Raw genomic sequence first — 225,466 nt, forward strand, 5'->3', positions numbered from 1 at the left:
TCGACCCGACCGCCTTCGTCGCCCCCACCGCGACCCTGATCGGCGATGTGACGGTCGAGGCGGGCGCGTCGGTGTGGTTCAACACCGTGCTGCGCGCCGACTACGGGCCGGTGATCGTGCGTGAAGGCGCTAACGTGCAGGACGGATCGGTGCTGCATTCCCCGCCCGGCATCCCGGTCGACATCGGTCCCGGAGCGACCGTAGCGCACATGTGCATCATCCATGGCGCCCACATCGGGGCCGAGGCATTGATCGCCAACCACGCCACCGTGCTCGACGGTGCGGCGATCGGCGCGCGCAGCCTGGTCGCGGCGGGCGCGCTGGTGACCGGAGGAACCAAGATCCCGGCCGAGGTGCTGGTGGTCGGGGCGCCGGCCACCATCAAGGGGCCGATCGCGGGTACCGGTGCCGAGATGTGGGTGAAGGTGAACCCGAAGGCTTACCAGGAACTCGCTCAGCGTTATCTGACCGGGCTGCAACCGATTTAGAGCCTGCGCGCGCTCGCAGTGGCCTGGTCGACTTCCCAGTAGGCGCGCAACGCCAGCAGCTTGCCGTCGTTGTCGGCCTTGTAGGTGAACACCCCTTCGGCGGTGACCTGGTGTCCTGCCGCGGTGATCAGGATATGGCCGACGTTGGCTTCTTCGTTGCCGCACTGATAGGTGTCACGGAAGACGAACTCGATCTTGTCGGTCGGTGCGATCGCCTTGTCCCAGAACGCCGAGATGGCGTCACTGCCCCGATGGCCTTTGCCCTCGGGGTCGAAGTGCGAAGGGCCGATTGGGTCTTCGACGATGGCGTCATCGGCGAACACCGCCAGCCAAGCGTCTTTGTCTCGGGCGCCCACCGCGTCGCGGGATCGCTTGCCGGCCAGGTGCGCCGGTGTTTCAGTAGCCATCAGTCCTGCCATCCCGAATGAATGTAGTTGTCGGCGAAGCGCTTCAGCGAGTCCTTCTTCTTGTCGATCGGCGCGTCGGTCCCGAGGCCGTCCAGAATCCACGGGATGGTGATGTAGTCGGTGACCCCTACCTCGGCGAGCTCTCGATGGCCATCCACGCCGAACTTGTCGATGCACACCGCTTGGATCTCGAAAGGAAGTTCCGCGCGGCCGTTTTCGGCGCGCAGCGCGTCGAGCTTGCCAATGGTTTCCGCGAGCTCCGCGTGCGTCATCATCGCACTGGTCCAACCGTCACCGACCCGAGCAGCTCGGCGCAGCGCGACATCGGTGTGGCCGCCCACGTAGAACGGCACCGGTTCAGTGGGCGCCGGGCTCATCTGCAGGCGGTCGAAATCATAGAAGTCGCCGTGGAATTCGACCATCCCGCCGTTGAGCACGAGCTTGATGATCTCGATCATCTCGTCGACCCGCTTGCCGCGTTTGGCGTAGGGCACCCCACACCATTCGAACTCTTCTGGAGCCCAACCGATCCCGACGCCGAATCCGAAGCGGTTGTTGGTCAGGTTAGCCACCGAGCCCACCTGGCGGGCCAATAGCAGCGGGTTGCGCGAACCCAGCTTCATCACGTTCGTGTAGAACCGCAGCTTGGACGTAACAGCGCCCATCGCACCCGCCAGGATCAGCGGGTCGACCCAGGGCGACTCCTCGTCGAACATCCGCTTACCATCGGCGGTGTAGGGGTAGTCGACGGACTGCTTCTCGAAATAGAAGATCGAGTCCGGCAGCGCGATCGAGTCGAACCCAACGTCCTCTGCGGTCTTGGCCAGTTCGGTCAGCTGGTCGATCTGGCCGAACGCGATGCTGCAGGTGTATTTCACGGTTTGTCAGCTCCTACGACCCACATCGAGTAGTACTGCGAGCCACCGCCGTAGGCGTGTCCAAGTGCTTTGCGCGCGTTGGCAACCTGGTGATCGCCCGCCTTGCCCATCACCTGAATCGCCGCTTCGGCGAACCGGATCAGGCCCGACGCACCGATCGGGTTCGACGACAGCACCCCGCCGGACATGTTGAGCGGGATGCGGCCGCCGATCTTGGTTTCGCCCGCTTCGGTGAGCTTCCAGCCCTCGCCCTCGGCCGCGAACCCGAGGTTCTCCAACCACATCGGTTCGAACCACGAGAACGGCACATACACCTCGGCGCAGTCGATCTCGTCGATCGGGCTGGTGATGCCCGCGGCTTTCCACAGTGCCTTCGCGGCGTCGCGGCCGGCCTGCGGGTTGACCTGGTCGCGACCGGAGTAGGCCAGCGGTTCGGTGCGCAACGCGGTGGCGTGGATCCATGCCACCGGATGACCGTCGACGACCCGCTGATCGGCGACGGCCTCGCTACCGATCACCACCGCGCACGCGCCGTCGGACGACGGGCAGGTCTCGTCGAAACGGATGGGGTCCCAGAGCATCTGCGAGGCCATCACCTTGTCCAGCGTGATGTCGGGCTGGTGCAGATGCGCCAACGGGTTCTTTGCGCCGTTCAGCCGGTCCTTGACCGCGACCATGGCGCCGATGTGCGTTGGGGCGCCCGAACGACGGATGTACGCGCGTACGTGCGGCGCGAAATAGCCACCCGCGCCGGCACCCACCGGCTTGGTGAACGGCACCGGAATGCTCAACGCCCACATAGCATTCGACTCGGACTGCTTCTCCCACGCCATCGCCAGAACGCGCTGGTATTTACCAGACTTCACCAGGCTGGCCGCCACCACACCGGTGGAGCCACCCACCGAGCCCGCGGTGTGCACCCGGATCAGCGGTTTGTTGGTCGCGCCCACGGCGTCAGCCATGAACAGTTCGGGCATCATCACGCCCTCGAAAAAGTCCGGCGCTTTGCCGACGACAACCGCGTCGATATCGGTCATCGTCAACCCGGAGTCGGCCAACGCCTTATCGATCGCTTCCCGAACCAGACCGTTCATCGAAACGTCCTGGCGCTTGGCGACATATTTCGTCTGGCCGGTGCCGAGCACCGCGGCAAGCTGCTCACTCATTGGTGCCACTTCTCCTGCCTCTTTCTGATCGCACTGCTCTGTTTGTCGTCGGCGCGGCCATTGTTATTTCCCTTCCAGCACGGCGACGAGATTCTGCTGCAACACCGGACCGCCGGTCGCGTGTGCGAGCACCCGGCCTGCCGAACCGTCGAAAATGTGTTGTGCCGCAAAGCCGATGCGCTCCAACCCTGCGGAGAACATCGGGTTGGCGGCCAGTGCGCCGCCCGACGGGTTGATCTTCGTCGACGACGGCAGGCCGATGGCCTCGGTCAAGATCAGCTGCTGATGGGTGAACGGTGCGTAGAGCTCGGCGATTTCGATGGAGCCGGCGTCTCCGCCCGTCGCGGCCTTGGCCGATGCCTCCGTCGACGGTGACGTGGTCAAGTCGCGGGCGCCGAGGATCGGGGTCTCGATCCGATGCTCGATGCCGGTGATCCACGCGGGATTCGGGCGCAGCTCGCGAGCCTTGTCGCCGGCGGCCAGCACGATCGCGGCGGCGCCGTCGGTGATCGGCGCAATGTCATGGCGCCGAAGCGGATCCGCGAAGAACGGCCGATCCAACAACTCGTCGATGCTGTTGGCCGGCTTCTCCAAGTCGGTGCGCCCGGCAGCCGCGAACGAGTCCAGCGCCACCTGCGCCATCTGCCCGGCCGTCCACTTGCCGGCGTCCAAGCCGAAGCGGGCCTGCAGCCCGGCCATCGACACCGCGTCCGGCCACAGCGGCGCGACGGTGTACGGGTCGGTCTGCAGTGCGAGCACCCGGCGCAGCGTGCCCGCCGAAGACTTGCCGAAGCCGTAGACCAGCGCGGTGTCGACCTCACCGGTCAGCAGCTTGATGTATGCCTCGTACAGCGCCCACGCCGCGTCCATCTCGACGTGCGACTCGTTGATCGGTGGTACCGCCCCGATCGAGTCGATCGCCGAGATGAACGAGAATGCGCGTCCGGCAAGGTAATCCGACGAGCCGGAGCACCAGAAGCCGATGTCGGTCTGCTTGAGGCCGAGGTCTTGGTACAGGGACTGAAAACACGGCATCAGCATTTCGACGCCGTTGGTGGTGCCGTCGGTACGACGCACATGCGGCGCATGGGCGAATCCGACGACAGCTACATCGCGAAAAGTCACGGCTATCCCTTTACAGGTGGTGTTTGTAGGTGTCGTAGTCGGCGTCGGGTTCGCTGGTCGGCTTGAAGTACTCGATGTTGTCGATGCCCAGGCCCCATTCCTCGCGAGGCTTCCACACCGCCTCCACCCGCATGCCCATCCGCGCCTCGGTCGCGTCGATCTCCTGAATCAGGTGCAGGAACGCGATATCCGCGCCGTCGAGCAGCACGTAGGCCGCGACGTAAGGCGGCTTGATGCGTTGGCCGGCGAACGGGATGTTGATGATCGCGAACGTCGTCACGGTGCCCTTGTCCGGCAATTCGATGAAGCTGTCGAGTTCCAGGCCGGTCGCCGGGTCGGCTTCCTTCGGCGGGAAGTACACCTTTCCGCTGTCCCCGGTGCGGGCACCGAGCAGCTTGCCCTCTTCCAGGCCACGCAGGAACGCTGTCTCGGGAAGTGAAGCGGTGTGCTGGATTTCGATCATGCTGGGTGTCACCTGGACCGTCACCGGCTCGCGGTCGTCGGTCGTGTCGGACACCGGCTCGGCCTGGTCACCCAGCGCGAAGTAAGCGATGTCGGTGATCGCACCGGCCGGCTCGTCGACCCAGTGCACGTGCACCCGCGTACCGCTGCTGATCGCATCGGCGGATCCAGCGTCCACTGCATGCAGTAGCGGGACGTCTGCGCCGTCGAGTTTGATCAGCGCCCAAGCGAACGGGCGGTCCAAAGGTTGTCCCTCGAGCGGTTCGGGCTGCAAGGTCCAGGACAGCACGGTCCCGACGCTCTCGACCGGCACGATCTCGGTAAGACGTTCGTAGGTCACCGGGTCGAATTCGGCGGGCGGCACGTAGACCCGGCCATCCGAGCCTCGGGCGCCGACGATCCGTCGTTCGCGCAGGGCGGTGAAGAACTGACTGAGGGTGGGGCCGACTGAACGGGTGTAGTCGAAGGACAGCTTCAGAGGCGCCGAGAGCGGCTTCTGATGGGGATCGATCTGCACCGGGCTGCTTTGGCTGGTGGTCACAGTGTCGAGTAGAACAGGTTCTAAGAATGGATTCAAGATAGGGTCGAGACCTGCAGGGAAGGTAGCGCGCATGAAGCTCGGACTCCAGCTGGGATATTGGGGCGCTCAGCCGCCCGACAACCACGCCGAACTCGTGGCGGCGGCCGAGGACGCGGGCTTCGACGCGGTGTTCACCGCCGAAGCGTGGGGGTCGGACGCCTACACACCGCTGGCCTGGTGGGGCTCGTCGACGCACCGGCTGCGGCTGGGTACGTCCGTCGTGCAGCTGTCCGCGCGCACGCCGACCGCCTGCGCGATGGCGGCGCTGACCCTCGATCACCTCAGCGGTGGCCGGCACATTCTCGGGCTCGGCGTGTCGGGTCCGCAGGTGGTGGAGGGCTGGTACGGCCAGGCGTTTCCCAAGCCGCTGGCACGGACCCGCGAATACGTCGACATCATCCGGCAAGTGTGGGCCCGCGACAAGCCGGTGACGAGCGACGGCCCGCACTATCCGTTGCCGTTGAAGAGTGACCGCGCAACCGGTCTGGGCAAACCGCTCAAGCCGATCACCCATCCGCTGCGCTCCGACATCCCGATCATGCTGGGCGCCGAGGGGCCGAAGAACGTGGCGTTGGCCGCCGAGATCTGCGACGGCTGGCTGCCGATTTTCTACACGCCCCGGATGGCCGACACGTACAACGACTGGCTGGACGAGGGGTTCGCCCGCCCGGGTGCGCGCCGCAGCCGCGAGGACTTCGAGATCTGCGCGACGGCCAACATCGTCATCACCGAGGACCGCTCCGCCGCGTTCGCCGCGATGAAGCCCTACATTGCGCTGTACATGGGCGGTATGGGCGCCGAGGACACCAATTTCCACGCCGACGTGTACCGCCGGATGGGCTACGCCGAGGTGGTCGACGAGGTCACCGCGCTGTTCCGCAGTAACCAGAAGGATAAGGCCGCCGAGATCATCCCCGATGAGGTCATCGACGACGCGGCGATCGTCGGCGACATCGACTACGTGCGTAAGCAGATCAAGGCCTGGGAGGCTTCCGGCGTCACCATGATGGTGGTGTCCGGCCGCAGTACAGAGCAGGTCCAGGAGTTGGCCAGCCTAGTCTGACCCGGTTGTTGCGGTCGGTTAGAACACGTTCTAGCGTGGCGATCGCAAGCTCGGCGACGCCGGGCGAAGCGGGTCGCCACGAGATAGGAGCCCGGATGACGGTATGCGGCCGGTCAGCTGATGGCGTGTGCGTCGCCGAACGTCATCTCGACGTGGCCGACCGCTCCGGACACCATCGCGCGTCTCGGCAGGCCGAGCGACGCCAGCTCCTTTGCGTAAGGGTGATCGCCGAGGCGCAGCGTCGCTCCGCCGGGCCGCCCGCGTACCCCGCGGATACGCATCTCCCACGGAACCTCGCGCGTGGTGCCGTCGGCGTAGGTGTAGGTCTTGAGCACCTGCGGTCGCGATGTGAACAGCGAGGGCACCGGCAGTCCACGGCCGAAGTCGATGCCGGCGATGTGCTGTCCGCCGGCGCTCACGTCAAATCCGAATCCGTTGCTTTCGCGAACAGTGAAGTCCGCCATGATCTTTGGGAAACCCCAAATCGCGCGGCCGGCCTCCAGCGTGAAGGCTTGATCCACCGGCAGATGGTGGATGAACGCCGCGGCGTCGCCGAGCGCCTTGAGGCCCTTGGCATCCGAACCGGGCGGGTTGACCATCACCGCGGTACCGAATTCGTGGTACTGCCCCAGATCCCCGTCGACGTAGCGGACCAGCATCAGGTTCACCACCGCGCGTCCGGGGCGGTGCTGGCAGACCTGCAGACCGCTGTAGTCGACAAGCCGCTGCGCCGCGGCGGCATCAACCGAGAACATCGCGGTGTGAACATTCGCCTCGCGAATCCGCACTGGCATGGTGAGCACGGTTCCGGCAATGGTGTGCTGAGAATCAGGCATGCCGGTCACTGTAATCCGCTAAAAATTGGGCCGAGTACATAACTGGAGGCTAGGTACATGACCGCAACGATTCCGGACACGATTCTGGACATCGACCTGACGGACGGCAACTTCTATGCCGACCGGCAGACATCACGCGAGGCCTATCGCTGGATGCGCGCCAACCAACCGGTGTTCCGCGACCGCAACGGGCTGGCAGCCGCCACCACCTACCAGGCGATCATCGATGCCGAGCGCAATCCTGAGTTGTTTTCCAACACCGGCGGCATCCGGCCTGAGCAGCCCGGTATGCCGTACATGATCGACATGGACGACCCGTCACATCTGCTGCGCCGCAAGCTGGTCAACGCCGGCTTCACCCGTAAGCGGGTGACGGAGAAGGAGCCGTCGATCGGCCGGCTGTGCGACGCGCTGATCGACGCGGTCTGCGAGCGAGGTGAGTGCGACTTCGTCCGCGACATCGCCGCCCCGTTGCCGATGGCGGTGATCGGCGACATGCTCGGCGTGCTGCCCGAGGAGCGCGGCATGCTGCTGAAGTGGTCCGACGATCTGGTCACCGGGCTGAGCTCGCATATCGACCCGACGGGCCCGGAGGCTCTGGCGGTGATGAATGCCTTTGCGACGTATACCGAATTCACTTTTGCCATCATCGCGAAGCGTCGCGCCGAGCCCACCGACGACCTGTTCTCCATCCTGGTCAACTCCGAAGTCGAGGGACAGCGGATGTCCGACGACGAGATCGTGATGGAGACCCTGCTGATCCTCATCGGCGGCGACGAGACCACCCGGCACACGTTGTCCGGCGGCACCGAGCAGTTGGTGCGTCACCGCGACCAGTGGGACGCGCTGGTGTCCGACCGGACGCTTTTGCCCGGGGCGATCGAGGAGATGCTGCGCTGGACGTCGCCGGTGAAGAACATGTGCCGAACGTTGACCGTCGACAACGATTTTCACGGAACCGAGCTGCGCGAGGGCGAGAAGATCATGCTGCTGTTCGAGTCGGCGAACTTCGACGAGAAGCAGTTCGAGACTCCCGAGCAATTCGACATCCGGCGAGACCCTAACGGCCACGTCGCCTTTGGCTTCGGCACCCATTTTTGTCTGGGAAACCAGTTGGCTCGCATGGAATTGCGGCTGATGACCGATCGGGTTCTCGAACGGTTGCCCGATCTGAGGCTGGCCGACGGTGGCGACGTATTGCCTTTGCGCCCAGCCAACTTCGTCAGCGGCCTGGAGTCGATGCCGATGGTGTTCACCCCGACCGTGCCGGTCGCGAGCTAAGCCTGGGCGCCGAACGTGCACTCATGGTGAGGAATTGGATAAAAATCCGCCCTCTGCGCACGCTCGACGATCCCATGCGGTTCGGACTCGCGCGTTGACGCCGCCCTCTGTGTCTTCGGCGGTAACGCGGACGATGACCCAGCCGAGATCGGTCAACGTCTCCAGTCGCGTGATGTCTTTGTTGAATTGTCGTCGATTGGTGCGGTGGTGGTCCCCTTCGTACTCGACCGCGAGTTTCATTTCCTCCCAGCCCATGTCGAGAACCGCGACCAGTTGGCCGTATTCGTCGCGGACCGGGATCTGGGTCTGTGGAGCGGGGAAGCCTGCACGGATGAGCAGTAGTCGCAACCAGGTTTCGCGGGGCGACTCGGCCCCGGCGTCAACGAGGCTAAGTGCCCGGCGTGCCCGTCGGATCCCGCGGCGACCTCGGTAGCGCTCGGCGAGCAACTCGATGTCGGCCATCTTCAAATGTGTTGCACGAGACAGTGCGTCAAGAGCGGCAATCGCAGATCCGATGGGATAGCGACAGGCGATATCGAGTGCGGTTCGGGCCGGAGTTGTAAGCCGCATCTCGCCGAGTATTTGAATCTCATCTTCGTCTAGGCGATCAGACCAGGTTCGGATGTCTTTCGGCGGGCGCCGGTAGTCGTAGAGCAAGTCGGCCGGTGCCCGACCGTCGACCCACCTGGAGCCGTGCAGCGCCGAGGCCGAGCGTCCGGCGATGACTCCGCGTCGCTTTGACCATAGCCAGGCGGCGCGGGCACGCGTTTGGGCGGAGAGTTCGGTGGCGCGCGATATGTATACGTCGGGATGAAGGGCGGCGAAGTTGGCTCGCAATTTATGGCGCGTGAGTCGACCGGACGCCAGCGCTTCACTGCCCAGGAACGGATCCAGCATGATGGCAGTTTGCCGCCAGGCTCCGACATATCGCTCATCGTGTACAGAGGGCGGAAAAATCCGTGAAATACCGCCCCTGAATGCACGCTCGGCGCGAAACAAAAGGCTAGCGGTTTTTGAACTGCGGGGCGCGCTTCTCCTTGAAGGCCAATGGACCTTCCTTGGCGTCCTCGGACAAGAAGACACCGATGCCGAGCTTGGTGTCGATCTTGAACGCGTCGTTCTCGTGCAAGCCCTCGGTCTCGCGGATGGAGCGCAGGATCGCCTGCACGGCAAGCGGTCCGTTGTTGACGATCACGTCGGCGACCTCGAGCGCCTTTTCCAGCGCGGTCCCATCGGGCACGACGTAGCCGATGAGCCCGTACGACAGCGCCTCGGCGGCGGTGATGTGCCGTCCGGTCAGCAGCAGATCGGCGGCGATCGTGTACGGGATCTGGCGCACGAGTCGCACCGCCGAGCCGCCCATCGGATACAGGCTCCACTTGGCTTCGGAGATGCCGAACTTGGCACTTTCGCCGGCGATGCGGATGTCGGTGCCCTGCAGGATCTCGGTGCCGCCCGCGATGGCCGGCCCTTCGACCGCCGCGATCAGCGGCTTGGTCAGCCGCCGCCCCTTGAGTAGCGCGTCGATGCGCGACGGGTCGTAGCTGCCGTCGGAGAACGAGTCGCCCGGCGGTTTCGCGGTCGCGGCCTTGAGGTCCATGCCCGCGCAGAAGTAGCCCCCGGCACCGGTCAGGATGCAGCAGCGGATGTCGGGATCGGTGTCGACGCGGTCCCAGGCCTCGACCATGATCGAGAGCATCTCGGTGGAAAGTGCATTACGGGCTTCAGGTCGGTTCAGCGTCAAGATCAAAGTGTGTCCGCGCTGCTCAATGAGGGCATCGGGCTTGTTTTCGGAGTCGCTCACCAGTGATCGCCTTCCTGCGCGCCGGCCTGAAACTTGTCAGGAAATGTAACACGTTCTAATTTAGGTCCGTGGCCCTGAATATTGCCGATCTGGCGGAGCACGCCATCGATGCTGTCCCTGACCGGGTAGCCCTGATCTGCGGTGGGGAGCAACTGACCTACGCCCAGCTCGAAGGGAAGGCCAACCGCCTCGCGCACTACCTGCAGGAGCAGGGGGTACGCAAGGACGACAAGGTCGGCCTCTACTGCCGCAACCGCATCGAGATCGTCATCGCGATGGTGGGCATCGTCAAGGCGGGCGCGATCCTGGTCAACATCAACTACCGCTACGTCGAGGGCGAACTGCGCTACCTGTTCGAGAACTCCGACATGGTCGCGCTGGTGCACGAGCGGCAGTACTCCGAGCGCGTCGCCAACGTGCTCCCTGACACCCCCAACGTGAAGACCATCCTGGTGATCGACGACGGCTCCGACGTCCCCGACTCTGCCTACCAGAGCTACGGCGGCGTCGAGTTCTACGCCGCGGCCGCTGACAGCTCACCCGAGCGAGACTTCGGTCCCCGCAGCGCCGACGACATCTACCTGCTGTACACCGGCGGCACCACCGGATTCCCCAAGGGCGTGATGTGGCGCCACGAGGACATCTACCGGGTGCTGTTCGGTGGAACCGACTTCGCCACAGGCGAATTCATCAAAGACGAGTACGACCTGGCCAAGGGCGCCGCGGCCAACCCGCCGATGGTCCGCCACCCGATTCCGCCGATGATCCACGGCGCCACCCAGTCGGCCACCTGGATGTCCCTCTTCTCGGGCCAAACCACCGTTCTCGCACCGGAATTCAACGCCGACGAGGTCTGGCGCACGATCCACGACCACAAGGTGAACCTGCTGTTCTTCACCGGCGATGCGATGGCCCGGCCGCTGCTGGATGCGCTGCTGGCACACCAGGACAAGGGGAACGAGTACGACCTGTCGTCGCTGTTCCTGCTCGCCTCCACCGCGGCGCTGTTCTCGCCGAGCATAAAGGAGAAGTTCCTCGAGTTGCTGCCCAACCGGGTCATCACCGACTCGATCGGCTCCTCGGAGACCGGCTTCGGCGGCACCAGCATCGTCGCCAAGGACGCGCCGCACGCCGGCGGCCCGCGGGTGACGATCGACCACCGGACCGTCGTGCTCGACGACGACGGCAACGAGGTCAAGCCGGGCTCCGGAGTCCGCGGCTTCATCGCCAAGAAGGGCAACATTCCCGTCGGCTACTACAAGGACGACGAAAAAACCCGGCAGACCTTCCGAGTTTTCAACGGCGTCCGGTATGCCATCCCCGGCGACTGGGCAACGGTCGAGGAGGACGGCAGCGTGACGATGCTGGGTCGTGGCTCGGTGTCGATCAACAGCGGCGGCGAGAAGATCTACCCCGAGGAAGTCGAGGCCGCTCTGAAGGGCCATCCCGACGTCTTCGACGCCCTGGTCGTCGGCGTGCCCGATCCCCGCTACGGCCAGCATGTGGCCGCCGTCGTGCAGGCCCGGCCCGGAGCGCGGCCGTCGCTGTCCGATCTGGACAGCTTCGTGCGTGCCGAGATCGCGGGATACAAAGTGCCGCGCAGCCTTTGGCTGGTCGACGAGGTGAAGCGCTCGCCGGCCGGCAAACCCGACTACCGGTGGGCCAAGGAGCAGACGGAGGCCCGACCGGCCGACGACGTCCACGCCGCCCACGCCACCGCTTGACCGACTTCGTCAAGCGCAGCGCCGGAGCACCGGCAGGTTTCTTCGAGTGCGAAGCCGCTGGACTGCAATGGCTTTCGGCCGCAGAAGGCGGCGTACCCTGCGTGCCGGTCGTGTCGGTGGATGCGACTAGCCTGACGCTGCACCGGCTCGAGTCGGTGGCTCCGGGCCAGGACGCTGCCCGACAGTTCGGCGGGCGGCTGGCCGTCACGCACGACACCGGGGCTAAAGGCTTCGGGGCCGGCCCCGACGGATGGGACGGACCGGGATTCTTCGGCCCGCTGACCGACCCCCTGCCGATGTCGCTGGAGCCGCAACGACTTTGGGGTACGTTCTACGCTGATCAGCGGCTGGCGCCGATGGCAGAGAGGGCGGCGCCGCGTCTGAGCGCGTCCACACGAGACGCCGTCGATGCGGTCGCGCAGCGATGCCGGGCGGGCGACTACGACGACGATGATGCGCCGGCCCGGCTGCACGGCGATTTGTGGGGCGGCAACGTGATGTGGACCCCCGACGGCGTGGTGCTCATCGACCCGGCCGCCCACGGTGGTCACCGCGAGAACGACCTGGCCATGCTCGCGTTGTTCGGCTGCCCGCACTACGACGACATCATTGCCGGCTACCAGGGCGTACACCCGCTGCGGCCGGGCTGGCGCGCACGCATCGGGTTGCACCAGCTTTTCGCCTTGCTCGCGCACGTGGTGCTGTTCGGCGGCGGTCACGCGCAGCGGACGCAGATCTGCGCCCAGGCCGCGCTGTCAATCTGACCGGCTCTACAGTCGAAGCGTGAACGGTGCACAGGCTCTGATCAATACGCTGGTCGACTCCGGGGTGGACGTGTGCTTCGCCAACCCCGGCACGTCGGAGATGCACTTCGTCGCGGCGCTGGACGCGGTTCCGCAAATGCGCGGCGTGCTGGGTCTTTTCGAAGGTGTTGCCACCGGAGCCGCCGACGGGTACGCCCGTATCGCCGACCGCCCGGCCGCGGTACTGCTGCACCTGGGTCCCGGGCTCGGCAATGGTCTGGCCAATCTGCACAACGCCCGTCGCGCGCGGGTGCCGATGGTGGTCGTCGTCGGAGACCACGCCACCTATCACAAGAAGTACGACGCGCCCTTGGAATCCGACATCGACGCGCTGGCCGGCAGCGTCTCGGGCTGGGTGCACCGCTCGAGCAGCACCGCCGACGTGGCCACCGACGCGGCGCAGGCGGTTGCGGTCAGCCGGGCGGGAGCGCAGATCGCGACGCTGATCTTGCCCGCCGACGTGTCCTGGTCCGACGGAGCGCAGGCCGCGGCCGAGTTACCGGCACAAACCTCGAGCGCCAACCCGATGCTGGCACCCGAGGTCGCGGAGGTGCTGCGCTCGGGCGAGCCAACCGTAATCATGGTCGGCGGTGACGCGACCCGGCGTCCGGGCCTTGCCGCGGCGTCGCGGATTGCGCAAGCCACCGGTGCACGTCTGCTGTGCGAGACGTTCCCGACGCGTCTGGAGCGCGGTGCCGGTGTCCCCGCCATCGACCGGCTCGCGTACTTCGGTGAGGCCGCGCTGGCTCAGCTCGACGGGGCCAAGCATCTGGTGCTGGCCGGGGCCAAGTCGCCGGTGTCGTTCTTCGGCTATCCCGACAAGCCCAGCGACCTGGTGCCCGCCGGCTGCGAGGTACATGTGCTCGCCGAATACACTGGTGCGGCAGACGCATTGACCGCGTTGGCCGACGAAATGGCGCCGGGAAGCACGGCGCCGGTCGCAGAGTTGTCGCGCCCGCAGCTGCCGACCGGCGTGCTGACGGCTGTGTCGGTGGCCGAGGCGGTCGGTGCGCTGATGCCGGAGAACGTGATCGTCGTCGACGAATCCAACACGTCCAGCATTCCGCTGACCGCGGCGACCGCGGGTGCGCCCGCGCACGACTGGCTGACCCTGACCGGCGGTGCGATCGGCTACGGAATCCCGGCGGCAGTAGGAGCCGCGGTCGCCGCGCCCGAGCGGCCGGTGCTGAACCTGGAATCCGATGGCTCGGCAATGTATACGATTTCGGGACTGTGGACGCAGGCCCGGGAGAACCTCGACGTCACCACCGTCATCTACAACAACGGTGCCTACGACATTCTGCGACTGGAGCTGCAGCGGGTGGGAGTCGGATCGGCACCCGGCCCGAAAGCGCTCGACCTCCTCGACTTGTCCCGCCCGACAATGGATTTCGTCAAGATAGCTGAAGGCATGGGAGTCCCGGCGCGCCGGGCGACCACCGTCGAGGAATTCACCGATGCGCTACGCGCGGCGTTCGCCGAGTCCGGCCCGCATCTGATCGATGCCGTCGTGCCGTCAATACTCGGTTAATGCCTCGTCGACGACCCAATCGGCCAGCGAGTTCATCGCCTCAACGCCGGCCTGGTATCCGCCGTCACGGACTTCGGCCGCCAGAGCTACACCGACCGTGCCGGATACGATCGCGAACTGCCGGACCAGATACTCATCTGAGAGGCCCGGCCCCCAACCGCCTTTTGCGGCAAGACCTTTCGCCGCCAACCCCCACTGATGGTCGACAGTCAGCGCCCCCATCAGATCGATGACGGGTGATGACCCAGGAACGAGCGACAGTCCGGCGGCGAACCTGGCCTGGTCGGCGAGCGACCAGCGCGTCTGACCGAACGGCGTGTATTCGGAACGCAGGCGCCCTGATTCGACGACGCTGACCGGATCGCCGGCTTCGCGCAGCACGGATTGCACGAGCGCCGCCGCGGGATCGCCGAGGTGTGACCAGAGGTCCTCGGCGGCGGCATTGTCCGAGCGGGTGATCGCCGCGATCAGTTGATCCGAACGGGCGACACCGGCCCGCAAGGCGGCAACGGCCAGCGGCACCTTGATCGTGGACCAGGCCACGCCGACGGACCACTCGCCCAACGAGACCGGCTCGGCACCGGCGGAAGCGATTGCGACGCCGACCTTCCCGGGCAGCATCTGCGATAGTTCGTCGAAGCTTTTCTTCACGATGATCAGCGCGGGATGGACAGCACTGGATCGTCGCAGTCCAGGCCCTCGGCCGAGAGCTGCCTCTTGAGGACCTTGAACGTTGCCGTTCGCGGCAGGCTCGAGCTGACTCGGACGTACGACGGCCACTGCTTCGGGCCGAGGTCGGGCTGTTCGGCGAGGAACGCGCGGAACGTGTCCGGGTCGAACTCGGCGTCGGAGCCGAGCACCACTGCAGCCATCACCTGGTCGCCGACCGCCGGATCGGGCACCGCGTACACAGCCACCTCGGTGACGTCGGGATGACGGGCCAGCACCCGCTCGATCGGCGCGGTTCCCAGGTTTTCACCGTCGACCCGTAGCCAGTCCCCGAGCCGACCGGAGAAGTAGGCGTAGCCGGCCCCATCGCGGTAAGCGAGATCGCCGCTGTGATACATGCCGCCCGCCATCCGCTGCGCGTTGGACTCGGGATCGTTGTAGTAACCCTCGAAACGTCCTGCGCCGGTGACATTTACCAGCTCGCCGACGACGCCGACCGGGCACTGCTGCCCGGTGTCGACGTCGATGATCTGGACCTCGTCGGGCAGCGGGCCCAATGCTCCCGACGGCGTGTCCGGCGTGCGTCCGATGGCGATCCCGCCTTCGGTCGAGCCGAAGCCGTCAATGACCCGGCAGCCGAATCTGGCGGCGAAACGATCGATGTCAGCGGGTGCGCCTTCGTTGCCGTACACCGCCCGCAACGGATTGTCGGCGTCGTCCGCACGCTCGGGTGTGGCGAGGACGTAGGACAGCGGCTTGCCCACGTAGTTGGCATAGGTGGCGCCGTAACGGCGGATGTCCGGTAGAAATCCAGATGCGGAGAACTTACGGCGCAACACCAGTGAGCCACGGCAGGCCAGCGAAACTGCCCAGCCGACCAGAACCGCGTTGGAGTGGAACAGCGGCATCGAGGCGTAACAGACGTCGGCCGGGCCGAGGCTGAACCGGTCGGACATCGTCACCCCGGCGACCGCCACCTTCCCGTGGCTGCACATCACCGCCTTGGGGTTACCGCTGGTGCCCGAGGTGAAGATCAGCATGAACAGGTCGTCGGGCGACGCCGACCGGAAAAGGATGTCGGCGTCACGATGTCCGGCGACCTCGGCAGCCCACTTGGGGGAGTCCACGTTGATGTGTTTGACATCGCCCAGTGTGTCTGCGGACTTCGAATCGGCCAGCACCAGTTGGCAATCCGAGTGCTCGATGTCGCGGCTCAGCGCGTCGCCCCGGCGAACCGGGTTGAGCCCTACCGGGATGATCCCCGTCATCCCCGCGGCGACCAATACCGAGGAGAAGAACGGTGTGTTCTCCAGCAGCACCCCGACGTGCGGTGGCCGAGCCGGGTCCAGGTGCGCCCGTAGCGTCGCGGCCACTGCCGCGCCGTGCCGGAGATGGTCGCGCCAGCTGACGTACGAGTCCTCGAAGTAAACGCCCCGGTCGTCGATATCGACCAGCGGAGCAAGCAGATCGGCGACTGTGGGAAGAGGGGCCACAGCTAGGCGGGGGTGTCCGCCAGTTCGCGGCCGATCTTCAACAGCTGGCTGGTGGCGCCGCCCAGCGCGAACTCGGTTTGCTTGGCCGCCAGGAAGTACCGGTGCACCGGGTGATCGGTGTCGATACCGACGCCGCCGTGGATGTGAACGATGGTGTGCGCCACACGGTGTCCGGCGTCGGCCGCCCAGAACGCGGCGGTGGCCACTTCGGTGTCGGCGGGAAGGTCCTCGCCGAGCCGCCACGCCGCCTGGGTCAGGGTCAGGCGCAGGCCTTTGACGTCGATGTAAGCGTCGGCCAGCCGTTGCCCGACCGCCTGGAAACTGCCGATCGGCCGGTCGAACTGCTCACGCTCCCGGGCGTATTCGGCCGTCAACTGCAGGCCGCGCTCGAGGACGCCGAGTTGGAATGCGCTGTGGCTCAGCACACCCAGGGTCTTGATCCAGCTGACGACATCGGCGCCACCGACGACACGTCCGCTGTCCACTTCGACACCGTCCAGCCGGAGGTGCCCGACGCTACCCAAGCCGGTGGTGTCCAGCGCGGTGACCGTCACTCCCGGGTCGCTGCTTGCGACCAGGAAAACCGAAGTGCCGGAATCGGTTTCGGCCGGAACAAGGAAGCCGTCGGCGACCGGCCCGTACGCGATCTGGGTGCGTGTTCCGGTCAGCTTGTAGCCGTCGCCGGCCGACGTAGCCTGAACCGGCCCGTCGCCCATTTCACCGTCCAGTGCAACGGCGAGGATCTTGGCGCCGGTCACCGCGGGGACGCCCCACTCCTGCTGCAGTTCGGCCGGGCCGAATCGGGCCAGCGCGCCGGCAGCCAGCACCACCGAGTCCAGATACGGGACGGCCGCCAGCTGGCGGCCGAGGCCCACCAGCACGGCGACTTCTTCGAGTAGGCCGAATCCGCCTCCGCCCAACGACTCCGGAGCGGCGGTGGACAGGATGTCAGCATCGCCGAGCTTGCTCCACAGCTCGCGGTCGAACCGCTGATCGAGCCCGTCGAGCGTGCGTTGATGCTCGGGGGTGCACACCGCGTCGACAATCGTGGTGACCAGTCCGCCCAGATCCTGTGCGGCTTCGGTTGTCGAGAAGTCCATGGGTTCTCCTCCAATTCGTTAGCGGTTGGCTCGGGGCAGGCCGAGCGCCACCATGCCGATGATGTCGCGTTGCACCTCGTTCGTGCCGCCGCCGAAGGTCAGGATCAGGCACGCCCGGTGCATCCGCTCGACCCGTCCGCGCAGCAGCGCACCGGGCGAATCCTGGCGCACGGTCGCCGCGGTGCCCAGCACCTCCATCAGCAGCCGGTAGGCCTCGGTGGCCAACTCGGTGCCGAACACCTTGGCCGCCGACGCGTCCGCGGGTGACGGTGCTGATTCCACCGAGGCCAACTCCCAGTTGATCAGCTTGAGGACTTCGACCTTCGCGTGCACGCGGGCCAGGTTGAGCTGGACCCATTCCGAGTCGATCAGCCGGGCGCCGCCAGCGTCCTTGGTGTTCTGTGCCCAGTCACGAACCTGGTTGAGCGCCATGACGATCGGCATCGGCGACACCAGCGCGACCCGCTCGTGGTTGAGCTGGTTGGTGACCAGCTTCCAGCCGGCATTCTCTTCGCCGACCCGGTTCGCGACCGGGACACGGACGTCCTGGTAGTAGGTGGCGCTGGTGTCCACACCCGACATCGTGTGTACCGGCGTCCACGAGAATCCTTCGGCACTCGTCGGCATGATCAGCATCGAGATACCGCGGTGCTTCTTGGCTTCGGGGTTGGTGCGGACCGCCAGCCAGACGTAGTCGGCGTAGGCGATCAGGCTGGTCCACATCTTCTGGCCGTTGACCACGTAGTCGTCGCCGTCGCGCACCGCGCTGGTCCGCAGGTTGGCCAGGTCGGTGCCGGCGCCGGGCTCGGAGTAGCCGATCGAGAAGTGTAATTCCCCCGCAGCAATGCGCGGCAGGAACAACTTCTTCTGCTCTTCGGTGCCGAAGGACATGATGGTCGGCGCGACGCTGTTGATCGTCAGGAACGGCACCGGCGCGCCGGCGATCGCGGCCTCGTCGGTGAAGATCAGCGAGTCCATCGGGGAGCGATCCTGGCCGCCATACTCCTTGGGCCAGTTCAGGGTCAGCCACCCGTCCTTGCCCATCTGGGCGACGGTCTCGCGGTAGACATTGCCTTCGCCGACCTCACCTGACGTCGAGCTCAGCGCCTCGCGACGCTCCGGGGTAATGAGCTTGGTGAAGTACGACCGCAGCTCGCGACGCAGTTCTTCCTGCTCCGGGGTGTAACTGATGCGCATTCCGGCTGCCCTCCAATAGTCAGTGAGTTCTCCGGCAGCCTGCATCAACGGCTACCCTTTCGCTTCCCTGGTTGTAACACGTTCTAGTCTGAGGGTCCAGCGACCGTTCCCCTGGACGCGACCGGGACTGGTCGTAAGGTGGGCATACCGTTGGAAAGCCATAGTCCAGGCTTGCGTCAAAGGAGGAAAGTCGTGCGGGTGAAAGTCGACCACGACCGGTGTGAGGGCAACGCGGTGTGCTTGGGAATCGCGCCGGATATCTTCGACCTCGACGACGAGGATTACGCAGTTGTGAAGGCCGACCCAGTGCCCGCCGATCAGGAGGCATTGACGGAGCAGGCGATCGCGGAATGCCCGCGAGCAGCGCTACTGCGCAGCGAATAACACCGACTAGAGGTATTCATAAATTGACGGGGTCTAATGGGCCGGCTTCTCCTCAGACCGCTGCGCGGTCTGCGTCGTCGCCAGCCAGCAGCATGAACGCGACCGATCTATCCGGGAAGGTCGCGGTGGTCACCGGCGCTGCCGCGGGACTGGGCCGCGCCGAGGCGATCGGCTTGGCCCGCGCAGGCGCGACCGTCGTCGTCAACGACATCGCCGCCGCGCTGGACGTCTCTGACGTGATCGACGAGATCACCACGGCCGGCTCCAAAGCCGCGGCGGTCGCGGGCGACATCAGTCAGCGCGAGACAGCCGACGAACTGGTCAGCACCGCCGACGGATTGGGCGGACTGGGCATCGTGGTCAACAACGCCGGGATCACCCGCGACCGGATGCTGTTCAACATGTCCGACGAGGAGTGGGACGCGGTGATCGCCGTGCACCTGCGCGGCCACTTCTTGTTGACCCGCAATGCCGCGACGTACTGGCGGTCCAAGGCCAAAGATTCCGGCGGCTCGATCTACGGACGTATCATCAACACCTCGTCGGAAGCGGGATTGACCGGTCCCATCGGGCAGGCCAACTACGGTGCGGCCAAAGCCGGAATCATCTCGCTGACCCTGACGGCCGCCCGAGGCCTCGGGCGGTATGGAGTGTGCGCCAACGCAATCGCCCCCCGGGCCCGGACCGCAATGACCGCTGAGGTTTTCGGCGAAGCGCCGCCTGGCGGCGAGATCGACCCGCTCTCACCCGACCATGTCGTAACCCTGGTGAACTTTTTGGCGTCGCCGGCGGCCAAGGACGTCAACGGCCAAGTGTTCGTCGTGTACGGCCCGCAGGTGACGCTGATGGCGGCGCCCACGATCGAGCGTCAGTTCGACGCCGGTGCGCAGGCATGGGATCCCAGCAACCTCAGCGACGAACTCAGCGAATATTTTGCCGGCCGTGATCCGAAACGCACCTTTTCGGCGGTCGGATTGGTGGACTGATCGACCGGGCCGCAAGCTGGCGCAAGACCCTCGGAAGCGGGTTCAAAGCCGACTAGAACACGTTTCAGATCAATTCAGCTGTTTGACGGATGTCCTACCGACAGCGCATCGAGGAATGACTTGGCCCACCGGTCGACATCATGGACCAAAACCTGACGCCGCAGGGCCCGCATACGGCGCCGCCCCTCAGCTTCAGGCTGGTTGAGCGCTGCCTCGATCGCGTCTTTGACACCTTCGAGGTCGTGCGGGTTGACCAGGTAGGCCTGCATGAGTTCGGCTGCGGCACCGGTGAATTCGCTGAGCACCAACGCACCGCCGAGATCGCTGCGGCACGCGACGTATTCCTTGGCCACCAGATTCATTCCGTCCCGCAGCGGGGTCACCAGCATCACGTCGCTGGCCACATAGAACGAGATCAGCTCGTCGCGAGGTACCGGGCGGTGCAGGTAGTGCACCACCGGGCGGCCGACCTCGCCGTATTCACCATTGATGTGGCCGACCTGGCGCTCGATCTCTTCGCGCAGCTTTTGGTAACTCTCGACCCGTTCGCGGCTCGGGGTGGCTAGCTGGACCAGCACGGTGTCTTCGGCCTTGACGCGGCCTTCGGCGAGCAGTTCGGCGAGCGCGTTGAGCCGCACGTCGATGCCTTTGGTGTAGTCCAGCCGGTCGACGCCGAGCAGGACCTTGCGCGGATTGCCGATCTCGGCGCGGATTTCCTTCGCCCGCCCGCGGATGCTGCGGCCGCGCGCCTTCTGGTCGAGCTCGGTCGAGTCGATGGAGATCGGGAACGCACCCACCCGCACCGTGCGATCGTCGAGCTGCACCTCACCCAACCGCGACCGCACCCCGACCGAACCCCGCGAGGTGCTCGCGCCGATCAAACGGCGGGCCAGGATAAGGAAGTTCTGCGCGCCGCCGGCCAGGTGGAAGCCGACCAAGTCCGCGCCCAACAGGCCCTTGACGATCTCGCTGCGCCACGGCATCTGCATGAACAGCTCGACGGGCGGAAACGGGATATGCAGGAAAAATCCGATCGTCAGATCGGGCCGAAGTTCGCGCAGCATCGCGGGTACCAGTTGCAGCTGATAATCCTGCACCCAGACGATCGCGCCCTTGGCCGCAGCGCGTGCCGCCGCTTCGGCGAACCTGCGGTTGACGTCGACGTACCGGTCCCACCACTCCCGGTGGTAGATCGGCTTGACGATGACGTCGTGGTAAAGCGGCCACAGCGCGGCGTTGGAGAAGCCTTCGTAATACTCTTCGACGTCGTCGGCCGACAGCCGCACGGGGTGTAGCCGGAGGTCCTGGTCATCAATGGGCTCGTCGGCCACATCGACGTCGTCTTCGACGACCCCGGGCCACCCGATCCAGGCGCCGCGACGCCGGCGCAGTAGCGGCTCCAGTGCCGTGACCAGACCGCCCGGGCTGCGTTTCCAGTTCGTGGCGCCGTCGGGTAATCGCTCCATGTCGATCGGCAGCCGATTGGCGACGACGACGAAGTCGGACACCCCGGAGGGAGGGCTCTTTGAACTCTTGCCTCCCGCGCGGGGCATTTACACCTCGATCTTCGCAGGTCCGATACCAAGCATCGACAGGAACACGCGACACTCGTCGGCGTCTTCGGCATAGGCCGCTACGACACGCCGAGCCTGGCTGGCGGTGTCGTCGGCCAACGGCTCAACGTCATCGATTTCATGGGTGTCAGATTTGGCGGGCATGAGATAACTGTAGGCGAAGTGCGTAAACAGTCGTATGGGGTGCCGCAACCCCGCGGCATATGCGTTACGGCCTAATCGTAAAGTGTAACTTCCCTAGGTGATCAGGCACAGCACGATCAGGCACAGCAGCATCAGGCACAGCCAAGGCGAATGAGGTGGCCAATGTCAGTCCCCGACGAGTTGGTGGCTTACGAAACGCTCGACGAGGGCCGGATCGCCCGGATCTGGCTGAACCGCCCCGAGGCGCACAACGCCCAGAGTCGCGGTTTGCTGGTGCAACTCGATGAAGCGTTCCTGCGCGCCGAGGCCGACGACGCCGTCCGGGTGGTGATCCTGGGGGCCCGCGGTAAGAACTTCTCCGCCGGCCACGACCTCGGCTCGGAGCTGGCGCTGGCGGAGCGGGCTCCGGGCGACAAGCAGCTGCCGAGCTTTCGGACCAATGGCGGCACGCGCGAAGCCGTGATGGAGAAGGTCTATCTCCAGGAGTGGCACTACTTCTTCCAGAACACCTGCCGCTGGCGTGATCTGCGCAAGATCACCATCGCCCAGGTGCAGGGCAACGCCATCTCCGCGGCTCTGATGCTGATCTGGGCGTGCGATTTGATCGTCGCCGCCGACAACGCGAAGTTCAGCGACGTGGTCGGTGTGCGGATGGGCATGCCGGGCGTCGAATACTACGCGCACCCTTGGGAATTCGGCCCACGCAAAGCCAAAGAGTTGCTGCTGACCGGTGACTCCCTGGACGCCGACGAGGCCTACCGGCTCGGCATGGTGACGAAGGTGTTCCCGGCCGACGACTTGGCGGACAAGACGCTGGAATTCGCCCGCCGGATCGCCGAGCGACCGACCATGGCGGCGCTGTTGATCAAGGATTCGGTGAATGCTGCCACGGAGGCGATGGGCTTCACCGAAGCGTTGCGGCACGCCTTCCACATCCATGAGTTGGGCCACGCGCACTGGGCCGCGCACAACGAGAACCGGTACCCGGTCGGGCTGCCGCCGGACGTCGAGGATTGGCGCAACCCGACGCCGACGAAGGTCGCCCGCAAGGACACTCCCTAGTCGCCGTAGTTAGGCTGACCAGCGCATGGTTCGATAGCTAGAACCTGTTTCAGTTTCGGTACTTGAACTACCAAGGGATCGGCATGCAGCTTTCGTTCGAAGACCGGACATACCTGGTTACCGGTGGTGGCAGCGGCATCGGAAAGGGGGTTGCCGCCGGCCTGGTCGCTTCGGGTGCCTCGGTCATGATCGTCGGCCGCAATGCCGACCGGCTCGCGGCGGCTGTCGAGGAAATCGACGCGGTCAAGGCGGGCGGCGGCGCAATTCGCTACGAGCCCGCCGACGTCACCAACGAAGACGAGGTCACCCGCGCAGTCGAGGCCGCGACGGCGTGGCACGGTCGGCTGCACGGCGTAGTGCACTGCGCCGGCGGATCTGAGACCATCGGGCCGATCACTCAGATCGACTCGCAGCTGTGGCGTCGTGCCGTCGACCTCAACGTCAACGGCAGCATGTACGTGCTTAAGCACTCCGCCCGCGAGATGGTGCGCGGTGGAGGCGGGTCGTTCGTCGGCATCTCCTCGATCGCGGCCAGCAATACCCATCGCTGGTTTGGCGCTTATGGCGTGAGCAAGTCGGCGCTCGACCACCTGATGCAGTTGGCTGCCGACGAACTCGGAGCGTCGTGGGTCCGGGTCAACAGTGTCCGCCCGGGCCTGATCCGCACGGAACTGGTCGCGCCGGTACTGGAATCGCCGGAATTGAGCGAGGATTACCGGCTCTGCACCCCACTGCCGCGGCCCGGCGAGGTCGACGATGTCGCCAAACTCGCGATGTTCCTGCTCAGCGATGCCGCCAGTTACGTTACCGGTCAGGTCATCAACGTCGACGGTGGTCTCATGCTGCGCCGCGGCCCGGACTTCAGCGCGATGCTCGAACCGGCGTTCGGCGCCGACGGCCTGCGCGGAGTCGTCTGACCTCAGATCTCTCAAACCTGTCCACTGACCGGGACGGCGTCGCTTCGTCGGGCCGAGGCCGGTTCACCATGGGAGTCGCAGCCTAGGACAGGAAGACATCATGGCCCGACGGGTAATCGACAACATCGGCGAGATCGCCGAGCAGCTCCGGGACCAGGGCGCCGAGGCCGAACGCCTCGGCCAGATGCCCGACGACACCGCGAAGTTACTCAAGGCGGCCGGCCCGATCAAACTGCTGCAACCCAAGCAGTACGGCGGATTCGAAGCTCACCCACGGGAATTCGCGGAAACCGTGATGGCGGTGGCCGCCCTCGACGGCGCCGCGGGCTGGGTCTGCGGGGTGGTGGGCGTACACCCGTGGCAGCTGGCCTTCGCCGACCCGAAAGTCCGCGAAGAGGTATGGGGCGCCGACGACAACACCTGGATGGCTTCACCGTATGCACCCACCGGGCTTGCCGTCCCGATCGACGGCGGTTACGTCTTCAACGGCCGCTGGCAGTTCAGCTCAGGGACCGACCACTGCGACTGGATCTTCCTCGGCGCCCTGCTGGGCAACGCGGACGGCAGCATCGCTGATCCGCCGACCATGCTGCACATGATCCTGCCCCGCAGCGACTACCAGATTGTCGAGGACTCCTGGAATGTGGTGGGCCTGAAGGGGACTGGTTCCAAGGACATCATCGTCAAAGACGCCTTCGTGCCATCGTACCGGGTGATGAACGGCGACCAGGTGATCGACGGCACCGCGCAGAAGGAAGCCGGCGTCACCGAGTCGCTGTACAAGATGCCGTGGTCGAACATGTTCCCGCTCGGCATCAGTTCCGCGGTGATCGGCATCGCCGAAGGTGCGCTGGCGGCTCATCTCGACTACCAGCGCGGGCGGGTCGGCGCGCAGGGCACCGCGATCAAGGACGACCCGTACGTGTTGTTCGCGATCAGCGAGGCAGCCGCCGACATCAACGCCGCCCGCCAGGAAATTCTGGCCAACGTCGACAAGATATGGGACATCGTCGAGTCCGGTCGCGAGGTCTCCTTCGAGGAACGGGCCATCGGACGCCGCACCCAGATCCGGGCCGCGTGGCGGGCGGTGATGGCCGTCGACCAGATCTTCGCCCGCTCCGGTGGAAACGCCGCGCGGATGGACAAGCCGCTGCAACGTTTTTGGCGTGACGCCCACGTCGGACTCAACCACGCGATCCACGTGCCCAGCACCGTCTACCACGCCGCCGCGCTGAGTTCGATGGGCATCGAGCCGGCCGATCCGCTGCGGGCGATGATCTGATGGGCGACATCAAAAGCCTGGGCTACATCAAGATTCAGACCAGCGACATCGATCGCTGGCACAGCTTTGCGTTCGACACGCTCGGGTTCGCGCAGGGCGACGGGCCCGACCCGGCAGCGCTCTACCTGCGGATGGACGAACGCTTCGCGCGGATCATCGTCGTCCCCGGCGACAGCGACCAGGTGCAACACATCGGTTGGGAGGTGCGCGACGGCCTTGCGCTGCAACGGGTTCAGGACACCCTTGAGCGCGCCGGTGTCGCGGTCAAACCGCTGTCGGTCGAGGAAGCCGACGAACGCAGGGTCGAAGACGTCTTCGCGTTCACCGATCCGACCGGCACGACCACCGAGGTGTTCTTCGGTCCCGCGCTGGATCACAGTCCGGTGGTGACGCCCTTCGGCGCCACCTTCGTCACCGGCACCCAGGGTCTGGGCCATGTGGTGTTGCCGACGATGGACCCCGCCGGGGCATTCGCGTTCTACAGCGAGACGCTGGGCTTTCTGCCGCGCGGCGCGATGCGGCTGCCCGCACCGCCGGAGTTCGGCCCGCTGCGGATCCGGTTCTTCGGCGTCAACGACCGCCACCACAGCATGGCGCTGTGTCCTGCACCGCACGGCGGGGCACCGGGCCTGGTGCACATCATGGTCGAGGTCGACTCGCTGGACGCGGTCGGCCGGGCCCTTGATCGGGTTGTCAAACAGGGCTTTTCGCTCTCGTCGACGCTGGGCCGGCACACCAACGACAAGATGGTCTCCTTCTACGTCCGGGCGCCCGGCGGGTGGGACATCGAATTCGGCACCGACGGAATGAAAGTCGACGAGACGTACTACACCTCCGAAGAGATCACCGCCGACAGCTATTGGGGTCACGACTGGTCCGGGGCGCAGCCGCTGGCGGCAATGTGACCGTCGCACCCGTCGACGCACGCGATATCAACTCTTGGGATGTCGAAGCCGACGTGGTGATCGCCGGGTACGGCATTGCCGGTGTCTCGGCAGCGATCGAGGCCGCGCGGGCCGGGGCCGAGGTGGTGGTGTTGGAGCGCACCGGCGGCTGGGGCGGGGCCGCGTCGCTGGCCGGCGGATTCGTCTACCTCGGCGGTGGCACGCCGATCCAAAAAGCTTGCGGCTTCGACGATTCCGTCGACAACATGCGTACTTTCCTGTGCGCGGCGATGGGGCCGGGCGCCGATGTCGACCGGATCGCCGACTACTGCGCCGGCAGCCTCGAGCATTTCGACTGGCTAGTGGATTGCGGCGTGCCGTTCAAGCCCAGCTTCTGGGGCGAACCGGGTTGGGAGCCGCCCGACGACGACGGGCTGATGTACACCGGCGGCGAGAACGCGTTCCCCTACAACACGATTGCGGTACCCGCGCCGCGCGGCCACGTGCCGCAGATGCAGGACAAGCGGACCGGTGAAAAAGGCGGCGGCTACATGCTGATGAAGCCGCTGGTCGACACCGCCACCGCGCTGGGCGTGCGCAGCATTGTCGATACCCGGGTGCGGCGGCTCGTCGTCGAAAGCGACGGACGGGTGGTCGGGCTCATCGCCCGCCAGTACGGCACCGAGATGGCGGTGCGGGCCCGACGCGGAATCGTCTTGGCCACCGGCAGTTTCGCCTACAACGAGTCGATGGTCGCCCGCTACGCGCCGCGGATCGCCGGTCGCCCGGCCGCCTCGGTCGAAGAACACGACGGCGTGGCAATCCAGATGGCGCAGGCGCTGGGCGCCGACCTGGCCCACATGGACGCCACCGAGGTCGCGTTTCTGGTCGACCCGCAGCTGATAGCCCGCGGCATCCTGGTCAACGGCCGCGGGCAGCGCTACGTGGCCGAGGACACCTACCCCGGGCGGATCGGCCAATTGACCCTCTATCACCAAGACGACACCGCTTTTCTGGTGCTCGACGCTGACGCGCACGAGCAGGCCATGGCCACCCGGTCGGCAACGCCGTTCCTGCTGAGGCCGCCGACCTGGGTCTGCGAGAGCGTGGCCGACCTGGAAGCCGAAATCGGTTTGCCTGCAGGCTCACTGCAGAACACGGTTTCGGCCTACAACGACGGCGCCGCGAGGGCCGAGGATCCGGTGCTGCACAAGAAGCTGGAGTGGCTGCGCCCGATCGGCACACCGGTCGGCGCCATCGACCTGCGCGGCAACACCGGTGGCTTCACCTTGGGCGGGCTGCACACCTCGCTGTCCGCCGAGGTGTTGCACGTCAGCGGCTCACCGATCCCGGGGCTGTTCGCGGCCGGGCGGGCCACCGCGGGGCTTGCCGCCTGGGGCTATGCCAGCGGCATTTCACTGGGTGACGGCAGCTTCTACGGCCGCCGGGCCGGGCGGGCCGCCGCCGCAGCCTGACCCGACATCGGCGCGCTACTCGCGTGAATCGGTTGCCCTCTCGCGCCGTCACGCCCTTGTTTCGCTGCCCCACGTCTTGCATGCTTGTGACCGGCGACACACTATGCTATCAATAGGTATATGCCTATTAGTCATATCAGTTTGCCGGGAGGAACGATGACACGCGAGGGCGATGCCTGTACTCCGAGCGCCGTGATCGACCGCATATCGCTGGTCCTGGACTCTTTCGACGGGCCCGGCCGGCTCTCGCTGGCCCAGGTCGTGCGACGCACCGGCCTACCGCGGTCGTCTGCGCACCGGATGCTGGAACGGCTGGTGCAGCTGCGGTGGCTGCGTCGCCACGGCCGTGACTACGAGCTGGGCATGAAGCTGGTCGAACTGGGATCGCTTGCGGTGCATCAGGACCGGCTGCACAGCGCCGCTCAACCATTCCTGCACGAGCTGCACCGGGCCACCGGTCTGGTCGTACACCTGGCCGTCCTCGACGGCTCCGACGTGGTGTACCTCGAGAAGATCGCCGGAGCGCTCGGCGCGGCGGTTCCCACCCGCGTCGGTGGTCGCCAGGCCGCGCACTGCACTGCGGTCGGCAAGGCCCTGCTGGCGTTCTCGGATCCGACCGCGCTCGACGACTTCGGAGTCGACCTGTTGGCCCGCAAGACCCGGTACTCGATTTCAACGCGTCGCCAGCTGGCCGATGAGTTGGCAGCGATACGCGCCCGCGGTTTCGCCTACGAACGTGCGGAGTCGGTCGACGGATTCGGTTGTGTCGCAGCGCCGATCGGCGACATCGATGCGCCGATCGCCGCCGTCTCGGTCTGCGGCCCGTTGGACCTGATGACCTTCGACCACCGGATGGCCGGGCCGGTGCGGGCGACTGCGCTGGGTATCTGGCGTAACTACGACGACGGCGGCGCGATCCGCGTGCGTCCGATCCTGCAACAGCCTCGTCTGCTGCATGGCCGCCGGCCGGTCGCCGCGACTCCGGTGCACACGCGTGAGCGTTCGAATGGTCTGCGTGCGCCGGTCGCGGTCTGACACGGGGGCAGCTCAAAAAGCTAGCGGCACAACGGCCGATGCCCGCACTATGGGATATGGGCGAGCAGCTCGGTGACCGACCATTGGTCGTAAGCATGTTTACCGAGCTTGGCTGCGATGACGCGGCCGTCGGGTCCGATCAGGAAGTCGCCCGGCAACCCCAAACGGCCGCCGTGCACCCGGCCGGGAGGCGGCGCTGTCTTCTTGCGCACGAGTGCAGGCACGGAGCGGATCGTCGGTCCGATGACCGGCGCCATGGCGCGCGGGTCGAGAACCGATCGCGCAGAGGATTCCACGCCGAATTCGGCATAGAGCACCTTGCCGGGGTCTCCGACAACCGCGAACGGCAAATCCGACTCGTAACGAGCCAGTTCCTCCGGGGTGGAATGGAAAACGACGACTTCGCGGATCCCCGCGGCGCGGATGTCGTCGTGTCGCGCCACTATGGACTGCAGGTGCGTGTTGCAGATCGGGCAGCCCGCAAATCGCCGGAACTGCAGATGGGTGAGCCATTGCGGATCGGGGATCTGCAATGTGTCGCCGGAGATGGTCGTCAGTTCCCTTGTCTGGATGACCGTTCCGGGCCTTACCGTGCTGTGCATACCGACTCCATGCTGACGGACCCCGCAGTCCACTATGCTCGGCGGGAACTCGATGTCAAGCGGGCTCGAAGTAGAAGAAGGATGAAGGCGCATGACGGCGTTTGACGGGGCCGACCTCAATGTCTACTTCGACCCGGTCTGCCCCTTCGCCTGGATGACCAGCAAATGGGTGCGGATGGTCCCACTTTGGGATCACGTCCTGGGGCCGGCCGGTTTCGGCGTCGATGTTGACTCCGGCGGCGTCCAAGAGGACTGGCCTGGCGGCAGCCGCCGTACCAAAGACCAGCGAGGACACGCATCAGTGTGAACCCGACATCGGTCGAGGTGGCCGGACTGTTAGACAGGTATCGAGCGTCCGGCCGGACGTTCACCGCCGCGGGTATCTCCTCGTTTGCGCTGGATGAAGGCGCTCGCGACGCGGAGCCCGTGGTGTGCGTGCATGGTGTTCCGGCGTCGGCTTATTTGTATCGAAAGGTCGTCCCCGCTTTGGCCGACAGGGGCCTTCGCGGTATCGCGGTCGACTTGCCCGGGCTGGGCCTGGCCGAGCGTCCCGACGACGCCGACTACACCTGGAGCGGTCTGGGGCGATGGCAGCTGGCCGCGATCGACGCCTTGGAGCTGGACCGGTTCCATCTCGTGGTGCACGACATCGGTGGGCCCATCGGGTTCGAGGTGGCCGCCGCGCAGCCGGATAGAATCCTGTCGCTGACACTGCTGAATACCATCGTCGCGGTTGAGACGTTTCGACGGCCGTGGCCGATGGAACCGTTCGCCCACCGAGGCCTCGGCGAGATGTGGCTGCAGTCCATGCGGATCCCCGGCGTTTTCGTCGCGTTGATGCGATACCTGGGTGTGAGTCGACATGTCCCGGCGGCCGAGATCGCCTGTTACATACCGCTGTTACTCGGCGGTGACGGCGGCAGGGCCTTTCTCAAGATCATGCGGGGCTTCGAGCTGACCACACAGAACCAGCAGCGCTACCTGGCTGCGGTGCGCAACCCCGGCTACCCCGTGCAGATCGTGTGGGGCGCGCGGGACAAAGCACTGAGCTGGCGCCGCGAAGGAGTGCAAGCCCAACTGGCCGCGGGACTGGATGACGCACTGTTGTTGCCCGGCAAGCACTTCCTGCAAGAAGATTGTGCCGATGAGATCGCTGAAGCAGTCCACCGGCTGACCCAACGTTAGCCGACGGCCCGTCGCTGGTCGCGGGTCTACGCTGCGCTGGTTCGGGCCGGTAGGCCTTGCAGCACGTTGCGGCCGAGTACCGCTGAGGCGGCGGTGGCGCCGCCGATCATGGCGCCGCTGACCCCGGCGGCGACTACGTCCTGGCCGCTGAAGTAGAGCCCGGGCACCGGTGAATGCGCATTGATCCAACGCTGGCGAAACCGGTCCGGGGTGTGGGCGAACGACATGAAGTCACCGGTGCCCTTGCCCAGAAAGTGGTTGAAGCTCAAGGGTGTAGCCAGTTCCGCGTGGTCGATTTTGCCGTCGAGTTGCGGGCAGAATCGCAGCACCTCACCGAGCAACTCCTCGGTGAGGTGTTTCTTGAGCTGCTCATAGTCTTCGCCGCGGCGCATCCAGCGGCTGCCGGCGAACGGCTCGAACAACGACCACGACGTCAACCCGCACATGTCGATAGTGCTGCGCCCCGGATAGCGCCGCTCCCACGACGGGTCCTTGGCTGACGGGAACGACAGAAAGTAGACCGGCATCGGCTCGTTGTGCGGATCCGCCTGGTATGCCGTCATTCGCGCCCGCATGTCGGCACCGGCGTGCGCCCAGATGTTCGCCGCGCCCAGGCCGAGCGTTTCGGAGGATTCCTTGACGCCGATGTTGAGCATCACCCAGCTCAGCGACGGTTCCATGTCAGCACAGCGCTGGCCCAGACCTGTCGCCGCACTGGTCGCAGAAGGCAGGAGCGCGGCGGTGGCAGCGATCCCAGCGTCACTGATCACCACTGGCGCGCGAAAGGTTCGGCCATCCGCCATGCTCACGCCGTAGGCTGCGCCGTCGACGCCGACGAGAATGGACGTCACCTCCGCGCCGATGAGCACGGCCCCGCCGGCGGCGCGCACGACATCGGCTACGGTTTCGGCGATCCGGCCCGAACCGCCGACGGGAAAGCTCGCGCCGTCGATGTAGTGCCGAACGAGCATGGCGTGCATACCGAATGACGCCCGCCACGGCTCCAGCGAGTAGTCACCGAAGTGCCCGCACAACACCGCCTCGAGATCTCGGTCGCGAGTCAGCTCACCCAGGACTTCGGTCACCGTTCGGTCCGCGTGCGCCAAGAACGGCTCACACAGGGGCTCGAAGGTGTCCTCAGCCCCCGAAGGTGACAGCGCACGATGGGCGAAGAACGTCTTGGCAGCCCGTGAGGTCTCGAAGACGAGGTCCAGATAGGCGTCAATGGCAGTCGCCTCACCCGGAAAGTACGCCTTGAGGCGCTCGGTGAAATGCACTCGACCAGAGGGAATCTCGTACTCACGATCGCCGATGAAGATGCGGTTATACACATCGGGCATCGGCGCCCAGTCCAGCGCCCCGCCGGTGATGTAGTCGAACAGGCGACGCAACGCGCTGGTTGGTCGATGCACCTCGCCCATGTAGTGCAGGCCGGCATCCCATTCGTAGCCGGCGCGGCGAAACACCTGAGTGCAGCCTCCCGCGGTGGTGTGCCGTTCCAAAACGAGAACGCGCATGCCCTCGCGGGCAAGCACGCCCGCAGGGGTCAGACCGCCGATCCCCGAACCGATCACGATGGCGTCCCAGTTGCCGCCAGCACGACTTCGCACATAGCTGTCACCAGCGGACACCGTTACCTCCAGACGATCTGACTTCGATTAGTCGAACTCAGGTTAGAATGATCGCATGGGAAACGCAAGTCAGCGGAGAAGTCGGACGGACGGCGGGTCCGATGCACCTTGGGACCGTGACAAGTGGGATCTGGAACCAGACTCGGTCGCCCTGGCGCTCGGCGTCCTGGCGCCGCCCACAATGGGCAAGGTCATGCGCGAAGCGTTTTACGGTGCGCGACGCTTCGAGGACTTTCATCGTCGCACCGGAATAAGCCTCGGTGTGCTGTCGGCGCGACTACGCGAGTTGATCTCCCAAGGACTGCTCGTCAAGGTGCCGTATCAGGAGCCCAACAGTCGGGTTCGCGAGGAGTACCGGCTCACCGACAAGGGGCGCGATCTCATACCGACGATGGTCGCCATGATCGATTGGGCGGATCGCTGGCTGACGAGTGAGAAACAACCCACGGTGACGTTACGGCACCGTGGTTGCGGTGCGCCTGTCAAAGCGGTCCTCACGTGCTCGCTGAACCACGAGATCGATGCCGGCCATGACATCATCGCATCCCCGGGGCCCGGTGCACTGCCGTGTACGGGACTCCCCAGGTCATGAGTGCGGTGCGCGGGTCGTTACGTGACGTCGGAAATCGCTAGGTAGTGACCTAGCAAGCCAGCCGTGGAGCTCGTCGAGCTGGATTGCGCGTGTGCGAGTACCGTGCCCTCCCTGGGCTCTTCAAACACGTGAACGCTCACCTTCCGCACCGACAGTCCAGGGCGCCAATAACCGCCCCGAAACAAATACCGATCGTCAAAGCAAGGACCGATGTCGCCAATTGGAAGCCTCGACCCGGAGATCGCCGCGCTGCTGCCGGCGCTCAACCGCGGGTTTCCGCGCGTCGAGACCATGACAGCTCCGCAGTTACGTGCGGTGATCGCCGAGCGAGCAGTACTCCTGCAGAATCCGGAGCCGGTAGCCCGGGTGACCGACCGGACCGTGCCAGGCCCGGGCGGCAACATCAAGATCCGAATCTATTGGCCCAGTGCTCCTGCCGGTTCGTTGCCGATCGTCGTGTTCGCCCATGGCGGCGGCTTCGTGTTCTGCGGCCTCGACTCCCACGACGACCTGTGTCGTGCGATGACCAACGGCGTGGGCGCGATCGTGGTGTCGGTCGACTACCGGTTGGCGCCGGAATCGCGCTGGCCGGCGGCGGTCGACGATGTCTACGCCGTCGCGGCCTGGGCGGCCGAACAGGCCGACGGACTCGGCGCCGGCCCAGCCCGCATGGTCCTCGCCGGCGACAGCGCGGGCGGCAACCTGGCCACCGTGACCGCGCTGCTGGCCCGCGACCGCGGACGCCCCGAGATCGCTGGGCAGCTCCTGTGTATCCGGCGATCGCGGCCGACTTCGGCACCGAGTCCTATCGACGATTTGGCGACGGCTACTACAACACCGCTACGGCAATGGCCTGGTACTGGGACCAGTACGTTCCCGACCCTGCCGATCGCGGGCATCCCACCGCATCCCCGCTGCGCGCGCAGTTGGGCGGCCTCCCGCCCGCGGTGGTGATCACCGCCGGTTTCGATCCGCTGCGCTCCGAGGGCGAAGCGTACGCGAAAGCCCTTGCCGAAGCGTCAGTTACGACAATCCACCGCAGCTACCCCGGCGCGATCCACGGTTTCATGACCATGCCCAGCCTCAACATCTGCCGCCTAGCCCGCGAGCAGGCGTGGGCGGACGTATCGACTCTGCTGTCCCGCTCATTGGAATGAGGCCTTGCCGCCACCCGAGTCCGGCGGAAAGCTGGCTTCTGCAACCCAACAACGTCGGAGGACACGATGGCCACCTGGGACTCGATCGATCGATACGTCGTCATCTCGACCGACACCCACGCCGGTGCCGACATCGGTGACTACAAGCCATATCTGCCCAAAGGTCTGCACGACGACTTCGACGCGTGGGCCAGCACCTACATCAGCCCGTTCGACGACCTGATCATCGCAACCGCCAGCCGAAACTGGGACAGCGATCTGCGAATCGCCGACATGGATGCCGACGGGGTGGCCGCCGAGGTGTTGCTGCCCAACACCGTTCCGCCGTTCTTCCCGACCACACCCAACATCACCATCAGCCTGCCCCGTACCCGTGACGAGTTCGAGCAGCGTTGGGCGGGCGTGCAAGCGCACAATCGCTGGCAGATCGACTTCTGCTCGCTGGCCCCGGAACGCCGCCGCGGGCTGATCCAGATCTTCCCCAACGACATCGATCATGCGCTGGACGAAATCCGCTGGGGCGCCGAACACGGCTGCTTCGGTGGGGTGCTGGTCCCGCCTGTCTCGCCGGGCGACCCGAATGTCGCTCCGCTCTTTCACACCCGCTACGAACCGCTCTGGGCGCTCTGCGAGGAGTTGGATCTCACGGTGGTGCAGCACGCCGGCGCCGGCAGCCCGGAAATGCCGATGGACCAGCCGGCGTCGAACGCGGTGCTGGTCACCGAAATGGCGTTGTGGGCCAACCGAACCCTCGGGCATCTGATTCTGGCGGGCGTGTTCGAGCGGCACCCGTCGCTGCGGTTCGTGCCGACCGAGCAGGGCACCCTGTGGGTGCCCGGCCAACTCGGCATCCTGGACGCCATGGTGCCCACGATGAAGTCCGAGGCCGGCAACCGCACCTACGGGATGTTCGGCGGGTCGTCGGTCGACGAGCTGACCCTGACGCCGAGCCAATATGCGCAGCGGAACTGTTACCTGGCAAGCGAATTGGCGCCGTTTGATTCGGGCATGATCGATTTCATGGGCCCGGAGCACATCATGTGGGGCAGCGACTACCCGCACGAGGAAGGCTTTACGCCGCATTCAAAGCTCGCCATCCGCTGGGCGCTCCACGACCAGTCCGAGGACGCGTGTCGAAAGATCTTGGGCGGCAACGCGGGTCGTCTCTACCGATTCGACCTGGACGCGCTTGCACCGGTCGCCGCCAAGATCGGCCCCACCGTCATCGAGGTGCACACCCCACTCGGGGACACCGGCTACTGCGCGCCGGCGGCGTTCGGCTACCGCCCGTTCGAGGGCGGGCTGGCGCTCAAGCGGTTGGCCCCGGCTCGTAGCTAGGGCCGGTCGGGATCGGTTTCCTGGATCCGCTGTTCGACTTCCCGCCAATGGCCCGGCCGCGGGGTGGGGAAGGCGCCCTGTGAACTGCGCTGCCCCTTCTTGAATGCCGCGTCAGCCTCGTCGATGTCCTTGATCAGCTGCAGTGCGAGTTCCCGCTCGGCGGCGAAGTAGCGCTCCGACCACTGCATGGCAATCCGGGGGTAAGCCCACGCCGGCTCTTCGGCCGCGGCCTGGGCGTCGATCGCCACCCGTTGCCGCATCGTGTCGACGCGGGCGATGTGTTCCTGCAGGATCTCTTTGAGCCGGTCCGGTTCATTCAGATGGCCGAGCCAAACCCGCAACAGAACACCATGTTTGAGCATCGGAGGATCGATGGGCGCTTCGACGGCCCAGGTGGTGACCGCCGCGCGTCCGGACTCGGTGATCTTGTAGGTTCGCCTGCCCCGTGGGCCGCCCTCATGCTGGACCCGCGATGTCGCGTAACCGTGTGACTCGAGTCGCTTGAGTTCTGAATAGATCTGGCTGAACGATGGGCTCCAGTAGAAGTAGCCGACGCTCCAGTCCGCCCACTTCTTGATGTCGTAGCCCGAAACCTCTTCGCCGAACGCGAGCATGCCCAGCACGGCCCAACTCGTCGGCGGAAGATTCGGTAGTTCGCTGGACCCCACTTTCAGAGCGTAGCAATGATCGTGGGGTGAAATCGGTTGCTGACCACTCAGCGGGACGCGACGAGATCGAAGCCTTTGTAGCCTGCCGCCGCGACATCCGCGATGATCTGACCGTAGGCGCCGAACCCGCCGACGAAGGGCATGAAGACCCGTGGCTTACCGGCGACGTTGGCGCCCAGATACCACGAATTCGCCCGTAGCATAAGGCCGTCGGCGGCGCGGCGGGTACAGTCGTCGGTCCACTGGGCCGCCGCGGATCGGGTGGCTTCGAGGGCGGCAGCTCCGTGTGCCGCGAGGTAGCCGATCGCGTCGGAGATCCAGTCGACGTGCAGTTCGGAGTGCAGCGCCATGTTGGCCAGTACCGACGGGCTGCCCGGGCCGCTGATGTTGAACAGATTCGGAAAGCCGGGAACGCCGAGCCCGAGGTAGGTGACTGGTCCGGCGGCCCACGCGGTGTTGAGTGTTTCGCCATCGCGACCCACCACGTTCAGCTTGCTCACCGACCCGGTCATCGCGTCGAAACCGGTTGCCAGCACCAGTGCGTCCAGGTCGTAACGGGTGGTCGACGTTCTCACCCCGGCAGAATCCATGCCGGTGATCGGCGTCTCGCGCAGATTCACCAGCGTGACGTTGTTGCGGTTGAAGGTTTGAAAGTAGTTGTCGTCGGTGCAGATCCGCTTGGTGCCGATCGGGTGATCAGTGGGGATCAGCCAGTCGGCGATCTGCGGATCGTCGACGACGGCGCGGATCTTCTGCTCCCAGAAGGCGCGGGCGGTGTCGTTGGCGCTCACGTCGAGCAGCTGGTCGGGGAAGGTCTTGCTGAACAGCACACCGCCCAGCTGCCAGCGCTTTTCGTAGGCTTCTTGACGTTCGTGCTCGGACACCTCGAGGGCTGATTGCGGATGCGGTTGATGCGGTGAACCACCACCGCTGGCCCTCGACAGCCGGCGACGTTCCGGATAGCCGGCTTTCTGTGCGTGGCGGACGTCGTCGGTGAGCGGAGTGTTGCCCGCCGGGATGCTGTAATTGGGGCTACGCTGAAACACGTAGAGCTCGCGCGCCTGCTCGGCGATACGCGGAATCGCCTGAATCCCCGATGATCCGGTGCCGATCACACCGACCCGTTGACCACTGAAATCGACGCCGTCATGCGGCCAGTGCGCGGTGTGGTACAGCTGGCCACCGAAGGAATCCATCCCGTCGATCGACGGGATGTTCGCATTCGACAGCGGACCGACCGCGATCACGACGAATCGAGTGGAGACCACTTCGCCTGTGTCGGTGTGGATTTGCCAGCGCAGGGTGTCCTCGTCGAGGACCGCATCGGTGACGCGGGTACCGAAGGTGATGTCCGCCCGGAGGTTGTAGCGGTCGGCGACGTGATCGAGGTAGGACAGTATTTCCGGCTGGGTGGCGTACTTCTCGGTCCAGTCCCATTCCTGCTGGAGCCGGTCGTCGAACGAGTAGGAGTAGTCCACGCTCTCCACGTCACAACGCGCGCCGGGGTAGCGGTTCCAGTACCACACCCCGCCGACCCCGTCCGCGGCCTCGAACAGCCGCACGGTCAGGCCGTCACTGCGCAGCCGATGTAGCGCGTAGAGGCCGGCGAACCCCGCGCCCACCACCACCGCATCGACGTCGCCGGTCATGTCGCAGACGCTACTGGCCCGCACGGCGGCGTGGGTGCCGATCGTCCCGCTGTGCGGGAATTGCCGCTCCCCGGCGGCATCCGTTGTGGTTGCCTGAATCCATGCCGGCCGCGGACCAGGATGACGCCTGGAATCACCAGGTCGACTTTCTCGTCGTCGGTACCGGTTGCGGGGGGTTGACCGCGGCGCTGACCTCGGACGCCCACGGCCTGGACACCCTCGTCATCGAGAAGGCCGCCGTGTACGGCGGCAGCACCGCGCTCTCCGGTGGCAACATCTGGATTCCCAACAACCCGACGCTGTGCCGCGAAGGCCTGGCCGACTCCCGCGACGACGTGCGTCGCTACCTCGATGCTGTCGTCGGCGACCGGGTGCCGTCCGCCAATATGGACGCGTTCATCGACAACGGACCGCGGACGATGGAATTTCTCGAGGGCACCAGCCCGCATCTGCGATTCCAATGGTGCACCGGGTATTCCGACTACCACCCCGAGCAGCCAGGCGGACGGGCCCACGGCCGCACCATCGAACCACTGCCGTTCGATCTGAAGAAACTCGGCGACGACGAGCACCGCCTGCGGCCGGCGGCGCTGGCCACGCCCGGCGGCTTATTCGTCACCTCAAAGGAATTCGCCCGGTTGAACATGGTGATGCGGACGTGGTCGGGCCGCCGCGCCGCGATGCAGACGGTCGGGCGTGCCGTCAAGGGTCTGGTCCTACGACGGCACATGGACACCCTGGGCCGCGCCCTGATCGGCCGGCTGCGGCTCGCAGTCAAGGACGCCGGGATCCCGCTGTGGCTCAACACGCCGCTGCAGTCGTTGATCACCGACGAGTCCGGCGCCGTCGTCGGAGTACACGCTCTGCGCGACGGCGCGGTCATCCGCATTCGCGCCCGCAAGGGTGTGCTGTTGGCGTGCGGGGGTTTCGAGCACAACGGCGAGATGCGCAAGCGCTTCCTTCGTGACGGCGGCAAGGACAACTACAGCGCCGGTTCGCCAACCAACAACGGCGACGGGATCATCGCCGGCCAGGCCGCCGGTGCCGCAGTCGATCTGATGGACGATGCCTGGTGGATGCCCGCGTTCAAGCGGCCCGACGGCGTGATGAGCGTGCTGGTGTCGGAGCGCTCGATTCCCCGCTCGATCATCGTCGACCAGACCGGCCGACGTTTCGTCAACGAAGCGGCGCCGTACGTCACGTTCGTTCACCGGCAGCTCGCGGGAGGGCACGATCCAATCTGGTTCGTCTTCGACCGTACAGCCAAGAATCGCTACCAGTTCGGTGGCGTGATGCCCGGCCAGAAATTCCCCGGCGACTGGTTCACGTCGGGCTTGATGCACCGCGCCGACTCCGTCGAGGCGCTGGCATCGGCGATCGGGGTGCCACCGGCGTCGCTGCGCGAAACCCTGGACAGCTTCAACGGATTCGCGCGCGCCGGTCAGGACGCGGACTTCGGCCGGGGAAGCAGTGCCTACGACAACTACTACGGCGACCCGACGCTGCCGCAGCCGACGATGGATGTGATCGACAGCGCGCCCTTCTACGCGGCCCGCATTCAGGCCGGCGACCTGGGCACCAAGGGCGGTCTGGTCTACAACGCCCACGGCCAGGTGCTCAGCGCCGACGGCTCAGTAATCGCCGGCCTCTACGCCACCGGCAATACCTCAGCCGCGGTGATGGGTAACGACTACGCCGGTGCCGGGGCCACCATTGGACCCGCGATGGTATTCGGATTCGTCAGCGCACGACATGCAGCAGAAAGTGATTGCCATGCAGAGTAATTCAGGTCCACTCGCCGACAAGGTGGTACTGATAAGCGGTGGCGCCGGAGGGCTCGGCGCGGCGTTTGCGCGGACGGTGCTCAGCCGTGGCGGGAGCGTGGTGCTCGGTGACCTGCTCGACGACGAGGGCAAGACACTGGTGGGTGAGTTGGGCGCGCAGGCCCTGCTACACCCATCTCGACGTCACCGAACCGGAACAGTGGGCGAGTGCGGTGCAGTTCACCCTCGACGAGTTCGGCTCACCGACCGGGTTGGTCAACAATGCCGGCGTATCGACGGGGCAGTTGCTCGAACACGAACCGCTCGCGCACTTCCGCAAGGTGCTGGACATCAACCTGACCGGAGTGTTCAACGGTCTGCAGTCGGTGATCAAACCGATGCGGGAAGCGGGCGGTGGATCGGTCGTCAACATCTCCTCTGCGGCAGGCATGTTCGGCTTGGCGTTCACCGCGGGCTACGGCGCTTCGAAGTGGGGTGTGCGCGGACTGTCGAAGATCGCCGCCGTCGAGTTGGCGCCGGACCGAATTCGAGTCAACTCCGTGCACCCGGGCATGGTGTACACCCCGATGACCGTCGACATCGGCATCCAGCCGGGCGAGGGTAACTACCCCAACACCCCGATGGGACGCATCGCGGAGTCCGGGGACATCACCGGCGCCGTCGGCTTCCTTCTGGCGGACGACGCGGCGTACGTGACCGGCGCCGAGATCGCTGTCGACGGTGGATGGACCGCGGGTCCGACTATGAAATATGTTATGGGACAGTGATATTAGACAGGAGCGCAGATGAAACGACTAGCAGGTAGCCGGATTCTGGTGACCGGCGCGGCCTCGGGTATCGGGCAGGCAACCGCGCTACGCCTGCTGGACGAAGGTGCCACCGTCGTAGCCGCCGACGTCGCCGCCGACGGACTGGACAAGACCCGAGCCATGGCCGCAGAGGCCGGCGGCGGCGAGCGCCTGACCACGGTGGAGATGAACATCGCCGAAGAACGTTCGGTGGTCGACGGCGTGCACTCCGCGGCCGACACCCTGGGCGGTCTGGATTCGGTGGTGAACGCCGCAGGAATTCTGCGCGCCGTGCACACCGACCAGATGGGACTGGATCTGTGGAATCAGATCATCGGCGTGAATCTGACCGGGACTTTTCTGGTGGTCCGCGAGGCCCTGCCGAGCTTGTTGCAGAATCCGCGTAGCGCGATCGTCAACTTCAGCTCGACCTCCGCGTCGTTCGCGCACCCGTACATGGCGGCATATGCGGCGAGTAAAGGCGGCGTCCAGTCCTTCACCCATGCGCTGGCGCTGGAGTATGCGAGCAAAGGACTGCGGGCCGTCTGTGTGGCGCCGGGAAGCATCAAGTCCGGCATCACCGATGCCACTGGCGGATACATTCCGCCCGATGCGGATTGGAACCTGTTCACCAGGCTGATGCCGATCCTGCCGACCACCGAGCTGTCCAGCGGCACCGGAATGGCTGACCCGTCAGCGGTCGCCGGGGTGATCGCGATGCTGGTGTCCGATGACGGCGCGTTCATCACCGGTACGGAGATCCGCATCGACGGCGGAACGCACGCGTGACAACAGACTTCGCTTACGAGAGCACGCTTCGCGAAGTCACCACTGACGCAGGCGTTCTGCGCTACCACGAGGCCGGCCCGACCGACGGTCCACCGCTGTTGCTGCTGCACGGATCGGGTCCGGGTGTGACGGGCTGGCGGAATTTCCGCGGCGTGCTTCCCACGTTCGCCGAGTTCTTCCGCTGTCTGGTCCTGGAATTCCCCGGCTTCGGTGTCAGCGATGACTTCGGCGGCCATCCGATGATCACCGCGCTGGATGCCGTGGTGCGATTCGGCGACGCACTCGACTTGAAAACCGTTGACATCGTGGGTAATTCGATGGGCGGTGGCGTGGGGATCAACTATGCGATCGCTCACCCTCAGCGGGTCCGCCGGCTGGTGACCATCGGCGGTATCGGCCGCAATATCTTGACTCCCGGCCCCGCAGAAGGCATTCGCTTATTGCAGGAGTTCACCGATGACCCGACCCGCGCCGGGCTGGTTCGGTGGTTGCACTCGATGGTCTACGACCCGGCGATAGTGACCGACGAGCTCATCGAGGAGCGCTGGAGTCACGCCACCGATCCAGCGACGTTGGCCGGCGCGCGGCGGATGTACGGCAAGGAAGCGTTCACCCAGATGATGAAAGCCCTTGAGTCATCGAAGGGTCCGCAACCTTGGGCGGTGATGCACCGGGTTCAGGCGCCGACCTTGATCACCTGGGGCCGCGACGACCGGGTCAGTCCGCTGGACATGGCACTGCTCCCGATGCGGACCATCCCCAACGCCGAGTTGCATGTGTTCCCCAACTGCGGCCACTGGGCGATGATCGAGGCGAAAGAGGCTTTCGAAAGCGCGGTGCTGGCCTTCTTGCTGCGGAAACAACTCAGTTGACGCAGGGCACGCCGCCACCGCCGATAGGCACACCCTGATCGGGTGTCGGATCGGTGGTGTCGGTGGTCTTGCTCGACTGCCATCCATAGCTGCCGTAAGTCGTTGCCGGCGAAGTGGATTCAGTGCTCGACTCGTCCTGGCTGGGAGCCGAGAAGTTGTCGTCGATGACGACCTGAATATGCCCGAACTGCAATGAGCGGTTCGGCTTGTCGGGCGCATCGATGCCGAGCAGGCCCGCCACTTCGCGAGCGTCAGAGTCAGCGCCGGGCGCGTATTCGATTGTGGTCGTAGTAGGTTCACCGCGAACCCGGTCACGCACCGAGCCGGTGGTGTAGCCGTCGTGCTTGAGTGTGCGGGCCACCTTGCCGGCCAAGCCGCCGACGCTGCTGGCGTTCACGACGTCGACCACGGTCGAGGGGCTGGGTATCCCGAGGGTCGTCGTTGTCGTCGATGACGACGACGACGATCCGAATGCAGCCGCCACTTCGGCTTTGATCGCCGCGGGGTCGACGACGTTGACGTCTTGGCCATTGATGTTGTCGTAGCGCACCACGGGCAGGGTGCGGTATTCGATGGAGCCGCCGCCGAGCGCACCCATCTTGCGGAACATGTCCTCATCCCAGCCGGCCGACAGCACGACGTCTTTGCGCGCCACTGCCATCAGGCCCTTCAGCTTTCCGAGGTTGGTGAAGGTGCCGCTGTCCTGGAGTTGGTGCATGACCGACGAGAGGAAGGCCTGCTGGCGGTGCGTCCGGTCCAGGTCGCCGTTCTCCAGTCCGTGGCGCTGCCGGACGAACGCCAGCGCCTGCGCGGCATTTAGCGTCTGCGGGCCCGCCGGGAAGTCGGCGCCGGAGTATTCGTCGTACACGGCGTGCTTGAGGCAGACGTCCACACCGCCGAGGCTATTGGCGAGGTCGTAGAAACCGGCCAGATTGACCTCGGCGAAGTAGTCGATCGGCGCGCCGGTCAGCTGCCGCACCGCCTTCAAGGTTGCGGCCCGAGCGGCCTCCCGGCCTTTGGTCTCCAACTGCTTCTGGTCGCCGACACCCTTGTCGATCATCTTCTGCTCGACGTACTGCTTGGTGAGCCCGTAGGCCTCTTTGATTTTGATGTGGTTGTAACCGGGGACGCCGTTGAACGACACCCAGTCATCGCGGGGGATGGAGAACGCGGACACTTTGTCGTCGGCGCCGACGTGCGCCAGGATCAGCGTGTTGGTGTTGTAGCCGCCGTCATCGGAGTCGCCGGCGTGCAAATGCTTCAACACACTCCACGGCAGGTCGTCGCCGTTCTGGTCTTTGCGCGAGTCGAGACCGATCAGCAGGATGTTCATCCCGTCGCCGCTGGACTTCGGGTCCTCGGCGCCCAAGGCTTGCGAGACGGTGATTCCACTCAGCACACCGTGCGCCATCCAGTAGCCCGACCCGGTGGCCAGCAGAGTCGCTACCGCGACCATCGTCCCGGCGGCATGCACCAGTGTGCGGCGCCGTGACTTCGGCGGCGTCGCACGGTGGCGATGCTTAGGGTTGGATGAAAGCAGTTCTCCCACGACAATCTCGGCTGTTTGGGGCTGCGCCTGGCCCGGGATGGCATGTTGCGGCGCGGTTTGGTACTTGCCGTCTAGTATGCGGCAGCTTTCTGGGGACCGTTCTGTGAGCCAGCTAACCATTTGGACACGATTTGACCGTCAAAAAGAGCTCTAGCTGCGAAGATAGGGCGCCGAAGCATTTCTGTACCGTAGTACCGATTGTGGCCAAATCGTGCCGTCAAACATCGAGAATGACCCCGTCGGCGGCCGACAGCGCGGCATCGAAGTGGGCTTGGGCCGCTTCGGCGGTGCGTTCGGCGATCCCCGGAAGTGGATGGTTATGCGTGATGAGCAGGCGCGATACCTTCGCCTCGGCAGCGATGGTGCCGGCCTCGGCACCGGAGGTGTGGCCACGCTCCGCATCAGTGGGCTCCCACGCCTCATGCAGCAATGTGGCCACACCGGCCACATGCCGGATGGTTTCCGGGTCGAACTCGGTGTCCGTGCAATAGGCAAAGCGGTCACCGACCCTGAGCCCCGCCGACGGCAAGGGGTGGCGGGTCTGCTCCCACGTCTGGATCTCACGGCCGGCGAAACCCAATGTGTCCCGACCCAGCTCTGCCCAGCGCGCCGACGCCAGGGGAGACGTCGTCTGAAACGGCGATGCCAGAAGTTGTTCCTCGACGATCGAGCGGGTGGGCCGGCCGTACGCCATCGAACCCGGGCCGGCGATGGTGAGTTCCCGACCGCCCAGTGCGCGTTCGCTGACGAATCCGAGGCCCGTCACGTGGTCGAGGTGAAAGTGGCTGAGCGCTACGGTCACGGTCTCGACGCCGTTCAGCAGTGCCGGGTTGATATGCAGGGCGCCGAAACCAGTTCCGGCATCGAGTATTAAAGCCTCGGTCCCAGAGGTGATCAGATAGCAGCTGGTCTGGCGGGAGCTGGTGGGAATCCAGCCACCGCTGCCGAGAACAGTCATCCGCATAGTGAGAAATCTACGACGCCAGCGATTGTCGCAGCGCGGCGACGGTCTCCAAGTCACCCGTCAATGCCAGCCGTGCTCGCGATGACGTTCCGGCGTCGCCGCCGATGAGGGTCACAGAGGTGACCCGGTGGCCTATGATCGTCGAGAGTGCTTGAGGGTCAAGGTCATTGATTGATCGAGGAAGTGCGCGCAGCCGCCCAAGCACCGAATCAGTGGCCACCCGCTGGATGCCGCGGGCCCACATGTGCCGCCATACCGAGGACCGATGCCGCGCTGCTCACTGGTGCATCGTTAAAAAACCGGTCTACCTGTAAAGCCTCGGTGGAGGTGCCGGTGAGGCCAATCGCAGCAGAGGTCAGAACCGTCGGCGCTACCATCGTGGCCGGCAACGATGCACAAGGGGGCGATCGTGATCCGATTCATCGTCGGAACCATCGCGAGTGGTTTGGCCGCGGGAGCGCTGATCGCCTCGGCAGCGCCGGCCAGCGCTGGTTGCCAATATGGGGGTGGGCTCGTCGAGAAGATGTGCGACGGGCCCGTCCAGGACGACGGCACCTGGCAGCGCTGCGTGACGCAGCACAGCCAGGACGTGATCGCCCGGACGACCTGCCAGATGATGGGCCCGGGCCAGAACCCGTTGGGGCTCGCCTACTACAACCCGCCGACGCACATCGCCGATTAGCCCGGGGGCGTTGGGCTCGTCGAGCTGGTCGGCGCCGGACTCGCGGGCTTCGATGGGCTGGTCAGGCTCGTTGGGCTGGTCGGACTTGTCGGGCTGGTCGGGCTCGCGGGGCTGGTCGGAGTCGGAGGCGGCTGAGGCGCAAGGCCCGGACCTTCGCCACACCAGTCGGCCACATCTTTCGGGTACTGCTCGAGCGGCGGGGGGCAGCGGTACCCCGGCGGGAAGTTGGCGCCGGCGTTGAGCAGATCGCAGGGAACCAAAACCTGCTTGCCCTTTTGGGTGTTGCTCACACATTTCACCGGTTGTCCCGGCGGCACCGATGGGTCGGCGTGGGCCGAGACGGGGACGAGGAGTGCCACCGTCACAGCACCGAGTACGCCGACGAGGCGGTAGATCATGAACACTCCTCATGAGTGGGACTGTGGTACGGCCAATCGTTGGCCTTTCTAAACGATAGAACGTACAGCTGCTCAGCTTCTGCGGCGAACGCGCTCCGTGTGCCATGGAGGCCGCCACCGGAGTGCGCCGTCAGCGTGGGCGTGTCTTTTCCTGGAGTTAGTGCCACACTCAGCCATGGCCGACGTCGCGATTCGCCCACTGTTGATCGCTGTCGCCGCATTGTTTCTATCCGCATCCGTCGCGCACGCCGACGGCCCGGACGAGCAGTTCCTCGGGTTAGTGGCGAACGACGGGGTGAATTTCGGCACCCCGGAACGCATGATCAGCCTGGCGCACGAACGCTGCAACGACAACCAACTCGGTCACGACCAAGGCGGCTTCAGTCTATGGGCTGGCCTCGTCCGAAGCCCGTACACCACCGCCATGTCGGCGCTCAGCGTCAAATTGGCAAGGGAAGGCTTGACGGCCGACCAAATGGACCACTTCCTGCGCGACGCGATCCGCGTGTACTGCCCGGTCGGATAGCTCACGCCGGGGTACAGCCTGGGCTGAAAAGCCTAACACCACAACTGATTTCGCCCAGCTGGCGACATTTGTCAGCGTGCGCGGCGTCCGCGAGCCGGCGCGTCACGCTCCCCGACGACATGGGCCGGCGCAGTACCGCTCACGTAGGTAAGCGCTCTGTCCGCGACCTGCACCCGACAGGACGGCACTGGCCCGGCTCGCTCCTGCTCTGTTTTGAGTCGGCGCGTGGCTCGGAGACGGCACCCCATCGTAGAATCTTCATGGCTCGTCGTGCGGGTCACGGCCGCGTTAGCTCAGTTGGTAGAGCATCGCTCTTGTAAAGCGAATGTCGAGAGTTCGATTCTCTCACGCGGCTCCATTCTTCTACCGCCGACAGAGGTATGCGCAGGGTCAGTCCTGTTGATAGCTGCGACCGCGAGTAGGACTAACGGCTCACTCGTCGTGGGTTGAGGTCTCGAGGTCGATGACCCTTTGCGAACGCACCGTACGTGACGTCCCCGGCCGCCGCGGTCGCCGGCCGGGCAGCGGAATGCGGTCGGCGATGTTGCTCAACGGGTTCACCACCATGGTCAGCCCCATCACGGCGTCCTGGAGCGTGGCGATAGCCGGCTCCAACGCTTCCATCCCGGGCGCCAGTCGGCTCAGAGTGTCGGCGACGGCGGCCAGTTGCTCGAGCGGCCCGTTACGGGCGGTCAGCTTGTCGACCAGGCCGCCCTCAGACAGCAGCCGATCGGCCAGCCCGTCCTCGGCGAGCAGTCGGTCGATCAGTCCGTCGTCGGCGACCAGTTGATCCGCCAGACCGCCCGGCTTGAGAGCGCGTTCCAGCCCACCGCCCTCAGCGGTGAGCCGGTCGAGAAGTCCGCCGTCCTGGGTGAGCATGTCGACCACCCCGCCGGGGCGCAGCAACCGGTCGATCGGCCCGTCGGCGGCGATGGCGCGTCCCAGCGGCGCATCGTCGTCGAGCAGCTTGGCCAGCCGGTTCGCCCGGCCGATCGCGTCGTCAATGCCCAGCATGTGCGCGACCGGATTGGAGCCGTTCGTCGCGCCTGCGTCGCCCAGGCTGCGATGGGCCATGCCGAGCGCGGATGTCGCAATGCCCACGCCCGCGTCGGCGGCTGCGAGTCCGACCCGAACGGGCGCGGTGGCGAGGCTCGCCAGACTCTTGCCGAGATTCATCCCCCGAGTGTATTCAGAGCACGCGAAATCCCGTGGCGGTTGGTCGTGATCGGTCTAACAACAAACTCTCAGCTCGGACACAGCCAGCATGCAGGCATTCCTCAGCTAGGTAGGAGGAAATTGACGTCATGTCAGCAGCTACGCCAGAAGCAGCACCCGAGGCACGCGTTCTCGTCGTCGATGACGAAGACAACATCGTCGAACTGCTGTCGGTCAGTCTCAAATTCCAGGGCTTCCAGGTGTACACCGCGACCAACGGAGCGACCGCGCTGGATCTGGCGCGCGACGTCAAACCGGACGCGGTGATCCTCGACGTCATGATGCCCGGCATGGACGGCTTCGGGGTGCTGCGCCGTCTGCGCGCCGACGGCATCGACGCGCCGGCGCTGTTCCTCACCGCCCGGGACTCGCTGCAAGACAAGATCGCCGGCCTCACCCTTGGCGGCGACGATTACGTCACCAAGCCGTTCAGCCTTGAAGAGGTCGTCGCGCGGTTACGAGTTATTTTGCGGCGCACCGGAAAAGGTGTCACCGAAAACCAAAGCACCCGCCTGACGTTCGCCGACATTCAGCTCGACGAGGAGACCCACGAGGTGTGGAAGGCCGGTGAGCCGGTGTCGTTGTCGCCGACGGAATTCACCCTGCTGCGCTACTTCGTCATCAATGCCGGCACCGTGTTGAGCAAACCGAAGATCCTGGACCACGTGTGGCGTTATGACTTCGGTGGCGACGTCAACGTCGTCGAGTCCTACGTGTCGTATCTGCGTCGCAAGATCGACACCGGGGAGAAACGACTGCTGCACACCCTTCGCGGAGTCGGTTACGTGCTGCGGGAGCCGCGGTAACCCGAGTTGTCCGCCCGACCGCGCCCGTCAGGCGAATAATGAGCCGATGCTGAAACGACTGCGGGCCGCTGTGCCGTTGCGGGTGAGCCTGGTCGCGGCCACCCTGCTGCTGGCAGCCTGCGGACTTGCGGTGTCAGGCGTCGCGGTCACGTCGATCCTGCGCAACAGCCAGTTCCACCGAGTCGATCGCAACCTGATCGATGCCACGCACGGCTGGGCTCTCGCGACCAGAACGACGTCTCCAGGGCTGCACCTCCCCACCGCCGATCGGCCACCATCGAACTACTACATCCGCAGCACGACCCCGGACGGGCGCACCTGGTCGGTGGCCAATGACACCAGGCCGGAACCCGCGATTCCCGCGAACAACGACGTCGGACCGGTGCCCGTCACCGTCGGTTCGGTGGATCACTCCGGCACCGAATGGCGTGCGGTGTCGGTGCTGAGCACGCACGGCCGGCTGATCACCGTCGCCTACGATCTCTCGGATTTCCTGCAGACCGACCGATCGTTGGGCTGGCTCCAGCTGGGCATTGGCGTGGCGGTGCTTCTCGTGTTGGGCTTGGCTATCCACGCGGCGGTGTCGCAGAGCCTGCAACCCTTGATGGAAGTCGAACAGACTGCCGCCGCGATCGCCTCGGGTCAGCTGGATCGCCGTGTGCCCGAACGTGATCCACGAACCGAGGTCGGCCAGTTGTCCTTGGCGCTGAACGGGATGCTGGCGCAGATCCAATCGGCGGTGGCGTCATCGGAGTCGTCGGCGGAGTTGGCGCGCAGTTCCGAGGAGCGGATGCGGAGGTTCATCACCGACGCCAGCCATGAGCTGCGCACCCCGTTGACCACCATTCAGGGCTTCGCCGAGTTGTATCGCCAAGGGGCAGTGAGCGATATCGAGCAAACCATGTCACGGATCGAGAGTGAATCACGCCGGATGGGCCTGCTGGTCGAAGATCTGCTGCTGTTGGCACGGCTAGACGCTCAGCGACCCCTGGAAAGCCAGCGGGTGGACCTGCTGGCGCTGGCGGCCGACGCGGTGCACGACACCCGCGCCATTGCGCCGCAGCGCAAGATCACCGTGGATGTGGTTGACGGGCCAGGGATTCCGCAAGTTCTCGGCGACGAGGCCCGGTTGCGTCAGGTGCTCAGCAACCTGATGGTCAACGCGGTCCAGCACACCCCGGACACCGCGGACATCGCGGTGCGGGTCGGCACGAAAGGCGGCGACGCGGTTCTCGAAGTCATCGACGACGGGCCCGGCATGGAGGAGCGGGACGCGCAGCGGGTCTTCGAGCGGTTCTATCGTGCCGACTCGTCGCGGGCGCGCAGCAGCGGCGGTTCGGGTCTGGGGCTGTCCATCGTCGACTCGTTGGTGCGCGCACACGGCGGCAGCGTGGCCGTGACGACGGCGCCCGGGAAGGGCTGCCGCTTCCACGTCAGCCTTCCGCGCCTTGCCGACGTGGCCGCCCACGCCGAGTCAGTCGGCTAACTCGGCAAGTGCCGCTTTGATTTTCGCCTGCGCCTCGTCCATGGATTCCGGCGACGGGTTGCGGTCGACATTGGCGAAGCCGAAATCGCTCAGGCTCTTCGCCGGGAAGACATGCACGTGAAGATGGGGAACCTCCAGGCCGGCGATAATCACCCCGGCGCGATCGGCGTCGAACGCCTTGGTGACGGCCTTGCCTATCAACTGGGCCACCGACATGACTTGCCCGAACGTCGCCGGGTCGAGGTTCTGCCACTGATCGATTTCTGCGCGTGGCACCACCAGCGTGTGCCCCTGCGTCATCGGCTCGATCGTCAGGAACGCGACGACCTCCTCGTCGGAGTACACGAACCGGCCCGGCAGTTCGCCGCTGATGATCCTGCTGAAGATGGTGGGCATCGCAACAGCATATGTCGTGCTGTGAACGCCTATGCAGCGCCGCCGTCGAGCAGAGCGGAAAGCTCGGCTACCGACCACGGCGGCGAGTCGTGGTGATCGCGATAACCGATCAAGGCTGGCGCGGCCTTCGGGAATCGGCCGATGAAACCGCCTGCCGCAGCGAAGATTTCACCGGTCCGATGCTCGGCGAGATGGCTGGCCAGGTAGACGTAGGTCGGCGCGGCATAGCCGGGTTCCGCCACATCCAGCGAGCCCTGCATCGAGACGTCGTCCAGCAGCCCGCGGCGATTCAGTTCGGTGATATGCGCGACGTAACCGGCCCCGGTGGACAGCCGCGTCCGGGCGCCGGGGCACACCACGTTGGCCCGCACCCGATGCTCCTTCAGTTCGGCGGCAATCGCCAATGTCAGGCTGGTGACCGCGCCCTTGCCGGCCGGATATCCCGTGCCGCCGTAGTCGCCGAGGAAAGCGAACGAACTGCTGTTGACGATGCTGCCGCCGCCCTGCGCGATCATCTTCGGTGCGGCGGCGCGGCAAGTCGCGAACACCGTGCCCAGATGGGCGTCCATCAGATCGGCGAACTGCTCCGCGCTGATGTCGAGAATCGATGAGCCCGCAGGCTCGGCGATGCCCGCGCAGTTGATCAGGATGTGAATGCCGCCGAACTCGTCAACGCAGTTGTCCACCAACGACTCTGCGATCCGCTGATCGGACGGCGAGCCCGGATGAGCGACCGCTTGACCACCTGCGGCAGTGATCGCCTGTGCTCCTGCGCGGGCAGCGTCGGCGTCTCGGCCGTTGACCACCACGCCGGCGCCGTGTTGGGCGAGCAACGCCGCGACCGCCGCGCCGATACCTCGTGACCCGCCGACCACGACCGCGCCGCGGCCGGCGAGCAGTGAGGTCACTCCTCGTTGCCGAAGGTCATCATGTCGAGGTTCCAGTAGCCGCGCATGTTCGCGATCAGGCCCGCGTCATTGACGCGGTAGGTGAACACGCCTCGCACGCTGCTGGTGATCCCGTTGTCAAACTTGCTGTCCAGCACCAGGATATGCGCAACCTCGTTCGGATCGCTGGACGGGAACGTCTCCTCGCAGGTGACCCGCAGATTGTTGGCGGCGATGTTGGTGTCGTAGAACTCCGCGACACCGTCCTTGCTCCGCACGCCGGTGCCGTCCGGGTTGGTCACCGACTTGCCGATCGGATCCTCGACCACGACGTCGTCGGCCATCAGGGCCAGCCAGCCCTCCCGGTCATGGGCCTGGACGCAGCGCCACGATGACTGGGAAGCGGCCAGTGCAGGGGACTTCTCGGCGGTTTCCTGCGACATGACGGTTAGCGGTCGGCGTCGGTATAGCGGATCACGCCGCGAATGTTCTTGCCGTCCAGCATGTCCTGGTAGCCGTCGTTGATCTGCTCCAGCTTGTACTGCCGGGTGATCATGTCATCGAGGTTGAGCTTGCCCGCTTTGTACATGCTCAACAGTTGCGGAATGTCGAACTGCGGGTTACCGCCGCCGAAAATGGTGCCCTTGATGGTCTTCTGCATCAGGGTCAGCATCGCCAGGTTCAAGGTGACGTTGGCGTCCAGCAAGCTGCCGATGGCGGTCAACACGCAAGTGCCGCCCTTGGCGGTCAAGATCATGTAATTCTCGACGTCGGCCCCGAGTAGCTCACCGACGGTGACCACGACCTTGTGGGCCATCAGACCGTGCGTCACTTCCTGGATGCCGCCCATCGCGGCGAAGATGTCCGGGTAGACGTGGGTGGCGCCGAACTTGAGGGCCTGGTCGCGCTTCCACTCGACCGGGTCGATCGCAAAGACGTTGCGGGCCCCCGCGGTGACGGCGCCCTGCAGCGCGGCCATGCCGACCCCGCCGATCCCGACGATCGCGACGTCCTCGCCGGGCCGGATGTCGGCGGTGCGAACCGAGGAGCCGTAGCCGGTGGTGACACCGCAGCCGACCAGCGCGGCCACCTCGAACGGCACCGACTCGTCGATCTTCACCACCGAGCTCCTGTGCACGACCATGTAGGGCGAGAACGTGCCCAGCAGTGTCATCGGGAACACGTTCTCGCCGCGGGCCTGGATGCGGAAGGTGCCGTCGGATACCGCGGCGCCGCCGAGCAAGCCGGCGCCGAGGTCGCACAGGTTGCGCATGCCGGCCTGACACGACGGGCAATGTCCACAGGACGGGATGAACGACAGCACCACGTGGTCGCCCGGGGCGAAGTCCTCGACGCCGGGCCCGACTTCGGTGACGATTCCGGCGCCCTCGTGGCCGCCGAGAACCGGGAAGCCGCCCATCGGGATGCCACCGGTGACCAGGTGATGGTCGGAGTGGCACATGCCCGCCGCTTCCATCTGGATCTTGACTTCATCCTTGCGGGGGTCGCCGATCTCGATCTCTTCGATCGACCACGGTTGGTTGAACTCCCAGATCAGCGCGCCTTTGGTCTTCACCGTGAACCTGCTTTCGTCATTGAACGTCGGTTGAGAACGGCCCGAGCTCCAGGCAAGCAACCGCTTGGTCAAGTGTAGGTCAGGAGGTGATCCTGGTCACCAGGGGAGTGCGGATGTGGCTCACCAGATCGGTACCGGCGCCTGACCCAGCGGGTAGTAACCAGGCAACTTCTCGCCGGCCACGCTGCGCTGGATGCGGTTCTGCATCCCGGTGCTCAGGTCGCCGGACTCGATCAGGTTCCCGAACATCTTTGCGACGTGTCCGAAGTCGAAGAAGTCGCGCTGCCATTCGATGAGTGCATCGTCATTGAGGCGGAACCAGCTGCCGCCGATGCCGTAGATCTCATCCTGGCTGCCGTCGGTCTTATTGACGATCTGCTTCCAGAAGCCGACGATCTCGCCCTGCTTCTCGTCAATGAGGACCTTCTGGTACTCATACACCCAGTTCTCCAGCCCCTCCATCTCCAAGCCGAGAGCGACGTCGCGGATCTCGTCGACTCCGACGCACATCACGTCTTCCTTCGGGCCGATGTTCCAGCCGTACGTGGCTTCGGGTGCGTAGAAGTCGCCCAGCGGCTTCCAGTCGCCGGCCTTTTCGCAGTCTTTATTGGCCTGCAGCCAACTGTCGACCCAGGCTTCGAGCTTTTCGCGTGAATGTGATGACGTCACTGTCAACCTCCCTGATCTTCTTTGATGAGTAGTGCTTGAGTAGGGCACATTTCGACTGCCCGTTCGACTTCGTCGCGGGCCTCAGCACCGGGTTCGGGATCGGAGATCTCGACTTTTCCGCGTTTGGGGACCCGGAAGTAGTCGGGTGCCTCCAGCTCGCACATCGCATGGCCTTGGCACAAGTCCAGGTCGACTTCGACGCGAAAACCCATCAGATTCCTTCGGCTTCGCGCTTGCGGTAACGGACCTTGGCCGGGCTCGCCAGCTGCACGACCATCTTGGAGTGGTCGTTGTGGTAGCTGTCGGCGGGCTGCGCCATCTCGAAATCGTATTCCCGCAACAGGACGGAGAAGATGGCTTTGATCTGCATCTGCGCGAAAGCCGCTCCCACGCAACGGTGTCGGCCGGCGCCGAACGGAATCCAGGTCCATCTATTGATGATGTCGGCCTGCTCGGGCTTGGTGTAACGGTCCGGCTTGAACGCGTCGGGATCCGGGAAGTCGTCGGGAATCCGGTTCGAGATCGCCGGGGATGCAGCCACGAAATCACCGTCATGGATCGGGAATCCAGCGACCTCGAATTCGCCCTTGGCGACCCGCATCAAAATGATCAGCGGCGGATGCAACCGCAGCGTTTCCTTGACCACGTTGTCCAGCTTGGGAATCGAGCGTAGCGCGTGGAAACTCACTTCCTGGCCGTCGGCGTACAAATCCTCGAGTTCGGCCAGCACCTCGGCGTAGACGTCAATGTGGCGGATCAATTCGATCAGCGTCCAGGCCGACGTGCCGGAACTGGTGTGATGCCCGGCGAACATCAGCGAGATGAACATTCCGGTGACCTCGTCGGCGGAGAAGCGCGGAGTGCCGTCCTCGTCCTTGATCGACACGAGCACGTCGAGCATGTCGCGGTCCGATTTGTCGGTGGGCGGGTCGGCGATCCGCTGGTTCATGATTTCCTGAACTACCGCAACCAGTTTCAACCGCGCCTCGTCCCGGCGCCTGAAGCTCTCGATGGGCAGATACGGGTCGACGTAGCAGAGCGGATCGGTGCCGCGCTCGAGTTCGTGGTAGTACTCGGCGAACCGGTGATCGAGTTGCTCACGGAATTTCACGCCGATCAGGCAGGCCGTCGACGTGTAGATGGTCAACTCGGAGAAGAAGTCGAGCAGCTCGATCTCGCCTTCCTCGCCCCAGTTGGCGATCATCTTCTCGACTTCGCCCTCGATCGTGGCGGCGTGCCCCTTCATCTGCTCGCCGCGTAGCGCCGAGTTGTGCAGCATCTCTTTGCGCCGCTCGGGGCTGGCGTCGAACACCACGCCCTCGCCGAAGATCGGTGTCATGAACGGATATGCCTCGGCCTGGTCGAGCTCTTCGTCGGCGGAACGAAAGAAGAACTCGTTGGCCTCGGCACCCGACACCAAGATGACGTGCTTGTCGACGAGTTGGAACCACCCGACGTCGCCGCATTCGTCGCGAATGCGCTGCATCAGACCGATGGGGTCGGTCCGGAATTCTTCGAGGTGGCCGTGTTCTTCCTCGCCACCGGAGACCCGGGGCACGGTTGCTGTCGATGTCATTGTGCTGGCATCCCTTCTTCGCCGAGTGCAAGCTTCTGGCGGTCCGTCTTGTCGGCCAACGGTGCTTCGGGCTGGAGTTCCATGTTCGCGATGAAGCCGCCGCGCGGTGTCTCAGCGACGAACGTGATGGCGCGCCCCAGGTCTGCCGCCCGCAGGAAGTAGTCGTGGCGGGCCTGGCCCCATTTGGCCCAATCGTTCAGTGCGGGGCCGATCTTCTCGGCGGGCAGGCTCCAGCCCATCGACGTCTTGGTCGGGCCGGGGTGGACGATCGAGGCACGCACACCGGTGCCTTCGAGTTCCATCTGTAGGTTGTTGACCATCGCCAGCAGCGCCGCCTTGGCCGCGCCGTAGGCGCCCATGTGCGGTCGCTGGCGCAGCGCCACGTCGGAGCCCACGAAGATCAGATCGCCGCGCTGACGTTCGATCATGTCCGGCAGAATCGCTGAGGCCATCCGGAAGGCGCCGATGAGATGGATCTGCAGCTGCGAGTCGAACTCGTCGCCAGCGATCTCGGCGAGCTTGCCGAAGTAGGTGTCGCCTGCACCGGCAACCAGCACCTCGATGTCACCGAGCGCATCGGTTGACTGTGCGACAAAGGATTTGACCGAGTTGGGATCGGTGACGTCGAGGTGGAAGCCGACCGCCTCGCCGCCGTCGGCGTTGATCTTGCCGACGATGTCCTCGAGCTTCTCGACCCGGCGGGCACCCAGGGCGACCGGGAAGCCGTGGGCCGCGAGTTCGATGGCGGTGGCTTCGCCGATGCCGGAGGAGGCGCCTGCCACTATCGCCGGCCGGCGTTCGGCCAGTGGTTCAAAGCGGGGCATTCAGCGAACCTCCAAAGTCATGGGTAAATGGGCGAATCCGCGGACGTTGCTGGAGTGGACGCGGACCGAGTTGGCCTCGTCGACCTCGAAAGCCTGGATCCGGGTGAACAACTCGGTGAGGGCGACCCGGGCTTCCATCCGGGCGAGATGCGCGCCCAGGCAGAAGTGGGCACCGCTACCGAAACTGAGGAGTTTGGAGCCGATGTCGCGTCCGATGACGAAGTCGTCGGCGTTCTCGAACGCACGCTCGTCGCGGTGCCCGGAGCCCGGCAGCAACAGCAGAACGTCGCCTTCGGGAATGGTGGTGTCGTAGAGGGTGAGCTCTCCAGAGACCGAGCGTGCCAGGATCTGGCTGGAGGTGTCATAGCGCAGGGTCTCTTCCACCCATAGCGGAACCCGGCTCAGATCGCCGTAGACCGACGTCAGCTGATCAGGATTCCGATGGCCCCAAAAAGCGGCGTTGGCAAGAAGTTTGGTGGTGGTCTCGTTTCCAGCGATCACCATCAAGAACATGAACCCGAGGACTTCTTCGTCGGTGAGCCGATCGCCGTCGATCTCGGCTTCCAGCAGCGCCGAGGTCAGATCGTCAGTCAGCTTCTTGCGGCGCTCGGCGACCATCTCCTGGTAGTAGACGATGAGGTTGAGCGAGGCCTCGATTGCCTCCGGCGGAACGTCGTTGACGCCTTCGTCGCGGTGCATCACGCCGTCGGCCCAGGCCCGCACCCGGCCGCGATCCGGCTCGGGGACGCCCATCAGCTCCGAGATCACGTCCATGGGCAACTTGCCGGCAAACTCGTCGACGTAGTCAACCGCGACGCCGGAACTCGCCTTCTCCACCATGATGTCGAGATGTTGGACGGCGATCTCGGTGACACGTGCCTCCAACTCGCGAATGCGCCTGGGCGTGAACCCTTTTGACACCAACGTCCGCAGCCGCAGGTGCGCCGGATCGTCCATGGCCAGAAACGACATGGTTTTGGCGGCGTGCGGTCCGCGCGACGCCGGGTCCAGCGAGACGCCGTACCGATTGGACAGCGTGGTGCTGTTGCGGAAGCCCTGGTGCACGTCGGCGTGTCGGGACAAGGCCCAGAAGCCGAGTTCTTCGTTGTGGTACAGCGGCGCCTCGTCTCGCAGCCGTTTGTAGTACGGATACGGATCCTCGTGGAAGTCGTAGGAATAGGGGTCCAAAAAAGGTACGGGCGGCTTGTCGATCTGAGCGGTCATCAGGCTTCTGTCTTGAGGAGGAGACCGACCGCGTAGGCGAGGTGGTCGGCGATCTGGCGGTAGGTGTAGGCGCCGCTGGCGGCATTGACGAGCGCGCCGAAGAACGTCATCTCGAGGACCGACACGATCCGGGATTCGGCTTCGGGCCCGATGGCTGATGTGATACGCCGGTGGATCTCGGCGCCGATCCTCATCCGCACGGACCGGACGGCCGGATCGCCGCCGCCGCCGAGCAACGCCGCGGTGCACGCGGCGGCGACCTCGGGTTCGTCGGCGACGACCAGCGCAAGATGGCGCAGGGCCTTATCGACCCGCGTCGGCATCGGCTCGTTCACATCGGTGAAGTACGGCACCTGACGCACGAGATCCAGGTAGACCTCGGCGATCAGATGGTTCTTCGAGGAGAAGTAGGTGTACGCCGTTGCCGGGGCGACTTTGGCCCGGGCCGCGACCGCCCGCACGGTCAGGTCGGCGTAGGACGTCTCGCGCAGGACGTCGACGCCCGCGGTCAAGACCTTGCGGAAGGTCTCTTCTTGTCGACGGTTGCGCGGCGCGTCACGAGCCGGATCCGTGGGATCAGGCGTGATCGTGGCCACTGGTTCGCTGGACACCTGTCCAAGGTATCCGACCGAGACGCATGCGGGCAAGCCCGTTCGGCGAAATACCAGTGAAACGCTATTAGATGCGCGGTCATCGAAGATCGCTCTCCGACCACCCTTGCCTTTCCGGCAGCGCTGAGACTATGTTCGACTGGGTTATTCCGGACATGTGTCCATTGACGATCAGCGGCGGAGGCGACGATGGCATTGCTGGCTGACCGGGTGAGCTCGCTGCTCATCGACGGCAAGCTCACGAGCGGCAACCAGGGCACTTTCGCCACGGTCAACCCGGCCACCGAAGAGGTGCTGGGTGCCGCGGCCGATGCCGACGGCGAGGACATGGGCCGGGCGATCGAGGCGGCGCGACGGGCCTTCGACGACACCGACTGGTGGCGTAACACCGAGCTTCGGGTGCGTTGCGTGCGCCAGTTGCAGGAAGCCATGAAGCAGCACCTCGAGGAGCTGCGCGACCTGACCATCGCCGAAGTCGGCGCACCGCGGATGCTCACCGGCATCGCGCAGCTCGAAGTTCCGGTGAATGATCTGTCGTTTGTGGCCGACACCGCCGAGTCATACCACTACACGCAGGATCTCGGCGAGGCGAAGCCGATGGGTGTCCCCACCCGTCGCACCATCGCCCGTGAGGCCGTCGGTGTCGTCGGCGCGATCACACCGTGGAACTTCCCCCACCAGATCAACCTCGCGAAAATCGGACCCGCGCTGGCGGCGGGCAACACTGTCATCCTGAAGCCTGCTCCTGATACGCCCTGGGCCGCTGCGGTTCTCGGCGAGCTCATCACCGAGCACACCGACTTCCCACCCGGAGTGGTCAACATCGTCACGTCGAGCGATCACGGTGTCGGCGCGTTGCTGGCCAAAGACCCTCGAGTGGACATGGTTTCGTTCACCGGGTCAACCGCGACGGGTCGCGCCGTGATGGCCGACGGCGCCGCGACCGTCAAGAGAGTCTTCCTCGAGCTCGGCGGCAAGTCCGCGTTCATCGTGCTCGACGACGCAGACCTGGGTGGTGCGGTGAGTATGGCCGGCTTCTCGGTATGCATGCACGCCGGGCAGGGCTGCGCCATCACAACCCGGCTGCTGGTGCCGCGGGCGAAATACGATGAGGCCGTCGCCTTCGCGGCCGCGACGGTGGGCGGCATCAAAGCCGGTGATCCCACCGATGCCGGAACCATTTGCGGCCCGGTGATTTCGGCACGCCAGCGCGATCGGATTCAGGGCTACCTCGACTCGGCGATCGCCGAGGGCGGGACCTTCGCCTGCGGCGGAGGCCGCCCGGCCGATCGCGACGTCGGGTTCTTCATCGAACCGACCGTGATCGCGGGGCTGGGCAACGACGCGCGCTGCGCACAAGAGGAGATCTTCGGTCCGGTCCTGACGGTGATCCCCTACGACGGTGACGACGATGCGGTGCGCATCGCGAACGATTCGCCATACGGCCTGTCCGGCACTGTGTTCGGTATCGACCCGGACCGGGCCGCCGGCGTCGCCTCGCGAATCCGGGCGGGCACGATCAATGTCAACGGCGGCGTCTGGTACTCCGCGGATCTGCCCTTCGGCGGTTACAAGCAGTCCGGCAACGGACGCGAGATGGGTCTTGCAGGTTTCGAGGAATACCTGGAGACCAAAACCATTGCGACAGCGGTTTAGTTCGCGAGCGGCCAGTTATGGCTCTGGAATTCGCATTTCGCGGGTAATAAGTGGCCACTCGGCCAGAGGGAGGAAGCACCGTGGGTCGGTTTGAGGACAAAGTCGCCATCGTGACCGGTTCGGGTGGCGGGATCGGCCAGGCGTATGTCGAAGCGTTGGCCCGAGAAGGGGCAGCAGTCGTCGTGGCCGACATCAACCTGCAGGGCGCCGAGAAGGTGGCCGACGGAATAAAGGGCGAGGGCGGCACGGCGTTGGCCATCCCGGTTGACGTGTCGGACCCGGTGTCGGCCAGAGAGATGGCCGACCGCACCCTGGCCGAGTTCGGCGGCATCGACTACCTGGTCAACAACGCCGCGATCTTCGGCGGCATGAAACTCGACTTCCTGCTCACCGTCGACCCCGAGTACTACAAGAAGTTCATGAGTGTCAACCTCGACGGCGCGCTGTGGTGCACCCGCGCGGTCTACAAGAAGATGGCCAAGCGTGGCGGTGGGGCGATTGTGAACCAATCATCCACTGCGGCATGGCTGTATTCGAACTTCTATGGCCTGGCCAAGGTCGGTGTAAACGGCCTCACCCAGCAGCTGGCCACTGAACTCGGCGGCCAGAACATCCGGATCAACGCGATCGCGCCCGGGCCGATCGACACCGAGGCCAACCGGACCACCACTCCGCAGGAGATCGTGCAGGACATCGTCAAAGGTCTGCCGCTGTCGCGGATGGGAACACCGGAGGACTTGGTCGGCATGTGCTTGTTCCTGTTGTCCGACGAAGCCTCCTGGATCACCGGGCAGATCTTCAATGTCGACGGCGGACAGATCTTCCGCTCATAGCCGCCGACGACGATAAACAGAGCAGTGTGATCTCAGGAATTTAGGAGGAGCGGCGCCATATGACAGATCAAATGAGGCTTGGCTACATCGGCTTGGGCAACATGGGCGCGCCGATGGCCACCAAGATGACCGAATGGTCAGGCGGCATAACGGTTTACGACATCAGGGCTGATGCGATGACACCGTTGGCCGAAAAGGGCGCGAAGCTGGCCGACAGTCTGGCCGATGTCGCGCACGCCGACATCATCCACATCACCGTGCTCGACGATGCGCAGGTGCGCGAGGTCGTCGGCGAGTTGGCCGCACACGCCAAGCCCGGAACGGTCATCGCGATCCACTCGACCATCAGCGACAGCACCGCCGCGGAATTGGCCGAAGAACTCAAGCCGCAGGGCATTCACATCGTCGACGCCCCGGTCAGCGGTGGCGCGGCGGCGGCGGCCGAGGGCGAGCTGGCCACCATGGTGGGCGCCGACCGCGAGGTCTACGAGCGGATCAAGCCGGCCTTCAAACACTGGGCAGCGCTGGTCATCCACGCCGGCGAGCCGGGCGCAGGTACCCGAATGAAGCTGGCCCGCAACATGTTGACGTTCACCTCGTATGTCGCGGCGTGCGAGGCGATGAAGCTCGCCGAGGCGGCCGGGCTTGACCTGCAGGCACTGGGCCGGGTGGTGCGGCACACCGACGCCCTCACCAGCGGGCCCGGGGCGATCATGGTGCGCGACAACATGAATGACCTCGAGCCGGACAACTTCCTGTATCAGTCCTTCGTGCACGCCCGCGGGCTGGGCGAGAAGGATCTGAGCCTGGCATTGGCGCTGGGTGAATCGGTCTCGGTCGACCTGCCGCTGGCGCAGTTAGCCTACCGCGGGCTGGCGGCGGGACTCGGCGTGCCGCACACAGAGAAAGAGGCGTGATGGACGAGCTACGCGGCAAGGGCCTCGCGAAAATGAACGAGGTCTACGGCTGGGAAATGCCCAACATCGAGGGCGACGCCTTCTTCGACTTGACCGTCGACCACCTGTTCGGCTCCATCTGGACACGGCCGGGATTGTCGATGCGCGACAAGCGCCTCATGACCCTGACCGCCGTGACCGCGATCGGCAACCGCGACCTGGCCGAGATTCAGATCAACGCGGCGCTGCTCAACGAGGAACTCAGCGAAACCGAACTCAAGGAGATGGCGGTTTTCCTGACTCACTACCTCGGCTTTCCGCTCGGCTCAGCGCTCAACGGCGCCGTCGACAGCGTCGTCGCGAAGCGGAGGAAAGCCGCGGCCAAGGGCGCCGGCGAGGACAAGAAGGCCAACGTCGAGGGTGCGCTGAAGATGCACTCGGGCGAATAGCCCGTCAATCTCAGTACGGCTGAACGCCTTCGGGCATCACGTACTCCGAAATCGGCCCTGCGGCACCGTTGACCGTCGTCCCACCATTGAGAATGCCCGGGGCCATGTCCAGCATGTTGTTCGGGAATCCGAACTTCGGCTTGGTGAGCTCGCCGAGGCGGGCGAGTTCGTCCGCGGTGAGATCCACGTCGACCGCCCGAACATTGTCCTCGAGCTGCGAAAGCCGACGGGCGCCGATGATGACGGATGAGACGCTGGCCTGCGCGTGCACCCAGGCCAGCGCCACGCTGGCGACATTGGTCCGATGCGCTTCGGCGATGACCTCCAATTCGTCGATCAACGCGAAGGTCTTCTCGTTGAGGAAGTAATCGACCATCGCTCCACGATCGGCCTTATGCTCGCCACTGTTGGCGCGGGTGTACTTGCCGCTGAGCACACCGCTTTTCAGCGGTGACCACGGCGTGACGCCGAGGCCGAATTCACCCGCCATCGGAACCAGCTCTTGTTCGATGGCCCGTTCGAGCAGCGAGTACTCGACCTGCAGGCCGATGAAACTGGACCAGCCGCGAAAGCGCGCAATCAAGTTGGCTTCCACGATCTTCCACGCCGGGGTGTCGGAAACACCGATGTAGCGCACCTTGCCGGCCGCGACGAGGTCATCGAGGGCGGCCATCGTCTCCTCGATCGGCGTGTTGGCATCCCAGACGTGCAGCCAGTACAGATCGATGTAGTCGGTCTGCAAGCGGCGCAGGGAGTTCTCGCAGGCGTTGATCATTGATTTGCGGCCCGAGCCGCCACCGTTGGGGTCACCCGGATACAGGTTGCCACTGAATTTCGTTGCGAGCACCAGTCGGTCGCGGCGAGCGGCGTGGCGACCGATGTGGTCTCCGAGGATCTTCTCGGAGTGGCTCCGAGTGTAGAAGTTGGCGGTGTCGATGAAGTTTCCGCCGAGTTCGATGTAGCGGTCGATGATCTGTTGCGACTCTTCGACACTGGTGCCCCAGCCGAGGTCTTCGCCGAAGGTCATCGCGCCGAGGCACAGCGGGCTGACCCGCAGGCCGGACCGGCCGAGTGTGGTGTATTGATCCAGAGGCATGGGGGCGGCTTTCTGGTAGGTTGTTCGATCATGCGGTTGTTCACACTCAAACTAGTTCACATCTGAACGATCTGGCAAGTCGATGTCTGATGCGGCCAAAATCTGGTCCTTGAACTATCGGGTGCTGTTGTCGGTCATCTCCTGCGCCGAGGACGAGATCTGCTCGTTGGGCCTGGAGTCGAAGGAACTGTTCCTGCTCGCCGAGATCGAGGAGCATCCCTATCCGGCCGAATTGGCAACGACATTGAACATGCCCAAGGCCACGGTCACCGCCTACCTCAAACGGCTGGAGGCGTCGGGCTTCGTGCGTCGCGAGATTGATCCCACCGATCTTCGGCGCCATCGCCTGCTGCTCACCGCGACCGGACGCAAAGCCGCGTCTGGCGGCATGTCGGCGCTGTCGGAGGAGTTCGACAAACGCCTCGAGCGACTCACCGCCGCGCAGCAAAAGGAACTGATGAAGCTGCTCGAAAAAATCATCTGACGGGCGTTTCACGGCGCGCATCGTCATCGCGTCACCCGATGTGTTTGACTCCTCCTGCGCCGTTTTACGGCGCGCATCGTCATCGCGTCACTCGATGTGTTTGACTCCTCCTCGCGCCGTTTTACGGCGCGCATCGTCATCGCGTCACTCGATGTGTCCGACTCCTCCTCGCGCCGTTTTACGGCGCGCATCGTCATCGGACTAAAGTGACTCTCCGTGCGCGTTCTGGTGATCGGCTCCGGTGCCCGCGAACATGCCTTGCTGCTGGCGCTGCGTGCCGACCCTCAGGTCGAGGCGCTGGCCATTGCACCCGGCAACGCCGGCACCGCGTCGATAGCTGACCAGCACGAGGTCGACGTGTCCTCCGCCGACGACGTCGTCGCGTTGGCCCGCAAGATTCACGCCGACCTGGTGGTGATCGGTCCCGAGGTGCCGCTAGTGCTCGGCGTGGCCGACGCGGTTCGAGCCGCCGGGATCGCCTGCTTCGGGCCCAGTGAGGACGCGTCCCAGATCGAGGGGTCCAAGGCCTTCGCCAAAGACGTGATGGCAGCCGCCGGCGTGCGCACAGCCTCCAGCGAGATCGTTGACAGCCCAGCGGGTTTGGATGCCGCACTGGACCGGTTCGGCCCGGGCGCCGGTGATCCTGCCTGGGTGGTGAAAGACGACCGGTTGGCGGCGGGCAAGGGTGTGGTGGTCACGCCGGACCGCGGCGTCGCGCGCGCTCACGCCGCAAGCCTGCTCGAATCCGGCCACCCCGTGCTGCTGGAATCCTTCCTCGACGGCCCCGAGGTGTCGCTGTTCTGCGTAGTCGACGGCGAGACCGTGGTGCCGCTGTTGGCGGCGCAGGACTACAAGCGCGTCGGCGACGGAGATGCCGGGCCCAACACCGGCGGCATGGGCGCGTATGCCCCGCTACCGTGGCTGCCGGCCGAGGTCTACCGCGACATCGTCAGCCACATCGTGGAACCGGTTGCCGTCGAGCTCGTTCGGCGCGGCAACGCTTTCTCCGGCCTGCTGTACGCCGGCTTGGCGATCACCCCGAAAGGGCCGGCGGTCATCGAATTCAACTGCCGCTTCGGTGATCCGGAGACGCAATCGGTGCTCGCGCTGCTCGAGTCGCCGCTCGGCCAGCTGCTCAACGCGGCGGCCACCGGCACCCTCGCCGACTTCGGTGAACTGCAGTGGCGCAATGGTGCGGCCGTGACGGTGGTGTTGGCCGCGGAGAACTACCCGGGCAAACCGCGGGTGGGCGATGCGATCGCCGGCTCTGAGGCCGGCGGCGTTCTGCATGCCGGAACGGTGCGCCGCGAGGACGGCGCGATCGTGTCGTCGGGTGGCCGGGTGCTCTCCGTGGTGGGCACCGGCTCCGATCTGGCTGCCGCGCGCACCGCGGCCTACGACCTCATCGGTTCAATTCGGTTGCCCGGAAGCCACTTTCGCACCGACATCGGACTGGCCGCGGCCGAAGGCAAGATCGAGGTCTAAAAACCGGCCGCCTGGCCGTCGCGGCGCGGGTCACTGACCGCGAGATAGCCGTCGTCGAGTCGCCAGATCGCCTGGCAACTGCCGAACTGGTTGTAGTCGTCAGTGGTGACGAGTTGATGGCCGCGCTGTTGCAGCCCGTCCAGTGTGGACGCCGGAAAGCCCGGCTCGCAGCACACCTGCAGCCCGTCGGCCCAGCGGAACCGCGGGCCGTCACATGCCGCTTGCGGGTTCTGACCGTGATCGACGACGCGCGCCACCACCTGCACGTGGCCCTGTGGCTGCATTGGGCCGCCCATCACCCCGAAACTCATGACCGCGGCGCCGTCCTTACTCAGAAATCCCGGGATGATGGTGTGATACGGCTTCTTGCTCGGCCCGACCTGGTTCGGGTGCCCTTGTGCGGCAGCGAAATCCGCGCCACGGTTTTGCAACGAAATTCCCGTACCGGGCACCACGACCCCGGAACCGAATCCCAGGTAGTTCGACTGGATCATCGACACCATCAGGCCCGAGGCGTCCGCCGCGGTGAGATACACCGTCCCCCCGCGTGGCGTTCCGGCTGACACCGGTTTGGCGCGGTCCCGATCGATCAGCGCGGCGCGCTCACCCAGGTAGCCGGCGTCGAGCAAGTCTGTCGGGCTCACCGCCATGTGATCGATGTCGGAGACATAAGCCTGTGCGTCGGCGAACGCGAGTTTCACCGCCTCGATTTGCAGATGCACACTGTCAGCGGAATCGACTGGCAGCGAACCCATGTCGAAGTGCTCCAGGATTCCGAGCGCGATCAACGCGACGATGCCTTGGCCGTTGGGCGGTATCTCGTGCACGGTGTATCCGCGATATCCACCCGAGATGGTGCCGACCCAGTCGGCGCGATGCGCGGCAAGGTCGCCGGTCCGCATGGCCCCGCCGTTGGCCGTCGAGTGGGCTTCGAGCTTGGCCGCCAGCTCGCCGCGGTAGAACGACTCGCCGTTGGTTGCGGCGATGGTCCCCAGTGTCGTGGCGTGGTCGGGCAATCTGACCAACTCACCTGGCCTCGGTGCACGCCCACCGGGCATGAAGGTCTCGGCGAATCCGGGCTGCGACTCGAACAGCGGCAGCTGGGCCGCCCACTGCTCCGCGATCGTCGGCGAGAGCAGAAAGCCGTTGCGGGCGTAGCCGATTGCCGGCTCGAAGAGCCGGTCGAACGGCAGCTTCCCGAACTTCGCGTGCAGCTCGACCCATGCCGACACCGCACCCGGGACCGTGACGGAGTTCCAGCCGGACGGGGGAACGCCCTTGCCGCCGAAATACTCCGGCGTCCACGCCGCAGGGGAGCGGCCCGACGCGTTCAGCCCGTGCAGTTGCCGTCCGTCCCACACGATGGCGAAAGCGTCCGAGCCGATGCCGTTGGACACCGGTTCCACCACCGTCAATGCGATCGCGGTGGCGACTGCCGCATCGATCGCGCTGCCGCCGTCGGCCAGCATCCGGAGGCCGGCCTGGGCGGCGAGGGGTTGCGAGGTGCACACCACGTTGGTCGCCAACACGGGCTTACGCGGCCAGCCGTACGGCAGTTCCCACCCGAACGGCTGCATCGGCACAGTCTCGCAGCGCGTCCTGACGTCGGCAAGCAACCCGATATCGTCGACGCAACGGTAACTGATACGCTTTACGCTTATAGGTCTATTTGTAACCCGCACGCAGATCAATCGAAGGTTGACCACATGTCCAAGCCCGTCATCGTCAGCGCAGTCCGAACCGCCATCGGGACGTCGTTCAAGGGCTCGCTGGTCAACACCACGCCCGAGTTTCTCGCGACCACCATCCTGCAGGAAGTGGTCCGGCGGTCCGGGGTCGAGGTCGCCGACATCGACGATGTGATCTTCGCCGAATCGCACTACGGCGGAGGCGATATGGCCCGCTACGCCGCGTCGGCCTCAGGCATGACGTCGGTTCCGGGACAGGCCGTCAACCGGCACTGCGCGGGCAGCCTCACCGCCGTCGCGAATGCGGCCGCCCACATCGGGTCGGGAGCCGAGAAGGTCGTGGTCGGCGGCGGCGTGCAGTCGCTGTCGATGACGCCGCTGATGAACTGGCGTATCCCGGGCCCGACGCTGGAATTCGAGGAGCGGTGGATTCCGCCGACCCACGTGGAGACGCCCGAATCGCCGGGCCGCGATATGTCGATCACCGTCGGGTGGAACACGGCGCAGTCGGCGGGGATCACTCGCGAGGAGATGGACGCCTGGGCGTTCCGCTCCCATCAGCGTGCAATCGGAGCGATCGACAGCGGCGCCTTCGTAGACGAGATCGTCCCGGTAAAGATCAAAGGCCTCGACGATGCGCTGATCGAATTCAGCGTCGACGAGCATCCGCGCCGTGGGACCAGCATGGAGAAACTCACGTCGCTGAAGGTGCTGCACCCTGAGATCGAGGGTTTCTCGATCACCGCGGGCAACAGCAGCGGGACCAACGACGCTGCTGCAGCGCTGACCCTGGCCGACGAAGACTTCGCCAAAGCCCACGGGCTGAAGGTGCTGGGCTCGGTCAAGACGTGGGCCTCGGCCGCAGTCGACCCGAGGGACACCGGCCTAGGCGCGGTGAAGGTGATCGGCAAGGTGCTGGAGCGGGCCGGTCTGGCGCCGGGCGACATCGCATTGTGGGAGATCAACGAGGCGTTCGCGTCGGTGCCGATCGCCGCGTGCCGCGAGTACGGCCTCGATGAGGACCTGGTCAACATCTACGGCAGCGGCTGCAGCCTGGGCCACCCCATCGCGGCCAGCGGCGCGCGGATGCTGACCACGCTGGTGTACGAATTGGGCCGTCGCGGTGGCGGTATCGGTGTGGCGGCGATGTGCGCAGGCGGCGGCCAGGGCGGCGCCGTCGTGATCGAGGTCTAGCGGGCGATCAGTTCGCGTCGATCAGCCGGCTGGCGTGATCGAGAATGCAGTTCAGGCCATACTCGAAGTTCAGGTCGTCGGCGACCCCGATGCGGTGGCCTTTTTCGGTCAATTGAGCGATCAACGGCATAGTGTCGGGGTCGATCACCGAACTCTCACTGCGACGGCGGGTTTCGGCTCTACCGGACTTGTCCCGTAGCCGTTCCAGCACCGCCGCACCCTGGGTGTGCACCGAGATGCTGGCGTAGGTGTCGAATGCGTCCTCCGGTGAAAGGCCGGCCTCCGCCAGAGCGGCGATCGCCTTCTCAAGTTTCTCGAAGGCCGCCAGCGTCGCCTCGCGCCCGAAGGTGCCACGGATCAAAATCAGGTCGCACAGAATCGGGTTGTCGCGGAACGTTTGACGCATCTTGCGGGCATGATCACGCAACGAATCCCGCCAGTCGCGGCCCTCGACGAACGGTGTCGCGAAATCGTACTGGCCCAGCGCGCGGTCGGTCATCGCGTTGAGCAGATCGTCCTTTTTGCGGAAGTACCAGTAGATGCTCGTCACGCCCACGTCGAGGTGCTTGGCCAGCAGCGGCATGCTCAAGCCGTCGACGGACACCTCGCCGGCGACCTCGAACGCACCGTTGATGATCTCGTCGACGCTGATGGATCCGCGTTCACGCCGTTGCCGCTTGTCCGCGACGGCCTGCTTCACCAATTCGGGATACCTCCGTGCGCTGTGGCCATGCGTTATGGCGCGCTATCGTAACAAATATCGTAAGGCTTCTGGTAGGGCCTGCAGTCGCGCACGACAGCGGTACTACGCAGTCAGCAGCGGTGCCATCCAGGTCAATTCGGCGGGCAACTGCGAACTCCAGAACGACCCGTCGTGGCCGCCCGGGGAGAAACCGCCCGCCGGCGGATGGGGTAATTGCGCGATGAACTGTTTGGTGGCGCCGTAGAACGGGTCGCTGTTGCCGCAGTCCACCCGGAGCGGGATGGATGCCAGGGCGGGCATCCCCAAGACCGAGTTCGCCGCAAAGTCGTCGGCGCCGTCGAAGGCGCCCGGGGCAGCGGCCCCCGACGACATCCACAGTGCCGGGCTCACCGCGCAGATCGCCGCGGTACGGCCCGGACCGAGTCGGCCGCCGAGTAGCAGGGCGCCGTAGCCCCCCATCGACCACCCTAGAAAACCAACCCGGGACGTATCCAGGCCCTGGCCGCCGAGCATCGGGATGAGTTCGTTCAGCACCATCGCGCCGCAGTCTTCGCCGGAAGCCTTTTTGTGCCAATAACTTCCGCCACCGTCGACGGCAACGACAGCGAACGGCGGCAGCCCGGCGGCGACCGCTTGGGCCAGCCCCTGCTCGACGCCGCCCTCCATCACGGTGGCGGCGCTGCTTCCCTTGCCATGCAGCGCGATGACCGGCCGCAGCGGTCTGCTCTGACCCGGCGGGCGGGCGATCGCCCAGTTGGTGGCGACACCGCCGCGCGCTGCCGAGACAAACGAACCGGTCACCATCGTCGGGGCCGGCGGCGGGTCTAGCGGCGGGGCCGGCGCCAACGGAAGGCCGGTGCCGGTCATCGCGACCGGAGGCGCCACCGGAGGCCGGCCGGGCAGCAAACGGTCCGCCGCGTAGACGCCGAGCGCCCCCGCCGCTGCGCCGGTGCCCAGGCGCAGCACAGCGCGACGACTCATCTCCGGCATGCGGGCCATCATAAAGCGCCGCCAGGGGTCAACGGCCCGCTGCGCGACTCTGAGTGGATTGGCCGAAAGCCCGATGCGGCACCTTTTCGGCTGGCACCATGTCCTAGGTGACAGCAGCAGTGGCTCCCGAGGGAGCCTTCGCTCCCGAGGTGACCGTCGCCGCGCCAGCCGTCGCCCCACCGGCGGCTGTTGTTGCTCCCAAGGCGGTTGTGGTGCCCAAGGGAGCCGTCACCCCGAAAGGCGAACGCCGGCGATATGCGCTGGTGAGCGCCGCAGCCGAATTGCTGCGCGAAGGCGGCTTCGAGGCCGTCCGGCACCGCGCCGTGGCGCGCCGCGCGGGTCTGCCGCTGGCCTCGACAACGTATTACTTCTCCAGCCTCGACGATCTGATCGCCAGCGCGGTGGCGCACATCGGGATGTTGGAGGTCGCCCAACTGCGGGCCCAGGTGGCCACGCTGTCCCGTCGACGCCGCAGCGCCGACAAGACGGCCGACCTGCTGGTGGAATTGCTCGTCGGCAGCGAATCCGAACCGCACCTGGCCGAGCAATTGATATCCCGCTACGAGCGGCACATCGCCTGCGCCAGGCTGCCCGGGCTGCGCGAGATTCAGCGCCGCACCATGCGTCAACGGGTCGACGCGGTCGCCGACGTCATCGAACGCTCGGGCCGATCGGTTCGCCCCGAACTGGTCTCCGCGCTGATCTGCACGATCGACGGCGCGGTGGTCTCGGCGTTGGTCGACGAGCTGCAGGACCCGTGCGCCGTGGCGCGTGCAACTGTGATTGATGTCATTGATGCGGTAGCGCCGTTCGACCGCCGGCCCGTGCACATCTGACCACGCTTCCGCTGAAATAGCTTGTCGCATCTTTCTTTAGCAGGACACATTTGCGGTCGGCGCAGTGTCGAGCTAACCCTCGAGCTGCTGGCGAATCGCGGTCAGCCCGCGCTGTGCCTCGTCGAGGAGGGCGGCGACCTGCGCGACGCGGACACGCAAGTCCTCGGTGTCGGTCTGCGGTGCCGACCGGCGGCGGCGGGCCGGCACGGCATCGGACGGCAGCGTCGGCGTGACGATGTAGCCTCCTCCGTAGTCGCCGTAGATGGTGACGTCTTCGGGCCGCTGGTACCAGAACAGCCCGACGTACGCGCACAGCACGGCGTCGACGGGATCCTCGTCGCGATCGAGTTGCACTGGCCGCGTGGCGGCTTCGACCCTCTTGCGCAATTCCACCCAGGACATGTTGTGGTTCACCCGCAGCCGCGGTGACGCATTGTCGAGCCCCTCGATCAGCGTCATCAACTGCAGCAGCTCGTGCTGACGCGATTCGAACGAACCCTTCTTGTATTTCAGGATTTTCTGCAGGCCGAACAACGCGATGGTCGCCGGGTGCGGGTACACCTCGATCGCGCGCCGCGGCGAACTCGACGCCGGATCCATGTCGAGCGTCAGCGCGGTCGCGATGCGGGCTGCGCGTGGGCGGGTGAGCGCGGAGTTGCCGGTGTTAGCCGGGTGGGCGCCGGCATCGAACCCGCGGAAGTCGCGGTTGAGCGCCGCCTCACACGGCCGGGACCCGGTCGGGTTGTTGACGACCAGCGGCGCATCGATGGCCACCAGGCAGTCGTTGCTGACATAGGGCTCGACCGCCGCTGCGATGCTCTCGTCATCGTGCGCGGCGCCGACGTGCAGCAACCGGCCATCGGCATCGACGACGGCGACACCGGTGTTGTTCTTCTCGCCCCAGGCGAGATCGAGCCCGACAAAGTGCATGGAGTCACTGTGCCTGATCCGCGTCCGGCGCGGCGCCGTTAAGCTTTGTGTTTGTGACAATCCCGAACGTGCTGGCCAACCGTTACGCCAGCGCCGAGATGGTGGCGATCTGGTCGCCGGAGGCCAAGATCGTCGCCGAGCGGCGGCTCTGGCTGGCGGTGTTGCGTGCGCAGACGGAATTGGGCGCGGGAGGCACTGCGGTTCCCGATGCGGCGATCGCCGACTACGAACGGGTGCTCGACGACGTCGACCTGGCCTCGATCGCCGCCCGCGAGCGGGTGACGCGCCACGACGTGAAGGCCCGCATCGAAGAGTTCAACGCGCTGGCCGGCCACGAACATGTGCACAAAGGCATGACCAGCCGCGACCTGACCGAGAACGTCGAGCAGCTACAGGTTCGCCGTTCGCTGGAATTGGTGTTTGCGCACGGGGTGGCCGTGGTCGCCCGGCTGGCCGAACGTGCGGCAACCTACCGCGACCTGGTGATGGCCGGACGCAGTCACAACGTCGCCGCGCAGGCCACCACGTTGGGCAAGCGGTTCGCCTCGGCCGCGCAGGAGACGTTGCTCGCGTTGACTCGACTGCGCGAGCTGATCGATCGCTATCCGCTGCGCGGAATCAAAGGCCCGATGGGCACCGCGCAGGACATGCTCGACCTGCTCGGCGGTGACGCGGCGAAGCTGGCCCAGTTGGAGGGCCGCATCGCCGAGTTCTTGGGATTTGCAACGGTTTTGACCAGCGTCGGACAGGTGTACCCGCGTTCACTCGACCACGATGTGGTGTCGGCCCTGGTCCAGCTCGGCGCTGGGCCGTCGTCGCTGGCACACACCATCCGGCTGATGGCCGGCCACGACCTCGTCACCGAAGGCTTCGCGCAAGGTCAGGTCGGCTCGTCGGCGATGCCGCACAAGATGAACACCCGCAGCTGCGAACGGGTCAACGGATTGCAAGTGATCCTGCGCGGGTACGGCTCGATGGCCGCCGAGCTCGCCGGGGCGCAGTGGAACGAAGGCGACGTCTTCTGCTCGGTGGTGCGTCGAGTTGCGTTGCCGGACAGCTTCTTCGCCGTCGACGGGCAGATCGAGACGATGCTGACCGTGCTCGACGAATTCGGCGCGTATCCCGCGGTGATCCAGCGCGAGCTAGATCGCTACCTGCCGTTCCTGGCCACCACCAAGGTGTTGATGGCCGCGGTGCGCGCCGGGGTGGGCCGGGAAACGGCGCACGAGGTGATCAAGGAGCACGCGGTCGCGGCGGCGCTGGCCATGCGCGAGCAGGGCGTTGAGCCGAATCTGCTGGACCGGTTGGCCGACGACTCGCGACTGCCGTTGGATCGCAACGCGATCGACGCCGCATTGGCCGACCGCAAGGCGTTCATCGGCGCCGCCGGTGATCAGGTCGATGCGGTCATCGCTGAGGTCGATGCACTGGTCGCCCGATATCCCGGCGCCGCGAAGTACGCGCCCGGCGCAATATTGTGACGCTCGCCGAGGTCGACTTCACCGATCTGGATAACTTCGACGGTGGCTTTCCGCACGACCTGTTCGCCGTCCATCGTCGCGACGCCCCGGTGTACTGGCACCATCCAACCGAGCACACCCCCGACGGCGAGGGCTTCTGGTCTGTAGCCTGCTACGCCGAAACCCTTGCGGTGCTGAAAGATCCGGTGGCCTTCTCGTCGGTGACCGGCGGCGACCGGCCTTTCGGCGGGACGCTGTTGCAGGATCTGTCAATCGCTGGTCAGGTGCTGAACATGACGGACAATCCACGGCATTCGCAGATCCGCCGGCTGGTCAGCTCGGGCCTGACGCCGCGGATGATCGGCCTGGTCGAAGACGACCTCCGGGCGCGGACCCGTCGGCTGCTGGACGCCGTGGTGCCGGGCGAGCCATTCGACTTCCTGGTCGACATCGCCGCCGAGCTGCCGATGCAGATGATCTGCATTCTGCTGGGAGTGCCCGAGTCCGAACGGCATTGGCTGTTCGAAGCCATCGAGCCGCAGTTCGACTTCGGTGGATCGCGCACCGCCGCCCTGTCGCAGTTGTCGGCCGAGGAGGCCGGCTCGCGGATGTACACCTACGGCCAGGAGTTGATCGCGTCGAAGCGTGCGCAGCCGACCGACGACATGTTGTCGGTCGTTGCCAACGCGGCTCTTGACGCCGCTGACGAGCCGGCGATGTCCGACCTCGAGCTGTATCTGTTCTTCAGCCTGCTGTTCAGTGCCGGCGCCGAGACGACCCGCAATGCGGTCGCCGGCGGACTGCTGGCGCTGGCCGAACATCCGAAGCAATTGCGCGTGCTGTGTGAGGATTTGGCGGGGCTGCCCACCGCGGTCGAGGAGATGGTCCGCTGGACCTCGCCGTCACCGTCCAAGCGGCGCACCGCCACGCGCGACGTAGTGCTCGGCGGCGCCTCGATCACGGCGGGGCAGAAGGTGCAGATCTGGGAGGGCTCGGCCAATCGCGATGCGCGGGTCTTCGACGCTGCCGACGAATTCGACATCACGCGAAAGCCCAACCCGCACCTGGGTTTCGGGCAGGGTGTGCATTACTGCCTGGGCGCCAACCTGGCCCGGCTGGAACTGCGGGTGCTCTTCGAAGAACTGCTGACCCGTTTCGAGTGCGTGCGGGTGGTGTGTGACGTCGAGTGGACCCGCAGCAACCGGCACACCGGGATCCGGCACCTCGTCGTCGACATGCGCTAGCGCGTCCTGACCGCCATTCCCGCGGACCGCAATTCGATGGCGGCCAGACCATGGATGGCGTGCGGGTCCCCGGCGCGCCACGCACCGACCGGGTCGGCAGTGACGGCGGTCAGCCGGCCGAGTGGCCGGTTGGCCAACGCGCGCAACGCCAGTAGCTGTGCACCGGCCGGAGTCGCGGCCAGCGCGCCGACGGTCAGCTTGCGCCGGACGAACCGGATCCGCAGCACCAGCCAGGGCACGACCACTCCAAGCGTCGGTGGCGCCGCAACGGCCAGCGCCAGCACGATGGCCAGCCAGCTCGCGGTGGTGTCCAGGCTATGGCCGGCGCCGGCGATCTCGAGCGCGGCCCTACTCGCCGCGGTGAGCGGCTCGCTGACGGCGCTGCCGACCAGCGGGATGTGGTCGGCGCTGTGGCCGGCCGACTTCAGGCTGTCGGCGACACCGTCCGCACCGCCCTGGACCTGACGACCCACCTCGGCGATCGTCGACACCGCGGTGTGAACAGCCAGGCCGATGAGCACCCACACGAAACTCCAGAGGACCACGACGGTGTCGATGAACAACTGAGTCATCAGTCGACCCGGGGTGTTGGCGTAGGGGATGAACCGCGATTTCATATCCCGATCGTGCCGCTTCTGGCCTTCCCGGTCGAGATCCACGCGACCATCTAGGTCTTGCGCACGGACGCGACCAACACTCCGAGAACGCCGATCACGGGGATGCTGACTTGCCAGACCGTCAGCACGAGGATCGGTCCCCAAAGCGTGAGGTCCAGAATGAACAGTCGTAAGTAGTCACCTGAAGGGGTGTGTCCAGTGTCGTTGTGGGTGGCGATGGCACCGATGTACAGGCCAAACCCCACTATCACTGACCCTGCCACTGCGACCGCGACGACGGACCATAAGACCCGCCAGATAGACGGCTTGGCGAAACAGAGACGATTCATCGTCCCGTTCCTACGGTTGGGATTCCGCCCTGGAAAGGGTTGATCAGTTGGGTTGTATGACTGACGAATGGATCATCGAAGAACGGCAAAGCGTTGTACGGCATGGCGTTTTCCAACTCCCATTTCCAGTCAGGCATATCAGGACGAACAGCTGGAATTGTGGCGTCGCCAACCCAATGGTGGCGCATCAGACTGGTCGCTGGACCCCACTCGCCGCCCGTACTCGCGGGGTTCCATTGCCGTTGTGCGGCGGGAAGTCCTTCGCGGTACTGATAGCTTTCCATGCTGGGATAGACCGTCGCATTCCCTCCGAGAGCTACCGTTCCGTCAGCTTGCGGACTAAGGGTAATGCGCCCATTGACCGTCATTCGTGAGTCTGTCGCTAGAGGCATCTCATAAGAGTCGTGGGCGTTGTAGTCGATTGTCATCCTGCCGTCCGGTGCTTGGACAACGTGCACGTTTGGCACGGCGGAAGCAGCGCCTCCGCGTTGACCATCGACCGTGGCGGTTGGGTTCTGGCGAACGACGATGACGCCGTGCTCGTAGTCCACGAACATCGAGACGCGGGACGCTTCGGGGTCCGCCGTCGCGCTCGGGCCGCGATTGTCACCGAAGTTCCTTGGCATTAAGCGCCCGTCAGCCAGGTCTTGCGCATCTTTGGCTGTGTTCATCACTTGGTTGGCGGGGATGAACAGATTTGTTCGCACAACGCCTTTGCCTGGTTGGGGTGTGAACCTTCCCGCAACGATTTGCGGTGGTACCTCGTGGTCCTTCGGTAAGTAGCTGTGCGGGTCGAGCGCAGCAGCCATGCGCCAGTCGTTGGCGCTTACGGGGTCACGCCCGTACACCTTCTTGAACGCATCTTTCTCGTTGTGGCCGCGCTCGCTGCCGGGGTCCGTGTCCCCGCCCGGTTGCCCGTCGACTTCACGACCGGAGGGGCTGAACGGGGTGGGCGCATTACCCTCAGCCATGTTGATTGCGGCTGCTAGCTCCGCGTCAACAGCGTTGGCCTCGGCCAAGATCTTGTCCAATCGTGGCTGTAGCTGCATTTCGGCGATGACGGCTTCCATAGGTGGACCGTTGAAAGTCGAACTCGGGATTACTTTGTTTGTCAGTTGGTCGATCGTCATGTGCAGCCCATTGGCATCGGCGAGCAGCGTGCGTAATTCGGACTGCACGTGCTCGATGTCATCCGCAGCTTTTCCCGCCGCTCGGGCGACTGCCAGTGCCTCGGTCCCGTGGGCGTCAAGGTCTTGGCGGATCAAGGCATTTGCGTGCTTCCTGGCCTCCGCCGTGGCTCCCTCCCAGGCGTCGAACACCGCCAGCGAACTGAGTTGACGGGAGGCCTCCAAAGTCGCTTGCCCGCGCGCGTTGCTCGCGTGGAAGACCTCGCGTACCGCCTCGGCGCTCCACCGGCCGATATCGGCTACCGTCAACGTCACTGGCAAGTCCGAACCTTCTGCCTCGCGGCCAGCAGCACGGCACGCAACGTCCCAGCGTTATCGCGCCCCATCGCCAAGTCGATCTCGTCGTTGTTATTCAGGGTCAGAGTGTGCGCCCCGACCGTGGTTAGCGGCCTGCGCGAATGCCCCAAACGGGTCGCCATCTTCGCCAAGGCGTCCAGATCAATCCGAAATCTCTCGCCGAACCACACGTCCATCACCTCGCAGCAAGATTCGCTGACTATCCCTTGACAGCCAGGAATGTTAGGCGCAAGTCAATGACCGATCGGGAACCGGCCGATGCACACCCGCGCCGGCAAGCACGTCGGATCGAAGTCCGACGCCTCGGTCTCAGCTGTCCTCTGGACCAGCTTATTCAATAGCGGTCAGGTGATCGAGGTCGGCAGGTCGGCTTTCTGTCGACAGCTAGGCTGTCCCGATGGGTCGTCCTGCTCTGTCCGACTACCAGCACCTGGCCAGTGGCAAAGTCCGCGAGCTGTACCGCATCGATGACGCTCACCTGTTGTTCGTCGCATCGGACCGGATTTCGGCGTTCGATTACGTGCTCGACAGCCTGATCCCCGACAAGGGTCGCATCCTGACCGCAATGAGTGTGTTCTTCTTCGGCCTCGTCGACGCACCCAACCACCTGGCCGGCCCACCGGACGACCCGCGTATTCCCAACGACGTTCTCGGCCGGGCGCTGATGGTGCGCCAGCTCGAGATGATGCCCGTGGAATGCGTGGCCCGCGGCTATCTGACCGGCTCGGGACTGCTGGATTATCAGCAAAGCGGCAAGGTCTGCGGGATCACGCTGCCGCCGGGCCTGGTCGAAGCCAGCAGATTCGCCACGCCGTTGTTCACCCCGGCGACGAAAGCCGAACTGGGAGAACACGATGAGAACATCTCATTCCCTCAGGTGATCACGATGGTCGGCGGAGTGCGCGCAAACCAGTTGCGCGACCGAACCTTACAGACTTATGTGCAGGCGGCCGATCACGCGCTGACGAAGGGAATCATCATCGCTGACACCAAGTTCGAGTTCGGCGTCGACGCCACTGGCAACATGGTGTTGGCTGACGAAGTCTTCACCCCTGACTCCTCCCGGTACTGGCCTGCCGCTCAGTACCGGGTCGGGGAAGTCCAGAACAGCTTCGACAAGCAGTTCGTCCGCAATTGGCTGATCGGTCCCGAGTCGGGGTGGGACCGCGGCGGGTCAGAGCCTCCACCCCCGCTGCCGGACAGCATCATCGATGCCACACGCGCACGTTATATCGAAGCCTACGAACGCATCTCCGGACTGCGGTTCGACGACTGGATCGGTCCGGCCGCATGACGCGGCCGCCGATCGCCAAGCGGGTCGACTCGAGGCGGGAGTTTCACGGTGACGTGTTCATCGACCCCTACGAGTGGCTGCGGGACAAGTCCAGCCCCGAGGTTCTGAACTATCTGGAGGCGGAGAACGAGTACGCCGATCAGGCGACCGCCCCACTCGAGCCGTTGCGGCAGAAGATCTTCGATGAGATCAAGGCCCGAACCAAGGAGACCGACCTCTCGGTGCCGGTTCGTCGTGGCGACTGGTGGTACTACGGGCGCAGCTTCGAGGGCATGCAGTACGGTGTCCAATGCCGTTGTCCGGTGACCGATCCGAGCGACTGGAAGCCGCCGGTTCTCGACGAGCACACAGAGATTCCCGGTCAGCAGGTGCTGCTCGATGAGAACGTCGAAGCCGAGGGGCACGACTTCTTCTCACTCGGGGCGGCCAGTCTGAGCCCCGACGGAAACGTGTTGGCCTACTCCGTCGACGTAGTCGGCGACGAGCGATACACGTTGAGGTTCAGGAATCTTCGCACCGGCGAGCAGTATCCGGATGAGATCGTCGGCATCGGCGCGGGAGCCACCTGGGGCACCGACAACCAGACCGTCTACTACGTCACCGTCGACGCCGCATGGCGTCCCGACACGGTGTGGCGGCACCGGTTGGCGTCCGGCCTTGCGGCCGAGAAGGTCTACCACGAACCCGACGAGAAGTATTGGCTCGCGGTGGGGCGAACCCGCAGCGACAAGTACGTGCTGATCGCGGCGGGATCGGCGATCACCTCGGAAGTTCGCTACGCAGACGCCGCCGACCCGGACGCCGAGTTCCGGACGGTGCTGCCGCGCCGCGACGGCATCGAGTACTCGGTGGAGCACGCCATCGTCGGCGGGCAGGATCGATTCCTGATCCTGCACAACGAGAACGCGGTGAACTTCATGCTGGCCGACGCTCCGGTCGAGGACCCCACCGCTCAGCGCACCCTGATCGAACACCGCGACGACGTGCGACTAGACGGCGTCGATGCATTCGCCGGCCACCTGGTGGTCAGCTATCGCGGGGCGGCTCTGCCGCGAATCCAATTGTGGCCCACCGACGGTCACGACTACGGTCGGCCCGAAGAGATCTCCTTCGATTCGGAGCTGATGTCGGCAGGCCTGGGCGCCAACCCGAACTGGGACTCGCCCAAGCTGCGAGTCGGCGCTGGATCTTTCGTCACGCCGGTCCGGATCTACGACCTCGACCTGGTCACCGGTGAGCGCACCCTGTTGCGTGAGCAGCCGGTGGTGGGGGATTACCGTCGCGAAGACTACGTCGAACGCCGTGAATGGGCGCAGGCTGCCGACGGAACCAAGATCCCGATCTCGATCGTGCACCGCGCCGACATCGAATTCCCGGCTCCGGCATTGGTATACGGATACGGCGCCTACGAGATCTGCGAGGACCCGCGGTTTTCCATTGCGCGACTCTCGCTGCTGGACCGCGGCATGGTCTTTGCCGTCGCGCACGTTCGCGGCGGTGGCGAGATGGGCCGGCTGTGGTACGAGCACGGCAAGCTGCTCGAGAAGAAGAACACCTTCACCGATTTCATCGCTGTCGGACAGCATCTCGTCGACAGGGGCCAGAGCCGCCCGCAGCAGTTGGTGGCGCTGGGCGGAAGCGCCGGTGGGTTGCTGATGGGAGCAGTGGCCAACTTGGCGCCTGATCTCTTCGCGGGCATCCTGGCGCAGGTGCCGTTCGTCGATCCGCTGACAACAATCCTCGACCCGTCGCTTCCGCTGACCGTCACCGAATGGGACGAATGGGGAAACCCGTTGAGTGACAGCGATGTCTACCACTACATGAAGTCCTATTCGCCGTACGAGAACGTTTCGGCGCAGAACTATCCGGCCATCCTGGCGATGACGTCTCTGCACGACACCCGGGTCTATTATGTCGAGCCTGCCAAATGGGTTGCCGCACTGCGTCATACTAGCGCCGGCGGGAATCCGGTGCTACTGAAGACCCAGATGACCGCCGGCCACGGCGGTATCAGCGGTCGCTACGAGCGCTGGAAAGAGACCGCCTACCAATACGCCTGGCTGTTGGCGGCCGCCGATCGCGACCACTACGGCAGCGGCCAGGTAGACGATCTGCTCAGCGGCTCGCCGGGGTAACTCGGCTAGACGGGCACCGCGGCTTGGGCCCGGCCGGGTGGCGGCGGCCTGTTGGGCAGGAACGCCACTGGCACAAGCGTCAGCGCCACCACGACGATCGCCACCACCAAGACCAGGGTGTAGGCATGGCTGAGGTCATGCATCAGCCGAAGGGTGAAGTCGGCCGAGACGTCCTGATGCGTCGGCGCCGGTGCCCCGTGCTTGGTGAATTTGCCTTTTAGGATCCCGAGTTTCTCGGCGGTACCGACGGTTTCGCTGCGGTTGAACTGGCTGGTCAAGATCACCGACATCATCGCGGTGCCGACCGCCACGGCGACGTGCTGATTGACGCTGAGCAGGGTCGACCCGCGGGCCACCTCGTTGGGCGCCAACGTCTGAACCGCCGCGCCGGACAACGGTGTCAGAGTGCAACCCAGGCCGATACCGGTGGCCACCAGACCGATCAGCAAGATCGGCAGGTAGTCCGCGTGTTGCCATGCGCCATAAGCGAATACGCTCAGTCCGGTGACGATCGCCGCGATGCCGACCAGCAACACGTTCCTGGGCCCACGCTTGTCCATCAGGGTGCCGGCCAGCGGCATGGTCAGCATCGCGCCGAGTCCCTGCGGGATCAACTGCAGGCCGGATTGCAGCGGTGTCTCGTGCAGTAGTTGCTGGAGATAGCTGGGCACCACCAGAACGGCGCCGAAGAACCCGACGGAGAACGCGAACATCGCGGCATTGGACAGCGTCACCGCGGGATTCTTGAACAGCGCCAGGTCGATGAGCGGATGGTCGGCGCGGTGCAGGGCATGGACCACAAACGTCGTGATCAACCCGATGCCGATCAGCCCCGGTATCCAAACCCGGTTGTCGGTGAAGCTGTCATGCCGCGGTACCGACGATATGCCGAACAGCAGCAAGGCCAATCCCGGTGACAGTAAGAGCATTCCGACGAAGTCGAAGGCCTCCGAGGGGCGAGGCCGATCCTTCGGAAAGATCGACGCCGCGAGCACGAACAGGATCGCACCGACCGGCAGGTTGATCCGGAAGATCCATTCCCAGCCGTAGGCGCTGATCAGCCAGCCGCCGAGCACCGGACCGGCCATCGGGGCGAGGAGCATCGGGATGCCGAGCACCGCCATTAATCTGCCGAGGCGTCGCGGGCCGGCCTCGCGGGTCAAGATGATCAGGGTCAACGGCACCAGCATGCCGCCGCCCAGGCCTTGAATCACCCGAAATGCGATGAGCTGATTAATGTTCGATGCCATCGAGCACAGCAGCGACGCCAAGGTGAACCAGAGCGCCGCGCCCATGAAGAGCCGCTTGGTGCCGAACCGGTCGGAGGCCCAGCCGGCCAGCGGAATCACGGTGGCCTGCCCGAGGGTGTAGCCCGTGATCGTCCACGCGACGACGGCCTGGGTGGAACTGAACTCCGCGATGAAGGTGCGCTGAGCGACGCTGACGACCGTGCCGTCGAGGAGCGCCATCACCGAGGCGAGGATGCAGACTCCAGCGATCCTCAGAAGCCCGACATCGAGCGAATCGGGATAGTCGACGTCCGCCGCGGTGTCGGTCGGCGGTGCCGGGGTAGAAACCATATTCGCCACCCTAACGACAAGATAGCTAGACGATCAACATAAGTTCCGGAGGGTGCGATGCAGGTAGCCGACTATGACTGTGACCGAGATCGCTCTGACCGGCCTGGGTGGCGGTTCCCTGTCGCTGGCCGACTACCACGACCGTGCCGTCCTGGTGGTCAATGTGGCGTCCAAGTGCGGCCTGACCCCGCAATATGCCGCGCTCGAGCAGCTTGCGCGTGACTACGGCGAGCGCGGGCTCACCGTCCTCGGAGTTCCGTGCAACCAGTTCATGGGGCAGGAGCCCGGCACCGCCGAGGAGATCCAGACGTTCTGCTCCACCACGTACGGCGTGACATTTCCGCTACTGGCGAAAACTGAGGTCAACGGGCCGGACCGGCATCCGCTCTACGCCGAACTGACCAAGACGCCCGACGCCGACGGCGCGGCCGGTGACGTGCAGTGGAACTTCGAGAAGTTCTTGATCGCGCCCGGCGGAGCGGTGGTCAACCGATTCCGCCCGCAGACGGTGCCCGACGCACCCGAGGTGATCGCGGCCGTCGAGGCCGTGCTGCCGAAATAGCTGGTCGGCGGGGCGAACTGACGCTTTCTGTCCGCGTGTACGTCACTATCTGGACATCTGACATCGTCAAAATTGAGGTGTGTCTGGGAAGTTGATCGTTTCGGTGTCCGGGATCCGCGAACGCACCTTGGATGACGTCGCGGAATTCTGCGCGAAGATGGACGCCCGTTCGGTGCCGGTGTCGCTACTGGTCGCCCCGCGCCTGAAGGGCGGCTATCGGCTGGATCGTGACCCGGTGACCGTCGAATGGCTGACCCGCCGGCGAGCCGCCGGAGACGCCATCCTGCTCAACGGTTACGACGATGCGGCGACCAAGAAGCGCCGCGGCGAATTCGCCACGCTGCCTGCGCATGAAGCGAATCTGCGGCTGGTGGCCGCCGACCGGGTGCTCGAACATCTCGGGCTGCGAACCCGACTCTTCGCGGCACCGCGCTGGACCGCATCACCAGGCACCGTTAACGCGCTGCCGCGCAACGGTTTCCGTCTCCTTGCGGATCTGCACGAGATCACCGACCTGGTCCGGCAGACGACCGTGCGGGCGCGGGTGCTGGGCATCGGGGAAGGGTTCCTGTCCGAGCCGTGGTGGTGCCGGATGCTGGTGCTGTCGGCCGAGCGTGTGGCGCGCCGTGACGGCATCGTCCGGGTCGCGGTGGCGGCCAGCCATCTGCGCAAACCCGGGCCGCTGCAAGGGATGCTGGACGCCGTCGATCTGGCCCGGCTGCAAGGATGCGAACCCACCGTGTACCAGTGGCGGGCGGATCAGGCGATACTCGACGCGGCCTGACCGTTTCGGTCGCTACTGTGTAGCGCCATGAGCGATACCCAAGCTGATGTCATCGTCGTCGGGGCCGGCCTGGCCGGCCTGGTGGCCGCCTGCGAGGTGGTCGAGCGTGGCAAACGGGTAGTGATCGTCGACCAGGAGAACAGCGCCAACCTCGGCGGGCAGGCATTCTGGTCTTTCGGCGGCTTGTTCTTCGTCGACAGTCTCGAGCAGCGTCGGCTCGGTGTCCACGACAGCTACGAGCTCGCACTGCAGGACTGGCTGGGCACCGCGGCGTTCGACCGGCAAGAGGACTACTGGCCCAAGCAGTGGGCCCATGCCTACGTCGATTTCGCGGCCGGCGAGAAGCGCAGCTGGCTGCGCGACCGGGGCCTGAAGATCTTCCCGTTGGTGGGCTGGGCCGAGCGGGGCGGCTACGGCGCTCAGGGACATGGCAATTCGGTGCCGCGCTTCCACATCACCTGGGGAACCGGGCCGGCCATCGTCGAGATCTTCGCGCGCAGACTCCTCGACCATCCGAACGTGCGGTTCGCGTACCGGCATCAGGTCGACGAACTGATCGTCGACGGCGACGCGGTGACCGGAGTTCGGGGCAGCGTGCTGGAACCGTCGTCGGAGCCGCGCGGAGTCACGTCATCGCGAAACATATTCGGCGAGTTCGAGTTTCGTGCTGAAGCAGTGATCGTCAGCAGCGGCGGCATCGGCGGCAACCACGACTTGGTGCGGGCCAACTGGCCCACCCGGATGGGTCGGGTTCCCGAGCGGATGCTGGCCGGAGTGCCCGCCCACGTCGACGGCCGGATGATCGCGATCACCCAGAAGGCCGGCGCCCGGGTGATCAACCCGGACCGGATGTGGCACTACACCGAAGGCATCACGAACTACGATCCGATCTGGCCGATGCACGGTATCCGGATCATCCCGGGCCCGTCCTCGCTGTGGCTGGACGGCACCGGCAAGCGACTGCCGGTGCCGCTGTATCCCGGCTTCGACACCCTAGGAACCCTGGAGTACATCGCGAAGTCGGGCTACGACTACACCTGGTTTGTGCTGAACGCCAAGATCATTGGCAAGGAGTTCGGTCTGTCCGGCCAGGAGCAGAACCCGGACCTGACGAGCCGCAGCGTCCGGCAACTGCTGGCGTCGCGGGCCGGATCGGGTGCGCCGGGCCCGGTGCAGGCCTTCGTGGATCGCGGTGTCGACTTCGTCACCGCAAAGTCGTTGCGCGAGTTGGTGTCCGCGATGAACGCATTGCCGGACGTGGCGCCGCTGGATTACGCGACGGTCGCCGAGGAGGTCACCGCCCGCGACCGTGAGGTGGCGAACAAATTCAGCAAGGACGGCCAGATCACCGCGATTCGCGCGGCCCGCGCGTTCCTGGGCGACAAGCTGGGTCGGGTGGTTGCGCCGCACCCTCTGCTGGATCCGAAGGCCGGGCCGCTGGTCGCGGTCAAGCTGCATATCTTGACGCGAAAAACGTTGGGCGGGTTGGAGACCGACCTGGATTCCCGGGTGCTGGGGGCCGACGGAACACCACTGAGCGGGTTGTACGCGGCCGGCGAGGTGGCCGGCTTCGGCGGCGGCGGCGTACATGGCTATCGGGCGCTGGAGGGCACGTTTCTCGGCGGCTGCATTTTCTCCGGCCGCGCGGCGGGCCGCGGTGCGGCCGCCGACATCGCCTAGTTTTCCCGGCGAGCAGTCGCAAAATCGCACGCCAGCCGCCGCGGCAACGCGATTCTGTGTCTGCTCGCGCTTAGAAGGTGACCGCGCTCTCTTCGGGCAATACCTGGAAGTCGGTGTCGGTCATCTCGCTGAGTCGGCCGTAGTAGATGCCGCGCGCCTCCGGGGCGATGACGGCCTGGTGAATGGGTATCGCGCGGGCCGGTGCGACCGCACGTAGGTAGTCGACCGCTTCGGAGATCTTCATCCAGGGTGCCGCCGCCGGGGTGGCCAATACGTCGATCGGCTCGTCCGGGACGAACAGCGCGTCGCCGGGGTGCATGAAACGTCCGGGTTGGTCGTTGTCGATCACATACGAAATGTTATCTATCACTGGGATTTCCGGATGGATGACGGCATGCTTGCCGCCGAGCGCGCGGATCGTCAGCTGGCCGACCGACAACTCGTCACCGACGTGCACGGCATGGCACGCCGCGGCGAGCTGCGCGGTGGTCTGCGGGTCGGCGTAGAGCGCGGCGCCGGGGTTGGCATCCAGGAGGGCGGGCAGTCGCTCCTGATCCACGTGGTCGGGGTGCTGATGGGTGATCACGATGGCGGACAGGCCGGTGATGCCCTCGAAGCCATGGGAGAAGTTGCCCGGATCGAACAGCAGCGTGGTGTGACCGAAGTCGGCGAGTACGCACGAATGACCGAAATGCGTGAGTTGCATGTCTACGATTGTGCGCTCATGGGGTGCAGGGGAATGCGCCTAGTCATGGCGACAACGCTGATCGCGGGCGGCCTGCTGGTCGCGTGCGTGCAGTGGGCGATTGTCGCGCGCGCGGACCCGGAAACCTGCCCGCCGGTGTGTGACCAGATTCCCGATACGGCGTGGATCTCCGCAGCGGCGATACCGCTGAATTCGACATACCACTGGCCGTCGCCGGCCGGGCCCGCGGTGGTGATGACCGGTGGCGCGACGCCCCGATTCCGCTTCGAGGAGGTGTGTGCGACGCCGGCGCTCCCGCAGGACATCCGCAACTCCGCGGTGGCTGCCCGGGCGACGGTGGACAATCCTGCGGGTCAGTGGCAGCTGCGGGCCGAGGTCGTGCACTGGCGCGGCGACCCCGCGACTGGTGGCCCGAATGCGAGATCGGTGTTCGACATCGCCCAAGCGGCGTTGCGCGGCTGCCAGTTGGGGTCCGCCGCCGAGTCGCCGTCCGTCACCGTCGACGAGCCGAACCGGCTTGCCGCGGTGGTCAGCGGCCCGACGATTCTGCACACCTACCTCGTCGCGCATCCGGAGAACAGCACGATCAGCGAGCTGACGCTATGGGGGACGGATCCGGTGCAACCGCCCTGGCCGATCATCTCGGACGGCCAGGTGCTGGACGCCATGTCGGCATCGTTATGCGCGGCTTATGTCGGCTCGTGCTAGCACGACGGCTGTGGTGCCGACCGGTAGAGTTGGCGCCGAGCAGCCGAAACGGTAGTGAGGAGCGCGGGTGGCCCGGGTCGTTGTGCACGTAATGCCCAAGGGTGAGATTCTCGACCCGCAGGGTCAGGCGATCGTCGGCGCGTTGGGCCGACTCGGCCATGGCGGCATCTCAGATGTCCGGCAGGGCAAGCGGTTCGAGCTCGAAGTCGACGACAGCGTCGACGACTCGGCGCTCGCCGAGATCGCCGAGTCGCTGTTGGCCAACACCGTGATCGAGGATTGGACCGTTAGCCGAGAGTCGCAGTGACGGCGCGGGTCGGCGTCATCACCTTCCCGGGGACGCTCGACGACGTCGACGCAGCCCGTGCAGCGCGCGCCGTCGGCGCCGAATCCGTGAACCTCTGGCATGCCGACGCCGACCTCAAGGGCGTCGACGCCGTGGTGGTGCCCGGCGGGTTCTCCTACGGCGACTATTTGCGATGCGGTGCGATCGCGAAGTTCGCCCCGGTGATGGGCGAAGTCATCGCCGCCGCCGGTCGCGGACTGCCGGTTCTGGGGATCTGCAACGGTTTTCAGGTGCTGTGCGAGGCCGGGCTACTGCCCGGCGCGCTGACCCGCAATGCCGGTCTGCACTTCATCTGCCGCGACGTGTGGCTGCGGGTGGAGTCGACGTGGACGGCCTGGACGACGCGGTACGAGGCCGGCGCGGATCTGATGATCCCGCTGAAGTCCGGCGAGGGCCGTTATGTCGCCTCCGATGCGGTGCTCGACGAACTGGAAGGCGAAGGCCGCGTGGTGTTTCGCTACCACGACAACGCCAACGGCTCGCTGCGCGACATCGCCGGTGTCAGCTCGGCCAACGGTCGCGTCGTCGGCCTGATGCCGCACCCCGAACACGCCACCGAGGCGTTGACCGGGCCGTCCGACGACGGGCTGGGTCTGTTCTACTCGGCGCTGGACGCCATTCTGGCCGCCTGACCGCTAGCGCAGAGCGTGCTCGGCCATCAGGTCGGCTGCGCTGTCATTATCTGAAAGACCCGCGGCACAGCGTAATTCGCTGAATGGTCCGCTCAGAGCATCGGTTGCTTCATCCGGGTCGTGGAAAGTCGCGTCATCGGTGAGCACCGCAATGCCGAGCTGGTCGACGTAGCTCCACACGGTGATGTTCACCGGAGCACCCGGCGAAAGCACACCCGTCGAGTAGATCTCGCTGACCGGGGCGCCGGCGAAATAGCCGCGTTCCCGCGGCCCCGTCACGCTGGAGACCGCGACGTTCATCATCTTGTTGGGCGCATCGCGCTGGCCGAGCCAGCCGAACGCCGCCGGGGCGATGGCCGTTGGCAGGTAGCCCATCAGTTGTCCGTACAGCCGCGGGCCGAGGATCTCGTGGTCCTCCTTGGCGATCTTGGTGGCAAGCGCCACCAGCTGGGCTCGTTCGGCCGGATCGGCGACGTGTACCGGTAGCGAGATCGAGAGGCCGCTGATCTCATTGCCGGTGACGCGATCCGATTTGTCGGTGGCGGTGGGCACCGACGCGCTGTCGTTCCAGCATCACTCGTGGCCCGCGATGCTCGCGGAGATGCGCGCCGCGGTCGGGTGGCGGCGCTATCCGACGTCTCTGGTTTAACCCGTCGCGCGGCAGGTGCTCAAACGCCGGGCCGCGTATCGGGACGCGCCCGGTCGCTATGCCGATCCATGGGGCGCGGTGCGGTCCCGGCTCGGCAAGCCCGCACCGGAGTGAGGGCCGGTTAGGCTACCGAATCGCGATATGCCTCAAGCAGTCTCAGCCATAACTCGCTGACGGTAGGAAAGCAAGGAACGGCGTGCCACAACCGATCGATGGGTACCCGAGCGGCCACCGCGATCGTGGCCGAGTGCAGCATCTCGGAGACCCCGGGACCGACCAGGGTGACGCCGAGCAGACATCCGTGGTCGAGGTCGACGATCATCCGAGCTCGGCCCGCGTACCCGTCCGCGTAGAGTTTGGCCCCCGTGACGGTGTCGCCGATTTCGACGTCCACCACTCGGACGCGGTGGCCGGCCTGGCGCGCTTGCTCGGCCGACCATCCGACAGCCGCGGCTTCGGGGTCTGTGAAAAACACCTGCGGAACGGCGTAGTGGTCGGCGGTAGCCGCATGCTTGCCCCACGGCACGGTGTCCAGCGGATCGCCCGCCGCGCGCGCCGCGATGACCGCGCCGGCGATGCGCGCCTGGTATTTGCCCTCATGGGTGAGCAGTGCTCGATGGTTGGCGTCGCCGGCGGCATAAAGCCAGCCGCCCTCGACGGCCTTGACACGGCAGGTGTCGTCGACATCGAGCCAGCTGCCTGGAGTGAGTCCGACTGTCTGCAAACCAATGTCATCGCTGTTCGGCGCGCGGCCTGTCGCGAACAGCACTTCATCAACTTCTAGGCTCTTTCCATCGCTCAGTTCCAAAGTCACGGGTCCATCCGCGGCGGGACGGTGCAGCCGGGTTACCGAAACATTCAGTTGCACATCGACACCAGATGCGCGGAAGCCGCGCTCGACGAACTCGCCGACGAACTTTTCCATCCGCGGCAGCAGACCCGGACCGCGGGCCAACAAAGTGACCGAAGCACCCAAACCGTGCCACGCGGTGGCCAATTCGACGCCGACCCCGCCGGCCCCGACCACCGCCAAGCGGTGAGGCACCGCGCTGCTGTCGGTGCCTCTGCGGTCGGTTGGTCCATGGCTGTGCTTGAGCGATGCCCGGCAGATCCGGAAGGACTGCGCGACTACCCGTGCAGATGACGACGGCATGGCGCGCGGTGAGCAACGATGACTCGCCAGTCGCTTCGGTGACCCTGACGCGACGCGGGCCGTCCAGTCGACCGTGGCCCCGCACAAGTGTCGCCCCGATTGCTGCCACCCAATCGGCCTGACTCGCGTCGTCCTAGTTGGTCACATATCGGTCCCGTCGACCGAAGACGCCGGTCGCATTGATCGAGCCGGTGACCGCCTCACGCGCGCCGTCCACATGGTTGGCGTCGGCGATGGCGAGCACCGGGCGCAGCAATGCCTTGCTGGGCACGCAACCCCAATAGGAGCATTCGCCGCCAACGAGTTCGCGTTCGACCATGACGACGCTGAGGCCACCCGCGCGGGCCCGCTCGGCGGCGTTCTGGCCGACCGGGCCGGCTCCCAGAACTATGACGTCGTAACTATTCTCCGCTGCTGCCACTTTCGGCCCTCCCGTTCGGATCGATCGACAGCCTACGGCGGCACGATTCGAATGGGTCGGATAACGCAACGCCACCCGTGGCCGACATCCGCGTGTCGTGTCAGCGGGCGGTTTCGCTGACGTGCACGCGGTATCCGGCCTTGAGTATTGCAAGGTTCGAAGGCGGCGTGAGTACCGACGCGGAGCCCTCCGCGGGTCTGGGAAGTCGGTGCCCGTACGTGTAGGTCTGTTCGTCGAACACCGCGAGACGATCGCCTATGACGACGGCGGGTCCGTCGTCGGTCTTGACGAACGCGCCGTCAGGTAGCGAACTCCACGGGTGCGACTGCGGCTCGCCGGTGCGCTCTCGGTGCAAAACGGTATCCATATCTCTGGCGTATGGCGTTGCGCCACCGTGGCTTTGCGTCCACGCGGCTCGATAAGCGTGGTAGTCGGCGCGGCGGCACTCGGCGCAGGGTCGGTGGCCCGCGGCGAAAGCGACCGCCTCGTCGAAGAAGAACAACTGGGTGTAGTGCGTCGGCGCCCATTGCCGCGTGTACCGGTCCTTGAATTCCAGGCGGCAGGTGATCCAGGCCTTGCCCCGGAAGTTGCGCACAATGTCTCGAGCGCCGCTGCCCTCGTGCAGACGGCCCCGGTTACCCATCCATGCGCCGCGACCAGCGACAGCGATGATGTTGTCGCGCGGCGAAACCCGGTTGCGCGCCGGCGTCATGCAACCCCTTCCAGATCCAGCAGCGCGCGCTTGGCGGCCGGTCCGCCGCGGTAGCCGCCCATCGTGCCGTCGGAGCGGACCACCCGGTGGCACGGCACGACGACCGGAATGGGGTTCGTCGCGCAGGTCGTCCCGACGGCGCGAACTGCTCTGGGAGAACCGGCAAGTCGGGCCAGCGTGCCGTAGCTGGCCGTGCTGCCGTAATGAATGTCGACGGCCAGGTGCTCGAGGACCACCCGGCGAAATCCTTTGGACAGCTGCCAATCCAGGGGCACATCGAAGTCATGCCGGCGGCCGGCGAAGTACTCGTCGAGCTGCTGTGCGACGGGATCCAGACGCGCCGGCGCGTGCAGGATGCGGGAGCTGATCCGGTCGGACAGGTTTTGCAGAACCCCGTCGTGGCCTTCGTTGCTGAATGCGACGCGCACCAGCCCGGCCGGTGTGGCGGCGATCAACAGCGCGCCGACGGGAGAATCGACGGTCCGGTAGGCGATGTCGAGCGAGTTGTCGTGCTCGGCGGCTGCTGTCAGGCGGGCGTGCAGGCGAGTGAGGTCGTCGTCGTCGACCGGATACAGCGCGGCCAGGTCAGGGGTGGTCATCAGCTAACTCCGTTGCGATGTCGGGCGAATAGGTGCGCCGGAGCGCGGCGATGCCATCAGCGGCGGCGCGGCGGGCGGCGGCTGCGGTGCTGTCGAGGATCGTAGCGATCTCGGCGTAGGGCAGCCCGGCCAGGTAGTGGTAGGCCACCGCCTGGCGCTGCTTGGGCGGCAGCGCGGCCACCGCCTCGGTCAACTCGAGGTGGTGGTTGTCGGCGTGATCCGGCGACGGCCGGTCCGGGGTCTCCGGGACCGGAGTGGCCCGCCGGGCGGCGGTGCGGATGATGTCGATCGCCTTGCGGTGGGCGATCGTGACCAGCCACGCCTCGACATTCGCGTCGGCCGGTAGATCCGGGTAGGCCTTCATCGCCGCCAGGAAGGTTTCCGACCAGGCGTCGTCAGCGTCGGCGGGCCCGAGGACCGCGCGCGCCACCCGCAGCACCGTCGCGCCGTGCCCGGCCACGATGGTCTCGAACGGCGGTTTCACCTCGGCTACCAGAGTGCTTGCGGTGCAACGGGTATGGCCTTCTCCAGCTCGAGAAGATACTGCTTGCGCTCCAGACCGCCGGCATATCCGGTGAGCTTGCCGGTGGATCCGACGACCCGATGACAGGGGATGAAAATCGACAGCGGGTTGTGGCCGACGAATCCGCCGATGGCGCGGGGGCTGATCCCGTCGCCGATTTCGCGTGCCAGCGCACCGTAGGTCGTGGTGGCGGCGTAGGGGATTTCGGCGAGCAGCTGCCAGAGTCTGCGCGCCCGTTCGCTGCCGACCAGGTGGAACGGCAGATCGAAGTCGTGGCGCTCACCGGCGAAGTATTCGCGAAGCTGCGCGATGGCATCGTCGAACCCGCGGTCCTCGCTGGGCTCGACGAGCGGCCCGAAGCCGTTCTGATCCGGCCGGGTCCAGTGCCCCGGGTAGTACAGACCGGTGAGGCCGACGTCGTCGCGCACCAGGGTCAACGGTCCGATCGGTGAATCGATGACGACGTGACGAGTCGTCGCGGTCATGGTGGTCACGATGTCCTCCGGTGTTCGATGAAAAGTGATCTACCCGGTAGACGACGGGGGAGCCGAATGTGTGAGGTTGGCCGCGAATTCGCGGAGATCGGTCGCCACGATCGTCGGCTGTGGCACGCCGGGGACGGGCAACGCCGCATTGCCGGGCCGGGTGATCAGCGCCCCGCTGAATCCGACGGACTGCGCGCCAATGGTGTCCCACACGTGCGCGGCGACCATCATGCAGTCCGACGGGTCGACCCCCAATTGCTCGGGAACGTACCGGTAGCACGCGGGCGCGGGCTTGAACGTCCGACAGGCCTCGACACTGAACTGCCGCTCGAACAAGTGGCTCAGCCCGGCGTTGTCCAACGGGCTCGGCCCGTGCGGGTTCGGCGGCGAATTGGTCAGCGTGACCAAACGAAAACCGTTGTCGCGCAGAACCCGGAGACCATCCTCGACATCGGGGTGAGCGGGCATGCTGAGCATCGCTTGCCGCAGCGCCTGCACGTCGTCGTCGGTAATGTCCACCCCGCGGGTGTCGGCAATCATCCGCAAGGCTCCCTGGCCCAGCGTGAAGAAGTCGACATAATGGCCGGCCAACGTGACCGCCATGGAGTAAATGATCAGTTGACTGAACCACTCGCGCTGCACGGCTGGATCGCCGAAGACGCGCGCGAATACGGGTGCTATGGAGTCGATGTCGATAAGCGTCTCGTTGACATCGAACACCAGAACAGACGGAGCGGGGGCCATCGTCAGGGCGCTACGGGGTCAGCGCGACCGATGCCTCGGCGGTGTAGTTCAAAAACGTCAGGGTCTCCTGCAGATAAAGATCCACCGTGTCGGCGCTGTGCGCCAGGTAGCCGATCGACACGTCGGTGCCGAGCTGCAGGTCGAAGTCGCCGCCGCGGGTGGTCAATACGAACGCGCCGTCGATGGCGGGTGCCCAGATGATGTCGCCGTTCACCAACCGCCTGACGTGTTCGAGGATCGGATAGCCGTGCTCGGTGGTTTCGCTCACCTTGGTGTAGATGTCGGCGGACAGCAGGACCGAGTAGGGGCCTTCGACGCCGGCCAGCCGGAGTTCGGACAACGCCTGAGTGATGATGTCCGGAATGGCGCGGGGGTCGTCGGGCAGCTTCAGCGCCGGGTTGCTGCTGGCGCTGCGGACGCCCTCGATCGAGGCGGCCGCGTAACCCTCGAAGATGGCCCGGTCTTCGGCGAAGGCCAGCTTCTTGGCGGCGACCTTGACCGGATCCCAGTCGGAGTCCTGCGACCCGCGTTCCACGTCGTCGATCTCCGAGCGCGACAACGTGAACGGAACCCGAAGCCGCACAACCGGTTTGCTGGCACGCAAGTGGGTGATCACGCCGTCGGAGGGCGCCTCGACGTCGAGCAGCCGCCCGGTGCTGACCGCGGCGGCAGTCGGCCCGGCCGGCTCACTGACGTCGACCACGCGGCGGCCGGCGATATGCCGCTTGAAGGTTCGCCTCGCCTCCACTTCGATTTCGTCCCAAGCCTCTTCGGTGATCGGGGCAAGGTCGCGGTACAGGTTGTTCATTGCGGGATTCCTTTCAAACTGCCGATCGCCAACGAGCCATCCGCGGATGTTTTGAGTATCGCCGGAGCCGGTGCCGGTGAGATCGGCAGCGGTGGCGGGTCGTCGAGAAAGTCGACCGTGGGGGAGAAGAACAATCCGCCGGTGACCGCGGTAGAGAAGTCCAGGATGCGGTCGGTGTTGCCGGGTGGATCGCCGAGAAACATGTTGTGCAGCATCTGTTCGGTCACCTCAGGCGTGCGCGAATAACCGATGAAGTACGTACCGAACTCGCCCTTGCCCAGCTCGCCGAACGGCATGTTGTGCCGCACGATCTTGAGCTCGGTGCCGTCGTCGTCGGTGATGACATTGAGCGCGATGTGCGCGTTGGCCGGTTTCACGTCGTCGTCGAGCTCGAGGTCTTCCAGCTTGGTCCGGCCGATCACGTGCTCCTGGTCGGCGACCGACAGTGCATCCCACGCCGCCATATCGTGCAGATACTTCTGCACGTGCACGTAACACGAGCCGGCGAAGTCGGGATCGTCCTCGCCGAGGGTCGTTGCCGAAACCGCCAGCGCGCCATCGGGATTCTCGGTCCCGTCGACGAAGCCGAGCAGATCACGGTTGTCGAAGAACCGGAATCCGTGCACCTCGTCGACCACGGTCACCGCACCGGCCATCGAGCGCAGGATGTGATTGGCCAGCTCGAAGCAGACGTCCAGTGTCTCGGCCCGCACATGGAACAACAGGTCCCCGGGCGTTGCCGGTGCGGCGTGTGCGGGGCCGTCCAGCTCGATGAACGGGTGCAGTTCAGCCGGCCGCGGACCGTCGAACAACCGATCCCAGGCGTGCGAGCCGATCGAGGTGATCACCGACAGGTTCTTCGAGGGCTCGCGAAATCCGGTCGACCGCGCCAACCCGGAGATCCCGTCCAGCGCGTCGTGCACGACCTCTTCGCCACCCGGGTCGACGGTGACCACCAGGAAGATCGCGGCCGGTGTCAACGGCGCGAGGACCGGTTGCGGTTGCGGGGCGGGCACGGAATCGACCCTAACGTCTGAGGTCGGCAGGTGATGAAAAGATAGGCCCATGGCGGCCACCGCGCAGGGTCTATGTGAGTTCATCGATGCATCGCCGTCACCGTTTCACGTCTGCGCCACCGTGGCGTCGCGACTGCTCGCCGCCGGCTACACCGAGCTCGCCGAGGCGGACCAATGGCCACGCGCCGGCAAGTTCTTCATCGTGCGGGCCGGCTCACTGGTCGCCTGGAACAGCGGCAACGACGCCGGCGGTCGACCGTTCCGCGTGATCGGCGGCCACACCGACAGCCCCAACCTGCGGGTCAAGCAACACCCCGACCGGGAGGTCGCCGGTTGGCAGATGGTCGCGCTGGAGCCCTACGGCGGCGCCTGGTTGAACTCGTGGCTGGACCGCGACCTCGGCGTCAGCGGCCGGCTGTCGGTGCGCGACGGCACCGGCATCGCGCACCGACTAGTGCGAATCGACAACCCCATCTTGCGGGTTCCGCAGCTGGCCATCCACCTTGCCGAGGACCGCAAGTCGCTTACGCTGGACCCCCAGCGTCATGTCAACGCCGTGTGGGGCGCGGGCGGCGACACTCGATCGTTCATCGGCTACGTCGCCAAATGGACCGGCGCCGATCCGGCTGACGTGCTGGGCGCCGATCTGATGACTCACGACCTGACGCCGTCGCGGGTGACCGGCGTCGACGGCGAGTTCGTCAGCGCACCGCGGCTGGACAACCAGGCCTCCTGCTACGCGGGCCTGGAGGCGTTTCTGGATGCCCGATCCGCCCAGCACCTGCCGGTGCTCGCGCTGTTCGACCACGAAGAGGTCGGCTCGACCTCGGATCGCGGCGCCGACTCCGACCTGCTGCTGGTGACGCTCGAACGCATCGAGCTGGCCGGTGGTGGCGGCCGCGCGGACTTCCTGCGCAGACTGCCGGGCTCCATGGTGGCCTCGGCGGACATGGCGCACGCCACCCACCCCAACTACCCCGAGCGGCACGAGCCGGGCCATCTCATCGCGATCAACGGCGGCCCGGTGCTCAAAGTGCACCCCAATCTCCGTTACGCCACCGACGGTCGCACCGCCGCGGCGTTCGCGCTGGCCTGCCGGCAGGCGGGGGTGCCGCTGCAGCGTTACGAGCACCGTGCAGACCTGCCGTGCGGCTCGACGATCGGTCCACTGACGGCGGCCCGCACCGGCATCCCGACGGTCGACGTCGGCGCCGCTGCGCTCGCGATGCATTCGGCACGAGAGTTGATGGGCGCCAACGACGTTGCCGCTTACGCAGCGGCATTGCGGGCGTTCTTGTCGCCCGGCTGACCCTTAGACGAAGACCGGGTCGTAACGGATCACGTTCTCCACGACGACGCCGTCACGGGTGCGAACCCGGTCCAGCCCGCGGATCTCGACGGGCCCGTCAGGCCCGGTGGCGTGCCCGATGTAGTGCAGGAAGAACAGCTCCTCACCCTGCACCGGGCCGGCCGCCGTGGCGCTGTCGATGAGCTCGAGTTTCAGGTCAGGGGCGACGGCGAGCAGGTCGGCGATCTTTTGGGTGTATGCCTCGAATCCCCGCACCGGCTCGCTGTCACCGGGCCAGTAGCCGATGATGTCGTCGGCGAGGGTTTCGGTGCCGGACGACATGCTGGGCGCGGCCCAGAACGCTGCGAACAACTCCGGGCTGAACTTCGGAGTTGTTGTGGCTGAGGCGGTTTGAGTATCGGTCATGATTCCCTCCAGGTTTCAATGGTTCGGGTGAAAGTCTGTCCACTGCGACGACGCTGCACAATTACCTCCGAGGTCATCGCCGGCGGTCGTAGAGTTGTGAGGTATGGCACTCAACGTGGAGATGGTCACCTTCGACTGCGCCGACCCCGCACCGCTCGCACAGTGGTGGGCCCAGCAGTTCGATGGTGAGACACAGGAATTGATTCCTGGGGAGTTCATCGCGGTAATCCGCCCGGATGGGCCGCGATTGGGCTTCCAGAAGGTCGACGATCCGACCCCCGGCAAGAATCGGGTACACGTGGATTCCGGCGCCGCCGACGTCGACGCGGAGGTGACGCGGCTCAAGTCCGCGGGCGCAACGGAGGTCGGCCGGCACAGCATCGGCGACAACTTCCGCTGGGTGGTGTTGGCCGACCCCGCCGGCAACGCCTTCTGCGTCGCCGGCGCGGGCTAGCCGCCGGGCACCCTAGACTGTGTGCGTGACGTCAGGGCTCACCCACGCGACCGACACCGTCCAGCGGGCCGCGGCCAGCCCTGACCAGCCGCAACCATTCCGGGAGCTCGGACTCAAAGACGACGAGTACCAGCGGATCCGTGACATCCTGGGCCGCCGGCCAACCGACGCCGAGCTGGCCATGTACTCGGTGATGTGGAGCGAGCACTGCTCCTACAAGTCCTCCAAGATGCACCTGCGGTACTTCGGCGAGACCACCACCGACGAGATGCGGGCCGGCATGCTGGCCGGGATCGGCGAGAACGCCGGCGTCGTCGACATCGGAGACGGCTGGGCGGTCACCTTCAAGGTCGAGTCGCATAATCACCCGTCCTACGTGGAGCCCTACCAGGGTGCGGCCACCGGCGTGGGCGGCATCGTCCGCGACATCATGGCCATGGGCGCCCGGCCGGTCGCGGTGATGGACCAGCTGCGCTTCGGCGCCGCGGACGCCCCCGACACCCGCCGCGTGCTCGACGGCGTGGTGCGCGGCGTCGGCGGCTACGGCAACTCGCTGGGTCTGCCCAACATCGGCGGTGAAACCGTCTTCGACGCCTGCTATGCCGGCAACCCGTTGGTGAATGCGCTGTGTGTCGGCGTGCTGCGCAAGGAAGATCTCCATCTGGCGTTCGCCTCTGGCACCGGCAACAAGATCATCCTGTTCGGCGCGCGGACTGGGCTCGACGGCATCGGCGGCGTGTCGGTGCTGGCGTCGGAGACCTTCGGCGGCGACGAAGGAAGCGGGACTGGATCGGGCCGCAAGAAACTTCCCTCGGTTCAGGTCGGCGACCCGTTCACCGAGAAGGTGCTCATCGAGTGCTGTCTCGAGCTGTATTCGGCGGGTCTGGTGATCGGTATCCAGGACCTCGGTGGAGCCGGATTATCGTGTGCCACATCCGAACTCGCATCGGCCGGCGACGGCGGAATGGCGATTCAGCTGGAGACCGTGCCGTTGCGGGCCAAGGACATGACGCCCGCCGAAATCCTTTCCAGCGAGTCGCAGGAGCGGATGTGTGCGGTGGTCGCGCCCGAGAACGTGGACGCCTTCATGGCCGTCTGCCGTAAGTGGGAAGTGCTGGCCACAACGATCGGCGAGGTCACCGACGGCGACCGACTGCAGATCACCTGGCATGGCGAGACGGTCGTCGACGTTCCGCCGCGCACCGTGGCCCACGAGGGCCCGGTCTATCAGCGTCCTGTCGCGCGGCCCGACTCGCAGGACGCCCTCATCGCCGACACCTCGGCCGGCCTGAAGCGGCCGGTCTCGGGTGACGAGCTGCGCGCGACTTTGCTTGCGCTGCTGGGTAGTCCGCACCTGTGCAGCCGCGCGTTCATCACCGAGCAGTACGACCGCTACGTGCGCGGCAACACCGTGCTGGCCGAGCATGCCGATGGTGGCGTGCTGCGCGTCGACGAGACCACCGGCCGCGGCATCGCGCTGTCGACTGATGCCTCCGGCCGCTACACGCTGCTGGACCCTTATGTCGGCGCGCAGCTCGCGCTGGCCGAGGCGTACCGCAACGTCGCTGTCACCGGTGCCACCCCGGTCGCGGTGACCAACTGCCTCAACTTCGGATCGCCGGAGGACCCCGGTGTGATGTGGCAGTTCTCGCAGGCCGTTCGCGGCCTCGCGGATGGCTGTGCGGCACTGGGTATTCCGATCACCGGCGGCAACGTCAGCTTCTACAACCAGACCGGGACTACCGCGATCATGCCTACCCCGGTGGTCGGCGTCCTGGGGGTGATCGATGACGTCACCCGTCGCATCCCGACCGCGATGGGCACCGAACCGGGCGAGACGCTGATTCTGCTCGGCAACACTCGCGACGAACTCGACGGCTCGATCTGGGCGCAGGTCACCGCCGACCACCTCGGCGGGCGCCCGCCCTCGGTGGACCTGGCGCGCGAACGCGTGCTTGCCGACGTGCTGAGCGCAGCGTCTCGCGACGGGCTGGTGTCAGCGGCCCATGACCTGTCCGAAGGGGGGCTGGCCCAAGCTGTGGTGGAATCGGCGATGGCCGGCGAAACAGGTTGCCGCATCGTGCTTCCCGAAGGCGCCGACGCGTTCGTCACGTTGTTCTCCGAGTCGTCCGGCCGGGTGCTGGTGGCGGTGCCGCGCACCGAGGACAGCCGTTTCACGTCGATGTGCGAGGCGCGGGGACTGCCGACAACCCGGATCGGCGTCGTCGACCAGGGCTCTGACTCGGTCGAGGTGCAGGGTTTGTTCACCGTGTCACTGGCCGAGTTGCGCAGCACGTCCGAAGGGGTGCTGGCCGCCCTGCTGCGATGAGCGACGAATCGAGTGGGCGCCATCCGCTGCTGGTGTGGGCGTGGAGCCTGCTCCGCCTGAAATTCGCCGGGGTGGTGTTCGGCGCGCTGTTCTTCTGCTTGTCGCTGACACCCTCCCTGGTGCCTCGAGAGTGGTTGTTTCAGGGCCTGATTGGCGGTGTGGACGCCGCCTTCGGCTACGGACTGGGGGTGCTGATCGGCAACGCGGTAAACCGTCTGGTGTTACGTGGCGCCCGGTGGTGGCCGCCGTCGCCGTGGGTGCTGTGGTGGATGAAAGCAGCGGTCGTGGTGCTGGCGCCGACGGCCTGTGTGCTGATGCTGATCCCGGCCGCGTCCTGGCAGCGACAGTTGTCGGCGCTGATGGGCATCGAGGGGCCGACGAATCCAGGCTATCTGCGCACGCTGGGCGTCGCGGCCGTGGTCAGCGCGCTGCTGGTGTCGGCGTTCCGCGTGCTTGTCGACGTCGTCAAACTGCTGGCGCGCCTGCTGATTCGGCGCTGGCACCTGCATGACGAGGTGGCGCTGTTCATCGGCACCGCGATCGTGGTGGTCCTGCTGGTCACCCTGATCGACGGTGTGCTCGTCCGGGCGTTCTTCGCCGGCGCCAACGCGGTCTTCCAGCCTCAGGACAGCGCGACGCCCCCGGGTGTGGAGCAACCGCAGTTGCCGGAAAAGTCCGGCAGCCCAACATCATTGGCGCCATGGAGCACCCTTGGATTTCAGGGCCGCGCCTTCGTCGGCGCCGGTCCACACGCCGCCGAGCTGAGCAAGATCAACGGCGCGCCGGCCAAAGAGCCGATCCGGGTGTACGCCGGGCTCCACACCGCCCCTGACGATCAGGGCCGGCTGAACGTGCTTGTCGACGAGCTCGAGCGCACCGGCGCGTTCACCCGCAGGGTGCTGGTCATCGCGCCGACTACCGGCACCGGGTGGATCGACCCGGTGGCGGCGAGTGCGGTGGAGACGATGTACAACGGCGACTCCGCGATCGTCGGCGCGCAGTATTCCTATCTGCCGAGCTGGATTTCGTTCTTGGCCGACCGGCGGAAGTCGATGGACTCCGGCCGGATGCTGATCAACGCCGTCCACGGGCGATGGGCGCAACTACCTCCGCAACACCGGCCCAAGTTGGTGCTCTACGGCGAGAGCCTGGGATCGTTGGCAGGACAGGCCGCGTTCGGCTGGCTGCCCGACATCCGGCGGATGGGTTTCGACGCGGTGCTGTGGGTCGGGCCGCCGCAGGAGAGCACGCTGTGGCGCGCGTTGATCACGCGCCGCGATCCCGGCACCACTGAGGTGCAGCCCCGATACGACAACGGGCGGACAGTCCGGTTCTCCGAAGCCAACGATCCGTCCGACGTCACTGGGGTCACCGCGCCGCCGTGGACCGGTACCCGCGTGCTGTTCCTGCAGCATCCGTCCGACCCGGTGGTCTGGTGGTCGCCCGACCTGCTGTTCAGCCGTCCCGATTGGCTCAGAGAGCCCCGCGGCCGCGATCGCAGTCCGGCAATGCAATGGAATCCGGTTGTGACGTTCTGGCAGGTCAGCGCCGACTTGACCAATGCCGAGGGGGTCCCCGGCGGGCATGGGCACAACTACAGCAACGACATCCTGGACGCCTTCGCCGCGGTGGCCGCGCCGGAGGGCTGGACGCCGGCCGACACCGAGCGCGTGCGCGCTTCGCTTAGGCACTAGGCCGTGGCACCCCGTCAGAACGCTGACCCGGCGCAAACGCGCGACGCCGTCCGCGCCGTCGAAGGCTGGCTGCGGGACGACGGTTGCCCGCCGCCGAACCGGGCCGAGTTGGCGGCGGCGGTCCGGCTCACCGCGCGCACCCTGGCCGCCCAAGCGCCCGGCGCCAGCGTCGAGGTCCGAATTCCGCCGTTCGTGGCGGTGCAATGCGTCGCCGGGCCACGACATACCCGCGGTACCCCGCCCAACGTCGTCGAGGCCGATCCCCGGACCTGGCTGCTGCTGGCGACCGGTCTTCTACAGGTCCCCGACGCGACGAGCACCGGTGCCGTCCGCTTCTCGGGTTCGCGGGCGCCGGAGATTGCGGCCTGGCTGCCGGTGGTGCGATTGAGCGATCCCCATCACACGTGACGAGTGGCTGCTGTGGCTTATGCGACATTTGACTATTTTTGGGGCTGTTGAGCTGCGAAAAGCGGGTGTGTCGTGGCGCAACACGCGGGCGCAATTCGCTGCCACCCTCAACGTTTCCGTAGACTTCACGGAGTCACCATCCGTTCCCTGGGGAGCCGCCGCACCGTGACCGTCCAAGAGCCGATGCCCGCAGAAAACGCAGAGAATCCGCCCGGCGAAGAATGTGGTGTCTTCGGGGTCTGGGCCCCCGGCGAAGAAGTCGCCAAGATGACCTACTACGGCCTCTACGCGTTGCAACACCGCGGACAGGAAGCCGCCGGCATCGCCGTCGCGGACGGTTCGCAGGTGCTGGTCTTCAAGGATCTCGGCCTGGTCAGTCAGGTCTTCGACGAGCAGACGCTGGCCGCTATGGAAGGTCACGTCGCCGTCGGGCACTGCCGGTACTCCACCAGCGGCCAACCGACCTGGGAGAACGCCCAGCCGGTCTTTCGTAACACCGCCGCCGGCACCGGAGTCGCGTTGGGGCACAACGGCAATCTGGTCAACAGTGCCGAACTCGTCTCCCGCGCCCGTGCGGCCGGACTGATCAACCCCCGGGCGCCGGGTGCGGCCAACACCGACTCGGACGTGCTAGGCGCGTTGCTGGCGCACGGAGCGGCCGACTCCAGCCTGGAACAGGCCGCGCTCGAACTGCTGCCCACCGTGCGTGGCGCGTTCTGTCTGACGTTCATGGACGAAAACACCCTCTACGCCGCGCGCGACCCGTTCGGGGTGCGGCCGCTGTGCCTGGGACGACTGGACCGCGGCTGGGTGGTCGCGTCGGAAACCGCCGCGCTGGACATCGTCGGCGCATCGTTTGTCCGCGAGATCGAACCCGGCGAGCTGTTGGCGATCGACGCCGACGGCGTCCGGTCTGCCCGGTTCGCCAACCCCGAACCCAAGGGCTGCATCTTCGAATACGTCTACCTGGCCCGGCCGGACAGCACGATCTCCGGCCGGTCGGTCCACGGCGCCCGACTGGATATCGGCCGCCGGCTGGCCCGCGAAAGCCCGATCGACGCCGACCTGGTGATCGGTGTGCCGGAATCCGGCACCCCCGCCGCGGTCGGCTACGCGCAGGAGTCCGGCATTCCCTACGGCCAGGGCCTGATGAAGAACGCCTACGTCGGGCGCACGTTCATCCAGCCGTCGCAGACCATCCGGCAGCTGGGGATCCGACTGAAGTTGAATCCGCTCAGAGAAGTGATCCGCGGCAAGCGGCTGATCGTCGTCGACGACTCGATCGTGCGCGGTAACACCCAGCGGGCGCTGGTCCGGATGCTGCGCGAAGCGGGCGCTGTCGAAGTGCACGTGCGAATAGCGTCCCCACCGGTGAAATGGCCGTGCTTTTACGGCATCGACTTCCCGTCGCCGGCCGAACTGATCGCCAACGCCGTCGAAGACGAAGACGAGATGCTCGAAGCGGTGCGACACGCCATCAACGCGGACACGCTGGGCTACATCTCGCTGCGCAGCCTGGTCGCCGCCACCGAGCAGCCCACGTCGCGGCTCTGCTCGGCGTGCTTCGACGGCAAGTATCCGATCGAATTACCCAGCGAGACAGCGCTTGGCAAGAATGTCATCGAGCAGATGCTTGCCAACGCCGCACGAGGTGCCGGGCCGTCGGACATCGGCCACGAGTTATCGCCGGAGGCCGAACAAGCCGCCGTGCTACGGCATCCCTAACCCACCAGCGAGTGGGGAGATACCCGCGCCGGGCATCTCCCGGTAGCCTTTAGCGCGATGACCGACCGCGGAAAAGACCCGGCTGCCCCGGGCGCAACGTACGCATCGGCCGGAGTCGATATCGAAGCCGGGGACCGCGCCGTCGAATTGTTCAAGCCGCTGGCCTCCAAAGCCACCAGACCCGAGGTGATCGGGAAGCTCGGCGGCTTCGCTGGACTCTTCGCGCTGCGCGGCGACTATCGGGAGCCGCTGCTGGCCGCGTCCAGCGACGGGGTGGGCACCAAGCTGGCCGTCGCCCAGGCGATGGACAAGCACGACACCGTCGGCCTGGACCTGGTGGCGATGGTCGTCGACGATTTGGTGGTCTGCGGCGCGGAGCCGCTGTTCCTGCTCGACTACATCGCGCTCGGCCGCATCGTGCCGGAACGCCTCAACGCGATCGTCGGCGGTATCGCCGAAGGCTGCGTGCGCGCGGGCTGTGCGCTGCTGGGCGGCGAGACCGCCGAGCATCCCGGGCTGATCGAGCCGGACCACTACGACATCTCTGCCACCGGCGTCGGCGTCGTCGAGGCGGAGAACCTGCTCGGCCCCGACCGGGTCAAACCCGGCGACGTGCTCATCGCGATGGGATCGTCAGGTCTGCACTCCAACGGATACTCGCTGGCCCGCAAGGTGCTGCTCGAGATCGATCGGGGCAACCTGGAGGGCTACGTTGAAGAGTTCGGCCGCACGCTGGGCGAAGAGATGCTCGAGCCGACGATCATCTACGCCAAAGACTGCCTCGCGCTGGCCGCCGAAACACAGGTACGGACGTTCTGCCACATCACCGGTGGCGGCCTGGCCGGGAATCTGGAGCGGGTGGTCCCGAACGGGCTGCTCGCCGAGGTGGACCGAGGAACCTGGACGCCGGCTCCGGTGTTCGCGATGATCGCCCAGCGTGGCCGGGTTTCGCGCGCCGAGATGGAGAAAACCTTCAACATGGGCGTCGGCATGACCGCCGTCGTGGCGCCGGAAGACACCGATCGGGCACTGGCGATTCTGACCGCCCGACACCTGAACTGCTGGGTCCTGGGCACGATCAACAAGGGTGGAAAAAGCGGTCCGCGAGCCAAGCTCGTCGGGCAGCACCCCAGGTTCTAGATTTCGGCTCGCCGTTGAGGCGAGCCGTGGCAGACGTCAGCGGTGCTCGTCAAGCCAAGGGTCGTCGCCCTCCGATTGGTCAGCGTCTTGATCGACCGACCCGGACAGCTCCTGCCGAAGCCGATCGAAATCGGTCTGCGGTGAGCTGTACTTAAGGTCTCGAGCAACCTTGGTCTGCTTCGCCTTAGCCCGGCCACGGCCCATTGGGGGAACCCCCTCACGCAATAACGGAGCGGCCCAACATGTAGGCGGCTCCGATCTTTTGTCGTTTATTGTCCTGCCGAGAGTCTACCGTGCCCGCTGGCTGTGTGCTGTTGCGCCCCGCACCCGTCAGCGACCGTCACCGGACGGTTCCCCGTAACCGGTCCACCGCCACCCGCCCGGCGCCCGGGCCGTCTGCGGCCGGTAGCGATCCGGCGTCGATCATGGCCGCGACGTCGGCGTCGCCGCCGGTGCTCAGCGCGGTGTCGGCAGGTATGGCGCGCTTGAGCAGCGCCAAGGCGATCGGGCCCAGATCGACGTGGTCGACGACGGTGCCCAACCGGCCCACCGCGCGGCCGCCGGCCAGCACCGGGTCGCCGGTCGTGGGCCGGTCGACCGACCCGTCCAGGTGCAACAACGCCAGCATCCGCGGCGGTTTGCCCAGGTTGTGCACTCGCGCGACAGTTTCCTGGCCGCGATAGCAGCCCTTGTCGAGGTGAACGGCGCCGCCGATCCAGCCCACTTCGTGCGGGATGGTGCGCTCGTCGGTGTCGACGCCGAGCCGCGCCCGCACCGCCGCGACTCGGTGGGCCTCGTGAGCCCACACCCCGGCGGGGCGCACACCGGCGTCGGTCAATCGGCGCTGCAGATCCGCCGATCGACCGCGGGCGATGAGAACATCAAGCTCGATCTGGCCCGGGTTGGCCTCAGGCATGTGGCGGACGAATCCGCCGTCGATCGGCGCCACGGCCGACTCGGTGGGCAAGGCGTCCAAGCCCAGCGCGTCGAGAACCGCGACGTCACCAAGTTGCGGCCCGAGCAGCGAGAGCACCGCCAGGTCGGCCGCGGCCGGGGTCACCTGCGACCAGAACACCATCTTTGTCAGGTAGGCCAGCAGCGGCTGGCTGCGCCACGGCTCGGTGTCGAGATAGCTGACACCGTCGAGCTCAGTTTGCATCCAGTGGTCTTCGACCCGGCCCTGGACGTCGAGGCTGAGGTTCTGCGTGCTCGCGCCGTCCGGGAGTTCGCTGACGTGCTGCGTGGAGATGCTGTGCAGCCACGTCTGGCGGTCGGCGCCGGTCAGCGTGAGCACACCGCGATGCGACCGATCCACCAGAGCGGCACCCATCTCGGCGGCGCGCTGCTCACCCAGCGGGTCGCCGTGATGCCAAATGGCGCCGGCGTCTGGGCCGGTTTCGGGGGCAAGAACTGCGGACACACGTCAACTCTACGGGCCTCGGCGCTGGTAACTGGGGCGCCGACCCGCTGCGACCGGCTTCGCCGCTCTTGCGATCGGCTGGTCTTTCCGGCGCCGACCCGCTGCGACCGGCTTCGCCGCTCTTGCGATCGCCGCTAGTGTTTGAATCCATGACTGGCCACCCGGGTGTGATCGTCACGCTCGACGGCGACGTCCACCCGGCGGGTACCCCGCTGCTGTACGCCGACGACCTGGCCGCAGTACGCGGCGATGGTGTCTTCGAGACGCTGCTGATCCGCGACGGCGGTGCGTGTCTGGTCGAGGCCCACCTCGGTCGGCTCGTCCACTCGGCCAAACTCCTCGAATTGCCCCTGCCGGACCTGACGGCCTGGCGACGCGCGATCGACCAGGCCGCGCGGCAGTGGACCAGCGAGACGCATGACGAAGCGGCGATGCGCCTGGTGTACAGCCGCGGCCGGGAAAGCGGTTCAGCTCCCACGGCATACGTGACGGTCAACCCGGTCGCGGACCGGATCGCCACGGTCCGCCGCGAGGGATTGACGGCGGTGACGCTGCCCCGCGAGTTGCCATCGGCCGGTGTCGAGAAGATGCCGTGGCTGCTGGCCGGCGCCAAGACGCTGTCGTACGCCATCAACATGGCCGCGCTGCGACACGCGGAACGCCACGGCGCCGGCGACGTCATTTTCGTCAGCTCGGACGGCTACATCCTGGAAGGTCCACGCTCGACCGTCGTGATCGCCGCCGACGGCGACGACGGCAATGTGTGCCTGCTGACCCCGCCGCCCTGGTATCCGATCCTGCGTGGCACCACGCAGCAGGCTTTGTTCGGTGTCGCTCGCGCCAAGGGCTACGACTGCGACTATCGCGCCCTGCGCGTCGCTGATCTGATTACCGCGCAAGGAATCTGGTTGGTGTCCAGCATGACCTTGGCTGCTCGCGTGCACACTCTCGACGGCCGGGCATTGCCGCGGTCTCCGCTGACAGCTGAACTCGCCGAGCTGATCGATGCCGCCATCGTCAGCGACCGCTGAAATCAGTTGTCGGACTGGCGCGCAGCGGGTACCTTCGCCAGTACACAAGAAGGGAGGTGGTCTGAGAAATTGATAGCTTATTGGACTTGTGAGGTGGCTGCCCGCTAGCAGCACCCGGCTGGAAAGAACCAGCATCACTGCGCTGGCGAATTCCCCGCAGTCACCCAGCCCCCGAGCCTCCGGTCTGTCCAACCTGGAACCACGGCTCGGGGGCTGCCCATTTTCCGGGTTAGCCCGCGAGCCTGCTGCGTTGAGCGGTCGGGTTGTCAGCCGACGAATCGCGCGAGCCGCGCCGACAGATGCGGAATCAGTCCGCCGTCGGCGTCCACCCGCTCTTCGACATAAGCCAGATCGCCACCCTCGACGATGCCGTAGAGCCGCTTGGCTCCGCCGACCAGCACGCCGGACCGGCTGCGGGCCAACGCGTCAGTGGCCAGCTCCCATGATGACTGGTTGAGCGGGCGACCGTAGAACAGCTCGACGTATCCGGCGGAATGGGCCAGCAGCAACTCGATGGCATTCGACTCGGTCGGGTCGTCGGGTTCGTTGGCGAAACGCCAGTATCCGGTTTCGCGCAGGTCCGGCGCCTCGTACTCGCCTTTTTCGCCGATCCGCCACGACCGGGCCTCCCAGTTCAGATAGTCGCCACCGTCATGGGAGACCACGATCTGCTGCCCGAACCGGTAATCACCGTCGGGTCCGCGGCCTTCGCCTTCGCCGCGCCACACCCCAACCAGCGGAAGCAATGCCAGCAGCGCGTCATTCAGGTTGGCGCCCTCGCGCAGGTTCGCCGTGTCCGCGGGGACCGGAAGGTCGTCGAAGCCCGGAATGTTGCGGATCGCCGTCGCCTTCGCGCGTTCGATCGCGGCCGCCACCGCACGATCGCCGGAGCCGGAGACCCGGGCCGCCTCGTCGCCGGGTCCGCTACCTTCTTCTGCTTCGTCGCCGGCGGTCACGATTCGTCGGTGATCAGCCGATACAGCGTGTACAGCGCGAACCAGGAGATGAGCACGACGGCCGCGATGAGCAAGATCTCGAAGAACAAAACCACAGCGACGAGTCTAGTTCGCTCGCGCGCTCAGGCGATCTTGACGTCGACCTCGTGGATGCCGGCGCCCTTCGGCTCGATGATCGCATCGCCGTTGCCTGCGGCAGACAACGCACGCAGCGTCCACGATCCGGGGGCCGCGAAGAACCGGAAGTCACCGGTGGCCGACGCGACAACCTCGGCGGTGAACTCACCCGAGGAGTCCAGCAGTCGCACGAACGAACCGCCCACGGCGTCGCCGGAGCCATCGACCACGCGGCCGGTGATGACCGTTTCCTTCTCCAGGTCGACGCTGGCCGGCAGAGTCTGTCCTTGCTTCGGCGCAGAGCACATAATCAGCTTCCCAACTCGATTGGGGCCCCAACCAGGGAGCCGTATTCGGTCCAACTGCCGTCGTAGTTCTTGACGTTCTGGTGTCCCAGCAACTCCTGCAAGACGAACCAGGTGTGTGACGAACGTTCCCCGATCCGACAATAAGCAATCGTCTCCTTCGACCCGTCGAGTCCGGCGTCGGCGTAAATCGCGGCCAGCTCGTCGTCGGACTTGAAGGTGCCGTCGTCGTTGGCCGTCCTGCTCCACGGCACGTTGATCGCGCGGGGGACGTGTCCGGGTCGCTGACTCTGCTCTTGCGGCAGGTGGGCCGGCGCCAGGATCTTGCCGGAGAACTCGTCGGGCGAGCGCACGTCGACCAGGTTCTTCTCGTTGATCGCGGCCAACACCTCGTCGCGGAACGCCCGGATCGCGTTGTCCGCGGGCTTCGCGGTGTAGCTGGTGGCGGCGCGATCCACCTTGTCGGTCGTAAACGCGCGGCCATCGAGCTGCCACTTTTTGCGGCCGCCGTCGAGCAGCTTGACGTCCTCGTGCCCGTAGAGTTTGAAGTACCAGTACGCGTAAGCCGCGAACCAGTTGTTGTTGCCGCCGTAGAGAACGACGGTGTCACTGTTGGCGATACCGCGCTCGCTGAGCAGCTTGGAGAACTGCTGAGCGTCGACGAAGTCACGCCGGACCGGGTCTTGCAAATCGGTACGCCAGTCCAGCTTCACCGCTCCGGCGATGTGGCCGTCGTCGTAGGCGCTGGTGTCCTCGTCGACCTCGACGAAGACGACGTGATCGGCATCGAGATTGCTCTGGGCCCAGTCTGCGGAGACCAGGACGTCGGAGCGTGCCATATGGGGGATCCTTTCGATCGCTAGGAAGTGCTGTGAACCGGCTTCAGGCGTGCCACGAGCGGGTAGAGCTGGCAGCCCAGGCAGATAGCGAAAGCTGCGTTGAGAAACGCGGCGACCAAAGCCGCCGCGGTGAGCACGACGCCCAAAAGTGAGGCGCCCGTGGCAAATCCCATTGCCGCCGGCGCCGCGAAGAACAACCCGACCAGCTGGGCGAACTTCAGCGGCGCAACAGGCTCGCGCTCGCGCACCGGGCTCAGCCGCGGCGCGACAAGCTTGGCGAACATCAGGCCGTACGGGTGGCGACGCGGCCCTGCCAGCGCACCGATCGCGAAGACGACGGACTGCGCGCTGAGGATGATCGCGGCGGACAGTGGGCTGACACCGGAGACGAGCAGGGTGATGACCAGCACCGCGGTAGTGATCCAGGCCGCGAAGCGCGGTCCCCGGACGTCGACCTGATCGGGGGTCTGGGGGTTCGACATGATGCTGCTCCTGAATTGCTCTCTGCACGACGTTGATGGCGACGCGCGCCACGGGGATTCTGGCTGCTCCGAGCGCGGCGCGAAAAAGCGCGGCTACTCAGCAGCTACAACAACAGCAGCAGCCCGCGACGCGACACAGATCAACTGCGCGGCGACTGGTGAGCACGAGCTCGGCGCGGGCGGACACGTCATGCAGCTTACCCAATGGCGATGTCATCAGGCCAATAGCGGTGCCAGCGCCGACCGCAGGTCACCGGCTTTCGGCACACCTGCGGCGCGGTAGCGCTGCCGGCCGTCGGTGTCGAAGATGAAGGTGGTCGGTAGCGACAGCACCGAAAGACGGCGCGCCGCCTCCGGATTGGCGTCCATATCGATCTCGACGTGCGCGACCTGGTCGAGGTCCCCAAAGCTGGTGCAGACCTGATCGACGACGCGGCGGACCTGCGTGCACGGTCCGCACCACGACGCGCTGAAATGCAGGACGGTCGGCCGGTCCGGGGACAGGCCGAGGTCGGAGGTGTCGACGGCGTCCGACGCGGTCGGTTCGATCGCCCGCACATGGCCGGCCCGACGGGTCATCAACCAGCCGATGACTGCCGCCGTCATCAGCGCCGCGACGACCGCGACAACTGCTGAAGTCATGGTCGGTTGAACCCGTCGAGGGTGATCGTTAATCCCGACGTGATGCCCTCGATGATGACGTCCGATCCCCGTGCGCCCTGGGTCGTTGGCGCCACACCGAACGGAAGCTTCTGATCGGGCAGCCGCCCGGCGAATGCGGCCAGCACCGCGTCGCGCTTGTCGTCGGGAACCGGCTGGTTGGCGGTGTTCGGTCCGGTGAGGACGTTGGTGGGGGTGAACACCAGCGTGGTCTCGTCGTCGCCGGCCGTCGACAAGTCGACGGCGACGCTGACCCGCTTCTCGAAGTGAGCCGCGCGCGGGGTGCCGCTGAAGACCAGGTCGCGACTGCCGGAGATGCCGGATTCGGTGGTGCCGCCGGTGGCGTTGTTGGTGTCTTTGGCGGGCGCCTCGACGATCAGGTCGCGGATGCCCAGGTAGTGGCCGAGGTGCCGCGAGTCGATGATGATCCGGCTCTCCAGCTTGCCGACTGGCAGCTTGGCATCCGGCCTGATCAGCCACGACGCGTCGGTCAGGCCGACCGAGTGCATGGTGGCCTCGAGTGTCGCCTTCCCGATCACCGGGCGGTCGACGGCGGTGGCCTTGATCTCCACGTCTTCGTAGCGGTGCCGCAGCGCCTGGGGGATGAGCGGAAACGCGATGATCGCGACGAACGGGTCGAAGCCTAGTCCGGCCTTGTCGCGCACCGCTCGGCCCAGCCGATACTCGGCGTAGATGCTGGTCCCGAAGTCGGCACCGACCGCCGCCAGCAGCACCACGACGATGGCCAGCAACACAGTTGCCACTCCGACCAGCGCTTTCCGCATCTGCATATTGTGGCCTACCCGCGGTTTCGGGTGTGCACTGTGACCGTCCCGGTCTGGATCGTCGCCGCGCGGTGCTCGATGGCGCGGCTCGCCCCCTCGCCGCTCCGCGGCTGGGGGGACCCCCACCTCAGACCCGTCCCGGTCTGGATCGTCGCCGCGCGAAAGACCAGGCTGCAAGCTATCGTTTAATGACTGGGCCGTTAAACTTCGTATCCCAACCATGAATTTTGGGAGACGCCTTTCCCCTAATAGCTGGAGGGGCTTGCTTGGACCTGCTGCTGCTTACCCCTGAGCCGAATCCGGATGTGGTTCTGCCTTCGTTGTCGCTGCTCGCTCACACCCTGCGCTCCGCGCCGCCGGACGTCTCGTCGCTGCTGGAGGCAGGCAGCGCTGACATCCTGATCGTCGACGCGCGACTGGACCTGCCCGCCGCACGCGGCCTGTGCCGCCTGCTGGGTTCCACCGGTCGGTCGATCCCGGTTGTGGTCGTGGTCAACGAGGGTGGGCTGGTGGCAGTCAACGCCGACTGGGGTTTGGACGAGATCTTGCTGCCCGCCACCGGGCCGGCCGAGATCGACGCCCGGTTGCGGTTGCTTATCGGTCGGCGAGGCAACCTGCAGGACCAGGAGGGCGTCGGCAAGATCAGCCTCGGCGAACTCGTGATCGACGAGGGCACCTACACCGCCCGCCTGCGGGGCCGTCCGCTCGACCTCACCTACAAGGAGTTCGAGTTGCTGAAGTACTTGGCACAGCATGCCGGCCGGGTGTTCACCCGGGCCCAGTTGCTGCACGAGGTATGGGGTTACGACTTCTTCGGTGGCACTCGAACGGTCGACGTCCACGTGCGTCGGCTGCGCGCCAAGCTCGGCCCGGAATACGAAGCGCTGATCGGCACCGTGCGCAACGTGGGCTACAAAGCGGTGCGGCCCACTCGGGGCCGGCCGCCGAGCAGCGACACCGTCGCCGACGACGAGGATCCCGACGCAGACACTCGCCAAGAACCGCTCGCCGATCCGCTCCACAGCCAGTGACAGCGCCGCAATGGCGGGCGGCACTGACCGCCGACGAACAGCAACATGTCCGTGAACTCATCGCTGCAGCAAGCGAATTCGACGCGGTGACACCCGTCGGTGAACAGGTCTTGCGGGAGTTGGCCCACGACCGCACCGAACATCTGTTGACTACCGACGCAAGCGGCGAGCAGGTCCTCGGCTATCTGAATCTGTCCGCCGAACCGCAGGATGGGTCCGCGATGGCAGAGCTGGTCGTGCATCCGGATGCCCGCCGCGGCGGCATCGGCGCAGCGATGATCCGCGCCGCGTTATCCGAAACCGATGGGATGAACCATTTTTGGGCGCACGGGACACTGGATCCGGCGCGCTCGACCGCGTCGGCGCTGGGCTTGTCGCCGGTTCGCGAGCTGGTCCAGATGCGCCGTGACCTCCACGACATCGCCGAGCCCGAAGTGCCCGACGGCGTGCGCATCCGCACCTACGCCGGCGCGGCCGACGACGCAGAGTTGTTGCGGGTCAACAATGCCGCGTTCGTGACGCACCCGGAGCAGGGCGGCTGGACCGATGCCGACATCGCCGAGCGACGCGCCGAATCCTGGTTCGATCCCAAGGGCCTGTTCCTGGCTTTCAGTGAACAGACCGACGCCCTGCTCGGTTTCCATTGGACGAAAGTGCACTCCGACAAACCGGGCCTGGGCGAGGTCTATGTGGTCGGCGTCGACCCCGCCGCGCAAAGCGGCGGCCTGGGCGGTCTGCTGACCGCGGTGGGCATCGCGCACTTGGCGCACAGGCTGCGCGAGGCCGCGAAACCGACGGTGATGCTGTACGTGGAGTCGGATAACACCGCAGCGCTGCGGACCTATCGGCGGTTGGGATTTACCCAGTACAGCGTGGACACCGCGTATGCACGCACCTGACGTGTTCACCCCGCGTTCACCATTCCGGCGGACAGCGTCTGTGCCCAACGCATAGTTTCGCCGTGGCCGGCCCCGCGGCCTCGAGAAAGCGAGATCGGTGATGTTGCAGGCGGCGCGCGCAGCCCTGGTGGTGGCCGTGATCGCGGGCGCGATGTGCACCGGCTGCGGTAGCGACAGCAACCTGCACGGTATGACGGCGCCGACGGGTCCGGTGAATTGTGACGGCAAGCCCGACCTGACCGCCGAGGGATCCACCGCGCAGCTGAACGCGATCGCGTTGTTCAACATGGACTGGTCTCAGCTGTGCCCCGGTAAACAGTTGGCGTACAACCCAACCGGCTCGGGCGCCGGACGGGAGCAGTTCATCGCCAGGCACGTCGATTTCGCCGGTTCGGATTCGCCGCTGAGCGGCGATCAAATCGACGCGGCCGCCGATCGTTGCAACGGCAACCCGGCCTGGCATCTGCCGATTGTCTTTGGGCCCATCGCGATCGCCTTCAACCTCGACGGCGTCAAGCATCTCGTCGTCAACGCCGACGTGCTGGCCAAGATCTTCAGTGGTGCGATCACGTCCTGGAACGACCCGGCCATCGTCACACTGAATCCCGGTGTGTCGCTGCCCAATAGCAGGATCTCGCCGATCTATCGGTCGGACTCGTCAGGCACCACCGACAATTTTCAGAAGTATTTGGCCGCGGCCGCCCCGGACAGCTGGACGCGCGGGGCCGGAAGTGAGTTTCAGGGCGGTGTCGGCGAGGGCGCGCAGAAGTCCGCCGGCATCATCCAGGCGGTGCACTCGGCGTCCGGCACGATCGGCTACGTCGAAAAGGGTTACGCCGATCAAAGCGGCGTGCCCTACGCGCAGATAAGCGTCGGCGGCCACGTGGTCACACTCACCGACGACGCGGCCCGCGAGGCCATTGACGGTGCCACCTTCGTCGGTGCCGGCAACAACATGGAACTCGACCTGAAGTCGATGTTTCGCCCCCGCATCACGGGCGCCTACCCACTGGTGCAGGCGACCTACGAGATCGTCTGCTCCAAGGGCTACGACCCTGCCACCAGCGCCGCGGTCAAATCCCTGTTGACGGTGGCCGCCGACAACGCACAAAGCGGTCTGTCGACCGCCGGCTACGTCCCCCTGCCGGACACATTCAAGAGACGCTTGCTCGCGGCGATCCACGCGATCCAGTGACCGAACGAACTACCCTTTTGCCCAGAGCAGCCAACTGATGGGGAGACAGTGACGACGCCGAATCCAGCCGATACCGGCTCGGGTGGGGTCGCCGCTGTCGCGTCGTCGCGGGCGCTGACCGGCCCCCCGCTGAGCTGGGGCGTCGTCAAACCCAGCCGCGGCGACCGGCTTTTTCGCGGCCTGTCCGAGGGCTCCGGCGCGCTGATCATCGTCTTGATCGCGTCGATCGGGCTGTTCCTGCTGATGCGGGCGATCCCGGCGCTGGCCCGCGATCAGGTCAACTTCTTCACCTACGGCGGCAACTGGGACACCACGAACACCGAGGCGATGCGGTTCGGGATTTTCGACCTGGTTCAGGTGACGGTGATGGTAGCGCTGTTCGCCCTGGCACTGGCGATGCCGGTGGCATTGGGCATCGCCATCTTCCTGGCGCAGTACTCGCCGCGGCGGGTGACCGGGCCGCTGGCCTACGTGATCGACCTGCTCGCGGCGGTCCCGTCGATCATCTACGGGGTCTGGGGTCTCTATGTGCTCGCCCCGCGGATGCGACCGGCGGCGACGTGGCTCAACGAGCATCTGGGTGGGATGTTCCTGTTCGCGACCGGCAACGCATCGGTATCCGGCGGCGGGACCATCTTCATCGCCGGGATTGTGCTGGCGGTGATGATCCTGCCGATCATCACCGCGGTCACCCGCGAGGTCTTCATGAAGACGCCGCAGGGCCACATCGAGGCCGCGTTGGCACTCGGCGCGACGCGCTGGGAGGTGGTCAAGACCGCGGTGCTGCCGTTCGGGCGGTCGGGATACATCAGCGGCGCGATGCTCGGCCTGGGCCGCGCGCTCGGCGAGACCGTCGCATTGCTGGTCATCCTGCGCGGCACGCAGGCAGCGTTCGGTTGGTCGCTGTTCGACGGTGGCTACACCTTTGCCACCAAGGTCGCGGCAACCGCATACGAATTCAACAACCAGTACAAGGCTGGCGCGTACATCGCTGCGGGCCTGATGCTGTTCCTGCTCACGCTTCTGGTGAACGCCATTGCCCGCCAGGCTGTTTCAGGCAAGGCCAGGACTCGATGACGACGATACTGGACCGCCCTCTCAAGGCGCGAACGTTCACCGGCGTGAGCCTGGGCCGCCGCGTGTCCGACGCCGTCGCCACCGTGCTGGTGACCTTGTCGGTCGGCGTGGCGTTGGTGCCGTTGATCTGGGTGTTGTACTCGGTGGTGGCCAAAGGGTTCGGCGCGGTGAAATCCACTGTGTGGTGGACACATTCGCAAGCCGATATGACATCTTTTCTGTCGGGTGGCGGTGCATACCACGCCATTGTCGGCACGGTCTTACAGGGACTGGTGTGCGCTGCCATCTCCATACCGGTCGGTGTTTTCGTCGCCATCTATCTGGTCGAGTACGGGGGCGCCGGCACGCTGAGCAAGGTCACCTCGTTCATGGTGGACATCTTGACCGGAGTGCCGTCGATCGTCGCGGCGCTGTTCGTCTATGCGCTGTGCATCGCCACGCTCGGTTTCCCGAGATCCGGCTTCGCGGTATCGCTGGCGCTCGTTCTGCTGATGATCCCGGTGATCGTGCGGACCACCGAGGAGATGCTGCAGATCGTCCCGGTGGAACTGCGTGAGGCCAGCTACGCGCTGGGTGTGCCGACCTGGAGGACGATCACCAAGATCGTCTTGCCGGCCGGGATGTCCGGCATCATCACCGGCATCCTGCTCGCGCTGGCCCGGATTATGGGTGAGACCGCGCCGCTGCTCATCCTGGTGGGCTACTCGCAGGCGATGAACTTCGACATCTTCGGCGGTTTCATGGGCTCGTTGCCCGGCATGATGTACGACCAGACCTCGGCCGGGGCCGGCACCAGTCCGATTCCTACGGATCGGCTGTGGGGTGCCGCCCTGACGCTGATTCTGGTGATCGCCCTCATTAATCTGGTGGCCAGGGTCGTCTCGCATTTCTTTGCACCCGAAAGGTTAGGCAGGAGCTCCGGTGGCTAAGCGGTTGGACCTCAAGGAAGTCAACATCTTCTACGGCGCGTTCCAGGCCGTCGCCGATGTGTCGCTGTCGGTTCTGCCTCGCAGCGTGACGGCGTTCATCGGACCGTCGGGTTGCGGTAAGACCACGGTGCTGCGGACCCTCAACCGGATGCACGAGGTGACGCCCGGTGCTCGCATGGACGGCACCGTGCTCCTCGACGACGACAACATCTACGGATCGGGTATCGACCCGGTGGGCGTTCGGCGTGCGATCGGCATGGTGTTCCAGCGCCCAAACCCGTTCCCTACCATGTCAATTCGCGACAACGTGGTGGCCGGCCTGAAATTGCAGGGCGTGCGCAACCGCAAGCTGCTCGACGACACCGCCGAATATGCGCTGCGTGGCGCCAACCTGTGGGACGAGGTCAAGGATCGATTGGATCGGCCGGGCGGCGGGCTGTCCGGCGGTCAGCAGCAGCGGCTGTGCATCGCGCGGGCGATCGCCGTGCAACCCGACGTGCTGCTGATGGACGAGCCGTGCTCGTCGCTGGACCCGATCTCGACGATGGCGATCGAGGATCTCATCGCCGAGTTGAAGCAGGAGTACACCATCGTCATCGTCACCCACAACATGCAGCAGGCGGCGCGGGTCAGCGATCACACCGCGTTCTTCAACCTCGAAGCCGTCGGTAAGCCGGGCCGGTTGATCGAGATCGACGACACCGAGAAGATCTTCTCCAACCCGACGCAGAAGGCCACCGAGGACTATATCTCGGGACGCTTCGGCTAGCTGGACTGAGCGACGGTCTCGTCTTCGGGGAAGCGGCCGGTCGCCTGGAAGATGACCCGACGCGCCACCTCGACGGCGTGATCGGCGAACCGCTCATAGAAGCGGCCGAGCAACGTCACGTCGACCGCCGCGGCCACGCCGTGCTTCCACTCCCGGTCCATCAATACGGTGAACAGGTGGCGGTGCAGGTCGTCCATCGCATCGTCTTCTTCGCGGATGCGGGCGGCCTTCTCCGGGTCTCGCGACCGCAGCACTTCCTGTGCGCTGTTGCCCAAGTCGACTGCGAGCCTGCCCATTTCGGCGAAGTAGCCGTTGACTTCCTCGGGCAGTGTGTGCTGAGGATGACGCCGGCGGGCGATCTTGGCCACGTGCAGGGCGAGCGCGCCCATCCGGTCGATGTCGGCGACCATCTGGATGGCGCTGACGATTGAGCGCAGGTCCCCCGCGACGGGCGCCTGCAAGGCGAGCAGTACGAAGGCGCTCTCCTCCGCTTGCGCGCTCAGGTCGGCGATCTTCTCGTGATCGGACATCACCTGCTCGGCCAGGACCAGGTCGGCCTGCAACAACGCCTGCGTGGCCCGCTCCATCGCGGCACCGGCCAGCCCGCACATCGCGCCGAGCTGCTCAGAGAGCTCAGAGAGCTGCTCGTGGTAGGCGGTGCGCATGACTGCCAGCGTACTTTCCGGATCTTCGGTACGGCGTGAACCAGCACGAAGTGCAGCGTGAACTTGCGGTGAATGCCGGGTCGACCTGCGAATCCCCGACGGTTGCGCTACTCGCAGTGGGTGTCGGCGGCGTTGGTGACGGTCAGGTCTTCCGGCAGTTTGGTGGTTGTCGAGCTGGTCGTCGTATTGCGCTCGACCTGCAGGCTGACCGGTGAACCCGCGGGCGGGGGAGCGCCGACGGTACTGAAGTCCGAGCCGAGCACCACCTGCACCACGTGCCCGGTCCCGGTGATCCGCTCGAGTTTGGAGTTCGCGAACGCGGCCGCAACCGTGGCGGCGGCTTCCTCGTTGCCGGGCGAGAACAGCACCTTGGTGGTCTTGAGGGGGTTCGGGTAGTCGTCGGGCGACTTGACCCTGAACCCGCGGCGTTTCAGCTGGCTGCTGGCCGTGGTCGCCAGTCCGGATTTGGAGGTCGAGTTGGACACCTGCACGGTGACGTCCTGGGGTGCGGCGGCCACGGCCTGCAGGTGCTCGGGATGCGGGTCGGCCGGCCGGCTGGTCTGCGCCCCCTTCAACGATTGGGTGTTCGCCGACGTGGTCGGCGGGCTCGATGTCGCGTTCATGTCGTTCTCGCCGGGCAGTGAATCGTCGTTGATGATCGAGTCGAACAGCGCCCGCATGTCCGAGGTGCGCGGCGGCTCGTCGCCGTTTTCGTCGGTGATGCCGGTCGGCACCGTCACGAAGGAGACGTGGCCGGCATTCATGCCCTGCACCGACTGGCCGAGCTGGACGAGGTCGCGGGTCTTGATGTTGTCGACGTAGCTGTTGCTGATGAACATGTTGACGACGCTGTTCAGCTTGCTCAGCGAGAAGAAGGTTTCCTTGGATATCAGCGACCGCAGCAGCGACGACAGGAACAGCTGCTGACGCTTGATGCGGCCGTAGTCGCCGTTGTTCTCGGTCGTGACGTTGCGGGCCCGCACGTAGTTCAGCGCGGTTTTCGAGTCGATCAGTTGACGACCGGAATGCGCCAGCACAGTGCCCAGCTCGTAGTCCTTCAGCGGGGTGGTGCTGCACACCTCCACACCGCCGAGCGCGTCGACCATCTTCGCGAAGCCGGCGAAGTCGACGGCGATGAAGCGGTTGATGCTCAACCCGGACAGCTTCTGGATTTCCTTCACCAGACATTTGGGCCCGCCGAACGAGAACGTCGAGTTCAGCTTCGTCTCGGTGTAGACGTTTTTGGGGCCCCACTTCTTGGTGTCCGCGTCGTAGAGCGGGCCGTACTCGCCGGTGTCGGGGTTCCACGCTTCACATTGGATCGGCGTGATGGCCAGGTCGCGCGGAAACGACACTGCGACAACGCGTTTACGGTTGGCCGGGATGTTGACCAGCATGATGGTGTCCGACCGGGCGCCGCCGGCGTCCTCGGTGGTGCCGACGTCCATGTTGCCGTTGGCCCCGGCACGGGAGTCCATGCCGACGATCAGGAAGTCTTCGTCGCCATACTGCGCGGTCGGGTCGACGATGTCGCGCGAGCCGAGGTCCAGCGCGCTGATGGTGTTGAGTCGGTGGTTCTTCGATGTGCTCCACTGATACGCCCCGCCGGTCATGGCCAGCGCCGCCGCCGCGACAGTGGCAACCACCAGACGGCCGACGACGAGCATCGCGCCGTGCTTGCGGCGCGTGCGCCGGGGCGTGACCTCGTCGGTCTCGTCGTCGTCCGGTGCGGGGGTGGGGGCGTCGACCAGCAGAGCCGGCCGACGCTGGACTGGCGGCTTAGGCGGGACCGGCGTCGTGGGCAGCACCGTGGTCTGCTCGATGTCGGCATCTCCGAGCAGCGACCTGCGGCGGATGGCATCGAGGTCCGGCAGCTCGTCGGCGTAGTCCGCCGGGCTGAGCAGCGCGTAGGCGTCGTAGTCGTTGTCTGGCTCGACGGTGTCGATGTCGGGGGCCGCGCGGTGGTGACGGGGCCGATCGGCGACCGGGGCACCGACCTTGGCGATCAGATCCGCGACGGTCAGCCCGCCTTCGGTGTGGCTACCGGTGTCGGCGTGATTCTCCTGGTGGACGGGCTCGACCGGATCCGGCGTCGCCAACGGGGCGACCCAGCGGTGCGCGAGGGTGGCCGTCCGCGCGGTTGTAGCGAACCGTTCCCACGGCGCGGCGCCTCGCGATCCTGGCGGAGTTCCGGTGAGCCCGATGTCATCGGCCTCGGAACCGTGAGTGGCTGAATCGCCGTCACTCATGTCCTACGGGCCTCCGAATCTCAGATGTTGCTCGTGTGCGCAGCTCGGCGCGGGTGATGCAGCGCAATGTAACTGAGCGACCGCTGCGGTCGCGTCGTCCCTGCACAGCCGTACTGCGTAGGTGGCACTTTGCTCGGCCACCCGGCGCATGTTGCAACAAGTTCCACATCGTACTGAGACCGCACCGTTTACGCGATCTCGGGCGGATCTCGACGGTGTTACGCAGCCGAATGTCAGCCGCCGGAGTGCATGACGTCGGCGCCGGACGGAACCGTGCAGTCATCACGGTCCGCCAGCCAGCCCTCGGGCAGTGCCACCCGCGACGGCGATCCTTGCCGGCCGCGGGGTCCGCTCGCCGCGACCGGGAACGGCGTATCGCCGTCGAGCTGGTCCAGCAAGCGGTCCAGCTCGTCGAGGGTTTTGACCAGGGCCAGTGCGCGCCGCAGGTCCGATCCGGCCGGGAAGCCGTGCAGGTACCAGGCGATGTGTTTGCGCATGTCCCGCATGCCCTTGTCTTCACCGAAGTGCTCGCTGAGCAGCGTGCCGTGCCGTCGGATGATGTTCGCTACCTCGCCCAAGTTGGGCGGTGTCGGTGCCGGGCTACCGGTGAACGCCGCGGAGAGTTCGGCGAACAGCCACGGCCGGCCCAGGCACCCGCGACCGATGACGACGCCGTCGCAGCCGGTCATGGCCATCATGGTCAGCGCGTCGTTGGCTTCGAAGATGTCGCCGTTACCCAGCACGGGGATCGTCGTGACGTGTTGCTTGAGAAGGGCGATCTGCTCCCAGTCGGCGGTCCCCGAATAGCGCTGGGCTGCGGTGCGAGCATGCAGTGCGACCGCCGCCGCGCCCTCGGATTCGGCGATCTTGCCCGCCTCGAGGTGGGTGTGGTGCTCGTCGTCGATGCCGATCCGGTACTTGACGGTCACCGGGATGTCGGTGCCTTCGGTGCCGCGCACCGCGGCGTTGACGATCTGGCCGAACAGCTGCCGCTTGTACGGCAGCGCCGCTCCGCCACCGCGACGGGTGACCTTGGGCACCGGGCAGCCGAAGTTCATGTCGACGTGATCGGCGAGCCCATCGTCGGCAATCACCTTCACCGCCGCGTAGGTGGTGGCCGGGTCAACGGTGTAGAGCTGCAGCGAGCGTGGCGTCTCCTCGGCGGAGAACGTCGTCATGTGCATGGTCACGGGGTGCCGCTCGACGAGGGCGCGCGCGGTGACCATCTCGCAGACGTAAAGTCCGCTGACGGTGCCGACACGTTCCTGCTCGAGTTCCCGGCACAGCGTGCGGAAGGCGACGTTGGTCACGCCCGCCATGGGTGCCAGCACCACCGGGCTGGCCAGCGGAAAAGGACCAATACGCAAGGCCGGTTACCTCCGGCTCAGGGACAGCGTGCCTTCGGTGCGATGCAGCTCGGATGCCGTGACCCTCTTGCCCGTGCGGGCTTCGCGCTCGAGTTGGCGCCGCTTGGAGATCTCGAACTTGTCGCACGACATTTCGAGCTCTTTGATCAGCAGCGCCAGGTCTTCCTGCATCGCGGCAGCCTCGCCGGTGAAGTCGTCGCGCTCGAAGATGCGCCATTTCTTCAGCACCGGCATCACGACCTCGTCGAGGTGGATGCGCGGGTCATAGACACCGCCGACGGCGATCATCACGGCTTTGCGCCGGAACTCGGGCACCTGGTAGCCGGGCATCTGGAAGTTGCGCAGCACTTTGTGCAGCGACCTCATCGCCTGGTTGGGCGCAATCTCGAACCCGGCCTCGGTGACGTCGCGGTAGAAGATCATGTGCAAGTTCTCGTCGGCGGAGATCTTGGCCAGCAGCTTGTCGGCGATCGTCTCGTTGCAGGCTTTGCCGGTGTTGCGATGTGAGATGCGGGTGGCCAGCTCCTGGAAGGTCACATAGATGATCGAGTCGAAAAGGCTCTCAGCGAACAGGTCTTCTCGAATCTGTTGGTTCTGTCCCGGGCTGAAACCCCGGTTCACCACCTCCAAGCGCAGGTTCTCCAGCTCGATGGGGTCGACGGCGCGGGTCACCACCAGGTAGTCGCGCAGCGCGATTCCGTGCCGGTTCTCCTCGGCGGTCCAGCGGTTGACCCACTGGCCCCAGGCGCCGTCCATGCCGAAGTTCATCGCGATCTCGCGGTGATAAGACGGCAGGTTGTCCTCGGTCATCAGGTTCTGCACCATGGCGACCTGAGCAACGTCGGAAAGCTTGGACTGTCCGGGCTCCCAGTCCTGGCCGCCGAGGGCGTAATAGTTTTTGCCGTCCGACCACGGGATGTAGTCATGCGGATTCCAGGGCTTGTGCATGCTCAGGTGCCGGTTCATGTTCTTCTCGACAACCGGCTCGAGTTCACGCAACAGGTCCAGGCCTTGAAGATCCGGCACAACGCCTCCCAGTTATCTGTGTCTGTCGGTCTCAGTAAATATATCTGTTCATGCCGGTGACATTCAAGTTCCCGCCCGGCGCGACTTTACGCGCGACAGCGGCGCTCACGGCTAGCGCGAGGCGACCCTGCTGAGCAGCATGTCCACGCAGTAATCGATGAATTGCTCGCGGGTGGCCGCCAGTCGGCCCTCCAGGTATGCGGTGAACAACGCGGTCAAACCGCCGATAAGGCCGGTGGCGATCATCTTCTGTCGCACCGGATCGCCGATCTGGTTCAGCTTGCCCTGGAGCAGGTCGATGAAATTCGGCATCCACTCCGCGCCGGAGCGGACCAGCACCGGTTCTACCGCCGGGGCCAGCAGCAGCACCCGGCCGCGCACCGGATCGTCGACCATCAGCGCGACGAACCGCTCGACGGCTTCACGCGGCGTCGTCGCCGACATCAGCGCCGACATCGCCCTGGCGCAGACGTCGTCGTAGACGGCGCGGACGAACTCGTCGCGATCGGCGAAGCTCTCGTAGAAGTAGCGCTCGGTCAGTTCCGCCTGCCGGCACACCGCCCGCACGGTCAACGAGGGACCACTGGCTTCGCCGAGCAATGTCACCCCGGCGGCGACGAGTTCATCGCGCCGCAGGGCCTGCCGATCCCCCTAGGGGGACACCGGACCACCGCCGCGAACGTTGACCGGACGGCACGTCCCCTCCTAGACTTGTTGACAACGCGTGTAGTCAGTTTGCCTGACCCGGACAGGAAATTCGCCAGTGACTCAAGATACGTCGCAGTCTTCTTCAGTTGCGTCGGGTTGTCCCGTTTCGCCGCTGGGATACGAGGCCCCGCCGCAGCCGCTCGGCCCTGACTCGCTGACCTGGCAGTACTTCGGCGATTGGCGCGGCATGCTGCAGGGTCCGTGGGCTGGCTCGATGCAGAACATGCATCCGCAGCTGGGCGCGGCGGTCGAAGACCATTCGACGTTCTTCCGGGAGCGCTGGCCGCGGTTGCTGCGGTCGCTGTATCCGATCGGCGGGGTGGTTTTCGACGGCGACCGGGCGCCGACCACCGGGGCCGAGGTCCGCGACTACCACCTCGAGATCAAGGGCACCGACAGCCAGGGGCGCCGTTATCACGCGATGAACCCCGACGTCTTCTACTGGGCGCACTCGACGTTTTTCATGGGGACAATCCATGTGGCCGAACGGTTCTGCGGCGGTCTGACCGAAGCGCAGAAGCGCCAGCTGTTCGACGAACACATCGAGTGGTACCGGTTGTATGGCATGAGCATGCGCCCGGTGCCGAAGAGCTGGGAAGACTTTCAGGTCTACTGGGATCACATGTGCAGCGAGGTACTGGAGAACAATTACGCCGCGCGTGAGGTGCTCAACCTGGCCGAGTTGCCGAAACCGCCTTTCGCGGAATGGATTCCGGGCCCGTTGTGGGCTCTGCAACGCAAGCTGCTTCATCCGTTCTTCGTCTGGGTGACGGTTGGCCTCTATGACCCGCCGGTGCGCACGCTGATGGGTTACAGCTGGTCACGCCGCGACGAATGGCTGCACCGCCGCTTCGGTGATCTCGTGCGGCTGATCTTCGCGGTCGTGCCGCCGAGGTTGCGCAAGCATCCGCGGGCCCGGGCCGGCTTCGACCGCGCGCACGGCCGGATCCCCGTCGACACTCCGCTGATACAGACCCCGGCCCGCAACCTGCCGCCGCTCGACGAGCGGGGTAATCCAAAGCATTACTGCCCCAACGTCTGACCGCCCACCTGCCGCTCGCCGCCGTTGCGATCCCGCCACAGGCGGTACACCCCGATCGCGTCGTCGCGGGCGTCGAAGCGCATCGGCAGTCGCCGGTCCTGCCAGTCCTTGCCGAACTCGTCGTAGAACGTGGCCAGCTCGAAGTATCGACGGTCGTCGACGTAGTACGGCTCGTACTGGTCGCGCTGAGTCAAGAAGACGACCTGGTCGGGCGAGCAGTAGTACAGCGAGCCCAGGCACATCGGACACGGGTGGGCCAACAGGTAGATGGTAGTGCCGGTCAGATGTTCGGTGCCCAGTTTCACGCATGCCGCGCGGATGGCGAGGATTTCCGCATGAGCCGTCGGATCCTGGCTCTGCGCAACCTGATTGGCGCTCTCGGCCAGCACCTCGCCGTCTTTGACGATCACCGTCGCGAACGGCCGGCCGCCGTCGATGACGTTCTGGCGAGCCAGATCGATGGTTCGTTGCGCGAAGTCCAGCACGGGTCCTCCATCCGAGAGACGAGCAAATAACTAGCTGGTCTATATTAATCTGTACATCGAGAGGGGAGTCCGGGTGTCTCTACGCAGCGAAAGTGACAGCTGGGATCTGGCGACGAGCGTTGGCGCGACCGCAACGATGGTCGCCGCCCAGCGGGCGCTGTCGTCTGATGCCGGCCTGATCGACGACCCGTTCGCCGCACCGCTGGTCCGCGCGGTGGGTATCGACGTCTACACCCGACTCGTCAACGGCGAGATCCCGGTGACCGATGGCATCGACTTCGATCCGGCCCGGATGGCCCGGGGGATGGCGGTCCGAACCAGGTTCTACGACAGCTTCTTCGTCGACGCGACTCGTAGCGGCATCCGGCAGGCGGTGATCCTTGCGGCTGGTCTGGACGCCCGCGCGTACCGCTTGCCGTGGCCGCAGGGCACCGTGCTCTATGAGGTCGACCTGCCGGAAGTGATCGAGTTCAAAACCGCGACGCTGGCAAAGCTCGGTGCCGAGCCGACGGTCGAGCGGCGCACGGTCGCTGTCGATCTGCGCGACGACTGGCCTGCGGCGCTGCGGGAAACCGGCTTCGATGCGCAGTCACCGTCGGCGTGGAGCGCCGAAGGTCTGGTCGTGTATCTGCCGCCGGAGGCGCAGGACGCACTGTTCGGCCACATCACCGCGCTGAGCGCTCCGACGAGTCAGGTGGCGTCTGAATTCGTCCCTGACACAACCATTTTCAACGACCCGCGCTGGCGCGACCATCACGACAAGATGACCGAGCTGGGTTTCGAGATCGACTTCAACGACTTGGTGTATCACTACGAGCGCAGCCACATCATCGAAGACCTCACCAACCGGGGCTGGCAGGTGGAGCGCCGCGCCGTCGCCGACATGCATGCGGCCAACGGCTTCGAGTACGCCACCGACGAACTCGCGCAAGCCTTCGGCGACATCACTTATCTCAACGCAGTGCGAGGCTGACTGGTTGCTAGTGCAGCCGCGGCATTACCGCGGAGCGGTAGAAGTCAATCGCGGCCAACGGATTCCGTTGCGGAAAATGCAAGAACGGCGTCGCCCCGGCGTCCAGGACCCCCTGCACGGCTTTGATGTGCGTAGTCGGATCGGTACCAGTGGTCCAGCCTTTGATGACTTTTTCCAGCGGGGCTTGGGCCGCGCGTTGGATGTCGACCGGATTGGGTTGGTCGACGGCGCCGCCGGTGAACCGCCACAGTTCGGCAGCGCGGGCGATTTCGTCCTGGTCGCCGACGACGGCGAACATTTCGGCTCGTTTGCCCAGCGTGGCGGGGTCGCGGCCGGACTCCTGGGCGCCTCGGTTAAACGCGGCCACCAGCTTTTGATTTTTGACCCCGCCGGCTTGAGTGATCCAGCCGTCGCCGTACTGGCCGGCCAGGTGCGCGCTCTTGGGACCGTCGGCGGCAACGAAGATCGGCGGAGGCGACGGCGGCGGGTCGTAAAGCTTGAGTTGGTTGGTCTGAAAGTAGTTACCCTGGAAAGAGATTCGTTGGCCGCTCCATAGTTGCCGAATCAGCTGAACAGCTTCGACCAACCGGTCATGGCGTTCGCGGTACGGCCCGAAGTGCGTGGTGGCGGCCTGTTCGTTGAGCCGCTCGCCGGTACCGACGCCGAGGAACACCCGGCCGGGGTAAAGAACCGCCAGCGACGCGAACCCCTGTGCGACAGTCGTCGGGTTGTAACGGTAGATAGGGCATGTCACGCCGGTGCCGAAGGGGATGTGGTTGGTTCGTTGGCCGACCAGCGCCAGCGTGATCCAGGGGAACATCGAATGGCCCTCGTTGTCCTGCCACGGCTGGATGTGGTCGCTGGCCCACAAGTAGCGGAAGCCGGCCTGCTCGGCCGCCTGGGCTTGGTCGACGAGCTGCGCAGTGGTGAATTGTTCGTGTGACAGCACGAAGCCGATACCCGGCCCGGAAGGTGGTGCGGCCGGTGCTCCTTTGGGCTTCGACGTGCAGGCGGCTGCCACGCCAGTGGCGGTCATGCCCGCCGCGAGTATCCCGAGCGAGCGTCGTGACAATCCGTTCATGCGCCCGGAGTACCCACCGCGCCGAACGTGTCACATCGATGACGAGGGTCGCCTAACCCAACCCGCTACCTAAAAGTCAGTCGGTGAAGTCGATCCGCACGGACACGGGCGTCGTCTCCAAGGCCTTGACGACCTTTGCTCCCACCCGCCCGAACTTGCGGCCGCGCGCCACCACATCGTCGTCAGGCTTGAATGTCGCCACGCCGGCACGCCATGTACTGCCTTGTCGCAGGCGGACATTCGGATTGTCGACGATGTTTCGTCCCCAACCCGAGCGGGTCCCGTGCTGGGAAATGATCCATGCCCCCTGCTGGTCGAACTGCGCGGAGACGGGAACCCGGCGCAGCTGACCGGTCTTGCGACCGACGGTCTCCAGTTCGGTGGCCAGCTCGGTCCGCACCCCGATTTTGCTCAAGACCTGCACGGCCGGATTGAGCAACCGCCCGACGGCTCGTTCCCTGCGGAACTTCCGCAGCGTCTTGTCGTCGCTGTTGGTCATTCGCTGGACGCTAGTACACCGATCGGTATGGTTCAACCGTGATTCCGTAATGCCCCCACTAGGACTCGAACCTAGGACCAGCGGAATACGTTACTACGCCTGACATGTGACTTCTGGGGCTGGTGTGAGTGCTTTGTGGCACACTTTTGACATGACGCAGTCAGACGGGGTAGGCGCAGCTGTTCATGCGATATGGCCGGAGGGGTTGCCAGAGGCCGCGCAAGTGGTGAACCAGTTTGCGCTAACTGCAGACGTGACGACTGAGGACGGAATCTATTTCCTGCTGGGTCATTTTTCCGCCCCCATCTTCTCTTCGGAGCATGCCCAACAGCGGCTTCAGCAGATAGACGGAGCGGTAACGATCGCACCGCGCGGCGCGTTCTACATGACAAGACGAAATGCCGAGAGGCTGCGCGATCTGGTCAACCTCTTCCTGACTCAAGAGTCGATTGACGATCAGCGCGAGGGACGGGAGTGATAGTGCCAGTGAAGGATGGAGCCGCGGACACCACTGACACTTACACGGCACCTCGTTGGAACGAGACTTTTAGCCGCGGGTTTGCCCGCAACGTGGTTCAGGGGCTTCCGATGACACCAGGTCTGGCGTTCTTGGCGCCGGCCGTTTTCCAACCTACGTACCTTGGCGGTGGCGGAAGGTTTTCGGGTGTGGCGCATATTGTGGCCGCCAAGCTCGCGCTCTTGCAGACCCTCCAAGACGGGTGGCTTGGTCCAGGCAGATTCGACCGACAGCGTCAGCGTTGAACGCGTATCGCGACTTTCTGCTGACTCTTGGCGACCACGTGTCGCTTGACGCAGAGGCGGTCGCGGGCGGCGATGGTGCTATCCGCGTCGAGTGGCAACTTGTCGGCGGGAGCGAGCGACTCATCGAGTTCCATGCAGACGGTGGAGCCTGGTTATACGAGTCGGGCTCCGGGAGCCCCTCCTGGGGTCCTCTCATTTCAAGTACTGATGGCGACGACGGTGCTGAGTTCGAACTCGATCCGTTCGACGCCGAGGCAGCAGTTGCGTTTTACCTTGACGGTCTTCGGCGACATGGCTGAGGACGGGATCGTCGGTACCGGCAAGTACAGCAAATGAAAGGGCCGTTACTGACCTCCGGCCTTCAAACCGACGCAGCAGCACGAATACACATTGTCCGTGACCCGACAGCACATCGAAGGGTGCGTACGACCAGCATGTCAATGCAGGTCCCGGTACATGGGCGGTGTTGGCAGGGTCCAGCTACGCAGCGTTCGATGCATTCGTCGCTACCTGGAATGCCGACATGGCGGTATCCCAGAAGGCTCAACGGGGCGAAAGCGAATCGAGCGGCAGGCGAAACATTTGAAAGAGTGCGCGATTACACGCGGCTGCCAATACTTGCCTCCGCCGCCCGGCGCAGCTGTGGCGCCTGTAGTGCCATCCGGGCCGCCCTCATTTTGGTCGCGTAAGTGTGAGGTCATTGGACGGTCTCGCTTCGGAACCGGCTGCAGAACTGGTGAACTTGCTGACCGTGCGTGGTGCCCCTGCTGTCCACGCTCAACTCCCTCATCTAGGGAGTGTCGGATAGTAGATGTTCAGCCGAAACACTGTCAGGCATCACCCGAAACCGAAATGTTCAGCCGAGGTAATACACTTTCCTGGTGCCCCCACTAGGACTCGAACCTAGGACCTGCGGATTAAAAGTCCGTAGCTCTACCAACTGAGCTATAGGGGCGGCGAGGCACAAGGATACTGGGTTAGCCGTTTGAGGATTCGGCCCCCGGTGACCTAAGCTGACGTGGCTCCAGCGAACCACGTTGTGAGTACCCCGGAGTGATTCGGTTCTGGCCCCCATCGTCTAGTGGCCTAGGACGCCGCCCTTTCACGGCGGTAGCACGGGTTCGAATCCCGTTGGGGGTACACGCAGCGGCGGCAACGCCGGGGCGAGCAGTACCAGCAAGGCCCTGTGGCGCAGTTGGTTAGCGCGCCGCCCTGTCACGGCGGAGGTCGCGGGTTCGAGTCCCGTCAGGGTCGCGGCACTTCGGTTGGACACAGTGCCTTCCGGCCAGGTAGCTCAGTTGGTACGAGCGTCCGCCTGAAAAGCGGAAGGTCGCCGGTTCGATCCCGGCCCTGGCCACCAGGCTGTTTGCGCAGCTCAGGGCCTATAACGAAGCCTTGGCAACTCATCGATGCCCGCAGGAATCGTCAAAATGGGGGCCAAAATGGGCCAGACGGGATCAGCTACCGCTGTCGGGAAAGCTGTCGTCGAGCGAGTCGAGTGCCGTTGCGATGTCGTCGAGTTCGTCGTCAAACAGATTGCCTTTTGGAGGAGTCTGAGGTCCGCACCGGCCCGACGTGATAGCGACGCATAGGTGTGCCGCAAATCGTGGAGGCGCAGGTCGGGTCGGCCGATCTCAGTCGCGGATCTGCGCCAGTTGACCGCGCGCTGCTGCCCGCAGCACACGACAGACTCACCAGGGAAGCGTGCCGTTGGCGTCGAAATAGCCGGCGGTGGGGCCGTCTTGGCCGATCTGTGCCATGCGCACGATGATCTCAGCGCCCTGTTCGACGGTCTGGATGCCGGTGTTCCCGTTGAGGTCGGTCTTGGTGAAGCCGGGCTCGACTGCGTTGATCCGCATATTCGGGAACGCCTTGGCGAACTGCACGGTGATCATGTTGACCGCGGCCTTCGACGCCGGGTAGGCCACTCCGGGGTAGCCGTATGTCGGCGTTGCCGGGTTGGTGGCCGAGGTCAGCGAGCCTAGAGCGCTGCTGACGTTGACCACTACGGGGGTGGCCGACCGTTGCAGCAGCGGCAGAAAAGCGTGGGTAACGCGCACCGTCCCGAAGACATTGGTCTCGAACGTCTGCCGTAGCACGTCGGCGGTCACGTCGGCGGGGCCGATCACGGCGTTGTTGTCACCCCGTTCTTCGACGCCGGCGTTGTTGACCAAAACGTCCAGGCCACCATCGGCCTCGATGACCTTCACTGCGGCTTGCACGGACGAGTCGTCGGTGGTGTCAAGCAGGACCGATCGGCCGCCTAGCTGCCCGGCGGCGCGGCTTCCGCGTTCGGCATCTCGGCTGCCGATGTAGACCGTGTGTCCCGCGGCGATGAGTCGCCGGGCGGTCTCGAAGCCGAGGCCCTTGTTTGCTCCGGTGATCAGTGTTGTTGTCATGCCCCCACGATGCCGCCGAGCCCTGCGACCAGCCAGATGTCCACGCTTCCTGGGATTGTCAGTACCAGGGTGACCCGCCCGCGACGTTGCATAGTGGTGTGATGGCGAGCACGGACTTTGGACGAACGGTGCGGCGCTGGCGCGATCGGGTCTCTCCGGAGGTTGCCGGGCTTCCGGTCGGCGGCCCTCGGCGGGCGCCCGGGCTGCGGCGTGAGGAGCTCGCGCTGCTGGCCGGGATATCGGTCGACTATGTCACCCGTCTGGAGCAAGGTCGGGCGACGAACCCATCGGACCAGGTCGTCGAGGCACTCGGCCGGGCGCTGCGTTTGTCCGGAGCCGAGCGCGAGCATCTGTTCCATGCCGCGGGGCTCGCCCCGCCGGGGCAGGGCACCGTGCCTGCCTACATCACCCCGAGCGTCCAGCGGATGCTGGACAGGCTGATCGGAACCCCTGTTGCGGTCTTCGACGCGGCGTGGACGCTGCTGTTGGCCAACCCGCTGCACGCGGCATTGCTGGGGGAGTATCACGGCAAGGACCGCAACGCGGTCTGGCGCAACTTTCTGGGGTCGGCCAGCCGCATCCGCCATACGCCGCAGTCGCTGGGCGCTCTCCAGACCGCGCACGTCGCTGAGTTGCGCGCGGCCGCGACCAAATATCCCGCCGATCAGCAGGTGCGTCGGCTTATTGGGGAGTTGCGCGCGAAGAGTGACACTTTCGCGCTGCTCTGGGATTCCGGCGCCGTGGGGCGGCCAGAGGCTTCTAGCAAGACCATCGATCATCCGCAGGTGGGACCGTTGACGCTGGATTGCGACGTGCTCAGCGTCGCCGCCGGTGACCTTCGCATCATGATCTACACGGCCGAGCCGGGCACTCAGGACGCCGAACGGCTGGCGCTTCTGGCCGTCCTGGGCACGCAGACACTCGTCGGATAACGCGCCCGTTGCTAATCGAGGCTGACGTCGTCGGCGAGCGATGACGCTTGTCGTCTCTGCTCGAAGCTGCGCCTGCCACTCGGTGGTCATACCAATGACGACGTGCGGGCTTGCTATGTCGACCGGCTCGCACTGCTCGACGCTCTCTGTGACCCGAACATGAGTAATGCCATGAGAGTTCAGCGCTGAAGCCACCACTGAAGTCGCAGGCACGTCAGGGCATCAAATCCTGCCCTATCGCATTCAGCGACTCGCTGCCCTGCGGCCAGCGCCGCGTTCGTTCACGGTAACGACGTCGGTAAGGGCTACCAGCCAGCGTTCACTGTTGATGTCTGATTCAGGCATGGTGCTGTTGCTGGTTGGAAGCCGCGTGTACCGAGGCCTGCCGTCGTCACAGCTGGACGGTTGAGGTGATCGCCTGGGTGAGTGCTGTGATCGGCGCCGTGGCGGTGCTGGGGAGTCGGGCCACGAATACTCGGCGGATCTCGGGTGGCGCGCCTTGGACCCGTAGGGAGATGACGCCGGGCGGGACGACCGGCGACAAGTGTTCCGGAATCGTGGTGACGCCAAAGCCACCGGCGACCAAGTGCAGTTTCGTCAGCCAGTCGCGTGCAGTGTGGACGATGCGCGCTCGCCCCGGCAGGCCTGGCCAGACACCGAGCAGTGGCTCCGCGCTCGATGAGGGGGTGGCGATCCAGGGTGCTTCGAGTAGTTCGTCGACGTGGACGGACGTGCGGCTGGCGAACGTGCCGGTGGCCGCCACCGCCACGAGAAGTTCGGTGTCCTGCACGGTCGTTATGTGCAAGCGTGGTGACTCGCCGTCTGGTGGCCGGTGCGGTGGACGAGAGGTGAGTACGGCGACGTCGATCGAACCGGCGCGCAACGCCCGGGCCAAGCTGGGCGTGGTGCCTTCGCGAGTGCTAACCCGGACCCGTGGCGCTGTCCTTGCGAGTCGGGCGAGCGCGGCGGGCAGGACCACCGGCCCGGCGCTAGGGACCGACCCGAGCCGCACCAGGTGCATACGGGGAGCCTCCTCATCGATCAGGTCGCGTTCGGCCGCGTCGACCGACGCCAAAATCGTGCGGGCGTGGCGCAGCAACATCAGTCCGGGCTCGGTGAGCCGTACCCCGTCGGTCCGCCGCTCGAACAGGGTGGCGCCGGCGCAGCGTTCGAGGGTGACCGCCTGGCGCGAGACCGCGGACTGCGTATAGCCCAGCTGTGCGGCGGCCGCGGTGAAGCTGCCCGACTCGGCGATCTGACAAAGCACCCGAAGGGTCGCGCTCGACACGTCCATGCTGACTACGCATAGCACAGATGTCAGATCGTCGCTTCCCGCATGCCCTTGTTCTACCTAGCGTGGCGAAGGACGAGACAGAAGGGCTTTCCTATGCGTGCAGCGACACTAACCGCGTTCGGCGCCCCGCTCACGGTGCGCGACGTACCCGACCCGGAAGCCGGCAGTGGTGAGGTACTGGTCGAGGTCCTGGCGACCTGTGTGCCCCCCTACGCGGCCGAGGTGTTCAGCGGTGAACGGCACTATCCGCTGAAACCACCGGTCGTCCCGGGCGTTGGCGGTATCGGCCGACTGGCACGCGTGGGACCGGACGCGACCAAGCTGAGGGTGGGGGACCTAGTGTGGTGCGACTCGACGGTCCGCGCCCGCGACGATGTCCTGACACCAGACATCACGCTGCAGGGCTGGAGCTCCCGCGGCGAGGGCGGCGCCCGCCTGGCCCGATACCTGCACGACGGACCGTTCGCCGAACTCATGCGGGTTCCCACCGAGAACGTCTACCCCCTACCCATCGGGGCAGCAGCCGATCCCGCACGCTGGTCCGCACTCGGTGTGCACACCATTCCCTACGGAGGGCTGTTGGCCGGCCAACTTGCGGCCGGAGAGACTCTGCTGGTCAGTGGGGCAACGGGCAACCTGGGCAGCAGCGCAGTAGCCGTCGCGCTCGCCATGGGCGCCGGGCACGTCGTGGCCCCGGGACGCAACCGAGGCGCTCTCGACCTGCTCGCCGACCGGTTCGGCCCACGGGTGAGCCCGGTCGAACTCAGCGGAGACGAAGCCACCGACCGCGCAACAATGGCCGCGGCCACCGACGGCCCGATCGACATCGTGCTCGACTTGCTACCCCCTCAGGCACCCAGCTCGGCGGCACGTGCGGCAGCCATGACCGTGCGCGAGTACGGCCGGGTCGTGCTGATGGGCGGCATCGGCATGCTCGGCGGCGCGGATCTCGCCCTGCCCTACCCCTGGATCATGCGCAACTCAGTGACCGTACGCGGCCAATGGATGTACCCACGCGCGGCGAACGTCGGCATGATCCGACTCATCGCGACGGGCGCCCTAGACCTCACCCCCGAACACGTCACCCGATTCGACCTCGACCAGGTCAACGACGCGGTCACCCACGCAGCCACACACGGCGGCCCCTACGACCGCACCATCCTCACGCCAAGCGGCTAAACCCGCAGCTCGGTGCCGCCCGGGACTGTAAACAACGGGTATCGACTAGTTCGATAGACACGACGAAACAATAAAACTCGGATTCGAGCAGGCCCCGCGGCACCGAAATCCGTTGATGTGAACTGTATTAGAAATCGCGCCCCCTACTTCGCCGTAGGTGGCGTCATGAAAGCTGTTGTTGTACAAACAGTTAGGGAAGATAGCCTAGATCGCGCCGCATAACGACAGATGGCGGCGTACGCATCGCGCGTTGATCCAAACCGACGTGCGATCAGGAGTGCAGCAAACTGGGTCAAGCCCAGACTATTACCGGTAAGTCCGCATATTCGATTCCCGCGTATTTGTCGTTTCCCGCCGTTGTCAGGATCGCGGGGGAGCAACTGGGAATGGATTGCTGCTGATATCCATGACGTCTCCCGGCGGACCGCCCAAAGCGATGCCCCTCGACTTCATCGACGTCCATAACGGCCACTTCCTGCGCGCAGACCTGTGGCGAATGCGAGGAGAAAGGCGTGCTCGCGTCGCCCGGCCAAGTCGGTTTCGAGAACGTCATGGAGCAGCGGCGATATTAGGTGGGCCCGAACCGGTGGGTCAGACCGGTCGTCTGCAGCGTAGACATCGAAGGTCATGCCCGGGAGCCGCTGACTCAGCGGCCAACCACCAGGCCGCGCTTGGCGAGGTGGGTGTGTAGCTGGTGAGGGGAGGGCGGCGGGGTCTGCGGCCGTTACCGACGAACGGACCGCTGTCATCGTGCAGCGCGGTAGCCAATGCCCCCGCAGCTGAGGCACGATCGTCCTTATGGACCGACGTCGTGATCAGTTCTCCGAGCGCGGTTCGGCCGACCCGGGGTGGCGAAGATGGACGCGCCGCGCATAGTACTACGTGGTCGTTCGACCGAGTCGGAGCGCGCCGAGACGGTCCTGCGGACGGCAAGGAGCCACGGCCGGGGCGTAGTCCTCGTCATCACCGGCGAAGCGGGTATCGGAAAGACCGCATTACTAGAGGCGATCCGCGTGCGTGCACGGGATGGCGGATTCGCGGTGGGGTCGGCCAATGCAACCGCAGTCGACGATGTGGCCGCCGGCGCTCTGCTAATGCTTGCGCTCCGCTCCGGCGTCGAGCCACTGTTGGATTACCACACGTTCCTCGGTCTGGCCTCGGTGTATGACCAACGGTTGTGGCTCGCTGATCAACTTGCCGACGCGCTAGAAGCTCGCGCCCAGCGGCAACCGGTCCTCATCGCCTTGGATGACTTTCAATTCGCCGATCCGCTGAGCCGCTTCCTGGTGCGTGCATTGACCGGGCGGCTAGCGGGTTCGCCCATCGTCTGGGCGATCGCGCGGCGAGGAACGTGGGTAGAGGCCGGCGAGGACATCGCCGCCGCCGGCGTACTCGACCCGGAAATCGACGTCGATCACCTCGCGCTGGGCCCGCTGGACGACGACGACATCGTGGCCGTGGCCGCCGACGTCGTCGGCCACCCCATGCCCGCTCGCGCCTCCCACCACTTGCAAGCCGCGGCCGGTAACCCGTTGCTAGCCACACAGTTTGCCGCTGAGATCGCGACCGGTTCCTTCGACGTGGACCGTGGCGCCATACCCGCGTCTCTGTTGGCGTCCTTGCGCGCGCGCACGCGAACGCTGACCGCGACTACCGAGCAGCTGCTGCACGTGAGCGCGGTTTGGGGACGTCCGCTCGCGTTGGCTGACGCTGCAGAACTGCTCGGATTGGTATCGACGCAGGACGTGCTGGAGCGCGCTCGGGGTGCCGTGCTTCAAGGCCTCCTCGACGGCTCGGGCGATGCCATCGACTTCCGTCACGACCTGATCCGCGAATTCTTCTACAGCAGCTTGTCGCGCTCGGCCAAACTCGACTTGCACCGCAGATGCGCAGCGTTGCTGCTGCAGGGATCCGACGGCAGTGCGATTCGAGCCTCCCCGCACGCCCAGGCCCTTGCCCAGCTCGGAGACACCGGCGCGGCGACGACGTTACGGGCTGCCGCCGAGCAATGCATCACCGTACTGCCGCACGTGGCCGCGGACCTGGCTCGGGGCGCGTTCACCCTCCTCGGCCGCGACGATCCGACTCGGCTAGACCTCGGCGAGCGCTGTGCTGAGATTCTGGTGCAGGCTCACCATGGCGACGACGCCATCCTCGTCGTCGACGAGGTGCTGCGTGGAACCTCCGAGCCGAATCGACGGGCGCGACTGCAGGTAATCGCCGCTCACGCCCTGTGGCGCAACGGCGAGCTAGCCGACATCGTGGAGCGAGTCGAGGCCACCGTCGCTCTGGACGGAATCCGTGCTGAACTACTGGCTCGCCTCACCGCGCTGAAGGCTCTGGCGCTGACCAGGATTGGATCATCGGCCGAGGCGACGGAAACCGCACTCGCCGCGTTACGCATGCAGGATGAGTCGGATCCCGAAGTGGTGTCCATCACCGTTCAGGCATTGGGCCATGCCGCCCGAAACGAGGGCCGGTTCGAGCAGGCCTGGAATGAATTTCATTCATTGCGAACACGTTTCGGTGCTCAGCATCTGCCCTTGGAGATCATGGCACTGCAAAGTCTAGACCGCTACCCCGAGGCCCAAGCGGTCCTCGACGAAGCAACTCGCAGCAGCGATGCACATTCGGATGTGGCGCTGCTGGACTTGCTCGTCGCGCAGCAGTGGCAGGAATGGCATTTGGGTCACCTCGATGCCGCGGTGACGACCGCCCGGAGTGTCGTGCGCCTCAGCGAGGAACTCGGCGTGCACGCGAGCAAGATTCAGGGCTGGACGCTGCTGAGCATTTACGCCGTCCTGCACAAGGAGTTCGACCGCGCCGCCGAACTCGTGCGACAAGCGGGCCGCATCGGCGCCCGAGAGTGGGCTTCGCAGCCAGAGCTGACCCTGGTCCGCGGCTACGTGGACGCCGCGACCGGCGACAACGATGCTGCCGTCGCCGTTCTGGCCCCCATGGTCAGCGACGCGACCACGCGTCACCACTACTGGCCGCGATCCCAAGAATGGCCCCGGCTGCTGGCCGGTGCCGCCGTAGCGGGAGGCCACACGGTGTTGGCCGCGCAGTGCGTGGCACACGCGAACCTACTCGCCCACTACAACCCCAACGTGGCGACCATTCTTGGGATCGCCGCTCAAACCCGTGGATTCGTCGGACACGATCTGCGAGAGCTGCGCAACGCCGCAGCAATCTTGGCCGACGCCCCGCGCACAATGCTGCACGCGCGCGCTCGTTTCGATTTAGGCCGCGCCTTGCTCGATGACGGGCAGCACCGCCAAGCGAGCAGCGAACTTGAGCGCGCACTATCGATTTACCAGCGGCTGGATCTTCCGCTGTACGTCGATCAAGTGCGTGCCGCACTGGACGGGGCAGGTCATTCACGGCATCGACCGCATCAGGCACGGCCCCAGTTCGGCTGGGGCGCACTCACCGACGCCGAGCACGCGGTGGCCGAACAGATCGCTAGCGGCCGTACCAACCGGGTAGCCGCCGAGGCGCTGCACGTCTCCGTCCACACCGTCAATACGCATGTGAGATCGATCTTCACCAAACTCGATCTGCACTCGCGCGTGCAACTGGCCAACGCCTGGAACACCCGTCCGGTCCACGGGACTTGGTGAGCTGTTCGTCCTTGGCGGGTGGAACGGCGAAAGCGGGACGATCGCTCTCCGGCGAGGAATCAGACCCGGTTCTAGCGTGGTTGGCTCTCGCCGAGAAAGGCGTCGACGTCGGCCGCGAAGTCGTGGTGGTGCTGAAACAGAAAGCCGTGGGCGGCATCGGGGTACAGCTTGATGCTGGCGTGCGGAATGAGCCCGGCTAGCAGGTGGGAGAAGTGCGGCAGGATCATTGGGTCGCTGTCACCGTTGGCGATGAAGACCGGGTGCGTGATGGCGCTAATGCGTTGCAGCGCCCCGTGATCGGGGATTCCCCAGTCGCACACGGCGTCGTACTGGGCCAGCCTGGTAGCCCAGGTCGTCGGCGTGTCTGCGTCGTCAGTACGTGCGAATATGCGCGCCAGCGTCTGCTCGCCCGCCTGTCGGCTCGCCGCCGACGACGTGAAGAAGGCGTCGAGGTAACCGGCGGGGTCAGGCTGCGGTGTGCCCACAGCATCGATCACCTCGGGTGCCCAGCCGTGCATGCCCGCAGCACCGCGTGGCGCCGAGGAGGCCAACACCAGCCGACGAACCACTGCAGGCCGGATCAGTGCGATCTCCTGAGCCACGAAGCTGCCGATGGAGAACCCCAGGATGTCGACCTGCGGGACCTCCAGTGTGGAGATGAAGGCGAGGGCATCGCGGGCCATCTGCTCGATCGTGTCGGCGGTCACTCCGGTCGTGGCGCCCACGCCGACGTTGTCGAACGCTACGACGCGACGCTGTCCGGCAAGTAGGTCGACGAGGGCGGGATCCCAGTTCTCGAGGTTCCCGCGGAAGTGTTGCAAAAGCACCAAAGGTACTGCGCCGTTACCCACCTCGCGGTAGGCGTAGTCGATACCGTTGGCGGCGCGGCTTACCTTGTTGGGTGCGCTGGCGTAGGTGAGTTCGGTCGTCGTGGTCATCGTGCATCCCCTCGATGAGATTCGGTGGAGAAGTGCGTTGTGTACATCGTCATCTCCCTCTCAGCGCGTGGCGTTCGATGCTGATCGCATACAGCGCTGTTTCGCGCTGGTTGTGGTCGTCGGTGGCGGCTTGACGGTCAGCGGCAGTTTCGTCGAACGTCTGGCCTGCCGCTGTGAGGATGTCCAGAAACCCTCGGGTCGGATAGCTCACAACCAGGTTGGTGTACTGGGATGTGGTGGCGTCGAGCCTGGTGACGCTCAGGTCCCAGAGGACGTAGATCTTCGTCCAGCCCAACGGTGTGTGCAGATCGCTCAGCGACACCATCCGACAGTGCTCGGGTTGGTGCACCTCAGCGACGTAGTGCTGCACCATCAGGCTGCCGCCGATCTCCTCGACGTTGATCGACATGGGGTGCCCGTCGTCGGTGACGGTCGATCCGGCGGCCAGGTGATCGGGCGGGCAGCAGCGTTGGTATTCGGCGTCGGGCAGGTTCAGCAGCCAGTCGGCGATGTCGACCTGCTCGATCGGGGCGTGCACGACCGCGGTCTTCTCGGAGTGCACCAGAATCATGTCGGTCAATACGTCGGTGTTCGCCATGCTTACGTCTCCTCCCACCAGGAAGTGACCAGCGATGCGTACTCGTCGGGTTTCTCCTCCCAGCAGAAGTGCCCGGCGCCGGGGATGAGGTCGACGCGACTGTGCGGAAGCCGGCTGGCAAGGAACTCCGCATTGACCGGGGGCACCACTTGGTCGTCGCTGCCCTGAACGACGCGCACGGGGGTGGAGATGTCAGCCAAGAGATCGGCCAGCTGTGGCAGGTATTCCAGGTAGCTCTGGGCGTAGGGGACGGTCCGGGCGAAACGGTCGCCCTCGTAGCAGGACATGTAGTCCTCGCGGATTTCCTCCGACGGGGTGTAGCCCTCGATGGTGCTCAGTGCGATCTCCACGATCTTGCGCCCGCCGAGCTGGCGGTAGGGCTCCAGGTCGGGAGCCTCCACCCATTCCCGAAGCACGCCCGTCACCTGCAGTGGGACCGCTGCGGCGCCGGTGCCGACCACCGCGCTGCGGAACCTCCCCGGCGCGGCGGCGGCGGCGAACAAGCACGACGAGGTGCCGATGTCGGGCCCGACGAGGTGGGGGTTCTCCAGGCCGAACTTATCGGCGATGCGAACGATGAACTCGCCCATCGTTTTCGGGTTCATCAGCGACTCCCGATATTCCGAGTTCCCGAATCCCGGGGGGTCGACGGCCAGGAGGTGCGCGTGCTCGGCCAGCTGCGCCCAACACTGTTCGAAGGCGTACACGCTCTCTGGCCACGGACTCAGGAGGATCGCGTCGTGGCGGCCCGGCCCGCTCTCGGCGTAACGGAGCGACAACCCGTCGATGGTGGTGAATTGGGGATGAATCAACTCGCTCATAGCCGCTCCTCGATGCCGTGATGGGTGTGGTTCATGGGGTGTTCCCTCCGATTTTGGGTAGGGGATCATCGGTGCCCCAGGGGTTGTCGATCGCGATCAACCAGGTTCCGTCGGGTTGGCGTCGAACGACGTCGCCGGAGCGCCCGGCCAGTCGCAACTCACCGCCCTGGGGATCGACGCCCTGCACGCTCCAGGACGACAGGTGCAACGCCACGCCGTGACTTTCCAGCAGCGCGCGGTGCACCACGGTGAAGGTGACTCGGCTGGCCGCGAAGAATTCCAGCACCGACCGCACGGCGTCGGCGCCGACACCTACGCGCCCGGGCTCGGTGACGATGCTTGCGTCGACCTCGTAGCAGGCCAACGCCGTCTCGACGTCACCGCGACTGCGGAGGTCGACGAGGTCGGCCACCAAGCCGTGCGCCGTGTAATGGCGCCGCACCCCTGGCGGGGCACCGGTCGTGGGTTCGAGCACGGCACCACTCTCGCCACACCGGCGGGCACCCGCATCGCATGAATGGGTGAGATTCGCCCATCCCGCATTCGTGCGATGCGCGTCGAACCCGTCGTCTCCTAACGTCGATCACGCCCCGGCACGTTGGCATCATCGTGCCGCGACGCGCCGACATTCAGCCTCGTGAAGGGATCGAACAATGACAGCGAGCACTACCGCACCGACCGTCGTGTTGGTGCACGGCGCCTTCGCCGATGCCTCCGGATATGCCGGTGTGATCCGCGAACTCAATGCGGCCGGCGTTACCGCTCTCGCACCGGCCAATCCCTTGCGCGGCTTGGCGTTCGACGCCAACTACGTACGCGACTTCGTCAGCGCCGTTGCGGGACCCGTCGTGCTGGTCGGGCACTCCTACGGGGGCGCGGTGATCACCCAGGCATCCGCCGACCTCGACAACGTCGCCGCCCTGGTCTACCTCGCGGCGTTCGCCCTGGACGAAGGCGAGAGCTGCGGCAGTGTCCAATCGCCCTTCCCGCAGCCGTTACTGGCCACCTCGGCGCGACCGACACCCTATGACGCCGGGGCCGGCGCCGCTGCCGGGCCCGATCTCTACATCGATCGGGCACTGTTCCGGGAGACCTTCTGCGCCGACGTTCCCGTCGACGTCGCGACGGTGCTGGCAGCCACCCAACGCCCCGTCGCCGCGGCGACCTTGGACGAGAAATGCACCCGGGCGGGTTGGAAGCAGATTCCGTCGTGGTACCTGGTATCGGCGCACGACAACGCGATCAGCCCCGACGCGGAGCGGTTCATGGCCGAGCGCATGGGGGCGACGACCGACACCATCGACGGCTCCCATACCGCGTTCATCGCCAAACCCGTCGCCGCGGCCACCTTCATCGGTCGAGCGCTCGAGTAGCCGAACGGTGTCCACCTACCGCGCCCACGAAGTGACCGGTTCGAGGCGATTCGAACTCGTCGACCGGGACCTCGTCGGGCCCCGCTCGGATCGTGCCCGGATCCGCGTGCACAGCTGCGGGGTGTGCCACAGCGACACCCTCGCCGTGGAGGGGATGCGTAAGGATCCCGATCAAGCGATCGTTCCCGGCCACGAAATCGTGGGGGTGATCGACGCGGTGGGGTCAGAGGTCGCGAAGTGGGCCGTCGGTGATCGGGTGGGGGTGGGGTTTCTCGGCGGCCACTGCGGAGTCTGCCCGTCCTGTCGGCGCGGTGACTTCGTGTACTGCGAGGATCAGCCCCGACCCGGCACGACCGAAGACGGCGGCTACGCCGAGTACGTCTATGTCCGAGCCAGCGGTCTGGTCCGCGTTCCGGTCGAGCTGGATTCCTTGCACGCCAGTCCGCTGCTCTGCGCCGGGGTCACGACCTTCAACGCGTTGCGCACCCTCGACTTGCGCCCCGGCGCGCTCGTCGGGATCCAGGGCATCGGAGGACTCGGCCATCTCGGCGTCCAGTACGCGAACAAGCTGGGGTGCCAGGTCGTCGCGATCGCACGCGGACCCGAGAAGCACGCGCTGGCAACACAACTGGGAGCTCATCACTACATCGACACCACGACCTCCGATCCCGGCGCCGAGTTACGGCGGCTCGGTGGCGCGTCCGCGATCATCGCCACCGCCGCCCGCGGCGCCTCGATGTCGCCGCTGCTCGCCGGGCTTGCACCGCGCGGCGCGCTGGTCGTCGTCGGGGCGGCACCAGATCCAATCGCCGTCGACACTGGCGAACTCGTCTTCAAAGGACGCTCCATCATGGGTAGCCTCACCGGCAGCTCGATCCAGAACGAGGACGCACTGGCGTTCACCGCGACGCACGGGGTCGCGCCGCTCATCGAAGTCACCCCATTCGAGGACGCCCCGAAGGCGTACGAGCGGATGTTGTCGGGCAAGGCCCGATTCCGAGTCGTCCTCGACATGGCTGTCGCCGCCAACGATTACACAGAGCGGACCGTCACCAACCCATGAAGGCAGTGCATTTCGACCGCTACGGCGAACCCGCAGATGTGCTGCGGGTCACCGACCAAACCGTTCCCGCACCGGGGGCCGGCGAGGTCCGGGTCAAGATCCGGCTGAGCCCGGTCAACCCGTCGGATCTGCTGTACGTGCGCGGGCACTATTCCGGTGTGACACCACACTTTCCCTCCGGCGCTGGCTTCGAGGGGGTCTGCGATGTCGACGCCATCGGTTGCGGCGTCACGGGGCTGACCGTTGGACAACGCGTCTTCGCCCGCAACAGCCCCGGCGGCAACTGGGCCGAGTACGCGGTGGTGCCCGCCGAGAAGGTCTACCTCGTACCCGACGACATCCCCGACGAGCAGATCGCGTCGTTCCTCATCAATCCGGCCACCGCCATCCTGATGGTGCGCCACGTCTTGGCCGTCCCGCGTGGGGAATGGCTGCTGCAGTCCGCGGCCAGCTCCGAACTGGGCCGGATGGTCATTCGGCTCGCGAAGCGCGACGGCATCCGCACTCTCAACGTGGTACGACGGCCCGAAGCGGTCGCCGATCTGAGCGCTCTTGGCGCCGACGCGGTCATCGTGTCCTCCGACGGTCCGATCGACGAACAGGTTCGACAGATCGTCGGGCCGGACGGCGTGAATTACGCGCTGGACCCGGTAGCAGGGCAGACCGGCACCGAGGTGTTCCGCTCACTCGGCGAAAGTGGGCGAATGCTGGTCTACGGATCATTGACCAATCAGCCGATCAGGGTCGGTGAAGACGCTCGCCTCACCCTGTCCGGCCGACGCACGCTCGAGGTGTACTGGCTCGGGTATTGGCTGCCTCGCCTCGAACACAGCGGCTTCTTCCCCCAGGGCAAGCCGGCGATCGCTCAGCTCATCGACGAGATCGCCGGACTGATCCGCGAAGGCGTCCTAGCAACATCTCCCGGGACGAAATACGTCCTCGACGACATTTACCACGCGGTCATCGAGGCTGAAACACCCGGCCGGCAGGGCAAAGTATTCATCGCGCCCTGACTGGGTGATCTTAGATTCGATTCCGATGAAATGCTGCACAGACAGGTCGTCCTCGACACGTCCGCCCACCCGACGAAGACGAGGTAGAAACATGACCGCCGCACAGGGAGAACGTAACAAGGCACTCGTCATCGACGGGTTCCACACCTTGGTCAACTGGCGCGGTCATCAGGCCGCAGAACGATTCTGGTCCCCACCTACCTTCTGCTCAGCGCCCACACCTAACCAGGCAGGGACGGGTTGTTCGACCGAATCAAAGCCGCACCCGACGAGCTGCGGAACGACCACCAGTTGGTCCTGGCCGGCGGTGACTACGTCATGCTTACCGGCCGATTCTCCAACATCGGGGCACCGGCGAACTGTGTGGTCGTCGACGTCGTCCGCATCGACGACGGGGTTGCTTCAAAAGCACTGGAACGTGATCCAAGACGAGGCCACCGAGAGCGAATCCACAAGCGGCCAACCCGGTTTCGGTGAAAGTCGTCCGATGCATCGAGACATTGCCGCCCGGCCGACCACACGTGTCCACTCATACGGCGGGGCTCCATCCCGCCCAAGCGGCAGCCAATCCGAGAGGTAACACGAATGAGCGACCTACTGAACGCGGTGCTCGATGCCCACGGCGGGACCGACCACTGGCAGGAATACACACAAGTGGACGCCACCATCGTCAGCGGCGGCGGGCTGTTCCCGCTCAAGGGAGTCCCCCAAGATCCGAGCCCTCGCCGTATGACCGTCTGGTTGCGCGAAGAACGTTCCTCGGTCACTCCGTTTGGAGCACCCGATCAACGCACCATGTTCACCCCTGATCGCATTGCCATCGAAAAGCTCGACGGCGCCGTGGTCAGCGAGCGGCGTGCGCCAAGGGATTCGTTCGCGGGCCACCAGATGCAGACCCCATGGGACGCCTTGCATCGTGCCTACTTCAACGGCGAAGCCGTGTGGACCTATTTGACGACACCGTTCCTGCTGGCAATGGACGGCGTCCAAGTCGACGAAACAGACACCTGGCAGGAGGGCAACGAAACATGGCGCGTCTTGCGGGCGTACTTCCCCGGCTCCATCGAAACGCATAGTTCCGTACAGGACTTCTTCTTCGGCGAGGACTTCTTGCTCCGCCGACACGATTACAGCGTGAACATCGCCGGCGGATTTTCCGCAGCGCAACTGACCTCGGACTACGTCGTCGCCGACGGCATCAGTCTGCCCACCAAGCGCCGCGCCTACACCCGCGGACCGGACCGGCGGCCCATCACCGAGATGCTCATGGTGGCGATCGACTTCAGCGAGGTGCATTTCCACTAACCGCGACGGCGCGCGTCCGAGCCGCTTGCCGATCGCCCGCAGGCTCAGCCCGGAGAGGGCGCACGTCCTGGTGTTAAGCAAAAGATGCGGGTTTTATGGGGTTGCCCGGGGTCCGCAAGAAGAGGGCGGCAACTGTGTCGACACCTCACCGTCCCCGCGGTACCGGTAAACCTGCGTGTTCCAGGCCGTCGTATACCGTGCCGAAGGGGCGATGAGGAAGTGAGCGGCGCGTCTCGGAGGGCCGCCTCAGAGCGAAGTCACGACACGCCCGCCGCGTGAGGCGACGCTCTCACTATGTACGTAGCGCGACCATGGTTGAGCGGCCGATTGGGCGTGTCGTTGGGTGCAGTTGTGGCTGTAGCCCAACAGGTGGGCTACTACGGGAGGGGGTATCTCGGTGACGAGGTTCTGCAGTGCGGAGTTGCGTGCTCCGAGCAAGTTGATACCCAGCGTGCGCAGCTTCAATCAGTCAACGAATCATTGCCACATCGCTGCACGTCAACGCCAGGCATTCACACCAGTTCGTTGCCCGCCTTCGGTGGACGCCGAAACCTACACCTGCGACGTGATGCCATGAGGATCACGACACTGCTGCTCAACGCCGATTTCGGACACGGAGTGCTCCACCCGGCTGCCGAACCACAGACCGAGGAGATTGATTCATCTGATGCAATATGCAGACATTTGTCATGGATAATGATAATTATCCATGCGCCGAAAGGTAATGGCGGGCAACATGATTGGATCCTGCGATCGTCACTGTGAAATATTAGTTAACGGGAAATACTAGGTAACGGCGGACAGTCGGGGCCGCAGTCGCCTTACCTCGGCCCCACTTCACCGCGCACGTCGTCGCCACCATTGCAACTGATGATCTTGCACCGCAGTGGCCCACTGTGAGACTCGCTGAACGGTACGTCGCGTCTGCGATGTTCTCCTCGCTGGTACAAATTAAGCGTGCGCACGTCTCAGGCAGCAGACTCCGACGGCGGGAAAGGCAACGAGACGACCGTGACCAAGAACTACGCCGGCACCCTAACCCCAACCAGCGGGCGACACCCGACGCTTCACCTTCGCGTGTTCACCATCCGCTACCACCGGGGCTTGACGCCAAGGCGCGTGCCGGCCAGCTTATCGAGCCTGAGTCGCTCGATGGGTTGGCCACGGATTTGGGCACGGAACACCGTGGAACCGACGCGAACGAGTGAGACGCGGTGAGACAGCTTGGACGGCCGAACCTCGCTGATCGCCGGTTCGATGCCGGCCCTGGCCACCAAGAGTTAGTCGAATTCGATGGGCAGACTCCTCGGCCCGCTCAAGCTCACGATCGGTTTCCACGGCACCGGCCCGGTGATCCGCGGGTTGCGTAGCCGGCCCGTCAACACATTCAGCGCCTCGGCGATCTCCCGCCTGGCCAGGTTGGCACCCAGGCAATAGTGCACGCCGCCGCCGAAGGTCAGGATCGCGGGCGCGCCCTCGCGGGTGATGTCGACCCGATCGGGGTCGTCGTAGACGCTTGGATCGCGATTGGCCGCAAAGGTATTCAGCAGCACCATCGACCCGGCCGGGAAGATGTAGCCGTCCAGCTCGACGTCCTCGGCCACCACCCGCAGCGCGCCGCCTGCGACCGGGGAGTGGCGCATGGTCTCCTCCACTGCCAGCATGGCCAGGTCGGGATTGTCGCGCAGCAAATCCCACTGATCAGGGTGCTCGCAGAGCACCTGCACCGACGCGGCGACCTGGTTGCGGGTGGTGTCGGTTCCCGCCAGCAGCAGGCCACCGGCGAGCATCTGCAGTTCGGTGGCATCGAGCCGATCCCCGTCGTCCTCGGCGCGGATCAGGTCGGAGATCAGATCGTCGGTCAGGCTGTCCCGACGCTGGGCGACCATATGGTCGACATAGTCGTCCAACTCGCCCCACGCCCCCATCACGGCGGGCTCGAGCGACCGGATGTCGGCGGTGAAGCTGAACGCCTGGAAGATCTCGTCCGCCCAGGCCGAGAACCGTTGCCAGTCTTCGGGCGGCGCGCCCAGCAGTGCGCAGATGATCGGGACGGGGTAGGGGCGCGCGATGTCGTCGACGACGTCGCAGTGGCCCTGGCCCGCGACCTGGTCGACGAGGCCGTCCAGCACGTCGACCATGGTGTCGTGCAAGCGCGCAACTGTACGGGGCGTGAACGCCTTCGAACACAGGCCGCGTAGGCGCTGGTGCGTATCGCCGTCCACACATAGCAGGCTGGTGATCACCTTGTCCCATAGCGGGCCCGAGCTGATGCCCTGTGCCTGCAGCACGATGCCCTTCGGCACCTCGAACCGCTTGTCCCGCAGCACGGCTCGGACCATCGAGTAGGACAGCACTTCGGGCCCGTACGGGCCGATCGCGACCGGCGCCTGTTCTTGCGCCTCGCGCAAGCGTGGATAAACCTGAGCCGGGTTCTCGTCGGCACTATAGTCCAGCGGCGGCAGATCGGCGTCAGAAAGCGGGAGTGCGGCGGTACCGGCGGTCATGACGGTCTCCTTTGACGCGTCCGACAGAACCCCGCCAGCATAAATCCGGCTTTCCCGCCCGCCCGGAAACGCAGGTAAACTACAGACATGTAATTCGCGGGACGCGATCGCTCTCGCCGGCACAAGGAACGGGCCATGGACCCACTCAAGATTTGCAGTGTTGAATTCGACGACCGGGATCCATTCCTGGCGACCTTCCACATCCACCTGTCTCGCGACATGACGGCCTTCGAGCGCCAGATGCTGCCGCCACTGCTCACCAGCGGCTTCTCCCCCTCGGAGGCTCGGGGCTCCGCCGTGGTCGCCATCAGGAACGCGACCATCACGATGATCGAAGACCACCGTGACCTGCTCAAGCAGATCGTCGCCGAAGCCGAAACCCTAGCCGGCACAATGGAACACGAGCAGCGCGCGATAGCAGCCCAGATTGCTGAAAGGGCCGAGGGCGTTCAAGAGCGCGCGGCAGCCATCGACTGGAGCTGAGACGGTCGCATACTGAACTCATGCGTCGGCTTCTGGGTGCCCTGTCCCTGCTCGCCGCACTGAGCAGCGGCGTGAGCGCGCATGCCGACGTGCCACCGCTGAGCCCCGAGGCGCGGGCAGCGGGATTCGTCGACGTGCGCTCCGTCGTTCCCAATGCGGTGATCGACCTGCGCTATGCGACGCCGAACAATTTCACCCACACCCAGCTGTATCCGGCCGGCGCGCGCTGCCTGGTGCACCAATCCCTGGCCCCCGGGCTCGCGTCCGCCGCCAAGGCGCTTGCGTCGACGGGAAACTTTCTCGTCTTTTGGGACTGCTACCGACCGCACGATGTTCAGGTCAAGATGTTCGATGTGGTGCCGAATCCGGCGTGGGTGGCCAAGCCCGGCAACTATGCGAAGAGCCACGAGTCGGGGCGTTCGGTCGATGTGACGCTGGGCAATGTGGCCGAGCAGTGTCCGCGCTGCCTCGTCGACATGGGTACCGACTTCGACGACTTCTCCCCGCGGGCAACCGCTTTCGCCACCGACGGGGTCAGCACGGCCCAGCGGGCGAGCCGGGCCAGACTGCGCGATGCCATGACCGCCGCAGGGCTGTCGGTGTACTCCGGTGAATGGTGGCATTTCGACGGCGCCGGGGCCGGGGTGCAGCGCCCGATCCTCAACGTGCCGGTCGTTTAGACGTCTCAAAATATGAGATAGGTATTTCGTATTATGGAATATTCAGCGGTAACCTTGTGATCGAACAGGATTCAATCGCGAGGAGGTCGCACCATGTCCGGTAAACATCAGGCCGTCTACACCCACGGGCATCACGAGTCGGTGTTGCGTGCGCATCGGCGGCGCACCGCCGAGAACTCCGCCGGCTATCTCCTGCCGCACGTACGACCAGGGATAGCCCTTCTCGACGTGGGCTGTGGCCCCGGAACCATCACCGCCGATCTTGCCGCGCGCATCGCGCCCGGCCAGGTCACCGCGGTCGAATTGACCGACGATGCTTTGGATTTGGCGCGCGGCGAGGCGCGGGCGCGGGGACAATCGAACATCGTCTTCGCGACGTCCGATGTCCACGCACTGGACTTTCCCGACGACTCCTTCGATGTCGTACACGCTCACCAAGTGCTCCAACATGTAGGCGACCCGGTGCAGGCGCTCCGAGAGATGCGGCGAGTGTGCAAGCCGGGCGGTGTGGTCGGGGTGCGCGACTCTGACTATGCGGGCTTCATCTGGTTTCCGCAGCTGCCGGCACTGGACCGCTGGATGACGCTGTACGTCACCGCGGCACGCGCCAATGGTGGCGAACCCGACGCCGGGCGGCGGCTGTTGTCCTGGGCTCAAAAAGCCGGGTTCGACGACATCGTGCCCACGGGCAGCCTGTGGGCTTTTGCGACGCCTGAGGACCGCGGCTGGTGGGGCGGCATGTGGGCAGATCGCATCATTGAGTCGGCGTTGACGCGACAGCTGATCGACTCGGGGCTCGCCACTGCCGCCGAGCTCGAGGAGATTTCGGCCGCGTGGCGAGAGTGGGCCGCGGCGCCCGATGGCTGGTTCTCCATCCCGGCGGGCGAGCTGATCTGCCGGAAGTAGGCCATCTGCGCTGTTCAGGCGCATGGTATTGGCATTCTCTTTTTTGGCAAGTACGTTATCGAGGATAGCTAACGACACTTTGGAGGAGCCGTGCGTCTCGGAGTTATGATCGGCGCCGAGCGCGGTGATTCCGCGCGCAAAGTCAGCAAGATGCTCGCCGATATCGAGTGGGCAGAGGCCGCGGGCATGGACACCGCCTGGATCCCGCAGGTCCCCAACGACTTCGACGCGTTGCTGGCCGTCGCGTTGATGGGCACCCGCACTACCCGCATCGAGCTAGGCACCGCCGTCGTACCGCTACAGGCGCAGCATCCGATTGCGTTGGCGCGTCAGGCTTTATCGACGCATGCGGCCACCGGGGGCCGATTGGCGCTGGGCGTCGGGCCGTCGCATCATTGGATCATTCAGGACATGCTGGGCCTGCAGTACGAAAAGCCCGCGGCCTACACCCGTGACTACCTCGAGGTGTTGCACGCCGCGTTCGCCGGACCGGGACCGATTGACGTCGAGAACGCACGCTTCACCGTGCACAACCCGAACGATCTGGCCCCGGTTGCGCCGCTGCCGGTGTTCGTCGCCGCGCTCGGTCCGGTGATGCTGGCGCTGGCCGGCGAGCATGCCGACGGCACCGTGTTATGGATGGCCGACGAACGGTCCGTTGCCGAGCATGTCGTGCCTCGGATCACCAAGGCCGCCGACAACGCTGGCCGGCCTGCGCCGCGCATCGTCGCGGGGATTCCGGTATGCCTCTGTGCCACAAGCGAAGTCGACGCGGCTAAGAAGCGAGCCAACCGGATCCTGGGTGAGGCCGAGGTGTCGCCGAACTATCAGCGGCTGCTGGATTACGGCGACGCCCGCGATGTCGGCGACATCTGTGCGGCCGGCGACGAGGACGCCATCCTGGCGCGGATGCGCCGCTTCGCCGACGCCGGAGTGACCGATCTGTCGGTGCGGCTACTGCCGATCGGTGACAACCGCGACGAGCTGATCGCATCGAAACGGCGGACCCGCGAGGTCATCGCCGAACTGGGCGCCCAGCTCCGCTGATCACGTCGGCACGATCATGTGCGCCGCGGCGATCTTGCGAAAAGCCGCGACCAGTCGGCTGCGATCGTCGGCACGGCACGCCATCACGACATGACTGGGCTCGACGCCCGCGATGGGAATGGTGGTCAGGTCGGGCCGCAATGCGGTGCCGTGTGAGCCGGCGATGATCGCCACCGCTTGTCCGGCGGCGATGACTTCGAACTTGTCCTCGATCGCCTCGATGAACGGCCCGCCGGGGGCTCGTCGCCCGTCCGGACGCGGGTCGACCCGCCAAAAGGCGTTCCAGGACGGGTCGGAATCTCGGATCTGCGGCATCGGCTCTTCGGAGATGTCGTCGAGGGTGATCGACTCCTTGCCCGCGAGGCGATGGGTCAACGGCACCAGCAATACCCGGGGCTCGTCGTAAAGGACAGTCACATGCAGCTGATCGGTCGGGAACGGCAGCCGGGTGATTAACGCGTCAACTCGATGGTCCAGCAACGCATTTCGTGCTTTGTCCCAATCGAGGTGCATCACTTGCACGTCGGCGTCCGGGTGCTCGCGGCGCATCTCGAGCACCGCGGGGGTGACGATGAGTCCCATCGTGTAGCCGATCATGATGCGACTGGGCTGCGCGGCGGCCCGAGTCTCGGATGCGGCGCGCGCCGCCGCCCGAAGCAGCGCCTTGGCCGCGGGCAGGAAGACTTCGCCGGCTTCGGTGAGTCGGCTGCCCTGCGGGGTGCGGTCCAGCAGGCGTGCACTTAGCTGCTGTTCGAGTCGTCGAATCTGCCGACTCAGCGACGGTTGCGCCACCCGCAGCGCGGTGGCGGCGCGGCCGAAGTGCCGATGATCTGCGACCGTCACGAAGTACCGCACTAATCGCAGGTCGACATCAACCGGCGGGGTGTCGTCCATATCCGCATAGTAATCGCCAAATCTGTAGCAAATGACGCTATAAGGTTCGTGCGCTGCAGTGATGCCTGATCGGTATTGAGTATTGCGAAACAAGTCTTGGACGGGCGACCGATCCGGTCGCAGGGTGGTGTTACCGCTCAACCGCTCAATTCAGGAGTTCAACATGCGAGTTTTCGTCACCGGCGCGTCGGGACACATCGGGTCCGCAGTGGTACCCGAGCTGATCCAAGCCGGACATCAAGTGATCGGCCTGGCCCGTTCGGACGAGTCCGCCGCGGCGCTGGAGGCTGCGGGCGCGAAGGCGCACCGCGGCTCGCTCGACGACCTGGACAGTCTGCGCGCCGCGGCCGCGGCCTCTGACGGCGTGATCCACCTGGCCTTCAAACACGACTTCAGCGACTTCATGGGATCGGTCGAGTCGGATCAGCGCGCTGTCGAGGCGATCGGCGAGGCTCTCGTCGGCTCCGACAAGCCCTTCGTGGGCACGTCGGGAACGTTGATGGTGGCCCATGTGGAGGGCCGACTCGCCACCGAGGAAGACACCCTGCCGGCCGGGCCGCGAATTGACGCGGAGAACTACGCAATTGCGTTGGCGGAGCGCGGCGTTCGGTCTTCTGTCATCCGGCTCGCCCCGCTGGTGCACAGCAACCTGGACCACCACGGCTTCACCAGTCACATCATCGACTGTGCCCGCAAGGCCGGGGTGTCCGCGTACATCGGTGATGGCGCCAACCGATGGCCCGCGCTGCACACACTGGACGCGGGGCGGCTCTACCGGCTGGCTCTGGAAAACGCGCCCGCCGGCACGCGCCTGCACGGCATCGCCGACGAGGGCGTGCCGTTCCGCGACATCGCCGAGGTCATCGGCCGGCGGTTGGACCTGCCGGTCAACAGCATCTCCGCCGATGAGGCGCCCGAACACTTCGGGTTCTTGGCCCCGTTCGCCGGGTTGGACGATGCGACGTCCAGCGAGCTGACCCAAAAGGTCCTCGACTGGCAGCCCGAACACCAAGGGCTGCTTGCCGACTTGGAGGACGACCACTACTTCGTCGAGACACAGCACTGATGGCGAGTGTGGTCGAAGCCGCCCGCGAGGCGCTTGGGTCAATCGGCGTGTGCCTGCCCGCTTCATTGACCGTCGCGCTGGACGTTGATCTGCAACGGGATGCCATCCGGCGACTCGACCACGCGGGGTATCGGACGGTCTGGGTCAACGAGGTGATTGGCAAGGACGCCTTCGTGCAGATCGGCACGCTGATCGCGGAGACCGAGCGGATGGTGTTCGGAACCAGCATCGCCAATATCTGGGCCCGGCCGCCGCAGACGATGCATGCCGCGGCGGCGCAACTCGCGCAGGCCTATCCCGGCCGGCTGGTCGTCGGGATCGGGGTCGGCTATCCCGAGCAGGCGGCCAGCGTCGCGCGGGAATTCGGCCGTCCGCTGGTCACGATCCGGGACTACGTCCAGCGGATGGATGAACCGACGTGGCCGCCGGTCCCCGATGCCGCTTATCCCAGGATCATCGCGGCGAACGGGCCGAAAATGCTTGCGCTAGCGGACGAGATCGCCGACGGCGCATTCCCCGCCGGAAAGGCGCCCGGGTTCACCGCCCACGCCAGGAGCACGCTGGGGCCCGACAAGCTGCTGGTCGTCGGGTTGTCCCTGGATCCTGATCCGACGGCGGTCCGGGATGGCGCACGTGAGCACCTGAATGCCGGCGCTGACCACGTCACGATTCTGCCGCCGCTCGACGGCGACTTCCGCGACGGGATCGACCAGCTGGAGCTGATCGCCCCGACGCTGATCGGACTGGGTCAGCCTCGCGCCGGGTTGGTGTAAACGCGGGTCGGCGAGATCAGGACCGCAGTCCGACGCTCGTCTCGCATCACCCGGTCATAGGTGTCCCAGTCGTCGTGGGTGCCGCCGGCCGCGGTGAAGACGTCGCGAAGGATCACCCGCAGTCGCTCGTCGTCCACATCCGGGTGCAGGTCGTCGGGTCCGATCAGCTGCGCGACCCCTTCGACGGTGGCCCACCGCCAACCGGCGCGGGCCGTGACCGTGGTGCGTGGATCGGCGCGCAGGTGACCGAGTTTGCGGGCGCTGCCGATGGCCACCAGCCCGACGACCGGTTCGCCTGACAGCGGATGAGGGAGGACCCCAGCGTTGACGACGGACGCCTGAGCGCTGCCGTCGCCTCGCAGCGTGGTGAATACGACGAGCCCCTGGTCGGCCGAAGCGACTTCGGCGAAGGCGGGTAGGTCAGTCATACGGGGTTCAGCCGCGGACGGCCGCGTTACATTCCCTGCTCGTAAAGGACCGTGATCGACGCGGTGCTGGGCACCGCCTGGCAGGTGAGGATGTAGCCGTCGGCGATCTCGTCGTCTTCGAGAACGTCGTTGGTGCGCATGGTGGCCTCGCCCTCGATCAGCTTGGCCATGCACGTCCCGCAGTTGCCGGCCTCGCAGCTGAACGGCGGTGACAGCCCGGCCCGGCGCGCGCTCTCCAGCAGCGTCTCCCCGGGCACCCGCGGCACCGACGCCTTCTTGCGGTCGATCCGGATGGTCACAGTGCCGCCCGAGTCGACGTCGCCCGCAGCTTCGGACACCTCCGGCGCCGGTGCCTTGACCGGCGGCGATGCGTCAAAGTCCTCGACCAGGACGTTCGCGGTGTCCGGCAGCGCCGACCGGACCACGGCCATGAACCCTTCCGGCCCGCAGACATAACAGTCGGCGCCGGTATCGCTGCCGACGAACGACTCGACACCCGCCGAATCCAGGAGCCCGTGGTCGTCGTCGAGGCGCCGCTCCACCGACAACCGGCCGGGATAACGCTGGACCAGGTCATCGAGCACCGCGTCGAAGACGGCCGAACCGCGATCGCGGTCCGCGCACAGAATGCGCACCGTGCGATCGGTGTCCGCCAAAGCGCTCTTCGCCAGCGACAGGATCGGTGTGACACCGCTGCCGCCGGCGAAAGCCAGCAGCGGCGCCGACGTCGACCCCAGCACGAAGGTTCCCGCGGCTCTGGTCATGGTGAGCTCGTCGCCTTCGACCACGTTGTCCACCAGCCAGTTCGACACTTTGCCCCCGGCCACCCGCTTGACCGTGGTGGTCAGCTCGGTGTCGACCCCCGGGGCGCTCGACATCGAATACGACCGGTACAGCTCTTCGCCGCCGACAGTCACCCGGAACGTGCAGAACTGCCCAGCGCGGTAGGAAAACGGCTGTTCCTCCGGGGCGAGTACATAGGTACGGCTATCGGCGGTCTCCTTGATGATCCGAGTCACCGTGGCCCGCTGGAACACGTGGCGTTCCGCCATCCGCACACCTTCCACACTTTGCGTTCTTCGCCTGAGAGAATACTATTCTCTCAAAACGATAGGATCTTCTCAATGTCTGCGACCGCGCTGGTCTTCGAGGAGCGGCACTACACGTTGCCGCAGCTCGAAGCGTTCGCGGACGGCCTGGCCACCGGCCTGCGTGAGCGGGGTGTGATGGCCGGCGGGCGGGTCGCTTTGATGTCATCCAATCGTCCCGAGTTCGTCGTCGCGCTGCTCGCCATCTGGCGGCTGGGCGCCGTCGTCGTGCTGATTAGCCCGGCCTGGAAACGGCACGAGGTCGAGCATGCCCTGGCGCTGACGAGCCCGTCGCACGCCGTTGGCGATCACGAGGTGCTGTCGGATGTGATGCCGATGCTGCATCTCGACGAGCCCATCGCCGAGGGCGAATCACACGTCGTGGCCGCACCGGACGCCGACGCGGTGCTGGCATTCAGCTCGGGCACAACGGGCCTCCCGAAAGCCGTTCGGCACACGCATCATTCGCTGCGGGCTGCGGTGGCTCACTGGCGCGGGGCGTTGGGTTTGACGGCCGACGACCGCATTCAGATCACCACGCCGCCGTCGCACATTCTCGGCCTGCTCAACATCGTGACCGCGTTGCAAACCGGCGTGTGGATGCGCCTGCATCGCCGCTTCGACATCGACCGCATGCTGCAAACCATTCAGGACGACCGGATCACCGTCGAAATAGCCGTCGCGCCAATCGCCTTGGCCATCGCGTCGCATCCCCGACTGGAGTCCTACGATCTGTCCTCGCTGCGGTTCATCATGTGGGGTGCGACGCCGGTCAGCGCCAGCGTCGCCGAGACCGTCACCAGGCGCACCGGCGTCGGGTGGGTTCCGGCCTACGGCACCACCGAGTTACCGGTGATCGCCTGCAACCCGCTCGACGGCGGACGGCTCGACTCGGTCGGGCGACCGGTGCCGGGCGTGCGGGTGCGCGTGACGTCGTTGCAGACCGGCGCGCCGATCGGCGCGGGTGAGGTCGGCGAGATCCAGGCACGATCCGAATCGTTGATGGCCGGTTATCTGCCGCGCGAGGCCACCCGAGATGCGTTGTGCGACGGGTGGTACCGCACCGGTGACATTGGCTACCTAGAAGCTGACGGATGGTTGCGGATCACCGACCGGTCCAAGGAATGATCAAGGTCCGCGGGTTCCAGGTGGCGCCCGCCGAGATCGAGACCGTACTGCACGGACACCCGGCCGTCGCAGACTGCGCAGTGTTCGGCATCCCCGATGGCGCCGACGGGGAGTTAGTCATCGCCGCGGTCGCCACCCGCGAACCGGTCGATGCCGCCGAACTCTCCGCTCGGGTCGGGGAGCGCCTGGCCTCCTACAAACGTCTGAGTCGTGTCGTGTTCGTATCCGAAATACCTCGGCTGCCTTCGGGCAAGGTACTGCGCCGAGTCCTCAAGGAGCGCTATGGATGTACGTCTGACAGCTGAACAACAACAGCTGCGAGATGCAGCCGCGAAACTCGCCGACGATCTCGGTCCGGGATCGGTGCATGATCTCGGTGACACCGAGCGAATAGCCAGGCTCGACAAGCAGATTCAGCTGACCGGCTGGCGATCGCTGCGCTCCGACGAAGCGTCCGCAGTCGAAGTCGCGATTGTCGCCGAGGAGTTCGGTCGCGGGCTGGTGGACGCCCCGTTTCTAGGTCCGGTGCTGGCCGACGACCTGTCCCGGCGGATCGGCGACGACGGCTCCGGGTCGACCATCGCGGTGGGCGGCCGGGCCGTCGATGCCCGGGGCTACCGACGCGCGTTGACGCTGAACGGCACGACGGTATCGGCCGCCGACGCGGGCGCTGACGGTGACGCCGTCGACCTGACGAGAGCCTTTGCAGCTGTCGGCGAAACGACCACTGCTGTCGGCGATCTGGACCCCGAGGCCGCGCAACAATGGCTGGCGCTCGCGCTGGCGACCACATCGGCCGACCTGGTCGGCACCGCGCGCGGCGCGCACACCCTTGCCTGCGAGTACGCGAAAATCCGTGAGCAGTACGGCAAGTCGATCGGCTCCTACCAGGCCATCGCGCACCTGCTAGCCGAGAGCCTGGCCCTGATCGAGGGATCGGTCAGCATCCTGCGGCATGCGGCCTGGGCGGTCGATGAGTTGGACCCGGCCGACGCGATCCGCGCCGGACGTTTTGCGAAGGTCTACTGTGCGCGCGCCGCGCGGACCGTATGCGAGACCGCGATTCAGGTGCACGGCGGTATCGGCAACACCTGGGAGTGCCTGGCGCATGTGTTCCTGCGCCGTGCGCTCACCTCGACGCAATTGTGGCCCGTCAAGCTGGAGGAGATCAGCGTTGGACTTCCGTGACTCGCCCGACGAAGCGGCATTCCGTGACCGGTTGCGATCGTGGCTTTCAGTGCACGCCAGGGAGTTTCCCTGCTCCGGTGACGAATACTGGGCCCGGCAGGGCGAATGGCACAGCGCCCTGTACGAGAGCGGTTTCTTCGGGCTGAGTTGGCCGCGCGAATACGGCGGCCAGGAACTACCGCCGGTGTACGACGTCATCCTCGACGAGGAGTTGGCACGCGCTGAGGCGCCGCCGCGGCCCAGCCTGGGTTATCTGGTCGCGGGGCTGAGCCGGCATGGCAGCAAAGAGCTGTGCGCGCGATTCCTGCCAGGAATGATCAACGGCAGCGAGCGGTGGTGCCAGGGCTTCAGCGAACCAGGCTCGGGCTCGGATCTCGCGTCGTTGACGACCACCGCCACCCGCGATGGCGGTAACTACGTCATCAACGGACACAAGATCTGGACCAGCTACTCCGACGTCGCGGACTGGTGTCTGTTGCTGGCCCGCACCGATCCCGAAGCCAAACGGCACCGCGGCATATCGGCTTTCATCATCGGAATGAAACAGCCTGGTGTGCAACAGCGGCCGCTGCAGATGATCAACGGTGTCACGACCGAATTCGGGCAGGTGCTGTTCGACGGCGCGACGGTGCCGGCCGAGAACACGGTCGGCGCCCCCGGCGAGGGCTGGCCGCTAGCGATGATCGTCGTCGGGCACGAACGTGAGCCGTCCACGCTGGGGTACGCGGCGCGTTACGGCAAGCTGGTTCGTCAGCTGGCCGCGCGCACCGACGGCTCGCCTAGTGAGGAACTTGCCTGGGCCGCAGTACAAACGGAGATGCTGACTCATCATGTCCGGCGGCGGCTGTCCGAGCAGCTCGACGGGTTGACCCACACCTCGGATGGATCGCTGGACAAGCTGCTGATGACCTGGGTCGAGCAATCGGTCGGCCATGCGGCGCTGGCGGTGGGCGGCATCGACGACCCCAACCTGCTCAGTGCCTACCTCTACAGCCGTGCGCAGAGCGTGATGGGCGGCACGTCGCAGATCCAGAAGAACATCATCGCCTCACGAATCCTGGGGTTGTAGAAGTGATCGCGAGCGCGGGCGAAGCCCGGGTGAAGCGGGTCACGACCAATGACGTAGAAGTGATCGCGAGCGCGGGCGAAGCCCGGGTGAAGCGGGTCACGACCAATGACGTAGGAGTGATCGCGAGCGTGGGCGAAGCCCGGGTGAAGCGGGTCACGACCATCGAAGGAGCTTGAACATGTACGACATGCCAACCGAAATCGACGTACAGGCCGACGGCCCGCTGCGGATCATCACCCTGAACCGGCCCAACTCGCTCAACTCGGTCAACGACTCGCTGCACCACGGGCTGGCGAAGCTGTGGCAGCGGCTGAGCGACGACCTGAGCGCCCGGGTTGCGGTGATAACCGGTGCGGGAAGGGCGTTTTCGGCCGGTGGCGACTTCGGATATCTCGAGGAACTGGCGAACGATGCAGCCCTGCGCGCGAAGACCATCATCGACGGGCGCGAGATCGTATTGGGCATGGCGCGCTGCCGCATTCCCGTGCTGGCCGCCGTGAACGGGCCGGCCGTCGGATTGGGGTGCAGCCTGGTGGCGCTGAGCGACATCGTCTACATCGCCGAAGACGCCTACCTGGCCGACCCGCACGTGCAGGTGGGACTGGTCGCCGCCGACGGCGGACCGCTGACCTGGCCGCTGCACATCAGTTTGCTGCTGGCCAAGGAGTACGCGCTGACCGGCGCCCGCATCCCCGCCGCGAAGGCGGTCGAACTGGGCCTGGCCAACCACGTTGCAGGCGACCCGCTAGCCGAGGCAATCAAAGCGGCGAAGAAGATGCTCGAACTGCCTCAGCAGGCCGTCGAGAGCACCAAGCGTGTCCTCAACCTGCATCTCGAACGCGCGGTGCTGGACACCATCGACTATGCGCTGTCCGCGGAAAGCCAGTCCATGCAGACCGAGGACTTCCGCGCTATCGTCGCAAAATTCAACGCGGGCAAGAACTAGCTGCTCGAGTGCCTCCTGCTACTTCGGCGGGAAGCGCAGCGACGATGCTCTGCACAAACGCGCCGTATTCGGGAGACCGGCCCATTCGCTTGGGGAACGGGACCTGCGGGCCCAAGTACGCCTCGCATCGCTGTTTCCCTTATTGCAACTGACGCTCTCTGGCTGAGAGAATAATGTTCTCATATCACTCCGGATCGTCGGCGGCGGTACGGGACGGATACCGTCAGGAAGTGCCCGCTAAAGGAGCCCAATGACGAACGACGACGTTCTGGTCATCATCGGCGTTGGCGGCATGGGCGTCGCGGTCGCCCGTCGCAGCGGGGCGGGCCGGACCATCGTGCTGGCCGACATCAACGCCGCCGGCCTCGAAGCCGCGGCGGCTGCCCTGACTGAGGACGGGCATCACGTGCTGACCCGCGAGGTCGACGTCACCTCCCGCCACTCGCTGGCGGCGGTCGCTGAGAGCGCGCAGGCGGTAGGACGCGTCACCGCTGTCGTGCACACCGCGGGACTCTCGCCGGTGCAGGCGTCCGCCGAGGCGGTGCTGGCCGTGGACCTATTGGGGGTGGCAATGAGCATTGACGAATTCGGCCGGGTGATCGAACCCGGCGGTGCCGCAGTTGTCATCGCCAGCATGGCCGGCCACATGATGCCCGCTCTCGACCCGGAAGTAGAGCGGCAGCTCGCGACGGCGCCGGCCGAAGAGCTACTCGGTCTCGACGTCTGCTCGACCATCACCAGCAGCCAAATGGCGTACCCACTTGCGAAGCGGGCCAACCAGATCCGGGTCGCAGCCGCGGCCGGAACCTGGGGTGAGCGCGGCGCCCGCATCAATTCGATCAGCCCCGGCGTCATCTCGACGGCGATGGGCCGGCTCGAGCTCGAGAGCGAATCGGGCACGCTGATGCGGGCAATGGTGGACAACTCCGGCCTCCGACGCCTCGGCACACCCGAGGACATTGCGGCCGCTGCGGAATTCCTGCTCGGGCCGTCGGCGTCCTTCGTCACCGGCACCGATCTGCTGGTCGACGGCGGCGTGGTCGGCGCAATCCGCACCGGCACAATCGATCTGGCGAAGGCGCTCGCCGGCGGCTGATACCGGATTGCTAGTCTACCGAGGCGATGCCGATCCGAAGCGAAACCATCGTGGTCGACGGTCTGGCCACCTACTACTTGGAGGCCGGTGATGGCGATCCGGTGGTTCTGCTGCATGGTGGTGAGTTCGGCGTCAGTACCGAAATTGCCTGGGAGGCAACGATACCTGCGCTAGCAACGCGGTACCGCGTGGTGGCGCCGGGCATGCTGGGATTCGGGGGATCGGCGAAGGTTCTCGACTTCAACGACGGCCGCGGCATGCGGATCCGCCACATTGCCCGGTTCTGCGCCGAACTCGGCATCAGCTCGGCGCACTTCGTCGGCAACTCGATGGGCGCGATCAACTTACTCGTCGACGCCACCTCTGAGTCGCCGGTGCTGCCGGTGCGCAGCCTGGTGGCCATCTGTGGCGGCGGTGAGATCCAATGCAACCAGCACATGGAAGCGCTCTACGACTACGACGCGACGCGGCCGGCCACTGCCCTCAGCTCGAACAGTCGGGCGACGTGAACGCGGTCTTGCTGGACTTTCTGGCGTCCGTCGAGGGCTGAGCGGCGGCACGCAAAGCCAGCGCAAAGCGGGCATTCATCTTTTATTAAGCTCGACGCTGTTTGCTGTTAACGGTGACCCGTCGTCGAGAGGAACCTGGTGAAGGTCGGCCGAGCTAGCGCGGCGCTGAGCCTGCTGGTAGTCGCCGCTCTCGCGCTGTCGGCGTGCGGTGGCAGCAGCAACAGCACCGCGACCTCGGGGTCCGGCGCGGCATCGGTACCGGTGAACTGCGGCGGCAAAAAGAAACTCCTGGCCAGCGGCTCGACCGCCCAGACAAATGCGATCGAGCAGTTCGTCTACGCCTACATCCGCGCCTGCCCGGGTTTCACGCTGGACTACAACGCGAACGGTTCGGGCTCGGGCGTACAGCAGTTCGTCGACAACGAGACCGACCTGGGCGGCTCCGACAAGCCGCTGGATCAGGCGAAGGGTGAGCCCGAGAAGGCGCAGCAGCGATGCGGCTCACCTGCCTGGGACCTACCGTCGGTGTTCGGCCCGATCGCGGTCACCTACAACCTCGACGGTGTGAGCGCGTTGAATCTGGACGGCCCGACCACCGCCAAGATCTTCAACGGCGCCATCACCACCTGGAACGATCCGGCGATCAAGGCGCTCAATTCCGGCGTCGATCTGCCCGCGACGCCGATCCACGTCGCATTCCGCGACGACAAGTCCGGCACCACCTACAATTTCCAGAAGTACCTCGCGGCCGCTTCCGACGGCGCGTGGGGCAAAGGCACCGAAGAGACCTTCGATGGTGGTGTGGGCCAGGGCGCGACCGGCAATGAGGGCACCTCGTCGGCCTTGCGGTCCACCAACGGGTCGATCACCTACAACGAGTGGTCATTCGCGGTCGGCCACCAACTGAGCATGGCTCAGATCGTGACGTCGGCCGGTCCGGATCCGGTGACGATCACCACCGACTCGGTCGCCAAGACGATCGCCGGGGCGAAGTTCGCCGGGCCGGGCAACGATCTGGTGGTCGACACATCGTCGTTCTACAAGCCGTCGCAGGCCGGCGCGTATCCGATCGTGCTGGCCACCTACGAGATCGTCTGCTCGAAATATCCGGATTCGTCGACCGGCGCAGCGGTAAAAGCGTTCATGCAGGCCACAATCGGGGCCGGGCAAGAGGGTTTGGATCAGTACGGCTACATCCCGATGCCGAGCTCATTTCAGTCGAAACTGGCTGCGGCCGTGGACGGTATCTCGTGATGAGCGGCGGTCAACCGGGTTCGCGGGTCGGGTCGTGGTTCGGGCCCTACCGGCTGACGCGGCTGCTGGGACGCGGCGGGATGGGCGAAGTCTACGAGGCCGAGGACACCCGCAAGGGCCGGATCGTCGCGCTCAAACTGATATCGCCGGAGTACTCCGACGATCCGACGTTCCGGGCCCGGATGCAGCGTGAGGCCGGCGCGGCCGGGCGGCTGACCGAGCCACACGTCGTGCCCATTCACGATTACGGCGAGATCAACGACCAGCTCTACCTGGACATGCGCCTGATCGACGGCGCGAACCTGGCCGCTGTCCTCAAACAGACCGGCGCGATGAGCCCGCCCCGTGCGGTGGCGATCATCCGACAGGTTGCCTCCGCGCTGGATGCTGCGCACGCCAATGGCGTCACGCACCGCGATGTGAAACCGGAAAACATCTTGATCACCGGCGACGACTTCGCCTACCTGGTGGACTTCGGAATCGCCCGCGCCGGAACCGATCCCGGGTTGACCCAGGCCGGGATGGCGTTGGGAACCTACAAGTACATGGCCCCGGAGCGGTTCAGCGACCACCAGGTCACGTATCGATCTGACATCTACTCGCTGGCCTGCGTGCTGGGCGAATGTATTACCGGCACACCGCCTTACCGTGCCGACAGCATCGAACGGTTGATGCATGCCCATCTGATGGAACCGGCCCCGCGGCCCAGCCAGCTGCGGCCCGGCCGAGTCCCGGCGGCGCTGGATCAGGTCGTCGCCACCGGCATGGCCAAGAATCCCGGACAGCGTTATCGCAGCGCCGGAGACCTGGCCAACGCCGCGCTACACGCGTTGACCGCACCCGATCAGCACCAAGCGGAGAGCATCCTGCAGCACACCGAGGATGCCGCCAACGCGCACACCATGATGCGTCCCGCGGTCGCCGGCGCGGGCGCCCGCGGGTGGAGCCAGCCGCCCGTCGCTGCGGGCGGCTGGAGTCGTCCGCGCAGCGCCTCGGTGACCGGAACGCCCTCCAGCGCAGCACATCCCGACTTCGGGGCCAATGCTCCGCGGCGACGCGATCGGCGCAAGCTGTGGATGATCCTCGGCGCGGCGGCGGTGCTGCTCGTCGCCCTGTTCGGCTACGCAGTGCGTCCGCAGGGAGGACCCGCGGGGGAGTCCTGCGGGCAGAACATCCTTCCGTTCAACGGGCTCAACTTCCGCCTTTCGCCCGGTGGCGTGGCGGTGGATTCGTCCGGCGACGTGTACGTCACCAATCAGGGGATGTACGGCAGGGTGGTGAAGTTGGCCCCCGGCTCTGACACCCCGACGGTGCTGCCGTTCAACGGCCTCTACCAGCCTCAGTCGGTGGCCGTCGATTCTGCGGGAGCGGTGTATGTCACCGATTTCAACCATCGGGTCTTGATGATGGCCCCTGGGTCGAACAACCAGACACAGCTGCCATTTACCGGCCTCAGCTTCCCCGAGGGGGTTGCCGTCGACGGAGCCGGCAGCGTGTACGTCGCAGACCGGGGTAACGACCGGGTGGTGAAATTGCCGTCCGGCACCAACACCCCGACGGTGCTTCCGTTCACCGGTCTGAACCACCCCGACGGCGTGGCCGTCGACGGCGCCGGCAATGTCTATGTCACCGACTCCGACAACAACCGGGTGGTGAAGCTGGCGACCGGTTCAAACGAGCAGACCGTGCTGCCCTTCACCGGGATCAGCGCGCCGTGGGGCGTGGTCGTGGACGCCGCGGGCAATCTTTATGTCAGCGAGCACGACAACAACCAGGTGCTCAAACTCCCGCCCAACTCGAACGCTCCAACTCCATTGCCGCTCAACGGTCTCAACACCCCGCTGCAGCTGGCGCTGGACAAGGACAGCAACGTCTACGTCGCGGACCGCGGCAACGACAGAGTGGCCGAGCTCCGCGTCGCGGGATGCTAGGGCTGACGCCGGACGAACTCAGCGGCGGCGCAGCGCGATCGCCCGGTTGACCAGTGCGGCAACCAGATACACCACCGCCACCACGATGATCAGCGTCAGCGCGGCACCCCAAACCCTCAGGAAGCCGGCATGTTCGGGGTTGTTGAGCTCGGAGTAGATCAGCAACGGCAACGAGGCCATGTTGCCGTTGAAGATGTCGAAGTTGATCGACCGGCTGTAGCCGACCAACACCAGGACCGGCGCGGTCTCGCCCATCACGCGGGCGATCGAGAGCAGGACGCCGGTGACGATGCCCGGCATCGCGATCGGAACGACGATGCGCGTGATGGTCTTCCACTGGGGAATGCCCAAGGCGTAGCCGGCTTCTCGGATGTCCTGCGGTACCAGCCTGAGCATCTCCTCTGTGGAGCGCACCACGACCGGCAACATCAGTAGGACTAACGCCAGCGACACCGCAAAAGCGCTCTGCTGAAATCCCAGGGTGGCGATCCACAGGGTGAAGATGAACAGGGCCGCGACGATCGAGGGTAGTCCCGCCAATACGTCGACCATGAAGGTGGTGAACCGCGCCAGTCGACCGGATCGATATTCCGCCAGATACACCGCGGTCATGAAACCCAGTGGGACAGCGATGATCGCCGCGACACCGGCCTGCACCACAGTGCCGTACAGCGCGTGATAAACACCGCCGGCGAAATGCTCCGGCAGCACACCGCGCAGCGAGTGGCTCCACCAGTCGGGCTGCACAATGGCATAGGAGCCGCGCTGGATCACGATCCACAACAACCAGACCAGCGGTATCAGTGCCAGCGCGAACGAGAGAACGAAAAACGTTGCCGCGACTGTGTTCTTGATCCTGCGCCGGATGCTGATCGGCTGAATGGCGGACGCCTTGACCGGCAGCTCGAGAGTCACTGTGCCCATGGGCGCCACTCCTCCCCATCGCCTCGCTCTGCATCGTCGTCGGCGCGGATCATATCTTGACTCTCCGGCCGACGATCGCACGAGCGGCGGCATTGACGATGAAGGTGAGGACGAACAGTACGAAGCCCGCAGATATATAGGCCCCGGTGGGTAGAGGTTCACTGAATTCGCTTGCCGCCGACGCGATTTTGGACGCAAAAGTGTAGCCACCGTCGAACAGCGACCAATGGCCGGCCGAGGCGGACGCGCGCAGAATGATCAGCACGGCCACCGTTTCGCCCAGCGCGCGGCCCAAACCGAGCATCGATGCGGCGACGGCACCGCTGCGGCCGTAGGGCAGCACGGTCATCCGCACTACCTCCCATTTCGTCGCTCCGAGCGCCTGCGCGGCTTCGGTGTGACTGGTTGGGGTCTGCCGAAACACTTCTCGCGACACCGAGGTGATGATGGGCAGGACCATTACGGCCAGCACCACACCGGCGGTGAAGATGTTGCCGCCGCCGGCCAGCGACACATCGCCGGCCTTGAACGGAAACAACCAGCCCAACTTGTGGTTGAGCTGAGATTCGATCGGCGCGAGTTGCGGTGCCAGAACGAAGATTCCCCAGAGTCCGAAGACGATCGAGGGTACCGCGGCCAGCAGGTCGACGATTGCGCCGAAAGGGCGGGACAGTCTCGCCGGCGCGTACTGGGTCAGGAACACTGCGATCCCGATCGCGACCGGCACCGCGAGCGCCATCGCCCACAGCGAGCTGAGCAGCGTCACCATGAACAGGTCACGGATGCCGAACGCCAGGTTGTTGCTATCGGTGGTCGTGAACTGCGCGCTGGTGAAGAAGTTCGCGTGGTTGGCACGCAGCGCCGGGATGGCTTGGAGCAGAAGGAAAACCGCAATCAGACCGATCACGACGGTGATCGTCGAGGCGGCGACGGCGGCGACCGACTTGAAGAGTCGGTCGCCTACCGGTGCCTCAGTTGAGTCGCTGGCCCGCAGCGAGGACGCTGGCGCGGTCGACATGATGTGTCTGATCAGGCGATGGCGTTGACCGCGGTTGACAACCTCGACTTGAAGGCGTCCGGGATGGGGACATATCCGTTGTCCGCCAAGCCATTCTGACCGGGCCCGATGGTGGCCTGCAGAAACGCCTTGACCGCCGTGCCGATCTGACTGTCCGAATACTTCGAGCAGACCACCTCATAGGTTGCCAGCACGATCGGGTAGGAACCGGTCTGGGTGGGCTTGTAGAACGACAATGTGTCAAGGATCAGGTCGTTGCCCTGCCCTTTGATCTTTGCGCCGGCGATCGTCTTGCCGACCGAGTCGGCACTGATGGCCACCGGGTCGGGGCCCGCGGAGGTGACGATCTTCGCGACGTTCAGCTTCTGTGCCTGCGCGAACGACCACTCGTTGTAGGTGATCGAACCCGGGGTGTTCTTGATGGCGGCCGACGTTCCGTCATTGCCTTTGGCGCCTTCGCCGACACCACCGTTGAACGACTTCCCGCTGCCCTTACCCCAGGCGCCGTCAGAGGCGCCGTCGAGGTATTTCTGGAAGTTGTCCGTCGTTCCCGACTGGTCACTGCGGAACACGACATGGATGGGCAGATCCGGCAGTGGCGTACCGGCATTGAGCGCGGTCAGAGCCGGGTCGTTCCAGTTCTTGATCGTCCCGTTGAAGACCTTGGCCGCGGTCAGCCCGTCCAGGTTCAACGAGCTCACGCCGTTGACGTTGTAGGTTACCGCGATCGGGCCGAACACCACCGGCAGATCCCAGGCCGGTGAGCCGCAGCGCTGCTGTGCTTTGGCGTGCTCGTCGTCGCTCAGTGCTACATCCGAACCGCCAAAATCGGTTTGATTGCCGGTGAATTCGTTGATGCCGGCGCCCGAGCCATTGGCCGTGTAGTTCAGGGTCTGGCCCGAGCACGCCTGCTCGAACGCTTTGACGAAGCGGGCCATCGCGTTGGCTTGGGCCGTCGATCCACTGGCCTTCAGGGTCGGCTTTCCGCCGCAGTGCACGTTCGCCGACGAGGCGCCGGAGGTCGAGCCGCCTTCACTGGCGGTATTGTTGTTCCCGCATGCTGACAGCAGGAGCGCGCCGGTAGCCAACATGCTCACCGCAGCGCCAAATCGGTTGAATCTCAAATCAGTTCCTTTGAACGGTCGGGCTGATGGCAACTTCTACTGCGTCGCCGGGCCGGCACGGCCCACACACGGGCCCGACATAGGGAAGCGTGGCTGCTCTTGGCAAACGCCGTGAGGACTCGAAGTTAACAATTCGGCTCACCAAGCCGAACGTAGCATCGACCTCTAGGAGCAAGCTATCCGTGCCGTAAATCAATCGCTTGACTTAACCGACGCTGCGCCGATTAACTCTTTGTCATGGTCAACGAACTGCTCGGCAAGGTAGCGATCGTCACCGGCGGCGCTTCAGGCATCGGTGCAGGCATCGTCGAGAGGTTCGTGGCGGAGGGCGCGCGGGTGGTGATCGCCGACGTCGTTTGCGAGAAGGGTGAAGAGCTGGCCGCCAAACTCGGTGGCGAGGCGATTTTTCGATTAGTGGACGTTGCTGACCCCGAACAGGTCGGCGCTCTGGTCGAGGCAACCGTCGAGGCCCTCGGCGGCCTCGACGTAATGGTGAATAATGCCGGCATCTCCAGCCGGATGCACCGGAGCTTTCTCGACGACGATCTCGCTGATTTCCAGCGCGTGATGGCGGTCAACGTCTTGGGGGTGATGGCCGGTACCCGCGACGCCGCCCGTCAGATGGCACCTGCCGGCGGTGGCTCCGTCATCAATATTTCGTCGATCGGCGGCATCCAGGCCGGCGGGGGAGTAATGACCTATCGGGCCTCCAAGGCCGCAGTCATCCAATTCAGCAAATCGGCTGCAATCGAGTTGGCGCACTTCGATATTCGTGTCAATTGCATCGCTCCGGGCAATATCCCCACGCCGATTCTGGCCTCGTCGGCTGCTGATGAAGATCGGGAGAAAATAGAACTTTTCGAGCAGAAACTGCGCGCGCAGATGCGTGCGGACCGCCCATTGCGGCGGGAGGGCACGCCCGAAGATGTTGCCGAGGCTGCGCTGTATCTAGCGGGCGACCGGGCCCGCTACGTGACGGGAACAGTCATGCGCGTCGACGGTGGGACCGCGGCGGGCAAGGCCCTTCGGCGCGCCGGCGAGGCGAAGAATTAAATCAATCACTTGACTTAACCCGGCTCGGCGCGTTGACTGATTCGGTGACCACCGCGAGGGCCGCGCGCAGCGATCGAGCCAGCACGACACAGGAGGCGATCCTGACCGCCGCGGAGCGGTTGTTCGCCGAGCACGGCGTGTTCGCCGTCTCCAATCGGCAGGTCAGCGAGGCTGCCGGCCAAGGCAACAACGCCGCGGTCGGCTATCACTTCGGCACCAAGACCGACCTGGTGCGGGCCATCGAGCAGCGACACCGGGAGCCCATCGAACGCCTGCGGGAAGACATGGTCGCGCAGACCACGAAATCCGAAGACACCAGGAGCTGGGTCGCCTGTTTGGTGCGTCCACTGACCGATCATCTGGCGGCCTTGGGCAATCCCAGCTGGTATGCGCGCTTCGCTGCACAGGTGATGACCGATCCCGCCTACTACAACATCGTCGTCAAAGACGCGCTCACCTCCGAATCGCTGGTTCAGGTGATCGATGGGATCAACCGGTGCCTGCCCGAGCTGCCCGCTGACGTCCTGATCGAGCGAAACCTGATGGCGCGCAACCTGCTCATGCACACCTGCGCCGACCGTGAACGGGCTTTGGCCGCGGGCGCATCCGCGCCGTGGACCTCCTGGGAGACCGCCGGAACACGCCTCATCGACGCGGTGGTGGGGCTGTGGCTGGCGCCCGTCACGCCACACGAGTGAAGAAGTAGAGATGAAAGTTTCTGTGGAACAAGACAAATGCGCATCATCAGGGAACTGCGTGATGCATGCGCCGGAAATCTTCGACCAACGCGACGATGACGGCGTCGTGCTCGTGCTCGACGAGAACCCGCCCGCCGAGCAGGCCGAGAACGCCCTTAAGGCCGAGGCCGGTTGCCCCGCACTAGCCATCCACCTCGAGGAGTGAGACGTGTCCGCCACACTCACCGGCAGCACAACTGAGGCGATCTCCGACGCGCCCGACTATCCGATGGCACGTGCCGGCGGTTGCCCGTTCGCGCCCCCTCCGGACGTGATGGACTTGGCCGGTGTCCGGCCGCTGTCCAGGGTGAAGATCTGGGATGGCAGCACGCCCTGGCTGATCACCGGTTATGAAGAAGCGCGTTCGCTGTTCTCCGATTCGCGGGTCAGCGTCGACGACCGGCGGCCGGGGTTCCCGCACTGGAACGAGGGCATGCTGTCCACCGTGCACAAGCGGCCCCGATCGGTATTCACCTCGGACGCCGAGGAGCACACCCGGTTTCGGCGGATGCTGTCAAAACCGTTCACTTTCAAGCGAGTTGAAGGTTTGCGATCGGCGATTCAGCAGATCACCGACGACTCCATCGAGGCGATGCTGGCTGGCCCGAAGCCCGGCGAGATCGTCGGTGCGCTGGCGCTGCCGGTGCCGTCGATGGTGATCAGCCAGCTGCTGGGCGTGCCCTACGACGACGCCGGGATGTTCCAGCACCACGCCAATGTCGGCCTCGCGCGGTATGCCGCCGCCGAGGATACGATGAAGGGCGCGATGAGCCTGCACAAGTATCTCGCGCAGCTCGTCGAGACCAAGATGGAGAATCCGGCCGAGGACGCGGTGTCGGACCTGGCCGAGCGGGTCAAGGCCGGCGAGATCAGCGTCAAAGAAGCCGCGCAACTCGGCACCGGGCTGCTGATCGCCGGACACGAGACCACCGCCAACATGATCGGCTTGGGCGTGCTCGCCCTGCTGCAGCACCCCGACCAGGCGGCGGTGCTGCGGGATACCGGCGACGCGAAAGTCGTTGCCAATGCTGTCGAGGAACTGTTGCGCTACCTGTCCATCATCCAAAACGGTCAGCGCCGCGTCGCCGCCGAGGACATCGACATCGCCGGCGAAACAATCAAAGCCGGCGAAGGCGTCATCATCGACAACGCGCCGGCCAACTGGGACCCCAAGGAATTCGCTGAACCCGAACGGCTCTACCTGCACCGCTCGGGCGCGGGTCAGCACGTCGCCTTCGGCTATGGCCGGCACCAGTGCGTCGGCCAGCAGCTCGCCCGCGCCGAACTGCAGATCGTGTTCCACACGCTCTTTCGCCGCGTTCCCACCCTGGAACTGGCCGTACCGATCGAAGATGTTCCACTCAAACACGACCGGCTTGCGTACGGCGTCTACGAACTACCGGTGACCTGGTGAGTACGGTCGCCAGCAGACCGGAGAGAACCACTGCAGAAGAAGTCTGGATCCGTATGGAGGGCCACTGATGTCAGCGCCAGCCGGGCACGCGGGTTGGTGCCATCGTCACGCGGCACCACCGCGACCCCGCCCACCACAGCGTCGGGAGAATGACCTCGGATTGCGTCCGTCATCCAGGCCGGGGTGATCTCGTCCCAGCTGCCGGGAGTTGACAACTCCGAAAGCGTCACGGCGGCAAACTACTTCAGGCAGCTGCCGCCGTCGATCGGAAGCGTGACGCCGGTGACGTAACGCGCCTCGTCGGAGGCCAGGAACAGCACCGCGTTGGCGATGTCCTCGGGTTCGACCCAGCCGATCGGCAGGGTGTGCATCAGCTGGCCGACGACCTTCATGTCCTCCGGGCCCGGGTTCTCCAGATCGGGACGGAACAGCCGCATGGTGCCGTCGTTCATGAACAGCGGCGTGTTGACGTTCGTCGGGTGCACCGAGTTGACCCGGATGTTCTTCGCGCCGAGCTCGACGGCGAAGGTGCGCATCAGTCCGACCACACCGTGCTTGGCCGCGACGTAGTGTCCGGTGTGCGGGTAGGCCTTGAGGCCGCCGACCGAGCTGGTCAGGATGATCGAGCCGCCGTTGCCGCCCGCGATGAGATGCGGCACACCAGCTTTCACGGTCTTCCACACACCGGTGAGGTTGATGTCTATCATGGCGGTCCAGTCGGTTTCGCTGGTCTTGTCCAGCGTGTGGCCACCGTTGCCGATGCCGGCGTTGGCAACGATGATGTCGAGGCGGCCGAGCTGCTCGACGCCGGTGTCCACCGCGGCCTTGAGCGCGTCGTAGTCACGGACATCGACCTCGGCGGTGTAGATCCGGCGGTTGTGGCCCTTGACCAGATCGGCGGTCTCGGCCAGATCCTCGGGTGTGGAGGCGACGATCAGATCGACGGTGTCGATCTTCTTGCAGATGTCCACCGCGATGATGTCGGCGCCCTCCTGGGCCAGGCGCACCGCATGCGCACGGCCCTGACCACGGGCCGCACCGGTGATGAACGCGACCTTTCCTTCGACTCGACCCGCCATCATTTCCTCGTTTCCTCATTCGTCCATGAACGTGAATCTGCTGTGGCTCAACCGATCACCGCAGGCATGGTGTCCCAGCCGCGCACGGTCGACGTCGGAGACAACGCGGCTCGACTGAGGTCGACCTGCCATTCAGGGAAGCGCTTCAAGATCTCCTCGAGCGCGATGCGGCCCTCGAGCCGGGCCAGTGCCGAACCCAAGCAGTAATGGGTGCCGACGCTGAACGACAGGTGCTGGCGAATTTCGCGGTGAATGTCGAAGACATCGCCGTCCGGTGGGAATTGGCGGTGGTCGCGATTGGCCGCGCCGATCAGCATCATCATCGCGCTGCCCTCGGGCACAGTCTGTCCGTGCAAGGTGATGTCACGGGTCACATAGCGGGCCACGTGCGGAGCCGGCGGCTCGAAGCGCAGCAGCTCCTCGATGGCCGCGGGAATCAGGGCCGGGTTTTCGGCCAGATCCCGTCGCTGATCGGGATGCTCGGCCAACACCTTGCCGGCCCAGCCGATCAGTCGGGTGGTGGTCTCGTTGCCCGCGCCCGACACCACGCTGATGTAGGTCAGCAATTCCCCTCGAGTCAACCGGCGCGTGACGCCCTTCTCGTCGGTGAATTCGACGTTCAGCAGATCGGACATGATGTCGTCCGAGGGATGCTCGGCGCGCCAGTCGATGAACTCGGCGAAGAACTCGCCGGTGTTCATCCCGGCCGCAGCATTCATGGGTTTGCCTGCCTCCGTGCGCATTTGGTCGTTCGTCATATCGCGCGCGGCCTCTTGATACTCCTCGGGGATACCAAGCAGCATGCCGATCACCCGCATCGGCATCTGGGCGCCGAGGTCGCCGACGAAGTCGAAACTGTCGCCGCCGGCGATCGGATCCAAACTCTTCGCGCAGAATTCGCGGATTTTGGGTTCCAGCGCGGTGATCTTGCGCGGGGTGAACATGCGTGCCAGCAGTTTGCGATGCACGTCGTGGATCGGCGGATCCTCGAAAATGATCACGCCCGGCGGGATATCGATGTTGGCCTTGATCAGCTCGATGATGGCGCCGCGTGCCGAGCTGAAGGTTTCATGGTCGACCAGCGCGGTCGACATCGGCGAACCGGCTGAGCGCATAGAAGTCGTGCTGCTCGTTGTGATACAGCGGCGCTTCTTCGCGAATCGCCCGGAACGCCTGGTAGGGGTCGGCATTGATCTCCACGTCGTACGGGTCGTAATAGACACCGTCGGGTGCAGTCACTGTCACGGGGTTTCGCCTCTCGCCGCGCGCGCATAGACGCTCAGAATGTGCGGCAACTCTGTCATCACGCGGCCACGGGTGTCAACGACGGATCCGTTTCCGCTACTTAGGATTCTTTCAAAGCGAGAATAGCATTCTCGGAATGGCTCGGGGGTGCGATATCGGGACACTTTTTCGTCCTGCGCGGATTCATTCTCCGTTGGCGCGAAAGCGCAGCAGCGCTTCCTGCGCATAGACGCGCCCAGCGCGCCGTCCGTGGTCAGGACGTCGCCGCGGCCGAAGCGCGGTGCAGATCCAGGCAGCCGAGCAGGTCGGTCCAGAGATCGAGCACGCGGTCATTGTAAGTTAAGTTCTCGCTGACCGGTAAGCCGATTCTCGGATCGCTACGAGCCGACGAATCCCTGCGAGCAGAAGTCCCAGACCTCGTCGGCGGTGATGGGATGCACGGTCGCCTCGTCGGGCCCGCCGCTGGATTGCGCGATGAACATCACGGTCTGCATGGTCATCGCCGCCATCCGCTTCGGGTTGACGCCGGACCGCAGTTCACCCGCCTCGCTGGCAGCTTCCATCAGCTCAGTGAGCAAAGCGACCAGCGGCGCGTGCGCGATCTTGACCTCTTCCGGATGCGAAACCAGCAGTCGCGGAGCAAAATCGGTGAACAGCGGTCGCTTGGCTGCCGGGTCCGGACGCGAGGCCTCGAACAGCAGCTCGACGGCAACTTTCAGCCGCTCGATCGGGGCGTCGTGATTGGCCGTCGCGGCGCGAATCTGGTCCGACGAGCGGCTCAGGGCGTCCTCGAAAAGCGCCAGCAACAACTCGTGTTTGCCGTCGAATTGCAGGTAGAAGCTGCGCAGCGACTGCCGCGAGCGGTCGACCACTTCTTGGACGGTGAAGTCCGTGCTGCCCTTTTCGATGATGATGGACTGCGCCGCATCCAGGAAGCGCTGGACGCGCTGCGCAGCCCGCAGTTTCGCCGTCTTGATCGACCGTTCGACGGCGCGTTGTTTCCAGGCGGGCTCTTCGCTCGGGCTGGTCACGGGCGGCTCAGATGATTGCCGCGGGGGGAGAACATGGTTGGACTGTACCGGAGAACGTCGTGTCATTGCTGTGCTCTCTCCCTCGCGGGACGACGTGTCTGAGATTGTAACTTTCTCTTCACGAGAATACTATTCTCTCACCGCTCGGCGGGGAAGCGGAATGCGATTTACGGAGGGCTCGTGCAACTGAGCTTCGAGTTTGACCGCTATCTGCGCAGCTTCGCGGCGACCATTGCGGGTAGGACATCGGAGATTCAGCGCAACATCACCGCGCAACGGATTCTCGGCCTGCCGCGAAGCTGAACTAGAGCTGGGCAAGTCGCGGTGCAAACCCCTTGGCGCGCAACGCCGCTCCTGCTTCACGCGTCAGCTCGCGGGAGCTGCCGAGCATGGCGTCGAGGACCAATACGCGCTTGACGTGCCGGTGCAGCTCATGTTCGGCGGTGAAGCCGATGCCCCCGAGCACCTGCTGACAGTGCCGCGCGGCGGTCAACGCCGCTTGTCCGGCGGCGGCTTTGGCGAGAACAAAGCTCAATTCTTCCGGCTCGGCGGCGGCGCCGATCAGGGTAGCCTCCGCGCCTTCGATGGCGACCAGCGTTTCGGCCAGCCGATGCCGGATCGCCTGGAACGACGCGACCGGCTTCCCGAACTGGGTACGGTCCAGCGCGTGCCGGCGGGCCAGTGTCAGCATCGCGCGGCCGGCGCCCACCAGCCACCAGCCGAGCGCATGCCGTCCCGCCGCGACCGGCACCGAATCGCCCTGGGGCACCCGATGTATCGGCAAGTCGTCACCCAGCGTCGTGCTCGGTTGGTCGGTGCGCTCCCATTCGATCCAGGACCCGCCCGCATACGGCAGCGGCACGGTGCCGCCGCCGTCGCGGCCGGCTGCACGCAGCACGACGTCGTTCAGCACCGGGGCGTGGGCGCCGGTCTCGCCCAGCAGTCGGAAGACCAAAGGCACCGCGACATCGGGTATTTCGTCGAGCATCTCCAGCCAGCCCCGCTCGGCCAGCGCGGCGTCGAGCCGCTGGCCGGACGCCGTCGCCATCGTCTTGCGCAGGCCGTCTTTCAGCAATTGCAAGGATTCGCTGTCCACGCTCACTCCTTGCCCAGATCCAACAGCCGGCGCGCGATGATGTTGCGCTGGATCTCGGCGGTGCCGCCGTAGATGGTCGCCGCCCGAGAGTAGAGGAACTCCGAGCGCCACGGTGTGTCGTCGAGCTCCAATTCACAGTGTGCCGGGCAGCAGATCACGCATGGTGTCATAGAGCCGTTGCTCGGCGCCGGCCAGCAGCACCTTGTCGATGGAGGTGTCCGGCCCGAGTCGGGCCCCGTCGAGCAGCCGGTGCTGAGTGTCTCGCGATCGGCATCGCAACGTGTGCAGCGCGAGATAGGCGGCGCCGAGCTCGTATTCGTCGGGATCGGTTACCTCTGAGATCAGCTCGTCGAAGCGCGAGTAGAGGTACGCGATTCGCTGCCAGAAGCAACTGGACCGCTCATAGGGCAGCAGGTCCATCGCGAGCCGCCAGCCGTCTCCGGGCTGACCGAGCATTCGGCTCGCCGGAATGGCGACGTCGTCGTAGTAGACCTCGCAGAATTCGTCGACCCCGTGCATCGTTTGCAGCGGCCGAATGGTGATGCCCGGGGTATCCAGGTCGACGAAGAAGGCGGTGATCCCGTCGTAGCCGGGTGCCGTCCGGGTAAGCAGCACACACCGGGTGGAGAATTGGGCGTAGCTGGTCCAGACCTTCTGCCCGTTGACCACCCAGTTATCACCGTCCTGGACCGCTCGGGTGGTCAGAGACGCCAGGTCGCTGCCCGATCCCGGCTCGGAAAAGCCTTGGCACCATTGCTCTTCGCCCCGCAGCAGTCGCGGCACCATGTCGGCGGCCAGTTCCGCCGGGGCGTAGTCGATCATCGTCGGTGTGAGCACTTCGAGCATCGAATAGGGTCCCGGTTCGGCGAGACGACGGCCGACCACCTCTTCGCCGACCACCGCGCGCAGAATCGCCGGACCGCCCAACCCGCCGACTTCCTCCGGCCAGCCGTAGCGCATCCAGTCGCCGTCATAGAGCGCCCGGCTCACCCGGGCCATCTGGCGCATATGGCCTTCGAGCGAGTGATCCGGCCCGGGCGTCAGGTCGTGTTCGTCGAGCCAGGCCCGAAGAGCCGCCCGGAACTGCTCGACCTTCATGCAGGTGGTCGTCCTACTGCGTGCGGGCGGCCGGAGTCGTGTACGCCACTACGCCGAATGAACGTCATGGCACGGCTTTTCAGCCGCCACCCGTCGTCGGTCCGAACGTAGGTGTCCTTGTAATAGCCGATGCGCATGTCATGGGTGACGTTGTCGATGAAGCACAGCGGCTGCGTCCCGGTCGCTTCATCGCCATCCAGGTCGATCACCGGGGTCGCGGTCATGAACAGCCCTTTGGGGGCGGCATCGACCAACACCGGAAACCGGTCCAGCGAATAGGTTTCACCGAACGCGCTGTACGTACCGTCCGGAGTGAACACCGCGACCAGGCCGTCGATGTTTTCTTGCGTGATCGTCACCGCGTAGCGAGCCAGCAGTTGCTGAATCTCGACGAGGTCCTCAATGCGGTCCGACATAGACTTTGCCGCCTTTCATCACAAAGTTCACATGCTGGGTTACGGTGATGTCCGACAGGGGATCTCCCGGCACCGCGATGATGTCGGCAAGCTGGCCCTCGGCCAGCCGGCCTCGGTCGGTGACGTTGATCAACTCGGCGGCAACGGTGGTAGCCGCCCGCAAGACCGCCAGTGCCGGCATGCCCCATTCCACCAGAGTGACGAGCTCATCGGCATTCTTGCCGTGCGGGATGGCCGGAGCGTCGGTGCCGACCGCAATCTTCACACCGGCTTTATAGGCGGCTTTGATCGACGTCTCCGCCTTCGGAAACATCTCGGCTGCCTTGTCCTGCAACACCTTCGGAGCGTGAGACACGTCCATCGCCTGGGCGAGCCTACGAGTCGTCACCAGGAAGCGGTCGTTGTCGACCAGCATCTGGATGGCCTCATCGTCCATCAGAAACCCGTGCTCGATGCAGTCGATACCGCACGCGACCGCGTGCTTGACGGCTTCCGCTCCGTGGGTGTGCGCCGCGACCCGCAGCCCACGCCGGTGCGCCTCGTCGGCGATCGCCCGCAGCTCCTCATCCGAATAATGTTGCGCCCCAGCCTCGCCGGTCAACGACATCACGCCACCCGAAACGCACACCTTGATCAACTGGGCGCCATGCTTGATCTGGTAGCGCACTGCCTTACGGATCTCGTCGACCCCGTTGGCGATGCCTTCTTCGACCGTGAGCTCGAGTGCGCCAGGCATGAATGCAGCGAACATCGTCGGGTCCAGGTGCCCGCCGGTGGGAGTGATCGCGTGGCCTGCCGGGACGATTCGGGGTCCGTCGATCCAGCCCGCGTCGATAGCCTTGCCCAGCGCGACGTCGAGCAGATAACCGCCGGTCTTGACGAACAGGCCCAGATTACGCACGGTCGTGAATCCCGCCCACAACGTGCGGCGGGCGTTGCCGACCGCACGCAGCACGCGCGTCGGAGGGTCGTCCTGCACCTGGGACAACCCGGGCGTCTCGCCGCGCCCGCCCATCAGCAGGTTGACTTCCATGTCCATCAGACCGGGCAGCAGGATCGAGTCACCGAGATCGATAATGTCGCCTTCGGGTTCGCCGCCGACGCCGACGATCAGGTCACCCTCGATGCGCAGGATGCCGGGCGAGACAATCTCGCCGGCATCGACGTCGAGCAGCCCGGCAGCCTTGAGCGTGAGCACCGGCTAGATCACCGGTTCGCGGATCAGCTCCACCCAGGCCGCCCCGCTGTCGGGCACCCGCGGCTGCTTCCACGCTTCGATCGGAAACGAGATCATGACCAGCGACTGCATCAGATGCATCAGGGTCCGGGCGTCCTCGGGCAGGTCGTCGAGCGGGAACTTGTCGCAGTACTCGATGACGTCGTTCAACTTCGGAAACGCCACGTCGTAGAACGCCTGCATCTCGGGCATCGTCGAGGCCAGCCGCTTGGCGTAACGCTCAGGCTCGGTGGCCAGATCCCACTCCAGATATGGCTCCAGAGCGGCGAATTCAGCGGGCAGCTGCTTAGTGGTGGCCATTGCTGAGAACCTCCTCCTTGTAGCCAGTCACGTAATCGCCCGTCACCTTGTGCAGGTGGCGCAGCATGATTTCCTGATCGCACAGCGGGAAGTCGTTGACCACCTTGGTGCCGATCATGGTCTGGGTTGCCTCCAGGGTGTTCGCATCCTGCAACGCGTACTCCTTGAACGTCACCGCGGCGAGTTCCTGGGCCAGCCGTTCCCGCGCGTTCTTCGGTGGAACGAAGTACAGCGTGCTCTCGAAGATGTGCTTGTCGACGGCGGTGGGCCAGTAGTGGTAGGTCAGGAACCAGCCCGGCTCCCAGATCAGCAGCATCAGGTTGGGGTAGAAATGCCACTCGTCAATGCCCCACTGTGACGCCTTCTTCGGGTTGATGCCGGCGGGCAGTTCACCGAACGTTGCAATCAGTTCGGGCTTGTCCCACGGGCCGAAAAGCCCGCTGCGCAGCACCTGGTCCATCGGCTTGACCATGTCCATGGTTGCGGGCGGCGCCTGACCGCCCCAGGTCGAGATCATGGCGTGCGGGCTGGCCATCTCGTAGTGCAGCGCCTCGAAGCCGTACTTCTGGATTTTGGCGGCTTCTTCCTTGGTGTACTGACCCTGGTGCAGCACCGGCGCGTGGTAGAACTCGGCGAACGCGTCCATGAACAGCTTCCAGTTGCTGCCCACTTCGGCCCGGTACGAATAGCTTTCGGTCATTTCATGGAACGGATAGCCCTCGATGCCCTTGGCCAACGGGCCCAGGTAGTCGGTCAGCGGCTTCGCGTGCTGATCGAAGTTGATGAAGATGAAGCCTTCCCACACCTCGCAGCGGACGCCGACGAGGCCGTAGTCGCTCTTGTCGATGTCGAAGAACTCCTCCTCCTGTTGGATGAAAGTCAGTTTGCCGTCGAGGTCGTATCGCCAGGCGTGATACTTGCAGGTGAACTGCCGGCAGGTACCTGAGGTCTCCTCATTCGGAAAGTCGTTCCACACCAACTTGTTTCCGCGGTGGCGGCAGACGTTGTGGTAGGCCTTGACCGAGCCGTCCTTGGTCTTGACGATGATCACCGACATGCCCCTGCCGGCCGACGGGAGTTCCTTGGTGAAGTAACTGCCGGTGCGCGGAAGGCGTTCGACTCGACCGACGTTCAGCCAGGTGCGCTTGAAGACCGCATCGCGCTCGGCTTCGAAGAACGCCGGATCGATCGAGTCGGTGTAATCAACCGGCGCGGTACCCAGTTCCGGATAGTTCTCTGTCCAACTACCTGCGTCGGGCTTGGGAAAGTGTGCCAACGTCCTTACCTCTCTCGTGTTCCGCCGTCGAAGTCGTCTTCGACCTCGACGCCAAAAGTGTTCAGCGCCATGGCCAGTGCGATGTAGTTGCCGATGGTGAAGACCAAGTCCATCCGCTGCTGTTCGTCGAGTCGTTCGCCGAGGGCCGCCCAGGTCTGATCCGAGATCTTGCTTTTCTCGTCGAGTTCGTCGACGGCACACAGCAGGGCGCTGTCCAAGGCGTTGTCCGCCCGACCCGTCCGCGCCGCCTCGACGTCGGTATCGGTGAGGCCGACGTCTTTGCTCATCTCCACGTGATGCGACCACTCGTAGGCGCAGTCGCGGCGGTGTGCGACGCGCAGGATGAGCAGCTCGCGGATCCGCGGCGGCAGCGTCGACCCGTACAGCAGATAGGTGCTGTATTTGAGGTAAGCGCGGGTCAGCTTCGGATGACGGACCAGGGTCGACAGCAGGGTGCCTGCGTCGGCCGGGTTGCGCCGCTCCTCGGGGAGCATGACCGACACCGCGTGCCGGGCGGCGTCGTCCCACTGGTCCGCCTGCAGCGGGGACAAGCGCATCTGGGCTCCTCGGGTAGGAGAATCATATTCTCATATTTGATCAATAGGTTTCCATGAACTCGTGAATTGGTCAATCTTTGGGGCTTACCTGCGGCGACGTAGCCCTACCGCACCGCTCGGCCGATAGCTCCGATGCATGCATGACCACGGCAGGGGTAGCCTCAAGATGTTGATTCTCGCGTTTTGAGAAGCTAGTTTCCGTAGCACGGGAGAAGCCGGCGGCGATGTCGATTCGTCCGCGGGCTGACCACGGGTTCGCGACAATCATCAGACAACCGCGAGTCAAAGATCAGGTGGGCTACGACGGCCCCCATGGAGAGGAATCGGGCAGTGAACAAAGACGACATGATTTTGATCAGCGTCGACGACCACACCGTTGAGCCGCCGGACATGTTCAAGAACCACCTGCCGAAGAAATACGTCGACGATGCCCCGCGCCTGGTGCACAACGACGACGGCTCCGACTGCTGGCAGTTCCGCGACACCGTCATCCCCAACGTCGCGCTGAACGCCGTCGCCGGTCGGCCCAAAGAGGAGTACGGAATCGAGCCGCAGGGTCTGGATGAAATCCGCCCGGGCTGCTACAACGTCGACGAGCGGGTCAAAGACATGAACGCCGGGGGGATCCTGGCCTCGATCTGTTTTCCGTCGTTCCCGGGCTTCGCCGGACGGCTGTTCGCGACCGAGGACCACGATTTCTCTATCGCGCTGGTGCAGGCCTACAACGACTGGCACATCGAGGAGTGGTGTGGCGCCTACCCGGCGCGGTTCATCCCGATGGCGATCCCGGTGATCTGGGACGCCGAGGAGTGCGCCAAAGAGGTCCGACGGGTGTCGAAGAAGGGCGTGCACGCACTGACATTCACCGAGAACCCGGCGGCGATGGGGTATCCGAGTTTTCACAACGAGTACTGGAAGCCGTTGTGGGAAGCATTGTGCGACACCGACACCGTGATGAACGTGCACATCGGGTCCTCGGGCCGGCTGGCTATTACGGCGCCCGACGCGCCGATGGACGTGATGATCACGCTTCAGCCGATGAACATCGTACAAGCCGCTGCGGACCTGTTGTGGTCCCAGCCGATCAAGGACTACCCGGACCTCAAGGTCGCGTTGTCCGAAGGTGGCACCGGGTGGATCCCCTACTTCCTCGAGCGAGCGGACCGCACCTACGAGATGCACTCGACGTGGACGCACCAGGACTTCAAGGGCAAGCTGCCCAGCGAGGTGTTCCGCGAGCACTTCCTGACCTGCTTCATCAGCGACAAGGTCGGTGTCAAACTACGCAACATGATCGGCATCGACAACATCTGCTGGGAGGCCGATTACCCGCACAGCGACTCGATGTGGCCGGGTGCGCCCGAAGAGCTGTGGGAAGTGCTGTCCGAGAACGACGTGCCGGACGACGAGATCAAGAAAATGGCGTACCAGAACGCGATGCGCTGGTACTCCTTCGACCCATTCAGCCACATCACCGAAGCGCAGGCTTCGGTGGGTTCACTCCGCAAAGCCGCTGAGGGCCACGATGTTTCGATCCGCGCACTCAGCAAGCACAAAGATCTTAGGCCGGGCGCGTCGTTCATGGACTTCGCCGCCAGCGCCAGGGAACTGAGCGGCAATACCGACTGACGCGTTCACCGGATTATGCGTGTCGCGCCAGTGACGGTCGCAAGCGCGGCGTAGCCGGGTGCCGCGGGCCGGCACGGGCAGCCAGCGTCTGAACGATCAAAGGAGTTTCGCAGTGGCCGGCGGTGGGATGAGCTTTGAGCTGACCGATGACCAGGAGCTGATCCGTAAGTCGGTCGCCGAACTGGCGTCGAAGTTCGACGACCAGTACTGGATGGAAAAAGACCTCGCGCACGAGTTCCCGCAGGAGTTCTACGACGCGATCTCCAGCGGCGGCTGGCTGGGTATGACGATTCCCGAGGAGTACGGCGGCCACGGGCTCGGCATCACCGAGGCGACGCTGCTGCTCGAAGAGGTGGCGCGGTCGGGTGCGGCCATGAACGGCGCCAGCGCGATTCACCTGACGATCTTCGGCATGCAGCCCGTCGTCAAGCACGGCTCCGAGGAACTCAAGGCCAGGACCCTGCCGCGAATCGTCAACGGCGATCTGCACGTGTGCTTCGGCGTCACCGAACCCGGTGCGGGCCTTGATACCTCGCGCATCACGACCTTCGCCAAGCGTGAAAGCGACACCTATCGGATCAACGGGCGCAAGGTCTGGATCTCCAAGGCGCTGGAGTCCGAGAAGATCCTGCTGCTGACCCGGACCACGCCATTCGGTCAGGTCACCAAGAAGACCGACGGCATGACGCTGTTCCTCACCGACCTCGATCGCGACCACGTCGACATCCGGCCGATCAAGAAGATGGGCCGCAACGCCGTCAGTTCCAACGAAGTCTTCATCGACGATCTGATCGTCCCGGTCGAGGATCGCGTCGGTGAGGAGGGGCAGGGCTTCAAGTACATCTTGGATGGCCTCAATCCGGAGCGGATGCTGATCGCCGCAGAGGCACTCGGCATCGGCCGCGTCGCACTGGACAAGGCCGTCAAGTACGGGAACGAGCGCGTCGTGTTCAACCGACCGATCGGGATGAACCAGGGGTTGCAGTTCCCGCTGGCGGACTCGCTGGCGCGCCTGGACGCCGCGGAACTGGTGTTGCGGAAGGCCACCTGGCTCTATGACAACGGCAAACCCTGTGGCCGCGAAGCGAATACCGCCAAGTACCTCTGCGCCGATGCCGGGTTCGGAGCGGCCGATCGAGCGCTGCAGTTGCACGGCGGGATGGGTTACTCGGAGGAGTATCACGTGTCGCGGTACTTCCGCGAGTCGCGTCTGATGAAGATCGCGCCGGTCAGTCAGGAAATGATTCTCAACTTCCTCGGCGAGCACGTGCTGGGAATGCCGAGGAGCTACTGACGTGATGCCGCCAAACCGTGGGCCACTGACGGGCATCACCGTGGTGGCCCTGGAGCAGGCTGTCTCGGCGCCGATGTGCACGCGCGTGCTCGCAGACTTCGGTGCGCGGGTCATCAAGATCGAAAATCCCAAAGGCGGAGACTTCGCCCGCTACTACGACGAAGTTGTCAACGGGCTCGCCGCCCACTTCGTGTGGGCCAACCGTGGTAAAGAGTCGGTGACGCTCGACCTGAAAGCCGAAGCAGGGCAAGATATTCTGCACCGATTGCTCGACCGCGCCGATGTGTTGGTGTCCAACCTCGCCCCAGGGTCGGTCTCCCGCCTGGGCCTCGCTGCCGCCGATCTGGAGCAGCGGCATCCAAACGTCATCGCGGTGGAGATCGATGGGTACGGTCCCGGCGGTCCGTTGTCGCACAAGCGGGCCTACGACCTGCTGGTCCAAGCCGAGTCCGGCGCCTGCGCCATCACCGGCAACCCGGGCGCACCGGCAAAACCCGGCCCGCCGGTGGCAGACATCAGCACCGGGCTGTATTCGGCGCTGTCGATCCTGGCGCTGCTGTATTCACGCGACGCACAGTCGACCCCCGGTGGTCACGGCAACACGGTAGGGCTCAGCCTGCTGGACACCATGACGGAATTGATGGGCTACCCGCTGACCTACACCCGGTACTCCGGTATCGACCAGGAACCGTTGGGCTTGAGTTCGCCCGCCGTGGCGCCCTACGGCGCTTACCACACCGCCGACGGTCAGACGGTGGTGCTGGGAACTACCAATGATGCGGAGTGGCAACGACTCTCACGGCAGATCATCGGGCGTGACGACCTCGCCGACGATCCCCGCTTTGCCCACAACTCCGGTCGCTGCGCGCACCGGGACATCTTGGACGAGGCGATCGGCGCCTGGTGCGTGGCGCACGGCCTCGACCACGTGCAGAAAACGGCGGACGCCGCCGGGATCGGCAATTCGCGTTACAACCTGCCCAGCGAAGTGCTGGTCCACCCGCAACTGACGGCCCGTGACCGTTGGCGTCAGGTCGACACACCCGCCGGGCCGATTCAGGCTCTACTGCCACCGCCCGTCATCGCCGGCTACCAGGCGCCGATGGGCGCGGTGCCCGGCCTCGGGCAGCACACCGATGCGGTGCTCACCGAACTCGGTTACGGCGCAAACGACATCGATGGCCTGCGAGGGCAAGGGGCCATCGGACCGGCCTATGTTTGACGAGGCCGTTCTGTTCTGCAGCGACCGCGACGGCGTGCGGACGCTGACCCTCAACCGGCCGCGCCGCAAGAATGCGATCAACCGTGAACCCTGGATCGCGCTGGCGCAGGCACTGATCGCCGCCGAGAAGGACGGTGTACGGGCGGTGGTGCTCACCCGCGCGCAGGTCGGTAACTTCGCCACAGTGGATTCGGCGGTCAAGAGATCGGAGCAGAAGGATGCGTGAAACAGTCATCGTCGAGGCGGTGCGGACGCCGGTCGGCAAGCGCAACGGTGGCCTGTCGGCCATGCACGCCGCTGATCTGTCGGCAGTTGTGCTCAACGAGCTCGTGGAGCGCGCCGGAATCGACCCGAACGTCATCGACGACGTGGTCTGGGGCTGCGTGTCGCAGGTCGGCGACCAGTCGAGCAACATCGGCCGGTACGCGGTGCTGGCCGCCGGCTGGCCCGAACACATTCCGGGCACGACGATCAACCGGGCCTGCGGCTCCAGCCAGCAGGCGCTCGACTTCGCCGCGCAGGCGGTGATGTCCGGCCAGCAGGACGTCGTGGTCGCCGGCGGTGTCGAGGTGATGAGCCGGGTGCCGCTGGGCTCGGCCCGGGCAACCGGGCAGCCCTACGGCCCCAAAGTGCTTGAGCGCTATGACGGTTTCTCGTTCAACCAGGGCATCTCGGCGGAAATGATCGCCAAGAAGTGGGGCCTGTCTCGCACCAGGCTCGACGAGTACTCCGCGCTGTCGCACGAACGGGCCGCGGCGGCCCAGGACAGCGGCGCCTTCACCGACCAGATCGTCCCGGTGTTCCCGCCTGTCGGAGAGGACGGCGCCGTTGTCTCCGCGGACGAGGGGATCCGTCGAGGAACCACGGTCGACAAGCTGGCCGGTCTCAAGCCGGCGTTCGACGAAGCCGGCGTGATCCACGCCGGCAACTCGTCCCAAATATCCGATGGGGCAGCGGCATTGCTGGTGACGACCTCAGACATCGCGGTCGAACTCGGACTGACCCCGCTGGTGCGATACGTGGCCGGCGCGGTCACCGGCGCCGACCCGGTGCTGATGCTGACCGGTCCGATCCCGGCCACCGAGAAGGTACTGGCCAAAGCCGGCGTGACGATCTCCGACGTCGGTGCGTTCGAGGTCAACGAGGCCTTCGCCCCGGTTCCGTTGGCATGGCTTGCCGAAACCGGTGCCGACCCGGATCGGCTGAACCCGCTCGGCGGAGCCATCGCGCTGGGCCATCCGCTCGGAGCATCGGGTGCGGTGCTGATGACCCGCATGGCGCATCACATGCGCGACAACGGGATTCGCTACGGCTTGCAGACCATGTGCGAAGGTGGTGGAACAGCCAACGCCACGATCGTCGAACTTGTTGCCTGACATTCGCCGAACGTCGAGTTGTCGGGCAAGGTTGCGGATTTCTGACCCGACTACTCGACGCTCGACGAAATTCGCCACGCTGAGACCCTTGTCACAGTCGGCCCAACCAACCTACTGTGTGTTCGGTTAGTTGGTTGGACGAAGGAGTCCGGTGCCTGAGACACGGCCGTACGAGTCGCTGCGGGCCAAGGGCGAGGATCGCAAACAGCGGATCCTGGCCGTGGCACAGCAGTTGCTGACCCGCAACGGGTGGCGCAACACGACGCTGGCCCAGATCGCCGGCGAGGCCGGGGTGAGCCCGGCCGGCCTGCTGCATCACTTCGAATCCAAGGAGCAGCTGCTCCACGCGGTGCTGGACATCCGCGACGCCGACGACGACTCGCACGCCGACCGCGCCGGCGACCTGATCTCCGAAGTCGCCGCCGTCGCCGACCGGTACTATCGCTCGCCCGAATTGATCGGCACCTACAGCGTGCTGCTCGCGGAAAACGTCGACCCGGACGCTCCTCTGCACGACCGTCTCACCGCCCGCTACCAGGGCGCGATCGACATCATCACCGAGCTCATCCGGCGGGGTCAGCGAGCTGGCCAGTTCCGCCTGGACATGGATGTGACCGTCAAGGCAGTGCAAATCCTTGCCTTCATCACCGGAATGGAGACGACATGGCTGATCAATCCTTCGATACCGCTGACCGAGGTCTTCAAGGAGTACTCGGAGTCGTTAGCCCGGGACATGGCGCCGCCGAACCGGACGTGAGATATCGGCTCGACGTCGTCGCCTCCGATGTCGCCGACGTGGTGCGCTTCGCCGGCGGCTGGTTGTTCGATCGGACGATGGCCGGCTGGGACGTGACGGTCTTGGTCGCTGACCATGCCGATGAGCGTCCGCTGCGAATCCTCGGCGCCCGCATCCTCGACCTTGAGTACGCGCTGGCGACGGTCGGGCATCGCCCGCCGCCGCAAACCCTGGCCGCCGCCGCGGACCTGTTCGGCTGCGACTCACGCGTGCGACAAGGGGTTATACAGGCGCTCGACCAGGGCGCCACCGAGGTCACGCTGTGGGGGCAGACCTGGCCGGCAGAGCTGGAATCTCATGTCAGCCTGGTCGAGTATTGGCTCAGCGCGGCGGCGCAAGCGTTTAAGGCGCAGGCGCTCGTGGCGGCCGGACTGTCTCCGGCGTCGATCGGGCCGATCGAGACGTTCCGCAGCCGGGTGATGTCCAGCGCGTCGGTGGAGGCCGACCTCGTTCCCGCCGGCTGAGTTGCGATTCCACACCGCGTTGACGTCGCACCATGCTCTGTGGAAATCTAATGCTCATCTCTGAGAGCGACATTCTCACTGGTCGAGATTGGAACGGTGCGAAATGGTGAATGACTTCACCGAACTGGATTTTTTCCGTGGCAGCGAGCTCGTCGCGGACCCGTATCCCTATTATGAGTCGCTTCGGCAGCAGTGCCCGGTGACCAAGGAAAAGCATCACGACGTCACGATGGTGACCGGTTGGGACGAAGCCTGTGCCGTCCTCAACGATGCCGAGACGTGGTCGTCGTGCAACTCGGTGACCGGACCATTTCCCGGCTTCCCAGTGAGTCTCGAAGGCCGAGGCGACACTGACATCACCGAGCTGATCGAGCAGCACCGTGACGAGCTGCCCTTCAACGACCAGCTGCCCACACTCGACCCGCCGACCCATACCAATCACCGCTCCCTTTTGATGCGGCTGATCACTCCGAAGCGCCTCAAGGAGAACGAGGACGCCATGTGGGCGCTGGCCGACCAGGCGCTCGACGACTTCTTGGCGCGCGGGCACGGTGAGTTCATCAAGGGCTTCGCCAGCCCGTTCACGTTGCTGGTGATCGCCGATCTGCTGGGCGTCCCGCTGGAGGATCGCGACAAGTTCGTCAAAGGCATCCGCGACCACTCGGGTGGGGGCATCGGCGGCACCGGCAAGGAATCGTTGGCGCACAGCCCGCTGGAATTCCTCTACGGCCTGTTCTCGGCCTACGTGCAGGATCGCCGCGCGAAACCACGCGACGACGTGCTCACCGGTCTTGCCTCCGCGACCTACCCGGACGGTTCGATACCCGGGGTCGGAGACGTGGCTCGGGTTGCGGCCAACGTCTTTTCGGCCGGTCAGGAAACCACCGTGCGGCTGCTCGGCGCGTCGCTGCAGACACTGGGGGACCGGCCGGACGTCCAGGCGCAGTTGCGTAAGGACCGTAGCCTGCTGCCCAACTTCATCGAAGAGGCGTTGCGCGTCGAGAGCCCGGTCAAGGGCGACTTCCGGATCAACCGCAGGCCGGTCAACGTCGGCGGGGTCGACCTGCCTGCGGGCACCACGGTGATGATCGTGCAGGCCGCCGCCAACCGCGATCCGCGCCGATTCGACGACCCCAGCACGTTCGACCCGGCCAGAAAGAATGCCCGCCAACACATCTCGTTCGGCCGCGGCATCCACAGCTGCCCCGGCGCACCCCTGGCGCGCGCCGAAACGCGAGTGGCCCTGGAGCGACTGCTCGACCGAACATCCGATATCCGGATCAACGAGCAGCACCACGGCCCGGCGAATGACCGCCGCTACCAATTCGTTCCGACTTACATTCTGCGTGGGCTCACCGAGCTGCACCTGGAGTTCACAGCGGCATGAAGGTCTGGGTAGACGACCAGCGCTGTCGTGGTCACGGGATGTGCCTCACGTTGTGCCCGGACGTGTTCAGCCTCACCGACGATGGTTACGCCGTAGCGATCGAGTCCGAGGTGCCGGGGGACTTGGAGGCGGCCGCCCAGGAGGCCATCGAGTGCTGCCCCGAACAGGCCATCAGCGAGAAATAGCAAGGAGTTTCGCGTAGCCGCAGCGTCATTAGTCGTCGTCGAGTAGCTCGTCGGGGCGGTGGATGCGGTTGATGCGCGGTGGTCCGGTGCCGTCGTCCAGGCGAGGCGGCCGTCGTCGGTGACTGTCGTGACGATACGACCGCTGCTCGCCTCGGAATGGTCTGGCGCGCACAGGAAGTGGAGTTCGTCAGCGTTGGTTCGACCACCGTTGGCCCAGTCGTCGCCGTGATGGACTTCGCAATGGTAGCCGGGCTCAAGGCAATCCGGGCGGGTGCAACCGCCGTCGCGGGCGTAGCAGATCATGCGTTGGTCTACGGTCGCGATGCGTTTGCTGCGGCCCAGATACAGCGGCCGCTCTGAGTGATCCTCGAAGACCGCCAGGTAGTGGATGCTGTCGCTGGCCATGCGGATCAGGTCGCGCATAGGGAGTCGACTGTTGCCGCCGGTGCGCGCCGGCGCCGGCATCGGGATGCTCGGGTCGCGCGCGGCACGGGCGGCCTGCTCGAGTTCGGCCAGCTTGGTCGTCACGATCACTGTGACCGGCACCCCGCGATGGACGCCGAGTTCGCCGGATGAAAGCGCGTCGCGTAACGCGAGCTTGAGCGCGTCGTGGCAGCGTTGCGACGGAGTGCGGTTGTCGCGCTCGGCGGGCGCATCGTTGGCCGCAGGCACATGGCGGCCGGGGCGAATGGCCGCGGTGATCGCTTCCAGGTAGGCGCGCGTCTCTGGGTCCAGCCATCCGGTGAGTCGACTCATCCCGTCCACGCTCTGTCTCCCGAGCACGAGTCCGCGGCGCCTTGCACGGTCCTCGTCAGAAAAGTTGCCGTCGGGATTGAGGCAGTCCGAGATCCGATCACCCACCGCGGCAACGAATTTAGCGTCCTGCCTGGTGGCGTCGCCGACCAAGGTGCGCTCAGCCTTCTCGTAATCGGCGACGCTGACTGCCGACGGCAGCATATTCAAGGCCCTCGTAATCGCGGCGATGTGATCGTCACCGAGAGCGCCTTCTTCAACGGCCTCTGCCAACTTCGGCAACCCTGGCGGCAGGACCGGGCCAGTCAGTGACCGTCGCGGGCAGATTTGCGCCGCCACCCGAAACCGGCGCTTGACTTCGGCGGCGGTGATCCGCAGCCGCGAGCCGAGCAGATGGCGCGTCGCCACATCAGAGGGCAGTGCAGGGTCGTCTGGCCCGTCTACCGGGTCGGCGATCTCGGCGAACATGCGGTACGACAGCCCGCGATTGACCCGGTCCAAAGTCTCGAGCCGGTCCGCGACCTCGACGCGAAAAGCGTTGCCCACCACATCAGTGCACGATCCGCGTAGCCGAGTGTAAGCGGCGCCGATCAGCGCAAGATCCGCGCGCATCTGCGCGCGCGTCGCATCTGCGGGGAGTGCTTGCGCTACGAAACTCATAACGCCCACGCTATCGAACACCTGTGCGAATCGCACTCGTCGGAAGTTCATCTGTGGATGAAGCGCCAACTCTGAATAACTCTTGGAAGCCATGGTTCCGGCAGCCGGTGCCGGACGCGGATTCACGGCCGCGGTGCCCTAGCAGTGGTAGAACGTGTCAGATGTCCGGTCGGTTCGTGGGACTGACAGGTATCGAGAGCTGCAGCCGGTGTCTTACATCTGCGGCTGAGCCGCAACGAGCCGCGACGCTATTCGATGATCGAGATGGCCTGACGCGGGCACTGACGAACCGCCTCGAGCACCAGCGCCTCGTTCTCGGGAGTGACTTCGTCCTGCAGCACGGTCAGCGTGTCGTCATCCTCGAGTTGAAAAACCTCCGGGATGACGCCCATGCAGACCCCGTTGCTTTCGCACAGGCCCCAGTCGACTTCGATTTTCTTCGTCACTTGGTCCACCTCATCGCAGCACCTTCACCGGGACGTTCAGCCAGCCCGCGACGTTCTGCATCGTGACCCGCTTGCAGCCATCCCAGTCCACCTCGTAGCGGGGCATGAAGTCGAGCAGCTTCTCCAGCGCGACCCGGCTTTCCATCCGGGCGAGCGCCGCGCCGAGGCAACTGTGAATCCCGTATCCCAGACCGAGATGCTGCGCTTCGGTGTGGTCGCGGTCGATGTCGAAGGTGTCGGCCTCAGTGAAGGCGTCCGGGTCCCGGTTAGCCGCAGCGTTCATCACGAACACCGGCTTGCCGGCGGGAATGGTGCCGCCGCTGGTGTGTGCCTCTTTGAGGGTCCAGCGGACGTTGTACTGCACCGGGCCCTCGTAGCGCAGCAACTCTTCGACCGCTCCGGTCAACTTGCTGCGGTCTGCTTGTAGTTTCTCCCACTGCTCTGGGTTGAGCGCGAACAGCACGGCCGCGCTGCCGATCAACTTGGTGACGGTCTCTGCGCCGGCACCGCCGAGCAGCGTGGCGAAACCGCAGATTTCGATGTCGTCGAGCTGACGGGTCTGACCATCTTCACCGGGGATCTCGGCGGCGATCAGCTTGCTGATCATGTCGTCCTGCGGGTTCTGCCGACGTTCCTGCACCAGGCTGAAGTAGTACATCGCGGTGTCGATGTTGGCCTGCATGCCGGCTTCGCTGACCTCGATCTGCCCCGGTTCACGGGACAGGCTGATGTCGATCCAGTGCCGCACCTGCTGGCGGTATTCCTCAGGCACACCGGCCATTCGGGTGATGACCTCGACCGGGAACGGGCCGGAGAAGTCCTGCACCACGTCGAACCGCTCGGGATTGACGGCGCCCAGATACTTATCGATCACTTCGTGGACGGTGTCGGTCTGCGACTGGACCGCTCGCGGTGTGAAGGCCTTGTTGAGCAGGCTGCGCATGTGCCGGTGGTCCGGTGGATCCATGAAAATGATGGACCGCATGTCGGCGGAGATGCCCTTGCGGACCATCGCCAGATCGCAGCCGCGGCTCGATGAGTAGGTCTCGTGGTCCTTCAATGCCGCCGCCACGTCCTCATGGCGCGTGATTGCGTAAAAATCTTCTTTCTCGTCGTAATAGAGGGGTGCGTCCTCGCGCATCCGTCGGTAGATATCGAACGGGTTGGCGAAGTACTCCTCGGAGACCGGATTGAAGACGACCTTGGGCTTGGTCATTGCACCCTCCTGAGCGCCCGTCACCGTTACGACGGAATGCGTGACTGTAACGCTAACGGTAGACCGTTCTCGGCGGGCCGAAAAGACCTCATCTGCCCCGGGAATCGCTGCATCGATGGCTTTGTCGAGAACGCCGAGGTCGCCGGCGAGTTCAGTAGCGATGTGTCGGACCACCGCGATGTCCTTGTCCACGAATTCGCCTGCCGTGCGGAAGGGCACGCAGCAGCGCGGACTCGGTGACGCCGAGTCGCGCTCCCACGCCGATTGCGTCGGCGAGCAGGCCGATGTGTGCCGCCAACAACGCATTGTCGATCAGCTTCACTTTCTGGCCCCTCCCAGCGGGCCGACATGCAGGATCGGATTTTCGTAGCAGCTCATCACCGGCGGTGCCGCCGACGAACAGCGTGAGCGCCCGCGGCGGCGTTATGCGGGCCACCGCTGACGGGGGCGTTTACCACCTGCACACCGCGCGGCGCAGCGACCTCGGCGACAGCCTCGGCTGCGCCGATGAATCCGACTCTCACCGTGGATGTTCCATGAGGGACAACGTCGCGTCGGCGGCGTCCAGCACGACTCCGCCGGAAACGGTCGCGGCGTCCGCGACGTCGGCGACCAGGCGGACGTCCTTTCGCAGCAAGGTGCCGGCCATGCCGGCGAGGCGAGCCAGACCGTCGGTGTCGCCGCCGAGTACGTTGAGCGCGAAGCTGTTTCCGCTGCCGCGGGAGATCACCTCGGTGAGGCGGTCGGGTGAGACGCCCAGCGCCTCGCCGAGTGTCAGCGTGGTGGCCGCCGTCCCAAGGTTGGCGGTGAACAGCAGGTTGTTCAGCAGCTTGGCGGTTTGTCCGGAGCCCAATGCGCCGAGGTGCACGATCGGGTCAGCGTAGCTCGCGAATACCGGACGGCAGCGTTCGACGACATCGGCGTCACCACCGACCATCACCAGCAACCGGCCCTCGGCGACGGCCGGCGCGCCGCCGCTCACCGGCGCGTCGATCACCGAGACACCCTGCCGGGCAGCCCGTTCCGCCACTGTATGGCAGGTGGCGGGGTGCACCGTGCTGTGGATGGCGATCGCGCCGCCCGGTTTGAGCCCGACCAGGATTCCGTTCTCGCCGGTGACGACTTCCTCGACGTCGCCGTCGCCGACCACGCACAGGCAGACGAGGTCGCTGACGGCCGCCAGTTCCGCCGGAGATCCGGCGACCGCGGCGGCGGTGCCGGCGAACGGTTCGAGGGAGGCAGGCCGGCGGGCCCACAGCGTCGTCGGGAAGCCGGCGTCGATGATGCGTCCCGCCATCGGTCCGCCCTGACTGCCCAGGCCGATGAAACCGACGCGCATCAGCGGGCTTTCACGCAGTCGTCGGCGAAGGAGAACACCGTCGAATGGTAGGCAGCCGCTGTGTGGCCGAGGCTGATGTTGTGCCCGGCGCCGGGTTGTTCGTTGACTCCGAAGCTCGCGGTATTGGCGAACAGCGATGCGATCTCGGTCAGTGCCGGCCCGTCGGACAGCCAGATCTTTTCATGCTCAGCGACGCTGAATTGCACCGGAATCCGTACGCAGGGCGCGACCGCCGGGAAATCCTGACGAGCCCAGTTCGACACCATCTGGGTTTCATACGGTGGCGCACCCGGATAAATCGTTGCACCACCGAGCACTTCGGGTGGATACAGGTCCGTCGGATGCCACAACAACTCGCGCATACCAGCCGGACGATGCTCCAGGGTTGCCGCCTTGAGAATCTCGCGCGCCGCGGGATGATAACGACGCCCGGTGCCGGCAAGCTCGACGCCGAGCAGATCAGCGCGCTGTTCGGCGGAACCTTGCGCGGCCATCCGTAGCGCGAGTTCGCATCCGCCGGAGTGTGCCATCAGGAAAATGCCTGCACCGCGCGGCTTTTCACCCAGCACCCGATCCACCGTGCCGTAGGCGAGCCGGACCCGTTGCTCGGGCTGGGCCACCGCGTCTGGGTAGGCCGCGGAGCTGCCGTAGCCGGGTCGGTTGATCGCCACCACGGTATAGCCATGTTGTGCGCCGGTCCGCAGTAACGACAGCTCGGGGTGGCCGGGGCAGTCGAAATACAGTGCGGTGGTGCCGCCGCCGTGGATGGCGACGATGACTGCCCGCGGGCTGAGCGCTTCAGCGACCAACGCGGACATCGGCACGCCATCGACGATGACCAACCGGGGCTGAACTGTGGAGGTCATCGATCGGCCCGCAGCAGCAGTACTCCGCTCGGTGTCAGGCCACCGCTGCTGACGACACCGACGCGGACGTCGGCCACCTGACGATCTCCGGCCTCGCCACGCAACTGGGTGATTGCCTCGTGCAGCAGACCCATGCCGTGGGTGCGACCGTGTGACAGCTGCCCGCCGTGGGTGTTCAGCGGCAGCTGTCCGTCGCGGGCGATGTTCTTGCCCCCATCAAGGAAGTCTCGTGCCTCGCCGATGCCGCAGAACCCCAGTGCTTCGATCCAGGACAGGCAGTTCATCGTGAATCCGTCGTAGAGCTCCGCGACGTCGACGTCCTGCGGCTTGAGCGAAGTGCGTGACCACAGATGCGCGGCCTGGCCCAGCACCTGTGGCTCGTGGGTCAATGTGCTTTGGTCCCAGTTGATTCGCTCGATGATCTGGGTACCGACGGCGTCGACGTACACCGGCGGTTTGGCGGTGTCCTGGGCGGCGTCGACGGCGGACACGATCACCGCGACCGCGCCGTCGCAGGGCACGTCGCAGTCGAAGAGGCCGAATGGCGACGTGATCGGCCGCGCGTTGAGATAGTCGTCCATCGTCATCGGCGTGCGATACACCGCCGTCGGGTTGAGTTCGGCGTTGGCGCGCTGGTTCAACGCGATCCAGCCGAGCGTCTCCTTGGTGGTGCCGTAGCGGTGGAAGTGGCGTTGTGCGTTCTGCGCCAACGTGTGTGCCGCAGAGGTGGCGCCGAACGGCAACAGCCAGTCGGCACGGCGTCCACCCGAAGGGAGGATCTTGCCCTGCTGCTGATTCTGTTTCGAAAGCTCGTTGAAGGTGGCCTCCCACAGCGTCCGAAAGCACAGCACGTGGCGGGCCAGCCTGCAAGCGACGGCGAGCATCGCGGCGATCACCGAGCCGCCGGGGCCAAAGGTTTCCATCCCGCCGTTGTGCCACGTCGGCCGGATACCCAGGGCGGCTTCCAATGCGGTGACTCCACCTTCGGTGAAGCCGCCGAACATGCCGCCGCCGGGGTAGGTCGACAAGCCGTCGATGTCGCCGAGAGTCAGCCCGGCATCGGCGACCGCGGCCTCGCAGGCCGCGACGGTCAGCGAAAGCGGCGGCACCATCAGCCGGCGGCCGATCTCCGACATGCCGATCCCGGTGAGTGCCACCTTGTCTTCGAATTTTTCGACCGTCAGCATCGGCCGGACGAATTCGCCGAACCGTTCCGGCTCGATCTCGTCGATCGGCAACGCGGTGAGTTCGGCACCGTTTATGGGACGGAACAGCGGCAGCCAGACGTCTTCGTTCTGTTCGAAGACAACCTCGACCTGCTGGCCCAACTCCAGTTGCCCAGGCTCGCATTCGATGATGTTGGTGGTCAGCCGGACTCGCGGGTCTTCGGCGACGGCGACCTGCGCGACGACATACGGCGCGGGAAGCCCCGGCAGGCTGAATCGTTCATTGATCGTGAAACCGGCCAGCGTCGCGCGACCCGACACCGCCCGCACGCCGAGATTGTGCGAGCGGCAGTACCGGCACACTGGGGCGGGTGGATGGATCAGCGCGGCACAATCGGCGCATTCCTGAAACCGCAGCTTCCCGTCGGCGCCGGAGGTCCAGAAGAACTCGTTGTCATCGGAGATCAGCGGTAGCGGGCGTCCGGTCAACGGGTGAACCCCCACTCCGCTTCGCTCGCTTCGGTTTTCAGGCTCTCGGCCGGATCCTCGGCGCCGACCGACCTGTCATGCGGCTCGGCTTCGCGGTGCTCGCCCCATTCGGTGATCGCATGCACGGGACAATCCAGCAGCGCCCGCTTCACAGCGTCGCGATCCACCTCGGCGACCTCCCCGGTGCCCTCAAGCGACGCGTACCCCCAGTCGTCGAGGGAGAAGTAGTCCGGCGCGTGCTTGGCGCACACCCCGAAGCCATCACAGACCGTGCGGTCCAGACGAATTCTCACAGCCCCTCCACCTGGTAGGGGCGGTCGGCCGTGAACGCGCCCGATTGGCATGTCGGACAGGCGTTGTCGAGGTGGCTCTGGACCAGGTCGGGGAAGCTGCTCAGCAGACTCGCGGCGATGTTGGTCGCGGCGTCCAGCGTCGCGCAGGCACCGCGTCCGCGGAGCACGACCGACCAGCGTCGCAACCGGGCCACATCCTCCACAGTGGCGACACCGTCGCGCAGCGCACCTGCGACGGCGGCCATCGCCGCGCTCCCGTTGAAGCAGGAACCGCACTGCCCGGCGTTCTCCCGGTCGAAGTAGGCGAGCACCGACGCGGCGACAGCGAGGGGGCAGTCGTCGGTGATCACGGTGATCGCGCCGTTGCCCAGGCCGATACCGAGGCTGCGGAGTGTCTCGTGATCCAGCGTGACGTCGAGCACTGCGCGATCGAGCAGACCGGCGAAGTAGCCGCCCATCAGAGCGCCACGAACGCGATCGGCGGAAATACCATGCAGGGCAAGTAGTTCGGTGATTGCCAGGCCATGCGGGACCTCGTAGAGGCCGGGCGCGCGGCCCGCGCCGGTGACCGTGACCAGGAAGCTGCCGGGCGACGCGGCAGTACCCAGCGAGCGGAATTCGGCCGAGCCGCGTCGTTGCAGGTAGGGCAGGCTGGCCAGCGTTTCCACGTTGCTGACCAGCGTGGGGAGTCCACCGACCCCTTCCTGGAAGGGTCGCGGCGGCTTGTCGGTCGGCTTGGCCGGACCGCCGTTGAGTGCGCGGACAGCGGCGGTCTCTTCTCCGGCGACGTATCCCGGTTCGACACTGTGAATCTCGACTGTGACGCCGTCGAGGGCGTCGTGCCCGAGTTCGGCCAGTGCGGCGTCCACACTGCGGGCTGACTCCGGATCGGACACGTAGACGTAGTTGCGTCGGGCGGACACCATCGCGGCGGCCAGCCGCAGTCCGTCGAGGATCAGGTGCGGCCGGTGCCGCAGCAGCCACCGGTCCTTGATCGAAGCCGGTTCTCCCTCTTCGCCGTTGGCGACGACGACGGCCCCACCGGCGACGCGGCCGTTGTCGCGGACCGCGCGCGCCTTCACCGCGAGTGGGAAGCCGGCCCCGCCACGACCGAGGAGTCCACTGGAGTCGACCTCTTCGAGCAGTTCGTCAGCTCCGGCGAGTGGCTGATAGCCGCCGCGAGCCCGGTAGGCGGCGAGGTCTTCTCGGCCGCTGTCGTCTCTTAGCAGCCTCGGCGTGAACCCGGGCGACGAGCCGACGGTGAGGGCCGGTGCAGCACTGGTCTCCATCAGCTGACCCCCGGCGGCACAGTTAGGCTTGCGCACATGCGAACCGCAGTCGTACGCGTCAACGTCGACCCGGACAACGCCTTGGCGCCCACGCAACTAACGGAGGGCATGGCTGTGCTCCTCGAACGTGTCGGCCACGTCGACGGCGCGGTGATCATGAAGGATCTCGGGGCCATGCCCGCCGGTCGTCGCGAGGTGGAGCTGCTGATCGCCTGCGACGATGCCGACGCGGCCAAACGGGAGGCGATCGAGTTGTGCACCAAGGCTTTTGCGACGACACCGGTCCCAGGAGTGATCACGTTTGTCAGCCGGGGAACCGATGACGATGCGCACGGGGTGCTGGCCGGATTCGGACTCACCGCCGACATTGTCCGAACTCCCGGCGATGACGGCTTCGACATCATCGACGTGACATTGCGGGAAGCTGATCTCGAGCGCATCCCGGAAAGCCGGGTGCACACCGCGCTGGAAGCCTCGTTGAACTGCGAAGTCCGCATTCGCACCGTGTAGTCGCATCACGATCCCAGGAACCTCAGGATCGGCGGTGCGGCCTGCACCCAGGTGTCGAACATGTTGAAGTGCTTCACTTTGCCCTGAGCCCGGGCCTCGGAAGCACGCTCCCAGGCATCCTCCGGCCAGGGCGGGTCGATCAGCTTCGATCCCTTGATCAAGCAGCTGACTTCCAGCGATGTTCGTTTCGGGTGATCCAAGTCGTTCTCGCCGCCGCGAATGATCAAGGTGGGAATCTTGATTCGATCGAACATCTCGTCCTCGACACCCGGGATCGTCTGGCCGGGCTTGGATACGAAGGCGTTGAGCCACCGCAGCATCAAGGTGAGGAACTGCTCGGAGTCGAAGTCGAGGAATCGCTTCTCATTGTCCGGGTTCTCCTCGATGCGCTCGCGCCACTCCGGCACCTTCACCACGCCGTCCATCCCGGTACCTCGCACCGCGAGAATGCTGGGGACGATGTAATAGGAGCCGAGCACGAAGCTGCCGTAGATTCCGCCGACGATGTTCCACACCACCAGCTTCTCGACGAGCTCGGGATACAGCATCGTGGTCAGCATGGAATCCCTTGCCCCGCCGGACCCACCGGCAAGGATGCACCGTTCGAAGCCGAGTCCCGTCACCAGCTCGTGCAGGGTCTCGGCGCGCATGTGCGACTCGCTCTGCCCGTAGAACTGGACGTCCGACGCACCGCAGTTGGGCCGGTCCCACAGCAGCACCCGGTAGCCGCCGGCAGCCAGCGCGTCGGCCAGGGGGCGCAGGCCGGGGATTTCCTTACTGAACCGGCCGCCGGGCGTCAGCGCGATCAGATCGCCTGACTCGCCGAGGATTTCGTAGACGACATTGCCACCGTTGACCTCGATAGTGGACACAGATTCTCCCGTTGGTCAGGCCTGTACCAGGACGTCGTTTCCGACGACTCGCACCGGGTAGGTGCGGATGCTCCACTCCGGCTTGACCGCCGTGGTGCCGGTCGCCAGCTCGAAACCCCATTGGTGCCAGGGGCAGTAGATGTATTCCTTATCGCGCACCATGACAGCGTCGCCGGCAGCCGTCTCGTCCACGATCGTGCGGCCCCGCGCTCGTCCTGAGCACAGCGGACCGCCTTGGTGCGGGCAGTAATTCGCGATCGCATAGAAGGTTCCGTTGACGTTGTAGACGCCCACGCCGTGCCGTCCGATCGGCACCAGTTTGTGCTTGCCCGAGGGGATCTCGTCAACGGTGGCGACAATGTGTTCGCGGCCTTGGGCGAGACGTGGCTGAGGCCGGGTTGTTTCCGGCCCGGTTTTCTCGGCCGTCAAGTCAGAGCACCCGAACTTGACCCTCGAGGACGGGAACCGTCTCCGGAAGGTGGTAGGTGGCAATGCCGTTCTTGTACATCACGGCGTCTCGGGCGTGCTTGGGCAGATGCTTGACCAGCCAGCGCGGGTCGTCGAAGGTCCAGTGCGGGTAGTCCGAGGAGAACAGCAGGATCTTCTCGCACTCCATCCACTCCAGCGCGCGAGTCAGCTCCGTCTTGTCCTCCGGGTAGTCCAGCGGCTGCGTGGTGAACTTGATGTGTTCCTTGACGTACTCCGACGGCTTGCGCTTGATGTCCAGCCAGGATTTGCGCGCCTCGTAGATCGCGTCCATCCGCCACATCAGCGGCAAGATCCAGCTGAATGCGTGCTCCACGAAGACGATTCGCAACGTCGGGAAGCGGTCGAATACGCCGTCGAAGGTCAGGCTCATCACCTGGTTGGCGGCCAGCAGCGAGTACGTGACCATGAAGTCGTGGTTGTAGCTGGGGTATCCCACCGGCGGGGCCGGCAGCTCGTCGAAGTGGCTGCGCGACAGGTGGCAGCTCACGGGCATGTCGTGCTTGGTGGCTGCGGCCCAGATCGGGTCGTACTTCGGATTGCCCCAGGGCGGCCGCGGCTCGGCCTTGATCAGGATCTGCGCCATGTAGGGATGCCCGGCCCACTTCTCGATCTCGCGAGCCGACTTCTCGGGTTCCTCGATCGCGGCGCAGATCGATCCGCGCCACCGCTGGTGCCAGTTGTTGTGGCTGTCGAGCCAGTGGTGGGCCTGCCACTCGTTCAGTGCGGCCGCCATCGCGTGCTGTGCCTCGGGGATGCGGGCCGGATACGCGGCGGGCTCGAGAATGCCGATGTCGGAGCCGGCTTCCATGATCAGCTGACGAAACGCCAGGTCCGGGTCGCTGCCGGCAAATTCGCCGTCTTGCGGAAATGCGTCGGTGCGCATCGCGTAAGCATGCGCGTAGTCGGGGGCGTCGTAGTAGATCTGCTCGCCCACGTCACGAGACAGGAAGTATTTGCTGCGCCACGGCTCCGGGATATACGGGATGATCTCGCCGCGCTTGGGTGTCGGATGAACATCCGAGTCGACGCATCGGACGGCAATACGTTCGGCGGCCGGAACACGCTCCTGTGAATGGGTCAGCGTCATCTCGATCTCCTCGCTCTCCCTGGGTTGATTCTATTCTGCGACTAGCCGGTCGCGAGATCGGCCGAAACGTCGATCCCATACAGGTTGGCCGCGTTGCGCCAGCACAGCTTGTCCCGTTGCGCTTCGGACAGCGCCTTGGGCAGTTTGGTGATGTCGCCGCACTGCCAATGCGGGTAGCTCGACCCGAACATCACCATGTCGTCTTTGCCGGTGAAGCCGAACCACTCGCCGGCGAAGTCGGTGTCGCCGGGTCCGTCGAGGCTGCCCTGGACGAAGTAGACGTGTCCCGGCAGATAATCACTGGGCATCTGTGGCGCCCACGGCGTTTGTTCGAGGTGCGGCCTGCCGAAGGTGTCCATCCGCCACATGAACGGTGTGATGAAGTCCGCGGCACCGTCGCCCCATACGAACTTCAGGCCCGGGAAGCGTTCGAAGACGCCCTCGGCGATCAGGTTCATCTGGTGGTAGAGGTAGTTCAGCGCCATGAAGCTGACGTAATGCTCGTAGACGCGGGTATTTCCGTTCGGAGTCGGCGGATTGGCGATGCCCGAGCCGACCTCGATGTGCGCGGCAACGGGAAGTCCGGCATCGACCGCCGCCTCCCACAACGGCCAGAACTGTGGCTTGCCGTAGACCTCACGCGACTGCAGTGGGACACCGATCTGGACCACCCGGGGGTGCGAGCGCCACTTCTCGATCTCTTTCAGCGCACCGGCAATGTCGTCAGGGTTGACCCGGATCGTGCCGCGGAATTTATCGCCGAAATGGCTGTGCTCCAGCCACTTCGACACCATCATCTCGTTGTGGGCGGCGTGCAGGGCGCTACCCAGGTGGCGGTCCGGCATGATGCCACGGGCCATCGGATGCAAAACCGCGATGTCAACGTTACGATTCGAAAAGAGTTCGTTGCCAACGAATTCCGGATCTGAGCCTGGATACTGCCGGTCCGGTCCTCTGGTCTTGGGTGCGTACTCGCCACCCGGGGCGCCGTACCAGTCCATCTCGTAGTCCGGGAAACCGCGACTCTTGAACGGCTCGCGAAGAACCGAGCGGAGTTCTTTGTTGGACGAGAAGAAGATGTGCACGCTGGCATCGATCAGCGGCGTGCGCGTCCCGTCCGGGTGCTCGATCACCGCTAAACCACCCTCCGCGAATCGGCTGACTGCGTCCTGTCCGTCAGTACTCTGCTAGCCAAACTAACATCCCTGTTCGCCGCCAATCAACGGGTTTCCGGTAAGCATTTCGGTTATTCATCGGCCCTGCTAGCGGCCATAATCGGGCCCCATTGGCGTAATCGCTGTTCTTCGCTAGTGATAATAGCATTCTCGCAGTTCTCAACCGCTGGCCCTGCGCCCAAGCGCCCGGTCGATCAAGCAGTTCCCGCGGCCGGGCTAGGTGCGCTGGACGAGCGCTGTGCGATCGGGAAACCCATGTGACACAACCTCGTCAGCCCGAGGTCGGACGCGGCCGCTCGGGTTGGCGAGATTGTCACTGTGCTATTAAGAGAATAGTATTCTCACAGCGCGTTACCTGAGCTAAGGAGCTGGCCGGATGCTGTTGGAATTCGACGCCGATCAGCGCCTCTGGCAAGAAACCGTGCGCGACGTGGTCGGTAAACAGTGCCCGCCGGCATTGGTCAGGGGTGTCGCCGAGGACGGTGTGGACCCGGCACCGGTCTGGCAGGCCTACGTCGAGCACGGCTGGACCGAGATGAGCGACCCGGAGAACGCCGTCGAGTTGGCCATCGTTCTCGAAGAACTAGGACGAGCGACCGACCCCACCCCATTCCTGGCGACCATGAGTCAATTCGCTCCGCTGGTGGGGGAGCGGTTCGACGCACAGGCATCCGGCACCGCCGTCTACGGCGGCGTCACCGCACACCGTGACGGCGACGAGTGGGTGCTCGTCGGCACCGCCCGGCACGTGCTGGACGGCGATCGCGCGGAATGGCTTGCGGTGGTCACCGACGCGGCGGTGTTCGTCGTCAAAGCCGACGTCGCAGGCGCCCACCTGTCCCGGCGGCGCAGCGCCGTGCTCGACCCGGTGCTGCACGTCGCCAACCTGACCTTCGCTGGATTGCGGCTGCCCGACGCCGCTCGCTTTCGCGTCGACACCGAGTCGGCGCACCACGTCGCCCTGATGGGCATGGCGATCACCATGGTTGGCGCGTGCCAACGCATCTTGGATCTGGTCCTCGACCACGTGCGCAGCCGTCACCAGTTCGGGGTCGCGATCGGATCGTTTCAGGCGGTCCAGCATAAGGCCGCCGACATGCACGTCGCGATCGAGCGGGCGCGCGCCCTCGCCTATTACTCCGCGTTGACGATCGCCGGGAACGACCCGCGCCGGCGGCTGGCCGCCGCGATGGCGAAAGCTGGTGCAGGCGAATGTCAGTCGCTGGTATTCCGCCACGGCCTGCAACTGTTCGGCGCGATGGGCTTCACGTGGGAGAACGATCTGCAGTTCGCGTTGAAGCGAGCCAAGGCCGGTGAGCTGATGCTCGGCGGAACCGCTGAGCATCGGGCGAAGGTTACCGAGGTGTACCGTGCAGCTCGCCTTTGATCCAGACGTCGAGGCATTCCGTGCCGAATTCGTCGCTTTCCTCGATGAGCACGTGCCCGCGACCGCGGCCGCGGCATTGGAGCGACCGAAGTCGGTGTCGCACATGCCGGATTGGGCACGCCGCTGGCAACGGCTGCTGTTCGACAACGGATGGCTGTTACCGACTCAGCCGCCGGAATTCGGTGGCCGCAACGCCACCGTCCTGCAGCAGTACGTGTACCTGGAAGAGCTGTGCAAGCGCCGGATCTACCACAGCTTCAACCCCCAAGGCGTGAATATCATTGCCGCGTCGGTGATTTCGTTCGGTAGCGACGAGCACAAGCAGCGCTGGGCGGTGCCCATTCTGCGCGCCGAGATCACCGCCTCGCTGGGCATGAGCGAGCCTAGCGCCGGCTCGGACCTGGCGTCGCTGCGGACCAGGGCGGTCCGCGACGGCGATCACTTCGTGGTCAACGGGCAGAAAGTGTGGACGTCGGGCGCCCACGATGCCGACGTGTTGCTGACCTTCGTGCGCACGGATCCAGCTGCCCCCAAACACAAGGGGATCAGCGCGCTGGTGATTCCCACCGATACGCCCGGGGTGACGAGACGACCATTCCCGGATATCTGCGGTCAAGACCACCTCGACTTCAACGAGGTGTTCTTCGAGGACGTGAAAGTGCCCGCGGAGAACCTGATCGGTCCGCTCAACCAGGGTTGGCGGGTGGCCAACGGCTCGCTCGGACACGAACGCACCATGATGTGGCTCGGGTTCGCCGATCGACTCGACAATGTCATCGCTGATTTCGAGCCGGCGAATGACTTCGAACGCGATCAGTACGCCACCACGATCATGGATCGTCAGGCGCTCCAGCTACTGGGTTCGGTGGCGCTGGCCCGGGCCGCCCGCGGGGAAGAAGACGTGCCTGCGCTGTCGGTGCTCAAGCTTCTCGGGTCGGAGGCGGAACGGCAGGCATGCGAAAACGCCCTGTCCGCAGCGGGATCCGAAGGACTAGTGCACCCGGCGCTGACCGGGCCCTACGAGCCGATGAACCTCGACCACTACTTCGGCAGCTGGTTCGAGCGCTACGCCCGCAGCTTCTCCGGGACCATCGCCGGCGGCACCTCGGAGATTCAGCGCAACATCATCGCGCAGCGAGTACTGGGACTGCCCGCCCGCTGAAGGTCGCGACCTCAGAACATGACGAGACTGAACGGCCAGCTGGCGGTGCCGCCCGGCGCGCCACCGCAGCCCGCGTCAAACGTGGACTCCACCGAGCCGCTCAGCGTCACCGCGTCCCACGTATAGGTGTCGTGCGACGGCAGGAAGTAGACCGTACAGCGCACACCGTCGGGTACGTCGACGATCATCGTGTAGCGGCCGCCTGCCAGATGTGCAACGGCGTACCACGGCGTCGCTTGGCCGTTGGGCCTGGGCTGGGCCTGGTTCTGGATGCAGTCAGCGGGGTGATCTGGGTCGCACGGCCGGATTGCCCACAGCCAGGAGTGGCCGGGGTCGCGCGGGGTCTCCACTTCGTAGTTGCCGTACGGCATGTGGGCGTGAGCTACCGGCGACAGCGTCACCGTCGCTGCCATCAACGCAACACCCAGCGTCAACGATTTCACGTTGCGCTCCTCCCGTTCGTCGGCTGAATATAAGCCGCCCGGCGCGGTCGTGCTTGGGATTGCCCAGTTACGTACGGTCGGAACGAATGTTCAGTCGATGACCGCGGTTTCTTTTCGTTCGGTGATGGGTAGGGCCAGTTCCTGCTCGTCACAGACCCGCTGAAGCTTGTCCAGCGTTGCGTCCAGCCCTGCGCCGAGCCGCTTGCCGGGGGTGAAGGTGGCCGGTAGGTTTCGCATGCCCTGGATGACACCGATGGTCTCGTAGTGCACGGTGCCCTCGGGGTCGCAGACGTAGTCCGGCATCCGGTCGAGGACCGCGGTCAGCATCGACTTGAATACCGTCCGCGCGACGTTGGAGCCGATGCATCGATGTACGCCCAGGCCAAAGCTGAAGTGCCGGTTGCCTTTACGGTCCATGACGATCTGGTTCGGATCGTGGAAGACCGATGGATCACGGTTGGCCATCGCCCACGAGATCCACAGCCGTTCGCCCTCTTTGAACTGTGTCCCCTCGAGTTCGACGTCATCGGAGAAGGTGCGACCGTCGCCGGGCGCCGGTGTGTAGTACCGCAGGAATTCCTCGGTGGCAGAGTCGAGCAGGGTATCGCGCTCGCGGCTGAGCCGTTCGCGTTCGTCGGGATGCTGGGAGAGCCATTCCATCGAATGTGCGGTCAGGGCCGTGGTGGTGTCGAACCCGCCGCCGATCACCAGTCCGAGATTGCCCATGATCTCGAGGTCGGGCGCGGGCTCGCCGTCGATCCGTAATTGGATGAGCCCGTTGACGATCCCCGGCCGTGGGTTCTCCTTCATCTCGACCATGTTGGTCAAAAGATCCAGGCCCATCTGGCGATGCATGGCGACGATCTTGTCGATGTCTGGGGAGTGTTCCGGGGTGTAGACCGAGGCATGCACCGGTTCGCTGTAGATGGCCCAGTTCCTCAGCGGGATGCCCAGCATTGCCAGCGTCAGCACGGCGGGCACGATGTTGGCGAGGTCGTCGACGAAGTCGATGTGGCCATTTTCGATCTTCTCGTCCAGGCAGGCCCGGGTCACGTCGTCGATGAAGGGCACCCAGCGTTTCACCGCCGCCGGAGACAGGTACGGGTTCAGTACGGTGCGGTAGACGCGGTGTTCGGGCTCGTCCATTTCCAGGATGCCGCCGCGGACACCGCTGGCGCGCTTGGCCTTCGGGATCGAAATACCCTGGTATCCGCGGCGTTCGCCGTTGATGTCGTGGTCGTTGGACACAACCGGGCAGCGAGCGAGTTCGAACACCGCATTGCTGCCGCCGGCGACCCAGTGGCCGTCGTAGGTGTCGGTCCACGCGACCGGGCATTTGTCGTGAATCTCTTCGGTGATCTTCTCGAACTGCATGCGGTACTCGGGCGTGTGCCGGTCGAAGTGGTAGCGATTCTTCTTGCGGTCGCGGTCGCGGTCGACGCTCACGATGTGCTCTCCGCTGAATTGTCTGATGCCGACCCGCTGCGCCCGGCTTCGCCGCGTTGGCGATCGCCATGAAGAAGGATGGCTTGTTCAGGGCAGGAATGCGCCGCTTCCCGCACGGCGTCTTCCTGTTCTGCCGAAACGTCTTCCGACGCGGCCGATGCGTGACCTTCGATGTCGTCGAGTACAAATGAATCCGGCGCGATCATCGAGCACAGCGTGTGGCCCTGGCAGCGATCTGCATCAACCCGAACTCTCATTGGCTTCCCTTTGGTCTGCTACCGAAATTCATTCGACGGCTAAGTGTTTCGACCGCCGTTGACGCCCAGAATCTGGCCGGTGATGTAGCCCGCTTCCTCGGACACCAGAAACGCGCAGGCGGCTGCGATGTCCTCGGGCTTACCTATCCGGCGGACCGGCGTTGCCGCAATGGTCTTTTCGATGTCGCCCAAGTTGCCGCGCTGTTCCGCGCTGCGCAGCATCGGGGTGTCGATGAAACCCGGCGGCACGGCGTTGACTGTGATGCCGTTCGGCCCGTACTCGAGGGCCAGTGACTTGGTCAATCCGTTGACCGCGGATTTGGCGGCGACGTAATGCGACATGAAGGGCGCGCCGGAGTGCGTGCTGGACGACGAGATGTTGACGATCCGTCCCCATTCGGCGTCGAGCATGTCGGGCAGCACGGCCTGGATCATATGAAAGACACCATTGAGGTTGACGTCGATCAGCCGCTGCCAGTCGGCGAACTCGATGTGCGCGAAACGCTTGAACCCATCGAGCCCGGCGGCGTTGACCAGAACAGTGATCGGCCCCAGTTCCTTGCGAATGCCCGAGAGCGCGGCGTCAATTTGCATGCGGTCGGTGACATCCGCGATGAACGCCGATCGGGTATCGGACGGATTGAGGTCGATGGTCGCGACCCGGTATCCGTCTTTGCGGAGTCGCTCCGCGACGGCCAAGCCGATTCCGGAGCCACCGCCGGTGACAACAGCCGTTCTCATTGAGTCACCGGACCCGGACCGGATGGCACACAAAGAATCTCCTTTTCGAATATGAGAACCTTACTCTCACGAAGTGGCCGCTCGCAAGACAGCTCAGAAACCACCCTTGTGCTGCGACGACATTATAAATATCGCCCGCCGGAACCAGCCGCGAGTATGCCAGTCTCGTTTCTCGCGTTCAGTTGAATTCCGGTATCCGGAATGTAAGATTCGCCCCGGATGAGAATGCAATTATCCACGTGTTGAGGAGAACGAATGCCCTTGCAAGATGAGGCCGTCGCCACTGTGGGTGGTAGCCCATCGACCAGTGGTGGGTCGCAGCCGGCGGGGTCGGCGTGACGAGGCCGCTGGACGGCATCCGTGTCCTCGAGGTCGCGATGTACGGGTTCGTTCCCTCCGCGGGCGCGGTGCTGGCCGAGTGGGGCGCCGACGTCGTCAAGGTCGAGCACGCAGTGACCGGGGACCCGCAGCGCGGTCTGCGGCAGACCGGCATGCTGCGGGTCGAGGGCGATCCCAACCCGAACATCGAGCACGCCAACCGGTGCAAGCGAAGCGTCGGTCTCGACATGTCGGTGCCCGCGGGCAAAGAGGTTCTCTACGAGTTGGCCCGTCGCTCGGACGTCTTCTTGACCAGTTTCCTGCCCGGGCACCGCGCGAAGTTCGGCATCGATGTCGACGACATCCGCGCGGTCAACCCGACGATCATCTATGCCCGCGGCAGCGCCCTGGGTCCGCGCGGCGCGGAGTCAGAAAAGGGTGGCTACGACATGACGGCGTTCTGGTGCCGGGCCGGAACCGCGGCCACTATCACTCCACCCGGAACCGAAGGAATGGTCGGTCCGCCCGGACCCGCCTACGGCGACACCATCTCCGGAACCAACCTCGCCGGTGGCATCGCGGCGGCCCTGCTCAAGCGCGAGCGCACGGGTGAACCCTCGGTCGTCGACGTCTCATTGCTTGGCAGCGGGCTGTGGTCGATGGGGCATACCGTGGCGTTGACCGTGCATCTCAACCAGCGCATGGAGGCCTTCCCGCCCGGCGTGCACGGCTCTCCGATCAATCCGCTGGTCGGCCTGTACGCGACATCGGACGGCCGCTACATCTCGTTCGTGATGATGCAGGCCAGTAAGTTCTGGGCCGACGTCTGCCACCACATCGACCAACCCGAATTGGCCGATGATCCACGGTTCGACGGCGACGAGAAGATCGCCGCCAACACCGCTGAGGCGGTCCAGATTCTCAGCAAGGCCATCGCGAGCCGGACCCTGGCGGAATGGAGTGAACGTTTCGCAACACTCGCCGGACCGTGGGCGCCAGTTCAGGACACCCTACAGGCGGCCGGCGATGCTCAAGTCCGGGCCAATGAATACGTAGTACAGGCGGGCGACCTCGAACTGGTCGCGAACCCGGTGCAGTTCGACGTTGCCGCGCCGGTCTCGGGACCGGCACCCAGGTTCGCCGAGCAGACCAACGAAATCTTGCAGGAGCTCGGTTTGGACTGGGACCGCATCATCGAGCTCAAAACTATCGGTGCCGTCACTTAACTCGGAGGTCTCAGAGTTGTCAGTTTTCACTCCCGCCGCATGTGGCATGGGTCATAATCGCCGGACGCTTCCAGAAGTGGGGTGCGCCCGGCCCGCGTTATTCGGGTGCGCGAACTCGGGGGGACTAGACGGAGGGATTGGCGTGGGGACGGTAGGCACCGATGGCGATTAAGGGTCCGGAACGCTGGTCCACCGGAATTAGCCTGCCGAACGGGCTATCCGGTGCGATGCAGGCTATCGGTGGGCTTTTCGCGATGAGTGCGGACGCGGTCAGGTTTGCATTTCGCAGACCGTTTCAAACTCGAGAGTTCTTCGAGCAGGCTTGGTTCGTCGCGCGCGTAGCTTTGGCTCCGACGCTGTTGGTGGCCATCCCGTTCACGGTGCTCGTCAGCTTCATCCTCAACATCCTGCTGCGCGAGTTGGGCGCCGCGGATCTCAGCGGTGCGGGAGCGGCATTCGGCGCGGTCACCCAACTCGGACCGATCGTGACGGTATTGATCGTGGCTGGTGCCGGCGCGACGGCGATGTGCGCTGATCTCGGCTCGCGCACCATTCGCGAAGAGATCGATGCCTTAGAGGTGCTGGGCATCAACCCGGTTCAGCGTCTCGTGACGCCGCGGATGCTTGCGGCCGGATTGGTCGCCTTACTGCTCAACAGTCTGGTCGTCATCATCGGAATCGTTGGCGGCTACGTGTTCTCGGTGTTCGTGCAGGACGTCAACCCCGGCGCATTCGCCGCGGGCATCACGCTGTTGACCGGTGTGCCCGAGGTGATCATCTCGTGTGTCAAGGCCGCGCTGTTCGGTCTCATCGCCGGTCTGGTGGCGTGTTACCGCGGACTGACCATCTCCGGTGGGGGCGCAAAGGCGGTGGGCAACGCAGTGAACGAAACCGTGGTGTACGCCTTCATGGCGCTGTTCGTTGTCAACGTGGTGGTCACCGCTGTCGGCATCCGATTCTCGGCGAAGTGATGGGAACGATGCCGTGACGGTTAAGACGCTGAGAGCTACCTATCCCCGGGCGTCCCGGGCATTCGGGGTGTGGCGTAGACCCGTCGGTACCCTCAATTCCATCGGCGACCACACCGTGTTCTACGGCAAGGCATTGGCCGGTATACCCTTCGCCTTGACTCGCTACCGGCGAGAGATCATCCGTCTGATCGCCGAAATCAGCATGGGCGCAGGGACATTGGCGATGATCGGCGGAACCGTCGTCATCGTCGGCTTCTTGACGCTGGCCGCAGGTGGCACGCTCGCGGTTCAGGGCTACAGCTCGCTGGGCAATATCGGTATCGAAGCTCTCACCGGGTTCCTGGCAGCGTTCATCAACGTCCGCATCTTGGCACCGGTCGTTGCAGGCATCGGCTTGGCGGCCACCTTTGGTGCGGGCGTGACCGCCCAACTGGGCGCCATGCGGATCAGCGAGGAGATCGATGCCCTGGAGGCGATGGCGATCCGGCCGATCTCGTACCTGGTCAGCACGAGGATCGTAGCCGGCATGATGGCGATCACCCCGCTGTACAGCATTGCCGTCATATTGTCTTTCCTGGCAAGCCAATTCACCACCGTGGTGCTATTCGGGCAGTCGGGTGGCCTGTACAACCACTACTTCGAGACCTTCCTGAACCCGATCGACTTGTTGTGGTCATTGGTGCAGGCCGTCTTGATGGCGCTCTCCGTCCTCTTGCTGCACACCTACTACGGGTATTTCGCGTCGGGCGGACCAGAGGGCGTGGGAGTCGCAACCGGCAATGCGGTACGTAGCTCGCTGATTGTTGTGATCTCGGTAACGCTGCTCATTTCACTGTCGATCTACGGCTCAAATGGAAATTTCAACCTTTCGGGATAGGGAACACATCCAATGCCTTACAACGGGATACGTGCGCTGACGGGTCTGGTGACCGTCGCTGTCATCGCCGCGGTCGTTGCCGTCGCCGTGGGCTTGTTCCAGGGCAGCTTCACCGACAGCGTGCCGTTGACCGTGCTGTCTCCGCGGGCGGGTCTGGTGATGAACCCGGACGCGAAAGTGAAGATGCACGGCGTCCAGGTCGGCAAGGTCAACTCGATCGAGTCGCGGCCCGATGGTCAAGCCGTCCTGCGGTTGGCGATGTATCCGTCCGAGATGCACTTGATCCCGGCCAATGTGCGCGTCGACCTCACGTCGCCAACAGTGTTCGGCGCCAAGTCCGTCGAGCTGGTGCCCCCGGCGGAACCGTCAGCGCAATCCCTGCACGCCGGGCAGGTGCTCGATAGTGAACATGTCACCGTCGAGGTCAACACGGTGTTCAAGCAGCTGACGGCGGTGCTGGGCACGCTCGACCCCGCAAAACTCAACGAAACGCTCGGGGCTGTCTCGCAATCACTCAGCGGGCGGGGCGAAAAGATCGGCCAGGCGTTCAGCGACCTCGACTCATTCCTGAAAAAGTTCGAGCCGGCTCTTCCCGCGCTGAGCCACGACGTCGCGATGTCGGCGCCGGTGTTCCACGCCTACGGCGACGCGTCGGCGGATCTGGTGAAAACCCTTGGTAACGCTGTGAATATCAGTAAGTCGATCGTCGACGAGCAACGCAACCTCGACGCACTACTGATCAGCGCGATCGGTTTGGCCGACGTCGGCAACGACGTCCTGGGCGCCAACCGGAAGGGGTTGACGGATGCCTTCCATGTGCTGGCGCCGACTACCGATCTACTCAACGAGTACGCCCCGGCGCTGCAGTGCCTCCTCGCTGGTGACGCGGTGTTGGCGTCGGGGCCGGTATTGCCCGAACCAAGCATCGCGATCTCGGCGAGTCTCACGTTCGGCGCCGAACGCTATCGGTACCCGGCCAACCTGCCCAGGGTTGCAGCGACGGGCGGCCCGCGCTGCATGGGTCTTCCCCACCGCCCCTTCAACAGCGCGGCGAAGGTTCTCATCGCAGATACCGGTGCCAACCCCGTGGTTTATGGGAATCCGCAATTGCTGCTCAACTTTGACGGCCTCAAACAGCTGTTGTACGGGCCGATTGACGGGCCACCGCGCAATCCTATCCAGGTTGGACAACAGGGATGAGGGGCTCACTGGGCCCGACGCTGGTCAAGTTCGGTGTCTTTGCCATCGTGATGTCGGTGCTGACGTTGTTTTTGTTCTTCACCTTCGGCCAGTACCGCACCGGTGCGGTCACCGGATATTCGGCGCGCTTCAACGACGCCTCACGTCTCAAGGCCGGAGATTCAGTGCGGGTCGCCGGCATCCGGGTGGGCACCGTCAATGGTGTTGCCCTGCAACCGGACAAGAAAGTTGTCGTGAAATTCGACGCAGACCGCGCGGTCGCGCTCACCGACGGCACCAAGGCCGCGGTCCGTTACCTCAACCTGGTCGGTGATCGCTACCTCGAGCTGGTCGACGGGCCGGGCTCGGCCAGGCGGCTGCCGGCCGGGGGCCAGATCAACGTCAGTCACACCGCGCCGGCCCTTGACCTCGATCTGCTGCTGGGCGGACTGAAACCCCTCATTCGCGGCCTGAATCCGCGAGATGTCAATGCGCTCTCGTCAGCGCTGTTGGAGGTATTCCAGGGTGAGGGTGGCACCCTGCAATCGCTGCTGAACAAGTCGACGTCATTTACGAACACGCTGGCAGACAACGATCAAACCATCGAGCATCTGATCGACAACCTCAACACCGTGGCGGCAACCTTGAAAAAGGACGGCGGCCAATTCTCCGGGGCAATCGATCGCCTCCAGAGGCTGGTGACGGGACTTGCGGACGACCGCGACACTTTCGGTCCCGCCATCGACTCCTTGAGCACCGGTACCGTGTCGTTGGCAGACCTATTAGGCAAGGCAAGGAAACCGCTGTCGGCCACCGTAGACCAGCTCTCTCGGCTGGCCCCAAACCTCGATGACGACAAGGACCGCCTCGATGCCGCGCTTCAGAAGGCGCCCAAGAACTATCGCAAGCTGGTCCGGCTCGGCGTCTTCGGCGCCACCATCCCCTACTTCCTCTGCCAAGTCACGCTCCGTGGCACCGATTTGTCCGGCAAGACCGTGATAGCTCCCTTCTTCAGGTCCGATGCTCAGCGCTGCGAGGAACCGGAACCGGAGGATCACTGATGCTGAAATACAGCGGAACCGGGCTGATCAAAGCCGGATTCATCGGCGCCGTCCTGATCGGGATGCTCATCCTGGTAGGCCTGTCGCCCGATCGGATTGTGTCGCTGGCGACCGACGTCCGCTACCAGGCGACGTTTTCCGAGGCCGGCGGCCTTGCCGTCGGCAACGCTGTGACGGTGTCGGGAATCAAAGTCGGCACGGTGTCGGATGTGTCGTTGCACAACGGCGACGCGTTGGTCACGTTCACGATGAAAGGCAGCGTTCCGCTCGGCAAGGACACCAGCGCGCACATTCGCACCGGCACTCTGCTGGGTGAACGCGTGCTGACCCTGGAGTCGTCCGGCGTCGGAACGATGCATCCGCTGGATGTCATCCCGATTTCCCGCACCTCGTCGCCGTATTCGCTCACGGAGGCGGTCAGTGACTTCACGGCCTACGCCGACCAGACGAACACCGCGACCTTGAACCAGTCACTGGACACATTGTCCGCGACGCTCAACCAGATCGCCCCCCAGTTAGGACCTACCTTCGACGCGGTCAGCCGGTTCTCGCAGAGCCTCAACGCCCGCAACGTGAGCCTGGCCGATCTGTTCAAGAGTGCCAGCGCCGTCACCGGCATCCTGTCCGAACGCAGCCAACAGGTCAACAAGCTCATTCTCAACTCCGATGACCTGCTGCAGGTCTTGGCGGGGCGGCGGAACGAGATCGTTCAACTGCTGGCGGCCACGTCGGAGGTGTCCAAGCAGTTGTCCGGATTGGTGCATGACAACGAAAGTAAGTTGGCGCCGGCGCTGCAGAAGCTCAATTCGGTGACCTCGGTGCTGGAAAAGAACCGCGACAACGTCGAGAAAGCATTACCCGGCCTCGCGAAATTCCAGATCACGGTGGGTGAGGCCATCTCGAGTATGTACGCCTACTCGGCCTTCGTCCCGAACTTCCTTGTCCCGCAACTCTTCCAGCCCTTCCTGGATTACCTCTGGGGATTCCGCACCTTCGACACCACTAAGGGTCCGGGCTTCCCGTCGACGGTGCCGCGGGCGCTGATCCCCTTCCCCTACAACGGTGCTCCGCCGTGTCCTGGCTGTACGTTGGGTGGACGGATTGGGGGACCGCAATGATTGCCAGCATCTCCCGGCTTCCTCGAAACCGACTCACGACCGTCGCCGCAGTAGTCCTGGTAGTGCTTCTCGTCGCCGGTGCGGCCTTCGTGGTCCGACAGCTCTTTTTCGGTCCGAAGACCATCACCGCTTATTTCACTTCGGCCACTGCGATCTATCCCGGTGACGAGGTCCGGGTCTCGGGTGTCAAAGTCGGCACTATCAAATCCATTGAGGCCCAAGGTACGAAGGCGAAGATGACCTTGCACGTCGACCACGACGTGCCTGTTCCGGCGGACGCCAAAGCGGTTATCGTCACCCAGAACTTGGTGGCCGCCCGGTACGTCGAGCTGACTCCCTCCTACCGGACCAGTGGCCCGGTGATGGCTGACGGCGCGGAGATACCGGTCGACCACACCGCCGTTCCGGTGGAGTGGGACGAGGTGAAATCCCAATTGATGCGGCTGGCAACGGATTTGGGACCGAACGCCAAGGTGTCGACTCCGTCCATATCGCGGTTCATCGACAGCGCCGCCAACGCGCTAGATGGTGGTAACGGCGAAAAGTTGCGTCAGACGCTGACCCAACTGTCCGGGGTGGCGCGGACCATCGCGAACGGCAGCGGTGACATCGTCGACATCATCGAGAACCTGCAGGTCTTCGTCACCGCCCTGCGCGACAGCAACATTCAGATGGTGCAGTTCAACAACCGGTTGGCCACGCTCACCAGCGTGGTCAATGACAACAAATCCGATCTGGACGCGGCACTGACCGACTTGTCGAGCGCGGTGGGCGAGGTGCAGCGATTCATCGCCGGGACTCGCGACGAGGCGAGTGAGCAGATCGACCGATTGGGTAAGGCCATCCAGCCTCTCGTCGATCAGCACATGGCTTTCGAGAACATCCTGCATGGCGCACCGACCGCGCTGAGCAACTTCTTCAACGACTACAATGCCGACACCGGAACGATCGTGGGCGGGTTCGGGATCATGAACTTCGCCAACCCCGTGCAGTCGGGTCTGATCGCTCCGATACCGATCCCCGGGTGCGGACAAGTCGAAGCGGTCGAGAACGTCACGGCAACCGAATCGGGCAAGCTGTGCGCACTGTTCCTCGGCCCCGGTCTGCGGGTGCTGAACTTCAACAGCCTGCCAATCCCGGTCAATCCGTTCATTCAGAAGTCGGTCGATCCGGGCAACGTCGAGTACACCGAACCGCGCCTGGAACCTGGCGGCACGGGCCCGAAGCCCGGAGCTCCGGAGATCCCGCCCGCCGTGTCGGCCTACACCGGGCTCAACGGTGACTCGGTGGTACCCGGGCCGGCGCCGTCGGTGCCGCTGCCCCGGATACCGGGCGCGGCGATGCCGGAGCCGCCACCGCCGTCGACAGTCGAGCTCCCGCCGCCGAGTCTGCCGGGCATGCTGCTGCCGGCCGAAGCGGGGCACCCGTGACCGCCCGGATCGCCCTGCGGCGAGTGCTCGTCATCGGATGTTGCGTGCTGCTCTTGAGCACCGGTTGCGCCTTCCACGGCCTCAACTCGCTGCCATTGCCCGGGGCAGTCGGGCGCGGTCCCGATGCCGACAACTATCACGTCGAACTAGCGAATGTCATTACCATGGAGTCGAATTCGCCAGTGCTGATCGATGACGTCGTGGTTGGCAGTGTAGGACCGATGACGGTGAAAGACTGGCACGCAGACGTTCAGATCTCGGTCAAGCACAATCTTGTCGTCCCCGCGAACGTGGAAGCCAGCATCGGTCAAACCAGCCTATTGGGGTCGATGCACTTGGAGCTCAATCCGCCACTTGGGCAGCCCGGTGTGGGCCGGCTACGCCCGGGCGCCACCATCCCGCTGCGTCGATCGTCGACGTATCCCTCGACCGAGCAAACCCTGTCATCGCTGTCGCTCGTCGTCAACGGCGGGGGACTCGGGCAGATCGGGGAGATCATCCACAATTTCAGCGCCGCACTGTCCGGACGTGGTGGCGCTCTTCGCGATTTGATCAATCGCTTCGACACTTTCGTGGGCACACTCGACCAACAACGCGACGACATCGTCGCGACCATCCAAGGGCTGGACCAGATCGGCGGCGCCTTCGCGGCCCAGCATGACGTCATCACCCAGGCGCTGCGCAAGCTACCGCCCGCGCTCGATGTGCTGATCCAGGAGCGGCCACGCCTGACAGCCGCTCTGGACGGCCTGCGCAAGTTCAGCAACACCGCTAACGGGCTGATCAACGACACTCAGGCCGACTTGGTCAGAAATCTGAACAATCTTGCGCCGACGGTCAAAGGACTCGCCGACGTCGGACCGGACATTGACACGGCGCTCGCGGCGTTGACCGTGTTCCCCTTCACCCAGAACTTCGTCGACCGCGCCGTCCGGGGCGACTACTTCAACCTGCACACCCAATTGGACCTTTCGATTCCGCGGCTCAAGCGGGGCCTGTTCCTCGGAACCCATTTCGGACAACTCGGGGAACAGCAGATACCCGGGCCGGGGGATCCGCCGTACCTGCTGTACACCCGTGATCCATTGCACGGCGGCTTCGGGCCGCCACCCGGTCGCGAAGCGCCTTCGGATGGCGTACCACCGGCAGGGCCCCAGGCGCCGCCACCGCCCGGCCCCGCTCAGCCGAATCTCCAGTTCAGCGCTCCGCTGCCGGGACCGGCCGCACCCCCAGGGTTTGGTCCGCTGCCCGGACCCGCGGCCGCACCGCCACCGGGGCCAGTCGCGCCGAATGTCGCACCGCCACCGGGGATTCCGCCGAGCGAGGGGAGCAGGTAGATGCTGACGCGCTTCGTCCGGATCCAGTTACTGATCTTCTCGATCATCGGGATCATCGGCCTGATCGCCATGGCCCTCTTCTACATCCAGGCACCAGTGCTGCTCGGGATCGGTCGGATGACTGTCACGCTCGAGCTGCCGGCGACCGGTGGTCTGTACCGGTTCTCCAATGTGACCTACCGCGGAGTGCAGGTCGGCAAGGTCACCGCGGTGTCGCTCACCGCGAAGGGTGCCAAAGCGACGCTGTCGCTTGGTACTTCACCCAAGATCCCGGCGAACCTGCAAGCTGACGTGCTCAGCGTGTCCGCGGTGGGCGAGCAGTATGTGGACTTGCGACCACGCACCGACGCAGGGCCATATCTACATGACGGCTCGGTTATTGCTCTACACGACACCACGATTCCGCAAGCGGTCGGGCCCATGCTCGACCAGGTGAACGCCTTGGTGAAGAGCCTTCCCAAGAACAAGATCGGTCAACTACTCGACGAGTCCTTCCAGGCCTTCAACGGGGCCGGATACGATCTGGGATCGTTGTCCGACGCGACGTCGCGAATCTCCGCAGACTCCAACAGGATTGTCGACCGGACGCGTGCCCTCACCGAAGACTCACAGCCGCTGCTGAACGCGCAGGCGCAGACGACGGACTCGATCCGGACATGGGCGCGCAGCCTGGCCGGGATTTCGGATGTGCTGGCCAACGATGATTCCCGGGTCCGCACGATTTTGGAAACGGGTCCCGGGGCGTTGGACGAGGCGTCGCGGCTCTTCCAGCAGATCAAGCCGACCTTGCCGGTGTTGCTCGCCAACCTGACCACGATCGGCCAGATCCTCGTCACCTACCACCCCTCGCTTGAACAGCTGCTGGTGCTGCTGCCGGCGTCGGTTGCGTACGAGCAAACGGCGTCGCCTTCGAACTGGCCCGACGGCCAGGCCAGGGGTGACTTCGCGCTCACGATTGACGATCCGCCCATCTGCACGGTCGGCTTCTTGCCGCAAAGCCAGTGGCGATCCCCGTCCGACACGAGCGATATCGACACTCCGGATGGGTTGTACTGCAAACTGCCGCAGGATTCGCCGCTCGCGGTTCGCGGCGCCCGCAACTATCCGTGCATAGGGCATCCCGGAAAGCGCGCGCCCACCGTCGAAATCTGCAACAGCGACAAGCCGTTCATGCCGTTGGCGATGCGCCAGCATGTGCTCGGCCCGTCCCCGTTGGATCCCAGCTTGCTGTCGCAAGGCGTACCGCCCGACGACCGGGTCACCGCCGACAAGAGAATTTTCGGTCCGGTCGAGGGCACACCGCTGCCGCTGGGCGCTGTTCCGCGCGGAACACCTGCGGGGCCGCGGGGAGCGACGCCGCCACCGGGCACGCTGGGTGCGGCGGCACCGCCGGCGCCGTCGTCGGCGAACATGTCGACTCAGGCGGGGGATTTTCCGTCGATAGCACCACTCGACGTTGCGGCTCCGCCGGCCGTGCACCGGCCGCCTGCGCCTCCGAAGCCACCGGCCGTGATCGACGGAGGCCGGCCGCAGGCGGCCCCAAGTTCGTTCAGCGACAAGGCAACTACGCCGATCCCCTCGGTCGCGGTCGTCACGTACGACCCGCGTACCGGTCGTTATCTCACTCCGGACGGGAAACTGTACGAGCAGTCTGATCTGGCGACGTCAACGGCGCCCAAGAAGTGGCAAGACCTGCTTCCGACCTAAACGACGTCTGTGATCGATCGACCGCCGGTCAGCCGATCTTGTCCAGCCGCATCGGCAGCTCGATGGAGAGCCAGTGGTTCTGCCCGCAGGCACCGCTCGGGCCGATCGTCTTGTTCTTGCCGGACATCACCGGCGATCCGAGTTTCAAGCCACCGCTACCGTCGGGATCAACGGGATAGAACGAGAAAGTCTGCTTTCCGGTGAACGCGGTGCCGTCTTCGCACCGCTCCCAGTTCGGTATTTCATGTTTGGCGTACCACAAGGTTCCGTCCCGCAGGTACAAGCGGGTGGTCCAGCCCTCGTCGCTTTTCAGCGTGCCGTCGCATGCCTGGTAGCTGGTGCATGTGGAGTTCAGTGTCCAGGTTTGGACAGTCGTCGGCTCGCCGTTGAACTGGTCGTTGATCTTGGCCCAGTTGCCGATCGATGTGACGCGGTACGTCCCGTTGAGCGCGATCTCTTCCTTCGTATAGGCCCGCGCAGTGAATGCCGGACCGACAAAGCCAACTGCACTGGCAGCCAACAGCATTGCTGTGGCGACCGTTCCACGTGGTCGCATCGTCTACTCCTCGACGCGCTCAATCCGACCTTGTCGGCACCGGTAGTGGCGTTCTCGCCTGCCGAGAATAACACCGGCAGGTTCGACCTGATATGGCTTCGAATAGAAAGACGCGAGCGGTTATGCCACCGGATCCAATTTCGAGATCAACCACGAACCGCGGACCTTCGTGAGCGTTATCCGCACGCTGCTCGGAGTGATCAGCGGTTGCGGCTTGTCCTTGCCTGTCGTGGCCTCATTGAGGAACGCCAGCACGACGGCCGAGTTCGGCCCCAGTTCGGACACGGCCGCCCTCACCACCGTGGCGGTTTGCGCCAGGTGCTTCTGCTGGACGGTCGGTATAACGATCTCCTTGGTGAATTTGTCGTAGTAGGCGAGAAAGTCGCCGGTGAGATGTGATCTCGCTCTCGAGAAGTCGCCATCCATGTTCTCGCTGGAGTAGGACAGCGCCGCAACTGCGCCATCCGAGGCGGCTCGGATCGCCCGCTGGGCCGCCGCGTCATCGATCTGTCGATCCGGACGGTGTTGAACAACGAATAGGCACGCAGCGAGTCCCAACGCGGCGATGACGGATGCCGTCAAAAGAATTGAACGCCAGTGCACGAGAAGACGGGAGGTGGCGATCTCTGCCTCGTCGAGCGGCGACTCTGACTCGGAATTCATTGGACGAAATCAAGTTTCGATATTTTGAGCCGATCGCCATCGCGATCGATATTGACACTGAGCCGCCAGAAGACCGATGGTCGTACCGACTTGTCCGAATTGAGGGTGTCGGATTTCGCGACGACCAGGACGACTGCCGAATTGCCTGCCATCGATTCGACCGCGACATCCTGCACGGTGGCCTTCGTGGTCACCTGCGCTTCCTGCGCATTCTTGAGCATGTAGCTCGATGTCGCCTCCAGTTGGCTCTTCAGCGCTCCCGTCGCGTCGTCGATGGTGTGCTGGATGTTCTCTCTGGCGTGCGCGGGGTCGATCGACATCAGTGTCGCGACTTCCTCCCGGGCAGCAGCGGCAAATTCCGCCGCGTGCTGCCGCTGCTGCACAAGGGTGCGGTGCTGCCACACGAAGTACCCGCTCGCCGCCAGTGAGGCGCAGATGAGCAAGACCGCGGTGCCAACGCCCACCACTGTGCGGGTGGGACGGCGGAGCCGCCATGGCCACCGGCGCCTCAATCGCGAGGCGGGCGGCTTAGCCCCGGGCGCGTCAGCGTCTTCGCTCGAACTGGCCTCGGCCGCCCGGCGCAATGCGGCCGCGCGTGCCCGCGCGGCCTCGGCGCGCTCCTCGGCACGAACGAGCTCTTCTTCTGCCGCCGCGAGCGGATCTGGCGCTTCGGTGGTCGATGGGTCGGCGTCGGAATCCGTCACTGGTCCCGGTCAATCGCCAGCTCAAGCGCACACCGACGCACGGCTCGTTCCGGGCTACCCACGGAGGTTACGCTATCACCCCAAAGTCGCTGGCCGAGTGGCCTGTGGAGGCGCGCAAATCCCTGCGCTGAGCCCTGTAGATGATCTTCTCCGAAGAACAGAATTTTCTTATCCCACATGCAAAAATATTGCCGTGCGTATCGTCGTGGCGATGGTAGCCGCGCTGATTGGAATCGGCGCGTTGATGCCGCCGACGGCTGCCGCGGGACCGACCGTCTGTGATTACCCGGCGTGTACCCCGGGCATCGCTCCGAACATGGTTCTGGGCGCGCCCTGTGACAGCACGACTTACTACGCCTTCGGGGTATCCGGCGGTTATGTTCCCGCCACCCCACCCGGACGGCTGATGTTCTGCGGCTCGCCCAGGCGATACCAGCCGAGATGGTTCCGCTCACCGCCGATGGCGGGCATCAAAGAAGAGAACGCCGACTGCCACCTATTTTTGAACTACGTCGCGCAGGCGCCCGATGGACTGTTCCTGATCTGCATTGCGCAGGAGGGTCACTCATTCTGGACCCGCGCCGATACGTAAGGCGTTGCGCAACAACGGCGTTAAACCACTACTCCTACCGGTGCAGGAATCCGTGCAGGATTGCTTGGACGAGTTCATCGACGATGGCTTGTCTCGGTGGGGGCGTTGTTCCGAAGTAGGTGGAACGCAATGCGGCCATGCCCGCAATCATGGCGACTGTCGAGTGGGCTGGTAGGTCGGGGTTGCTGGTGCGCATGCCGCGAATCTGCATGCCCTCCGCGCCGATCCGGCTGAGCAGGTTCAGCGCTCGTCTGATGTCGGCGATACCGGTCTCGGCGAGTTCATCTTCGCTGAGTGTCTGCGCCGCCATCAGCGTCAAGAGCAGGCCTTGGTGTTCGACGAAGACGTCGTAGAGGTGGCCGACGAAGCGATGTGTGAGCTCTTCCTCGTCGGTCTCTTCGTGAACGACGGAGTTCCAGGTGTTGCCGAAGTCGTCGACGAATTCGGTGAACGGCAGGACCAGGGCTTCGCGGAACAGTCCCGCTTTGGAGCCGAAGTTGCGAAAAAGCAGGTGCTCGGTAACGCCTGCGGCCTCGGCGATTTCACGCGTCGTCGTACTTCGGTAGTCCTGGCGGGCGAACAGGTCGCGGGCGGCGGCGAGCAGAAGTTTCCGCGGTGCTCCCCGCGGCCGGCGTGACCCCGGGGTTGGGGCCTCGGCCTCGGCGGAAATCTTTGCGGATGAGCGCTGGGGCACGGTTGCACACTACTCAAACCGCGATTGGTGGTTGACTGTTTATAGGATAGTCGCCACTATCTAAAGAATCGATTCCTCGAGGGAGAGGTTCTGGGCGTGGGGGCTGTCATCATGCTGGGCACGTTATTTGGACTGATTGCTCTGGCGTTCGGGCTTGTGCTCCGTTTCGACCCGGAAGCGCGCCGCACTCCGAGCAGAGACGGCCGTTCATGAGCCCGAAAATAACGCCCCTGCTGGCGGGGCAGATGTACTTTGCTTATGTCTCGGGGATTGCGTTCATTCTCATCGGCATCTACTTGAGCTATCGCCGCCGTCGTCTGCATCCACTGCTGCTGCTGAGCATCTCGGCGCTGTCGTTCTCGTGGATCGAGTCACCTTACGACTGGGCGATGTACGCCCAATTCCCGCCCGGTCTGCCGCGGATGCCGTCCTGGTGGCCGCTCAACGTGACGTGGGGTGGTCTGCCATCGGCGGTACCCATCGGCTACGTCTCCTACTTCGTGCTGCCGGCGCTGATCGGGGCTGCGCTCGGACGACGGTTGAGCGCAAAGTTCCACTGGCGCAGGCCAATTACTCTGCTGATGGTCGGTCTCGCGGTGGGCTTCAGCTGGGCGTTCGTGTTCAACGCGATCACCGGCGCCCAGTTCGGCAACTTCTACTACGGCTACGTGATTCCGGGGCTGGCCATCTTCGAGGGAACCAAGCACCAGTATCCGCTGTATGACTCGCTGGCGATGGGCATCGAGATGATGGTCTTCACCTACCTGCTCGGCCGCACCGACGCCGACGGTCGCAACGTCATCGAGATGTGGGCCGACAGCAAGGCGGAAACCCGCGTGCAATCGGCGGTGCTGTCGGTCGTCGCCGTCATCGTCGTCGGGCACCTGGTCTACGGCTCGGTGTTTGCGCCCCACCTGATCACGAAACAGGGCGGCTGGGTGACCGCGGGGCCCACCGAACAACTCTTCCCGGGAATACCCAACCAGCCCCGCTAGCAGCAGAAGGCAGATCTTGAGTAATTCGACAACTGAGCTGTACTACGACCCGTTCGACCACGCCATCGACGACGACCCCTATCCGGTGTGGAAGCGGATGCGTGCCGAGGCGCCGCTGTATTACAACGACAAACACAACTTCTACGCGCTCAGTCGCTACGACGATGTCTCACCCGCACTGCATGATTGGCAGACCTACCGCTCGGGGCACGGCACCACCGCTGACGTCCTGTTCAGCGGCATCGACATACCGCCCGGCATCTTGCTGTGGGAGGACCCCCCGCTACACGACCTGCACCGCCGTTTGTTGTCTCGGGTATTCACCCCCCGCCGCATGTTGGCGGTCGAGGGGTTGGTGCGTGACTTGTGTTCGCGCGCATTGGATCCGCTTCGTGACCGCGACGGGTTCGACTTCGTCGCCGATCTTGGCGCGATCATGCCCATGCAGACGATCGGCTACCTGCTCGGTATTCCCGAAGAGGGGCAACAACAAATCCGCGATCGCAATGACAAAAGCATCACGGTCGAATCCGGGGGAAGTCTGCTCAGCGCGACGACGCTCGAGGAGTCGATCGGACAGTTCGCCGACTACATCGAGTGGAGATCGACGCATCCGTCCGACGACCTGATGACCGAGCTGCTCAACGCCCACGTCGAAGAGCCCGACGGAACGATGCGACCCCTCGAACGCGGTGAAGTCATCGCCTACACCGCGATGATTGCCGGCGCGGGCGGCGAGACCACCGCGCGACTGATCGGATTCATGGGTGAGCTGCTGGGTGAAAACCCACGCCAGAGAAGAGAATTGGTCGCCGACCCGGGGCTGATCCCATCGGCGGTCGAGGAGACGCTGCGTTACGAGCCGCCGTCACCGGTGCAGGGGCGTTACGTCGCCCAGGACACCGCGCTCTACGGGCAGACCGTGACCGAGGGATCGTACATGCTCCTGCTCAACGCCTCGGCCAATCGTGACAAGTCACATTTTGCCGAACCCGACCGCTTTGACATCCACCGCAAGGCGGGGCATCTGAGCTTCGGCCAAGGTCTGCATTTCTGTCTCGGGTCCTCGCTGGCCCGGCTGGAGGCGCGTGTCGCGTTCGAAGAGGTGTTCAAGCGATGGACCGACTGGGACGTCGACTACGAGAACGCCAGCAGGGCTAGAACTTCCAGCGTCCGGGGCTGGGCCCGGCTGCCAGTCAAAACAGCATAGAGGAGGAAGCAATGACCGCAGGCAAGTACCGTGTGGTGGTGTGGGCGACCGGAGGGATCGGGTCGATCGCCATCCGCACCATCATTAACCGCCCCGACCTGGAATTGGTCGGGGTTTGGGTGCATTCCGACGACAAGGTGGGCAAGGACGCCGGCGAACTCGCCAACGGCGATCCGATCGGCATCACGGCCACCAACGACGCCGATGCGCTGATCGCCCTGAAGCCCGACTGCGTGGTCTACGCGGCCGCCGGACCCGAACGCGACGCGCTGGCGATTCCCGATTACGTGAAGCTGCTCGAAGCGGGCCTCAATGTCGTCACCACCAGCACCACCCGCCTGGTGAACCCGCACGCATACGAGCCCGCGGAATGGCGCGAACAACTCGTCGCCGCAGCCAAACAGGGACAGTCGTCGCTCTTTGCCTCGGGTATCGAACCCGGCTTCGCCGCCGACTATCTGCCGCTAGTGCTGTCGACGCAATCGTCCTCGATCGAGTCGATCCACTCCTACGAGATCGGGTTGTACGACGACTACGGCGTCCCCGACATCATGATCAACGGGCTGGGCTTCGGTCAGCCGCTGGACTTCCAGCCCTGGATCTCCTTTCCCGGAGCCATAGCCGGCGAGTGGGCCGGCCAACTGAGATTGATCGGCGACGCCTTCGGTGTCGAGGTCGAGGAAGTACGCGAGGAATTCGACCGCGCTGTGACCAACGAAACCCTGCACGTGGCAATGGGAACCGTCGAGGTGGGCACGTGCGGCGGGATCCGGATGAAGGCCATCGGCGTCGTCGACGGGCGGGAGGCCATTATCGTCGAGCACGTCACGCGACTGGCGCACAGCGTCGCTCCGGACTGGCCGCGCGGAATCGGCGACCTGTCCTACCGCGTGGTGATCACTGGCTCTCCCGACATCGACTGCACGCTGGCGGCAACCCTGCGCGACCCCGGACGAGCCGGTATCGGATCGATGACCTCGGGTGCAGGCGCGATGGTGGCCACCGCGATGCGTGTCGTCAACGCCGTCCCCTATGTCGTCGATGCCGCACCGGGACTTTTGAGCGCGGTCGACCTGCCGCTGACCATTCCCAAGAATGTCATTGCCACGCAGCAAGTTTGAGCCGACGTGACTGTCCGCGTCATCCAGTGGGTCACGGGTACAGTGCTGCTTGGGCTGATCATCTACAACGCCCGCTACGGCGCGGTCTCGCCGCGCATTCGCAATCCCGACGACACGGGCGCCCCACACCTGTTGTCCGATCCGCTGTTCGGCTACGGCCACTGGATCGTGACCATCGAAATTTTCAGTTATCTGGCGCTGGTCGGCATCATCGCGTTGATCGTCGCGACGTGGCGGCGTTATCCGGGCCATCCCTACCTGCTGATGACGATGGCGGTCAGCACGCTCGCCTGGCTGGACGCTCCGATGAACTGGGCGACGTTCGCCGCTTACAACCCGGATCTGTGGCACTGGCCGGAGGACTGGCCGATCGTGTCGCTGTCTCCGACAATCGAGCCGCTGTTCATCGCGGCGATCGCGATGTTCGTGGTACCACCGTTCTTCCCGGCGATCTGGGTGCTACGGCGCCTGCAGTCGCGGCGGTCGCGGGATGCCTTCGTGTCTCGCCGCCCGCTGATCTGCCTCTCCGGCTTGGTGTTCGCGTTCGGGTTCGTCTACGACTTCGCGATGGAACAGTTGTGCGTCCGCATCGGGCTGTACACGTTCACCCAGGTCATTCCGTTCGGGTCGGTCTTCACCGGCACACGCTGGCAGTTTCCGCTGCTGTGGCAGTCCTCGCTGATCAGCATCCTGATGATCCCGGCCGCGGTCCTGATTTATCGAGACGACACCGGCCGCACCGTCGCCGAGCGAAAGGCGTTACGGACGAAAATCTTCCCCAGCCGACCGGTGCTGAGTTCGTTCATCGTCATGCTCGTGGCTGTCAACCTCGCCTTCATGACCTACGGGGTGGTCTACACCGCCGTCACGCGGTGGTCGGGCGCGGCCACTTCGGTCGTGTGCCCGTGGCCCTGGCCGAGCACCAAAGTCTATGACCCGCAGGGGTTCTACGAGCGCAGCGGTGTGCCGGGGCCTTACTCGAAGGGGATCTGGTCGACGTGGGAGAGCGCCCAGCCCAGGGGGCGTCCGTCGGAGGCGAAGTCACGTCACGTATTCGACTGCGCCTCACCCTCTAACCCGCGAGCAGGCGCATAATCGCACCATTTTAGGGATCAATCGTGCGATTCTCCGTCTGCTCGCGGTGAGAAACTACTGCGCCGGCTCCAGCGCAGGCTGCGGTGTGAACGTCAGGTGTAGATCACTGAGCCCGCGCAGGATGTAGGTCGGTTCAAACGTATAGCGCCGCTCGTCGACCGGGCCGTGCTGGGTCTCGCTGATGGCGATATCGGACATCCGGTCCAAGATGCGCTCGATCGATACGCGACCTTCGACGCGGGCCAGCGGCGCGCCCGGGCAGGAATGCACGCCGCGGGCGAATGCCATGTGCTCGCGCACGTTTTTGCGATCCAGCTGGAACTCGTGCGGGTTCTCGAACCGGCGTGGGTCGCGGTTGGCGGCACCGGGCAGCAGCATCACGACGGTGCCGGGCGGGATATCGACTCCGGCGACCGTGGTCGAGCGGACGGCGAGCCGCGAGTCGCTCTTGACCGGGCTTTCCATGCGTAGCGATTCCTCGATGAAGCCGGGAATCAGGCTGCGGTCCTCGCGCAGTCGCTGCTGGATGCCCGGCCGGTCGCCGAGTGCCTGCAGGGCCGCCGAGAGCAGCTTGGCGGTAGTTTCCTGCCCGGCGGCGAAAAGGAATGTCGCAGAACGGCTTACCTCGATGACCTCGGGGGTGGACCCGTCGGGATATTTTGCCGTCGCCAGCGACGTCAACACGTCGTCGCGCGGATTGCCGCGCCGGTCTTCGATGTAGTCGCAGAACTTTTCATCCAGCCACTCCAGCGGGTTGATCCCCACCGACTTGTGATCGAGCGCACCCACCCGTGCGCCCGGGCGGTCGGCGCCCAGCACGTGGCGGAACTCCTTGTGATCCTCCTCCGGAACACCGAGCAGGTCCGCGATCACCAACGTGGCGAACGGCTTTGAGTACTCGCTGATGAACTCACACTCGCCGTTACCGAGAAACTCGTCGAGTTGACGGTCGGCCAACCGCCACATGAATTCCTCGTTCTCCTTCAACCGGCTCGGCGTGAGCAGTCGGCTCAAGATCGAGCGCGCCCGGGTGTGGTCGGGTGGGTCCATCGTGACCATGTGCTCGAACATCGGGAACTGGCTGCGGTGCTCGTCGATCTTGGCGCGCAGGTCCTCGGAGTCGATCTGGAACGGCAGCGGTGGAAACGGGCCGCCGAGCGCCACGATGTTGGAGAACGTCTCCGGGTCTTTGTAGACCGCGTTGGCCTCTTCCCAGCCAGTGACCGCGACGACGTTGTAGTGCGGGAGTCGCAGCACCGGGTTTTGGCTACGCAGGTAGTCGAAGTACGGGTGCGGGTCGGGAACCAGCGATTGGTCGGTGAAGAAGTCGATCGAATCGAAGTTGCTCATGTACGCGCGCCTTCCGAGGCTGGTCAACCCATGGTGTGCGGGCGGGGTAGAGGTGTGCCGCCCGGAACTGACTTCGGCAATGTGCGGAACTTGCTGAGCACCTGCTTAGCATGACGCTAATGTCGTGGTCAAGGCGAGCGCACGGCCCGCCGCTACGATCGGCGTGTTCACCAGATTTTTGGCGAGAGTATGGAATGACGGCATGACTTCGGCCCGCAGGATCGGAGCACCGGATGCGAAGAATCGCGCGGTGCTGCTCGATGCCGCCGAGCAGTTGATGCTCGAAGAGGGATACGCCGCCGTGACGTCGCGCCGGGTCGCGGAGCGGGCCGCCCTCAAGCCACAACTGGTGCACTACTACTTCCGCACCATGGACGAGTTGTTTCTCGCGGCTTTTCGTCGCCGCGCCGAACAGGGGCTCGAGGTACAGGCCATGGTGTTGGAGGCGCCGCAGCCGTTGTGGGCGCTGTGGCGGTTCAGCACCGATCCGGCGGCCACTGCGATCACCATGGAATTCATCGCGTTGGCTAACCATCGCAAAGCGCTGAAGGCCGAGATTGCCTTCTATGCCGAGCGTTTCCGGGAAGAGCAACGCAAAGCGCTGACGACGATCCTCGCCCGTTACGGCAAGAATCTCGGGGATCCGGTGAAGCTTCCCCCGCTGGTGTGGTCGGTGCTGATGACCAGTGTGTCGCGCGTGCTGGTGATCGAGCAGGCGCTCGACATGTCCGCCGGCCACAGCGAAACCGTCGAGATCGTCGAGAGCTACCTTCGGTATATCGAGGGCGATCCCGAGGTGTGACCTGCTTACCAGGAACGCAGGGAGCAAAGTGTGCCCTTGGGGCCGTCGTTAGACGCCACGACCGCGCCGTCGACGACCAGGGCGCAATGGAACATCGGCGTACCTGGCTCGGTCCCGGTGCTGACGACGACCATGGCGTAGTGATCGGGGTCGGTCAACATCACCACCGGTGAGGTCCACGGGTGGCCCGGCCCGACGTCGGCTTGGACGTTCGGGGTGTACTGGTATGTGTTGTGACTGTAGTCAGAGAATTTCGCCGGCTGCTGATCCAAATAGTAGATGTCGGCCCAGATCGGGCTTGCGGCCGTGATGACGTAGCGGACCTGGTGCATCGGCGGGTCGTCGGCGCGCGTCGGGCCGGCGGTTCCCACCGCGGCCATCGCTGCCAGCGCCGCGGCCAGCGCGGCTTTACCGATGGTTGTCATGCGCACCTCCGGTCACCCGCTCCCGGGCGATATTGGCATTCTCCAGAGCGGAGAATAGCAGCACTGTTGCCTGTCTTGAGACCCTAACCTCTGCAGGTCGGAGCCTTGAGCCGATTCGCCAAACGGCCTTTCATTCACGCAGCCTGACCCCCCGTCGGGTGCCAAGGGCATTGCGGTAGCGTCTGACTGAGAATATTATTCTCGCAAACTGGTAAGGAGGCTTTCATGGGGCAGCTGTCGCATAGAGAAGACGTTCCATTCCCGATCTTCGACGCGGACAACCATCTCTACGAACCGCCGGAGGCGCTGACCAAGTTCCTGCCGAAGGCGTACAAGGACTACGTCCAGTACCCGCAGATCAACGGGCGGACCAAGATCGCGATTCGCGGTCAGATCAGCAACTACATTCCCAACCCGACGTTCGAGGTCGTCGCCAGGCCGGGCGCCTGGGAGGAATACTTCAAGTACGGCAACCCGGATGGCAAGACCAAGCGCGAGCTGTTCGGTGAGCCGATGCGCGCGATTCCCGCGTTCTTCGAGCCCGGTCCGCGCCTGGAGGAAATGAACAAACTCGGTCTGGACCGCACCCTGATGTTCCCGACGCTGGCCAGCCTGCTCGAGGAGCGGCTGCGCGACGACCCGGTCGCCATTCACGTTCTGGTCCACGCGCTGAACGAATGGCTTGACGAGGTCTGGGGCTTCAACTACCAGAACCGCATCTTCACCACCCCGGTCATCACGCTGCCGATCGTCGAGAAGGCGATCGAGGAGCTGGAGTGGGCGGTCAAGCGCGGTGCGCGCTGCATTTTGGTTCGCCCGGCACCAGTGCCCGGCTTCCGTGGCCCCCGGTCGTTCGCGCTGCCGGAGTTCGACCCGTTCTGGGAGCGGGTCGTCGAGCACGACGTGCTGGTCGGCATGCACTCCAGCGACAGTGGCTAC

The 225,466-nt window shown here is 65.2% G+C and carries 222 protein-coding genes, 5 tRNA genes and 16 pseudogenes (1 of these 243 cut by a window edge); 124 read left to right on the plus strand and 119 right to left on the minus strand.

All coding sequences use genetic code 11. The features are described from left to right. Nucleotides 1-488, plus strand: a 488-nt coding sequence (locus ACQY5A_RS11350) for a gamma carbonic anhydrase family protein (protein ID WP_428340488.1), incomplete at its 5' end; no start/stop codon positions are given. Here the strand turns inward: ACQY5A_RS11350 and ACQY5A_RS11355 are convergent. The 5 genes from ACQY5A_RS11355 to ACQY5A_RS11375 all read right to left on the minus strand — a co-directional run bounded on the left by ACQY5A_RS11355 (nt 485) and on the right by ACQY5A_RS11375 (nt 5,067). After that, nucleotides 485-895: a nuclear transport factor 2 family protein gene (locus ACQY5A_RS11355; protein ID WP_428340489.1), complete on the minus strand. Its 411-nt coding sequence runs from the start codon at nt 893-895 to the stop codon at nt 485-487. The two genes, ACQY5A_RS11350 and ACQY5A_RS11355, sit on opposite strands and share 4 nt — an antisense overlap. Continuing rightward, nucleotides 895-1,773: a TIGR03619 family F420-dependent LLM class oxidoreductase gene (locus tag ACQY5A_RS11360; RefSeq protein ID WP_428340490.1), complete on the minus strand. Its 879-nt coding sequence runs from the start codon at nt 1,771-1,773 to the stop codon at nt 895-897. The genes ACQY5A_RS11355 and ACQY5A_RS11360 overlap by 1 nt, the downstream gene beginning before the upstream one ends. After that, nucleotides 1,770-2,939 carry a thiolase domain-containing protein gene (locus tag ACQY5A_RS11365; protein WP_428340491.1) on the minus strand — a complete coding sequence of 390 codons (1,170 nt, stop codon included), beginning with the start codon at nt 2,937-2,939 and terminating at the stop codon, nt 1,770-1,772. Before ACQY5A_RS11365 ends, ACQY5A_RS11360 begins: the two co-directional genes overlap by 4 nt. A gap of 63 nt (nt 2,940-3,002) precedes the next feature. Next, nucleotides 3,003-4,064: a thiolase domain-containing protein gene (locus tag ACQY5A_RS11370; protein WP_428340492.1), complete on the minus strand. Its 1,062-nt coding sequence runs from the start codon at nt 4,062-4,064 to the stop codon at nt 3,003-3,005. A 10-nt stretch (nt 4,065-4,074) separates the two neighbouring features. Next, entirely contained in the window at nt 4,075-5,067 is a 993-nt protein-coding gene (locus ACQY5A_RS11375; RefSeq protein WP_428340493.1) for a Zn-ribbon domain-containing OB-fold protein, read from the minus strand. Nucleotides 5,068-5,137: 70 nt separating this feature from the next. Between ACQY5A_RS11375 and ACQY5A_RS11380 the strand changes: the two genes are divergently transcribed. Next, nucleotides 5,138-6,169 carry an LLM class F420-dependent oxidoreductase gene (locus ACQY5A_RS11380; RefSeq protein ID WP_428340494.1) on the plus strand — a complete coding sequence of 344 codons (1,032 nt, stop codon included), beginning with the start codon at nt 5,138-5,140 and terminating at the stop codon, nt 6,167-6,169. A 113-nt stretch (nt 6,170-6,282) separates the two neighbouring features. On the opposite strand, the gene ACQY5A_RS11385 is transcribed toward ACQY5A_RS11380, so the two are convergent. Then, complete coding sequence (locus ACQY5A_RS11385; protein ID WP_428340495.1) at nt 6,283-7,005, minus strand: acetoacetate decarboxylase family protein; 723 nt, start codon at nt 7,003-7,005, stop codon at nt 6,283-6,285. A gap of 57 nt (nt 7,006-7,062) precedes the next feature. On the opposite strand from ACQY5A_RS11385, the gene ACQY5A_RS11390 reads away from it, so the two are divergent. Further along, nucleotides 7,063-8,286 (plus strand): cytochrome P450, encoded by a 1,224-nt coding sequence (locus ACQY5A_RS11390; protein ID WP_428340496.1) that lies wholly within the window; start codon nt 7,063-7,065, stop codon nt 8,284-8,286. Between the two features lie 21 nt (nt 8,287-8,307). Here the strand turns inward: ACQY5A_RS11390 and ACQY5A_RS11395 are convergent, their stop codons facing one another. Both ACQY5A_RS11395 and ACQY5A_RS11400 read right to left on the minus strand, forming a co-directional pair. Next, nucleotides 8,308-9,183 carry a hypothetical protein gene (locus ACQY5A_RS11395; RefSeq protein ID WP_428340497.1) on the minus strand — a complete coding sequence of 292 codons (876 nt, stop codon included), beginning with the start codon at nt 9,181-9,183 and terminating at the stop codon, nt 8,308-8,310. A gap of 106 nt (nt 9,184-9,289) precedes the next feature. Then, nucleotides 9,290-10,090 carry a crotonase/enoyl-CoA hydratase family protein gene (locus ACQY5A_RS11400; RefSeq protein ID WP_428340498.1) on the minus strand — a complete coding sequence of 267 codons (801 nt, stop codon included), beginning with the start codon at nt 10,088-10,090 and terminating at the stop codon, nt 9,290-9,292. A 68-nt stretch (nt 10,091-10,158) separates the two neighbouring features. On the opposite strand from ACQY5A_RS11400, the gene ACQY5A_RS11405 reads away from it, so the two are divergent. The 3 genes from ACQY5A_RS11405 to ACQY5A_RS11415 are packed head-to-tail and all read left to right on the plus strand — an operon-like array spanning nt 10,159 to nt 14,148. Beyond that, nucleotides 10,159-11,814, plus strand: coding sequence for an acyl-CoA synthetase (locus ACQY5A_RS11405; protein ID WP_428340499.1), 1,656 nt, complete (start codon nt 10,159-10,161; stop codon nt 11,812-11,814). Next, nucleotides 11,811-12,578 carry a fructosamine kinase family protein gene (locus ACQY5A_RS11410; protein ID WP_428340500.1) on the plus strand — a complete coding sequence of 256 codons (768 nt, stop codon included), beginning with the start codon at nt 11,811-11,813 and terminating at the stop codon, nt 12,576-12,578. Before ACQY5A_RS11405 ends, ACQY5A_RS11410 begins: the two co-directional genes overlap by 4 nt. 19 nt (nt 12,579-12,597) lie before the next feature. Continuing rightward, a complete protein-coding gene (locus ACQY5A_RS11415) occupies nt 12,598-14,148 on the plus strand; it encodes an acetolactate synthase large subunit (RefSeq protein ID WP_428340501.1) in 1,551 nt (516 codons plus the stop codon). On the opposite strand, the gene ACQY5A_RS11420 is transcribed toward ACQY5A_RS11415, so the two are convergent. Genes ACQY5A_RS11420 through ACQY5A_RS11435 form a run of 4 tightly spaced genes read right to left on the minus strand, consistent with a single transcriptional unit; the run spans nt 14,134 to nt 18,607 of the window. After that, nucleotides 14,134-14,769 (minus strand): hypothetical protein, encoded by a 636-nt coding sequence (locus ACQY5A_RS11420; protein WP_428341478.1) that lies wholly within the window; start codon nt 14,767-14,769, stop codon nt 14,134-14,136. The genes ACQY5A_RS11415 and ACQY5A_RS11420 overlap by 15 nt on opposite strands. A 35-nt stretch (nt 14,770-14,804) precedes the next feature. Beyond that, on the minus strand, nt 14,805-16,310 hold the full coding sequence (gene fadD17 / locus ACQY5A_RS11425) for a long-chain-fatty-acid--CoA ligase FadD17 (protein ID WP_428340502.1): 1,506 nt from the start codon (nt 16,308-16,310) through the stop codon (nt 14,805-14,807). Between the two features lie 2 nt (nt 16,311-16,312). Then, nucleotides 16,313-17,410: an acyl-CoA dehydrogenase family protein gene (locus ACQY5A_RS11430; protein ID WP_428340503.1), complete on the minus strand. Its 1,098-nt coding sequence runs from the start codon at nt 17,408-17,410 to the stop codon at nt 16,313-16,315. Nucleotides 17,411-17,428: 18 nt separating this feature from the next. Further along, nucleotides 17,429-18,607: an acyl-CoA dehydrogenase family protein gene (locus tag ACQY5A_RS11435; protein ID WP_428340504.1), complete on the minus strand. Its 1,179-nt coding sequence runs from the start codon at nt 18,605-18,607 to the stop codon at nt 17,429-17,431. Nucleotides 18,608-18,799: 192 nt separating this feature from the next. Here ACQY5A_RS11435 and ACQY5A_RS11440 point away from each other — a divergent pair, with 192 nt between their 5' ends. Continuing rightward, a complete protein-coding gene (locus ACQY5A_RS11440) occupies nt 18,800-18,991 on the plus strand; it encodes a ferredoxin (RefSeq protein WP_292980529.1) in 192 nt (63 codons plus the stop codon). A 92-nt stretch (nt 18,992-19,083) separates the two neighbouring features. Further along, nucleotides 19,084-19,977, plus strand: coding sequence for a 3-oxoacyl-ACP reductase (locus ACQY5A_RS11445; RefSeq protein ID WP_428340505.1), 894 nt, complete (start codon nt 19,084-19,086; stop codon nt 19,975-19,977). Nucleotides 19,978-20,051: 74 nt separating this feature from the next. Here the strand turns inward: ACQY5A_RS11445 and ACQY5A_RS11450 are convergent, their stop codons facing one another. Beyond that, on the minus strand, nt 20,052-21,530 hold the full coding sequence (locus ACQY5A_RS11450) for an alpha,alpha-trehalose-phosphate synthase (UDP-forming) (RefSeq protein ID WP_428340506.1): 1,479 nt from the start codon (nt 21,528-21,530) through the stop codon (nt 20,052-20,054). Next, a complete protein-coding gene (locus ACQY5A_RS11455) occupies nt 21,531-21,695 on the minus strand; it encodes a hypothetical protein (protein ID WP_428340507.1) in 165 nt (54 codons plus the stop codon). A gap of 162 nt (nt 21,696-21,857) precedes the next feature. Between ACQY5A_RS11455 and ACQY5A_RS11460 the strand changes: the two genes are divergently transcribed. From ACQY5A_RS11460 to ACQY5A_RS11485, 6 genes are all read left to right on the plus strand, one after another. Further along, a complete protein-coding gene (locus tag ACQY5A_RS11460; RefSeq protein ID WP_428340508.1) occupies nt 21,858-22,757 on the plus strand; it encodes an enoyl-CoA hydratase in 900 nt (299 codons plus the stop codon). An 83-nt stretch (nt 22,758-22,840) separates the two neighbouring features. Continuing rightward, on the plus strand, nt 22,841-23,674 hold the full coding sequence (locus ACQY5A_RS11465) for an SDR family oxidoreductase (RefSeq protein ID WP_428340509.1): 834 nt from the start codon (nt 22,841-22,843) through the stop codon (nt 23,672-23,674). 100 nt (nt 23,675-23,774) lie between these two features. Next, nucleotides 23,775-24,956: a hydroxylase gene (locus tag ACQY5A_RS11470; protein ID WP_428340510.1), complete on the plus strand. Its 1,182-nt coding sequence runs from the start codon at nt 23,775-23,777 to the stop codon at nt 24,954-24,956. After that, entirely contained in the window at nt 24,956-25,861 is a 906-nt protein-coding gene (gene bphC, locus ACQY5A_RS11475; RefSeq protein ID WP_428340511.1) for a biphenyl-2,3-diol 1,2-dioxygenase, read from the plus strand. Before ACQY5A_RS11470 ends, bphC begins: the two co-directional genes overlap by 1 nt. Then, complete coding sequence (locus ACQY5A_RS11480; protein ID WP_428340512.1) at nt 25,816-27,315, plus strand: FAD-dependent oxidoreductase; 1,500 nt, start codon at nt 25,816-25,818, stop codon at nt 27,313-27,315. Before bphC ends, ACQY5A_RS11480 begins: the two co-directional genes overlap by 46 nt. Before the next feature lie 156 nt (nt 27,316-27,471). Further along, nucleotides 27,472-28,350: an IclR family transcriptional regulator gene (locus tag ACQY5A_RS11485; RefSeq protein ID WP_428340513.1), complete on the plus strand. Its 879-nt coding sequence runs from the start codon at nt 27,472-27,474 to the stop codon at nt 28,348-28,350. A gap of 47 nt (nt 28,351-28,397) precedes the next feature. Here ACQY5A_RS11485 and ACQY5A_RS11490 read toward each other — a convergent pair whose 3' ends face one another. Beyond that, complete coding sequence (locus ACQY5A_RS11490; RefSeq protein ID WP_428340514.1) at nt 28,398-28,952, minus strand: peroxiredoxin-like family protein; 555 nt, start codon at nt 28,950-28,952, stop codon at nt 28,398-28,400. 91 nt (nt 28,953-29,043) lie between these two features. Between ACQY5A_RS11490 and ACQY5A_RS11495 the strand changes: the two genes are divergently transcribed. Beyond that, complete coding sequence (locus ACQY5A_RS11495; RefSeq protein WP_428341550.1) at nt 29,044-29,259, plus strand: hypothetical protein; 216 nt, start codon at nt 29,044-29,046, stop codon at nt 29,257-29,259. Then, nucleotides 29,256-30,137 carry an alpha/beta fold hydrolase gene (locus tag ACQY5A_RS11500; RefSeq protein WP_428340515.1) on the plus strand — a complete coding sequence of 294 codons (882 nt, stop codon included), beginning with the start codon at nt 29,256-29,258 and terminating at the stop codon, nt 30,135-30,137. Before ACQY5A_RS11495 ends, ACQY5A_RS11500 begins: the two co-directional genes overlap by 4 nt. A 26-nt stretch (nt 30,138-30,163) precedes the next feature. On the opposite strand, the gene ACQY5A_RS11505 is transcribed toward ACQY5A_RS11500, so the two are convergent. Beyond that, nucleotides 30,164-31,768 carry a phytoene desaturase family protein gene (locus tag ACQY5A_RS11505; RefSeq protein WP_428340516.1) on the minus strand — a complete coding sequence of 535 codons (1,605 nt, stop codon included), beginning with the start codon at nt 31,766-31,768 and terminating at the stop codon, nt 30,164-30,166. Between the two features lie 55 nt (nt 31,769-31,823). Between ACQY5A_RS11505 and ACQY5A_RS11510 the strand changes: the two genes are divergently transcribed. From ACQY5A_RS11510 to ACQY5A_RS11520, 3 genes and pseudogenes are all read left to right on the plus strand, one after another. Next, nucleotides 31,824-32,360: a winged helix-turn-helix transcriptional regulator gene (locus tag ACQY5A_RS11510; protein WP_428340517.1), complete on the plus strand. Its 537-nt coding sequence runs from the start codon at nt 31,824-31,826 to the stop codon at nt 32,358-32,360. A gap of 210 nt (nt 32,361-32,570) precedes the next feature. Next, nucleotides 32,571-33,517: pseudogene (locus ACQY5A_RS11515) on the plus strand (alpha/beta hydrolase). Nucleotides 33,518-33,583: 66 nt separating this feature from the next. Further along, nucleotides 33,584-34,855: an amidohydrolase family protein gene (locus ACQY5A_RS11520; RefSeq protein ID WP_428340518.1), complete on the plus strand. Its 1,272-nt coding sequence runs from the start codon at nt 33,584-33,586 to the stop codon at nt 34,853-34,855. Here ACQY5A_RS11520 and ACQY5A_RS11525 read toward each other — a convergent pair. Together ACQY5A_RS11525 and ACQY5A_RS11530 are read right to left on the minus strand one after the other, a co-directional pair. Then, on the minus strand, nt 34,852-35,469 hold the full coding sequence (locus ACQY5A_RS11525) for a PadR family transcriptional regulator (protein WP_428341479.1): 618 nt from the start codon (nt 35,467-35,469) through the stop codon (nt 34,852-34,854). The genes ACQY5A_RS11520 and ACQY5A_RS11525 overlap by 4 nt on opposite strands. 101 nt (nt 35,470-35,570) lie before the next feature. Then, complete coding sequence (locus tag ACQY5A_RS11530; protein ID WP_428340519.1) at nt 35,571-37,172, minus strand: flavin-containing monooxygenase; 1,602 nt, start codon at nt 37,170-37,172, stop codon at nt 35,571-35,573. 101 nt (nt 37,173-37,273) lie between these two features. Here ACQY5A_RS11530 and ACQY5A_RS11535 point away from each other — a divergent pair, with 101 nt between their 5' ends. The 4 genes and pseudogenes from ACQY5A_RS11535 (at nt 37,274) to ACQY5A_RS11550 (ending at nt 41,405) form a co-directional block, all read left to right on the plus strand. After that, complete coding sequence (locus ACQY5A_RS11535; protein WP_428340520.1) at nt 37,274-38,956, plus strand: FAD-binding protein; 1,683 nt, start codon at nt 37,274-37,276, stop codon at nt 38,954-38,956. After that, nucleotides 38,946-39,723: pseudogene (locus ACQY5A_RS11540) on the plus strand (SDR family oxidoreductase). The gene ACQY5A_RS11535 and the pseudogene ACQY5A_RS11540 overlap by 11 nt, the downstream one beginning before the upstream one ends. A gap of 18 nt (nt 39,724-39,741) precedes the next feature. Beyond that, nucleotides 39,742-40,533 carry an SDR family NAD(P)-dependent oxidoreductase gene (locus ACQY5A_RS11545; protein ID WP_428340521.1) on the plus strand — a complete coding sequence of 264 codons (792 nt, stop codon included), beginning with the start codon at nt 39,742-39,744 and terminating at the stop codon, nt 40,531-40,533. Continuing rightward, complete coding sequence (locus ACQY5A_RS11550; protein WP_428340522.1) at nt 40,530-41,405, plus strand: alpha/beta fold hydrolase; 876 nt, start codon at nt 40,530-40,532, stop codon at nt 41,403-41,405. The genes ACQY5A_RS11545 and ACQY5A_RS11550 overlap by 4 nt, the downstream gene beginning before the upstream one ends. Here ACQY5A_RS11550 and ACQY5A_RS11555 read toward each other — a convergent pair. The 3 genes and pseudogenes from ACQY5A_RS11555 to ACQY5A_RS11565 form a co-directional block, all read right to left on the minus strand. Beyond that, complete coding sequence (locus ACQY5A_RS11555) at nt 41,398-42,861, minus strand: LCP family protein (protein WP_428341480.1); 1,464 nt, start codon at nt 42,859-42,861, stop codon at nt 41,398-41,400. The two genes, ACQY5A_RS11550 and ACQY5A_RS11555, sit on opposite strands and share 8 nt — an antisense overlap. 310 nt (nt 42,862-43,171) lie before the next feature. Beyond that, a complete protein-coding gene (locus tag ACQY5A_RS11560) occupies nt 43,172-43,918 on the minus strand; it encodes an MBL fold metallo-hydrolase (protein ID WP_428340523.1) in 747 nt (248 codons plus the stop codon). A gap of 52 nt (nt 43,919-43,970) precedes the next feature. Further along, nucleotides 43,971-44,172: pseudogene (locus tag ACQY5A_RS11565) on the minus strand (phosphotransferase); the annotation flags it as partial. Between the two features lie 137 nt (nt 44,173-44,309). On the opposite strand from ACQY5A_RS11565, the gene ACQY5A_RS11570 reads away from it, so the two are divergent. Then, on the plus strand, nt 44,310-44,600 hold the full coding sequence (locus ACQY5A_RS11570; RefSeq protein ID WP_428340524.1) for a CDGP domain-containing protein: 291 nt from the start codon (nt 44,310-44,312) through the stop codon (nt 44,598-44,600). Here ACQY5A_RS11570 and ACQY5A_RS11575 read toward each other — a convergent pair. Then, a complete protein-coding gene (locus tag ACQY5A_RS11575; RefSeq protein ID WP_428340525.1) occupies nt 44,597-44,998 on the minus strand; it encodes a hypothetical protein in 402 nt (133 codons plus the stop codon). The two genes, ACQY5A_RS11570 and ACQY5A_RS11575, sit on opposite strands and share 4 nt — an antisense overlap. Before the next feature lie 160 nt (nt 44,999-45,158). Here ACQY5A_RS11575 and ACQY5A_RS11580 point away from each other — a divergent pair, with 160 nt between their 5' ends. Both ACQY5A_RS11580 and ACQY5A_RS11585 read left to right on the plus strand, forming a co-directional pair. Further along, nucleotides 45,159-45,524, plus strand: coding sequence for a DUF732 domain-containing protein (locus ACQY5A_RS11580; RefSeq protein WP_428340526.1), 366 nt, complete (start codon nt 45,159-45,161; stop codon nt 45,522-45,524). A gap of 282 nt (nt 45,525-45,806) precedes the next feature. Then, nucleotides 45,807-45,882, plus strand: a tRNA-Thr gene (locus tag ACQY5A_RS11585). 74 nt (nt 45,883-45,956) lie between these two features. Here the strand turns inward: ACQY5A_RS11585 and ACQY5A_RS11590 are convergent. Beyond that, the gene (locus tag ACQY5A_RS11590) at nt 45,957-46,700 is read right to left on the minus strand and encodes a hypothetical protein (RefSeq protein WP_428340527.1); all 744 of its coding nucleotides are present in this window, start codon (nt 46,698-46,700) and stop codon (nt 45,957-45,959) included. A gap of 128 nt (nt 46,701-46,828) precedes the next feature. On the opposite strand from ACQY5A_RS11590, the gene ACQY5A_RS11595 reads away from it, so the two are divergent. Continuing rightward, nucleotides 46,829-47,545 (plus strand): response regulator transcription factor, encoded by a 717-nt coding sequence (locus tag ACQY5A_RS11595; protein WP_428340528.1) that lies wholly within the window; start codon nt 46,829-46,831, stop codon nt 47,543-47,545. 46 nt (nt 47,546-47,591) lie between these two features. Beyond that, the gene (locus ACQY5A_RS11600) at nt 47,592-49,031 is read left to right on the plus strand and encodes an ATP-binding protein (protein ID WP_428340529.1); all 1,440 of its coding nucleotides are present in this window, start codon (nt 47,592-47,594) and stop codon (nt 49,029-49,031) included. Here the strand turns inward: ACQY5A_RS11600 and ACQY5A_RS11605 are convergent. The 10 genes from ACQY5A_RS11605 to ACQY5A_RS11650 form a co-directional block, all read right to left on the minus strand. Continuing rightward, nucleotides 49,020-49,427 carry an HIT family protein gene (locus tag ACQY5A_RS11605; protein ID WP_428340530.1) on the minus strand — a complete coding sequence of 136 codons (408 nt, stop codon included), beginning with the start codon at nt 49,425-49,427 and terminating at the stop codon, nt 49,020-49,022. The genes ACQY5A_RS11600 and ACQY5A_RS11605 overlap by 12 nt on opposite strands. Before the next feature lie 29 nt (nt 49,428-49,456). Continuing rightward, nucleotides 49,457-50,335, minus strand: a complete 879-nt coding sequence (locus ACQY5A_RS11610; protein WP_428340531.1) for an SDR family NAD(P)-dependent oxidoreductase — start codon at nt 50,333-50,335, stop codon at nt 49,457-49,459. Then, nucleotides 50,332-50,757: a nuclear transport factor 2 family protein gene (locus ACQY5A_RS11615; RefSeq protein ID WP_428340532.1), complete on the minus strand. Its 426-nt coding sequence runs from the start codon at nt 50,755-50,757 to the stop codon at nt 50,332-50,334. Before ACQY5A_RS11615 ends, ACQY5A_RS11610 begins: the two co-directional genes overlap by 4 nt. Nucleotides 50,758-50,762: 5 nt before the next feature. Next, nucleotides 50,763-51,890, minus strand: a complete 1,128-nt coding sequence (locus ACQY5A_RS11620) for an NDMA-dependent alcohol dehydrogenase (RefSeq protein WP_428340533.1) — start codon at nt 51,888-51,890, stop codon at nt 50,763-50,765. Between the two features lie 120 nt (nt 51,891-52,010). Next, a complete protein-coding gene (locus ACQY5A_RS11625; RefSeq protein WP_428340534.1) occupies nt 52,011-52,559 on the minus strand; it encodes a nuclear transport factor 2 family protein in 549 nt (182 codons plus the stop codon). Between the two features lie 2 nt (nt 52,560-52,561). Next, nucleotides 52,562-52,774, minus strand: coding sequence for a ferredoxin (locus ACQY5A_RS11630; protein WP_428341481.1), 213 nt, complete (start codon nt 52,772-52,774; stop codon nt 52,562-52,564). Further along, nucleotides 52,771-54,135, minus strand: coding sequence for a cytochrome P450 (locus ACQY5A_RS11635; RefSeq protein WP_428340535.1), 1,365 nt, complete (start codon nt 54,133-54,135; stop codon nt 52,771-52,773). The genes ACQY5A_RS11630 and ACQY5A_RS11635 overlap by 4 nt, the downstream gene beginning before the upstream one ends. Continuing rightward, the gene (locus tag ACQY5A_RS11640; protein WP_428340536.1) at nt 54,132-54,959 is read right to left on the minus strand and encodes an SDR family oxidoreductase; all 828 of its coding nucleotides are present in this window, start codon (nt 54,957-54,959) and stop codon (nt 54,132-54,134) included. The genes ACQY5A_RS11635 and ACQY5A_RS11640 overlap by 4 nt, the downstream gene beginning before the upstream one ends. Beyond that, the gene (locus ACQY5A_RS11645) at nt 54,960-56,183 is read right to left on the minus strand and encodes a cytochrome P450 (RefSeq protein WP_428340537.1); all 1,224 of its coding nucleotides are present in this window, start codon (nt 56,181-56,183) and stop codon (nt 54,960-54,962) included. It lies immediately after the preceding gene. After that, the gene (locus ACQY5A_RS11650; protein WP_428340538.1) at nt 56,183-56,794 is read right to left on the minus strand and encodes a TetR family transcriptional regulator; all 612 of its coding nucleotides are present in this window, start codon (nt 56,792-56,794) and stop codon (nt 56,183-56,185) included. The genes ACQY5A_RS11645 and ACQY5A_RS11650 overlap by 1 nt, the downstream gene beginning before the upstream one ends. A 189-nt stretch (nt 56,795-56,983) precedes the next feature. On the opposite strand from ACQY5A_RS11650, the gene ACQY5A_RS11655 reads away from it, so the two are divergent. From ACQY5A_RS11655 to ACQY5A_RS11670, 4 genes are all read left to right on the plus strand, one after another. Further along, nucleotides 56,984-58,450, plus strand: coding sequence for an aldehyde dehydrogenase (locus tag ACQY5A_RS11655; RefSeq protein ID WP_428340539.1), 1,467 nt, complete (start codon nt 56,984-56,986; stop codon nt 58,448-58,450). An 80-nt stretch (nt 58,451-58,530) separates the two neighbouring features. Beyond that, a complete protein-coding gene (locus ACQY5A_RS11660; protein WP_428340540.1) occupies nt 58,531-59,283 on the plus strand; it encodes an SDR family oxidoreductase in 753 nt (250 codons plus the stop codon). A gap of 59 nt (nt 59,284-59,342) precedes the next feature. Continuing rightward, nucleotides 59,343-60,200: an NAD(P)-dependent oxidoreductase gene (locus ACQY5A_RS11665; RefSeq protein ID WP_428340541.1), complete on the plus strand. Its 858-nt coding sequence runs from the start codon at nt 59,343-59,345 to the stop codon at nt 60,198-60,200. Then, nucleotides 60,200-60,628 carry a carboxymuconolactone decarboxylase family protein gene (locus tag ACQY5A_RS11670; protein WP_428340542.1) on the plus strand — a complete coding sequence of 143 codons (429 nt, stop codon included), beginning with the start codon at nt 60,200-60,202 and terminating at the stop codon, nt 60,626-60,628. The genes ACQY5A_RS11665 and ACQY5A_RS11670 overlap by 1 nt, the downstream gene beginning before the upstream one ends. A 10-nt stretch (nt 60,629-60,638) precedes the next feature. Here the strand turns inward: ACQY5A_RS11670 and ACQY5A_RS11675 are convergent, their stop codons facing one another. After that, nucleotides 60,639-61,724 carry an aldo/keto reductase gene (locus ACQY5A_RS11675; protein WP_428340543.1) on the minus strand — a complete coding sequence of 362 codons (1,086 nt, stop codon included), beginning with the start codon at nt 61,722-61,724 and terminating at the stop codon, nt 60,639-60,641. Nucleotides 61,725-61,806: 82 nt separating this feature from the next. Here ACQY5A_RS11675 and ACQY5A_RS11680 point away from each other — a divergent pair, with 82 nt between their 5' ends. Beyond that, on the plus strand, nt 61,807-62,208 hold the full coding sequence (locus ACQY5A_RS11680) for a MarR family winged helix-turn-helix transcriptional regulator (protein ID WP_428340544.1): 402 nt from the start codon (nt 61,807-61,809) through the stop codon (nt 62,206-62,208). A 216-nt stretch (nt 62,209-62,424) separates the two neighbouring features. Further along, on the plus strand, nt 62,425-63,693 hold the full coding sequence (gene purD, locus ACQY5A_RS11685; RefSeq protein WP_428340545.1) for a phosphoribosylamine--glycine ligase: 1,269 nt from the start codon (nt 62,425-62,427) through the stop codon (nt 63,691-63,693). Here purD and ACQY5A_RS11690 read toward each other — a convergent pair. Beyond that, on the minus strand, nt 63,690-65,270 hold the full coding sequence (locus ACQY5A_RS11690) for a gamma-glutamyltransferase family protein (RefSeq protein ID WP_428340546.1): 1,581 nt from the start codon (nt 65,268-65,270) through the stop codon (nt 63,690-63,692). The two genes, purD and ACQY5A_RS11690, sit on opposite strands and share 4 nt — an antisense overlap. Nucleotides 65,271-65,399: 129 nt before the next feature. On the opposite strand from ACQY5A_RS11690, the gene ACQY5A_RS11695 reads away from it, so the two are divergent. Next, nucleotides 65,400-66,575 carry a thiolase family protein gene (locus ACQY5A_RS11695; protein ID WP_428340547.1) on the plus strand — a complete coding sequence of 392 codons (1,176 nt, stop codon included), beginning with the start codon at nt 65,400-65,402 and terminating at the stop codon, nt 66,573-66,575. Between the two features lie 7 nt (nt 66,576-66,582). On the opposite strand, the gene ACQY5A_RS11700 is transcribed toward ACQY5A_RS11695, so the two are convergent. Together ACQY5A_RS11700 and ACQY5A_RS11705 are read right to left on the minus strand one after the other, a co-directional pair. After that, complete coding sequence (locus ACQY5A_RS11700; protein ID WP_428340548.1) at nt 66,583-67,278, minus strand: TetR/AcrR family transcriptional regulator; 696 nt, start codon at nt 67,276-67,278, stop codon at nt 66,583-66,585. 102 nt (nt 67,279-67,380) lie between these two features. Next, a complete protein-coding gene (locus ACQY5A_RS11705) occupies nt 67,381-68,280 on the minus strand; it encodes an alpha/beta hydrolase-fold protein (protein WP_428340549.1) in 900 nt (299 codons plus the stop codon). Nucleotides 68,281-68,477: 197 nt separating this feature from the next. Here ACQY5A_RS11705 and ACQY5A_RS11710 point away from each other — a divergent pair, with 197 nt between their 5' ends. Beyond that, entirely contained in the window at nt 68,478-69,104 is a 627-nt protein-coding gene (locus ACQY5A_RS11710; protein ID WP_428341482.1) for a TetR/AcrR family transcriptional regulator, read from the plus strand. Nucleotides 69,105-69,176: 72 nt separating this feature from the next. Here the strand turns inward: ACQY5A_RS11710 and ACQY5A_RS11715 are convergent, their stop codons facing one another. Next, the gene (locus ACQY5A_RS11715) at nt 69,177-70,034 is read right to left on the minus strand and encodes a DUF429 domain-containing protein (protein WP_428340550.1); all 858 of its coding nucleotides are present in this window, start codon (nt 70,032-70,034) and stop codon (nt 69,177-69,179) included. A gap of 53 nt (nt 70,035-70,087) precedes the next feature. Between ACQY5A_RS11715 and purB the strand changes: the two genes are divergently transcribed. Together purB and ACQY5A_RS11725 are read left to right on the plus strand one after the other, a co-directional pair. Continuing rightward, on the plus strand, nt 70,088-71,515 hold the full coding sequence (purB, locus tag ACQY5A_RS11720) for an adenylosuccinate lyase (RefSeq protein WP_428340551.1): 1,428 nt from the start codon (nt 70,088-70,090) through the stop codon (nt 71,513-71,515). Next, the gene (locus ACQY5A_RS11725) at nt 71,512-72,738 is read left to right on the plus strand and encodes a cytochrome P450 (protein ID WP_428340552.1); all 1,227 of its coding nucleotides are present in this window, start codon (nt 71,512-71,514) and stop codon (nt 72,736-72,738) included. The genes purB and ACQY5A_RS11725 overlap by 4 nt, the downstream gene beginning before the upstream one ends. On the opposite strand, the gene ACQY5A_RS11730 is transcribed toward ACQY5A_RS11725, so the two are convergent. The 3 genes from ACQY5A_RS11730 to ACQY5A_RS11740 form a co-directional block, all read right to left on the minus strand. Then, nucleotides 72,735-73,355: a hypothetical protein gene (locus tag ACQY5A_RS11730; RefSeq protein WP_428340553.1), complete on the minus strand. Its 621-nt coding sequence runs from the start codon at nt 73,353-73,355 to the stop codon at nt 72,735-72,737. The two genes, ACQY5A_RS11725 and ACQY5A_RS11730, sit on opposite strands and share 4 nt — an antisense overlap. A 50-nt stretch (nt 73,356-73,405) precedes the next feature. Beyond that, nucleotides 73,406-73,600, minus strand: a complete 195-nt coding sequence (locus ACQY5A_RS11735; protein ID WP_428340554.1) for a hypothetical protein — start codon at nt 73,598-73,600, stop codon at nt 73,406-73,408. 80 nt (nt 73,601-73,680) lie between these two features. Beyond that, entirely contained in the window at nt 73,681-75,126 is a 1,446-nt protein-coding gene (locus tag ACQY5A_RS11740) for a hypothetical protein (RefSeq protein WP_428340555.1), read from the minus strand. A 439-nt stretch (nt 75,127-75,565) separates the two neighbouring features. Between ACQY5A_RS11740 and ACQY5A_RS11745 the strand changes: the two genes are divergently transcribed. Together ACQY5A_RS11745 and ACQY5A_RS11750 are read left to right on the plus strand one after the other, a co-directional pair. Further along, a complete protein-coding gene (locus ACQY5A_RS11745) occupies nt 75,566-76,462 on the plus strand; it encodes a phosphoribosylaminoimidazolesuccinocarboxamide synthase (RefSeq protein WP_428340556.1) in 897 nt (298 codons plus the stop codon). After that, entirely contained in the window at nt 76,459-78,597 is a 2,139-nt protein-coding gene (locus ACQY5A_RS11750) for a S9 family peptidase (RefSeq protein ID WP_428340557.1), read from the plus strand. The genes ACQY5A_RS11745 and ACQY5A_RS11750 overlap by 4 nt, the downstream gene beginning before the upstream one ends. Before the next feature lie 5 nt (nt 78,598-78,602). Here ACQY5A_RS11750 and ACQY5A_RS11755 read toward each other — a convergent pair whose 3' ends face one another. Beyond that, nucleotides 78,603-80,177: a DHA2 family efflux MFS transporter permease subunit gene (locus ACQY5A_RS11755; RefSeq protein WP_428340558.1), complete on the minus strand. Its 1,575-nt coding sequence runs from the start codon at nt 80,175-80,177 to the stop codon at nt 78,603-78,605. Between the two features lie 73 nt (nt 80,178-80,250). Here ACQY5A_RS11755 and ACQY5A_RS11760 point away from each other — a divergent pair, with 73 nt between their 5' ends. The 3 genes from ACQY5A_RS11760 to ACQY5A_RS11770 all read left to right on the plus strand — a co-directional run bounded on the left by ACQY5A_RS11760 (nt 80,251) and on the right by ACQY5A_RS11770 (nt 83,203). Further along, on the plus strand, nt 80,251-80,739 hold the full coding sequence (locus tag ACQY5A_RS11760) for a glutathione peroxidase (RefSeq protein ID WP_428340559.1): 489 nt from the start codon (nt 80,251-80,253) through the stop codon (nt 80,737-80,739). A 79-nt stretch (nt 80,740-80,818) separates the two neighbouring features. Then, nucleotides 80,819-81,523: a DUF2334 domain-containing protein gene (locus ACQY5A_RS11765; protein WP_428340560.1), complete on the plus strand. Its 705-nt coding sequence runs from the start codon at nt 80,819-80,821 to the stop codon at nt 81,521-81,523. A 27-nt stretch (nt 81,524-81,550) separates the two neighbouring features. Then, on the plus strand, nt 81,551-83,203 hold the full coding sequence (locus tag ACQY5A_RS11770; RefSeq protein WP_428340561.1) for an FAD-binding dehydrogenase: 1,653 nt from the start codon (nt 81,551-81,553) through the stop codon (nt 83,201-83,203). Nucleotides 83,204-83,273: 70 nt separating this feature from the next. Here the strand turns inward: ACQY5A_RS11770 and ACQY5A_RS11775 are convergent, their stop codons facing one another. Then, nucleotides 83,274-83,909 (minus strand): MBL fold metallo-hydrolase, encoded by a 636-nt coding sequence (locus ACQY5A_RS11775; protein WP_428340562.1) that lies wholly within the window; start codon nt 83,907-83,909, stop codon nt 83,274-83,276. On the opposite strand from ACQY5A_RS11775, the gene ACQY5A_RS11780 reads away from it, so the two are divergent. The 3 genes from ACQY5A_RS11780 (at nt 83,886) to purQ (ending at nt 85,595) form a co-directional block, all read left to right on the plus strand. Beyond that, on the plus strand, nt 83,886-84,617 hold the full coding sequence (locus ACQY5A_RS11780) for an ATPase (RefSeq protein WP_428340563.1): 732 nt from the start codon (nt 83,886-83,888) through the stop codon (nt 84,615-84,617). The two genes, ACQY5A_RS11775 and ACQY5A_RS11780, sit on opposite strands and share 24 nt — an antisense overlap. 67 nt (nt 84,618-84,684) lie before the next feature. Continuing rightward, the gene (gene purS / locus ACQY5A_RS11785; protein ID WP_428340564.1) at nt 84,685-84,924 is read left to right on the plus strand and encodes a phosphoribosylformylglycinamidine synthase subunit PurS; all 240 of its coding nucleotides are present in this window, start codon (nt 84,685-84,687) and stop codon (nt 84,922-84,924) included. Next, a complete protein-coding gene (purQ, locus tag ACQY5A_RS11790) occupies nt 84,921-85,595 on the plus strand; it encodes a phosphoribosylformylglycinamidine synthase subunit PurQ (protein WP_428340565.1) in 675 nt (224 codons plus the stop codon). Before purS ends, purQ begins: the two co-directional genes overlap by 4 nt. A 3-nt stretch (nt 85,596-85,598) precedes the next feature. On the opposite strand, the pseudogene ACQY5A_RS11795 reads toward purQ, so the two are convergent. Continuing rightward, nucleotides 85,599-86,153, minus strand: a pseudogene (locus ACQY5A_RS11795) (WSD1 family O-acyltransferase); the annotation flags it as partial. A gap of 1 nt (nt 86,154) precedes the next feature. Between ACQY5A_RS11795 and ACQY5A_RS11800 the strand changes: the two are divergent. Continuing rightward, nucleotides 86,155-86,358: pseudogene (locus tag ACQY5A_RS11800) on the plus strand (NAD-dependent epimerase/dehydratase family protein); the annotation flags it as partial. 7 nt (nt 86,359-86,365) lie between these two features. Here the strand turns inward: ACQY5A_RS11800 and ACQY5A_RS11805 are convergent. The 8 genes and pseudogenes from ACQY5A_RS11805 to ACQY5A_RS11840 form a co-directional block, all read right to left on the minus strand. After that, nucleotides 86,366-87,839 (minus strand): annotated as a pseudogene (locus ACQY5A_RS11805) (dihydrolipoyl dehydrogenase family protein). A 79-nt stretch (nt 87,840-87,918) separates the two neighbouring features. Beyond that, nucleotides 87,919-88,530 carry a hypothetical protein gene (locus tag ACQY5A_RS11810; protein WP_428340566.1) on the minus strand — a complete coding sequence of 204 codons (612 nt, stop codon included), beginning with the start codon at nt 88,528-88,530 and terminating at the stop codon, nt 87,919-87,921. After that, entirely contained in the window at nt 88,527-89,129 is a 603-nt protein-coding gene (locus ACQY5A_RS11815) for a methylated-DNA--[protein]-cysteine S-methyltransferase (RefSeq protein ID WP_428340567.1), read from the minus strand. The genes ACQY5A_RS11810 and ACQY5A_RS11815 overlap by 4 nt, the downstream gene beginning before the upstream one ends. Further along, the gene (locus ACQY5A_RS11820; RefSeq protein WP_428340568.1) at nt 89,116-89,613 is read right to left on the minus strand and encodes an RNA polymerase sigma factor; all 498 of its coding nucleotides are present in this window, start codon (nt 89,611-89,613) and stop codon (nt 89,116-89,118) included. The genes ACQY5A_RS11815 and ACQY5A_RS11820 overlap by 14 nt, the downstream gene beginning before the upstream one ends. 5 nt (nt 89,614-89,618) lie before the next feature. Further along, the gene (locus tag ACQY5A_RS11825) at nt 89,619-90,137 is read right to left on the minus strand and encodes a methylated-DNA--[protein]-cysteine S-methyltransferase (protein WP_428340569.1); all 519 of its coding nucleotides are present in this window, start codon (nt 90,135-90,137) and stop codon (nt 89,619-89,621) included. A 39-nt stretch (nt 90,138-90,176) separates the two neighbouring features. Beyond that, nucleotides 90,177-90,881: a haloacid dehalogenase type II gene (locus ACQY5A_RS11830; protein WP_428340570.1), complete on the minus strand. Its 705-nt coding sequence runs from the start codon at nt 90,879-90,881 to the stop codon at nt 90,177-90,179. Between the two features lie 10 nt (nt 90,882-90,891). Further along, entirely contained in the window at nt 90,892-91,689 is a 798-nt protein-coding gene (locus ACQY5A_RS11835; protein WP_428340571.1) for a family 1 encapsulin nanocompartment shell protein, read from the minus strand. Further along, a complete protein-coding gene (locus ACQY5A_RS11840; RefSeq protein WP_428340572.1) occupies nt 91,686-92,756 on the minus strand; it encodes a Dyp-type peroxidase in 1,071 nt (356 codons plus the stop codon). Before ACQY5A_RS11840 ends, ACQY5A_RS11835 begins: the two co-directional genes overlap by 4 nt. On the opposite strand from ACQY5A_RS11840, the gene ACQY5A_RS11845 reads away from it, so the two are divergent. Continuing rightward, entirely contained in the window at nt 92,755-94,014 is a 1,260-nt protein-coding gene (locus ACQY5A_RS11845; RefSeq protein WP_428340573.1) for a M18 family aminopeptidase, read from the plus strand. The genes ACQY5A_RS11840 and ACQY5A_RS11845 overlap by 2 nt on opposite strands. A gap of 3 nt (nt 94,015-94,017) precedes the next feature. Here the strand turns inward: ACQY5A_RS11845 and ACQY5A_RS11850 are convergent, their stop codons facing one another. After that, nucleotides 94,018-94,419 carry a nuclear transport factor 2 family protein gene (locus tag ACQY5A_RS11850; RefSeq protein ID WP_428340574.1) on the minus strand — a complete coding sequence of 134 codons (402 nt, stop codon included), beginning with the start codon at nt 94,417-94,419 and terminating at the stop codon, nt 94,018-94,020. Between the two features lie 103 nt (nt 94,420-94,522). On the opposite strand from ACQY5A_RS11850, the gene ACQY5A_RS11855 reads away from it, so the two are divergent. The 6 genes from ACQY5A_RS11855 (at nt 94,523) to purM (ending at nt 102,169) form a co-directional block, all read left to right on the plus strand. Then, complete coding sequence (locus ACQY5A_RS11855) at nt 94,523-94,873, plus strand: VOC family protein (protein WP_428340575.1); 351 nt, start codon at nt 94,523-94,525, stop codon at nt 94,871-94,873. Nucleotides 94,874-94,898: 25 nt separating this feature from the next. After that, nucleotides 94,899-97,202 (plus strand): phosphoribosylformylglycinamidine synthase subunit PurL, encoded by a 2,304-nt coding sequence (purL, locus tag ACQY5A_RS11860; protein ID WP_428340576.1) that lies wholly within the window; start codon nt 94,899-94,901, stop codon nt 97,200-97,202. Then, nucleotides 97,199-98,896 (plus strand): alpha/beta hydrolase, encoded by a 1,698-nt coding sequence (locus ACQY5A_RS11865; protein ID WP_428340577.1) that lies wholly within the window; start codon nt 97,199-97,201, stop codon nt 98,894-98,896. Before purL ends, ACQY5A_RS11865 begins: the two co-directional genes overlap by 4 nt. A 3-nt stretch (nt 98,897-98,899) precedes the next feature. Continuing rightward, nucleotides 98,900-99,304, plus strand: a complete 405-nt coding sequence (locus ACQY5A_RS11870) for a sterol carrier family protein (RefSeq protein ID WP_428340578.1) — start codon at nt 98,900-98,902, stop codon at nt 99,302-99,304. Nucleotides 99,305-99,469: 165 nt separating this feature from the next. Further along, nucleotides 99,470-101,029: an amidophosphoribosyltransferase gene (gene purF, locus ACQY5A_RS11875; RefSeq protein WP_428340579.1), complete on the plus strand. Its 1,560-nt coding sequence runs from the start codon at nt 99,470-99,472 to the stop codon at nt 101,027-101,029. 57 nt (nt 101,030-101,086) lie between these two features. Further along, entirely contained in the window at nt 101,087-102,169 is a 1,083-nt protein-coding gene (gene purM, locus ACQY5A_RS11880) for a phosphoribosylformylglycinamidine cyclo-ligase (protein ID WP_428340580.1), read from the plus strand. 36 nt (nt 102,170-102,205) lie between these two features. Here purM and ACQY5A_RS11885 read toward each other — a convergent pair whose 3' ends face one another. Both ACQY5A_RS11885 and ACQY5A_RS11890 read right to left on the minus strand, forming a co-directional pair. Next, nucleotides 102,206-102,373, minus strand: coding sequence for a DUF3073 domain-containing protein (locus ACQY5A_RS11885; RefSeq protein ID WP_428340581.1), 168 nt, complete (start codon nt 102,371-102,373; stop codon nt 102,206-102,208). Nucleotides 102,374-102,509: 136 nt separating this feature from the next. Continuing rightward, nucleotides 102,510-103,589 carry a YgfZ/GcvT domain-containing protein gene (locus ACQY5A_RS11890; protein ID WP_428340582.1) on the minus strand — a complete coding sequence of 360 codons (1,080 nt, stop codon included), beginning with the start codon at nt 103,587-103,589 and terminating at the stop codon, nt 102,510-102,512. Between the two features lie 149 nt (nt 103,590-103,738). On the opposite strand from ACQY5A_RS11890, the gene ACQY5A_RS11895 reads away from it, so the two are divergent. Further along, complete coding sequence (locus tag ACQY5A_RS11895; RefSeq protein ID WP_428340583.1) at nt 103,739-104,620, plus strand: aminodeoxychorismate lyase; 882 nt, start codon at nt 103,739-103,741, stop codon at nt 104,618-104,620. Between the two features lie 266 nt (nt 104,621-104,886). Here ACQY5A_RS11895 and ACQY5A_RS11900 read toward each other — a convergent pair whose 3' ends face one another. From ACQY5A_RS11900 to lmeA, 7 genes are all read right to left on the minus strand, one after another. Then, complete coding sequence (locus ACQY5A_RS11900; protein WP_428340584.1) at nt 104,887-105,576, minus strand: FABP family protein; 690 nt, start codon at nt 105,574-105,576, stop codon at nt 104,887-104,889. Between the two features lie 122 nt (nt 105,577-105,698). Next, nucleotides 105,699-106,001: a DUF1416 domain-containing protein gene (locus tag ACQY5A_RS11905; RefSeq protein ID WP_428340585.1), complete on the minus strand. Its 303-nt coding sequence runs from the start codon at nt 105,999-106,001 to the stop codon at nt 105,699-105,701. Nucleotides 106,002-106,003: 2 nt separating this feature from the next. Then, nucleotides 106,004-106,837: a sulfurtransferase gene (locus ACQY5A_RS11910; RefSeq protein ID WP_428340586.1), complete on the minus strand. Its 834-nt coding sequence runs from the start codon at nt 106,835-106,837 to the stop codon at nt 106,004-106,006. A gap of 20 nt (nt 106,838-106,857) precedes the next feature. Beyond that, complete coding sequence (locus tag ACQY5A_RS11915) at nt 106,858-107,319, minus strand: DUF4395 domain-containing protein (protein WP_428340587.1); 462 nt, start codon at nt 107,317-107,319, stop codon at nt 106,858-106,860. Between the two features lie 97 nt (nt 107,320-107,416). Next, the gene (locus ACQY5A_RS11920; protein ID WP_428340588.1) at nt 107,417-107,536 is read right to left on the minus strand and encodes an Ms5788A family Cys-rich leader peptide; all 120 of its coding nucleotides are present in this window, start codon (nt 107,534-107,536) and stop codon (nt 107,417-107,419) included. Next, on the minus strand, nt 107,536-107,961 hold the full coding sequence (locus ACQY5A_RS11925; protein ID WP_428340589.1) for a thioredoxin family protein: 426 nt from the start codon (nt 107,959-107,961) through the stop codon (nt 107,536-107,538). The genes ACQY5A_RS11920 and ACQY5A_RS11925 overlap by 1 nt, the downstream gene beginning before the upstream one ends. After that, on the minus strand, nt 107,958-108,770 hold the full coding sequence (gene lmeA, locus ACQY5A_RS11930; protein ID WP_428340590.1) for a mannan chain length control protein LmeA: 813 nt from the start codon (nt 108,768-108,770) through the stop codon (nt 107,958-107,960). Before lmeA ends, ACQY5A_RS11925 begins: the two co-directional genes overlap by 4 nt. 260 nt (nt 108,771-109,030) lie before the next feature. Between lmeA and ACQY5A_RS11935 the strand changes: the two genes are divergently transcribed. The 6 genes from ACQY5A_RS11935 to pstB all read left to right on the plus strand — a co-directional run bounded on the left by ACQY5A_RS11935 (nt 109,031) and on the right by pstB (nt 114,664). Next, complete coding sequence (locus tag ACQY5A_RS11935; protein WP_428340591.1) at nt 109,031-109,795, plus strand: winged helix-turn-helix transcriptional regulator; 765 nt, start codon at nt 109,031-109,033, stop codon at nt 109,793-109,795. Then, complete coding sequence (mshD, locus tag ACQY5A_RS11940; protein WP_428340592.1) at nt 109,792-110,694, plus strand: mycothiol synthase; 903 nt, start codon at nt 109,792-109,794, stop codon at nt 110,692-110,694. Before ACQY5A_RS11935 ends, mshD begins: the two co-directional genes overlap by 4 nt. Before the next feature lie 100 nt (nt 110,695-110,794). Next, on the plus strand, nt 110,795-111,889 hold the full coding sequence (gene pstS / locus ACQY5A_RS11945) for a phosphate ABC transporter substrate-binding protein PstS (RefSeq protein WP_428341483.1): 1,095 nt from the start codon (nt 110,795-110,797) through the stop codon (nt 111,887-111,889). Nucleotides 111,890-112,003: 114 nt separating this feature from the next. Then, nucleotides 112,004-112,966, plus strand: coding sequence for a phosphate ABC transporter permease subunit PstC (gene pstC / locus ACQY5A_RS11950; RefSeq protein WP_428341484.1), 963 nt, complete (start codon nt 112,004-112,006; stop codon nt 112,964-112,966). Then, complete coding sequence (pstA, locus tag ACQY5A_RS11955; protein WP_428340593.1) at nt 112,963-113,895, plus strand: phosphate ABC transporter permease PstA; 933 nt, start codon at nt 112,963-112,965, stop codon at nt 113,893-113,895. The genes pstC (ACQY5A_RS11950) and pstA (ACQY5A_RS11955) overlap by 4 nt, the downstream gene beginning before the upstream one ends. Further along, nucleotides 113,888-114,664 (plus strand): phosphate ABC transporter ATP-binding protein PstB, encoded by a 777-nt coding sequence (pstB, locus tag ACQY5A_RS11960; protein ID WP_428340594.1) that lies wholly within the window; start codon nt 113,888-113,890, stop codon nt 114,662-114,664. Before pstA (ACQY5A_RS11955) ends, pstB begins: the two co-directional genes overlap by 8 nt. Here pstB and phoU read toward each other — a convergent pair. The 5 genes and pseudogenes from phoU to ACQY5A_RS11985 all read right to left on the minus strand — a co-directional run bounded on the left by phoU (nt 114,661) and on the right by ACQY5A_RS11985 (nt 120,668). Then, entirely contained in the window at nt 114,661-115,329 is a 669-nt protein-coding gene (gene phoU, locus ACQY5A_RS11965) for a phosphate signaling complex protein PhoU (RefSeq protein ID WP_428340595.1), read from the minus strand. The genes pstB and phoU overlap by 4 nt on opposite strands. A gap of 107 nt (nt 115,330-115,436) precedes the next feature. Continuing rightward, nucleotides 115,437-117,578, minus strand: a complete 2,142-nt coding sequence (locus ACQY5A_RS11970; RefSeq protein WP_428340596.1) for an LCP family protein — start codon at nt 117,576-117,578, stop codon at nt 115,437-115,439. Between the two features lie 233 nt (nt 117,579-117,811). Then, complete coding sequence (dusB, locus tag ACQY5A_RS11975; RefSeq protein ID WP_428340597.1) at nt 117,812-118,945, minus strand: tRNA dihydrouridine synthase DusB; 1,134 nt, start codon at nt 118,943-118,945, stop codon at nt 117,812-117,814. A gap of 6 nt (nt 118,946-118,951) precedes the next feature. After that, nucleotides 118,952-119,971 carry an acyl-ACP desaturase gene (locus ACQY5A_RS11980; protein WP_428340598.1) on the minus strand — a complete coding sequence of 340 codons (1,020 nt, stop codon included), beginning with the start codon at nt 119,969-119,971 and terminating at the stop codon, nt 118,952-118,954. A gap of 111 nt (nt 119,972-120,082) precedes the next feature. Continuing rightward, nucleotides 120,083-120,668: pseudogene (locus ACQY5A_RS11985) on the minus strand (TetR/AcrR family transcriptional regulator). Between the two features lie 42 nt (nt 120,669-120,710). On the opposite strand from ACQY5A_RS11985, the gene ACQY5A_RS11990 reads away from it, so the two are divergent. Further along, nucleotides 120,711-121,721, plus strand: coding sequence for an oxygenase MpaB family protein (locus tag ACQY5A_RS11990; protein WP_428341485.1), 1,011 nt, complete (start codon nt 120,711-120,713; stop codon nt 121,719-121,721). On the opposite strand, the gene ACQY5A_RS11995 is transcribed toward ACQY5A_RS11990, so the two are convergent. Continuing rightward, nucleotides 121,703-122,203 carry a nucleoside deaminase gene (locus ACQY5A_RS11995; RefSeq protein ID WP_428341486.1) on the minus strand — a complete coding sequence of 167 codons (501 nt, stop codon included), beginning with the start codon at nt 122,201-122,203 and terminating at the stop codon, nt 121,703-121,705. The genes ACQY5A_RS11990 and ACQY5A_RS11995 overlap by 19 nt on opposite strands. 139 nt (nt 122,204-122,342) lie before the next feature. On the opposite strand from ACQY5A_RS11995, the gene ACQY5A_RS12000 reads away from it, so the two are divergent. Next, nucleotides 122,343-123,179 (plus strand): class I SAM-dependent methyltransferase, encoded by an 837-nt coding sequence (locus tag ACQY5A_RS12000; RefSeq protein ID WP_428341487.1) that lies wholly within the window; start codon nt 122,343-122,345, stop codon nt 123,177-123,179. A 7-nt stretch (nt 123,180-123,186) separates the two neighbouring features. On the opposite strand, the gene ACQY5A_RS12005 is transcribed toward ACQY5A_RS12000, so the two are convergent. Both ACQY5A_RS12005 and ACQY5A_RS12010 read right to left on the minus strand, forming a co-directional pair. Further along, the gene (locus tag ACQY5A_RS12005; RefSeq protein ID WP_428340599.1) at nt 123,187-124,260 is read right to left on the minus strand and encodes a F420-dependent hydroxymycolic acid dehydrogenase; all 1,074 of its coding nucleotides are present in this window, start codon (nt 124,258-124,260) and stop codon (nt 123,187-123,189) included. A gap of 76 nt (nt 124,261-124,336) precedes the next feature. Continuing rightward, complete coding sequence (locus ACQY5A_RS12010) at nt 124,337-124,759, minus strand: nitroreductase family deazaflavin-dependent oxidoreductase (RefSeq protein ID WP_428340600.1); 423 nt, start codon at nt 124,757-124,759, stop codon at nt 124,337-124,339. A gap of 151 nt (nt 124,760-124,910) precedes the next feature. On the opposite strand from ACQY5A_RS12010, the gene ACQY5A_RS12015 reads away from it, so the two are divergent. Both ACQY5A_RS12015 and ACQY5A_RS12020 read left to right on the plus strand, forming a co-directional pair. Continuing rightward, a complete protein-coding gene (locus ACQY5A_RS12015) occupies nt 124,911-125,237 on the plus strand; it encodes a hypothetical protein (protein WP_428340601.1) in 327 nt (108 codons plus the stop codon). A gap of 491 nt (nt 125,238-125,728) precedes the next feature. Next, nucleotides 125,729-125,857 (plus strand): hypothetical protein, encoded by a 129-nt coding sequence (locus tag ACQY5A_RS12020; RefSeq protein WP_428340602.1) that lies wholly within the window; start codon nt 125,729-125,731, stop codon nt 125,855-125,857. A 543-nt stretch (nt 125,858-126,400) separates the two neighbouring features. Here ACQY5A_RS12020 and ACQY5A_RS12025 read toward each other — a convergent pair. Then, nucleotides 126,401-126,476 (minus strand) — tRNA-Lys (locus ACQY5A_RS12025). 112 nt (nt 126,477-126,588) lie between these two features. Here ACQY5A_RS12025 and ACQY5A_RS12030 point away from each other — a divergent pair. The 3 genes from ACQY5A_RS12030 (at nt 126,589) to ACQY5A_RS12040 (ending at nt 126,881) form a co-directional block, all read left to right on the plus strand. Then, a tRNA-Glu gene (locus tag ACQY5A_RS12030) sits at nt 126,589-126,661 on the plus strand. A gap of 40 nt (nt 126,662-126,701) precedes the next feature. After that, nucleotides 126,702-126,775, plus strand: a tRNA-Asp gene (locus tag ACQY5A_RS12035). A 29-nt stretch (nt 126,776-126,804) separates the two neighbouring features. Next, nucleotides 126,805-126,881: transfer RNA gene (locus tag ACQY5A_RS12040), tRNA-Phe, on the plus strand. Between the two features lie 331 nt (nt 126,882-127,212). Here ACQY5A_RS12040 and ACQY5A_RS12045 read toward each other — a convergent pair. Next, complete coding sequence (locus ACQY5A_RS12045; protein WP_428340603.1) at nt 127,213-127,920, minus strand: SDR family NAD(P)-dependent oxidoreductase; 708 nt, start codon at nt 127,918-127,920, stop codon at nt 127,213-127,215. A gap of 101 nt (nt 127,921-128,021) precedes the next feature. Between ACQY5A_RS12045 and ACQY5A_RS12050 the strand changes: the two genes are divergently transcribed. Further along, entirely contained in the window at nt 128,022-128,852 is an 831-nt protein-coding gene (locus ACQY5A_RS12050) for a helix-turn-helix transcriptional regulator (RefSeq protein ID WP_428340604.1), read from the plus strand. A 391-nt stretch (nt 128,853-129,243) separates the two neighbouring features. Here ACQY5A_RS12050 and ACQY5A_RS12055 read toward each other — a convergent pair whose 3' ends face one another. Further along, nucleotides 129,244-130,146, minus strand: a complete 903-nt coding sequence (locus tag ACQY5A_RS12055) for a LysR family transcriptional regulator (RefSeq protein ID WP_428340605.1) — start codon at nt 130,144-130,146, stop codon at nt 129,244-129,246. Nucleotides 130,147-130,239: 93 nt separating this feature from the next. Between ACQY5A_RS12055 and ACQY5A_RS12060 the strand changes: the two genes are divergently transcribed. Beyond that, entirely contained in the window at nt 130,240-131,325 is a 1,086-nt protein-coding gene (locus ACQY5A_RS12060; RefSeq protein WP_428340606.1) for an alcohol dehydrogenase catalytic domain-containing protein, read from the plus strand. An 857-nt stretch (nt 131,326-132,182) separates the two neighbouring features. Beyond that, entirely contained in the window at nt 132,183-134,948 is a 2,766-nt protein-coding gene (locus ACQY5A_RS12065; RefSeq protein ID WP_428340607.1) for an AAA family ATPase, read from the plus strand. 71 nt (nt 134,949-135,019) lie between these two features. Here ACQY5A_RS12065 and ACQY5A_RS12070 read toward each other — a convergent pair whose 3' ends face one another. From ACQY5A_RS12070 to ACQY5A_RS12085, 4 genes are read right to left on the minus strand one after another with little or no spacing between them, the layout of a single operon-like run. Then, on the minus strand, nt 135,020-135,886 hold the full coding sequence (locus ACQY5A_RS12070) for an alpha/beta fold hydrolase (protein WP_428340608.1): 867 nt from the start codon (nt 135,884-135,886) through the stop codon (nt 135,020-135,022). A 49-nt stretch (nt 135,887-135,935) separates the two neighbouring features. Then, on the minus strand, nt 135,936-136,484 hold the full coding sequence (locus ACQY5A_RS12075; RefSeq protein WP_428340609.1) for a hypothetical protein: 549 nt from the start codon (nt 136,482-136,484) through the stop codon (nt 135,936-135,938). A gap of 2 nt (nt 136,485-136,486) precedes the next feature. Further along, on the minus strand, nt 136,487-137,305 hold the full coding sequence (locus ACQY5A_RS12080) for an alpha/beta fold hydrolase (RefSeq protein WP_428340610.1): 819 nt from the start codon (nt 137,303-137,305) through the stop codon (nt 136,487-136,489). A gap of 31 nt (nt 137,306-137,336) precedes the next feature. Further along, the gene (locus ACQY5A_RS12085) at nt 137,337-137,780 is read right to left on the minus strand and encodes a YybH family protein (protein WP_428340611.1); all 444 of its coding nucleotides are present in this window, start codon (nt 137,778-137,780) and stop codon (nt 137,337-137,339) included. 178 nt (nt 137,781-137,958) lie between these two features. Here ACQY5A_RS12085 and ACQY5A_RS12090 point away from each other — a divergent pair, with 178 nt between their 5' ends. From ACQY5A_RS12090 to ACQY5A_RS12110, 5 genes are all read left to right on the plus strand, one after another. Further along, nucleotides 137,959-138,678, plus strand: a complete 720-nt coding sequence (locus ACQY5A_RS12090; protein WP_428340612.1) for an alpha/beta hydrolase — start codon at nt 137,959-137,961, stop codon at nt 138,676-138,678. Nucleotides 138,679-138,685: 7 nt separating this feature from the next. Continuing rightward, nucleotides 138,686-139,741 (plus strand): alcohol dehydrogenase catalytic domain-containing protein, encoded by a 1,056-nt coding sequence (locus ACQY5A_RS12095; RefSeq protein WP_428340613.1) that lies wholly within the window; start codon nt 138,686-138,688, stop codon nt 139,739-139,741. Continuing rightward, a complete protein-coding gene (locus ACQY5A_RS12100) occupies nt 139,738-140,754 on the plus strand; it encodes a zinc-dependent alcohol dehydrogenase family protein (RefSeq protein ID WP_428340614.1) in 1,017 nt (338 codons plus the stop codon). The genes ACQY5A_RS12095 and ACQY5A_RS12100 overlap by 4 nt, the downstream gene beginning before the upstream one ends. 240 nt (nt 140,755-140,994) lie before the next feature. Further along, nucleotides 140,995-141,231 (plus strand): hypothetical protein, encoded by a 237-nt coding sequence (locus ACQY5A_RS12105; RefSeq protein WP_428340615.1) that lies wholly within the window; start codon nt 140,995-140,997, stop codon nt 141,229-141,231. Between the two features lie 108 nt (nt 141,232-141,339). Continuing rightward, nucleotides 141,340-142,059 (plus strand): hypothetical protein, encoded by a 720-nt coding sequence (locus ACQY5A_RS12110; RefSeq protein ID WP_428340616.1) that lies wholly within the window; start codon nt 141,340-141,342, stop codon nt 142,057-142,059. 246 nt (nt 142,060-142,305) lie between these two features. Here ACQY5A_RS12110 and ACQY5A_RS12115 read toward each other — a convergent pair. Then, nucleotides 142,306-142,521, minus strand: a pseudogene (locus tag ACQY5A_RS12115) (hypothetical protein); the annotation flags it as partial. A gap of 818 nt (nt 142,522-143,339) precedes the next feature. Next, nucleotides 143,340-144,566, minus strand: coding sequence for a cytochrome P450 (locus tag ACQY5A_RS12120; protein WP_428340617.1), 1,227 nt, complete (start codon nt 144,564-144,566; stop codon nt 143,340-143,342). A gap of 135 nt (nt 144,567-144,701) precedes the next feature. Here ACQY5A_RS12120 and ACQY5A_RS12125 point away from each other — a divergent pair, with 135 nt between their 5' ends. The 4 genes from ACQY5A_RS12125 (at nt 144,702) to ACQY5A_RS12140 (ending at nt 147,682) form a co-directional block, all read left to right on the plus strand. Continuing rightward, entirely contained in the window at nt 144,702-145,049 is a 348-nt protein-coding gene (locus tag ACQY5A_RS12125) for a hypothetical protein (RefSeq protein WP_428340618.1), read from the plus strand. Nucleotides 145,050-145,069: 20 nt separating this feature from the next. Beyond that, complete coding sequence (locus ACQY5A_RS12130; RefSeq protein ID WP_428340619.1) at nt 145,070-145,729, plus strand: M15 family metallopeptidase; 660 nt, start codon at nt 145,070-145,072, stop codon at nt 145,727-145,729. A gap of 93 nt (nt 145,730-145,822) precedes the next feature. Beyond that, nucleotides 145,823-146,635, plus strand: a complete 813-nt coding sequence (locus tag ACQY5A_RS12135) for a class I SAM-dependent methyltransferase (protein ID WP_428340620.1) — start codon at nt 145,823-145,825, stop codon at nt 146,633-146,635. A gap of 90 nt (nt 146,636-146,725) precedes the next feature. Further along, the gene (locus tag ACQY5A_RS12140) at nt 146,726-147,682 is read left to right on the plus strand and encodes an LLM class F420-dependent oxidoreductase (protein ID WP_428340621.1); all 957 of its coding nucleotides are present in this window, start codon (nt 146,726-146,728) and stop codon (nt 147,680-147,682) included. On the opposite strand, the gene ACQY5A_RS12145 is transcribed toward ACQY5A_RS12140, so the two are convergent. Further along, a complete protein-coding gene (locus ACQY5A_RS12145) occupies nt 147,683-148,576 on the minus strand; it encodes a LysR family transcriptional regulator (protein ID WP_428340622.1) in 894 nt (297 codons plus the stop codon). Between the two features lie 163 nt (nt 148,577-148,739). Here ACQY5A_RS12145 and ACQY5A_RS12150 point away from each other — a divergent pair, with 163 nt between their 5' ends. Both ACQY5A_RS12150 and ACQY5A_RS12155 read left to right on the plus strand, forming a co-directional pair. Continuing rightward, complete coding sequence (locus ACQY5A_RS12150; RefSeq protein ID WP_428340623.1) at nt 148,740-149,642, plus strand: SDR family oxidoreductase; 903 nt, start codon at nt 148,740-148,742, stop codon at nt 149,640-149,642. Beyond that, nucleotides 149,642-150,415: an LLM class flavin-dependent oxidoreductase gene (locus ACQY5A_RS12155; RefSeq protein WP_428340624.1), complete on the plus strand. Its 774-nt coding sequence runs from the start codon at nt 149,642-149,644 to the stop codon at nt 150,413-150,415. Before ACQY5A_RS12150 ends, ACQY5A_RS12155 begins: the two co-directional genes overlap by 1 nt. Here ACQY5A_RS12155 and ACQY5A_RS12160 read toward each other — a convergent pair. After that, nucleotides 150,391-150,843 (minus strand): TIGR03618 family F420-dependent PPOX class oxidoreductase, encoded by a 453-nt coding sequence (locus tag ACQY5A_RS12160; RefSeq protein WP_428340625.1) that lies wholly within the window; start codon nt 150,841-150,843, stop codon nt 150,391-150,393. The genes ACQY5A_RS12155 and ACQY5A_RS12160 overlap by 25 nt on opposite strands. A 26-nt stretch (nt 150,844-150,869) precedes the next feature. Then, nucleotides 150,870-151,895 (minus strand): 2Fe-2S iron-sulfur cluster-binding protein, encoded by a 1,026-nt coding sequence (locus ACQY5A_RS12165; protein WP_428340626.1) that lies wholly within the window; start codon nt 151,893-151,895, stop codon nt 150,870-150,872. 72 nt (nt 151,896-151,967) lie between these two features. Between ACQY5A_RS12165 and ACQY5A_RS12170 the strand changes: the two are divergent. From ACQY5A_RS12170 to ACQY5A_RS12190, 5 genes and pseudogenes are all read left to right on the plus strand, one after another. Further along, nucleotides 151,968-153,364 (plus strand): annotated as a pseudogene (locus tag ACQY5A_RS12170) (class I adenylate-forming enzyme family protein). Then, the gene (locus ACQY5A_RS12175; RefSeq protein WP_428340627.1) at nt 153,342-154,247 is read left to right on the plus strand and encodes an acyl-CoA dehydrogenase family protein; all 906 of its coding nucleotides are present in this window, start codon (nt 153,342-153,344) and stop codon (nt 154,245-154,247) included. The pseudogene ACQY5A_RS12170 and the gene ACQY5A_RS12175 overlap by 23 nt, the downstream one beginning before the upstream one ends. Then, entirely contained in the window at nt 154,234-155,316 is a 1,083-nt protein-coding gene (locus ACQY5A_RS12180; RefSeq protein WP_428340628.1) for an acyl-CoA dehydrogenase family protein, read from the plus strand. The genes ACQY5A_RS12175 and ACQY5A_RS12180 overlap by 14 nt, the downstream gene beginning before the upstream one ends. 2 nt (nt 155,317-155,318) lie before the next feature. After that, nucleotides 155,319-155,492, plus strand: a complete 174-nt coding sequence (locus tag ACQY5A_RS12185; protein WP_428340629.1) for a hypothetical protein — start codon at nt 155,319-155,321, stop codon at nt 155,490-155,492. Nucleotides 155,493-155,494: 2 nt separating this feature from the next. After that, entirely contained in the window at nt 155,495-156,262 is a 768-nt protein-coding gene (locus ACQY5A_RS12190) for an enoyl-CoA hydratase/isomerase family protein (RefSeq protein ID WP_428340630.1), read from the plus strand. Nucleotides 156,263-156,302: 40 nt separating this feature from the next. Here ACQY5A_RS12190 and ACQY5A_RS12195 read toward each other — a convergent pair. Then, nucleotides 156,303-156,386: pseudogene (locus tag ACQY5A_RS12195) on the minus strand (3-hydroxyacyl-CoA dehydrogenase); the annotation flags it as partial. A gap of 126 nt (nt 156,387-156,512) precedes the next feature. Here ACQY5A_RS12195 and ACQY5A_RS12200 point away from each other — a divergent pair. From ACQY5A_RS12200 to ACQY5A_RS12215, 4 genes and pseudogenes are all read left to right on the plus strand, one after another. Continuing rightward, entirely contained in the window at nt 156,513-157,358 is an 846-nt protein-coding gene (locus tag ACQY5A_RS12200; RefSeq protein WP_428340631.1) for an SDR family oxidoreductase, read from the plus strand. A gap of 26 nt (nt 157,359-157,384) precedes the next feature. After that, a pseudogene (locus ACQY5A_RS12205) lies at nt 157,385-157,834 on the plus strand (alpha/beta fold hydrolase); the annotation flags it as partial. Between the two features lie 171 nt (nt 157,835-158,005). After that, the gene (pstS, locus tag ACQY5A_RS12210) at nt 158,006-159,121 is read left to right on the plus strand and encodes a phosphate ABC transporter substrate-binding protein PstS (protein ID WP_428340632.1); all 1,116 of its coding nucleotides are present in this window, start codon (nt 158,006-158,008) and stop codon (nt 159,119-159,121) included. Next, a complete protein-coding gene (locus tag ACQY5A_RS12215) occupies nt 159,121-161,052 on the plus strand; it encodes a serine/threonine-protein kinase PknD (RefSeq protein WP_428340633.1) in 1,932 nt (643 codons plus the stop codon). The genes pstS (ACQY5A_RS12210) and ACQY5A_RS12215 overlap by 1 nt, the downstream gene beginning before the upstream one ends. An 18-nt stretch (nt 161,053-161,070) precedes the next feature. On the opposite strand, the gene pstA (ACQY5A_RS12220) is transcribed toward ACQY5A_RS12215, so the two are convergent. The 3 genes from pstA (ACQY5A_RS12220) to pstS (ACQY5A_RS12230) are packed head-to-tail and all read right to left on the minus strand — an operon-like array spanning nt 161,071 to nt 164,118. Beyond that, complete coding sequence (gene pstA, locus ACQY5A_RS12220) at nt 161,071-161,985, minus strand: phosphate ABC transporter permease PstA (protein WP_428340634.1); 915 nt, start codon at nt 161,983-161,985, stop codon at nt 161,071-161,073. A 40-nt stretch (nt 161,986-162,025) separates the two neighbouring features. Continuing rightward, entirely contained in the window at nt 162,026-162,994 is a 969-nt protein-coding gene (pstC, locus tag ACQY5A_RS12225; RefSeq protein WP_428340635.1) for a phosphate ABC transporter permease subunit PstC, read from the minus strand. A gap of 11 nt (nt 162,995-163,005) precedes the next feature. After that, on the minus strand, nt 163,006-164,118 hold the full coding sequence (pstS, locus tag ACQY5A_RS12230; RefSeq protein WP_428340636.1) for a phosphate ABC transporter substrate-binding protein PstS: 1,113 nt from the start codon (nt 164,116-164,118) through the stop codon (nt 163,006-163,008). A gap of 237 nt (nt 164,119-164,355) precedes the next feature. On the opposite strand from pstS (ACQY5A_RS12230), the gene ACQY5A_RS12235 reads away from it, so the two are divergent. The 4 genes from ACQY5A_RS12235 to ACQY5A_RS12250 are packed head-to-tail and all read left to right on the plus strand — an operon-like array spanning nt 164,356 to nt 167,322. After that, nucleotides 164,356-165,171, plus strand: coding sequence for an SDR family NAD(P)-dependent oxidoreductase (locus tag ACQY5A_RS12235; RefSeq protein WP_428340637.1), 816 nt, complete (start codon nt 164,356-164,358; stop codon nt 165,169-165,171). 44 nt (nt 165,172-165,215) lie between these two features. Beyond that, nucleotides 165,216-165,869 carry a TetR/AcrR family transcriptional regulator gene (locus tag ACQY5A_RS12240; protein WP_428340638.1) on the plus strand — a complete coding sequence of 218 codons (654 nt, stop codon included), beginning with the start codon at nt 165,216-165,218 and terminating at the stop codon, nt 165,867-165,869. A gap of 10 nt (nt 165,870-165,879) precedes the next feature. After that, nucleotides 165,880-166,074, plus strand: coding sequence for a ferredoxin (locus tag ACQY5A_RS12245; protein WP_428340639.1), 195 nt, complete (start codon nt 165,880-165,882; stop codon nt 166,072-166,074). Between the two features lie 3 nt (nt 166,075-166,077). Continuing rightward, nucleotides 166,078-167,322, plus strand: coding sequence for a cytochrome P450 (locus tag ACQY5A_RS12250; RefSeq protein WP_428340640.1), 1,245 nt, complete (start codon nt 166,078-166,080; stop codon nt 167,320-167,322). Nucleotides 167,323-167,561: 239 nt separating this feature from the next. On the opposite strand, the gene ACQY5A_RS12255 is transcribed toward ACQY5A_RS12250, so the two are convergent. The 3 genes and pseudogenes from ACQY5A_RS12255 to ACQY5A_RS12265 all read right to left on the minus strand — a co-directional run bounded on the left by ACQY5A_RS12255 (nt 167,562) and on the right by ACQY5A_RS12265 (nt 170,677). Next, nucleotides 167,562-168,401, minus strand: a complete 840-nt coding sequence (locus ACQY5A_RS12255; RefSeq protein WP_428340641.1) for a mycofactocin-coupled SDR family oxidoreductase — start codon at nt 168,399-168,401, stop codon at nt 167,562-167,564. Nucleotides 168,402-168,448: 47 nt separating this feature from the next. Further along, nucleotides 168,449-169,646, minus strand: a pseudogene (locus ACQY5A_RS12260) (cytochrome P450). A 377-nt stretch (nt 169,647-170,023) separates the two neighbouring features. Further along, complete coding sequence (locus ACQY5A_RS12265) at nt 170,024-170,677, minus strand: TetR/AcrR family transcriptional regulator (RefSeq protein ID WP_428340642.1); 654 nt, start codon at nt 170,675-170,677, stop codon at nt 170,024-170,026. Between the two features lie 180 nt (nt 170,678-170,857). Here ACQY5A_RS12265 and ACQY5A_RS12270 point away from each other — a divergent pair, with 180 nt between their 5' ends. After that, on the plus strand, nt 170,858-170,980 hold the full coding sequence (locus ACQY5A_RS12270; RefSeq protein ID WP_428341551.1) for a hypothetical protein: 123 nt from the start codon (nt 170,858-170,860) through the stop codon (nt 170,978-170,980). Between the two features lies 1 nt (nt 170,981). On the opposite strand, the gene ACQY5A_RS12275 is transcribed toward ACQY5A_RS12270, so the two are convergent. The 7 genes and pseudogenes from ACQY5A_RS12275 to ACQY5A_RS12305 all read right to left on the minus strand — a co-directional run bounded on the left by ACQY5A_RS12275 (nt 170,982) and on the right by ACQY5A_RS12305 (nt 176,657). Continuing rightward, complete coding sequence (locus ACQY5A_RS12275; RefSeq protein ID WP_428341488.1) at nt 170,982-171,725, minus strand: acyl-CoA dehydrogenase family protein; 744 nt, start codon at nt 171,723-171,725, stop codon at nt 170,982-170,984. Between the two features lie 50 nt (nt 171,726-171,775). Then, nucleotides 171,776-172,871, minus strand: a pseudogene (locus ACQY5A_RS12280) (acyl-CoA dehydrogenase family protein). Further along, nucleotides 172,868-173,287, minus strand: coding sequence for a nuclear transport factor 2 family protein (locus tag ACQY5A_RS12285; RefSeq protein WP_428340643.1), 420 nt, complete (start codon nt 173,285-173,287; stop codon nt 172,868-172,870). The pseudogene ACQY5A_RS12280 and the gene ACQY5A_RS12285 overlap by 4 nt, the downstream one beginning before the upstream one ends. After that, nucleotides 173,271-174,485 carry a metal-dependent hydrolase family protein gene (locus tag ACQY5A_RS12290; protein ID WP_428340644.1) on the minus strand — a complete coding sequence of 405 codons (1,215 nt, stop codon included), beginning with the start codon at nt 174,483-174,485 and terminating at the stop codon, nt 173,271-173,273. The genes ACQY5A_RS12285 and ACQY5A_RS12290 overlap by 17 nt, the downstream gene beginning before the upstream one ends. Nucleotides 174,486-174,488: 3 nt before the next feature. Then, on the minus strand, nt 174,489-174,824 hold the full coding sequence (locus ACQY5A_RS12295; RefSeq protein ID WP_428340645.1) for a hypothetical protein: 336 nt from the start codon (nt 174,822-174,824) through the stop codon (nt 174,489-174,491). Continuing rightward, nucleotides 174,811-176,100, minus strand: coding sequence for an aromatic ring-hydroxylating oxygenase subunit alpha (locus tag ACQY5A_RS12300; protein ID WP_428340646.1), 1,290 nt, complete (start codon nt 176,098-176,100; stop codon nt 174,811-174,813). Before ACQY5A_RS12300 ends, ACQY5A_RS12295 begins: the two co-directional genes overlap by 14 nt. Before the next feature lie 5 nt (nt 176,101-176,105). Continuing rightward, nucleotides 176,106-176,657, minus strand: coding sequence for a carboxymuconolactone decarboxylase family protein (locus tag ACQY5A_RS12305; RefSeq protein ID WP_428340647.1), 552 nt, complete (start codon nt 176,655-176,657; stop codon nt 176,106-176,108). A gap of 330 nt (nt 176,658-176,987) precedes the next feature. Here ACQY5A_RS12305 and ACQY5A_RS12310 point away from each other — a divergent pair, with 330 nt between their 5' ends. From ACQY5A_RS12310 to ACQY5A_RS12350, 9 genes and pseudogenes are all read left to right on the plus strand, one after another. Beyond that, the gene (locus ACQY5A_RS12310; protein ID WP_428340648.1) at nt 176,988-178,286 is read left to right on the plus strand and encodes an amidohydrolase family protein; all 1,299 of its coding nucleotides are present in this window, start codon (nt 176,988-176,990) and stop codon (nt 178,284-178,286) included. A gap of 127 nt (nt 178,287-178,413) precedes the next feature. Next, nucleotides 178,414-179,580, plus strand: a complete 1,167-nt coding sequence (locus ACQY5A_RS12315) for an acyl-CoA dehydrogenase family protein (RefSeq protein ID WP_428341489.1) — start codon at nt 178,414-178,416, stop codon at nt 179,578-179,580. A gap of 4 nt (nt 179,581-179,584) precedes the next feature. After that, entirely contained in the window at nt 179,585-180,802 is a 1,218-nt protein-coding gene (locus tag ACQY5A_RS12320; RefSeq protein WP_428340649.1) for a CaiB/BaiF CoA transferase family protein, read from the plus strand. Further along, nucleotides 180,795-180,965: pseudogene (locus tag ACQY5A_RS12325) on the plus strand (enoyl-CoA hydratase-related protein); the annotation flags it as partial. The gene ACQY5A_RS12320 and the pseudogene ACQY5A_RS12325, both read left to right, overlap by 8 nt. A gap of 55 nt (nt 180,966-181,020) precedes the next feature. Further along, the gene (locus ACQY5A_RS12330) at nt 181,021-182,178 is read left to right on the plus strand and encodes a thiolase family protein (RefSeq protein ID WP_428340650.1); all 1,158 of its coding nucleotides are present in this window, start codon (nt 181,021-181,023) and stop codon (nt 182,176-182,178) included. 151 nt (nt 182,179-182,329) lie between these two features. Further along, nucleotides 182,330-182,935: a TetR/AcrR family transcriptional regulator gene (locus ACQY5A_RS12335; protein ID WP_428340651.1), complete on the plus strand. Its 606-nt coding sequence runs from the start codon at nt 182,330-182,332 to the stop codon at nt 182,933-182,935. Then, on the plus strand, nt 182,932-183,438 hold the full coding sequence (locus ACQY5A_RS12340) for a hypothetical protein (RefSeq protein WP_428340652.1): 507 nt from the start codon (nt 182,932-182,934) through the stop codon (nt 183,436-183,438). Before ACQY5A_RS12335 ends, ACQY5A_RS12340 begins: the two co-directional genes overlap by 4 nt. A gap of 103 nt (nt 183,439-183,541) precedes the next feature. Then, nucleotides 183,542-184,825: a cytochrome P450 gene (locus tag ACQY5A_RS12345; RefSeq protein WP_428340653.1), complete on the plus strand. Its 1,284-nt coding sequence runs from the start codon at nt 183,542-183,544 to the stop codon at nt 184,823-184,825. Beyond that, a complete protein-coding gene (locus tag ACQY5A_RS12350; RefSeq protein WP_428340654.1) occupies nt 184,822-185,010 on the plus strand; it encodes a ferredoxin in 189 nt (62 codons plus the stop codon). The genes ACQY5A_RS12345 and ACQY5A_RS12350 overlap by 4 nt, the downstream gene beginning before the upstream one ends. Before the next feature lie 28 nt (nt 185,011-185,038). Here ACQY5A_RS12350 and ACQY5A_RS12355 read toward each other — a convergent pair. From ACQY5A_RS12355 to ACQY5A_RS12395, 9 genes and pseudogenes are all read right to left on the minus strand, one after another. Beyond that, nucleotides 185,039-186,423: pseudogene (locus ACQY5A_RS12355) on the minus strand (HNH endonuclease signature motif containing protein). 248 nt (nt 186,424-186,671) lie between these two features. Continuing rightward, the gene (locus ACQY5A_RS12360) at nt 186,672-186,869 is read right to left on the minus strand and encodes a ferredoxin (protein WP_428340655.1); all 198 of its coding nucleotides are present in this window, start codon (nt 186,867-186,869) and stop codon (nt 186,672-186,674) included. 10 nt (nt 186,870-186,879) lie between these two features. After that, entirely contained in the window at nt 186,880-188,085 is a 1,206-nt protein-coding gene (locus ACQY5A_RS12365) for a cytochrome P450 (protein WP_428340656.1), read from the minus strand. A 151-nt stretch (nt 188,086-188,236) separates the two neighbouring features. Beyond that, nucleotides 188,237-188,407: a hypothetical protein gene (locus ACQY5A_RS12370; RefSeq protein ID WP_428340657.1), complete on the minus strand. Its 171-nt coding sequence runs from the start codon at nt 188,405-188,407 to the stop codon at nt 188,237-188,239. Nucleotides 188,408-188,605: 198 nt separating this feature from the next. Beyond that, a complete protein-coding gene (locus tag ACQY5A_RS12375; protein ID WP_428340658.1) occupies nt 188,606-189,424 on the minus strand; it encodes an NAD(P)-dependent oxidoreductase in 819 nt (272 codons plus the stop codon). Then, nucleotides 189,424-190,290: an alpha/beta hydrolase gene (locus tag ACQY5A_RS12380; protein WP_428340659.1), complete on the minus strand. Its 867-nt coding sequence runs from the start codon at nt 190,288-190,290 to the stop codon at nt 189,424-189,426. Before ACQY5A_RS12380 ends, ACQY5A_RS12375 begins: the two co-directional genes overlap by 1 nt. Then, a complete protein-coding gene (locus tag ACQY5A_RS12385; RefSeq protein WP_428340660.1) occupies nt 190,287-191,945 on the minus strand; it encodes a thiolase C-terminal domain-containing protein in 1,659 nt (552 codons plus the stop codon). The genes ACQY5A_RS12380 and ACQY5A_RS12385 overlap by 4 nt, the downstream gene beginning before the upstream one ends. Further along, complete coding sequence (locus ACQY5A_RS12390) at nt 191,942-192,238, minus strand: ferredoxin (protein ID WP_428340661.1); 297 nt, start codon at nt 192,236-192,238, stop codon at nt 191,942-191,944. Before ACQY5A_RS12390 ends, ACQY5A_RS12385 begins: the two co-directional genes overlap by 4 nt. After that, nucleotides 192,235-193,527, minus strand: a complete 1,293-nt coding sequence (locus tag ACQY5A_RS12395) for an NADH-ubiquinone oxidoreductase-F iron-sulfur binding region domain-containing protein (protein WP_428340662.1) — start codon at nt 193,525-193,527, stop codon at nt 192,235-192,237. The genes ACQY5A_RS12390 and ACQY5A_RS12395 overlap by 4 nt, the downstream gene beginning before the upstream one ends. A gap of 36 nt (nt 193,528-193,563) precedes the next feature. Between ACQY5A_RS12395 and ACQY5A_RS12400 the strand changes: the two genes are divergently transcribed. After that, nucleotides 193,564-194,037 (plus strand): hypothetical protein, encoded by a 474-nt coding sequence (locus ACQY5A_RS12400; protein ID WP_428340663.1) that lies wholly within the window; start codon nt 193,564-193,566, stop codon nt 194,035-194,037. A 5-nt stretch (nt 194,038-194,042) separates the two neighbouring features. Here the strand turns inward: ACQY5A_RS12400 and ACQY5A_RS12405 are convergent, their stop codons facing one another. From ACQY5A_RS12405 to ACQY5A_RS12420, 4 genes are read right to left on the minus strand one after another with little or no spacing between them, the layout of a single operon-like run. Continuing rightward, complete coding sequence (locus ACQY5A_RS12405) at nt 194,043-194,909, minus strand: alpha/beta fold hydrolase (RefSeq protein WP_428340664.1); 867 nt, start codon at nt 194,907-194,909, stop codon at nt 194,043-194,045. 15 nt (nt 194,910-194,924) lie between these two features. Further along, nucleotides 194,925-195,338 carry a Rieske (2Fe-2S) protein gene (locus ACQY5A_RS12410; protein ID WP_428340665.1) on the minus strand — a complete coding sequence of 138 codons (414 nt, stop codon included), beginning with the start codon at nt 195,336-195,338 and terminating at the stop codon, nt 194,925-194,927. A gap of 1 nt (nt 195,339) precedes the next feature. Then, nucleotides 195,340-196,485 carry an amidohydrolase family protein gene (locus ACQY5A_RS12415; RefSeq protein WP_428340666.1) on the minus strand — a complete coding sequence of 382 codons (1,146 nt, stop codon included), beginning with the start codon at nt 196,483-196,485 and terminating at the stop codon, nt 195,340-195,342. 41 nt (nt 196,486-196,526) lie between these two features. Next, entirely contained in the window at nt 196,527-197,618 is a 1,092-nt protein-coding gene (locus ACQY5A_RS12420) for an amidohydrolase family protein (protein WP_428340667.1), read from the minus strand. Between the two features lie 418 nt (nt 197,619-198,036). Here ACQY5A_RS12420 and ACQY5A_RS12425 point away from each other — a divergent pair, with 418 nt between their 5' ends. Beyond that, a complete protein-coding gene (locus ACQY5A_RS12425; protein WP_428340668.1) occupies nt 198,037-199,047 on the plus strand; it encodes an acyl-CoA dehydrogenase family protein in 1,011 nt (336 codons plus the stop codon). Next, a complete protein-coding gene (locus ACQY5A_RS12430; RefSeq protein ID WP_428340669.1) occupies nt 199,031-200,209 on the plus strand; it encodes an acyl-CoA dehydrogenase family protein in 1,179 nt (392 codons plus the stop codon). The genes ACQY5A_RS12425 and ACQY5A_RS12430 overlap by 17 nt, the downstream gene beginning before the upstream one ends. A gap of 11 nt (nt 200,210-200,220) precedes the next feature. On the opposite strand, the gene ACQY5A_RS12435 is transcribed toward ACQY5A_RS12430, so the two are convergent. From ACQY5A_RS12435 to ACQY5A_RS12450, 4 genes and pseudogenes are all read right to left on the minus strand, one after another. Then, on the minus strand, nt 200,221-200,622 hold the full coding sequence (locus tag ACQY5A_RS12435) for a hypothetical protein (RefSeq protein ID WP_428341490.1): 402 nt from the start codon (nt 200,620-200,622) through the stop codon (nt 200,221-200,223). A 120-nt stretch (nt 200,623-200,742) separates the two neighbouring features. Continuing rightward, the gene (locus ACQY5A_RS12440; RefSeq protein ID WP_428340670.1) at nt 200,743-202,098 is read right to left on the minus strand and encodes a cytochrome P450; all 1,356 of its coding nucleotides are present in this window, start codon (nt 202,096-202,098) and stop codon (nt 200,743-200,745) included. A gap of 71 nt (nt 202,099-202,169) precedes the next feature. After that, a pseudogene (locus ACQY5A_RS12445) lies at nt 202,170-202,355 on the minus strand (ferredoxin); the annotation flags it as partial. A gap of 39 nt (nt 202,356-202,394) precedes the next feature. Then, the gene (locus ACQY5A_RS12450; protein WP_428340671.1) at nt 202,395-203,096 is read right to left on the minus strand and encodes an SDR family NAD(P)-dependent oxidoreductase; all 702 of its coding nucleotides are present in this window, start codon (nt 203,094-203,096) and stop codon (nt 202,395-202,397) included. A 335-nt stretch (nt 203,097-203,431) separates the two neighbouring features. On the opposite strand from ACQY5A_RS12450, the gene ACQY5A_RS12455 reads away from it, so the two are divergent. The 9 genes from ACQY5A_RS12455 to ACQY5A_RS12495 all read left to right on the plus strand — a co-directional run bounded on the left by ACQY5A_RS12455 (nt 203,432) and on the right by ACQY5A_RS12495 (nt 214,320). Continuing rightward, on the plus strand, nt 203,432-204,640 hold the full coding sequence (locus ACQY5A_RS12455) for a CaiB/BaiF CoA transferase family protein (protein WP_428340672.1): 1,209 nt from the start codon (nt 203,432-203,434) through the stop codon (nt 204,638-204,640). A gap of 161 nt (nt 204,641-204,801) precedes the next feature. Beyond that, the gene (locus ACQY5A_RS12460; protein WP_428340673.1) at nt 204,802-205,611 is read left to right on the plus strand and encodes an MlaE family ABC transporter permease; all 810 of its coding nucleotides are present in this window, start codon (nt 204,802-204,804) and stop codon (nt 205,609-205,611) included. Between the two features lie 13 nt (nt 205,612-205,624). Next, nucleotides 205,625-206,488 (plus strand): MlaE family ABC transporter permease, encoded by an 864-nt coding sequence (locus ACQY5A_RS12465; RefSeq protein ID WP_428340674.1) that lies wholly within the window; start codon nt 205,625-205,627, stop codon nt 206,486-206,488. A 12-nt stretch (nt 206,489-206,500) separates the two neighbouring features. Beyond that, nucleotides 206,501-207,688, plus strand: a complete 1,188-nt coding sequence (locus ACQY5A_RS12470; RefSeq protein ID WP_428340675.1) for an MCE family protein — start codon at nt 206,501-206,503, stop codon at nt 207,686-207,688. After that, on the plus strand, nt 207,685-208,728 hold the full coding sequence (locus tag ACQY5A_RS12475) for an MCE family protein (protein WP_428340676.1): 1,044 nt from the start codon (nt 207,685-207,687) through the stop codon (nt 208,726-208,728). Before ACQY5A_RS12470 ends, ACQY5A_RS12475 begins: the two co-directional genes overlap by 4 nt. After that, nucleotides 208,728-209,846 carry an MCE family protein gene (locus ACQY5A_RS12480; RefSeq protein ID WP_428340677.1) on the plus strand — a complete coding sequence of 373 codons (1,119 nt, stop codon included), beginning with the start codon at nt 208,728-208,730 and terminating at the stop codon, nt 209,844-209,846. Before ACQY5A_RS12475 ends, ACQY5A_RS12480 begins: the two co-directional genes overlap by 1 nt. Continuing rightward, a complete protein-coding gene (locus ACQY5A_RS12485) occupies nt 209,843-211,276 on the plus strand; it encodes an MCE family protein (protein ID WP_428341491.1) in 1,434 nt (477 codons plus the stop codon). Before ACQY5A_RS12480 ends, ACQY5A_RS12485 begins: the two co-directional genes overlap by 4 nt. Beyond that, the gene (locus ACQY5A_RS12490; protein WP_428340678.1) at nt 211,273-212,613 is read left to right on the plus strand and encodes an MCE family protein; all 1,341 of its coding nucleotides are present in this window, start codon (nt 211,273-211,275) and stop codon (nt 212,611-212,613) included. The genes ACQY5A_RS12485 and ACQY5A_RS12490 overlap by 4 nt, the downstream gene beginning before the upstream one ends. Next, nucleotides 212,614-214,320: an MCE family protein gene (locus tag ACQY5A_RS12495; protein ID WP_428340679.1), complete on the plus strand. Its 1,707-nt coding sequence runs from the start codon at nt 212,614-212,616 to the stop codon at nt 214,318-214,320. A gap of 28 nt (nt 214,321-214,348) precedes the next feature. Here ACQY5A_RS12495 and ACQY5A_RS12500 read toward each other — a convergent pair whose 3' ends face one another. From ACQY5A_RS12500 to ACQY5A_RS12510, 3 genes are all read right to left on the minus strand, one after another. Then, a complete protein-coding gene (locus tag ACQY5A_RS12500) occupies nt 214,349-214,876 on the minus strand; it encodes a hypothetical protein (protein WP_428340680.1) in 528 nt (175 codons plus the stop codon). 120 nt (nt 214,877-214,996) lie between these two features. Then, on the minus strand, nt 214,997-215,539 hold the full coding sequence (locus ACQY5A_RS12505; RefSeq protein WP_428340681.1) for a twin-arginine translocation pathway signal: 543 nt from the start codon (nt 215,537-215,539) through the stop codon (nt 214,997-214,999). Next, nucleotides 215,536-216,003, minus strand: coding sequence for a hypothetical protein (locus tag ACQY5A_RS12510; RefSeq protein WP_428340682.1), 468 nt, complete (start codon nt 216,001-216,003; stop codon nt 215,536-215,538). The genes ACQY5A_RS12505 and ACQY5A_RS12510 overlap by 4 nt, the downstream gene beginning before the upstream one ends. A gap of 451 nt (nt 216,004-216,454) precedes the next feature. Here ACQY5A_RS12510 and ACQY5A_RS12515 point away from each other — a divergent pair, with 451 nt between their 5' ends. Further along, nucleotides 216,455-216,835, plus strand: a complete 381-nt coding sequence (locus ACQY5A_RS12515; RefSeq protein WP_428341492.1) for a hypothetical protein — start codon at nt 216,455-216,457, stop codon at nt 216,833-216,835. 34 nt (nt 216,836-216,869) lie between these two features. Here ACQY5A_RS12515 and ACQY5A_RS12520 read toward each other — a convergent pair whose 3' ends face one another. Further along, entirely contained in the window at nt 216,870-217,529 is a 660-nt protein-coding gene (locus tag ACQY5A_RS12520) for a TetR/AcrR family transcriptional regulator (protein ID WP_428340683.1), read from the minus strand. A 209-nt stretch (nt 217,530-217,738) separates the two neighbouring features. Here ACQY5A_RS12520 and ACQY5A_RS12525 point away from each other — a divergent pair, with 209 nt between their 5' ends. Genes ACQY5A_RS12525 through ACQY5A_RS12540 form a run of 4 tightly spaced genes read left to right on the plus strand, consistent with a single transcriptional unit; the run spans nt 217,739 to nt 221,950 of the window. After that, nucleotides 217,739-218,524, plus strand: coding sequence for a spirocyclase AveC family protein (locus tag ACQY5A_RS12525; protein WP_428340684.1), 786 nt, complete (start codon nt 217,739-217,741; stop codon nt 218,522-218,524). A gap of 16 nt (nt 218,525-218,540) precedes the next feature. Continuing rightward, a complete protein-coding gene (locus ACQY5A_RS12530; protein WP_428340685.1) occupies nt 218,541-219,734 on the plus strand; it encodes a cytochrome P450 in 1,194 nt (397 codons plus the stop codon). Nucleotides 219,735-219,745: 11 nt separating this feature from the next. After that, nucleotides 219,746-220,855: an NAD(P)H-dependent amine dehydrogenase family protein gene (locus tag ACQY5A_RS12535; protein WP_428340686.1), complete on the plus strand. Its 1,110-nt coding sequence runs from the start codon at nt 219,746-219,748 to the stop codon at nt 220,853-220,855. Between the two features lie 6 nt (nt 220,856-220,861). After that, complete coding sequence (locus tag ACQY5A_RS12540) at nt 220,862-221,950, plus strand: spirocyclase AveC family protein (RefSeq protein WP_428340687.1); 1,089 nt, start codon at nt 220,862-220,864, stop codon at nt 221,948-221,950. 54 nt (nt 221,951-222,004) lie between these two features. On the opposite strand, the gene ACQY5A_RS12545 is transcribed toward ACQY5A_RS12540, so the two are convergent. After that, entirely contained in the window at nt 222,005-223,300 is a 1,296-nt protein-coding gene (locus tag ACQY5A_RS12545) for a cytochrome P450 (protein ID WP_428340688.1), read from the minus strand. 202 nt (nt 223,301-223,502) lie between these two features. On the opposite strand from ACQY5A_RS12545, the gene ACQY5A_RS12550 reads away from it, so the two are divergent. After that, a complete protein-coding gene (locus ACQY5A_RS12550) occupies nt 223,503-224,102 on the plus strand; it encodes a TetR/AcrR family transcriptional regulator (RefSeq protein ID WP_428340689.1) in 600 nt (199 codons plus the stop codon). Between the two features lie 5 nt (nt 224,103-224,107). Here the strand turns inward: ACQY5A_RS12550 and ACQY5A_RS12555 are convergent, their stop codons facing one another. Further along, complete coding sequence (locus ACQY5A_RS12555; RefSeq protein ID WP_428341493.1) at nt 224,108-224,482, minus strand: hypothetical protein; 375 nt, start codon at nt 224,480-224,482, stop codon at nt 224,108-224,110. Between the two features lie 270 nt (nt 224,483-224,752). On the opposite strand from ACQY5A_RS12555, the gene ACQY5A_RS12560 reads away from it, so the two are divergent. Then, nucleotides 224,753-225,466: the 5' portion of an amidohydrolase family protein gene (locus tag ACQY5A_RS12560; protein ID WP_428340690.1), read on the plus strand. It continues 477 nt past the right edge of the window; the window shows 714 of its 1,191 coding nt (coding positions 1-714); it begins with the start codon at nt 224,753-224,755; its stop codon lies beyond the right edge, outside the window.

Origin of the sequence: Mycobacterium sp. (genome assembly GCF_965277065.1) — a bacterium.
Taxonomy (GTDB): Bacteria; Actinomycetota; Actinomycetes; order Mycobacteriales; family Mycobacteriaceae; genus Mycobacterium.

Bases quoted from the DNA above. Each gene is read 5' to 3' on its own strand.
- ACQY5A_RS11355 (WP_428340489.1), bottom strand. From the start codon at position 895: ATGGCTACTGAAACACCGGCGCACCTGGCCGGCAAGCGATCCCGCGAC.
- ACQY5A_RS11365 (WP_428340491.1), bottom strand. From the start codon at position 2,939: ATGAGTGAGCAGCTTGCCGCGGTGCTCGGCACCGGCCAGACGAAATAT.
- ACQY5A_RS11380 (WP_428340494.1), top strand. From the start codon at position 5,138: ATGAAGCTCGGACTCCAGCTGGGATATTGGGGCGCTCAGCCGCCCGAC.
- ACQY5A_RS11385 (WP_428340495.1), bottom strand. From the start codon at position 7,005: ATGCCTGATTCTCAGCACACCATTGCCGGAACCGTGCTCACCATGCCA.
- ACQY5A_RS11390 (WP_428340496.1), top strand. From the start codon at position 7,063: ATGACCGCAACGATTCCGGACACGATTCTGGACATCGACCTGACGGAC.
- ACQY5A_RS11395 (WP_428340497.1), bottom strand. From the start codon at position 9,183: ATGCTGGATCCGTTCCTGGGCAGTGAAGCGCTGGCGTCCGGTCGACTC.
- ACQY5A_RS11420 (WP_428341478.1), bottom strand. From the start codon at position 14,769: ATGCTGCCCGGGAAGGTCGGCGTCGCAATCGCTTCCGCCGGTGCCGAG.
- ACQY5A_RS11430 (WP_428340503.1), bottom strand. From the start codon at position 17,410: ATGGACTTCTCGACAACCGAAGCCGCACAGGATCTGGGCGGACTGGTC.
- ACQY5A_RS11435 (WP_428340504.1), bottom strand. From the start codon at position 18,607: ATGCGCATCAGTTACACCCCGGAGCAGGAAGAACTGCGTCGCGAGCTG.
- ACQY5A_RS11445 (WP_428340505.1), top strand. From the start codon at position 19,084: ATGAACGCGACCGATCTATCCGGGAAGGTCGCGGTGGTCACCGGCGCT.
- ACQY5A_RS11450 (WP_428340506.1), bottom strand. From the start codon at position 21,530: ATGCCCCGCGCGGGAGGCAAGAGTTCAAAGAGCCCTCCCTCCGGGGTG.
- ACQY5A_RS11455 (WP_428340507.1), bottom strand. From the start codon at position 21,695: ATGCCCGCCAAATCTGACACCCATGAAATCGATGACGTTGAGCCGTTG.
- ACQY5A_RS11460 (WP_428340508.1), top strand. From the start codon at position 21,858: ATGTCAGTCCCCGACGAGTTGGTGGCTTACGAAACGCTCGACGAGGGC.
- ACQY5A_RS11465 (WP_428340509.1), top strand. From the start codon at position 22,841: ATGCAGCTTTCGTTCGAAGACCGGACATACCTGGTTACCGGTGGTGGC.
- ACQY5A_RS11470 (WP_428340510.1), top strand. From the start codon at position 23,775: ATGGCCCGACGGGTAATCGACAACATCGGCGAGATCGCCGAGCAGCTC.
- bphC (WP_428340511.1), top strand. From the start codon at position 24,956: ATGGGCGACATCAAAAGCCTGGGCTACATCAAGATTCAGACCAGCGAC.
- ACQY5A_RS11485 (WP_428340513.1), top strand. From the start codon at position 27,472: ATGACACGCGAGGGCGATGCCTGTACTCCGAGCGCCGTGATCGACCGC.
- ACQY5A_RS11490 (WP_428340514.1), bottom strand. From the start codon at position 28,952: ATGCACAGCACGGTAAGGCCCGGAACGGTCATCCAGACAAGGGAACTG.
- ACQY5A_RS11495 (WP_428341550.1), top strand. From the start codon at position 29,044: ATGACGGCGTTTGACGGGGCCGACCTCAATGTCTACTTCGACCCGGTC.
- ACQY5A_RS11510 (WP_428340517.1), top strand. From the start codon at position 31,824: ATGGGAAACGCAAGTCAGCGGAGAAGTCGGACGGACGGCGGGTCCGAT.
- ACQY5A_RS11520 (WP_428340518.1), top strand. From the start codon at position 33,584: ATGGCCACCTGGGACTCGATCGATCGATACGTCGTCATCTCGACCGAC.
- ACQY5A_RS11525 (WP_428341479.1), bottom strand. From the start codon at position 35,469: ATGCTCGCGTTCGGCGAAGAGGTTTCGGGCTACGACATCAAGAAGTGG.
- ACQY5A_RS11530 (WP_428340519.1), bottom strand. From the start codon at position 37,172: ATGACCGGCGACGTCGATGCGGTGGTGGTGGGCGCGGGGTTCGCCGGC.
- ACQY5A_RS11535 (WP_428340520.1), top strand. From the start codon at position 37,274: ATGCCGGCCGCGGACCAGGATGACGCCTGGAATCACCAGGTCGACTTT.
- ACQY5A_RS11545 (WP_428340521.1), top strand. From the start codon at position 39,742: ATGAAACGACTAGCAGGTAGCCGGATTCTGGTGACCGGCGCGGCCTCG.
- ACQY5A_RS11555 (WP_428341480.1), bottom strand. From the start codon at position 42,861: ATGGTCGCGGTAGCGACTCTGCTGGCCACCGGGTCGGGCTACTGGATG.
- ACQY5A_RS11560 (WP_428340523.1), bottom strand. From the start codon at position 43,918: ATGCGGATGACTGTTCTCGGCAGCGGTGGCTGGATTCCCACCAGCTCC.
- ACQY5A_RS11570 (WP_428340524.1), top strand. From the start codon at position 44,310: ATGCACAAGGGGGCGATCGTGATCCGATTCATCGTCGGAACCATCGCG.
- ACQY5A_RS11575 (WP_428340525.1), bottom strand. From the start codon at position 44,998: ATGATCTACCGCCTCGTCGGCGTACTCGGTGCTGTGACGGTGGCACTC.
- ACQY5A_RS11590 (WP_428340527.1), bottom strand. From the start codon at position 46,700: ATGAATCTCGGCAAGAGTCTGGCGAGCCTCGCCACCGCGCCCGTTCGG.
- ACQY5A_RS11595 (WP_428340528.1), top strand. From the start codon at position 46,829: ATGTCAGCAGCTACGCCAGAAGCAGCACCCGAGGCACGCGTTCTCGTC.
- ACQY5A_RS11600 (WP_428340529.1), top strand. From the start codon at position 47,592: ATGCTGAAACGACTGCGGGCCGCTGTGCCGTTGCGGGTGAGCCTGGTC.
- ACQY5A_RS11605 (WP_428340530.1), bottom strand. From the start codon at position 49,427: ATGCCCACCATCTTCAGCAGGATCATCAGCGGCGAACTGCCGGGCCGG.
- ACQY5A_RS11615 (WP_428340532.1), bottom strand. From the start codon at position 50,757: ATGTCGCAGGAAACCGCCGAGAAGTCCCCTGCACTGGCCGCTTCCCAG.
- ACQY5A_RS11635 (WP_428340535.1), bottom strand. From the start codon at position 54,135: ATGACATCGACAGCAACCGTGCCCCGGGTCTCCGGTGGCGAGGAAGAA.
- ACQY5A_RS11640 (WP_428340536.1), bottom strand. From the start codon at position 54,959: ATGCCCCGCTTTGAACCACTGGCCGAACGCCGGCCGGCGATAGTGGCA.
- ACQY5A_RS11645 (WP_428340537.1), bottom strand. From the start codon at position 56,183: ATGACCGCTCAGATCGACAAGCCGCCCGTACCTTTTTTGGACCCCTAT.
- ACQY5A_RS11655 (WP_428340539.1), top strand. From the start codon at position 56,984: ATGGCATTGCTGGCTGACCGGGTGAGCTCGCTGCTCATCGACGGCAAG.
- ACQY5A_RS11665 (WP_428340541.1), top strand. From the start codon at position 59,343: ATGACAGATCAAATGAGGCTTGGCTACATCGGCTTGGGCAACATGGGC.
- ACQY5A_RS11670 (WP_428340542.1), top strand. From the start codon at position 60,200: ATGGACGAGCTACGCGGCAAGGGCCTCGCGAAAATGAACGAGGTCTAC.
- ACQY5A_RS11675 (WP_428340543.1), bottom strand. From the start codon at position 61,724: ATGCCTCTGGATCAATACACCACACTCGGCCGGTCCGGCCTGCGGGTC.
- ACQY5A_RS11680 (WP_428340544.1), top strand. From the start codon at position 61,807: ATGTCTGATGCGGCCAAAATCTGGTCCTTGAACTATCGGGTGCTGTTG.
- ACQY5A_RS11690 (WP_428340546.1), bottom strand. From the start codon at position 65,270: ATGCAGCCGTTCGGGTGGGAACTGCCGTACGGCTGGCCGCGTAAGCCC.
- ACQY5A_RS11695 (WP_428340547.1), top strand. From the start codon at position 65,400: ATGTCCAAGCCCGTCATCGTCAGCGCAGTCCGAACCGCCATCGGGACG.
- ACQY5A_RS11705 (WP_428340549.1), bottom strand. From the start codon at position 68,280: ATGATGGCCCGCATGCCGGAGATGAGTCGTCGCGCTGTGCTGCGCCTG.
- ACQY5A_RS11715 (WP_428340550.1), bottom strand. From the start codon at position 70,034: ATGCACTTTGTCGGGCTCGATCTCGCCTGGGGCGAGAAGAACAACACC.
- ACQY5A_RS11730 (WP_428340553.1), bottom strand. From the start codon at position 73,355: ATGAAATCGCGGTTCATCCCCTACGCCAACACCCCGGGTCGACTGATG.
- ACQY5A_RS11745 (WP_428340556.1), top strand. From the start codon at position 75,566: ATGGGTCGTCCTGCTCTGTCCGACTACCAGCACCTGGCCAGTGGCAAA.
- ACQY5A_RS11750 (WP_428340557.1), top strand. From the start codon at position 76,459: ATGACGCGGCCGCCGATCGCCAAGCGGGTCGACTCGAGGCGGGAGTTT.
- ACQY5A_RS11755 (WP_428340558.1), bottom strand. From the start codon at position 80,177: ATGGTTTCTACCCCGGCACCGCCGACCGACACCGCGGCGGACGTCGAC.
- ACQY5A_RS11760 (WP_428340559.1), top strand. From the start codon at position 80,251: ATGACTGTGACCGAGATCGCTCTGACCGGCCTGGGTGGCGGTTCCCTG.
- ACQY5A_RS11770 (WP_428340561.1), top strand. From the start codon at position 81,551: ATGAGCGATACCCAAGCTGATGTCATCGTCGTCGGGGCCGGCCTGGCC.
- ACQY5A_RS11780 (WP_428340563.1), top strand. From the start codon at position 83,886: ATGACCGAAATGCGTGAGTTGCATGTCTACGATTGTGCGCTCATGGGG.
- ACQY5A_RS11775 (WP_428340562.1), bottom strand. From the start codon at position 83,909: ATGCAACTCACGCATTTCGGTCATTCGTGCGTACTCGCCGACTTCGGT.
- ACQY5A_RS11810 (WP_428340566.1), bottom strand. From the start codon at position 88,530: ATGACGCCGGCGCGCAACCGGGTTTCGCCGCGCGACAACATCATCGCT.
- ACQY5A_RS11815 (WP_428340567.1), bottom strand. From the start codon at position 89,129: ATGACCACCCCTGACCTGGCCGCGCTGTATCCGGTCGACGACGACGAC.
- ACQY5A_RS11825 (WP_428340569.1), bottom strand. From the start codon at position 90,137: ATGACCGCGACGACTCGTCACGTCGTCATCGATTCACCGATCGGACCG.
- ACQY5A_RS11830 (WP_428340570.1), bottom strand. From the start codon at position 90,881: ATGGCCCCCGCTCCGTCTGTTCTGGTGTTCGATGTCAACGAGACGCTT.
- ACQY5A_RS11835 (WP_428340571.1), bottom strand. From the start codon at position 91,689: ATGAACAACCTGTACCGCGACCTTGCCCCGATCACCGAAGAGGCTTGG.
- ACQY5A_RS11845 (WP_428340573.1), top strand. From the start codon at position 92,755: ATGGCGGCCACCGCGCAGGGTCTATGTGAGTTCATCGATGCATCGCCG.
- ACQY5A_RS11840 (WP_428340572.1), bottom strand. From the start codon at position 92,756: ATGGGCCTATCTTTTCATCACCTGCCGACCTCAGACGTTAGGGTCGAT.
- ACQY5A_RS11850 (WP_428340574.1), bottom strand. From the start codon at position 94,419: ATGACCGATACTCAAACCGCCTCAGCCACAACAACTCCGAAGTTCAGC.
- ACQY5A_RS11855 (WP_428340575.1), top strand. From the start codon at position 94,523: ATGGCACTCAACGTGGAGATGGTCACCTTCGACTGCGCCGACCCCGCA.
- ACQY5A_RS11865 (WP_428340577.1), top strand. From the start codon at position 97,199: ATGAGCGACGAATCGAGTGGGCGCCATCCGCTGCTGGTGTGGGCGTGG.
- purM (WP_428340580.1), top strand. From the start codon at position 101,087: ATGACCGACCGCGGAAAAGACCCGGCTGCCCCGGGCGCAACGTACGCA.
- ACQY5A_RS11885 (WP_428340581.1), bottom strand. From the start codon at position 102,373: ATGGGCCGTGGCCGGGCTAAGGCGAAGCAGACCAAGGTTGCTCGAGAC.
- ACQY5A_RS11895 (WP_428340583.1), top strand. From the start codon at position 103,739: ATGACTGGCCACCCGGGTGTGATCGTCACGCTCGACGGCGACGTCCAC.
- ACQY5A_RS11905 (WP_428340585.1), bottom strand. From the start codon at position 106,001: ATGTGCTCTGCGCCGAAGCAAGGACAGACTCTGCCGGCCAGCGTCGAC.
- ACQY5A_RS11910 (WP_428340586.1), bottom strand. From the start codon at position 106,837: ATGGCACGCTCCGACGTCCTGGTCTCCGCAGACTGGGCCCAGAGCAAT.
- ACQY5A_RS11915 (WP_428340587.1), bottom strand. From the start codon at position 107,319: ATGTCGAACCCCCAGACCCCCGATCAGGTCGACGTCCGGGGACCGCGC.
- ACQY5A_RS11920 (WP_428340588.1), bottom strand. From the start codon at position 107,536: ATGACATCGCCATTGGGTAAGCTGCATGACGTGTCCGCCCGCGCCGAG.
- ACQY5A_RS11925 (WP_428340589.1), bottom strand. From the start codon at position 107,961: ATGACTTCAGCAGTTGTCGCGGTCGTCGCGGCGCTGATGACGGCGGCA.
- lmeA (WP_428340590.1), bottom strand. From the start codon at position 108,770: ATGCAGATGCGGAAAGCGCTGGTCGGAGTGGCAACTGTGTTGCTGGCC.
- pstS (WP_428341483.1), top strand. From the start codon at position 110,795: ATGTTGCAGGCGGCGCGCGCAGCCCTGGTGGTGGCCGTGATCGCGGGC.
- pstA (WP_428340593.1), top strand. From the start codon at position 112,963: ATGACGACGATACTGGACCGCCCTCTCAAGGCGCGAACGTTCACCGGC.
- phoU (WP_428340595.1), bottom strand. From the start codon at position 115,329: ATGCGCACCGCCTACCACGAGCAGCTCTCTGAGCTCTCTGAGCAGCTC.
- ACQY5A_RS11970 (WP_428340596.1), bottom strand. From the start codon at position 117,578: ATGAGTGACGGCGATTCAGCCACTCACGGTTCCGAGGCCGATGACATC.
- ACQY5A_RS12000 (WP_428341487.1), top strand. From the start codon at position 122,343: ATGGTCGCCGCCCAGCGGGCGCTGTCGTCTGATGCCGGCCTGATCGAC.
- ACQY5A_RS12005 (WP_428340599.1), bottom strand. From the start codon at position 124,260: ATGAACGGATTGTCACGACGCTCGCTCGGGATACTCGCGGCGGGCATG.
- ACQY5A_RS12010 (WP_428340600.1), bottom strand. From the start codon at position 124,759: ATGACCAACAGCGACGACAAGACGCTGCGGAAGTTCCGCAGGGAACGA.
- ACQY5A_RS12015 (WP_428340601.1), top strand. From the start codon at position 124,911: ATGACGCAGTCAGACGGGGTAGGCGCAGCTGTTCATGCGATATGGCCG.
- ACQY5A_RS12020 (WP_428340602.1), top strand. From the start codon at position 125,729: ATGGCGACGACGGTGCTGAGTTCGAACTCGATCCGTTCGACGCCGAGG.
- ACQY5A_RS12045 (WP_428340603.1), bottom strand. From the start codon at position 127,920: ATGACAACAACACTGATCACCGGAGCAAACAAGGGCCTCGGCTTCGAG.
- ACQY5A_RS12050 (WP_428340604.1), top strand. From the start codon at position 128,022: ATGGCGAGCACGGACTTTGGACGAACGGTGCGGCGCTGGCGCGATCGG.
- ACQY5A_RS12055 (WP_428340605.1), bottom strand. From the start codon at position 130,146: ATGGACGTGTCGAGCGCGACCCTTCGGGTGCTTTGTCAGATCGCCGAG.
- ACQY5A_RS12060 (WP_428340606.1), top strand. From the start codon at position 130,240: ATGCGTGCAGCGACACTAACCGCGTTCGGCGCCCCGCTCACGGTGCGC.
- ACQY5A_RS12065 (WP_428340607.1), top strand. From the start codon at position 132,183: ATGGACGCGCCGCGCATAGTACTACGTGGTCGTTCGACCGAGTCGGAG.
- ACQY5A_RS12070 (WP_428340608.1), bottom strand. From the start codon at position 135,886: ATGACCACGACGACCGAACTCACCTACGCCAGCGCACCCAACAAGGTA.
- ACQY5A_RS12075 (WP_428340609.1), bottom strand. From the start codon at position 136,484: ATGGCGAACACCGACGTATTGACCGACATGATTCTGGTGCACTCCGAG.
- ACQY5A_RS12080 (WP_428340610.1), bottom strand. From the start codon at position 137,305: ATGAGCGAGTTGATTCATCCCCAATTCACCACCATCGACGGGTTGTCG.
- ACQY5A_RS12090 (WP_428340612.1), top strand. From the start codon at position 137,959: ATGACAGCGAGCACTACCGCACCGACCGTCGTGTTGGTGCACGGCGCC.
- ACQY5A_RS12100 (WP_428340614.1), top strand. From the start codon at position 139,738: ATGAAGGCAGTGCATTTCGACCGCTACGGCGAACCCGCAGATGTGCTG.
- ACQY5A_RS12110 (WP_428340616.1), top strand. From the start codon at position 141,340: ATGAGCGACCTACTGAACGCGGTGCTCGATGCCCACGGCGGGACCGAC.
- ACQY5A_RS12120 (WP_428340617.1), bottom strand. From the start codon at position 144,566: ATGACCGCCGGTACCGCCGCACTCCCGCTTTCTGACGCCGATCTGCCG.
- ACQY5A_RS12125 (WP_428340618.1), top strand. From the start codon at position 144,702: ATGGACCCACTCAAGATTTGCAGTGTTGAATTCGACGACCGGGATCCA.
- ACQY5A_RS12130 (WP_428340619.1), top strand. From the start codon at position 145,070: ATGCGTCGGCTTCTGGGTGCCCTGTCCCTGCTCGCCGCACTGAGCAGC.
- ACQY5A_RS12135 (WP_428340620.1), top strand. From the start codon at position 145,823: ATGTCCGGTAAACATCAGGCCGTCTACACCCACGGGCATCACGAGTCG.
- ACQY5A_RS12145 (WP_428340622.1), bottom strand. From the start codon at position 148,576: ATGGACGACACCCCGCCGGTTGATGTCGACCTGCGATTAGTGCGGTAC.
- ACQY5A_RS12150 (WP_428340623.1), top strand. From the start codon at position 148,740: ATGCGAGTTTTCGTCACCGGCGCGTCGGGACACATCGGGTCCGCAGTG.
- ACQY5A_RS12155 (WP_428340624.1), top strand. From the start codon at position 149,642: ATGGCGAGTGTGGTCGAAGCCGCCCGCGAGGCGCTTGGGTCAATCGGC.
- ACQY5A_RS12160 (WP_428340625.1), bottom strand. From the start codon at position 150,843: ATGACTGACCTACCCGCCTTCGCCGAAGTCGCTTCGGCCGACCAGGGG.
- ACQY5A_RS12165 (WP_428340626.1), bottom strand. From the start codon at position 151,895: ATGGCGGAACGCCACGTGTTCCAGCGGGCCACGGTGACTCGGATCATC.
- ACQY5A_RS12175 (WP_428340627.1), top strand. From the start codon at position 153,342: ATGGATGTACGTCTGACAGCTGAACAACAACAGCTGCGAGATGCAGCC.
- ACQY5A_RS12190 (WP_428340630.1), top strand. From the start codon at position 155,495: ATGTACGACATGCCAACCGAAATCGACGTACAGGCCGACGGCCCGCTG.
- ACQY5A_RS12200 (WP_428340631.1), top strand. From the start codon at position 156,513: ATGACGAACGACGACGTTCTGGTCATCATCGGCGTTGGCGGCATGGGC.
- ACQY5A_RS12215 (WP_428340633.1), top strand. From the start codon at position 159,121: ATGAGCGGCGGTCAACCGGGTTCGCGGGTCGGGTCGTGGTTCGGGCCC.
- pstC (WP_428340635.1), bottom strand. From the start codon at position 162,994: ATGTCGACCGCGCCAGCGTCCTCGCTGCGGGCCAGCGACTCAACTGAG.
- ACQY5A_RS12235 (WP_428340637.1), top strand. From the start codon at position 164,356: ATGGTCAACGAACTGCTCGGCAAGGTAGCGATCGTCACCGGCGGCGCT.
- ACQY5A_RS12245 (WP_428340639.1), top strand. From the start codon at position 165,880: ATGAAAGTTTCTGTGGAACAAGACAAATGCGCATCATCAGGGAACTGC.
- ACQY5A_RS12255 (WP_428340641.1), bottom strand. From the start codon at position 168,401: ATGGCGGGTCGAGTCGAAGGAAAGGTCGCGTTCATCACCGGTGCGGCC.
- ACQY5A_RS12275 (WP_428341488.1), bottom strand. From the start codon at position 171,725: ATGGCGACGGCGTCCGGCCAGCGGCTCGACGCCGCGCTGGCCGAGCGG.
- ACQY5A_RS12285 (WP_428340643.1), bottom strand. From the start codon at position 173,287: ATGTCGGACCGCATTGAGGACCTCGTCGAGATTCAGCAACTGCTGGCT.
- ACQY5A_RS12295 (WP_428340645.1), bottom strand. From the start codon at position 174,824: ATGGCCACCACTAAGCAGCTGCCCGCTGAATTCGCCGCTCTGGAGCCA.
- ACQY5A_RS12305 (WP_428340647.1), bottom strand. From the start codon at position 176,657: ATGCGCTTGTCCCCGCTGCAGGCGGACCAGTGGGACGACGCCGCCCGG.
- ACQY5A_RS12315 (WP_428341489.1), top strand. From the start codon at position 178,414: ATGAGCTTTGAGCTGACCGATGACCAGGAGCTGATCCGTAAGTCGGTC.
- ACQY5A_RS12320 (WP_428340649.1), top strand. From the start codon at position 179,585: ATGCCGCCAAACCGTGGGCCACTGACGGGCATCACCGTGGTGGCCCTG.
- ACQY5A_RS12330 (WP_428340650.1), top strand. From the start codon at position 181,021: ATGCGTGAAACAGTCATCGTCGAGGCGGTGCGGACGCCGGTCGGCAAG.
- ACQY5A_RS12345 (WP_428340653.1), top strand. From the start codon at position 183,542: ATGGTGAATGACTTCACCGAACTGGATTTTTTCCGTGGCAGCGAGCTC.
- ACQY5A_RS12350 (WP_428340654.1), top strand. From the start codon at position 184,822: ATGAAGGTCTGGGTAGACGACCAGCGCTGTCGTGGTCACGGGATGTGC.
- ACQY5A_RS12365 (WP_428340656.1), bottom strand. From the start codon at position 188,085: ATGACCAAGCCCAAGGTCGTCTTCAATCCGGTCTCCGAGGAGTACTTC.
- ACQY5A_RS12375 (WP_428340658.1), bottom strand. From the start codon at position 189,424: ATGCGCGTCGGTTTCATCGGCCTGGGCAGTCAGGGCGGACCGATGGCG.
- ACQY5A_RS12380 (WP_428340659.1), bottom strand. From the start codon at position 190,290: ATGACCTCCACAGTTCAGCCCCGGTTGGTCATCGTCGATGGCGTGCCG.
- ACQY5A_RS12395 (WP_428340662.1), bottom strand. From the start codon at position 193,527: ATGGAGACCAGTGCTGCACCGGCCCTCACCGTCGGCTCGTCGCCCGGG.
- ACQY5A_RS12400 (WP_428340663.1), top strand. From the start codon at position 193,564: ATGCGAACCGCAGTCGTACGCGTCAACGTCGACCCGGACAACGCCTTG.
- ACQY5A_RS12415 (WP_428340666.1), bottom strand. From the start codon at position 196,485: ATGACGCTGACCCATTCACAGGAGCGTGTTCCGGCCGCCGAACGTATT.
- ACQY5A_RS12425 (WP_428340668.1), top strand. From the start codon at position 198,037: ATGCTGTTGGAATTCGACGCCGATCAGCGCCTCTGGCAAGAAACCGTG.
- ACQY5A_RS12435 (WP_428341490.1), bottom strand. From the start codon at position 200,622: ATGGCAGCGACGGTGACGCTGTCGCCGGTAGCTCACGCCCACATGCCG.
- ACQY5A_RS12450 (WP_428340671.1), bottom strand. From the start codon at position 203,096: ATGAGAACGGCTGTTGTCACCGGCGGTGGCTCCGGAATCGGCTTGGCC.
- ACQY5A_RS12460 (WP_428340673.1), top strand. From the start codon at position 204,802: ATGGCGATTAAGGGTCCGGAACGCTGGTCCACCGGAATTAGCCTGCCG.
- ACQY5A_RS12470 (WP_428340675.1), top strand. From the start codon at position 206,501: ATGCCTTACAACGGGATACGTGCGCTGACGGGTCTGGTGACCGTCGCT.
- ACQY5A_RS12475 (WP_428340676.1), top strand. From the start codon at position 207,685: ATGAGGGGCTCACTGGGCCCGACGCTGGTCAAGTTCGGTGTCTTTGCC.
- ACQY5A_RS12480 (WP_428340677.1), top strand. From the start codon at position 208,728: ATGCTGAAATACAGCGGAACCGGGCTGATCAAAGCCGGATTCATCGGC.
- ACQY5A_RS12485 (WP_428341491.1), top strand. From the start codon at position 209,843: ATGATTGCCAGCATCTCCCGGCTTCCTCGAAACCGACTCACGACCGTC.
- ACQY5A_RS12495 (WP_428340679.1), top strand. From the start codon at position 212,614: ATGCTGACGCGCTTCGTCCGGATCCAGTTACTGATCTTCTCGATCATC.
- ACQY5A_RS12500 (WP_428340680.1), bottom strand. From the start codon at position 214,876: ATGCGACCACGTGGAACGGTCGCCACAGCAATGCTGTTGGCTGCCAGT.
- ACQY5A_RS12505 (WP_428340681.1), bottom strand. From the start codon at position 215,539: ATGAATTCCGAGTCAGAGTCGCCGCTCGACGAGGCAGAGATCGCCACC.
- ACQY5A_RS12515 (WP_428341492.1), top strand. From the start codon at position 216,455: ATGGTAGCCGCGCTGATTGGAATCGGCGCGTTGATGCCGCCGACGGCT.
- ACQY5A_RS12525 (WP_428340684.1), top strand. From the start codon at position 217,739: ATGAGCCCGAAAATAACGCCCCTGCTGGCGGGGCAGATGTACTTTGCT.
- ACQY5A_RS12535 (WP_428340686.1), top strand. From the start codon at position 219,746: ATGACCGCAGGCAAGTACCGTGTGGTGGTGTGGGCGACCGGAGGGATC.
- ACQY5A_RS12545 (WP_428340688.1), bottom strand. From the start codon at position 223,300: ATGAGCAACTTCGATTCGATCGACTTCTTCACCGACCAATCGCTGGTT.
- ACQY5A_RS12550 (WP_428340689.1), top strand. From the start codon at position 223,503: ATGACTTCGGCCCGCAGGATCGGAGCACCGGATGCGAAGAATCGCGCG.
- ACQY5A_RS12555 (WP_428341493.1), bottom strand. From the start codon at position 224,482: ATGGCCGCGGTGGGAACCGCCGGCCCGACGCGCGCCGACGACCCGCCG.